Origin of the sequence: Flavobacterium sp. H4147, assembly GCF_029360735.1 — a bacterium.
GTDB lineage: Bacteria > Bacteroidota > Bacteroidia > Flavobacteriales > Flavobacteriaceae > Flavobacterium > Flavobacterium endoglycinae.
Genome location: NZ_JARKNB010000003.1, coordinates 346,028 through 544,984 on the forward strand (window position 1 = coordinate 346,028; position 198,957 = coordinate 544,984).

Below are 198,957 nucleotides of genomic sequence, written 5' to 3' on the forward strand. Positions count from 1 at the left end.
CATTGTTTTTCAAGAAAATATTTTTCGTTTCTTTTCCATCTGCTTCGATAAAAATATCGGTTGGATTAAATGGAAAATTATTGTTGATTAAAATATTTGAAACATTATCTAATTTGATAACCGGAACTCCTTTTATCGGAGTTGAAGATCCAATATTATCCAAAATCACATTTTTTGAATCTGAAATTTTGAATGAAGAACCAACTGTTGCATTCACTTTTACATCGTGAAATTCAACATCTGTTGCTGTGTTTACTGTAAAACCCTCTTTTCCGTCGATGTTAATGTTTGAAAAAGTGATGTTTTGAATTGGCATTTCGGTGATTCCCAAAATTTGACCTGCTTTGTTCACGTTTGAAGCGGTAATGTTGCTCATGTGAATGTTTCTGAAAATCGGTGTTTTCTCTGTGACAGGCTCGACTTGAGTGCCTTTATCGTAAAAAAGGCTTAATACAAAAGCTTCTTCTTTGATGTTTTTCATTACGATATTATCCATTCGAATATCTTCAACTACTCCACCTCTTCCACGAGCCGATTTGATACGAATTCCTCTGTCAGTTCCGTCAAAAACACAGTTTGAAATTGTTATTTTTTTGATTCCGCCCGACATCTCACTTCCAATAACCACTCCGCCATGACCGCTTAACATCGTGCAGTTTGTAATGGTCACGTTTTCTGTCGCTTTTCCGTATTTGCGCCCGTCTCCATCTCTTCCCGATTTGATGGTAATACAGTCATCTCCAACACTGATATGGCAGTTTGAAATGTGAACATTAGTGCAAGAAGATGGGTTAATTCCGTCAGTATTCGGCGAATGTGGATTAAAAATCGAAATTCCAGTTACGGTTACATTATCGCAGAATTCTGGGTTAATCGTCCAAAAAGGTGAATTTTTGAAAGTAACGCCTTCGATTAAAATGTTTTTGCAGTTATACGCCTGAAAAAAAGAAGGTCTGAAGAATTTCTTGTCAACTGTTCTCTTGTAATAAGGTTCTGTGTAAAGTCCTTTGTTTTGCTCTTCCCACATGGTTTGGTATTTGGTTGGAGGCAGCGGTTCTTTGGCAGTTTCGATTCTATACACTTCATTCCACCATGCTTTTCCTTGTCCGTCGATTACACCTCTTCCTGTGATGGTGATGTTTTCAACGTCTTTTGCATAAAATAAAGGCTGGAAGCTTTTCATTACAATACCTTCGTAACGCATTTCTACATAAGGCAAAAAATCATCGAAGTTTTCTGAGAACTTCAAAAGCGCTCCTGAATCTAAATGAATCGTGATGTTGTTTCTTAGCGTTAATGCTCCTGTTAAGTATTCTCCAGCTGGGAAATAAATCGTTCCTCCGCCATTTTTTGATGCTTTTTCGATTGCATTCTGAATGGCTTGAGTGCATTTCTGGCCTTTGTTGTTTCCGCCTTCGTTTAAAATGTTGTACCAGCCGTCGTTTGCGAATGCTGTTAAACTGGTGATGAAGCAGAATATGAATAGTATATTTTTGATTTTCATGGTTGTGTTGTTCTCGCTCGTGTAAACCGCCACGAATTCACGAATTATTTTACTAATTACTTTTTACTTTTCACTAATTACTACTTCGATCTCAAAATCAAAACCCAGTCATTACCATCTTCTTTTTTACCTTCTGGTTGAAAATTTTGAGTTCCTTTATTATCAAATGTTCCGATTTTGGTTTTCTTGCCGTTTCTTGGATTGTACCAAGTAGCTTCGAATTTATCACCGGCAATTTTTCCTAGTTTCACTTCTATAATTCTTCCGTTGTATGTGTAAAGCAAAGCATATTTTTCTCCTCTTATCGCTGGAATATAATCGTATTTTTCTCCTTGGTTAACCACTAAAGAAACATCTGGAGTTCCTTCTAAAAATGGAAATTCTTCCATTAATTTCTTGATATACACCATTTGTTTTGCTCCAGGCGCATTAATAGCTGATGTCCATAATTCTTTATTTCCGTAAGCTGGTTTATCGCCTTTTCTGAACATTTGCATTACGGCGTTGTGTCCGTACGTATAACCTGCAGCGCCAGATAAAACCGACCAATATCCGTAACGGCGCACATCGCTTGCGGTCCATTTGGGCTGTAAAGTGTCGTGTAAACCGTGTGGAATTCCTTCGTATGAAGGTTCTCCGTCAAGTGTAGGTTTTGTTGGTTTTAATTCGAAATCTCTTAAGACAAATTTGTAATTGTCTTCTTTGAAATTGGTTTTTATAGAATCCTGATCGTATCTTCTGTGTCCTGATTGGAACATGTTGAAATCTAACCATTTTTCGTTGTGGAAATTCTCTGATGAATCGGTTCTTCCAAACGGGTGAAAGGTCACTAACTGATTTGGATTGTTCGTTTTTAAAGTATTTCCGATGGCATTCCAAATATCTTGGAATTCGTTTCCGTGTGTGTCTCCACCGTTTAACCAAATCACGTTGGTTCTGTTTTTATATCGATTAGCCAAAAACTGAGCATATTCTGTTGCTTGTTCTTTGCTTACTTTATTTCCTTTAGAAACATTTGTTCCCCAAACTGGAACCATTGCAACGTAAATTCCATTTTTCTGAGCTACGTCTAACGTGTAATCTACATGATCCCAGTAATCGTATTGTTTTGAGTCTTTGAAATCATTTCCAGCCGTAATCAGCGGTTTTGAAACGTCTTCGTTTATTAAGGCCGCATCACCATAAACGTTAACGGCATTGATGTTGTGCAAGACCATTACCTGAACAACATTGAATCCTTTTTCTTTTCTGTCTTTGAAATATTTTTCTACTCCCTCTCTATCCAATTTTCCGAATGTGAGCCAGCCTGTGTCACCCAACCAGAAAAATGGTTTTTCGTTTTCGGTAACAAAATAATGCTGATTTTTAGATACTTTGATTTCAGGCAGTAATGCTTTTGTTTTAGCAGATTGCGCAAATCCGCTTTGTGCTGTAAACATAAAGGGTATACAAAGAGCGTATAAAGATTTCATTTTCAGATTCATTTTGGGTTGTTTTAATTTTTTTTAATAGCCACGAATTCACGAATTTTATTTTGATCAACTTTGTGTTTTATTTTACGCAGATTCCGCTGATTTTGGCCGATTTTCGCAGATCAAAATTTTAAAATCTGCTCTAATCTTTTTAAATCTGCGTGAAATTTTTTCTCTCGCAGATTTGGGAAATTAAGCAGATTTATTCTCAATTCAATCTGATTAATTCGTGAATTCGTGGCTAATAACTTTTTACTTTCTTACTACAAAAAGCACTTTTTCTTTTATTTCGGTTTGTGGAATGGTTACTTGTTTTCCTCCGGTGATGTTGGCTTTCTTCATTATATTTCCTGTTGAAGCATTGATTGCGAATACTTCAAATGTTCCTTTTTCATTTGCTAAATCAATGGTGATATCCTGCTCGTTTTTCAGATAGAAAAGATAGCTTTTTCCTTTGTTTTCTAATTTCCAAAGATTGTCTGAGAACGTATTTCCGTTAACTAATTTCATTTCGCTTAAAGCGGCATAAAACTGAGGCAGTTCGATTTTTGGAATATTTGGTATTGAAGCTCCTGCCATCAAAGCCGGCCAACCGAAACGAGAAGATCCGTCTGTTGAATATAAAATTACTTTTTCAGGATATTTTTCTCGGTATTCTCTAACGGCACGATAGACTTGATTGTCGGTTTCTTTCCCAGTTTTCAGTTTTCTGGCGTGCTGTCTTGGCGCTAAATTAACGCCTCCTTGTGGAGCGTAAGCCGAACCATCTTCTTTGTAATACCAATAACGAATATCAATTACATCAACTGTTTTGACTCTTTTGGCATCATTTAAAATCGCATCTTGAACATCTTTGGTTGCACTTAAACCAATTAAGCCTTTTTTGCCTGTTTCGTCTTTCCATTTTTGGGCTTCGTCTAACCAGAATTCCATAAAGTGAAGCGGACCTGTATATTCGGCGCTTGTTAGCTGAATTACGTTGCTGTTTTCCTGAAAGTTTTCGAAAGATTTTCTAATGAAACCTTGGTGTAATTTTCTTCTTTCGGCATTTGTAACATCATAAAACTGCTCCGCCATAAAAATACGTTTGTCGCCTGCGTATGGCGGTGGCTCTGGAAATCCTGTGTTGTTGATATTGTTTGCTGAACGCCAAGGCGAACTTGCCCAATGTGCTCCTGCTTCTAAAATATTGTGCTGAAAATATTGCTGATTGATTAACATTTGTCCGTTTGGCTCTGCCAATGTCGCAAACTGCGCTAAACGGCTCCAGTACCAATCGTTGAATTTTGTCAAATCGTATTTGCTCAAATGATCCCAAGCAAAATCTTTCCCGCTTCTTGCAAAAGGCTGTTCGTAAAACGGAGGCCAAGTATCATCGTCAATTCTGCGTACGCGCTCGTGATCGTCCATTCTGCGGTCGTACCACAAACCGTAATTGTGTTCTAAAGCAATGATGTTATTTGAACTTAAATAATCTACCGTTTCCTGAACTCTGTCTGTTAGTCCGTTTCCTGTTCTTCCTGGTACAAAACGGGTTACGTGCGGTAACGATTTGTTTACGAAATCATCTGAAAGATCACCTCTCCACCAAGCTACATTCATTTGTTTTCCAGCGATTACTTTTCCGTTAAAAGTTAACCAGCCATTTTCTGTGATTACTTTTGATTTATTCTCCGATTTATTTGAGGTAACATTTTTTAAATCATTTGCATTTTTTAAGCCCGAATCGTTTATGTTAATCGGGTTATGTTTTGAAACTTCTGCAATCCATTCTGGCAAGCTTTGTTTGGCTGTAACTGAAGCTTTCGTCAATTCTTGCGCTACTTCGATTGTCGGACTTGAAGATGGTTCTGAACCTAAATCATAAATAAAAGCTGGCGTTGGAAGTTTTCCTAGTCTGTTTTCTAATTGCGCATAGAATAAACTTCTTGGACTGATATGTCCGTTTACATCTTTCCAATGTCCGTTTCCTCCAAATTGTCCCCAAACTCCAAAAGCCCAGTTTTGAGCAGTTGGCGGACTATAACATTCTACTTTTGAAGCCGAAGATTCCCAGATTACAGAATTTGCTGCCGTCCATCCTGCTCCTCTTCCGCCTTGTTCTCTGTTGTTATAGCTAAGTGCTGCACCATCAATATTAGCGATGTCAAACAAAACTCCAGTTGCCCAGCTTCCGATGGCTCCGCTGTTGTTGAATGGAAGATGCGATTCGCACTGTACAAAAGCATTTGGACCTGTTGTTCCAAATCCGCCCACAGCGAAATCATGATATCCAAATTCTGAATAACAACGTTGGAAAAGTGTCTGCTGACCTTCTGTATAAAATGTATGTCTTCTGAATGAAGCAATTTCAGAAACGGGTTCTGCTGCGATACAATCTTCAACTGTAACTTGCTGACTTGTTTTTAAAATTGTAACCGCTCCGCCTGCAAAATGTTTGAAATTAACTTGTTTTACCCAAGCATTTCTTGTGTTTTCAATACTAATTGCCTGCCATCTGTGTTCTTCGTCTTTTGCATTTGAAGCATTGAAAGTCGATTTCATTAAGATATTTTCAACTCCTGAATGTTCGATTCTTCCCGGCCATGAATAAACGGTTACTTTTGAAACTCCGAAAACATCATCTAATGACATTGTAATTGGGGCATTCAACGTAACTTCATTTTCGTTGATTTTGGTTACAACTCTATTCCAAGTCATATCCCAAGCGCCTTTTTTCCATCCAATCCAAGAAGTTTCTCCGCCAAAATCCTGCATGTTTACTTCTTTAATGAAATTATCTGTCAAAGGTTTACTGATTTCAATTTCATCAGAAACTTTTAATTTCGAAGCATTCTTTAATTCGATTTTTTGAGTTCCAAGCGGTGTGTAAGCGTTATTGAATTCGAAGGAATCTTTATACACTTTATCGTTTATACCTAAAATTCGAATTAAAGCTTCTCTTTCTAAACCTGTTCCTAGAAGTACTGTTCCGTTTTCGGTGTTTCCGCTTCCTCTTAAAACAACTCCTGATTTTCTGATGTATAATGTTCCGCTTACTTTGAAAATTCCTTTATCTAACAAAACCACTCCGCGAAAACCTGATTTATCCGGTTTTAATGTGCTAACATAATCAATCGCATTTTGGATTTTCTGAGTTGCATCGTCTTCTTGTTTGGAAACAAAAATCTTGTTTTCCAGATTCGGAATCGCTTTTTCTGATGCCATATATCCTGCAAAAGAAAAATCAGGAATCTGATTTCCTTGATTATCTGCTGTAAAAGAAAGTTTTCCTTCTTTGGTTTTTACAATGTCTGGGAAAGTGTTTTGGGCTGCGATGTTAAAACTGAAAAACATCACCAAACCAGACAAAACCATTTTATCTTTTTGAAGAAATACTATATTTATTAGATGATTGAAATTCATTTTTATTTTTTGACTTTCTTAGACTTCTTAGCATTTTGATTTTTTAGAATATGGAAAATAGAGTAAAGAATATAGACTTTTACCCAATCTTTGCTCTATTATCTATTTTCTCTATTCTATTATCTTATTGCAACAATGACTTTAATTTAGCCAAAGTATCAGTATTATTCTCGATTTTCGTCCAATCTATTTTACTAGTTGGATCGATTCCGTTGAAATATTTTTCGATGTTGGTGTAACCGTCTCCGTTTGAATCTTTATTGGCATCTGAAGCATCATTTGGATTTAAACCGTATTTCTTCTCCCACGCATCTGGAATTCCATCATTATCAGAATCTTTATAAGCTTTTCCTTTGTAAGTTGGATAACCGCCAACTTGATCTGGATGTGTTATAATTCCTTTTTTATAAGAATCCGCAGGCAATCTTCTTTTGATGAATTCTTTTCCAATATTGTTTTCTAAACCATCTTTTACTTCGATTTTTCCTGTACGAACTTGTTTTACGATTCTTTCGTCAACAGCATCTCTTTTTGGAATTGTAGCTCCAACATTCGCTAAAACATATTCATAAGCTTCTTCTGCTCCCATGATTTTAATTTGAGGCATTGAAAACGGTTTTGGCTGTTTAATTGTTGCTAAAAATGCTGCCGTTTCGGCTTCTGGAAGATTTTCCAATTGTACTCCACCATTCCAGTTATCTGCTGTAACTTCAGGAGAACCTACAATGAAATTTCCTGAAACATAAGCTCTTCCGTATTGTTTTGGCTCAATATATCCAGATTCAGGCTTCACAATTCTATGTGCAATCGGCTCACCTGCTGGCGTAATTGGACCTGGTTTAAAATAATTGTTGATGATGTTTAACATCGAACGGTAATCGCCGCCATCTAAGGTACGATTCCACCAATTAAATACTACATTATTCACAAAATTAAAGTCGCCATACATTCCGATAGAAGCGTTTCTAGAAATGTTGTCGGCCCATAAGTTACGCATAAAAGTACTATTTAATCCGCCAATGGTACTACCAAATGCGTGATTATAAGTATCTAAACCTTCTGATGAAATGGTGTTTTGAATGGTGATATTGCAAGCTGGCAATTTTTCCAACTTCGATTTGGCATTAGCAGCAAACTGATGTCTGTATAAAGAAATGTTTTCGTCTAATCCCCAGCTTACAGAACAATGGTCAACAATAATATTTCCCATTGGATTTCCGCCAAGAGCATCGTCTCTTCTGGTTACTTCGGTTGCCCCACGTCTGAAACGCATGTGTCTGATAATAACGTCGTGCGTGTCTATTTCTAAAGTTTCCCCTGCAATGCAAATTCCGTCACCAGGAGCAGTTTGTCCAGCAATGGTTACGTAAGGCGCACGCATGCTGATTCTTTTTTTCAACTGAATTATTCCCGAAACATTAAAAACGATTGTTCTTGCCCCAACGGCTTCGCACGCTTCGCGAAAAGTTCCTTTTCCGCTGTCTTCTAAACTAGTAACCACAAATATTTTTCCGCCACGTCCGCCTTGCGTATATGCTCCGCCTCCTTCAGCACCTGGAAAAGCTGGAATATTGGCTTGTACAAAATCTTTAGGATAAGAAGCCCAAGGCAAATATGGTTTTCCTTGTTTTGCTTCTTCTTTAATAATATGATAATTGGCATTCCAGATTTCGCTTAATCTCTTTTCTTCATCAGCTAAAACAGCATCTGCTTTTGCCTGAACCTCTTTTGGAATTACAGGATATTGAGCGTGGGCCGACGAAACAAGCGAACAAAATGACAAAGCCATTACTGTTCTTTTTAAAGTACGGTTTGGAAAGATATTTAGCATGAATTGTGGTGGTTGTAGTTAATAGTTATTGCTGTAAAGTTTTAAGAAATTATTCTTTTGAAGTAGCATCTTTTGCTTTATTCTTTTCTCTCTCTTCAATGCGTTTGTGCCAGTCTGCACTTTCTTTATTTAAATCGTAACCTTGTTTTGATAGATAGTTGTTGATTCTTCCTTTGTATTTACCAAACCAGCCGTGTTTTTCTTTAGATGAACCCGCATCCATGGCATGTTCTCTGGCTTCAACCAAAGCATTATAAATATATTCTTTCTGTTCTGCCGTTAAATTTGGAAGCATGTCGTTGTAACCCGCAACCGTAATTGGAAGCACGCCATACGTCATTCCGTCTTTAACTTCAGTAATTTTGTCTTCTGATAATTCTTTACCTAATTTTTTAAGGTAAGATTTATGCAATTTTGCAATTGACTCGTCTGCTTTTGCTTTCAGCTTGTCAATTTTTTCGTTTTGTTTTTCTTTAGCTAAAGAAGTGTCTTCTTTTACTTTTTTTATTTCAGCGTCTCTGCCGTCATGAATTTCGCTTAAATCTCTGAATTGCTGTGCTATTATATTGGAAACGGCTTTTTCTTTAGCTTCATTTTTCAAATCTAATTTTACAACGATTTTAGCTGCTCTTTCGTTGGTAACTTTCACATATTCTGGGTCTAAATGCTGTTGTGCATTCAAAGTTGAAAATGCGAAAACCAACGATAATAAGCCTGCGTTTATTTTATTTAGTATCATGATTTTTTACTTTTTATAATTTTAGAAACATAGTTTGCTAAGTTTTTAAAGTCGTTTTATTTTTTTTAATCTCGCAAAGTCGCTAAGACGCAAAGTTTTTTGTCTTCACTTTTTAAATAAGCTTTGCGTCTTAGCGACTTTGCGAGCAATTTTTCAGCTTTCGTAAAAAAAATAAAAACAATTCGCAGCTCTTTCTATGTTTTTAAAATTCTCCCTATTTTAAATCTAATAAAGGTCTAACCAATGTTTCTTTGTTATTCGCTAAATCTTTCCAGTTTACTTTTATTGCAGGATTTACACCATTGATGTAATCTTCAATATTTGTGTAACCATCTCCATTTAAGTCTCCTTGAGCATCAGATGGATCGTTCGGGTTTAAACCGTATTTTTTCTCCCATGCATCTGGCATACCATCTTTATCAGTGTCTACATAAGGTTTTCCTTTGTATTCTGGATATCCTCCAACTTGAGAAATGTCTGTAATGATTCCTTTCTTATAAGAATCCATCGGTAGACGTCTGTGTTCGAATTGGTAGAAAGTCTTTTTTTCTAATCCTTTTGCATATTCAGGAACACCTGTTTTTACAGTTCTTACGATTCTTTCGTCGACTTTATCTCTGATAGGCAGTGTTGCTCCAACGTTTTTAAGTACAAACTCATACGATTCTTCAGCTGTCATAAATTTATTGAACCAAGGCATTGGGAAAGGTTTGTCTACTTTCATTTTAGCGAAATATGCTGACGCTTCCTCATAAGTCATTAATTCCCCTTTTTTGTTCTCTAACTGAATACCTCCGTCCCAGTTGTCTTTCGTCACCTTTTCATTTCCGTTTACTACGTTTCCGTTTACGAAAGCTCTACCAAAAACCATGTATGGCAATTTACTTCTTCCTGATTCTGGTTTTAAAATTCTATAACTGATTGGCTGTGTTAAATCGGTTACAGGACCTGGTTTATAGAAGTTGTTGATGATGTTATAATTTGCTGTGTAATCGCCGCCATCTGTAGATCTATTGTACCAGTTGAAAACCACATTATTAACGAAGTTGAAAATTCCATTCCATCCAATAGAAGGGTTTCTTCCTGCATTATTAGCCCACATATTTCTCATGAAAGAGCAGTTTTCTCCACCTAAAGTACTTCCGAAAGCGTGATTGTAAGTGTCTAAAGCTTCTCCGAATAAACTGTTTTGGATGGTAATGTTTACTGTTCCTACTTTAATATCTGGATATCCTGGCCCTGGGTTGTACATGTGTCTATATATTGACATATTTTCGTCTAATCCCCAAGTAGCAGAAACGTGATCGATCATGATGTTTCCAACTGGATTTCCTCCAATGGCATCATCACGACGTCCTACAAAAGTTTCTCCACGACGGAAACGTACATGTCTGATAATTACATCATGCGTATCGATCCAAGTTGATTCTCCTGCAATACAAATTCCATCTCCGGGAGCAGTCTGCCCTGCAATTGTAATGTAAGGCGCACGAATGATTAACGGACTTTTCAATCTAATAATTCCAGCAACGTTAAATACCACTATTCTCGCTCCTCCTTGTTCGCAAGCTTCACGTAAAGTTCCTGGTCCGCGGTCTTCTAAACTTGTTACCGTGTATACTTTTCCTCCACGTCCTCCAAAAGTGTACATTCCTCCTCCTTCAGCACCTGGGAAAGCTGGAATTTCAGCCTGAGGTAAATCGGTTGGTCTTGCTGCCCACGGAATATATGGTTTTCCATGTTTTGCTTCTTCTTCAATAACAACTAAAGCTTTTTCCCAAGCTTCGTCAGAAAGTCTTTGAGCTTCTTCTTTAATTGCTTTTTCCTGCGCTTGAACTTCTGGACTAATTTTTGGATACTGGGCAAAGCATTTTGCGCTTCCTAAAAAAAGCAGAGATGATGCGATAAATAATGCGGAATTTTTCATGTTAATTTCTAGTTGTGGTAATTCTTTTTAAACAAATCACCTGTATCTTTTGACAAGTACAGGTGAAAAGCTTTGTATGTTATTTCTGTTTTTTATTGTAAAAAAAATTATTCTTGGTAGTTGTAATCTCCTTCACCGCCTGATGCATCTTTCCAGCCAATGGTTTGTTTCAACCATGGATTTTGTGCCAAAACAGTATTTTGTAATCCCATGATGTAGTAGTTAGGATTAAATTTAATTTTAACGGCTACGTTATTCACGTTATCCATAGGAGTTGGAGGTGCTACAAATGTAAAATTGTCTGTGTAGAAAGCTGCTAAAGCTGCTAACTGTGTTTGGAAATTAGCGGCATCAGGATCAGCTGAAATACTTGCACGAGCTGCTGCTAACGGATCAGCACTTGTAGCTGTGTTTTTGTACTGCAGATAATTTCCTGTACGTTGTGTACCATTAATTGGTGTTAAGCGTAATTTACTAACCGTTCCTCCAGTAGTACCTGCAAGTGTTGCATTATCATAAAGCATCCATCTTTGTACATCCCAGTAACGTTTTCCTTCGTAAGCTAATTCAACTCTACGTTCGTATAAAACAGCTTCGATTGCTGCGTATTTATCACTTAATGTTCCAATTCCGTAGTTATTTGCAGATGGAATTCCAACACGGTTTCTAATTCTTCCTAAGTAAGCAATTGTGTTACCTGTTTGTCCAAGTGCCGCATAACATTCGGCAATGTTTAATAGTAATTCTGCATATCTGTACTCGTAAATATCGGTTCCTGAGTATTGGAAACTACTTGCGTTTGTTGCTGTAACATCGGTCATTTTTCTAACTAATGCTGGACTTGTTTCGTTGTTTGAGTCACTATAATATGCTTTTTTTGAAGCGTCTAACCAACGGTAAGCCCATACAACTGGTTTGTCGTTTTCTTTATAATTCCATCTTACACCCGAAAAAGCAAATGTTCTGTAGAATCTTGGGTCACGGTTTACGAAGAAAAGAAAATCATTATATCCGTTTGCTGCAGTTGGTCTAGAACCATTTGCCATTGGGAATAAATCGATCATTTCTTTTGGAGCTTCCATAGCACCAGTTCCACCTTGGCTGATTAAACGAATCGCTTTTTCCCAAGAGTTACTCATCCCTAGATTTGTTGTATTAGTTCCTAAAAGCTGTACTGTAATAGCTTCAGGACATGGCGCATTTCCTGATGCACCCAAAGTAAACATATTCTGCCAGTCTTTTGCTGAATTTCCATACAATCCAATTCCAGCAGCAGTTAATTCAGTTTCTGCTTCTAAACCTGCTTTTAAGGCTGCATTCCAACGATCGTTTGAACCATCCCAGTTTTTATTAAACAATGGGCTTGCATATGTTAATAAAACTCTAGATTTTACAGCCATTGCAGCACCTTTGGTAACACGGCCATAATCTGCAGAATTCCAAGTTCTTGGCAATAGACTTGCAGCCATATCTAGGTCTTTTACTATTTGGTCTACTACTTCTGTTACGGTAGCTCTAGGCAATTTAATGGTTTCATCTTCAGTACTTGGCGTCTGAACTTCTGTTACGATTGGAACACCTCCATATACACGTAGCAAGTCAAAATACTGAACAGCACGTAAATAATACAACTGTCCTTTTGCTTGATCGCGGAATGTTTTATCTAAAGTTGCTCCTTTAACATCGATATCTCTAATAAAAGAGTTACAATCTCTAATTCTGTTGTAAGGAACGTTATTAATTTTATCTTCTAATTTACCTCCGTAATAACCTGAAGCATCTGCAGCATTAAAGTAAGTAATATTTGGGTTGATTAACGGCTGGATACCTCCAATTTCTTCGGTCATTTTAGAATAAGTATCTGCATAAGATCCTACAAGGCTTTGCCCAGGAGATTTAAAAGCAGAATAGTAATCAAAATAAACGTTATTGATGTACCAGTTTGCACGTTCTTGACTTTCATAAAATGAATCGTCAACACTCCCGAAATTTTTCTTTTCTTCCAAAAAGTTATCGCTGCAAGATGCACTCAACACTGCAAAAAGTGCAAGAGCTATATATTTTTTATTAATTTTTAGTTTCATCTTCTTATTGAATTAAAATTAGAATGTAATGTTTAAAGTAACAGCCCAAGTTCTAAGCGTAGGATAGTTTTCAGAAGAACTATCATACATGTTACGATAATGATTTGGATATGGATTGTATAAATCCCAAAGGTTGTTACCTGTAACTCCAACTGACCATTTAGCAATTTTAATTTTCTCCAAAAGTTCTTTTGGCATATCAAATCCTAAAGTTAAATTTCTTACTGTACAACGGAAAGTGTCTAGCTGCCAGAAATCAGAAGGAACAGCAATATAATCCTGATTTGCTAAGTTAGGGTATCTACCGTTTACATTATCATCTGCGTACATATCATTCCAGAAAGTCTCACGAGCCCACATGTTGTGTGATGATGATGTTCCTTGTTTTACAACATCAATTGCGCGGTATCCACCCCATGATGTTGCGATTTGTGTTTTGATGAAGATTGATTTGTATCTAGCTCCTAAATTAGTTGTAAAACCGTATGTTCTGTTTTTGTTTACTAATTTCACGTAATCTTCGTTTTTAGTAATCTGACCGTTTGGACCTGCTTGTGTACCGTCTGTACTGTTAAATTGTCCTCCAACATCTTCATAAGCTAACATACCCTTTCTCATGTTTGCCACATTTGAAATACCCATGTAATTTGGCGCTACTCCAGCGGCAGTGGCACGTTGCGTTAAGTAGTTCCAATAGTTAGCAACATCTTCGTCTGTACGTAAAATACCATCTCCTGTTGAAGTTTCTTTCCATGTTCTGAATCCCCATTGCGGAAAAAACATTGAACGGCCTGCTTCTGTTAAGTTATTTGATGGGTGCAGTAAAGCTGGTTCTGGATATTTTTTAACTTTATTATCAGATAATCCAAAGTTCACTCCAACATTATAACTGAAATCTTTGTTTACATTGTCTTTCCAATTAACAGCGAGCTCACCTCCCCAAGAATCTACAGCTGCATAGTTTTCTTCGGCAAACCCACCTCCTACAGAGATTGGCACTCCTACTGCTCCAGCCATACCTGTCAACATTTCTTTTGATTTATCATAGTAAAGATCAGTGGTAATCGATAATCTATTTTTTAATACTGTCAAATCAAAACCTAAGTTGTTTTTGATTGTAGTATCCCAGCCCACATTTCTGTTTGGTTCTACTCTAGGTGTTACACCACCTCCTAATACACCTCCATTAGATCCAAATTGGAATCCTTTATCAGCGATTACATCATACAGTTTCATCCATCTCCATGCGTTGATGTTATCATTACCTACTTTACCAATAGAATAACGGATTTTGAAGAAATCTACCCAAGATACATTATTGTTAAACCATTTTTCTTTAGATACAATCCATCCTGCTTGAAGTGATGGAAAGAATCCCCAGTAGTTCTCTGGTGCGAATTTCGTTGAAGCATCACTTCTGAATAAGAACTGAAGGATGTATTTTGATTTATAGCTATAGTTTAAACGTCCTAAATAAGAAAGTGTTCCCTGCTCACCTTTTAAAGCAGTTGAGTTTGTACTTAAAGTACCTGCCGTTTGGTAGGATCCTCCGTAATCTTTTCCTGTGTTTTCAAAAGCTAAACGAGTACTTTTATAAGATGACTCAGAACGTTCTATAGAGAACATTGCCCCTACTTCGTGGTTGTCAAAAGTTCTGTTATAATCTGCAAAGAAGTTAGCTTGAACAGATTTAGAGAAGTTTGTATCGTAATAAACTCTTGAGTTACGAGCATTTGTCTCGATTAAGAAATCACCATCTGGATTAGTCGATGCATTGTAAACAGTTGGATTAGCAGCACTTAGAAGGTGGTTATCCTGAGTTTCGTAATTTCTGATTCTTGCTAAATCATACGGTAATTGAACTTGCTCTGTACTTGCAGAAGTCTGGCTTCTTGAATATGTTCCTTTAATAGATAATCCTTTAATAAATGGAACTTTATAGTTTAACGACATGTTTACGTTGTATGAGAAATCATTTGTCGTTTGTTTGGAACCATTGTTCATTGCTGCAAAATAATTCCATCCTGCAATTGTATTATTAGCGTTTGCAGATCCTAAATTACGATCTGTACGTGCAAATGGAGACACATAATATTCCTGCCCACCTACAGTAGTCTGCCATGGAATGTATTTTGGCATGTGAAGTAAAAATCCATAATCAGCCTGCTCACCACCAGCAGCAGAAGCATAACTACTGTCACTGATATTTGCTGAAGCTTTTGTAAATGATTTTTCGATATCTCCTGAATTTCCAGAAACAGCTGCAGAAAAATCTAATGAACTGCTGATTTTAGCTGTCATACCTGTACGGAAATTCCATTTGTTATAATCTTGTCTTCCTAAATTAGCTCCTTGTGTAAAGTAATTGATACCCGCAAAGTAAGTCGCTTTTTCAGTACCTCCGCTAACACTTAAAGTATGTTTTTGCTGAATTGCAGGTTTCCATGCTTCTCTTAACCAGTCATAATTAAGGTCTTTCATTTGCTCTAACTCAGCATCAGAAAAAAGATTTGATCCATTCGTTCCAAGGTTATTCGATCCTTTGAAAAATCTGTTTGAGAAAACACCAAAATCGTAAGCCGACATAGTTTTACTGTGGCTAACTGCATCATTTACGGCAAACTGAGAAAAATATTGGAATGTTGGCACACCGCTTTTTCCTCTTTTAGTTTTTACCACAATTGCTCCTTGAGCCGCTCTAGAACCATAGATAGCAGCAGACGCATCCTTTAATACTGTAATACTTTCAATCTCAGAAGGATCAAGTCTGTTAAAAGCATCCATAGAAGCTCTACCATTAACAGGATCAACTTGAATCATATCATCAATAATAATTAAAGGAGTTTTTGAACTACCATCTTTAGAGAAACCATATGTCTGGCGAATTTCTAAAGAAGATTGATCTCCAGGGCGTCCTCCTCCATCAATAATACTTAAACCAGGAACCTGACCTCTTAAGGCTTCTGATAAGTTCGACACCGGAAGTTCCTGAATTTCTGTTGGGTTAATCGTTGCGATAGCACCAGTAAGTTTTTCCTTTTTCTGAGCACCATATCCAACTACTACTATATTTTGTAACTCGTTTGAATCTTCTGTAAGTTTAACATTTACTGTTGTTCTATTTCCAATTGGTACTTCTTGTTTTCTCATTCCGATAAATGAAAAAACTAAAGTTGCATTTGGTTTAACTTTAATTTGAAATTGCCCATTAAAATCTGTAGTCACAGTATTCTTTGTAGATTTCTCTGTTACGTTTACCCCTGGAAGAAGACCTGATACATTATCAGTCACAGTTCCTGTTACTGTTACTTGATTAGAGTTTTGAGCATAACTCATCACAGTCATCAGTGTAAACAAAAGAAAACTACATCTCTTTAAAAGTGCTTGTTTCATAAATGTTTTTTGTTTTGGTTAGGTTATTACTTGTTAGTTAGTCATGTTTAAATGTGTTTTGTAATTTTTAACAATTTGAAGTAACTAAATCGTTTGAATTAAATGTCGAAAACACATTTATTTAATATTCCAAAAATATGACGATGATATATTAGAACCGTCCTGCTCTATCCTGTTTTGACAGCGGTATTTCAAAAAAAATAACCCAAAAAAAACAATATTGATAAAAAACAGCTTGAAAAAATATCTGTCCTTAAAAAATAAAAGTAAATGTTTGCATAAACCAAAATATGCCAACCTATTTTTCCGCAAAAGAAGCAAAAAATTCACTAAAAACAAGTAATCTTTATTTTTTATGCAAAATCAATTATTCTAAATTCTGAGTAATAAGTGTTTAAGATTATTTGTTTTAATTGTTAAAAAGAAGATTATTTAAAAAAATAATTACGATTTCGCCTTAAAAAACTTACAGCATACTATACCGGATAACACACCTTTAAACTTAAAAAAAATATAAAAAAAAGTAATTTTTAAAAGTAATTTCTGATTAAGAGATTTTTCGACTGATAAAAATTCACTTTACGCTTAAAAATAAAAATGCCCAATATTACTATTGAGCATAAAACGATACAAAAACTCTGTGTTTTCTTGATCGTACTTATTTTGGATTCCAGCCGTTTAAAACTAAATCTCTATCGTATTTTTTAATGTCTTCTTTTTTTAACTGATGTGACCAAGAAATACGTTGAGAGACATATTTGGCGCTCGCACCTTTGCTTCCATATTCAGCATAATAAGCTGTTTTATCTTTATCTGGAAATCTAGTGTCAATCCATGCGTTCCATCCTTCTGGAATAATATGCGAACCCAAATCAGTATTGATAAAAACAGTTTGGGCATAAGGTCTCCAAGGTCTTCCCAGAAATACTTGGTCTACCGATTTGTCTTTTGCAATAAGCTTACAATCTGTAAAGACAAAACCATAAGCTTGCCCTTGCGGGGTCGAAGCGGCTGTGATGTAAGAGTTTACCAAACTTTCGATGGTACATTTATAGAAATAAGCAGTCGCTGCGCCAAAAATAAAATCGGTTGTTCCGTTGATAAAACAGTTTTCAAAATACGTACGAGTATTTCCTTCTGACAAATAAAGCGTATCTTGATTTCCTAATAGATTGCAATTCCTTAAGATAACTCTATCTCCTTTAATATGAAGCGCCACAGCCTGACCTACTCTTCCCGCCGTATTTTCGACAGTTAAGTTTTCAAGTGTACAATCGTTTCCTTTTATCATAAAAGAATACGAAGTGCCTGTTCCAAATTCCTTTTTCCCTGAAGGGTCTGGTTCGCGAAGTGGTTTTCCAGAATAATCATCAAATGAAATAATGGTTTTATTCCGGTCCGTTCCTTTTAAAGTAATGAAGGATTTAGAAACTGGAATTTCTAACTTCTCCACATACTTCCCTGGCTTTATGGTTATTATCACGCGTTTTTCTGAATTGTCCTTTACATTATTTACTGCTTCCTGAATGGTTTTAAAATCTCCAGAACCGTCTTGGGCTACTGTTAATGCTAATTTGTTATCGAGCGTTTGGGCTGATACAGAAAATGCTATTAAAAATAAAGCCAGAATATATTTCATAAGTTTTAATGGTTTAAGTTTTTAGACAAAGTTTATCTGTAGAGACGCACCGCAGTGCGTCTAACGCAACGTAACCACAATGTTTGATATGCATGGCGTAGACGCACTGCAGTGCGTCTCTACGAAAAACAGGAATCTACATATAATTTTAATGCGACATCCAAACCGTCATTTCTCCCTCTCCTTTATTTCCCCATGCAAAATACGGAATCAATTTTACAGTTAATGTTTTTCCGTCTTTTGTTGAAATGGGTTTATAAAGTGTTTTATTCCAAGAATTATCAGCGGTAATTTTTGACGTCGCTTCAATTGTAACTAATTTTCTGTTTTTCAATTCGGTAAAATCAGTTTTAAAATCAGAATTCAGATTTAAAATCACATCATTTACACTTGTATTTGCAGGTAACTGATCTGATTCTAAACAATACACCAAAGGTCCTCTTTTTACCGCAACTTGATTTTTAACTTCTTCTACCAACGGATTGGCTTCCATCAATTCAACTGGCATTGGCAAATTCAATTCGATTACATCACCTTTTTTCCATTTTTGGTTTAATTTCAAATAAGTTCCCGAAACGATTTTATCTGAAACTTTCGCATTATTAACCAAAACTTCTGCATTCTGACTCCATCCTGGAATTCTCAAAAAGAAAGCCTGTAAATCTTTTGGCGCTTTAACGATTTTCAATGTTACTTTTCCGTCCCAAGGATAATTCGATTGCTGTTCAATTTCTAATGTTTCTCCGCTTAACGTTTTTGTATTCAAATTGTTGCTTCCGTATAAATTGATATACAAACCTTCTTTGGAAAGGTTGTAAGCATAATTTCCAACTTCGGCAACTGTTCTGGTTACGTTTGGTGCACAACAGTTTGATAAAGCAATATAACCTTCACGCACATTTCCCCAACGTTGATGAAATGGCAAATCGTTTGAAACATTCAGCGGATTGTTGTACAAGAATTTATCTCCTTCTAAATTCATTCCCGAAAGCACGCTGTTATAAAGCGCTAATTCTACAACATCAGCATATTTGGCATCTCCCGTAATTTGAAGCATTCTCCAGTTCCACAATACATTTCCAATATTCGCGCAAGTTTCGGTGTGAGCCGTGGCATTTGGCAATTGAAAAGGTCTTCCATACGCCTGATGAATCTTTTGAACTACAGCCGGATCATACGAAGTTCCGTCTGGTGAAACCCCATCATACAACGAACCACAACCTCCTGTAATATACATTTTACGGTATGTAACGTCATCCCAAATAGATTCTAAATTGTCTAATAACTTCTTTTCTCCCGTTTCTGCATATAAATCGGCCACTCCCGCATAAAGATAATTTGCTCTTACAGCGTGTCCCATTGCCGTAGTCTGCTGTCTAAACGGAACTCTATCCTGATTGTCATCGGTTCCATCATTCGTAGTGCCGCGAATATCAATCAGATTATTAGCCAATTCTAAAAATTTCGGATCTTTTACTGTTCTGTACATTTCAACAATTCCCATATAGTGAGACGGACAAATCGCATTTCTAGCCAATTCTGGTGATGCTTTTTTGTAGAAATCGTATAAGTAATCAGCAACTCCTTTGGCAATATTTAGGAAATTCGTTTTTCCAGTGGCACGATAATGAATACAAGCTGCAGTCATTAAATGTCCCATATTGTATTTCTCGAAACCCAATTGTTTTTTCACTTCTTCTGGGCCCAAAGTTCCCCAACGTTCGTCAATTAAAACTGGCGTATGAATATAACCGTCTTTGCGCTGTACTTTTGCGAAAAGCGCAATGGCTTTATCCATTTCAGCACCGAGCTTTTTATCTTTTGTAACGGCATAAGTGGCCGCCATTCCTTCAAAAATCTTGTAGAAATCACCATCATGAAAAGAAGGTCCTTTGAAAGTTCCTTTATCCAATCCTGCTGCAATTTCGAAGTTTTTGTACGCATGAGAAGTTTCGTTATGATACAAATCCCACATGTATGGCAAAGTATTTTTGGTTTCTACATCAAATTGTTCTTTCCAGAATCCGTTGGTCCATTTTACATCCTGTAAGCCTACGCTCTGCAATTTAGAATATGGACTTTGTGAATTCGCCACCAAACCTTTGTTTTGCGCCATTACTCCTGCACCAGCAAAAAACAAACTAAGGGAAACATTTAATAAATTTTTCATTCTACTATAATTTTGAACCATATAAGTCATATAAGTTCATTTAAACAAAACTTTTCCAATTTAACCAGATTGATATAAGCTCATTTAAGTAAAACTTAAAATTTCTTATATGACTTATATGGTTTAAATATTTACTTCACGAAGAAATTAATGGTTCTGCTCATTGAATCTCCTTCAGCATCTTTTACTGTGATTACGAATGATGCAAAGCCTTTATTTTCCGCAGTGAATTGAATTTCTTTTCCTTTTAAACTCGCTTTTCCGTTTTTAACTTCAGAGAAAGTGTAAACGGGTTTGTTTTCATATCCTTTGAAGAAATCTGTAACCGTTAAAGATTTTTTATCTTTTAAATTGATAAAATAATGAGGCTGAGCCAACCAATCTAAATAGTTATCCAGTTGTGTGAATCCGTCTTTATCAACATCTGAGTTCGCATCTGAGAAATCTCCTGCTGGTGAGTTTTCGTTTAAACCAAAAGCCTTTTCCCACCAGTTTGGCAATCCGTCATGATCGGTATCCCAATCTGAAGGACGAGTTTCTGACGGAAAATTTGGCCATCCTCCAGCATCTTCTTCACTGTCAATCATTCCGCCATAACCGCTTTTACTTCCTTTATAAGTATATGTTCCCTTTAAAGTTTCATCTATAATTCGGTTATCGTGTTTATCAAAATACGGCTGATTTGCACCAACATCTGAAAGTACATTTTTATAAGCTCCTTTAGCCGATTGTGTATTTACATAAGATTCAAAAAAAGGTTTGTTTACAAAAGTTTCATACTCCACTTTCTCCTTATTGGTTACAGTAAATTTTCTGCCTTTGTCCTGTGTTTTCTCATCAAAATAACCCGGCATAACATTTCCATCAAAGTAATAACGCTGCATTCCTTTTCCAACGCCTTCATGCTGCGCATTCAAAGCCACAAAAATCTTAGTTGAAGCTCCTGGTTTATAATAGTTATTTACAAAGTTTACTTCGTTCGCACCACCGTCTGTGGCTCTTTTTCCCCAATTATAAACTACGTTATTACGAATATCCAATCTTCCAGTATAAAATCCGTCACCGCTTAAACCACCGCCAATACTCCAGTTACGGCCTTCGTTGTGAGCCAACAAGTTGTGATGGAAACTTCCGATATCACCGCCAATTGTTGCTGCATATCCGTGCATTTTTCCTGCTTCGTATTTATCGTGTCCCGCTACGTTTAAAGCCTCAGAAATTAAAGTTCTTTGCAAAGTAATATGATGCGCGCCACGGGAACTAAACGATTCATCAATAGTCCAGCTGATGGAACAATGGTCGATAATACTAAAATTAGCGCCTGTTAAACCCATTCCGTCAAATGTTTTTCCTCCGCCGATTCTCACTTTCAAAAAGCGGATAACGCCATCATCTCCCGTTAAGCCGATCGGAGCTCTGGTAACCGTAATTCCTTCTCCCGGAGCAGTTTGACCTGCAATCGTAATATACGGCTGATTCACAACCAATCTCGAAGCCAGTTTAATATTTCCAGAAACATTAAAAACAATCGTTCTAGGGCCAATTTCCTGATTAATAGCATCACGTAAACTTCCTGGGCCGTCGTCATTTAGATTTGTAACTTCGATTACTTTTCCGCCACGTCCTCCAACAGCATAACGTCCGTAACCTTCAGCACCCGGAAAAGCCAATTGAGCAGGCTTAAACGACCAAACATTTCCTAGAGTAACTTCGCCATTAGTGTCGACTTCATCTACTCTCCAATAATACGTTGAACCACTGTATAAATCTGAAACAGAGAAACTTTTATCAGTCAATTTCCCTTTGAATTCTTTAGATGATTCTGTTGCGTTTGCTACTGCATTTTGATCTAAACCGAAATACAATTTATGAGCTACAACATTTTTTGGAGCATCCCATTTTAAAATCACATTTTTAGTCACTTCAACATGTTCGTCCCTGTTTTTTGGCTCTGGAGTGCGTGCTTGATTCATCAAGTTTGGTGTATCGATTTCAAAACCGTTAACCACAATTTGTTTTACAACATCTGGATTGTTCGTCGGATCAATTTCAAAACGAACAATTACATCTTTTCCTTTTTCTGCGTTGAATGAAATATACGCCATTGATGCATCCACTTTAGCATTGGCTCTCTGACTCGCATTTACGGTTTCCTGAAGTTTTCCGTTTATAAAAATTTTAATCGGTGAAAAAGTTTTTCCTGTAATAACATCAAATGCATTGTGAAAGGTCAAAAGTGTATGTTTCCCTGCTGCCAAACCACTAATTTTCAGTTCTAAATTTTCAGATGTAACCAATCCGTCAGAACCTAACCTATTGTAATATGGAGCACTCATTCCGACCTTGTACCATTTCGAAGTAAAATTTCCTTTTAACTTAAAGGTGATTCCATTAAAAATTTTCTGGTCTTCTTTGTTTTCATTGATTACCCACGAATCGTAACTCGGATCGTGAACTTCTTCTAATCGTCTTTGGAAAAAGTCAAAATCGACTTTTACAATTTGTTTGTCGGTATTCTGTGCTTGCCCGTTGGTCGCCAAAAGCATCGCAAGAACCGAAGCACTTAGTAATTTCTTAATCATTTTTGTGTGGTAATAGTTAGCTTAATTTTTTCAGTTTCTGATTTTCCAATCAGGTTTATAATGTCTTTTTTTCTTTCTTCTGGAACTACTTTTAAAACCTTTACTTCTCCATTAATCAATTCGGCTTCTACCGTAGTATTTTGTTTAGCGTGTAACTTGAAATGAACGTTCCATTCTTTTGGCCAAGCTGGAAAAAGATAGATTTTTCCGTCTGTTTCTTGCAAAAGCATTTCCTGCATACCAATCATTCCCGAACCGCCCCAATTGTGATCTGGAACCCAGTCAAAACCTGGTCCCCAAAATGCTGGAAAACGTCGTTCTGAATTCACCATTTTCAACGTATTGTATTTTGCAGCTTCATCGGTCAATCCTAAACGAGCAGCGAAAATATTGTCTTGTTTCCAACCTACATGGCTTCTGAATTTTAAAGCATCAGCGTCGTATTTCCATGTATTCAAAGCGGTTTCTAAATCTGGTTTTCCAACGCCATAAATTCCCCAAGGATAAACAGGGTACAATTGCGGCACTTCAGAATTATTAACACGTTCCCATGTTTTCGCAGGAAGCAATACTTTATGATTTTCAATCTGCCCAAAATTCAAAGGCGGAATTCTAGTTTGAAATGCTTTTAAATATTCAACGTCTTCTTTTGACAATTCATTGGCAGAAAGGTTTAAAAGCTGTTCTGTAATCACTTGTAAAGCCGAAATTGTACTATTAGAGTTATTTGTCATTTTATAAGTTTCAGCAGCTGAACCCGGAAAAAGAATTAATTTTCCATTTCCATCCAATGCTTTTCTTCCCCTTTGTTTCGCTAAATATTGATAATGTTCATCAAAAAAACGAAGACAGCTAATAATGAATTGGTTGTATTTCTGAATGTCTTCTTGAGCATATTCTTTCTGCTGCAACATCATTTGGCAGAATTCTAAAACGGTGTCCCATTCGTATTCCAGCCAAGCATTGTATTCCATTCCCGGATCGTAATTTTCAGGACGTTTCCATTCGTATTCTGCTGGATTTGGAAGTCCGAAATTCTCTAATTGTTCTGTGAAAGAAGCTCCGCTGTGTTTCCAATAGACTTTACTACGTAATTCGGCATTTTTTTGAAGACTTACATAATAATCCAATTGTGATTTCATCATGTCAAAATCACCGCTTTTTATCATGGGAAAATAAACCAATCTTTGATTTTGAGCCGTCATCGTTCCTCCGCCCCAATTTCTAAAATCAGGTGTAAAATTTAAGTCTTTATTGGTATAAACAGGATCAACCGTAAATAATCCACCATTGAATTTGGTTGGATATTTTCCGTATGCATTGCACCCCAACATATATCTAAACAACTGATAATTCTGCCCAATTTGATAAACCGAATCCTTCTCAATCGATTGATTTTTTTGTGTAAAAATAAAACTGCGGTTCCAGAAATTATTCCACCATTTTATAGTGTTTTTTTCTGCTTGTTTTGCTGTGTTTTTGTTCGAAGCAATCAAACTTTGCAAACCATTATTCCAATTTGAAAAGTCTGATTGACTGGTATTTAAATAAATTTCTAACGAATGTTTTCTTGAAGGTTTTGCACTCGTTAATTTAAAACCTTTGAAATCGGTATCCTGATATTTTCCTAAATAAGTTCCATCAGGTTTTAAATTATCACCTTTCATGAATCCACCGAAAGTTAAATTGGCAATCGGATTCATCATTTGATCTTTAACCGATTCCATTTTCTGCTGTTTTATGGCAACATCAAAAACGGTTTGTTCGCGATTTCGGTGATAGAATTTAAGTCCGTTATTTTCAAAAGCAATCGAATCTTTAAAAATGACAACATCACCCTGAGGTGCCCATTTATAAGAATTGGCATTGTTTTCTTTTCCTTTTGAAATACGATTCTGATGGCGCCAGCTTTCATAAGAAGCAGTCATTTTCAGCGGATTTTTGCTTTCTAAATCGACATGAATAATAGGTTTAAAAACATCCACCCAAAGTTTGATTTTGGTATCATTCTGACCAACTAAAACGTAACCGTCTTTTAGTTTTAATTCCTGACGAAAACCTGCTTTCCCTTCAAACGGATTCGGGCTTAAAGTAATTTTTATACGGCCTAATTTTAATAAAGTATTATGTTCGTCAAAAGTCCCGCTTCGCGAAAAATAGAAATACAAATCTCCTTTCTCGACCCAAACATTCATCCCGATATCACCGCCACCCAAAGGCATAGATTCAGATGCATTGTTGCTTTGCGTCGTCCAGACTTGATTGTAAGTATCAAGTACAGGAATCTGCGCGTTAAGACAAAGCGTTGTGAAGAGAAATATGTATTTAATGTATTTCATTTTTTAGCTCTCCTGCAAGGTTATCAAAACCTTGTAGGTATTTATTTTTACACTTTTAAATTCTAAATCAGACACCTACAAGGTTTTGAAAACCTTGCAGGAGCTCGTGACGTATTACCATTCATCAGTCCTAAACGAAGAAACCGGCAAACCTCCTGCGCTAAATAATTCCGCTTTGACGAAATCTTTCCATAAATAGCGCACTGCAACGGGTTTAGTCACTTTATCAGAAGTCAAAACCACCGATTTTCGTCTTACAACCGTTTTTGCAGGATAAAAAACTTTATCTTCTCCTGCTATTTCAAAACCTGTCACTTCTTTATCGTAAGATGTAATTCCGTTAGCGACATCATCAAAAGAAACGGTTACAGCACCGTCTTTAATTTCCATGCTCTTGTATTTCGGACTTTCAAATTCGAAACCTTCAATTCCGTACGTTCTTGCCAAAGCCTGAAAAGCCAATCGGTTTCCTCCTTTTTCCTTGTCCATTGGATGAATGTTATTTTCTTCTCCAACATCCATTAAAACTGCCATTGCCGAATTCGGAATTTCTTTTGAAGCCTTAAACTGTGCCTCTCTCAAATAAGCCGAATTGTATTTTTCTACATAATCTTTTGGATGAAAGGATGCATAATTAAACGGTGCAATTTGAGCGAAATAAAAAGGAAATTCACCTTGATTCCACATTGTTCTCCAACTGCTTACCATCTTTTTCATTAAAGCTGTATATTCATTTGCTCTTTCGTAATTTGATTCTCCCTGATACCAAATGCAACCTTTTATTCCGTAACCAATTACAGGAGAAAGCATTCCGTTAAACAAAGTCGTTGGAACACGATTTGGATCTTTTGCTAATTCTTCTTTTGTGGTCGGAATTTTAGCGCTAGCGAAATCTTTCAGCATTTCCGCATTCATCCATGCTTCCATACTTGAACCTCCGTACGATACATGAATTAACCCCACAGGAACATTTAAAACTTCCTGTAAAAGCGAACCAAAATACCAAGCCGTTGCACTAAAGTTGGAAGTTGATTTTGGAGAAGCTTCTTCCCATTTTCCTTCAAAATCGTCTTTTGGTTCTAAAACCGTCGCACGTGGAATCGTAATTAAACGAATGTTTTTATTGGTAGATCTTACAATGATTTCGTTTCCATTTTTAACTGGCTGTCCTTGAAATCCTTTTAACGGCATTTCCATATTCGATTGTCCCGAACAAAGCCAGACTTCACCAATTAAGATGTTTTTGATGGTTACTTTTTCCGTTCCTTCTGTTACTTCAATTGCAAATGGTCCGCCTGCTGTTGGCGTTTGCAATGCTGTTTTCCATTTACCAGACGCATCAGCTTTTGTTTTGTAGATTTTAGAATTCCACGATGTTTTGATGGTGACATTGGCATTCTTTTCTGCCCAGCCCCAAATTGGTGCGTTTGATTTTTGCTGCAACATCATATTGTCTGTAAACAATGCTGGCATTTTGATTTTTGCATTGATTTGCAGACTTGCTAAAGCAACCATGAATGCAATAATTGAATTTCTCATTTTCGTTGTGTTTTATTAGCCACGAATTCACAAATTAATCTCAAATCTGATAATAAAAAATTCGTGAATTACTTCGTCCGTTCGCTATCGCTCGGGTCGTGGCGAAAAAAAATTATTTTTCTTTTACAATACTTACTGGTCCCAATAATCCCGCTTTTAGCAATGGATTTCCTTCCAATCTAAATGGCGCTGTTGTCCATGTCAACCTCTCTTCTTTTGGCAATTTTTGATCACCAATTAATCGGTTTGCCCACGTATTCGTTACTTTTATTACAATTGTATTTTTTCCTCTTTGTAAGGCGTTCGAAATATTGGTTTTGAATGGAAAAGTCCAAAGTGTTCCACAATCTTTTCCATTAATTGAAACTTCTGCAATATTGGCGATTTCACCTAAATCAAGCCAGATTTTGTCGGTGTCTTTTCCTTTCCAAATAAACTCTTTTTTGTAAATTACGGTTCCTGCGTAATACTTAATCTGATCATTTTCTGAAGTACTCCAATCAAACAGTTTATTTGTTTTTACCACTTCTTTCGGACCTTTGAATTTTGGATCGAATTGAAGTTCCCAATTCTCATCTAAAACCTGAACTTTTTCAAATTCAGCTGTTTTTCCTTGAGCCAAAACTTCTTTCGTTTCATCTTTAAAAATTACAAAACCAGATTCGTTAGCTTCTAAAGTTAAAGAAACATTTGTTCTTCCATTTTCTATTTTCCAATTGGCTAAAGCCGATGTTTTGTCCGTAACGGGATTGTACCATTGTGGCACTTTTCCAGTTATTCTAAATGAAGCATCAAATGTTCTTTTTTGCTCTTTTTGATTCGAAAGAAAATAGATTTCTTCATTATCGGCTTTTCTATGTGCCCAAGCAATTGTTTCTGAATCGGCTCTGTTTAAATTTGGAAAATAAACATCTTGAGTGATTCCGATTGAAGCAAAATCGTTCCCTAAATAAGGTAATTTGACAACCATTCCTTTTCCGATTTTCCATGAAGTGGAATTGGAATTATTCCAAATCTCATCAATCAAATTCTGCCATTTCTTTTGATCGGCTTCTGATTGAATTCCCGGTTGAATAGTTGGTTTTTCGTCCACAAAAATCGTTGCTCCATCTTTTAGCAATTGCAGGATTTTTTCGGCGGAAGCCAAAGACAACATTTTATTCGGCGCCATTTTATGGCTTCCCGGAAACAGTAAAGCTCCATATTCGATTCCTCCTTCAAAAGTTACTTTTCCGTTTACGACTTTTGCTCTGTTGATTAAAACATCAGCATTAAATGAATCATATTGATAACCATTTAAAGCATTAATCCATTGCGACAAATCGGTTATATTTTTAGAATACGTCACTTCTTTCGGCATTTTTGCTGTTGGCTGACCTTCATTTTCTAAACGAATTTTCTCGCTTTCAAGCCTTTCTTTTCCAAAAACATTCGGAATAAATGGCACTAAGCGATCTGGAACAAAAGAACGTGACGGAAAATCTTCTCCGATAAAAACCGCCAAATCAATGACAGGTTTTCCTTTTTGCAATTGAAATTGTACTCTCTGGCAATAGTCAAACCAAGCTTTTCCGGGTTTCCACCACGTTTGATCTCTTTGAAAAAAAGTTCCGATATCGTCTAAAGTCATTCCTGGTTTTCTATCCGTCCACGGATTATGTACAAAAACGTGATAAAATAAACGGTTGATTCCCAAAGCATAATTTCGATCTGCTGTCGTTTTTAGATTTCCTGGATGTTCGTTCCAATCCATTCGCAAAGCCGTAAAAGATTCAGCCTGAATAATGTCTTTACCATAAATATGTCCGCCCGATATGGCATCCACCATATCAAAAGGTTTGTCGTGCGTTGGGCTTTTCAGCCAAAATTCACCTCCTGGATAATCGACATATTTATAATGCAATAAAGCATCGCTCATCATGGTTGGCGCAACGTTTTCAGAACTTAACTTAACGTTATATTCTTTGGCAATTTGAGCGACAGTTCCGTAGAAATTATCTGCCACTAAATCGCCAATTGTTTTTCTAACATCGTATAAAACTTTCTCAGAGAAATCGGCACTTTCTATTGGAATTCCAGCCATTACAGGAAGATATTCGACAATATCGTAACCGCGTCTCTTTTTAAATTCAGCCTGAAAAACCGAAGACCAGTTCTGGCTTCCGCATTCCCAGCTGTCAAAATGAAGAATTGCCAAAACTCTTGAAGCCAATTCAGGACCAGCAGAACGAACGGCTTCTCCAAACCAATGATCTAGTTGAAAACGAATTAATTCGAGATTAAATTTATCTACTTCCAACCCTTTTCCTGCCCCGCCCGTTGCATTTTCATGACCTGTAGAAGTATGTCCCATTCGGATAATTTTCCATTTTCCTTTTGGCGCTTTCCAATTTAGATTTCCTTCAGCATCCACAAAACTCGAAATATTGATAATTTCTGATTTTTTGAATGCATCTAAATTCGGAATTTCTTTCTCCGTTGTTTCTGGAGTCAAACGCCAAATTGCGCCTGATTTTCCTTCGTAATTATTGATTAAGGACTGATTAGAAAGTGTAATTTTACTCACTTTCAGATTTTGTTTCCATTTGGCAAAATCCAAATCTTCTGCACCTGGTTCTGTTCCAATTGGATTATACACAAATCTGAAATATTTTGCGGTAACTGGTGCGATTGTATGCGTATTTGGATAATCCATATCCTGCCAGCCGTGGCGCGGTGCAATCAGTCTTTCGTGGAATTTAAAATGAATTCCGTCATTGCTTACTTCCACAATCAAACGTTGTGCTTGATAGTCTCTTCCTTTGGTTTCAATTACGATTGATTTGCAAGTAAAAGGTTGTGCAAATTCGTACTGAATCCAACCTGCTTCTGCAAATTTGAAATTTTCGTCTTTCTTCGGATCAGCCAAAAACGAAGCATCAGTGTTGTTTGATGTCGTTACTTTCGGCAATTGAATCTGAGAAGTAGTTTCATATTCTTTTATCGGAATTGCAAAAACTGCAATATCTTTATAATAATCTTTGTAATGCTCTGGAACTGGCAGTTTTGAAGCGACTTTTTTTCCTCCTAAAATTTCTGTCGTTGACCAAACTACTTTTTGCATTGACATTTCAGGCATAATCCACGGACCGCCTGCGACCGCAAATCCGTCGGCTCCGTGAAAAGCGAGTTTCAAACCTAAACGATCTGCTTCTTTGAAAGCCCAACGAATCATATCCCAAAATTCAGGCGTCAGCTGTAAAACTGGCGGATCTATCAATGGCGGATTTGCTGGCCCTTTAATGGTCATTAAATAAGAGCCTGCAATTCCGTTTTGTTTCATGGCTTCTAAATCGGCCGTGATTCCAACTTTAGAATAGGCCGATTTCATCCAATACCAATACACCCAAGTTTTGGAGGATTCTAGTGTTGGCTGAAATGATTCTTTTTTATGGACTTCCTGCGCAGAGACGAAGCTTGCGAGAAGAAGGATAAAAAAGAGGTGTTTTTTTTGAAACATTTTAATCGTTTTATTTCGTTTGTAAACCCAACAGGTTTTTGAAACTTTCGGGTTTGGTATATTTATAACATAGCCAATGGTTTCAACCATTGGACGAAACGTGATTTTACATTACGTTTCCCAAGGTTGAAACCTTGGGCTATGTTTGATAATTTGTTAGTACTACGCATTTTTGTCATTTCGACGTAAGGAGAAATCACACTAGAAGCTCTCAAAGCTTGTCTTCAATCTGTATCGAATCCCGCGTGTGATTTCTCCTTACGTCGAAATGACAAACTATATCTTTAATTTTTAATTGTCAATTAATCTAATACTTAAACTTCTTCAAACTACTTTCCAACTGATTTTTTGAACCGTTGAAAGGCGTTAAATAAAAACTATATTGATAGTTTCCAGATTTAATCTGATATTGTTCAATTGGTTGTGCTACAATCGTCCAACTGTCGTTTCCACCAACTCCCATTTGGATTAAATCGATGTTAAGCGTCAAAAATCCTGGATCTTTTAAATCATAAGTGTGACCCGCTCCACTCAAGTTTTCTTGTGTGTAAGGCCAAGCGCTCATACTTAAAACTTTGTCATCATTAACTACCATAAAACCTTGATTTTTCTGCGGAGTTGTTAATGCCATCCATCTTACATCACATCTGTTTCCGTTTTCTTGCGGTTTTGGATAATGTTCGATAAAGTCATTAATTGGAAGCGAATATTTACCAACAAACGAACCAAAACTTCTGTCGCTGTAATTTTCCAACTCTCCTTTTCCGTACCAAGATATCTGATCGAATTTTCTTTGAACTCCCATCTGCATTCCGATTTTTGGAAGGTTTGGCAGTTTGTCCGAAGCTTTTAAACTGTAATCTACTTTTATCACTCCATCTGGGTTGATGTTGTACACTACGTTTACGTTTGCGCTGTCTTTTATAATTTCGTAATCGCTTATCACTTTAATTTCAGAAGCCGATTTATCGATTTTCACATTAACCAATTTTGGTTTTGCTTTGTACCATTGTTTCAACAGCTTTTGCGATTTCCATCCGCGTTTGTCGTTGTCTGTAAGCGGTCTTACGAAGTTAGGCAGCAACGGTGCAAAAACCTGTTCTTCTCCGTTGAAAACATACGAACTCAAAGCTCCGTTTGTTTTTCCAATCGTAATATCAAAAGCCTTTCCTTTAATTTTAAATTCCGAATCCGATTCAGAAACATTCAATGCTTCTTTTTTAGCATTCAAAACCAAAGTTTCTTTCTTTTTCAACTGAAATTGATCTTCAGCAACCACATATCCTTTTGAAGCCCAAAGTTCATCTGCTGAGAGCTGAAATTCAATATTCAAAAGATATTCGGCATCATTTTTCATCTTTGGAAGATATGAGCTTACATCAATTGTTGTAGATTGTCCTGCTTCTACTTTTAACGGTTTTAAAATCTGAGTTTTAATTACGTTTCCGTTTTCCAATACTTTTAAAACTGGAATATAACCTTGTAAAGATTTAACCGCCTGACGATTTTTAATTTCTAATTGATTCCCATTTAAAGTTGAAACCGCTGGCTGATAGACCCATTTATTTTCAAAAATCGAACCTTTTGGTTTTCCGTTAGAATCTACAATTCCTTTTGTATTGAAGTTCCCGTCATGGTATTTTTCTCCAAAATCTCCTCCGTGGGCAAAATAATTCTGTCCTGATCTTGAATCAAATTTCACTAAACCTTGATCTTTAAATTCCCAAATACAGCCTCCAATAACTCTTGGAAGCGAACGGAATTCATCCCATAATTCTTTTAAATTTCCAACTGAATTCCCCATCGCATGAGAATATTCTACGAAAATAATCGGACGAGTATCTTTCTTTTGATCTACTAAAAATTTTGGTGTGAAAACGCCCGGATAAAAACGGCTGACCATATCGACATACGAATCATCTTGCGGGTTTTCGAATCGGTAAGCGTGATCGATTGTTTTAGGATATCTTGGATCAAGCGGATCAATATAACCGTCTAATCTCGCATTTCCTTGCGCTGGTTCGTAATGCACCGGACGAGTAATATCAAAATCGTGAACCCAACCCGACATTGCAGCATGATTTGGCCCTTTTCCGCCTTCGTTACCCAAACTCCACATAACCACTGATGGGTGGTTTTTATCGCGTTCTACCATTCTAATCATACGCTCCATATAAGCATTGGTCCAAAGCGGATCGTTGCTTAATTTACCGCCAATTCCGTGTGTTTCTTGGTTGGCTTCGTCCATTACCATGATTCCGTACTGATCGCATAATTCATAAAAATAAGGATCGTTTGGATAATGGCTTGTACGCATAAAGTTGAAATTGAACTTTTTAATCGTTGTAATATCTTGTTTAATGTCTTCTCTAGTAACGGCTTTTCCTCTTGTCGGATGATGGTCGTGACGGTTTACACCATATACATAGGTTTCTTTTCCGTTGATGAGCATTTTTCCGTTTTCTTTCGAGAATTCAATCGAACGGAAACCTACTTTACAGCTTTTGGCTTCTGTAACATTTCCGCTTTTGTCTTTTATCGAAATCACCAAAGTGTACAAATTCGGTTCTTCTGAACTCCATTTTTTAGGATTTTTAATGTTTTCTTGGAAGAATCCAAAACGAACATTGTCCAGACGCGGATAACTTTCGTTGATTAAATCGATTACAGGCCTTTGAAGCGGTTCTTTGAATATTGCCGTATTATTCGCATCGTACAACTGAATATTCATCGTGTAGTCTTTGATTTTTTCTCCCGTCAAATTTTCAACTTTGGGTCTTAGTTTGAAAATCGCGTCTTTGTATTCTTTGTCTAGTTTCGTTTGAACAAAGAAATCTTGAATACGTAATTTTGGCTCCGCCATAATGAAAACTTCTCGCTGGATGCCGCTCATGCGCCAATGATCCTGATCTTCTAAATAAGAACCATCTGTCCAACGAATTACACGAACTGAAACTACATTTTCTCCTGTTTTCAAATATGGCGTAATATCAAATTCTGACGGTAAAAAACTATCTTCTCCGTATCCTAAAAATTCTCCGTTCAGCCAAACTTCAAAACCTGAACTTACGGCTCCGAAATGTAACGTAACCGTCATATCTTTCCAGTTTTCAGGAACGGTGAATGTTCTTTGGTAAGAACCAACTCCATTATAATCTTTAGGAATATAAGGCGGATTTATGGGTCGAAACGGATAAACAGCACTTTTGTAAATAGGATTATCGTAGCCTTTCATTTCCCAGTTGGAGGGCACTTCGATTTTATCCCAACCTGAAACGGTATTTTTATAGAAATCTTTTGAGGCTTCTTTTAAGTTTACTGCATATTTAAAATTCCAATCACCGTTTAGCATTTGGATTCGACTTTTGGTTCTGTCGCCTTTTAAAGCATCTTCAACACTTGAGTACGAATATGCAGTTGTTCTTGACGGTTGTCTGTTGATGCTTGTTATCGTTGGATCTTCCCATGGTGCAAATTCGTATTTTTTATGAAGTTCTGGAACTCCTGCAGGTTCTCCTGTTACGGATTGTGCTTGTATTGTGTAAGATGTAAATAGTAAAATGTAAAATGCATACGTCAAAAATCTAAATTTGAAAAATCGCTTTTTGTATTTTGTTTTTGACGTCAACATTGGTTTTATATTTTGTTTCATTATTATTTGGTTCAATTGTCCCTACAGGACAAACTTGCATTGGCTTAATCTTTTTGCTACCGACCTAAGACTCCTATCGGAGTCATTTTTCGTTAAGAGTGCTAGTTATTCTTCATAACTAATAACTACTTTTTCACTTTCTTCTCCGGCGGAGCCACAAAATTCAATTTGCTTTTTCCTAAATCTTTAGAAGTTGCGATTGCGATTCCTCTTTGTTCTGCTTTGTTAACCGCACAATAGAAATGATACACAACGCCATCGTGTTTTACCACAAAAGATTTATGCGCAAACAAATCGTCGTAAGGTTCAGATGATTTAATCAAATCTTCGCCTTTCCAGTCAGTCCAGTTTACTAAATCATTTGAAACCGCAAAACGGTTAAATGCGCCTTGATTCCAACCCGTCCAAAAAGCTCCGAAATAGAACATTACCCAAGTATCGTTAATACGCTGAATATAAGCATCTCCTGAGATTCCTTTATGATGGTTAATTAAAGGCTTATTGCCATAACGCTCCCAGTGTTTCATATCGTTTGATACTGCCATCGCAATACGCTCTGCGCCTTTCGCAGGATTGATACTATCACCACGGGCATTGTAATACATGATGAAATTGTGTCCGGTTAATTTATCTTTATCGCGAATTACACTGTTTTTATACATTGTGCTATTGTCCCACCATTTAGCATCTTTATCTTTTGGTGTTAAAACTGGATTTTCTAATCTTTGAAATTCGTGTGGTTTTGTCGGAGCTTCTTTCGTATAAGCCATTCCGATTGATAAAACTCCTGCTTCGTAACCTTTGCTGTCTCCACCAAAATAACTCATCCAGTATTTGTCATTGTATTTTTCCCATTCGTAGCTTCCGCCCCAAGTTAAGTCTTGCAACGAAATATATCCTGCTTTTTGGTTAACATCCCAGTGTTTTTCATTTTCTGAGAACGACATTACTTTTCCTAGATGTTTCCAGTCCAAAAGATTATCACTTTCTGCTAACCAAGTTTCATAACCTCTTCCGTCATAAATCAAATAGGTCATGTACCATTTTCCGTCTTTTCTAAAAACACTCGGGCAATCCATTTTATAAGAGTTGTCTGTTGGCATCATCACCAAACCGTATTTGTAAGGCGTTTTTACTTCTTCGTAAATTTCCTGCATGACGCTATTGGTGATTTCTCTTTTTTTGTATTTGGTTGCACAACTGCTTATAAAAAGCGCTGAAACAGTAATAAGAAGATATTTAATTTTCATTTTCTTGGTTATGTTTTTGGTTGCTTTTTGCCACAAAGGCTCTAAGACTCTAAGTTTATTTTTTCTTTGCGACTTTGTGTCTTTGCGAGATTATTTTTAAGCTTAGTTTTTTAGCTCTCGCAAAGTCGCTAAGGCGCAAAGTTTCTTTTCTCTATATTCTATATTCTATTCTCAAAAAAATCTTGTCTCTTGCTTCTTTCTTCTACCCCGACTTACTTCTTCAATTCTTTTAACTTCGATTCCATCACATCTTTGTTCAATTTTACTTTTACCATTCCTGTTGGATGAAATCTTCTTTTCAAATCGATTGCATTATAAACTATAGTGTAAACATCATTTCCTTCTGGGATTAAGCACAGCGGGGTTCTCATAATATCCCACCACTTGTCTAATTTGGTTTCGATTGGCAGATAATGTGCTTCTGACCAATTAATACCATCTGCCGATAATGAATACGCAATCATATTTGGCAAATGATGTCCCCAGCCGTCTGGACCTCCGTCGAAAATCGCGATGTACAGACCGTTGGGTAATTGGCTGACAATTGGATTTTCAACAAAAAGCGGATGCATGGTTTTAATGGGCTCCAAACCTTTGTTCATTCTCAACCAAGGCCCTTCTAAACTTTTGGATTCGGCTAAAGCCACAAACCAGCCTTTTCCTGATTTCTTTGGATAATCTGCCCAAGAGTTAAAGGGATACGCGCCACTGTAAAATCCGAAATATTTGTCGCCCACTTGATATGGAAAAAAAGAAGCAACACCTTGACGTCCTTCCCAAGGTTGAGAATCCAATCCTGGTTCCATAATAATTCCCATATCTTTGTACGGACCACCAATTCCGTTGATTCCGTCTACAGTCGATTCGCAACGCCAGATTCTTCCAAATGAGTGATTCGGTTCTATTTCTTTACTCACCGTATACGCCAAATAATAGCCGTACCATTTATTTGCTTTTTCATTAAAAACAGGCATATACGACCAAATTGCAGCACGACGATCATTCATTGGATTATCATCTTCGGTTACGGCATAAGTTCCGCTTGCTTGATAGATGGTCGATTCTCTTTTCCAATGAATGGCATCTTTACTTGTCCAATGTCCGATTTTGGTTTTTACACGATCATAATAGTAATCAACGCCTTTTTCTCCTGCTCTTTCGGTTGGAAACATGTGATAGGTATCATCCACTTTTACTACACGTCCACCTTCAAAACCTCCTTGAATTCCATCAGTTCCTGACATTCCTTCATCAATAACGGGTTTATTTTCTCCGCCGATAACTTCGAAAAGCGGTTTTTCATCTGAAAATCCTTCAACAATAAAAGTTGGGTTCCAAAGTTTTCCGTCTGGTAATTTTACATCTCTTGATTTTAGATTTTCGAAAGCTTTTACAACGCCCAAAATGGCAAATAATCCTCTCCCGTTTGGATTTATAGTTTGATTTCCTTTTGAAAAAGAAAGTGCATAAACATTTACTGCAGGTAATCCCGTAATTGTAACTCCATTTTCTAAAACCAATTTGGCATCTTTAAAATTCTCAGCTTGAAGATAATCAGCATTTTTATCCTGAAAAACTCCAACTAAAACTGTTACAGGTTCTTTAAACTTTAATTGTAACGGAGTATTTGTTCCGTTTTTATATTTATCTAAGGGAAGTTCAATTCCTGTCACCCCTTGCAATTCTTGTGCTAAACGAACAATATTGTGTTTGCTTCCTGAAAAAACGTGAGCGTATTGAGTCGTTTTGAAAGTCTTGTAATTTGATTTTATGATTTCGAATGAAGCTGGTTTCCATGCGGTATTTTGGGCTGTGACTTGAACGCAAAATGCCAGCACAAAGAAAATGGTTGTGTTTAATTTGAAATTGTATTTGGTACTTATTGAAAACATTGGTTTTTATTTTTTTTGAGCTTTATGTCATTCCGACAAAGGAGAAATTGGGCGATAACTATGGGCTAATTACTGGCAACTAAGAAATTAAATCGCCTTATAATTCACCACATATTCCACATTTGGTTTTATGATCAGCTGGTATTTATTTTTTGCTAATTCTGTAATCGTTCCAAAGTTTGTTTTTGGTTTGCTTGCACTTTTGAAAATTAATTTTCCTTCTCCCTCGCCAGCTTTTACTTTAATTTCTTTGGTGCTGCAATACACGGCAACTTCTCCGTTTGGTGTTGGCACTTTTCCTTCCATCCATTTTAAACCTCCTAAGTTTGGTTTGATTTCATATTCTGAATATCCTGGAGCAGTTGGCTTTACACCTAAATAATATTTTCCAAGCAAATAAATCGGACTTGCTCCCCAAGCGTGGCAAAGGCTTTTTCCATAAGGGCGACCGTACATTTCTAAATGTTCTTTTCCGCTTTGTTTTGGATCGTATTTTTCCCAAAATGATGTAGCTCCCAGATTTAGCATTCCGCCCCAATAATCGCGAATTTCATTTAATACAAATTTCTGTTCGTCCATGGCGCATAAGGCTTCCAATTCATAAAAACGCATGTATGGCGTTGTAATTTGAAGAACATCTTTATTGAGCAGCACTTTATTTTTTACGCTTTGTTTTTGTTCTTCAGTAAAATAATTGAAGAAAATACCGAACATATTAGCATATCTGGTTACAATATTCTGCATTTTACCGTCGATGCGCTGGTGCTTCATCACGTTTTCTTTTTTATCCCAAAAGACATCAAATAAGTTGGTTTTTAAATCAGCAGCCAATTTTTGATATTGTTTTTGGTCTTCATTTTTACCTGCGATTTCAGCACTTACCGCCATTGCTTCTAAACTTCTTGCTAAAAGCATTTGCTCAAAACTAACTTCGCCTGTTTTTGGCAATCCGTCGGCCCAATCAATGAAAACCCAATCGCCTTCTAATGGTTCTAGAAATCCGTTTTTATTTCTTCTCTCTAAACAGAAATCCATCAATGATTTCATTCTTGGATAATAAGTTTTAATAAATTTTGTATCTCCTGTGTGCAAATAATAATCATAAACACCCACAAACCAATACAGCGAATAATCCATAATGATATTTACGTGAGCCGTTACAGGATCTTTTCCGCGAAGTGCTGACATCGTTCGTTCTACAGAAGGCGAATCAAAGAACAAATAATAATTCATCAAATAACTTTGATATGCATCACCAGACCAAACCCAACGGTCACGTTTGATTCCGTCGATAAAAAATTCGCGAGAAGTTAAATGCATCGTATAAGCAGACACGTCCCAAATTTTATTCAATAATTGATCTGAAGATTTGAACGCGCCACGATAATCTAATGGCAAATATTCGTAAAGCATTGAAATCGAATCGTATTTTATTCCTGCATCTGCTTGTACTTGAACATAGCGAAATGCTTTTGATTCATTATGCGTATAAGTTTCAGATTGTTTACCGTCAAAAGACAAATGATCTAATGTTTCGCATTTGGCAGAATCCAAAGCCTCTTCACGCGATTCGCCGTAATAAAGCGCTACTTTGCCTTTTCCTTTTAAACCGTGAATTTTGATGTAACCAAAAGTTTCTTTTCCAAAGTCCACCAACTCGCCTCCTTCAATTTTTTCTGTCTTTTTTGCGCTTAAAGGTTTTGTTGTTAATTTAAATTCAGAAGGTTTATTCTGGGCTGAATCAAAATTCCATGAACCAACAGGAACCCATGGCGTACCCGATTGCTGTGCCTTTCCAGCTTCGTCAATCCAAAGTTTATCTTCGTTGGTTACTTTCCAAGAAGCATCTGATTTCACATATTGACCAGAAATATAAATAGCCGGCAACACTTCTTGATTGTAAACTTTAAAGGAAATTTTGTGCTTTCCGGCAGGAACTGTTATTGATTTTGGCTGTCCGTAAATTTGAACACCATCCAAAAGCAATTGAAAAGGTCCTTCTGAGAAAATTTTTACTTCATCTGGTTTTGGAATATCTACTTCGGTTTGAAAAGTTACCAAAGCATAAGGGCTATAATATTGCCAAAGTGGCGGAAATACTGCTTCGCGTTCTGTACGTCTTACTTGCATTTTATTGCTTAACCAAACTTCGAAATCGCCTGGGTACCAAATCCATGTCGCTTCTTTTGATTTCTCTTGAGCAAACAAAAAATCAGAAGGACAGAAAATAATAAGAACCAATAAAAGTTTAAAAATGGAACAGCGGTTTAACATAGTAAGTTTATTTTGGGACTAAAGATAAGTGTTCTCGTCACATTTGACACCCTGTACTATCCTGCTATTTCATAAAAAACACTACTTTTTGATAATTTTTTAAGGGAAAAATTACGAGTTATCACTTTTTTAGTATTAAAAAAAATGATGTCGCGATTTTTATGGGACGCAGATGAAAACGGATTTACTTCGTAAAGACGCTGATAAAAACGGATTTTTCATTCTGTCCTTTTTTTAAAACACATAGAAACATAGATTTTTTAAATACTTAAAGAATTTAGAGCCGATCAAAAAATGACTAGTCATTAACACATAGCTATGTGTATTTAGATAAGTGAAACGCCTTTTTCACACACAAGAAAGACTATGATTCTATGTGTTTAAAAAATAAAAAATCCGCATCAATCCGCGTTTTCGCGATAGCGAATCCGTTTCATCAGCGTTCAATTGCACATTTAAAATCTAAGCAATCAGTTTTTCAGATTCATTTTCATCTTCTAAAATATAGTTAGAAGGCGTTGTACCCAAATGCTTTTTAAACATATAAATAAAAGCACTAGCCGTTTCGTAACCTAAATCAAGTGCGATTTCTTTTATCGATTGTTTTTCGCCTAATCTTTTAATGGCTTCCAGTAATTTCATTCTTGTACGCCAATCGCTGAAGTTCATTCCTAATTCTTTGATAAAAAGACGCGACAAAGTACGACTGCTCATAAAAGAAAGTTCAGCATAATAATCGATTGTTTGTTTGCTTGAAACATCATTCATTAAAAGTTCCACTACTTTTTGAAGTCTCTCGTTATTTGTGGTTGGCAGGAAAGTGGCGCTTGGAACAATTAAAGCTAATTCGTCTAGAAAAACGGCAATTACTCTTCTTTGCGAATCAGTTAAGTTGCCGCTTGTTCCAAAAGAAATGATTTTAAAAACCAATTGCTTCAAAAACATCGGAATATCAAACGAAAAACTGTTTTCTGGCAATCCTTCCATTACAGACGGATCCACAAAAACGCTATAATAATTAACGTCTTTCTGAAAAGTCACCTGATGCTCGACTCCACTAGGAAGCCATAAACCCTGCAACGGATTCACGACCCAAATATGATTGCCAACAACAACGTTCATTACGCCACGTGTTGCATAAATTAATTGGCCTCTAGGATGTGAATGCGAGATACACATTTCGTTGTTTACCATTTCTGTATAACCAATAACAGGTATTGATGGATTTACTTGGTATCCATAATCCTGTGCCATTCTATATGTCCGAATTTGATTATTCATTGTCCAAATATAGCAATTTTGACATTCTAATTTGTTTCAATTTTGTAAAAAATTTAGTGCCACTACAATTTCTAAAATTAAAATTAACCTAAAAAACACTCATGGAAACCGTTAAAGTACAACCAGAAGTAATTAAAAAAACGACGTATTCGATACTTTTTATAATCAGCTTTTCTCATTTAATCAATGACCTTTTACAAGCTGTTGTTCCGTCAATTTATCCGCTTATTAAAGACAATTTCGGACTGAGCTTTAGTCAGATCGGAATCATCACTTTTACCTATCAAATCGTAGCTTCAATCCTGCAGCCTTTTGTGGGAATGTATACTGATAAAAATTCTAAACCCTATTCTCTAATTGTTGGAATGTGTTTTACAATGACTGGATTATTTCTGGTTTCTATTGCAACTAATTTTGTTTTTTTACTATTATCTGTAAGTTTGATCGGAATTGGATCATCGATTTTCCATCCAGAATCGTCTCGTGTAGCGCACTTAGCTTCGGGCGGAAAAAAAGGGCTGGCTCAGTCGATCTTTCAGTTGGGAGGAAATGCAGGAAGTGCCATCGGACCTTTATTAGCCGCATTTATCATCATTCCAAACGGACAAAGTTATGTGGCTTGGTTTTGTATTATTGCTTTAATTGGCGTTTTTGCTTTGTACAGAATTGCAATTTGGTACACAGAACATTTATCTGAAAGAAATGCGAATAAAACTGCAATGAAAATTGAAACACATCATTTATCTAAAAACCGTGTGATTGCTTCGTTAATTATTCTATTGGTTTTGATTTTCTCTAAATACTTCTACATGAGCAGTATTATGAGCTATTATACTTTCTTTTTGATTGATAAATTCCACATCTCGATTCAACAATCGCAAGTGTATTTATTCTTGTTCTCAGGAGCTGTTGCGGCAGGAACTTTAATTGGCGGGCCAATTGGAGATCGTTTCGGACGTAAATATGTAATCTGGGTTTCTATTCTTGGAGTTGCCCCTTTTACCTTGATGTTGCCTTATGTTTCTTTATTCTGGGTTGGAACTTTATCTGTAATCATCGGATTGATTCTTTCTTCTGCTTTCTCTGCAATTTTAGTATATGCAACTGAATTAATGCCCGGAAAAGTTGGTTTAGTAGCGGGTCTTTTCTTTGGTTTCGCTTTCGGAATGGGCGGATTGGGTTCTGCTGTTTTAGGAAAAATCGCCGATGCAACGAGTATAGAATATGTATTTAAAATTTGTGCCTTCTTGCCTTTAATTGGCGTTATTACAGGGTTCTTGCCGAATATTGAAGGACGAAAAAAGGCTTAATTTTTAGAGATTTGCCACAAAGTCGCTAAAGCGCAAAGTTTATTGAAATTATATTTAATTGCGTCGAGCTTTATTAATAAAAGTCCAAAGGGCTTTAGCTAAATATCTATTTTTGGGTAAAGCTTTTTTAAATCTCGCAAAGACGCGAAGTCGCTAAGTTTATTTCAAATATTCAATTGCGTCCAGCTTTAGCTGGATGATAGATTAATACAAAGCTGAAAAGGTTTTAGCCAAATATCCATTGTTTGGCTAAAGCCTTTTTTCTATTCTTTCCCAATTCCTCCAGTTAAAACTGGAGGCAATTCATAAAAAAGCAGATAGTTTTTTAGATTGAAAACTATCTGTTTTTTATAATCCTTTTCAAAACATAGCCCAAGGTTTCAACCTTGGGAACGCAATGCAAATCCGCAATGATACGTTTCCTATGTTTGAATTCATTTCTTAAAAAAGGGATCAAATCAATCTCGCAAAGGCGCCAAGTCGCAAAGTTTATTTTAAATATTCAATTGCGTCCAGCTTTAGCTGGATGATAGATTAATGCAAAGATGAAAAGGCTTTAGCCAAATATCCATTGTTTGGCTAAAGCCTTTTTCTATTCTTGCTCCATACCTACAGTTAAAACTGGAGGCAATTCATAAAAAAGCAGATAGTTTTCTAGATTGAAAACTATCTGCTTTTTTATTTATAATCCTTTTCAGAACATAGCCCAAGGTTTCAACCTTGGGAACGCAATGCAAATCCGCAATCATACGTTTCCCAAGGTTGAAACCTTGGGCTATATTTTAGATTCTTTGCGAAAAAGAGTTTTTTTTAATCTCTCTCGCAAAGTCGCAAAGACTAAGCTCTAATAAACTTTGCGACTTCGCGACTTTGCAAGCGATTTTAATATTAATGGAAATTAAAAATTAGATATAAAACAAAGATTGTCAATCCCAACAATCCAAATAACAACTTCACTTTCTTACTAGTTTTAGGAATATCCGTTTCATCCGAAACATTAACTTCAGGATTTCTGTCTACTAAAGAAATAATTACTGCAGCAATTAAAAGCACAGCAAAAATGTAAAACGAAATCAATAAAAAGTGAGGCCAAAATGGATATTTATCGGCTGGGAAAATCCATAGATATAAAACTCCAACAAACAAACTAAAAGCAGAACCCCAAGAAAGCGTTGCATTTACGGCTTTTTTAGTGGTGCGTTTCCAGAAAACACTCAAAAGGAACACAACAGATAACGAAGGCGCCAAGAAACCTAAAACCGCCTGAAAAATGTTGAATAAATTCTGTCCTTTGATATTGTCAATCGCAACGGCAATCAAAATCGCAAATACACATCCTGCAGCAATTGTTAAACGTCCAATTCTAATTTGATCTTTAATAGTCGCTGTCGGATTGATTTTCTTTACATAAATATCATTCGTAAAAACGGTGCTTAAAGCATTCAGCGAAGAACCAATTGTTCCTACCAAAACCGCAATCATGACGCAGATTACCAGACCATTCATTCCGCTTGGAAAAAGGTTTGTAACCATCGTCATATAAGCCAAATCGGAGTTGCTTCCTAATTCTGGATATAAAGCGTAGCACAAAATTCCAGGTAAAATAAATAACGGAAGCGCCATTACTTTCAGCCACCCAATAAAGTTAACTCCAAGTTGTCCTTGTTCTAAATTTTTCGCTCCCAGAACACTCTGCACCATCGATTGATCGGTACAGAAAAAAGCAACCGCTGCAACCGGATATCCTAATAAAATGGCAGGCCAAGGATAACTTGCATCATCAGAAGGACGAACTAAATTCCAAAAATTAGATGGTGTTTTTGCTAATAAAGCTTCGATTCCGCCCACTTTCTGCAATCCTAAATACGAAAGCGTTAAGGAAACTACAATCAATAAAATCATCTGAAAAACATTGACTTTAGCAATTGCTTTTAATCCTCCAGCAAAAGTGAAAATTCCAGAGAAAATCACTAAAACGGTAACACTCTGCCACATCGGAATTCCCAGAATCTGACGCACTAAAACGCCTCCACTGAATAATCCTAAAGAAAGCCAGCTTACCAAGATTTTTACCAAAGCGTACCAAGCCAAGATGTTTTGAGTGCTGTCACCGTAACGTTTTCCCATATATTCGGGCATTGTGCTTACTTTACTCGCAATGTAACGCGGTGCAAAAACCATCGCCAAAAGCAGTAAAAAAACAAAAGCATACCATTCGAAATTTCCTGCTACGATTCCCGTCGCGTAACCAATACTCGCAAAGGCTAACAAAGAAGACGGGCCTACATTGGTTCCCCACATATTAAACCCGATGCTGTACCAGTTTAATGAATTTCCAGCCAAGAAAAGCGTTTCGTCTTTCTTTCGCTGCTTGACACTTACCACATAACCAATGATTAATAATGCGACCAAATAACCAGCCACAATTACAAAATCAAGTGTCGTTAATTTATCGTAGATACTGTTCATAGTCCGTATTCGTTAAGAATATCGGCAATTTTAACCGGCATTCCAGTTTGCAGCGATTTGTCCATTGCTTGCAATAAAGCTACGGTTCCAATTCCTTCTTCCATATTTGGATACGCTTCGAAACCTTGTTCAATACTGTCTACAAAATATTCTAAATAGTTCTGATATTCTCCGCCGTGATGACTCTGCCCCTCAAAACGGAAATAATATTTTAAAGTGCTGTCGCCCCAAGTAATTACTTTTTCTTCGCCCGTTTTATCTGTAATCGCATAACGCAATTCATGATAATCGGCTTGGCTTGCTCCTTCTGTTGCTCTTAAGATTGTACTCATACCGCTGTCGCGTTGTGCTGGCTGCGTTGGCGAAGTATAAACACCGCTTACACGGGCAATTCTTCCGTCTGTTGCTTTGAAGATAAAGTGCATCGTATCTTCATTTTTCAATCCTGCCGATTGTCCGTTAGCGCTGATCATTCCGTAACCCATTACTTCCTGAATGTTTGGAAGATACCATCTGATGAAATCTACAGGATGGCTCAAACCTCCGTACAACCATTTAAAAGATTGCAATAAAGACCATTCTTTCTTCAAAAACCATCTGTGATCGGCGTGATATTGCGCTTCAATGGTAATTAAATCTCCAATTAATCCTGCTTCGTAATCGGCTCTTTGTCTTTTGGCGGGTTCGAAGAAACGTGAACTTTGTCCAATGAAAACCTTTTTTCCTGTTGATTTACTTAATTCTAAAAGCTCTTTAGCATCAGAAAGGTCATCGATAAAAGGTTTTGTACAAACGACATGTTTTCCACTTAACAACGCTTGTTTTACGTGTTGTGCGTGCAAGTGGTCTGGCGTATAAATTGCGATAATATCAATTGATGCGTCGTTTAGTAAATCATCGTAATTGGTGGTGTACGAATGAAAATCAAATTCTTTGGCTCTCTGTTTACAGATTTCTTCATTTCTGTCGCACACTTTTACAAGTTCTAATTTTGAACTTGTAAAAGCCGCCGACATGGTGCTTCGTCCTTCTCCAAGTCCCAGAATGGCTATTTTTAACATTGGTTGTTATTTTAGGGTTTTGATAGTTATTTTTTCCGCCACGAATTCACGAATTATTTTTTGAAAATATTTGCGATTATTTTTTCGAATAATTCGAATTAATATTCAGTTTAGATTGTAAAAAAATAATTCGTGAATTCGTGGCTAATAATATTTATTTCATTTCTACTTTGTTTAAGAAAATCCAAGTTTCGTCTGGTTTTGTCCCATCGATTCCGCTTTGGTATTTTTTCATTAAGGCATTCCAATCGTCTACACGCGGATTATTTTGTGTTGTTTTCGGATTTAGTTTATCCAGACTTTCTCCTTTCGGAATACTGATTACCAAGATTAATTGACGATCTTTCTTAAAGACTTGCAATTGCTGGAAATCGGCATTGCAGAAACCTTTAGCTACTTCTGGCCATTTCTCGAATTGTGTTTTGTGATATTCCACATATTCTTTCTGTAGTTTTTCATCAGCAGGAAGATTGGCTGTTAAAACCACATTTTCCCAATCTGATGCTGGTTTAGAATCTTTACATCTTTCGAAGTTTTGGAAATCGTAAACCAGATCTTCATAGATTTTAATTTCTAAAGAAGGAAAAACGCCCGCCAGTTTTCGTTTGGTTCTTTCTGGCTGATTCATTTTTCCGTAAATCACCAAATGATTTTTCCATTGGTACAATTCCTGACCCACAATTCTAAATCCAACTAAAGTCGATTTGATTTTCTCGATATCAAAATCAGCACCTATCAACTCGATCGCGTACGGTTTTGGCATTTCCTGCAATCCCCATTTTTCGTCAATAACCACTTCTTTTTCCAACTCTTTGTAAGGTGCTCTAATTCCTGCAGCATCTTTAATTTTTGTACTTACATAAGGATCGTTGTGTTCCCAAATATTTCCTTTTGGACCGTTATGGTTTTTAAGGATTTTCTTTTCGGCAATCCAGTTGTTTTTAATTGTAAAACCTTCAGAACCTTCATCAGTATATAAATACAACCATAAAAACGGATCGTGCGCATACGGACTATTGTAAACTTTATCAATATAGTTTTCTTCGATTCGGCTTCCCGGCTGTGCAGAAAGTGTGTAGATTCCAGAAACATCGTGTAAATGTTTCGCGTAATGATGAATTTTATTTCCTAAAATTTTATTGTTCTGCATTACGTTTGGTGTGTGTGTCCAACCCCAACCCATTGCGATTCCAGAGTACGATACATCTGAAATTTCATTGTGTTCAATCGTAATATTTCTCACGAAACCAGCACTGATGCCCAAAGTTCCCCAATCTTCATTGGTAACGTTGGTAATTAAATTATCAGCAATGACTTCATCAGAACACATTTCTCTTTCATCTTTTATAATTAAAGGCAAATGCGCTTCAAAAGCTTCTTCAGAGAAAATCCCAACATTGATGGCACTTCCGCCAATATCTTTAAATAAATTTCCTTTTACGCTATTGTGATTGGTTCCTTTATTTAAATCTAAACCAGTCGAAGCCAAATGTTCAAAACGGCAGGATTCAAACTGAATATTGTTCGAATAATTTACTTCAACCGCTGCTCGAGGTCTTCCAACCCAAGCTTGATTTTCTAAATTCGCCTGATTTGGAGTTCCTGGCTGTTTCAATTTATAAGCGTCTAATAAATATAAACCAGACTGCAACGGCACGTGACCTTGCTGTGAAGGACGAAGCCAATTGCTGTATTGAAACGAAATTCCTTTAAATCTAAAATGATGCACAGGAGAATCGATTGTTCCTTTTACTTCAACCAAATTTTCTAAAACTGGCGCAGTAACCGTTACCGAATTAATTTCTTCACCAGCTCTTGGAATATAATAGATTTTAGCATTCTTCTTATCCAAATACCATTCTCCAGGTTCGTTTAAAAGCGAAAAAGCATTGTTTAAGAAATAAGCCGAATTTCCGTTATTTTTAGAAATCCACGGTGCAGGCCATGGGTGCTCGCTTTGAATACGGCTTTCTGGTTCTTCAAACGAAAGTTTTGCACTGTCTTTTTGCACTTCTATATTTTTGATACGCAGGTTGGCATTTGACCACCATTGTACAATAAACATTTCCATTCCCGGTTCGAACTTAACCGATTTATCTTTAAACGGAATCCAGCAAGTCTGTTCTTCGTGATTCCAAGACAGAATACGTTCCATTGTGGTTCCGGAAGTATTTTTGGCTCTTACGGCTTTTTTTCCATTTACCCACAACTGCCTGTAATCGATAATATTTCCAGCATTTTTAGGAGCATCAGCTACCCAAACAGTGCCTTTTTTAAGTCCGTTAATAATAGTTGTTGATTTTGTCCAGTTTTTAATTTCGATTCCGCCGCTGATAATGGGTTTTGCATTTAAATCGGCTTCAATTGTAGTCGGACTATCTGCTGTTCCAGAATCTTCTGGTCTTACAAACAAAGGTTCGTTTAAATAATAGGTTCCATTCATTACAATGATACGAATACCGTCTTTTACAGAGGCATCTTTTAAACGGCGAAGCTCTCTGGCTTTTCTCATCGCCATATGAACCGTTGCCAGCGGACTTTCTTTTGTTCCCAAGTTTTTGTCGTTCCCTTTTGGAGAAACCCATATTTCAGCAGCATTTATAGAATACGAAACGCAGAGGATTAAAAAGAAGCTCAGGATTTTAGTAAATGAATTCAAACGCATTATTTAATATTTTGATTTTTTTTGGTAAAAAATTATTAGGCAGTTAATTTTAAGCATCTATAATTTATATATAAATGTATTTTTAACACTATTACCAAATAATTCGTCCAATTTACTCGAACATAAAGTTATATGCATCCTGTACCCTCCTGTTTGATTTTTTTATTCGCCACGACTCGAGCGATAGTGAACAGGCGAAGCAATTCACGAATTTTATTTTTAAAATCTTTGCTATTATGTATTCGAATAATACTTATATTAAGTATTAAAAAAGAAAATTCGTGAATTCGTGGCTATCATTTAAACTTTTTTAATAGATTTGTGTAATCGATTACATTTAACTATTGTTATTTATGTGAGATAGAATTTTTCACATAGATAAAAATAACACCAAAAAATTACTAACAATGAAGACCAACCGACTACATCTTTTTTCTCTTGCAATGGCAATTATGCTTTGTATGAGCTCTCAGAATGGTAATGCTCAAAACACACCTTCGGCAAATACTTATGCAAATGTTGAGTTTAAAATGCCAAAAGTAAATGAACCTGTAATTCCTGCTAATACAGTAAATCTAAAAGACTTTGGAGCAGTAAATGGCGGTTATGTTTTAAATACAAAAGCGTTTGCAGATGCAATTGAGGCGCTTTCAAAAAAAGGAGGCGGAAAATTAATTATCCCGCCAGGGATTTGGCTTACGGGTCCGATTATTTTAAAAAGCAATATAGAACTTCATGCAGAAACTGGTGCATTAATCAAATTTTCTACAGATAAAACTTTATATCCCATTATCGAAACCAGTTTTGAAGGTTTAAACACTTGGCGATGCATCTCTCCTATTTATGGTAAAAATCTGGAGAACGTAGCTTTTACTGGAAATGGTGTTTGGGATGGTTCTGGCGAAGCTTGGAGGCAAGTGAAAAAGAGCAAACTGACAGACGAACAATGGAAAAAATTTGTGGCCTCTGGTGGCGTTTTAAATGAAAAGAAAGACAGTTGGTATCCTTCTGAACAATATTTAAAAGGCGCGAAAGGCGCAGATCAAAATGTGCGTCCAGATTTGAAAACAAAAGAAGATTTTGAAGCGATTCATGATTTTCTCCGTCCGGTTTTGGTGAGCATTCAAAATAGTAAAAGAGTACTATTTGACGGACCTGTTTTTCAAAATTCTCCTGCTTGGAACATTCATCCTCTATTAATTGAAGATTTAATTGTAAGAAATGTTACGGTTAGAAATCCGTGGTTCTCACAAAACGGTGACGGACTTGATGTTGAATCTTGCAAAAATGTAATCATTGAAAATTCAAGTTTTGATGTGGGTGACGATGCGATTTGCATTAAGTCTGGAAAAGATAAAGACGGACGCGACAGAGGCGTTCCTTGCGAAAATATTATTGTGAAAAACAATGTTGTTTATCACGGTCATGGCGGTGTTACGGTTGGAAGCGAAATGTCGGGAGGTGTAAAAAATCTTCATGTCTCCAACTGTACTTTTATGGGAACTGACGTTGGACTTCGTTTTAAAAGCACACGTGGACGTGGCGGAGTTGTAGAAAACATCTTTATTTCGGATGTTTTTATGACTGATATTCCATCTCAAGCTATTTCTTTCGATTTATATTATGGAGGAAAATCAATCGCCGAAACATTGGCCGAAGGCGGAAATACGAAAACTACAAAACTGGTTCCTGTAAACGAAGAAACGCCTCAGTTTAAAAACATTTCAATCAAAAACATTACTATTAGAGGTGCTCAACAAGCCGTGTTTCTGCAAGGTCTTCCGGAAATGAATTTAGAAAATATTGAGATCACAAACTTGATTGCAAAAGCAGATAAAGGCTTTTCTATAATAGATGCAAACGGAATTAAAATCAGTAATTTAAAATTAGATATCGCAGCTAAAAATGCATTTGAGATTTACAATGCTCAGAATCTTTCTTTAACGAATGTTGAGTTCAATCCTACTTCTTCAAGTGCCCTTACAATTGATGGTGGAGCAAGTAAAAATATCAATTTAAGTGGCTTATCTAAAACTACTACAATTGGAAAAGATGTTCCTAAAAAGGCTGTAAAATTCTAAAAACCGAAAGTTATATGTTCAACGAAAATTCCACAAACAGCTACAAATTACTTTTAGTTACTTTTTGCACTTTTTCATTTTTATGCTGCAATGCACAATCAAGCGAGATCAGCACGAAACCTTTTACAGACGGCACAAATCATTGGTATCATATTAAAGATAAAACCAATATCATAAATCCAATTCCCAATCAGCCGAAATATGCAGAAACGGACTATGCTAAAATAGCCGATAACATTCTGTATTTCCAGCGTGATAATGGCGGATGGCCGAAGAACTATGATATGAAAGCCATCTTAACGCCACAGCAAATTGATAGCGTTGTGAAAACAAAGTACATTGAACATACTACTTTTGATAATGAAACGACTTATACGCATATTCATTATTTAGCGCAGGTTTACACACTTACAAAAGATCCAAAATATAAAGATGGTTGTCTGCGTGGCATTAATTTTACTTTAAAAGCGCAATATCCAAACGGAGGCTGGCCACAATATTATCCGTTGGAAAAAGGATACAGCCGTCGTATAACTTTTAATGACGGTGCTTACATGGGGATTATGAATCTCTTTAAAAAGATTGTAAACAATGATCCAGATTATGCTTTTATAGACGATAAAACAAGAAAAAAAGTAGCGAAGTCATACGAAAAAGGATTGGAATGTATTTTAGAAATGCAGATCAAAGACAATGGAAAACTAACTGCATGGTGCCAGCAGCACGACGAAATAACACTTCAACCGACTTGGGCTCGTAAATTTGAACCGCCAAGCATTTGCAATGCCGAAAGTGTTGATATTGTTTTGTTTTTAATGAATATTGACAATCCGAATGAAAAGATTATCAATGCTGTGCAAAGTGCGGTAAAATGGTTTCAGGATTCTAAAATTTACAACACTCGAGTTGAAAGTTTTGAAGCTCCCGAAATGGATTCTAAATACAAGAAAATCAAAAATGATGTGAGAGTTGTGAATGATCCAACAGTTCCGCCAATTTGGACGCGTTATTATGAATTGAAAACACACCGACCTTTATTTTCTGATCGCGACAGCGAACTTTTGTATTCGTTGGCAGAAGTAAGCCGTGAAAGAAGAACGGGTTATGCGTGGTATACAGACAAACCTGAAAAAGCTTTGAAAAAATATCCAGCATGGCAGAAGAAATGGACGCCTGGTGCAGATGTTTTGAAGGAGTAAAAATTTCAACACATTGTTTTGTCATAGTAAAACTATTTAAATCTCCAGCGGAGTAAAATATCTATAGAATATCAATAAGATAAAATAAAAAAAGCTCCAGCGGAGCGACATCTTTATAATGATATGTCGCTCCGCTGGAGCTTTATATTGTAATCTCGTATTTTTTCTATAAATATTTCGCTTCTCTGAAGCTTACAAAAAATTAAAAATTAATCACTCAGATTGTAGAATGAAATTGCATTCTTAAACCAAATCTTATTTTGGTCTTCTATCGAAAATTTCAAAATATAATCTTCCAAAGTTTTTACAACCTCAGTATAATCTGAAGCTACATTTAAAACGGGCCAATCCGATCCATACATTAATTTATCGGTAGAAAAGTTTTCAAAAATGACATCTAGATATGGTTTTAAATCTTGCGGTTTCCAGTTTTTCCAATCGGCTTCTGTCACCATTCCAGAGATTTTACACCACACATTGTCGAATTTTGCGATTTCTTCGATGCCTTTTTTCCAAGAATTAATACTTCCTGATTTGATATCTGGTTTCGCAATATGATCGATTACAAATCGCTGATTCGGAAAATCCTTCACCAAACTGATTGCTGCTGGCAGCTGGCGTTCGAAAATCAAAATATCGTAAGTGTAATCGAATGTTTTTAAAGCTTGAATTCCTCTTCTGAATTCCGTCCCAAACATAAAATCGTCTGGTTCGCCTTGCACAACATGTCTAAAACCTTTCAGTTTTTTTTGATTGGAAAAGAATTGTAAACGTTCTTCAACATTTTCACTTCTCAAATCTATCCAGCCGACAACGCCTTTTATGAAATCATTTTTAGAGGCTAAATCAATAAGAAAATGAGTTTCTTCTTCAGACTGATTTGCTTGAACTGCAACACAGCCTTCAAATTGATTTTCTTTTAATAATGGTTGTAAATCTTCAGGCAGAAAATCTCTTTGAATTACCGCCATAGTTTCATCAATCCAGCTGTCTCTAACGGGATCAAATTTCCAAAAATGCTGATGCGAATCGATTCGGTTTCCCATGCTTTTAGTTTACATCACTAATTAAGGCACGATCTAAATGCACATAACCGCCGTCAACAAAAACAAATTGTCCGGTAGTATGCGAAGAACGATCAGAAATAATGAAAAGTGCCGTATCTGCAATTTCTTCTGTTTTGGTCATTCTGCTTTCAAACGGAATGCTTTTGTTTATTTTCTTTAAAACGCTTTCACCGTCTTCCAGTGTTTTAATCCAGTCTTCGTAGGCTGGAGTATAACTTTCGGCAATAATAATGGCATTCGAACGAATTCCAAACTGAATCAGATCGACTGCCCATTCTCTTGTAAGTCCTAAAACGCCTCCTTTTGCAGCAGCGTAACCAGAAGTTCCTCCCTGCCCTGTTAAAGCTACTTTAGAACCAATATTTAAGATATTCCCTTTTGATTCTTTTAAGTACGGTAGCGCATATTTTACTAATAAAAAATAGCTTACAACATTCAGTTTTAAAGAATCCATAAATTCTTCGTATGAGGCATCTAAGCCTGCACCGTCATTCACACCAACGTTATTAATTACAGCGTCGATTCTTCCGTATTTTGCTGTAATTGTTTTAACCGCATTTTCGATTTCAACAGGATCAGTAACATCTGTTTGAACGAATAAAGAATCAATTCCTCTTTTTTGAAGATTTTCCGCGTAAGCGAAACCTCTTGCGTTTCTGTCTACCAGAACCGGAATTGCTCCTTCATCTGCTAGTCTGTTAATGATTGTTTCTCCAATACTGCCTTCTTTACCAGCCGAACCGGAAACAACGACAATTTTATTTTTTAAGTTTAAATCCATTTTTGTGGTTATTTAATAATTAGCAACGCTTAAATTTAAACACATAGAAACATAGTTTATAGGAATCTGAAAAAGCCGTTTCACTAATTTCAATTCACATAGCTATGTGTTAAAAACTAGTTTCTTTCAATTCTCTTTCTGAAACAAAAAATCTATATTTCTATGTGTTAAAAGAAATTACTCAATTTCAATCAACGCTTTGATCACATTATTTTTAGGATCAATCAAATTCCTGAAATCGTTAATCATTTCAGAAAAACTCGTTCTGTGAGTAATGTATTTTTTCGGATCAATTTTTCCTTCTTTGAGGCATTTCATTACATATTCGAAATCTTCGATTGTAGCATTTCGGCTGCTCATTAAAGTCGATTCTCTTTTGTGGAAATCCGGATGACTAAAACTCAATTCTCCTTTTTGAAGTCCGACCAAAACAAATCTTCCTCCATGCGAAATATAATTGAAAGCACTGTTCATTACTTTCTGATTTCCAGTAGCATCAATTACCACATTTGCCATATCTCCGTTTGTTAATTCAGCCAGTTTAACCGCCACATCGTCGTTTAACGGATTAATGGTTTCATCGGTATTTAATTCTGTTTTGCAGAAATTCAATCGATAATCGTTAATATCCATTACAATTACTTTTGCTCCCGCAATTTTAGCAAATTGAATTAATCCAATACCAATTGGTCCTGCTCCCATTACCAAAACGGTATCTGTAGGTTTAACTGCTGCTCTTCTCACACCATGAGCTGCAATAGCAAGCGGTTCAACCAAAGCCAGTTCATCATAATCTAATCCCTGACCGTGTAATAAATACTGCTCTGGAATGGAAACATATTCAGCCATTCCGCCGTCGATATGTACTCCAAAAACTTTAATATTTACACAGCAGTTGGTCAATCCGTTCCTACATGCCACACAAGTGCCGCAGTTGAAATACGGAATAAAAGTTACTTTATCGCCGGGTTTAAAGCCTGCCGCATTTCCTTTTACATATTCTGCCGCCAGTTCGTGTCCTAAAATCCTTGGATATTCAAAATACGGCTGAGTCCCTCCAAAGGCATGAATATCAGTTCCACAGATTCCGATTCTTTTAATTTTCAGCAGTACTTCACCTTCTTTTGGTTCTGGAATACTTGTTTCTTTTAATAGAAATTCCTGCGGTTTTTCGCAAACAATATATTTCATTTTAGATTTTTTAAAACTATTCGTAAAACAATTTAACCCATAGACTTTTTTAAGTGTCGAAACTATGTTTCTATGTGTTTAAATAATTATGCTAAACGAGTTAATAATTACTTTGTATAAGCAACTGCAGTTTGTTTACTTGTCCCCAGACCTTCGATTCCGAGTTCGATAACATCACCGGCTTTAATGTAAACCGGATCTGGTTTAATTCCTAAACCAACTCCCGGAGGCGTTCCTGTGCTGATAATATCACCTGGAAGCAAAGTCATAAACTGGCTTAAATAGTGTACTAAATACGGAATTTTGAAAACTAAATTTAAGGTATTGCTGTCTTGGTATTTTTTACCATTTACTGTCAGCCACATTTTTAAATTATCCACATCGGCTACTTCGTCTTTTGTAGCTAGGAATGGTCCAAGAGGCGCAAAAGTATCGCTTCCTTTACCTTTTGCCCATTGTCCGCCGCGCTCTAATTGAAACGCTCTTTCGCTGTAATCATTTAATAAGGCATATCCGGCCACATAATCTAAAGCCTCAGCTTCTTCAACATAACTTGCTTTTTTACCCACGACAAATGCTAATTCTACTTCCCAGTCCGTTTTTTCACTGTTTTTAGGAATGATCAAATCATCGTCTGGCCCGCATAAAGAAGTCGTCGATTTAAAGAAAATGATTGGTTCTGTTGGAATTGGTGCATTGGTTTCTTTACAGTGATCTACATAATTCAATCCAATACAGATTATTTTTGAAGGTCTTGCAACCGGAGAACCTAAACGTACGCTGGCATCCACTTCTGGTAAAGAGGGATTGCTTTCTAATGCTTTTTGTAATTTTTCTAAGCCATTTTCTTCAAAAAAGTTTTCGTTAAAGTCTGAAACTAAAGAAGAAACATCATATCTTTTTTCATCAATTATAACTCCCGGTTTTTCTTTTCCGATTTCTCCAAAACGTATTAATTTCATTGTGTGTGTTTTTTTAAAGGTTCTGAGTTACTGAGGTTCTAAGTTTTTTTCTAATCTCAGTAACTTTGTAATTTATTTTATTTTTTGAGTTTATGATTTAATTGCCATCGGAACTGAACTTCTAACTATTTTCTAAAATCTAAAAAAAACTTAGAATCTTAGACTCTCAGAACCTTAGCCCCTTTATCAGTTATTTAATTTAATAAATCCTCCGTCGATTGGGTAATCGCATCCGGTGATAAAACCTGCTTCTTCACTGCATAAATACAAAGCAAGAGCCGCAACTTCATCTGGTTTTCCCATGCGGCCTATTGGCTGTGATTTAGAAAGTTTGTCGAATATTTCTTCTTCCTTTCCGGCGTAGTTTTTAGAAATAAAACCATCTACAAAAGGCGTATGAACCCTTGCCGGTGAAATAGAATTACATCGAATGTTTTCGCTTAAATAATCTCTCGCTACAGATAAAGTCATTGCCATTACAGCACCTTTTGCTGTTGAATAGGCAAAACGGTCAGTGATACCCACCCATGCCGCGATAGATGCCATGTTTAAGATCACGCCTCCGTTAGAAAGCCTGAACTGTGGAATTGCGGCGTATAAACAGTTGTAAACACCTTTTACGTTTACCTCCATTACGCGGTCAAAATCAGCTTCTGAAGTTGTATCTACTTTACCAACATGAGCAATTCCAGCGTTATTAATAAGAATATTGATGTTTCCAATTTGTTCAAAAGCGGCTTGTACTTCAGATTGTTTAGCCACGTTACATGCATACGAAAATACTTTTCCTCCTGCTTCTTTTATCTCATCTACTGCTTCTTGTGCGCTTTCTAAAGTTAAATCGATAATGTGAACTTCCGCTCCCTGTTTGGCAAACAAGACTGCAATTGCCCGGCCAATGCCGCTTCCTCCTCCGGTTATAACAGCTTTTTTATTCTGTAATGAAAACATTTTTATTAGGTATTAAATTTTAAAATGGGTATTTGCTATTAGTAAAAAATGTGTATGAATATTCATAAATGTAAAATCTACAATTACAAATGTAATCGATTAAATCTAAAATAATATTTTAATTTATAATTTATACCCTAAAATGATCTTTCTTTAAAATTTTATAACATTTTTTACATGCTTTGTAAAAAAATTAATGCAGAACATAACATACCTCAAAAAAACGATTACAAAAAGTTACATTTCCTTGTTCATGTAAATCTTATTTCTACTTTTGTAATTGTATATTCTACATTTATTAATTTAATCGATTACATTACTAAGAAGAATATTAAAGAACTATAAATTAGTCTCGTCAACTTATCAACGTTTTTGACACACTGATTTAAATTAAAATATTTAAAAATGAATATTCCTTACAAGCCTTCACTGCCCAAAACAAATCAGCCAATTGTGATTATCGGCGCCAGCGGAATTGTAAAAGATGCGCACCTTCCGGCTTACAAAATGGCTGGATTTACGGTTTTTGGCATTACGAATAGAACGATTTCCAAAGCACATGATTTAGCCAGAGAGTTTGACATTAAACATGTTTTTGAAAATGTTGCCGATGCAGTTAAAAACTCACCGCCAGATACAGTTTACGACATTACGGTTCTACCCGATCAATATATCGAGATTTTAGAACAGCTTCCTGATGGTGCTGCTGTTTTGATTCAGAAACCAATGGGAAATGATCTAGCACAGGCTAAAGATATTGTGGCTGTGTGCGAAAGAAAAAATTTAGTAGCTGCAATCAATTTTCAGCTTCGGTTTTCACCATTTGTAAGTGCAGCGAGATATCTTATCAATGAAGGTTTAATTGGCGATTTATACGATTTAGAAGTTAAAGTAACTGTAAATACACCTTGGGAATTATTTCCGCTGATTAAGGAACATCCTAGATTGGAAATTCTTTTTCATAGTGTTCACTATATCGATTGCATTAGGTCATTTTTAGGAAATCCAAATGGTGTTATGGCAAAAACGGCTAAACATCCGCTTAAAAAACTATCATCAAGCCGTTCTACGATTATTTTAGATTATGGAGAAGATAAACATGTAGTAATCAACACCAACCACGATCATCATTTTGGTCCAAACCACGAAGAAAGCTACATTAAATGGGAAGGAACAAAAGGTGCGATAAAAGCCAAAATGGGATTATTAATGAATTATCCCGACGGTCTGCCGGATATTTTTGAATATGCCGTAGAAAACGAAGCTGGACAATATGAATGGAAAAAAGTTCAACTCGAAGGTTCTTGGTTTCCAGAAGCTTTCATTGGAACAATGTCAAATTTAATGCGCTTTAAAGAGGGTTCAGATTCTAAATTATTGGCAAGTGTTCAAGACGTTTTAGACACCATGAAAGTAGTGGAAGCTTGCTACATCAGCAGTAGCAATGGCGGAATATCAATAGAAAAATTATAAAACCTAAATTTTTAAAACCATATAAATATATAAGTTGCTATAATTTTTGCGCATCGTTTACGCAACACACTGCTTAAATTATCTTGTATCATTTATATCGTGAGAAACAAAAAACTATCTAACGAATGCAAGTAACCAACCAAACCGGAGATCAGCACCAAGTGCCTACAGAAGGAGGAAAAACCAACTATCTTCTGCCATTTATTTTAATTACCAGCTTGTTTTTCCTTTGGGGAATGGCGCACAATCTGGATTCTATTTTAATTCCGCATCTTAAAAAGGCCTGCGAATTAAACAACCGCCAATCGACCTTAATTGACACCTCGGTATTTTTTGCCTATTTTATAATGGCGATTCCTGCGGGAATGCTGATAAAAAGATTTGGTTACAAAAACAGTATTATTACGGGATTATTAGTATTTGCTGCGGGAGCTTTTTTATTTGTCCCAGCCGCTAATTCCAGAACCTACGAGTTGTTCTTATTTGCTTTATTCGTAATTGGCTGCGGATTAACTATTTTGGAAACAAGTGCGAATCCGTATGCTGCTATTTTAGGCCCTGCTGAATCTTCTTCTAAACGATTAAATTTAGCTGCTTCTTTTAACGGATTAGCTGCTATGGTGGCACCAATTGTGGGTTCGTTATTCATTCTTTCGGGAACTAATCATACAAAAGAACAAATGGCCGCTATGCCAGATGCTGAAAAAACAGCTTATTTATTAGGTGAAGCAGCGGCAGTAAAATTACCTTATATCATTTTAGGAACTGTATTGGTTGTGGTAGCGGTAATATTCTATTTTATGCATTTGCCATCGATGAAACCACAACATACCGAAGCTGAAGTTAAACCAGGATTTTTCTCTGTTTTAAAATTTTCTCATTTAACATGGGCAGTTATAGCACAATTTTTTTATGTGGGTGCACAGGTTTGTATCACTAGTTTTTTCATTAGAATTGCTCAGCAAGGAGCTGGTTTAGATGAAAAAACAGCTGGATATTATCTGGGAATTTACGGTTTCTTATTCATGGCCGGACGTTTTATTGGTACTTTCTTTTTAAAATTCGTTAAAGATTATGTGCTGCTTTCTATTTACTGTGCTGCGAGTATTGTACTTTGTTTATTAGCGATTTACGGATCTGGAATCGTAGTTATTTATGCTTTGGGCGGAATTGGTTTCTTTATGTCGATCATGTTTCCAACTATTTTCTCCTTAGGATTAGTCGGTTTAAAATCAAATACAGAAACAGGTTCATCATGGCTGGTAATGTCAATTGTAGGAGGAGCTATACTTCCATACGGAATGGGAACTTTAATCGATATGAAACACGATGATATTCAGGCTGGATATATTATTCCGCTGTTGTGCTTTGTGATTATTTTGTCGTTTGGTTTATATGGACATAAGGTGAAAGGTGTACAGTGATTAGTGAGTAGTGAAAAGCTATACTAGTTATAAATTAATCGTTTACTATTTTTCATAAAAAACGCCTCATTTCTGAGGCGTTTTTCTTTGGTCATGTTTAAATCTAGTTAGTGACGATTCCCTTTTGAATGGTCATTATTTTTATCGGAATGGTTATTTCTTCCGGCTTTGTTTCCTTTGTCTTTGTTATCAGACTTATGTTTATTTTGAGGTTTACCATTGTTTTTTCCTGGCTTTTCACCTCTGTTCTTTTGAGGTTTTCCATGATATCCTTTTGGATAATTGGCTCTGTGTTTTGTGTGATACGTATAAGGTGCATCTCCTCTATAATCTGTTAAAACTACTTTGTAACCTGAATACAAATCATATTGTCTGTACTTGGCAGGAAGTCTTTTTTCACGAATCCATCTACCGCCATTATCGTAAATAAATACACTCTGGTTAATGTCATAATAAACATCTATATCTGGTAAATAGTAATACCTGTCGTCATCATATCCTTGTGGCCCCCAGCTTGGCGGAGTCCCGATATTTACATTAATTGATACTTGCGCCTGAGCGAAAAATACACTCATAAATAACATTGAGGCGAATACTAGCTTTTTCATTTTCTTAGTGTTTAAATATTATTTCTGTAAATATAAATCGAAATTAGTGCCAATATTTAAGTTTAGCATATCCATTATACCGAAACCGAAAATTAATCGACGAACAGTCATTTCTAAGCGATGTATAATTCTATTTATAAATGCCTTAAACGCAAAAAACGCCCCGTAAAAAGGGGCGTTTTTTAGTCATGTTTATTTAATTCAAGGCGATCATCCTAGGAACTATTATGATCTTGTTTGGAGTTTTATCGTTTGTGTTTAGATTATGATTCATCTAAACAGTTCAAAAGTAATACAATATTGCGGTATTGTACTATTATTTAGACAAAGAGCACAATTTCGACGACAAACGTAAAGTTTTAAGAGTTCGTTATGATATTATTTCCATCCTCCACCTAAAGCTCTATACAGATTTACTAATGCTTGTAATTTCTGCAGATTATCATTAATACCGCTTAACTGCGCTGCTAAAAGGTTTTGTTCAGATGTTAATACATCAGTATAATTCGTAGCTGAACTGTATTCTAATAATTGCTGTGTATAATCAACTGCTTTTTCTAAAGCTTCTATTTGTTTCGCTCTCGAATCTTCTTTCTCAACTGCCATTTGATATGAATACAAAGCATTTGAAACTTCACTTCCTGCTGTTAATAAACTCTGCTGAAAGTTATTATATGCTTGCAATTGCTGCGACTGAGCGGTTGTTAATCTCAATTTGTTTTTACCTTGATTAAAAATCGGCTGTGTTAGTCCTCCAATAATCGAATAGAATATAGAATTGCTAAAGAAATCTTTCAATTCTAAGTTAGAGAATCCACCGCTTGCTGTAAGGGTTAAACTTGGATAGAAATAGGTTCTTGCCAAATTGGTTGATTCGAAAGCAACTCTGAAATTAAATTCGGCCTGACGAACATCGGGACGATTTTGTAATAATTGAGAAGGGACTCCAACTGCAATATTTTCAGGAACAATCTGTGAGCCTAATTCGCCTCGGTCAATTGGTCCAGGCGCTTGTGCCAACAAAATGTTGATTGCATTTTCAGTTTCACGAATACTGCGTTTTAAATCTGGAATCAAAACTTCTGCCGCGTGCTGGTTGGCTTCACTCTGAACGACAGCTGCACCGGTTACGATAGCACCTTCTTTTAAATCTTTAATCGTTTCAACGTTCTTAATACGGCTTTCTAAAGTTTCCTGCGTAATTTTCAATTGTTTGTCATACGCAAGCAGTAAGAAATAGTTATTGGCGATGTCCGAAATCAATTGTGTCTGAACTGCTTGTTTTGCAGCATCGGTTGCTAAATAACTGGCTAAAGCCGCTCTTTTAGAACTGCTCAGTTTTCCCCAGATATCAGCTTCCCAAGAAGTACTTAAACCTAACTTATACGTTGTAGTCAAAGTATTGATATTGATTCCTGCTGGAAAGTTAAGTCCTGCTTCTGACTGCTTTGTGTGTGTCGCACTAGCATCCAGCTGTAAAGTTGGATAATAGGCTAATTTACTCTGGCTCAAAGAAGCTCTCGCCTGAATGATGTTTTCGATAGCATTTTTCAGGTTAAGGTTTTGATCTAATCCTTTTTGAATTAAGGCATTTAGTTTCTCATCTTTAAAAACACTCTGCCACGGCATATCGGCAATTGTAGTGGTATCTGCCGAAGCTTGGTCACGATACAAATTGTCTGTCGAAAGTGTTGCCGGACGTTCGTATTTTTTGGTAACGGAGCACGCACTTAAAAGTACGGCTGTCATTACCATAAGAATATATTTATTTGAACTATTCGTCATCTTTGTTTTAATTAAATTTTACTCTTTGTGAGCTTCTAGTAAATGAATTTCTTCATCGTCGTCATCGTCGTCATAATTTTCCTTTGGCGGTCCACTCACTCTTTCTTGTAAAGATTGGAAAATGATAAACAGAATAGGAATAACAAATACCCCTAAAATCGTTCCGATTAACATACCTCCTACTGCTCCAGTTCCAATCGATCTGTTACCTACAGCACCTGCTCCGGTTGCAAACATTAACGGAACCAATCCTAAAATAAAGGCGAATGAAGTCATCAAAATCGGACGTAAACGTGCTACTGCTCCTTCAATTGCAGCTTGTAAAATGGGAAGTCCTTTTTTCCTTCTGTCCAAAGCAAATTCGACAATCAAAATACCATTTTTCGCCAGAAGTCCGATAAGCATGATTAAGGAAATCTGCAGGTAAATATTACTGTTGAGTTTAAATATAATCGAGAATAAATACGCTCCAGCCAATCCAAACGGAATTGAAAACAATACCGCAAAAGGAAGAATGTAACTTTCGTACTGCGCACTCAACAAGAAATAAACGAATACCAGACACAGAATGAAAATAAAAATAGTTTCACTTCCTGATGCCAGCTCCTCACGCGTTAATCCTGAGAATTCATAACCGTAACCTGCTGGAAGATTTTCTGCCGCTACTTCCTGAATGGCTTTAATAGCGTCTCCAGAACTGAATCCTGGTTTTGGCGCTCCAGTAATCGCAATAGACGTAAACAAGTTAAATCTCGAAATCGACTCTGGTCCAAATACTCTGGTCATTTTTACAAACTCAGTAATTGGCGCCATGTTTCCTGTACTGTTGCGGACAAAGATTTTATTTAATCCCTGCGTATTGGTTCTAAACTCTGGTGAAGCCTGAATCATAACACGGTATTGTTTTCCGAATTTGTTGAAATTCGAAGCGTACAATCCGCCATAATAGCCTTGCATAGTTGATAAAATCGAGTTTACCGAAACTCCTGCATCTTTGGCTTTTGCTAGATTAATATCCATCATATATTGCGGGAAACCAGGGTTAAATGGTGTCGTTGCATATTGTATTTCAGGACGTTCGGCTAATTTAGCTAAGAATTCATTGTTAACTTTATAGAATTCGGCAGTGGTATGTCCGCCTTTATCTTGTAATTGGAATTCGAATCCACCACTTTGTCCAAAACCTTGAATCGTTGGAGGAGAAATAAAGAAAATATTGGCTTCACGAATACCGCTTGTTTTAGCAAATAGCTGTCCAATTACATCATCAACACTTAAATCACGTTCATCCCATGGTTTCAATTTTACGATAACCATACTGTAGGCACTACCCGCACCGGCTGTAAAGTTCTGTCCAACAATACGAAGTGTATTTTTAACTCCGGGAATAGTTTTCGCAATACTGTCTACTCTTTTAGCAATTACGTCAGAACGCTCCATAGAAGCAGATGGCGGTAAACTAATGTTTGCAAAAACAGTCCCCTGATCTTCAGAAGGTACGAAAGCAGACGGCGTAGTTTTCATCATATAAACCAATGCCACTCCAGCGATCACAATTGAAGCTAAAGCAATCCATTTTTTTACAGAAAGGAAACTTACAGAACGTTTGTATCTTTCGGTAACATTATCAAATGCCACGTTAAATGCGGTATAAAAACGCTGTAAATAGCTTTTATGTTTATGATCGTCAGCATGCGGCTTTAATAAAAGCGCACATAAAGCCGGACTCAAAGTCAAAGCGTTAATGGCGGAAAGGATAATCGCAACAGCCAGTGTAATACCAAATTGTTTATAGAAAACTCCTGTTGATCCTCCAATAAAAGTTACCGGAATAAATACGGCCGCCATTACCAATGTAATCGAAATAATCGCTCCCGAAATTTCGTCCATTGCATGAATCGTCGCTTTTTTAGCTGATTTATATCCGTGATCTAGTTTTGCGTGTACGGCTTCTACTACTACAATCGCGTCATCGACCACAATACCAATCGCCAGTACCATCGCAAAAAGCGTTAATAAGTTGATCGTAAACCCGAATAGATTCAGGAAGAAAAATGTACCCACAATCGCAACGGGAACTGCAATTGCTGGAATTAAAGTCGATCTAAAATCCTGAAGGAATATAAATACTACGATGAAAACCAGAATAAAAGCTTCAATTAAAGTATGGATTACCTTTTCGATAGAAGCATCAAGGTTTTCGTTAACATCCACAAGAGTAGTATATTTAACTCCTTTTGGGAAATTCTTTGCGGCTTCTTCAATTAACTTTTTAGAATTATTAATTACGTCACGAGCATTCGATCCCGGAGTCTGGCTGATCGCCATCGCTGCCGATTCTACACCGTTTGTTTTAATAGTCGAAGCATAACTTAATGATCCCAGCTCCACTTTGGCCACATCTTTAAGACGAAGCATTTGTCCGTTACCAACTGATTTGATAACGATATTTTCAAATTCCTGAGCACTTGTTAAACGTCCTTTGTATTTAATTACATATTGAAAAGCCTGATTTCCATTTTCACCAAATTTACCCGGCGCTGCTTCGATATTCTGTTCTGCTAAAGCAGCCGAAATATCACTTGGAATCAGTTTGTATTGCTGCATTACATCTGGTTTTAACCAGATTCTCATAGAGTAATCTTTGGCACCAAAAACGGTTACATCTCCCACCCCTACAACACGCTGAATCTGCGGTACAAGGTTGATTTTTGCGTAGTTTTGTAAAAACGTCTGATCATACGCTTTGTCTTCACTGTATAAAGAGAAAATCAATAAGTTACTACTCTGGCTTTTGGTTACAGTAACCCCAGCCTGAGTTACCTCTACAGGTAATAAACTGGTTGCTCTCGAAACCCTGTTCTGAACGTTTACCGCCGCTAAGTCTGGATTGGTTCCTACTTTAAAGAAAATTTTAATAGAAGCATTACCATCATTGGTTGCAGAAGAGGTCATGTACGTCATGTTCTCTACACCATTAATTTGTTCTTCCAGCGGAATTACAATACTTTTCAGTACCACATCGGCATTAGCTCCAGTATAACTTGCTGCCACGTTTACAGTTGGCGGTGCAATATCCGGATATTGAGATATAGGAAGCTCAATTAATCCTAGAACACCTAAAATGACGATAATAACCGATATTACCGTCGAAAGTACGGGTCTTTGTATAAATTTTTTAAACATTTTTTTTATTTTAAATCGGCGTAAACTGTTTCTGGGCTCTGATTGTTGGCTTTAATTTCAGTTCCTTCTTTTAGAGAAGCTACTCCTTCTAATACAATTTGATCTCCAGCATTTAAACCGCTTGTCACGACGTAATAATTGCCTGCAGAATTGTCTAGAACTGTGATATTGGCATTTTTAGTTTTTCCATCTTTGCCAACTACTACTGCAAAGATTTTATCCTGAAGTTCAAATGTGGCACTTTGAGGAACAATAATGGCATCTTTAACTTCGTTCGGAATTCTTACGGTAGTACTGCTTCCGCTTCTAATAATTCCTTTTGGATTTGGAAAACGCGCTCTAACATTTACAGTACCTGTTTCGGTATTAATTAATCCGTTTACAGTTTCGATATGTCCTTTTTCATCATAAGCAGAACCATCAGAAAGCAATAAAGAAACGGCTGGCATGCTTTTTATTTTTTGGTTTAATGAAGCTCCTGCATCTTTAGTAAAATTCAGTAATGTTTTTTCATTCATTGCAAAATAAGCATATACGTTTCCAATACTAGAAACTGTAGTTAAAGGCTCTGCCGTGTTTGAACTTACCAAACTTCCTAAACGAAACGGAATCGAACCTACCACTCCGTTTACTGGACTTGTAACGGTTGTATATCCTAAATTCGTTTTAGCATTAACCAAAGCTGCGTTTGCCTGAGCTAAAGAAGCTACAGCCGACTCATAGGTATATTGTGCTGATTCTAAATCATATTTGCTGATGATTCCTTTTTCAACCAATGGTCTCACTTTATTTACAGCCAATTTTGCCGCACTTAAATCAGCCTGCGCACTTTTAATACTTGCTGTTGCTGTACGAACTTGCTGCTCATATTCTGGAGCACTGATTTTAAACAATGGCTGTCCTGCTTTAACAACTGCCCCTTCATCTACAAAAATTTTATCGATGTATCCTTCGACTCTTGGTCTGATTTCTATATTCTGCTGTCCCTGAATACTTGCCGGAAAATCGCTGTTCAACGTAGCTGATTCCAACTGTAAAGTCACAGTCTTATATTCCTTAATCTGCGGTGCACCTCCGGCCTGAGCCGATTTATCATTTTTACCGCATGAAGCGATAATAAGTGATGCTGCAAGGATGCTTAAAAATGATTGCTTATTCATTTGAAATAATATGTAATTATCGATTATATACAGACAAAAGAAATAAAATATCACACGCGAAAAATTTCAAATAGACGAATACGGAAAGACAATCGATAAAGATATGCTGACACACGACGGGGTTTCAAAAAAATTAAACAAGCGTTTAATTCTTAAACTCATCGGCTCTAAAATGGTTTTTAAAGACTATAATTCTGCGTTGAGCGATTGGTTCTAAATCGAATGTAAATAAAGTGTAATATTGTCAATAAAAAAGTAAAATTCGTAATGGCATCAAACCTATACAGACCTTATTTATTTACCGGATTACACATTCTTGGCTGGTTTTTATTGGGATTTATCATGTTGTTTTACATCCCCTTAACTTGGAATCTAGTACTTCCGTCCATTTTTTGGCTTTGGCAGATTATTATCTTGTTTTTGTTAATGGCTATATTTTATACTAATGCAAAAATTATAGTTCCAAAAACCATCATTAAAGACAACACTTCGCCTTTTTTATTTTGGGCTTTTCTGGTCATTTTTGCGTTACAGCTTATCGCTTATGTATATACTTCGCAAACCGATCTTCACAATAAAATCACAGCAATTTTAGGATTCAAAAAGTATCGAAATCCGTATTTTGACAATTATGTTTTCATGCTTACGCTTTTGGTTTTAGGAATAAGCACGAGCTGGGCGATGTTACAGCACTGGCAGAAAGCGGCGCAATACAAACAAAAATTAGAACAGGACAAAACAGCTGCCGAGCTGGCAATGCTGAAAGCACAGATAAATCCGCACTTTTTCTTTAACTCGTTAAATAGTATTTATTCGTTAACGTACACCGATATTGAAGATTCTAGAAATGCACTTCACACTTTAAGCCGTATGATGCGTTATTTATTATACAGCACAGAAGAAACAACTACTTTATTGAAAGAAGCCGAATTTATGAAGGATTTTATTTCGTTGATGAAACTTCGTGCTAATAAAAAACTAACCATTACTACAGACATTCCAGAAAAAATTCACGATTACCCAATTGTTCCAATGTTATTATTACCTTTAGTAGAAAATGCATTTAAACATGGCATTCATGCTACGGATAAAAGCGAAATTCATATTAGATTAAGCCAAATTGGAAGTCACTTGGATTTTGAGGTAGAAAATACTTATTTCGAAAAACCGGCTCTACCTCATGAAGGAGGAATTGGTTTAACAAATACGAAACGAAGACTTCAGTTGATTTATCCGCATAAACATACCCTTATATCTGGTATCGCCAAAAACGGAATGTATAATGTAAAACTGCAACTAATTTTAGACTAATGATAACATTAAAATGTATAGCAGTCGACGACGAACCTCTGGCATTAAAACTGGTACAGACTTTTATTGAACAAACGCCTTTTTTAGAATTAACTGCCAGTTGTGACAATGCGGTTGAAGCCATGACTTTAATTAAAGATAAACAGCCCGATCTTGTTTTTCTAGATATCAATATGCCCAATTTAACCGGAATGGAACTTGCCAGACTTTTGCAGGAACAACCGGGACAAGTACCCAAAATTGTTTTTACAACCGCTTATAATCATTATGCGATTGAAGGCTACAAAGTAAATGCAGTCGATTATCTTTTAAAACCTTTCAGCTACGAAGAGTTTTTGCGTGCTGCGCATAAAGTACTTCAAATTACGACAGAAGCTTCAACACAATTTCAGTCTGTTACGGCAGATGATGAATTTATCTTTTTAAAAGTTGAATATCAATGGGTTCGTATTTCGCTTAAAGATATTTTGTATATCGAAAGTTTAAAAGATTACGTAAAAGTACATCTTGACGATTCGCAAAAAGCAATCATGTCATTGATTTCTTTAAAGGCTTTGGAAGAAAAACTGCCTTCTGCTAAATTTATGAGAGTACACCGTTCGTTTATCGTAGCGCTTGACAAAATAAATGCAATTACTAAAAATTCAATTTTAATTGGCAAAACAGAAATTACGGTTGGCGAACAATACAAAGAAACATTTAAAACCATTGTAGACAAATGGTTGAAATAAAATAGAATACAATTATCATGGAAAAAAGAGCAAACAAATATTATCTGACTTTAAGCCTGAAAGAATACGCAAATGGAGCCACTACTCCTGCAAAAGAACTAGGAATTGAATTTGACAATCACGATGAAATATTTGGTATTATAGAAAAAATCAAAGACAAAAATATATTCGAAAATCCGCATGAAGCAACTCAGTTTGCCATTGGCCTGAAATTATTCAGCGAAATCAAACTTAAACACCGCAAAAATCCTTTGTTTGATGAATTGAATGATGTATTTCCGGTTTTTATGAAAAAACTAAAAAGCTTGTAGTTTCTACCTACAAGCTTTTTTTATTTTTTTTAAATTCCAATAATTAAGCTTTCGCTTTTCTTTTTACTGTACATCCAATTTCTTTGGTTTGGGTTACAGCTGGTTTTTGACCGCTTTTTAAAGATGCAATAACATCTTCGGCATATTTTATTTTTTGAGGATTTTTTCCTTCCGGATCGTTGTCGATTGCGCCAACATATTCTACTACATTTCCTTTTGAAGTTTTAGAAACGATAAAAATGTGAGGTGTGCGTTTTGCTCCGTATTCGTCTGTAATTTTTTGTCCAGCATCAAATAAATATGGAAAAGGATATTTTTTCTCTTTTGCCAAATCCTGCATCTTAGCAAATGTATCTGCTGTAGAAGCTTCTGGATCGTTAGGATTAATGGCAATTACAGGATAACCCTGCGGTTTGAATTTTTTATCTAAATCAATAATTCTCTGCTCATAACCTACCGCATACGGACATGTATTACAAGTAAAAACTACGATATATCCTTTTGCGTCTTTAAAAGTTCCAAAAGAAACTTCTTTATTGTCTACATTTTTCAGCTTAAAATCTGGTGCGGCGTCTCCTGCTTTAAGAGTTGTTCCCGTTTGTGCTTGAGCCAGAAAAGCAGAAAGTGCTAATGTCAGTAATAAAATTATTTTTTTCATGGTTTACAGTTTTTTATATTCAGTTAATAATTGTTCGTAGGTAAATTCGCTTTCAATAAATTTTCGTTTGTCGCCTTTAATAAAAAGTGTCGCGGGAATACTGCCTGACCAGCTTGGATCAATACGGTCGATAAATTCTTGGGGACTGCTTTCGTTCAGCAGAAAAACTTCATTTTTCAGATTTTTTCTTTTTACAAAAGGAACCACATTCGAAGCCAGTTTTGATTTAAAATCCAGACTTACCAATAAAACAGCCAGTTTCTCTGATTTATATTCGGCTCCCAGTTTTTCAAAATGTGGCAATTCTTTAATACAAGGCGCACACCAAGTTGCCCAAAAGTTGACAACATAGGTACTGTCTTTTCCTGTTTTAATTCTTTCGTTTAACTGATCGATATTTAAGAGCTTAACGTTCTGACTGTAAGCCGAAATAGAGAAAACACTAAACAAAAGGATATAGAAAAAAGACTTGATTTTCATGAGATTCAACGCTTTAGAATTAATTTGTGTCTTACAAATATAAACTATTGAAATCTTACTTTTTGTTAATGAAAGTTTAATGAATTTTTTAAAGAAGCTGAGTTACTAATATTCTAAGGTTTTAAAGAGTACCCAGGCTTGGTTGATATTATAGCGATGGATTCCATCCTAGTGTGGATTCGATGCGTTTTTGTTATAATTTCTTTTATTTGAAATAAAAAAAATCGAAAGATTAAAATTCTATACTAAACGAATACGTAAAATCAGCTGTAAAATCTGGTTTCTCGTTTGAAGGTTTTATCAGAAATTCAAATGTAGGTTCCATGTCTTCTATTTGTTCTATTTCTCCAGATTCTGTTTTGATTTCTAAAGTCTGCTTTGTTAAACCTGCTAAGATCGAAACGCTGTAAAAGCCGTTTGGGAGTTCTATTGTGGCGTGTTTGTATTTTTTTAGTAAATCGACTTTCTCTTTTGTAAAATCTCTCAAATACGGAATCGTATATAAATAAATCCTGCCGTTTACAACCGTAAGACAATATCCATCGCGTTTGTGCTGTAATTCATTTCCGGGTTTTAATAATTCAGGAACATCATCTGAAAGATTAAAATAAACAGTATACGGATAATTTACTATCCCAATCATGGGTACAATTACACCTTCTTCGACAACCTGATCTCCGGTTTCTTCTGTTGTGAATTCTGTTAAAAGATCATCTGGTAAATCATTTTCGATTTTATACTGCATTAAACAATCCACATCGCCCAAGATGAAATAATCCATTAGATCGTTTAGAACTTCATTAAATTTATGTACTGCCATGATGCTTTATAATTTAGTTCGTTTTCCCATATAGTAACTGTATTCGTTGTCGATGATTTTGTAACCGTATCCTAATTCCTTAATCATAGTAGTTTTTTAAGATTGTCCCCAATGAAATTCACAGTTACTAAAATTTAATGCTTTCAAATCGTCTTTGTCAATTAAAACACTAAACACACCTTCATCGTTGAATCCGTTCTCTCCTATTTGCAATAAAACTACTTTATTTGAATTGACAACTTCTAATATCTGTTGCTCTTGTGCCTGACAATGTGTAAAGATTCCGAAGATTTTTGATGTCTCGCTTCCTTCGAAGAAATCCCATAAAAGTCCGTCTTCATTGGCATCTTCTTCTTCATATTCATCTTCTGGATCACGATAACGATCTGAAAGTTTTTCGGTTGCCGCAAAGGCCTCTTTTATCAAAACCCCTTCAAAGAAATTATCGTCATGATCTTTTACTACTCTCACTAATTCGCTGTTCTCAATATCCGCATAGGCAACAAGTCCTTTATCTTCGATAATATCGGCAAAAAAGAACAAGTGTCCCGTTTTTGGCAAAAGCCCAGAGTTGTCGTGAGGAGCAATTTGTTTGAGATCTAACTGAGCTGCAAAACGAAGATCTTTTGGATATTCAAAATCTTTGGGAAGATCAGCAATTGGTCCGCCGTAACGGGAATGCCCCAACGGAATATCTAAGGTTCCTGCTTTTACCAGCAATCCATCTTTTAATAAAATTTCGGGCATTTTTAAGCTGTCTCCGTAATAATGTTTTGTGGCAGGAAGCAGTTCAATGATTTCAAATATTTCTTTTTCCATTAGGCTGTTATTTTTATTTAAATAAATGTAATTATTATTCGTATAATTTTAATTAATTACAAATCAGTATTTCGTTTGTAATATTCTTTCCATAACATTTTATTTAAATACTTTATAATTAAATTTCTCCCCGAACAATACTTATTTATTAATCCAATTCGTCTTCAATATTGTTGGTATTGCTTAAAACATTTTCCATTGTGTTTCCTAAAAATCCCCAGCAGTCATCGTCGTAGCCAATATTTCCTGAGGAAACAGCAATTATAGGAAACTCGTTTTCTTTTCTGAGATCGTAGGCGTAGAATTTTCCGCCGCCATTAAATGCTACCGGCAAAAATGCTGGAGCCCAGAACGGAAAACCATAAGAAATGTACATTTCTCTAATATCTTCAAGTGAGAAATAGCCAAATTCTCGATCGCCGTTTAAAATTCCGCCTCCGTTTGAATGATTCAAAAGCTTGATATATTCTTCTGGAAGTTTTATTTGTTTTGGAATCGGGAGAATTTCGGGTGCAGTTCCTTCTGGATATAATTGTCTTATATTATCCAATATCTCTAATTCGTTTACTGAATAAGGTTTTGTAAAAAAATCGTCTGGAATTGACTCTGTTAATCCAGGATGTATGTCGAAAAAATTAAATTTATTAAACCACATAATTACTTGTTTTTAATTTAGTTAATCTTCGTCGTCATCTTCATCAAATTCTTCGTCATCATACGAAAGATAAGACCAATCGATATCTATACAGTCAAGAATTTCATCGAAACGATCTTGAATGCTTGTTCCTATAAACGCTCCGTGACAATTGTTATTTTGATCGAAAGAAAGGCTGATTACATCATAAAACTGATCTGTATACACTTTTTGATTGTCTTTACTGATTTCGGGCACTAATTTCCAATTGTCTTCTACAAACTTTACGATCTCAGGTTCGATTGCTCCTATGAAATTTCCGTTGTATTGAAGTCCGCCTAAGGTTCCGTTAAAAACAGCCATCAATAAAAAGAAGTTTTCAGTTGTCTGGGTTTCAACTTCCCAATCTGATTTTTCAATGGTATCGTAATTTCCATATACTGGTGGATTGTCTTCTATTAAATCTTCTTTTTTAATTCCCCAGATCGCTACGTTTTGGTTTTCTTCATAAAAAACTAGATAGTCATCTTCTGAAAATTCAATTTCACCATCAGGTTTTAAAAGTCGGTTAAAACAATAATTTAGGTTTTCTTCTTTCCCTAATTCCTGATAATATTCTTTTAGCTTTGAAGGAAGCGTGACTTTTAATTCTTTCTCTAGGGCAGAAATTTCGTCTTTTGAAAATCCGTAGTCTTCTTTATCAGACAAGTTATAAAGACGTTTGATTTTTTGTATATAATTCATGTGAAGTTTTTATTTAAGTATTTCAGAGGAAATAAATATTTCCATTAATCAAATAGCGAACATGCAGTAAAACAAGTTACTGCTAGTATGATGTGAAATAGTTTTGTTTTTTCTGGCGAGGTAGTTTTAGTAGGATTCAAGAGCCAGAATCTCTTTTTTTTCGTGTATTTCAATCATAATTTAGGCTTATATATTTTTACAAACGTGAAAATACATAAATTCTTGTAAGATTGCAATTACTTTATAATTGATAATGTATTCTTAATTATTATTTATCAGAGAAAAACTCCAATTGTTTGAAAACTGGAATCAATGATTTTCCTTTTTCTGATAGATTATATTCGATGTGAAGCGGTTTTAATTTGATGACATTTTTATCCAGAAGTCCAAACTCTTCCAGCTCGCGCAATGCAGTCGAAATAGATTGTTTATTGGCTCCTTTAAGATCTCTTAAAAGTCCGTTGAAACGTATTGGTCCGTCAACAGCCAATAAGAATATTTGCGGTTTCCATTTACCTGATAATAGTTTGAGAAGTCCTTCGGCAGGACATTCATTTTCTTTTTGGGATTTATTTTCGGTAGTCATGTTTTTTTGACTAATTGACTTGTGAATATTTACAAACGAACTTTGCGTAAAGTTAAAAATTTAAACCAAGCGGAAATTAAAAACAGTTATATGAAAATACTTTCGCTATTCTTAATCTTGATTTGCAGTGTAAATTGCCAATCACAAATAAATTCTAAAATGAACGAGAATAAAATAAATCCGTTATTATGTGATCCTGAAACAGGAATGTGCGAAATGCCGATTGGCGAAAAATCTAATGAAACCGCTTCTATTCCGGCCGAAAATAAACCAATTAAAATTATTTATTATACAGATCCAATCTGCTCCTCCTGCTGGGGAATCGAACCTCAGCTTCGAAAATTAAAACTAGAATACGGAGATTATATCGAAATTGACTATCGAATGGGCGGTTTATTGCCAGATTGGACGTATAACAGCGGCGGTATCAGCAAACCTTCAGATGTGGCGCATCATTGGGACGAAGCGAGTTTGTATTACGCAATGCCTATTGATGGAGATGTGTGGCTTGAAGATCCGCTGGATTCCTCTTATCCCTCTTGCATTGCCATGAAAGCGGCGCAAATTCAGAGTAAGGATAAAGCAGTTTATTTTATGCGAATACTGCGTGAAAAATTATATCTGGATAAAAAGAATATTGCCAAATGGGAAAACATAGCCGAAGCTGCCGAAAAAGCAGGTTTGGACATCGCAAAACTAAAAACGGATTATGAAAATGACGCCAAAAAACTTTTCCAAGAAGATTTAAATCTGGGCAGAACATTAGGCGTTAGGGGCTTCCCTACTTTATTTTTCTCTGACGGAAATAACAATCAATTAACGGTTTATGGTTCTAAACCTCATGCTTCTTATGAAAATGCTTTGTCTGCTCTTTTACCAGAAGCCAAAAAGAAAGATATTCCTAATGAAAATCCGTTATCGCTTTTTGAAATTTATCCAACCTTGGCTCCAAAAGAATATGCCGTAATTCTAGATATTTCGTATACAGAAGCAAAAGATATTCTGGAAGAATTATATCAAAAGGGTAAATTGGATAAAAAGACTATAAAAAATGGTTCGCTTTATCTTAAAAAATAATTATATATAAAAAATGCTCCGCTAGGAACATCTCGTTGGTAAAAAAGTTTTTCCCGCTCTTCAGATCGTCCCTTGGGGACGTTTGATTTGCATATTGATTGTCCTTAATCAATCGTTCCTATGGAACGTAAATACAAAAACTTATACACGTATTCTACCAATGAATTGTTCCTAGCGGAACATTTTAAATTAAGCTTGGAAATATTTGTTCTTAAAGGAAATTGATAAATAAGCCATTTGTATGGCGGTAACTATTAATTTAGCTCTTTCAAAATCAAATCTGCAACAGTATCGATTGCTTGGTTTACGATACTTTCTGCGTCTCCATCAAATTCGAAACGTTTGGCGATTTCTTTGTCTGAGATAATAATGTGTATAAAAATGGTTCCTACGGGTTTGGATTCGCTTTCGCTTCCGCCCGGAGTAGTAAGTCCGGTTAAGGCTACGCAGATATCTGAATTGATGTATTTATGAAAATTTTGCGCCATGAGTTTGGTGACTTCTGCAGATTCTGCGCTATACTGTTCAATAGTTCCCCAAGGAATGTGAAGCAAATCTTCTTTCATTGAAATATGATAGCAGGTTATTCCTCCTATTAAAATCCTTCCCGAATTAAAAACTGTCGAGAATTCATAACACATTTTTCCGGCTGAAGCACTTTCTGCAAATGCTATCGTCAGATTTTTTTCGATTAAAGCCTCACAACAGGCCGTTACTTTTTCAGATGCCATATTGATTTCATTTTAACTGCATTTTTCTATTCAAAAATAAAGTCTTCTACTCATTACTGCTTATATCATTTCTTACAACTCTTACATTTTAAATAACTGTTAATTATGCAACTATATTAAATATTCGTGTAAGGACTTCCTTGTATAGGCTTGGTAAATTTGTAAAATACAAGCTTTTTAAATGAAAGCTAAAGGAAGAATATTCCAGAATAGACAATAATTATCAACCCAAAATATAAACATTATGGAAAAGCAGCACAACCATGAATATGGTCAGTTTGATCCTGATTATATCGACCAAAATACTCTTGTTGATGGTACTTATTCTAATGAAGATCAATTCAAACAAGATGTAAAAAAACATGACAATCGGGAATTTGGCGAAAGCGATCCTGATTATATTGATCAAAATACGATTATTGATAACGACAATTATGCTCGAGATGAAGATCCGTATCAATATCAGGAAGAGTTTATAGAAGATCCGCATCATCCGCAAGGTGATTTTGAAACCAACACAAATGTTAGATCTGAAAATATCCCGAATCAGGAACGAGTGGTAAATGAAGACGATGCCATTACAAATGATGACACCGAAGACGATTTAAACAAGGATTATGATCCTGATTTGGATGATAAAAGTGAATCTGACTCAGAAAAACACAGCGATCTGGATGATGACGAAGAACTTGATGATTTTGATGCCGAGCATTATCCTGAAAATCATCCGAGAGAATAACCGTTTCAAGAAATTGTTTTTATGGATATAGGAGTTCAAATTATCTGGCTTTTTGTATTGGCTGTTCCAATTGCTTGTATCAGCTGGACGGTAACGCACGAAGAGATTTTTAGAGAGCCGCACGAATGGTGTGTTAGACATTCTAAAAACGACAAGTACATATTGTCTCGAAAGTTTTTTTATCTGCTTACCTGCGAATATTGTTTCAGCCATTATGTTACAATAGCATTTTTGATACTCTGCGATTATAAACTTTTGTTAAACGATTGGCGCGGATACATTTTGGCGGGATTTTCGCTGGTATTTATGGCGAATATTTATATGAGCCTTTTTGCACTTCTTCGACAAGCAATTAAAAAAGAAAAAGTCGAAATTGAAAAAATTGAGACTGAAACAGACAATGAAAAGAATACTATCAACACAAATAAAAATACGTTTAACTAAATAATTAACAATCATGGAAAATTTAAATTTCATAGACCCTCTATTACACGGAATCAAACCTATTGAAGATAGCACATCAAAACTTAGTGTAAAACAACTGGCTTGCGCTGGATTTGGTTCACTATTAATTGGTGCCGTTTTAAAAAAAGCAGGACATGCTAAAACAGCTGCTGTTGTAGGAGGTCTTGCATTACCATTATTATCTGCAGCAGTTTACAAAAAACTAGCGAAGTAAGCAGTCTCTAAAATTAAATCATAAAAAATCCCGTTAAGTTTATTCTTAACGGGATTTTTGTTTTGTATAAATGCTGAGTTTTAGAAAACAGCATCGTGAAAATTTTAAATTAATTGCCTTCTTTTTCCCAAAGCAGGAATGACTTTAAATCAATATTTCCGCGTGCCAGACTTTCTAATTTGCGTATTCAAGCCAGGTTAATATTTCCTTCAACCCAGTTAAGTGCCTTATTGAAAGCTTCTTTTTTAAATCCGTGGAATTCTCCCGGAACGATATAGCTAAATCCGTTGGTAAACGAAATAATATCATCTGAATCTGAAACAATTGCTGCTCTGTTCCATTTTCCTAAATGTTTAAGTCCCAAAAGTGCATCCTGCAGCCACGCTCCTGCTGTAAAGTTTTTAATATCTGTATCTAATACCAGTAAAAAATTGATTTCGTTTGTTTGTTTTACCAAATGTTCTACGGCAGGAACTACAACCGCTAGAAAATCGTCTTTTGTTACTTCTGCTAAGGCTCTAAATGCTACAATATTATCGGTAGTGTCAATTTGATGTATCATAATTTCATACTTTTTTTTGAGTTAATTTAATCGTTATTATCATTTTGAAATCCAATTATTTAGACTTTAAAAATGCACATCAAATATACGACTAAACGATAGCTAAATCTTACATTTATCCAATTGAATATTATATTTTAAGGGGCTAAGATACTGAGGTGTAAAGGGACAAAAATGAATAAAAAGCCTAAAGACTTTTTCAAGAGAAAAAGCCTGCTCTTTTGGAGACAGGCTTTTTACAAAAAATAAAAAAATAAACTAACACAAACTTTTAATATCCTTGATTCTGTTTAAAGACTTTTTGGTCAATAACAGTCTGTGGAATTGGGAATACTCTTCTAAAAGGTTGAGAAGCCGCTTTTGCAGTTCCAGCAAGATCATATTTTCCAAAACGGATGCTTTCTGGTCTTCTTTGTAATTCCCAGTATAACTCAAATCCTAATTCTTTATATAACTGTGCTGCGTCTAGAGAAGTAAGTGCTTTTCCTGGAGCATTTGCAAATAAAGATTCTCTTTTTCTGCTAGTACGCAGTTTGTTTAAATCGTCCATTGCTGCGCCTGTGCTTCCTTTTCTGAAAAGGGCTTCAGCTCTCATTGCATAAATTCCTCCTAAACGAAATAACGGAATATCAACGTTACTGTTACCGTTTCCTCCTTCTGGATCGAATTCGTATTTGAATACACGTGCTCCTTGATTGATTTCGTTTTGAGCAAAAACAGATTTTGTTGGATCTGCAAATGTCAATGTTGGTGTGAAATTCATTCTTGTAGTCGTACTTTTTTCCATATATAAAGGAGAAACTTTAATACGGTTGCCAATCATTTCCAGAGATCCCGAAGCCAATAAAATTGGTCCGTACTGAAGCCCAGCCTGAATTCCTCTGTTGAAGTGGAACCAAGGTAAATTAGCGCTTTTAGGTACAATATCTGTTGCAGGCACGCTTACATCTGTTCCGTCGTTCATAAACCATGTACCATCAGCATATTGATAATGTTGTTCAAATCTTGGGTCATCGTGGTTGCCGTCCCAAGTCGCATAGAATTCTGGAGTGGTACAAGCCGCGTTTGTTCCTCTGTTTGCCGCAGAGGTTCTTTGGTTACGTTCCATACAAACGTAAGCAAAGCTGTTTGAACCGTTACGGATGTAGTCTATTTTTTGAGAAATCGCAAAAATAAGTTCTTTACCATTGTTATTATCCCTTGCAAAGTTTTTGAAATAATCGCTTTCTAAACTGAATTTACCTGAATCGATCAATAATGATGTGTAATAAATCACCCGATCCATATCTGTTCCTGTACCCGATACAGCTGGTTCATTAAAATTGAAATTTGAATTCACATTGTAACGATCTTTTAATACTGCACGATTCAAATACATGTTACTTAAAAAAGCATAAGCGGCTTGTTTTGTAAATCTTCCGTGGTGTGTACGTTGTGTACCAATATCAGCCAAATCGGGTATTAAAGCTTCTACATCGGTAATTAATTTGTCAATTTGAGTATCTGCTTTTAAAATTTCCAATGGTGCTTTAGGATTCATAGGATCTCTGTAAGGAGCTTGTCCGTATAAATCTAAAGTGGTATAGGTGTAAAAAGCTAAAAGTGCTTTTGCTTCTGCAAGAAATAATTTCTTTTCAGCAAAAGTAGTTTGCTCTGCTGATTGAATTGCAGTCAGCGAACGTGTAATTCCGTTTGTCAGCAAATCCCAGTTGTTTACTATAATAGCATTACTTGAGCTCCATGTAAATTCGTGCATATCTCTCCATTTTCCGCCATCACCCCAATCGCTTCCACGAGTGGGTAAAATAGCCTCATCAGTAGTATATTCCTGCATGGCAAAAACAGCTCCGTGATCTGTAAAAGTTCCGTCTCCAAGCCTGTCATATGCTGCTGCAAGCGAACCTGCCGGATCTGAAGCATCACTTCCTAAAACTTCATCCAAAACAACTTCATCCAAATCGGTACAGCTGCTTAAGAGAAAAATAAAAGAGAATAGAGTTAAAATTTTTATGCTTAATGTCTTTGTCTTCATGTGATTTATAATTTTAAAGTTGCTCCGAAACTGATTGTTCTGGAAGTTGGATAACTTGCATAATCGATACCAATAGATTGGTTTCCTCCGTTTGCTTTTGGACTATTGATTAACGGATCGTATCCTGTATAATTAGTGATTGTAAGCAGGTTGCTTCCTGTTACATAAAGTGTTAAACCGTTGATCCAGTTTACACCTTTTAAATCAAAATTGTAACCAATACGAGCTGTATTTAATCGAATGAAATCAGATTTTTCTAAGAAAAGTGTCGATAAAATTGGTGAATTTGTTGGGTTTGCACCTGATTCATAATATCCTGTAGCAACGTTTCTGTCTGATGCTAAGTTGTTTATGTTTAATGCGTTTAAACCCGTATTATTCAATAAATAACCTCCAGTCTGACCAATGATTGAGAATGAAAATGAGAAATTTTTGTATCTCATATCACTGTTTAAACCATAGTAAAAAGTTGGTAAAGCACCTTCGATAATAATTCTGTCGCTGTTGTCAATTTTACCATCGCCATTTTGATCTTTAAAGATATTAGCTCCTTTACTGTCAAATCCAATATGTTCTAACAAATAGAATGAACCTGCTGCATAACCGCTCTTGTAAATATTAGCATTTACACCAGATTGTCCAGGACCTGAAATTGTACCTGTAAGTATTTCTGAAACCGGAAGATCTTCAATTTTGTTATTTAAAGTTGCACCGTTTGCATCAACACTCCATGTAAAATCTTTTGTATCAACGATTTTAGAACCTAACATAATTTCAAAACCTTTGTTAATGATTTTACCTTGATCAATATTGGTCCAAACCGTTGTAGTTGGGCTTAAAGGTGAAGATGGAATATTCAAGATCGCATCTGTAGTCGTTTTATTGAAATAATCTACGGTTCCGTATAATTTATCATTCCATAAACTAAAATCAGCACCTACGTTATATTGTGTAACAACTTCCCATTTCAAATCTGGGTTTGCAGTTCTGTTTACCGAAACACCATTTACTAAATTCAAATCATCATATAAATAATATCCGTCTGCTCCAGATAAAGAGTAACTTGCTTTAGTAAGCTTGTTTTGTACTTCCTGATTTCCTGTTTGTCCCCAGCTTAATCTTAATTTTAAGTTGCTGATTGCTTCAACATTTTCTAAGAAACTTTCTTTAGAAACATTCCATCCTAAAGCGAAAGAAGGGAAATAGCCGTATTTATTATTTTCTCCAAAACGAGTAGAACCGTCAGCTCTCATCGAAGCTGTTAAAAGGTATTTGTCGTTAAAAGTATAATTTAATCTTCCGAAGTATGATTGAAGCTCATTTTCTTGAGCATAACCGACTGTTCCTGATTGTGTTCCTGCAAAACCTGGATTGATTGATGGTTTTACACCAACACCTTGATTCGCAATTCCGTCAATATTAAAACTAGTTCCTGATCTTTCAAATTTTTGGTATGAAAATCCACCAAGAGCTTCAATTTTGTGTTTGTCTAAAGTAACATTGTACGTTAAGTAATGCTCAACCAATGCATTTTTAGAATCAAGATTATTTTGTACGTATCTTCCTTTTGGATTTAAATCGGTTAAGTTTGGAAAAATAGTAGTGTTTCTTTCTGCAGAAGAACGGTCGATACCAAGGTTTAATTTGTATTCTAATCCGTTGAAGATTCTTAAAGAAGCTTCAAAATTTCCTAAAACTCTTAACGTACGTGTTTGATCTTCGTAGATACTTAATAAATACGCTGGATTGTAATGCGCATTCATATTAAAGTTGGTGTAATTTCCATTAGCATCAAAAACAGATCTTGTTGGGTTAGCCATTAAAGTGTGCACTAATAATTGTCCGTTCGAACCTCCATCATCACTCGTTGGAACTCCGTCGTCTTTCGTTTCGCTGGCAGTAAGGTTAAATTTTAATTTTAAACGTTTATTGTCTAAAAATGATTCAGCTGCATTAATTCTTCCCGTTAAACGTTTAAAGTTGCTGTTTCTAACAATACCTTCTTGATCTAACTGCGATACAGATGCATAGTAGTTTCCTGATTCTGTTTGTTTAGAAAAAGCCAAAGCATTGCTTTTTGTAACAGCTTGTCTAAAAATGACATCTTGCCAATCTGTATTTCCTCCGTGGTCAAAAGCTGGATCTTTAATTGCTTTTCTATATTCGTCAGCACTTAAAACATCTAATTTGTGTGCTACAGTCGAAATTCCTAAAGATGAATCAAAAGTTAACGTTCCGTCTCCTTTTGCTCCTTTTTTAGTGGTTACCAAAACAACTCCATTCGAACCTCTTGCTCCATAAATTGCAGATGCAGATGCATCTTTTAAAACGGTAATAGATTCGATATCACTGTTATTTAAAAAGTTCAATGGATTTTTAGCAGCAGAACTACCAAAACCAACATTTGATCCAGAAGGACTCACATCGTCATTTGACAACGGCACACCATCTACAACAAATAAAGGTGTACTTCCGCTTCTAATAGATCCAACTCCTCTAATGGTTACATTTACTCCTGCTCCTGGCTCACCACTTGTACTTACTACACGAACACCGGCTACTTTTCCCTGAATTAAGTTATCTGGAGAGATACTTACGCCTTGCTTAAATTGTGAAGCATCTAGCTGTGTTACCGCACCGGTTACGTCTTTTTTAGATTGTTTACCGTAACCTACAACCAAAACTTCATTTAATTCTGCTGTACTTGGTTCCAGCTGAATCGTCATAAAAGTATTTTGAACAGGAAGTGTTTTTGTTTTATATCCGATGTATGAAATATCAATTGTTTTTCCATCTCCAACGGTAATTTCAAATTCTCCATCGAAATTTGTAACAGTTGAGTTTGAAGTTCCTGTTTCAACAATAGTAGCACCAGGAATTGGCACTTTATTTTCGTCAACAATTTTTCCTTTTACTTTAATTTTGTCAACAGCTTTGGTATTTACCGCTTTTGGCGCCGCTGTTTTCTGAATTAAAACTAATTTTCCACTGATATTGTAGTTGAAACTCGCTTTTTTTGAAAGCTCATTCAAAATTTCGGTAACAGATTCTCCTGTGTAATTTACAGTGTAAGTCGTATTATCATTGATTACAGCTTGTCCGTAACTGAATTTATAATCCGTCTGCTGACTTAATTTTGAAAATATAGAGACAAGAGTTGCTTTTTCTATTTTATTTTTTACTTTTGATTCCTTTGAATTAGTTTTACTAAAACCACTCTGAATGGTCAGTAACGCTAGTACTAAAAAGAATAAACTCTTTAGATTTAAATAAGAAGGTTTAAAATACATGATTTAAGTTATTGGTTTTTTTACGATACTTAATGATAATGAGCAGCTGTTCCCGCAGCTGCTTTTTTGTTTTAATCCACTTTTACTATTTCGCCATAAACTTTGAATTTTAGGTTTGTGATATAATTTATTTGTTCTAAAACATTCTCCAATGTTGCGTCTTTCTTTATAAATACCGTTAACGGCATTGCTAATACTTGTTCATTATCATATTGAAATGAAACTCCGTATTTATATTGTAAAATGGTGATAACCTGTTTAAGTGTGGTTTCATTTAAAGTGATATCTGTTGTGTACCAGTTTACCAAAAATGATTTATTGGCCATTAATTTGGTTAGTTTGTTCGATTCGAACAAGGCTTCTTCATTCGGAACTAAATCAACGCTCTGCCCTTTTGAAGTCACATTTACTTTTCCGGTAACTACGATAACTTCACATTTTGATTTCGACATCTGAATGTGAAATGACGTTCCAACTACTTTGGTTTTTACGTCACCCGAAGTAATAATGAAAGGATGTTTTTTGTCTTTGGCTATTTCAAAAAATGCATTTCCTTTTAAAAGGGTAACTTGTCTTTCATCTCCTATAAATTTTTCAGGATATTGAAATGATGAGTTTGCTGCCAGATAAATTTTCGAGCCGTCACTTAATTTGATAGATTTGGGAATCGAGGACGTTTTAAATGATAATTGCTTTTCAGCTGCAATTTGAGGTTTTAACAAAAAACCTAATCCAACAAGAAAAAGAATACTGGCAGCGGCCATGTATTTTATATACGGTTTAATGGTTTTCTTCTTCTCCATTCGAAGCTGAATTCCATTATAGATATTTTTAGATACTTCTTCAGAATCTCCCATAGAAGTTTCATCCCATTCTGCTTTTTGGTATTCGCTTAAAGCGAAATTCATCAAAAGATTTTCTTCTGCTTTTGAAGTTTTATTTCTCGAACTTTTATCTATTAAATGTTCTAAACTATGCTTTAATCGTTTTATCATAATACATATTGTTATCTATAAGTACCGAAAGTTTAAAATCGTACTATCCAGAAATATTATGAAAACATTAACAGAGCGTTATCTTAAAAGTTTTGTCGAAAAATAATGAATGGAGCCAGCCAGGCAAGGTCTTTCAAGCCTTCGCGTAATTGTTTTAAAGCCGATGAAATTTGATTTTTTACGGTTTGTTTTGAAATTCCAAGTTCGTCTGCAATCTGATCGATTGACATATCTTGAAATTTATACATAAGCAAAACCTGTTTTCTCTTTTCTGGAAGCTGGTCTAATAAGGAATATAGTAAATCCATTACTTCAGGATCGATAGACGAAAAATTATCAATTATATAGTCTTCGAATTTGTCTTCCATAATCGTCTTATCGAAACGATTATTCTGGTAATGCTTGAAAATTTGATTTTTCACCGCACGAAACAAATAAGGTTCGATGGCATTAATATTTACATCGTCTTTTCGTTCCCATAAATCGATAAAAACATCCTGAACAATATTCTGTGCCAAATCTTTATCCTGAGTCATGGTATAGGAAAAGGCATTGAGTTTCTGCCAGTATTCTGTATACGTTTTTTCGAAAATTTCAGGATTCTTCATTGCTAAAATTGGTCACATTATAAGATGTAAAATAATAAAATGTAACACCAATGCTTTTTGCCTCAAAGTTATCTTTCGATTAAAAAATAAATGTTTTTGATGTAGAAATACTACTATTTTGAAGCCGACATGATAATAGTTTTGCGATTTCTTTTCGTTTAGCTAACACAAAAATTAAATCACAATTTTACTTTAGTAATACTCAAAAAAAGCAATTTTCTTTTGCTGCGTCCCTTAATTCACTCATTCTAATTTCATTAAAATCATGAAACAAATTTTGTTTGCATTATTTTTTGCAGGGATACAATTGGGCCACGCACAAAATGATACTTTAAAAATCAACCAAATACAGGTCATTGGTTCACACAACAGCTACCGCCATGCCATTGAAACGGATTTATACAATCTTATTCAAGCGAGAGATACTACGCGTTCGCTAAAAGGTTTGCAATACACACATATTAGTATTACAGATCAATTAAACAAAGGATTACGCAATTTAGAAATAGATATTTTCGCTGATGCAAAAGGTGGAAAATACGCTCATCCAAAAGGTTTGGATATTGCTAAATCTGAAGAAGCTTACGACCCGAACGGACTAATGAAAAAACCGGGTTTTAAGGTTTTCCACATGCCGGATATTGATTTTAGAACTTCGTGTTATACTTTCGAAATCTGTCTTCAGGAATTGAAAAAATGGTCGGATGCTAATCCTGGTCACGTTCCGGTTTTTATTACGCTCGAACCAAAAGACGGAGACGCGAATTTCTTCGGAACAAAACCTGAAGATTACACTGCTGCTGTTTTTGACGAAATGGATAAAGTAATCCGTAAAAATCTAGGAAAAAACAAATTGATTACTCCCGACACGGTTCGCGGCAAATACAAAACGCTTGAAGAAGCGGTATTAAACAACAACTGGCCTACGCTGAAAAATGCCAAAGGGAAATTTTTATTTCTATTAGATAACAACGGCGCAAAAAGAGATTTGTACGCATTAAATCATCCGTCCCTTAAAGGACGCGCCGTTTTTATAAATGCTGAACCGGGAAAACCGGAAGCAGCCTGGCTTTTCAGAAATAATTCAGAAGATCCACAAATTGCAGATTTGGTAAAAAAAGGATACATAATTAGAACCAGAGCTGATTCTGATACCAAAGAAGCGCGTGCAAATGATTATTCGCATTTTGAAGCCGCTAAAAAATCAGGTGCGCAGGTTATTACAACCGATTATTATCTGCCAAGTACTTTCTTTAATTCTCCTTATCAGATTAAATACGATGACGGAAGTTATGTTAGAACAAATCCTGTAAATGTACCGTAAATTTTAACCCAAAGTACGCTAAAATTTTTAGCTTAGTTTGGTTCATAAACGCAAAGTCCGCAAAGCTAAATTGATTAAGCTTTGCGGACTTATTTTTAATATTCTCGCAAAGACGCAGAGTCGCAAAGAATATAAAACTTTGCGAGATTAAAAAACTTGGCGTGCTTTGCGTAAATCTTAGCGTACTTTGCGGTTAAAAATAATCATATGACGGTTTAAAAAACTGAAAACCGAGACTGAAAAACTTATTCAACACTCTTAACTTCCCCATTTTTCAAATCGACCGAAAAATGATCGGCAGGAACTTCATGCATGAATTTATTGAAGATTACGAAAAATAATTTCATCTGTTTTTGCAGAGGTGTATCTTTTGAAAAATCCGATTTAGAACCTTCTAAAAATAAATTAGAAATAACTTTATATTCTTTTGCTCTTTGAGTTCCCACATCGGCAAGAGCCAATTCATCCGCGCTTCTAAAACGGTAAAAATCAATTAAAAGATCATTTCCTGTCCAGTTGAAGTCTTCTTTTTTAAGATTGTTCTGTGTTAAAATTTCTACCGATTTTGCTTCAGCTTCATTCCATTCTTTTTGAAACTGAGGTTTATTTTTTAGAATAAAATCAAAATCTTTATCAGATTTCATGTTCGCTAAAACCAATAAATCTTTAGCAGAAACATTCAGAATAAAATCTTTAAATGCAGAAGGCCAATCGTCTTTCAAGAAGCGAAGACGTACCAATTCTTTTAAATGAAAATCGGTAAAATCGTGATAACTTTTGGTTTTCAAAATATCAATATTCCAAATGTCTTTATCGTTCTGACGCTGCAGAAATTGATATTCCATTTTATACAAATCAAAAAGTTCGTCAAATCCTGAAACCTCATTTATTGTAATAGTTTGAATATCTATACGATTGTCTTTTTGAATCGTCAGTAATTTATAGGCTGGAATATATGCTGCAAGCGAAGGTGTTTGAACATTAACCAATGTATTTCCTTTTCCTGTTGTGCGAACTCCGGTATCATTGATATGCATATGTCCGCCAAAGTGAATTTTCAATCCGGCATCGGCAAAAACTTGCGCCACTTCTTCAACTGGAACGCGGTTTAACTGCCATTTATTCGGCCCTAATAATTCTTTAATTTCTGCGGAAGCACCATCATTAAAATCAATCATAGGAAAATGACTGAACGCTACTAAAGTTTTACCTTGAAGTTTGGCTTCCGCCGAAATATCCTGAACCCATTTTATAAGATGTTTTTTGTTGGAAAGTACATTATTATATCCTGTACTGGCTTCAGAATAACTTTTTGAATCTTTAGGATCGGCAGCATTTTTCTTTGGGATATATACATTTCCGTCGATAGCCATTAACCAAAGTCCGTTAATAGGTTCTACCACATAGCTTACATCAGGAACTTCATATCCGGGTTCTACTTCGTAAACTCTGTTTTTTAAAAGAGAACCTTCAACTGCTTTTTTATAATTGTAGTTCTGGCTATTGTAAGTGCTAAATGGAGTTGCCCAGAACTTGTATTTTTTATTGGGATAAAAACCAAAATTTTTAAGGTTATCAGTTATGCCTAAATAACCCATTTTAGCAATATCGGCTGTTATGACAACTGGCTGTTCGATATTCATGTTAGGCTTATACATGCCGTCTTTGCTAAAAATGGGCTGGCTCTTTCCTTCTTTACCTAAGAAATCTTCTTTTCCCGATTCTTGAGCAAATGGTCCAACCGGATCGTGATTTCCGGTGGTTATAAAAAACTCAATATTATATTTTTTCTGATATTGATCTAATATTTTCTTCAATCCTCGCACGTGTATCGGCTGTCCGTCATCTGTATAATCACCCGGAAGTGCCACATATTTTATCTTTCTTTTGGCAATATCTTCAAGTGCTGCGATGAAGGCAAAATAATTTTCATTGAAAATTCTCGTCGAATGTAACTGCGAGGCCATCGTTCTTATTAACGTATATTTTCTGGTTTTGGTATTTAAAACACCTTTAAAATCATTATCAGAAAACGTACCAAACAAATCCTGAAGGTGTACATCTGATAAAAAAGCAACCTGAACTCCTTCTAAATTCGGGGTTTTCTGCGCTGAAATTTTGATATTAAAAAAAATAAAAAAAACGCAAATATTTAGGAAAGTAAATCTTGAATACATAAGCAGCAACTTTAACAAAATGGAATTATTAAAAGTACGGAAGCTTTTAATACGCAGCAAGTTTATTGATTTATAGCTAAAATGAGTTTATCCTATTGTTATGGAATAATAATATTTTGTAATTTTTATTATAATTGAAAAATATGCAGTCCCTACGGGACAATGATGTTGCTGGTGTATTCCATATTCTACCGATATTTAACCTCTAACGAGGTAATTCTTTTAGGAATTAAATATCGGTTTTATACCAACGTTTAGCTTAACGAGGTAATTCTGTTAGGAATTAAATATTGGTTTTCTACCACTGTTTAACCTCTAATGAGGTAATTTCGTTAGGAATTAAATCTGTTTTCTACCAATTCTTAACCTCTAGCGAGGTAATTTCGTTAGGAATTAAATCTGTTTTCTACCAATTCTTAACCTCTAGCGAGGTAATTTCGTTAGGAATTAAATCTGTTTTCTACCAACGTTTAAACGAGGTAATTCCGCTAGGAATTAAATATCGGCAGATAAATATATCGTCATATAAATTGTCCCGTAGGGACTATATCTATTTCTAACAAATTTAAAAAGGCTGTCATTTCTGACAGCCTTTTCATTACATTAAAACCAAAAAATGTAATGATTAAACCAGTATGGCAACTCGGTTAAAATTATTTTTTAATGAAACGTTTTATGGTTTGTTTTCCATCTTTTTCTAAAACAATAAAATAAATTCCTTGTTTTAAATTCGAAACGTTCAAAGTGTTATCATTTACTTTTTGAGATCCAATCACTGCTCCTTGCGAGTCAATAATATTGATTTTTCCTCCTATAATGTTGGTTGTAAATGATAATACATCTGCAACCGGATTTGGATATACATTTAAAGCAATGTTATCTGCTAGATCAATTGCCGCTGGTGCTGCATTTCCAATTTTTGTAATTCTAATCCAGTTGATGTTCATTCCGGTATTCTGAATATAGATTCCGAAATTGTATGTTCCCGCATTTACGTTTACAGTTTGTGTAACGGTCTGCCAGTTCTGCCATCCACCTGTGTTTGGAATATCAACATTTCCTAAAATAATTGCTCCGGCATTTAAATCAGAAGATAATCTTCCTCCGGTTACAGCACTTGCCACTCGGTATTCGATTAAATAAGAACCTGTTGTTGGGAAATTAATGTTATTATAAGCCAGCCAGTCACCAGTTTCGGTATAACCAACATTCGAACCTCCGCCGGTGTCTGTCGTGGCTTCAACCTGAATACCGCTCATTGCAGAGTAGTCTTCAGCCTGAATTAAAGTTGATGTTTGAGATGTTGTTGTAGCAATCAGTTTCCATTGTCCGCAAGTTTGATTGTTGTTGTCCCATTGCTGCACAATTGCGCCAGAAGCTGTACTTGCTCCAGCAACCTCAACAATTCTTCCGCTGTGACGGGCTACAATTTTATAGAAACCGTCTCCTGTAGAAACTAGAATAAACTGCTGATTTGTAGTTCCGTTATACGGATATTGTTCAACTCTTGCGCCATTTGCTTTATTAAAATTATTTACATCCATAGATTGGCCACTGTGGTTGGCAATAATTTTATACATTCCATCTCCTAAATGCGTAAACGTAAATTTCTGGTTATTTCCAGAATTTAAAGCACCTTGGTTGATTCCAGATCCGTTTGACAGACTTGAATTCCAAACATCCATATATAAACCGCTGTTTCGGTTTTGCAAAAAGAAAGTCTGGTTTCCTAAAGTGGTCGTTCCGTTAGCAATAACTCTAATTGAACTTACTTTATCATTCCAAGTGGTGTTTAAACATGAATTATCAGAATTGATGACAGTTGAAGTTCCTGTAAAGTTATCATCCATATATAAAATCGCTTGATATCCTTGAGTGATTTTTAAAGAAGAAATATCATCATTTAAAACGCCTAATGAATTTAAACGAGCTAAATTGTAATCTCCAATGGTTAATCCGCCTGAGAAACCTGTGTAGTTACAATCTTTATAAACCGTAATTACATCTGTCGATGAACTAACATTTCCTCCTGGTGGAATTGTTCCGGTAATCGAATAACTACCAATAGAACCATAAGCCGAATAACCACCGCTTCCGGCATTTCCTGCTCCAGTTCCATCAACTCCAATATAATATCTGCCTGCTGGAAGATTAACATTCATAGACGCATTTAAAGCAAACGGATCAGAATTCCAATACGTTCCCATTTCTGCTCCAGAAGAATTGTATAATCTGATTAATAAATGTAGATTTCCATCACGGCTTACTGTGTTTGCGTTTATAGAAACATTTCCTCCTCCTGTTGTAAAAGTGAAAAAATCATAATCAGCTTCGCTGGAAATAATTCCATTTTTTTGATTGATTTGTCCGTTTCCATTATAATCTAAATTTGCCGCTGAAGCAATAGTGTTTCCGTAATCATCACCGCGATATCCTACTCCAAATTTGGCACTGGCTATAATCGCTACATCATCTTGTTTGTTGTTGGCATTGTTGTATTCGCCTTTACTCCATTGTACTACTGGTCTGTAATATCCAGCACCCATAATTGGCGCCCAAGAAGTTCCGTCTAAACCTAAGAAATAATCTTCGGCTGGGCTTGTGCGTCCGTCGTGTCCAAGATCAAAAGTATGTCCAACTTCGTGCGAAGATGCATCACCACCTGATTTTCCAGAGGTAATAAATACCCAGCATGGCACATCATTATCCCAGTTAAAAGAACCAATATAGGCTACACCACCTGCACCCGGAGCGGCAGTATTGGTTGGCGTAATTACAACACGCATTCTTCTGTTTTTAGGATATGAATTGAAAACGGCTTCGTTTGTGGTAACATTTACGTTAAAAGGGCGATAATCTTCTGAAACTACTTCCCAATGCTGTTGTACGGCTGCATCAGTCATTCCTGATGGCGCTGCATTGATTGCATTTCCGTTGTTCCAAAGATTTCCTGCTGGCATATAATAGCCGTCAAAATCCAGCATCACACAACCTGCTGCACCTGGTAAGCTTTGCAGATCCAGTAAAGCTGGAGCGATTGCTGCCGCTGCGGTTGTTTTACTCGCGGTATTGTCTTTTGTTGGTAGGTTTTTATAATCAATACAAACCAAAGTATTGATATCTACTTTTTCTACAAAAGCATTTCCTTTTGCATCAGAGAAATATTTGTAGGCTTCTTTTGTTTTTTTTAGAAGAATGTGACCTTCCAGAGATTTGTCTTTTACTTTAATGTAAAAAGAAGATTGAGGAATGTTTTTAATTTCTCCAATCAAAAATTCGCTTGATTCATTGGATTCTTTGTAATTAATTTTTCCGTTGAAACTTGTTTTTTCAGCTTGAAGCAGAATACTTTTTTCTGTTCCTTTTGAAGCGGCATTTTTTCCCAGTTCTTTTTTCAAACTATTCATAAATGTTTTACTCGATCCTAAAGAGGTCTGTGCAAAAGCAAAACTTCCAAAAATCAAAAATGCAAGCACGCTTAAACTAAATCTGTAATTGTTTTTCATATAATTGGGGTTTAGGGGAATACTTATAATTGTAACACATAAGTCACATTCATTTTTTTAACACTTAAACCGCTTTTCTTTTGTTTAAAAAAAAGCAATAGTGATCTGTGAAAACCAACTCTTTTGATTTTCAGATGTATACTTCTATGCATTAAATTTTAATGAGAAATAAAAAGCATTATTCTGCTGCAGAGCAGAATAATGCTTTTGAAAAACTTATTTTTTAATAAAACGTCTTACTGTTTTTATTCCGTTTTTTTCTACTGAGATTAGGTAAATCCCTTTCTTAAGGCTGGAAACATCAATGCTGTTGTTGTTTACTGTTTGTGAAGAAACTGTTGCTCCGCCTTCAGTATCAATAATATTTACATTTCCTCCTGAAACTTCTGCGCTGAAGAAAAGCTGGCTTTCAGTTGGATTTGGATATACTGTTAAACTTGGAATCGAATCTTGTGTTGCAGCTGAAACCGATTTCGCAGCCAAAGCAGCTCCTGATTTCGTGATTCTGAACCAGTTTAAATTAAAACCTGTATTTTGAACATATATCCCGAAATTATAAGTCCCAGCATTTACGTTTACAGTTTGCGTAATCGTTTGCCAGTTCTGCCATCCTCCAGTATTGGGTACGTTTACATTTCCAAGCTGGATTGTTCCTGCATTTAAGTCAGATGATAATCTTCCACCTGTAACAGCACTTGCCACGCGGTATTCAATTACATACGATCCTGAAGTTGGGAAATTAATATTGTAATATGCCATCCAGTCTCCTGTATCGCAGTATCCTACATTTAATCCTCCTCCTGTATCGGTTGTTGGTTCAGTTTGAACACCACTCATGGTATTGTAGTTTTCAGCCTGAATTAAAGTTCCTGTTCCCGTTGGAGGGTTACTTCCAGTAATTACTTGATTGATTGCAGTAAGCAATGATTTTGAACCTGTTGCATCTTGTGATAATTCCCAGATCATTACTCCTCCTGCGTTTTGAATCGCAAAAGTTGTTTTTTGTTTGATCGTTGGGATTCCGTTGTAGTATATTGTATTTCCAACTTGATCTTGGTTTTCAGCTCCTGGATATTGCGCTACGATATTCGCATATGAAATTCCTTGATTGGCTGAAGCTCCAAAACCGTATCCGTAAAACGGAACGCCAATGATGGCTTTGCTTGCTGGTAATCCTCTTCCTGTCCAGTAATTAAACTGATTTACAGCCATACTATACGGAGAGTGTTGTCCTGGATTGTTTGGTGCCCAAGGTCCTGTCGCATCATATGCCATAATGTTGATCCAGTCGTAAGCTGAAAAAACAGATGAAGGTACGTTTGCTCCACCATAACCTTCTGAAAGTGCTGCCGTAATTAGTTTACCATTAGCATGAAGTTTGTTGGCTAAAGCAGTTACGAATCCTCCGTAATCACCGTTGATTGCAGGTCCTTCTAAATCTACATCGACTCCATCAAGATTGTGAGCTACAACATAATCATAAATTTTTTGAACGAATGCAGTTCTATTACCTGCCGTGATTAAATTGAAATAATTGTCACGAATAGCACCTCCTTCTGAAATTGATCCTCCGCCTAATGAAACAAAAACTTTTACATTATTGGCATGCGCCGTATTAATAATGGCATTGTTTCCAGAATTAAAACTTAAATAACCATTGGCATCAGGATTTTCAAACGCAATATTGATATGCGTTAATTTACTGTACTGAATTGTGCTTGCAAAAGCATTTAAATCGATCCAGTTAGGAACATACGCGATTACTTTTTTCTGCTGGGCTACCGAATAGTTAAACACACCCAATACTAAAATGAGAATCCATTTTGCCGACATTCTTTTGTAATTGTCTTTCATAATAATTGTTTTAATAGATTAATAAACTCGTAAATGTTGGGACGGTTTTCTGATTTAAGATTTTAGATTTTAGATTTTAGATTTTAGATTTTAGATTTTAGATTTTAGATTTTAGATTTTAGATTTTAGATTTTAGATTTTAGATTTTAGATTTTAGATTTTAGATTTTAGATTTTAGATTTTAGATTGAAATTTGGCTGCGCCAAATTCCAATTATTAGTATCTATTTATAAATCAATCTGAAATCTGAAATCTAAAATCTGCATTCTTAAATTATTTCTTGATGAAACGCTTAATCGTTTGTTTGCCGTCTTTCTCGAAAACAATTAGATAAATTCCTTGTTTCAAATGCGAAACGTCGATACTATTACCATTTGCTTTTTTCGATAAAACTGCGCTTCCAGACTGTGCGTCAACTATTTTTACATCTCCTCCAGAAAGATCTGTTGTCGTAAATAATGTATTTTCTACTGGACTTGGATATATGTTTAGAACTGTTGTTTCTGGCTCTTCTGCTGCAGTTTGTACCGAAGCCGTTTTAGCCGCCGCATTACCTACTTTAGTAATTTTAATCCAGTTGATGTTCATTCCAGTATTCTGAATATAGATTCCGAAATTGTACGTTCCGGCATTTACATTTACAGTTTGAGAAACCGTCTGCCAGTTCTGCCATCCTCCAGTATTGGGAACAGTTACATTTCCTAAAACAATAGTACCAGCATTCAAATCTGAAGAAAGTACACCGCCTGAAGCACTTGCAACTCTATATTCAATTAAATAAGAACCCGTTGTTGGGAAATTGATGTTGTTGTATGCTAACCAATCACCTGTTTCTGTGTAACCCACATTCGAACCTCCTCCTGTATCTGTCGTAGCTTCTACTTGAATACCACTCATTGCTGAATAATCTTCTGCCTGAATTAAAGTTGATGTCTGAGAAGTAGTTGCTGGAACTAATTTCCATTGTCCGCAAGTTTGGTTGTTATTGTCCCATTGCTGTACAATTGCGCCAGAAGCTGTACTTGCATTGGCCACCTCAACAATTCTTCCGCTGTGACGGGCTACAATTTTATAGAAACCGTCTCCTGTAGAAACTAAAATAAACTGCTGATTAGTGGTTGCATTGTATGGATATTGCTCTACCCTTGCGCCATTAGCTTTATTGAAGTTATTGATATCCATTGACATACCGCTGTGGTTGGCAATGATTTTATACATTCCATCTCCTAAGTGCGTGAATGTAAATTTCTGGTTGTTTCCAGAATTTAAAGCACCTTGGTTGATTCCTGCTCCGTTTGACATACTTGAATTCCAAACGTCCATGTATAAACCGCTGTTTCTGTTTTGTAAAAAGAAAGTCTGGTTTCCTAAAGTAGTAGTTCCATTAGCAATAATTCTGATTGAACTTACTTTATCGTTCCAAGTGGTGTTTAAACATGAATTACTAGCATTAATTACGGTTGAAGTTCCTGTAAAGTTATCATCCATGTATAAAATCGCTTGATATCCTTGAGTGATTTTTAATGACGAAATATCATCATTTAAAACGCCTAATGAATTTAAACGAGCTAAATTGTAATCACCAATCGTTAATCCGCCAGAGAATCCTGCGTAGTTGCAATCTTTATACACCGTAACCACATCTGTAGTCGCAGGAACTGAAGGTGTTGTAAGTCCATAATATCCTCCAAAAACAGCGATAACTTTTGTGGGCTGTGGCGTATGAAGTGATGGTGACTGGTCTGCAACATCATCATAAGCAAATCCGTAAGCTAAATTATCGATATTGATTCCTGGTAAGTGCCAGAATTTAGAATAATGATTCGTTGGGTTTACTTGATAATATTTTGAGGCATCATACCAGTTTTGCTGACCTGGATTTGGTGTAGTAGTATTTACAACATGACGGTTGATTGCTGCTGTCAATTGAGCTTGAATTACAAGATCCAAATCTCCATCTACCAATCTTCTGTCTAGAACACCTTTTCCTTCAAGTGCTTCCTGAGTAGTTGGGCGGTTTTGCACACGTCCGGTTCTTCCAACAAAAGCTCCAGATTGTCCCACCATTTCTAACTGTTCTCCAATAACTCTTCCTTTGAAAACTCCAGCATCTCCGGCATAAAAGATTAAATCTTCATTTTTGTATTTGTTCCAGATCGCATCAATGTACGATTTCAAATAGTTAGCATACGGACCTGAACCTTCGGCATAAGCAGCCGTTTTTGAAGGTGCTGTAATTTCTCCTGTCGCATCATTTACACAACCTTGAAATTCTGCAGGAACATTTGCTTTAAAAGCTGCAACAATGTCAGCGTGTTTTTTCAAATCTCCCACTTTCTTTTGGTAACCTCCGGCTCCAAATAATTCAAGTCCCATTGGATATTTATACGAATCAACTCTTGTTGGATTTCCGAAGAAACCATATTGATTGTTCGTTAATTCGATCATTTCGTATAAGATTCCCTGATTAGGATCGGTTGCATTCTGCGGATTTGGCGATGCATATCCAGAAGGCGCTCCACTGGCTCCAAAAAAGTAGAAATACAATTGTGATCCTTTAGAAATAAAAACACGACATCCTGCGATTAATGGCAGTGTAAATGTTTTGTTTGGAATTTCACTCAGTTTGGTAAAACAAGCTGCATATTTGGAGTTTTGCCCTGGTCCAGTATTTCCACCATAAGTTGGTCCTGTAACTGTGTTGTAGGACGCGTTCATTGGCAAAACCTGACTTGTTTTGGCATTTACCCAGACATGGTTTCCGGTTGTATAATCGATTCCGACAATGGCAACGTATAAATCGCTGTCGGCAAAAGTTGAATTATTGGTAATGGTAAACGGTACTGGCCCCTGTCCGTACATTAGGGCTGAAAACACTAAAAACAGTGTGGTGAGAAAAGAAAATCTTTGAAGTTTATTTTTTTTCATATCTAAATAATTTTGGGGTTACATAAATAGATTTCAACCAAAGTCATCTTGAAAACGAATGACTTTAAATATCCGTCAGGTGCAATTTTTCGGTGCTATCCTTATATTTATATTGCGGCTGATCAAACCAGCTTAATATTGTTAATTTTGATTACACCCAACGGATTTAAATTATTTCTTAATCAGCTTTTTAGTCCAGCTTTTTTGATCTGATTTGAAATTCAAAATGTAAATTCCTTTTGTCAGTCTGCTGATGTCTATTACGCTTTCATTATCCTGAGTTTTATTCTCAAGCATTAAGGTTCCTGAATTGTCATAAATTGAAATGACTTTATGATCTAGTTTTTCAGGAGATGAAACTTGAATATAATTTCCTGCTGGGTTTGGATATACAGCAAAAACTTTTTCTTCAGTTTGTGGTTCTTCTACAACAGCCAATGCTTTTTTAGCTGCTGATGCTGATCCGTAAGCTTCAATTTCATACAATGAATATCCGTAAGGCGCCAAAGCTTTTGTGTTACATAAAACACGAAGATATCTTCCGGTTCCGCTTACTGTTAAATCATCTGTTCCACCATCGCTTGCTGTTTGTGTGCTGATCGTTTCATTTTCTGTGAAAACGTTATCAGTTGAAAGCTGTACTTTGTATTGAGTGGCATAAGCAGCTTCCCACTTTAAAACCACACGGTTAAGGTTGTAATTACTTCCTAAATCCACATAAATCCATTCCGTTGCATTTGCAAAAGAACTTGCCCATCTTGTAGTAGCAGCATTTCCGTCTGTTGCTTTAGATGCAGATAAGGTTGAATTTTCTTCTGTAGAAGCTGTTGCTGTTTTCGAAAGCGCCAGGTTCACATTTGGATTTGGTGTAATATTTCTAACAATTACATCGCTGAAAACTCCTGTTGTTAGAGTTCCGTTAGCGTGAGATGTAACTGCCATTCCTGCATAAATGGTGTTGGCCATTACAATAGTTCTTGGCGTTCCAATTTGTGTCCAAGTTGTTCCGTTATCAGAAGCATAAGAGGTAAATACATTTCCTGATCTTACTACACGAACCCATTTTGGAGCAGCTCCTGTCACCACTTCTGCAGCTGTTATTCCCGAAGTGGTATCACGAGTTAAGAACTCAATTCCAGCAGCGGCGCTTGCATCGGTCGTAGCATGTTTAGAGGTTGGTGTAAGTGTTTCTCGGAACATTACTCCCGCTTTTGCGTATGTATTGGTATTGGTTAATGAATTTACTTTAGCAATAATTTCAGCATCTCCAGTAATTGGCTGGTTTACAAACTGAAATTGATCGCTTGTTTCCCAAATATCATTTCCTGCTCCTTTGATTGTAAAAGTACCGTTTGAATGTGCAGCTTCTCCTGCTGGAGTTACGGCACCTAAATCTGTGCTTGTCCAAGGTGCTGGTAATGTATTTGGATTTTCGGTCGAAACTAAGTTTAAAGCTCTTAGATTATCAAAATAATAGGTATTTCCAGAATTGGTTCCCGGTTCAAACAAAAATACAAAACGATTTACTTCGCTGTCTAAAGTTGACGCGTCTGGTGCGCTTACATACGTAAAAGTTACAGTATGCCAAGTATTCGTTTGTTTTACAACTCCCTGATAAATACTGTGTCTTCCTACTGGATAGTTTGACGGAATCGAAGCACTGCTTTCTGCCTGCCAAGAAATGATTGATCCAACTGGAGCCGATGTATACACATCCATAGCGAATTTTTTAACGCCTCCTTTGAAATCTCCAATATTGGTTAAAGTGGTATTGAATGAAAAGTTATCATACAATTCAGTTGATTTACGAACATATCTTCCCACATTTGAAGACGTATTGATTCCTGTAGCACTTGGATTTGCTGTATTAGCTGTATACGTTCCAATAGCATCTCTAAACGTAATATTGTGTGTATTTTGGTAATCTTCATAAACTACTCCAGGTGTAAAAGTGTCTGGAAGTTTTGTCGAACCAATTCTGATGTTATCAAAATAATACGTATCGTTTGTATAAGAACCTGAGTTAAACAATAAAACCATTTGGTTTACAGCCAGATTCGAAGTTCCAGCATCTGGACTTGAATTGTAGTAGAATGTCAATGTTTCCCATTGGTTTTGCTTTGTTGTAATGGCAACGTAATTACTGTTTCTTCCTGTTGGATAATTAGCTGGAAGCGAAGTAGCACTATTTTCTAAATTCAGACTTACGACGGTTCCAATTGGTGCCGAAGTATACACATCGATCATGATTTTATTCGTCTGATTTTTCAATAAACCTGCATCTTCGATTGTGCTTTGGGTATTGAAGAAAAGAACATCGTACTGCTCCGTTACATTACGAACATATCTCGCCACATTAGCAGATGAATTCACCGAATTTGATCCCGGATTTGCTACAACAGAATACGTTCCAGTGGTAGTTCCTTTGATAATTTTGTTGATTCCATCATAATTCTGAAGAACATCTGTAGCAATAATTGGTTTTTCTGGCGCTGCTTTTGTCAGCAGATTATCGAAATAATAAGTCGCTCCTGAATTAGAATTTGATTCAAAAAGCAATACCACATTGTTGATGGATAAAGCACTTGTATTGGGATCGATGATTTTTTCAAATTCAAATTCGATGGTTTCCCATTTGTTCTGAACAGTTGTCGTAGCTTTAAAACCACTATGTCTTCCTGATGGATAATTAGTTGCAGTCGTTACGTTACTGTTTTCTAACTGCATTGAAATTTTTGTCCCAACTGGAGCCGATGTATAAATATCAAACGAAAGTCTTTTTCTTCCGTAAACATAATCATTGGCATTCGTAATAGTAAGATTTCTAATGTTTAAAACATCATACAATTCTGTTGAATTACGAACATATCTTCCTACTTGAGCTGATGTGTTAATTCCTGTAGCAGATGGATTTGCAACTGCTTCCGTTAAAACACCTGTTTTTACCGGATACAGTACATTTCTATTGGTCTGAAAATCGTCATGTATTTTTTCTACTGGTAAAGCAGGTTCTGTAGTTACAGCCAATTTATACGTATTAGCAGCACATCCAGAAACTGTTGTAACAACGGAAACATCTCCTCCTGCTGTTCCCCAGTTTACTGTGATCGCATTTGTTCCTTGTCCAGAAGCTATTGTAGCACCCGCAGGAACTGTCCAGTTGTAAGAGGCTCCTGCCACTGCATTTATAGAATATGTTTTGCTGGTTTCGTTTTGATATACTTTGTTATCTCCCGTTACTGCATATTTAAAACTTCCGTCATAAACACGTACATAATCGACTTGTAATTTCGCTGGAAAATCGGCTGGAACCGGCTCTACTCCAACACCGTTTACTCTTGTATATGGCGTTCCGTAGCTACCAACAGCCAAATTTAAAATGATGTAAAAATTATTATCATTAAAAGGCCATCCTCCGTTAACCGTTGTGTTTGGAGTTGCCGTATGAAATAAATTTCCATCAATAAACCATTTTATAATATTTGGTCCCCATTCTACAGCATAAACGTGGAAATCAGCTGATAAATCTACTGAAGAACTATAACTTCTGCCTGTAAACTGATAACCGCCTCCATCGTAATGAATTGTTCCATCTATTGATTTTGGGTTTCTGTGTTTGGCTTCCATAATATCAATTTCCCCAGTATATGGCCACCCACCTCCTACTGGAAGCATCCAAAATGCAGGCCATGCACCCTGTGCATTGGATAACTTCATACGAGCTTCAATTCTTCCGTATTTTAAAGAATATTTTCCTTCTGTAGTTAATTTTGAAGAAGCATACGGCTGATCTGGAAATTGTGAGCTAGGCTGATATTTAGCCTCAATATTCAAGTAACTGTTTGTGCCTTCTTTCACAATTGTAGCTTGATTGGGGTCGTAACGCTGAGCCTCAGCATTTCCAAATCCGCAAAGCGACGGACATCCGTTTCCAGAAATGCTCTGCCATTTGGTTAAATCGACAGTCGTGCCGTTAAATTCGTCAGACCAAACCAGTGTATTACACTGTGCCTGAAGTTTGATAAAGGGCAGCAGCAGGAACAAAGCAGCTACACAAAATCTTTTAAATAAATAGTAATTGTCTTTCGGTGGTCGGCCGAAAAAAGAGTCTTTTTGATTCATTCTTTTTAGTTTTTTGTTAGTAAAGTGCTTTGGCATCGTAATTGGCTATTTGTAAATAATAGCTTATTATTTTGCCGAATTGAAGGACAATATTAACAAATAAATCAGGCTAGACTTACATTTTTGAGTACGGTTTGACTACGGTGTTTGAAAAAAATTACCACAATAGACCGTGAAATCCCAGTAGAACCACTTAAGATTTTACTTCACAATAAAAAATTAAAAATTAAGAATGAATTCAGTTATGTTCGTATCAGATGGAAGTTGCAATTTTTTACGAATACGATATCGGGTATCTTCCACTCCTCGAACTGAAATTCCTAAAAGCGGTGCAATTTCTTTTGTATTGAAGTTCATCCGCAGATACGCACACAATCTCATATCGCGTGGAGTCAATTCTGGATAAGTAGATTTTAAACGCTGCATAAAATTATCATGAAGCTGATTGAAGATTTCCTCAAACTCATTCCATTGTTTATCTCCCTGCAGCTCATGATCAATTAATTTATTGATTTTGGCCAATAAACTAAAGTTGACATTCGGGTCGTTTTTCTTGTCAATTTGTGTAATTAAATCTTTTATAGAAAGCAGGATTTCATTTAAATGAATCAAATTCACTGTACTCGAAGCAACTTTTGCATTTTTAAGATTAATAGTCGATTCGAGGTTTTCACGCATAATATTCATATTCTCCTGCTCCAATGTCAGTTTCTGCTCATTAAGTTCTGCACGGCTTCGAAGCAGTTCTTTTTCCTGATTCAGGATTAATTGCTGACGCTGACGTTCTGCAACTGATTTCTGGTATTTTATTACCGAATAAATCACAACGCCGTACAATATAAAATACAAAATATAAGCCCAAATAGTTCTATACCAAGGCGGTAAAACTTCAAACCTAAAAACGGCTTCTTCGCTTACTACACCATAAATATTTTTTGCCCTTACATGAAAAACATATTCGTTTTCAGGCAGATTGGTATATTCTTTTTCGGTCTGAATGCTGTAATCTGACCATTCTGGTTCAAAACCTTCCAGCCAATATTCATAAGTCGTAGCTTCGGCATCATCAAAGAACAAAGATGCAAAAGAAAAATGAAGCGCATTATTTGAATACGGAAGTTCTACCGAAAACGTATCATTTGGTGATCCTGTTTTGTTTGGCAGCACATCGTACCGGCTTGAAAACAGCAAACTATCTTTAGGAAAAATGCATTTTACTTCAGAAATAACCGCTTTGTATTTCGTTTGGTACTTCTTGTTTTTAACAGCACTGTAATGAATCAATCCGTCTTGTGTTCCAAAAAATACATCGCCACTTGCAGTTGTCTGAATATTTTCAAATCCTGGCACATACAAATAGCGGAGCTTTCGAAAAGGAAGTTCATCGATTTGATAATTCCCCTTCGATTTCTGAATCATTTTTCCTGTATTTTCTCCCGATAAATACCAAATATTATTCTGGTTATCTGGCTTTAATAAACGTATATGACTTCCGAGTCCGAGATATTTTTTAAAAACAGGATCTGGAACCATCTTTTTTGAAACCGGATTTTGTTTGTAAACTCCTTTAGTGGTACCAAATAAAATCTGATTATCAATTTTAAATGTATTCAGAAACAAACTCGATGGAAATCCATTCTTCTGATTGTAAAACTGAAGTTCAGAAACAGCATCAAAAGTGGTATTCAGCTTGAGTTTAAAAATCCCTTTGTAACCATGTGCAATCCAGATACTCCCGTCCTTCTCGGTTTCAATAACACGGCTGCTTTCCTCAAAACCTTTTATTTTATGCTGATATACCCACGAACCATTTGTATTTTTCAAAAGATACAAACCCGTATAACCGCCAGCAAGCAGTAAATCAGGATGATTCGGAATCAGAATCCCTTTCCAAGCGCCATCAATTTTGGCTATTGTTTTTGCAACATTACCGTTGACTTCAAATATTCCGTTTTTTTCAAAAGCCAAAAGCGAATTGCCAAAAACACCAATATTCCAAACGTTTTCATACATACCCGAAACATGCTGAAAATGAACATTTTCTCTTTTCCCGTTTTTATATTCATTCCAATCGAGCCAAAATAAACCGTTGTCTGTAGCGATGTATAATTTATTCTGATAAATCAAGCTGTTATATATTTTCGTTTCAGAATTTGAACTGTCTAAAATTCGGGACAAAGGAGATGAAATCTGTATAAGCGAAATTCCTTCCTTAAGCGTTACCCACAAATTACCTTCTTTATCGGTTTTTAAATTCGTAACATAATCATTCTGAAGTCCCATTTGTTTGTTGATGTGCTGAATCAAACGTCCCGCACTATCTACAACTATCAACCCGCTTTGACGAGTTCCAATTCCGAAATATCCATCAGAAAATGCAATACCTGTTGAAATTTGATTTTGCTTCAGCAGATAATCCACTTCCGTCAAAAATGGTTTTATTTCATTGTCTTGATACGTAAAAAGCCCTTCCTTCTGCGTAAGCAATAGCAATCCGTTTTTTGTATTAAAGATTTTTCGAATCTTCTTTCCAATTAATTGCTCTCCATTGGGAACTGAAAGAAGTTTGTTGTTTTGAAGTTTTAAAAGTCCTTTCGCATTATCTGAAACATAGATTTCATGATTCACTTCAAAAAAATCATCAAAATTATCTTTTGATTGTAAAACTTTGATTTTATTGTTATTGTAAATAAAAATTCCTTCAGAAGAAAAGAAAATCACTTTATTATTTTGAATTACAGTATGCGTAACATCACCAAAATTTCGAGCAGAAACCGGAATCAATTTTACAAGAGAAGTATATTGATACTGTCCGTTTGGCAATTGGATTACATATCCAAAATCGCCTTGAGCCCCCACATACATTTTATCATTTTTATCAATCGCCAGAGAACGCACCATACTTCGGTTTTCCGGCTGGGTAACAATACTCCATCGCACGCCGTCGAACTGCAGAATACCAAAATGATTGGCAAAAAACATCATGCCTCTGGAATTTTGTAAAACGTCCCAATTTTCAGACGCGGCTTTATACATCTTTGGACTATAACTAGTTATAAAAGGAACTCCAATTTTTTTTATCTGGGAAGTAGCAACTGGAGAAATAAGCGGCAGTAATAGAACTAAAAGTCTAATTATAAATTTCGTCATTTTGTTTCTGTCTGTAGGTTATTTATTTGCGATTTGAAATCACAATTTTAAAATGACCCTTTGGGAAAGCCATTTTTAGGCAAAAAAATTCGTTTTATTCCCGAAGCTTATTAATAATTCAATACCAATAACCAACTAAAAAAACGAATGTCGAAATTCAAATATATAAAAATTTATTTTAATGTAACAAATTACATTAGTTATTACGAATAGTAAAATTGAAAGAAAAAAGACTGAAATAAAAAAGCTCAACACTATTCTAAGAGTAAAAAAATATTTTCTGGAACATTTTTTTTACTTCTTAATCTAGATTAATCGATATACAGACCTTCCTACAATAAATTTGCATCATAATCACAACAAAACTGAATATTATATACAGTAAACGTTAAAAAACAAAAATTAATTTACCATTAAAATCAAAATAACAAATAATAACAATTTAATACTAAAAATCATGAGCACATTTACAGTAAAAGACGGAACAGAAATTTATTACAAAGATTGGGGAACAGGGCAGCCGATTGTTTTTCACCACGGATGGCCATTATCAAGCGATGACTGGGATGCACAAATGATGTTTTTCCTTCAAAAAGGATACCGAGTAATTGCTCACGATCGCCGTGGACATGGTCGTTCTGGTCAAAGTTCTGAAGGAAACAATATGGAAACTTATGCATCAGACATCGCAGAATTAACTGAATATTTAGATTTAAAAGATGCCATTCATGTTGGACATTCAACTGGAGGTGGTGAAGTAATCCGTTACGCAGCACAATATGGAAAAGGGCGTATTGCAAAAGCAGTTATTATAAGTGCGGTAACTCCAATAATGATTCAAAACGAGTCGAACCCAGAAGGTGTTCCATTATCTGTTTTTGACGAAATTAGAAAAGGAACAGGATTTAACAGAGCGCAGTATTTTTATGATTTCCCTATTGCCTTTTACGGCTGGAACCGCGAAGGACAAACTGTACAGGAAGGCATTAAGCAAAACTGGTGGCGTCAAGGAATGATGGGTTCAGTTTTAGCTCATTATGAAGGTATTAAAGCATTCTCTGAATCAGATTTTACAGAAGATTTGAAAAGTTTAGACATTCCCGTTCTTGTATTACATGGAGAAGATGACCAGATTGTGCCTTATGCTCAGGCACCAAGAGCAGCAAAACTGTTGAAAAACGGAAAATTAATTTCTTATCCAGGATTCTCTCATGGAATGCCAACTATAAATGCTGAAATCATCAATAATGATATTCTAACTTTTATAAAATAAAATACTTTAAACACAAACTGCCCGCAAAACTTCGCGGGCAGTTTGTGTTTTTACAAATATCATAAAGTAAGAAGCCTGCTTAATTCTTCATAACTATCAAACAGTATTGCTCCCTCTTCCTGCAAATCTTTGTTATTAAAACCATTGGCAAAGCCATATACTTTAAATCCGCCGCTGACTCCGGCTTTTACACCAGCCTTGCTATCTTCAACTACAATGCAGTCTTGTACTTCAAAACCCATTTCTTTGGCTGCATGCAGAAAAATTCCAGGTTCTGGTTTCCAGCTGCCAATTTGGTATGAACTAAATATTTTGTTTTCAAATTTATCCAGCAAACCTGCCACTTCAAGATTTAAACGGATTTTATCAACTGGACCGCTTGAAGCTACGCAATACGGAATTTTTAATTTTGCGATAAAAGCTTCGATTCCTTTCATCGGTTTTACCTGCGTTTTAAAAGCTTCGAAACTTTTTTCACGATACTCAGTTTCAAAATTTTCAGGCAGTTTTTGATCGATTGCTTCTTCAATATGACGAAAACAGTCTTTCAGATTTCTGCCGTTAAAATGACGGTACGCATCTTCCAATTCCATCTCAAAACCATGTTCCTGCGCCATTGCCAGCAGTATTCCGTTGCCTATTTTTTCTGTATCGACTAAAACTCCGTCACAATCGAAAATTATACATTTTACTTCCATAACTTAAATTTCATTTTAAAACTGCCATATATTATTCAATTGGCAAACTAAATTGAAAGTACAAAATTATCTCGTAAAACGGTATATTGTTTACAATGAAGCCGAAATTTTAGAAACCATCTGAATAATAAAATCAGCTTGTGCAGGATTTATTTTCTTTAAAGCATCAGCAGTTTGAAACCATTCGGCACGATCAATTTCGGGGAAACTTTGAAATTTTCCAGATTTAGGAGGCCATTCTATTTCAAAATCATTACTTTTTATTAAACTTTCGTCAAGATCAAATTCAACCGCCCATGCATGCACAATTTTACCCGATTTAAGTTTTACATATTCCAATTCAATAAAATCTCCCTCGACTTCAACACCGGTTTCTTCTTGAAATTCACGTTTTGCTGCTTCAAGCGGATCTTCTTCATTATTAAATTCACCTTTTGGGATTGACCAGCTTTCTAAATCTTTATTCTTCCAGAAGGGACCTCCCGGATGAACCAAAAAGAAAAAGATCATTTTATCTATAAATTTATATACTAATATTCCAGCGCTTTGTTTCATCTTTCAATATTTATACTAAAGATACGTTTTTCATTTATAACTATTTTTAAAAACAAACTCATAATCAACATTCTGTACAGAATTACCCCTATTTTGTATTTCCAATACCTTTTTGATTTGTACTTTTATAACATTCTATCAAACCGATTAAAAAATTAAAAACTTGACACTTTGAAAAAACATCTTTTCATCATAACCATTCTCACAGCGAATTTTACTGCTTTCTCTCAGCATAAAACCATAACGGTTACCAACAATTTAAAAGTTGACAGAGAATTCGAAACCACCGAATTAACCAAAAAATCTCTTGGATTAGCGGCAAATGCCAAACTCGAAGATTATGCCATAAAAAACGGCGATACATTTTTAGAAACCCAAACTGTAGATACTGACGGAGACGGAACGGCTGATGTTTTATTGTTTCAACCTAAAATTAAAGCTTCATCCAAACAAGATTTTGAAGTTTTAATCGGGACAAATCCTTCCGCTTCAAAAGTAATCAGCTGTTATTCTCGCTTTGTTCCAGAACGCACAGACGATTATGCTTGGGAAAATAACAAAGTCGCTTTTAGAACGTACGGTCCAGTAGCTCAAAAAATGGTGGAAGACAATATTGCAGGCGGAACTTTAACAAGCGGAATCGATGCTTGGCTGAAAAGAGTCGATTATCCTATCATCAATAAATGGTATGAAAAAGCCACCAACGGAACTGGAACATATCACAAAGATACGGGCGAAGGTCTGGATAATTTTCATGTTGGTGACAGCCGCGGCGTGGGCGGAATTGCCGTAAAAGTGGATGGGAAATATTATTTTTCAAAAAATTTCATCAGCTGGAAAACCATTACAACCGGCCCAATCAGAACGAGCTTTATTTTAACGTATGCGGATTGGGACGCTAAAGGAAACAAAATAACCGAATCGAAATTAATCAGCTTAGATTACGGAAGCCAGCTTTCCCGCTTTGAAATTAACATTACCGGAACAAATCAAATTGCTGCGGGATTGACGCTTCATGAGAAAAAGGGAACTATCGGCACGAATTTAAAAGAAGGCTGGCTGAGTTATTGGGAACCTATCGATGATTCTGAAATCGGAATTGGACTTGTTGCTCCAAAAAACACTTTAAAAAGTTTCGACAATCACGTTACCAATGAAAAAGATCTAAGCAATCTTTACGGAAATATCGCAGTTAAAAATAACAAAGCCATTTATTATGTTGGTTTTGGATGGAAAAAAGGAAGTCCGTTTCAAACCAAACAAGAATGGGAAAAATATTTGAGTTCTTTTGCTGAAAAGGTTAATAATCCTTTGATTGTGAAGGTTAAGAAATAATGGTTTTGCCACGAAGGCGCGAAGGCGCGAAGATTTTTCCTAAGATTAAATATAGCCAATGATTTCAACCATTGGAACGCAACGCATATCACAATACGTTTTCCAAGGTTGAAACCTTGGGCTATGTTTGCCTTTCTATGTCTTAAAAACTTTGCGCCTCAGCGACTTTGCGAGATTAAAAAACTTTGCGCCTTCGTGGCAAAAAAACTATCGCTTAGCAGGAAAATAATTCTCCTTTAAAATAATCTCCAGCGGAATATAATGCGTTCGTTCTGTCTCTTCTTGAAGAACCAGTTTTTTATACAGATAATTAATTCCCATATACCCCTGATCTTCGGGTCTTTGATTGATTAAGAAATCAATAACGCCTCTATTTAGATATTCTATATTTTCTTTCAGCAAATCGAAACCAATAATTCGGACACCTTTGATATTGTTTTTTTCTAAAAATTCAGCCACAATATAGGCACGCGAATTGGGAACAAAAACACTGTTTACACCCGAAAACATTTCCAAATTCAGCTGATCGATTCCAGAATCTTTTAAAGTAAATTCTGAAAATTTAAAATTCGTCAATTCGTCATGATCTTTAAAATACGAATAGAATCCTTTTATTCGCTGCTGATAAACTGACGTACTTTCGATTTCGCGCGTGATTTTAAAAATCAACACCTGTCTTTCATTTTTAACCGCAAAACTGATTAATCTTCCCGCCAGATAACCGCTCTGAAAAGCATTTTGTCCCACATAAGCATGTTTATTTTCTTCTGAAATATTCGAATCAATCATTACAATTGGGATATTTTTCTGCTCATATTCTTTTAAAAACTGAACCGAATCTTCATAAAAAATGGGTGCAAACAATAAACCATCGCAGTCAAATTCCATCACTTTTCTAGCAGATTCTCTAAAAGAAGCCAGATTATAATCATAAAAAAAATAATCCAACACAATCCCGAATTTACCAAACTCCAAAGCGGCTTTTTCAATTCCGTCTGCCTGACTCTGCCAATATTCCAGCGTTTCAGATTTAGGAAGAAAAACTGCAAAATGGAACTTTTTATTTAAAGCCAGATTACTAGCAAGAATATTGCGTTTATAGCCAAACTCTTCAATGATCGCATTGACCTTGTCTACAGTTTCCTGAGCCACTTGTCCGCGTTTATGAATAATTCTGTCCACTGTTCCGGCTGAAATATTTGCCAATTCGGCTATTTTCTTAATTGTTAAGATATTGATTCTTTTTAAGTTAAAATAATAAAAGGGCTTTTGTAAAATTATATTTTTTTAGCAAAAATAAGTTGTTTTACATCACAATTTACATACATTTGTAAAATACCGTGTGCGTACACGCAAAATTACACAATTTGTAAAAATAACTTTATTTTTTTGTGTAATTTACTTAAATAAAGCTTTGATAATCAAAACTAAACCAAACAAGATGATAATAGATTCTGTACATAATGCAGCTAAATACTATAGTCTGCACCACAATTTTCAAAAAGCATTTGAATATGTTAATCAAACCGATATTACAAATCTAGAACCTGGAATTATTGAAATCAATGAAGGTTTAAAATTAATTGTAATACACGGCGATGGAACTTCAAGAGAAGAAAGTATAAAAGGTTTTGAATGCCATGATAAAAACATTGACATTCAGATTTCGATACAAGGTCCTGAAACTTTTGCGTGGAAACCAAGGGAAAAATGTGTACATCCAAATGGTGAATACAGCGATGAGAAAGACGTTCGTTTTTTTCACGACAAACCAGATATGTTTTTTGAACTTCAAGAAAAACAGTTTGCAATTTTATTTCCAGAAGATGTTCATGCCGCTATGATTAGCGAAGGTTTCCTGAAAAAATTGGTTTTTAAAGTCAGAATCTAAAAAAGTCCAAAATTTTGAAATTCCAAATTCCAAACTCCAACTTTGAAGTTTGAAGTTTCAAAACGCAATTAAAACTTAAATATTAAACTAAACCATAACCCTACTTTATTTTCCAAATTGGAATTTGGAATTTAAGTATTGAAATTTTAAACTAAAAAAATGGATTCAATATTCAATTTAAAAGGAAAGATTGCTCTGATTACGGGAGGTGCCGGAGTTTTAGGAAGCAATTTTGCAAATGTATTAGCCAAACAAGGCGTTATTGTCGGGATCGTTTCGCAGTCACTAGAAAAAGCAGAAAGCACTGTAAAAGCACTCGAAGCACACGGCGGACAAGGTTTTGCTGTTCAGGCCAATGTTTTAAATAAAGAAGAAATAGAAAAAGTAAGAGATTTTATTGTTGAAAAATACGGACGTCTTGATATCCTGATTAATGCTGCCGGAGGAAACATGCCGGGCGCAACGATTCAGCCGGATCAGGCCGTTTATGACATGAAAAGCGATGATCTTCAAAAAGTAATCGATTTGAACATTATTGGAACTATGCTTCCAACTCAGGTTTTTGCAGAACTTTTTGCGAAACAGAAATCAGGAAACATCATCAACATTTCTTCGGCATCGGCGCAAAGACCTTTAACGAGAGTAGTTGGGTATTCGGCTTCAAAAGCGGCGATTGATAATTTCACACAATGGATGGCGGTTGAACTGGCTCAAAAATACGGCGAAGGAATTCGTGTAAATGCTATTTCTCCAGGCTTTTTTATCGGAGAGCAAAACCGCGCTTTATTGCTTACACCAGAAGGAAAACTTACACCAAGAGGCGAAAAAATCATCGACCATACCCCAATGGGAAGATTTGGAACTCCAGAAGATATCGACGGAGCGCTTTTATTTTTATGCAGCGACATGTCGAAATTCGTAACAGGAACTATATTAAAAGTAGACGGTGGTTTTGCCGCTACAAGTATTTAATATTTCTCGCTCCTGCAAGGTTTTCAAAACCTTGTAGGCTTAACTTAAGACAATTAATAACCAACTATACCTACAAGGTTTTGAAAACTTTGCAGGAAATAAAAAATATAAAAATGGAACAAACATTAAGATGGTTCGGACCAAATGATCCTGTTTCTTTACAAGATATTAAACAAACCGGAGCAACCGGAATTGTAACCGCTTTACACCATATTCCAAACGGAGAAGTTTGGAGCATCGACGAAATCATTAAAAGAAAAGTAGAAATCGAACACGAAGACGGCGATCCAAAAAAAGGAGCTTCTGGCTTAACTTGGTCGGTTGTAGAAAGTATTCCGGTTCACGAAGACATTAAAAAACAAACTGGAAATTATCTTCAATATATTGAAAACTATAAAGAAAGCATTCGCAATTTAGCTTTATGCGGCATTAAATGCGTGTGCTATAATTTCATGCCTGTTTTAGATTGGTCGAGAACTGATTTGTCTTACACGGTTGAAGACGGTTCAAAAGCGTTGCGTTTTGACATAAATGCTTTTGCTGCTTTTGAACTGCATATTTTAAAAAGACCAGGCGCTGAAAACGAATATTCTGAAGAGCAGAAACAAAAAGCAAAAAGCTATTTTGACGCTATGACTGACGAAGATAAGGTAAAATTACAGCAGAACATTCTAGCTGGACTTCCAGGTGCAGAAGAAGCGTATACGGTTGAAGATTTCTTAGTAACATTAAGCGCTTACAATCATATTGACAGACAAGCTTTAAAGAATAATCTTTTTTACTTTTTAAAAGAAATTATTCCTGTTGCCGAAAGTAAAGGAGTTTTGATGGCTATTCACCCAGACGATCCGCCTTACCCGATTTTAGGTTTGCCAAGAGTAGTAAGCACCGAAGAAGATTTGATCGAATTAATGAACGCTGCTCCTTCTCCATCAAACGGATTTACTATGTGTACAGGTTCTTACGGTGTTCGTGCTGATAATGATTTGCCAGGAATCGTAAGACGTCACGGCGATAAAATGAATTTTATTCACTTAAGAAGTACACAACGCGACGAAGAAGGGAGTTTCTACGAAGCAAACCACTTAGAAGGTGACGTTGATATGTACGAAGTGGTGAAAGCTATTTTAGAAGTTGAAAAAAGAAACAACAGCAAATTGCCAATGCGTCCGGATCATGGACATCAAATGCTGGATGATTTGAAGAAAAAAACAAATCCGGGTTATTCTGCTATCGGCCGTTTAAGAGGTCTTGCAGAACTCCGCGGACTTGAGATTGGAATAAAACGATCTTTATAATAAGGGTTTTGCCGCTAAGGCGCCAAGACACGAAGTTTTTTTTAAGCTTTGTATTTTTAGTCTCGCGAAGTTGCTGAGACGCAAAGTTTTTGTTTCACGCAGATCTGGCAGATTGAGCAGATTTTAATACGATTTAAAATTTAATAAATCTGCGCTATCTGCTTAAATCATTTTAAATCTGCGTGAAATAAATAATAAACTTGTGTTTTTTAATCTCGCTATGACACAAAATTTTTAAACATAAAAGCAAACATAGCCTAAGGTTTCAACCTTGGGAAACGTATTGTGATTTACGTTGCGTTCCATGGTTAAAACCATTGGCTATGAAAAAAAAATCGCTAAATCTGCAAGATCTGAGAAAGAAGAAAAATCTTGGCTTAATGATACAAAAGCTTTGCGACTTTGTGAGATTAAAACACAAAGCTTTATAAAAACCTTTGCTTAGCGCCTTAGCAGCAAACTCTCAAAAAAACTAACTAACCACAAAAACCACAAAACCATGATTCGCCAAATCCTTCTTACATCCTGCGGTCTTTTCATGAATACTTTGCTTTCGCAGGAATCACCTAAGATTATTACTTCAAAAACCGATTATCTGCCTGATTTCAGCTATGCAGGCTATCATTTCGGCGAAAGCCAAATTCCTGAAGTGAACGGAAAAATCATTAATGCTGTTGATTTTGGCGTAAAAGCAAATGATAATCTAGACGATTCCAAAGCGCTTTTAAAAGCTTTTAAAGCAGCGAATGCCGTTGAAGGAAACGTAATTTTACAATTACCCGCGGGACGAATTATTCTAAGTGATATCTTGTATATCGAACGAAGCAATTTTGTACTTCGAGGCGCTGGTTCTGCTGATAACGGAACCGAAATTTATTGTCCAAGACCTATGATTTATCTTAAAGATTCTGAGGTTTTGGCAGAACTTCGGGAATATTTAACCACTTTCGACAAAAGACAGCGCGAACCCGAAAACAATATCGATCTTCCTTTTTCACAATATGCATGGTCTGGCGGTTTTATTTGGACGCAGGTTCCGGGCGAGCGTGTAAAATCATATCTCGATAAATACGAGCCAGAATCAAATCCGTTGGCAAAAGTAAGTTCGGGGAAAATGGGTGAACATATTATAACCGTTTCTGATGTAAAAGGCTTAAAAGTCGGCGATGTTGTCGAACTGCAGTTGTTTAATAAAGACGGTGAAAACGGCGAAATAATCAAAGATTTATATCAAGGTTCCAAAGTAAAACCCGGTTCGCATCATTGGAAATTTCCAAAACTTCCCATTGTAAGGCAACAGGTAGAAATCATTAAAATTTCTGGTTCTAAAATCACTTTAAAAACGCCATTAACCATTTCGATAAAACCGAGTTATCAGGCGCAATTAGTAGAATGGAAACATTTAAATGAAGTCGGAATTGAGCATCTTCGTTTTACTTTTCCTGATATTCCACGAGTGGCACATCATGTCGAACCTGGAAATAACGGTATTTTCCTGACTCGTCTTTTCAACAGCTGGGTTAAAGATGTAAAAATCACCAATGCCGACAGCGGTATTTTAGCCGAGGAAGTTTCAAACGTTACTATTCAGGATATTACGACAGATGGTCCGCATTTAGCACATTACACCGTAACTTTAGGCGGTGTGCATAACATTTTGGTGAAGAATCTGAAAATTTATAATTCAGCCGTTCATCCGTTAAGTTTCAACACTTTTGCGACAAAAAACGTGTATCAAAACTGTGAAATTTTTACAGATCCGGTTTTAGACCAGCATTCGGGAGCCAATCATCAAAATTTATTTGATAATATTACGGTTCATTTAAAGGCTGACAAAAACAATAGTTACGCTTTGTTTGGCGGTGGCGGAGCCGATTACTGGAAACCTTCTCATGGACCTTTCAGTACGTTTTGGAATCTAAACGTTCAAGTTGAAAATCCAGATACTTCAAAACCAGTTTTATTATATGGAATGAAAGATGGCGCTTTAGCCCGAATTATTGGCGTTCACGGAAATGCGAAATTTGAAATCAAATACGATATTGATCCTTATATTGAATTTTTGAACACACCAATTGAAAAAATTCCATCTCTTTACGATTATCAATTACAAAAACGCTTAAAATAGCCTAAAATTTTTGCCACAGATTACAAAGTTTTTCGCCACGAATTCACGAATTTCTCTAATCTTTTGATTTGATTTTATTTGTGTTGAAATGGCAAAAACTCACGAATTATTCAAATTTAAATTATAAATAATTCGTGACTCGAGCGACAGCGAATTGGCGAAGCAATTCGTGGCGAAAAAAAAACATAAACGCTATGAAATATAAAATAGCTTTTCTCGCAATTGTATTTGTTTTCGGAAATTCATTTTCCCAAAATAAATACCGTCTAAAAAATTTCTCTACCACCGACGGACTTTCTCAGAGTTCTGTCATTGCCATTCATCAAGATAAATTTGGGCAGATGTGGTTTGGAACCCGCGATGGTTTAAATAAATATGATGGAAGCCGCTTTACCGTTTTCAGGAATGATGTTTCTAATAAATATTCCATCAGCAACAATGATATTTTAGCTATTGAAGAAGACAATTCAGGGAAAATCTGGGTGGGAACTTACAATGGTTTAAACTGTTATGATCCTGTTTCGAACCGTTTTACACGATATCTTCATACCAAAGCCAATCATACCATAAGCAACAATGCGGTTTGGAGCATTCGAGAAATCGGCGACGAAATGTGGTTTGGAACTTCAAAAGGATTAACAGTTTTCAATAAAAAATCAGGATTATTTACTTCTGTTTTTCATTCTGATGATGATGCTTCCACCCTTCCCAGCAATAATATTCTGAGCATTTTACAAACCAAAAAAGGCGAAATCTGGATTGGAACTACAAAAGGTTTGTGTCAATTGGTAAGTCGAAAAAACGGGAAATTCAGCTTTAAAAATTATCCGCTAAACACAACTGATTTATTAAACGTACAATCGGTAATTGAAGAAAAAGATGGCAGTTTATGGGTGGGAACAAAAAACAAAGGACTTCTGAAATTTGATCAGAAAGAAAAAGCTTTTGTTTCTTTTTTACCCGCCGAAAGATATCGTGAAATCAATACCGATATTCGCTCTTTAATAATTGATAATCAAGGTTCTTTATGGATTGGTTCTTATGACGGAATTTACATTTTAGGAAAAGATAAAAGTCTGCAGAAAATCAATAATACCAATAATAACAACGGAATCGACAAAGTGAAGTCGGTTTTTATGGATAAAAAAGGTTCGATCTGGATTGGCTGTTATTACAAAGGCGTAAATCTTTGGGATGTTTCGAATGTGAATTTCTCTAACTACAATCAAAATTCGAAAAAGATTCCGATGAGTTTTGATGTCGTGAGTTCTATTATTTCAGATAAAAATCAGAACATTTATTTTGGAACTGAAGGCGGAGGAATTACCATTTACAATAAAAACACCGAAGCTGTGAGTTACATCAACAGCAAAACGGGACAATTGAATAAAAATGACATCAAAGCGATGTGTCTTTCAGAAGATCATACGTTGTGGATTGGCACTTTTTCGAAAGGATTATCAGCATATAATACAATTTCTAAAAGAATCGAAGACCAGAAAATTTCATCCGATTTAACCGTTTTACTAAAAGATACTGGTGTATATGCTCTAAAAACAGAAGGTTCTATTTTATGGATTGGCACTTTTGGTAAAGGATTAATTCGTTACAACACTATCACCAAAACTTTTGATGTGATTGGAAACGACAACACCAAACCTGTTTTCTTAACCAATAACATTCTTAGAACACTTTTGGTTGACAAACAAAATTCACTTTGGGTTGGAACTCAAAATGGTCTAAATCGCATTCCGCTTCAAAATTTTAATTCGAAGAAATACCAAATACAGCATTTCTTTTACGATCATTCTTCTTTGTCTGGCGATGATATTTTGACTTTATTTCAAGATTCTCAAAATAAAATCTGGGTGGGAACAAAAGCAAAAGGACTGCACTATTTCGACGGAAAAAAATTCAACAGAATCAATCTAAAATTTGGAAATACAGTCATTACTTCTATTCATTCAATTTTAGAAGATGACGATAAAAACCTTTGGATCAGCACCAACCAAGGAATTATCAAATACAATACGATAAAAAAATCGGTTGCGATTTACGACCAGAAAGATGGTTTGGCAAGTAATGAATTCAATGATAATTCGGCTTTAAAATTAGGTTCAAACCAGTTTTATTTTGGAAGTCCGTCTGGTGCAACTTTTTTTGATGCTACAAAAATTTCCCTAAACAATTATGCTCCGCAAGTTTTAATTACCGATTTGAAAATCAAAAACGAAACAGTACATGCGCACGATAAAGACGGGATTTTAGAACAAAGTATTGGTTTTACCAAAACTATTACGTTGGATTATGACAAAGCAAATTTCTCGATCAGCTTTGCGATCCCGAATTACGTTCGATCCAAAAACAATCAATACAGTTATCGATTAACCGGTTTAGAAAACAACTGGACGACGACTAAAAACAGCGAAGCCAACTTTGCGATTCAAAATCCAGGCACATATACGTTTGAAGTGCGTGGAGCCAATAACGACGGTGTTTGGAATGAAACCCCAACCACTTTAACGGTTATTGTAAATCCGGCTCCGTGGCGCAGTATTTGGGCATTTTTGTTGTACGGAATTATAATTGGTTTAGGTTTATACGGTTTGATCTGGATTATGAAATCGAAAGCGAGATTGAAACAAAAACTCGAACTGGAATATCTGGAAACGCAGCGAATTGAAGAAAACAACAAATTAAAACTGGATTTCTTTACCAATATTTCACACGAATTCAGAACTCCTTTAACGTTGATTTTAGGACCATTACAGCAAATTCTCGCCGATTATAACGGAACCAACGAAATGTACAAAAAGCTTCTGGTTATTGAAGGAAGCGCCAACCATCTCTTGGGGCTGATTAATCGTTTGATGGATTTTAGAAAATTGGAAAATCATCAGGTTACACTCGAATCAGCAAACGGAAACATTGTCAAATTCACCAAAGAAATCTTTTTGTCATTTATCGAATATGCCAAAGATGGCGGTTACGATTATACATTTGAAACTGAAAATGAAGAAATCTTAGTCTATTTTGACCGCTACAAACTCGAACGTGTATTTTATAATCTGATTTCGAATGCGTTTCGATATACTCCAAAAGGCGGTTCTATTAAAGTTAAAATCAATCACGATCAGCAGAATCTTTTTATTGCGATTGAAGATTCCGGTGTAGGCATTTCTGAAGAACATATTGATAAAATTTTCGATTTGTTTTTTGAAGTTCCGACACACAATCAGGTTCAAAAAAACTACAATAAAGGAACCGGAATTGGGCTTTCAATCGTAAAAAATATTGTCGAATTGCATAAAGGAAAAATCGATGTTACCAACAAAACGAATGGCGGGGTTATTTTTAAAGTAACATTACCGCTTGGACGCGAACATCTTCTGGACAGCGAAATTATTCCTGATTTTAAAATCAGTGATGATATTGCGCAATATGCTGCACAGTTGGAACCTTCGGAAGTTGTAGAAAATGATGACATTGAAGATTTAATTGTAAACGAAGAAAAACAGACTATTCTACTTGTTGAAGATCATAAAGTATTGAGAAAGTTCATGAAAAATCTTCTCAAAAAAGATTACAACATTATTGAAGCCGAAAATGGTAAAATTGGTTTGGAAAAAGCTTTAAAATTTGTTCCGAATTTGATTATCAGTGATGTAATTATGCCTGAAATGGTTGGAACTGAATTGTGTTCAAAAATCAAAGAAAACATCAAAACCAGTCATATTCCGGTTATTCTGCTCACTTCGAGATCTTCATTGGTTTACAAATTTGAAGGATTGGAAAGCGGCGCCGATGATTACATTAGTAAACCTTTTAATTTAATGGAATTCAGACTCCGTGTTAAAAACCTGCTGAATACGACAGAACGTTTAAGAATCAAGTTTACAAGCGAAGACAGTTTTATTCCGTCAGAAATTACGGTTTCTTCTTTGGATGAAGAACTTCTCAAAAAAGCTTTCAAAATTGTGGAAGAAAACATTTCAAACGAACAATTCGATATTCCGTTTTTCTGTTCAGAATTAGGCGTAAGCAGAACCATGCTGTTTTTAAAAATCAAAGCTTGGACGAATTGTACACCAAATGAATTTATCCATGAAATCAGATTAAAACGTGCCGCGCAACTATTGGAACAAAACAAATTAACGGTTTCTGAAATCAGTTATAAAGTCGGTTTTAACAATCCGAAATACTTTAGCAAATGCTTTCAGAAAAAGTACGGCGAAACGCCATCTCAATACGCCGACAAATTTTATAAATCTTCAAGTATTAAATTGTAAATTGTTAATGTGACTATTTTTTAATTTTTACAATTCACAATTCACAATTAAGAATTCAAAATCCTTGTTTTTAAGGCTTCAAAAAGGGTATCTGTATTTTTAGATACCCTTTTTTGTATTTCTATATCGTTTTCGGCTAATACATTTGCGATATGAAAATCAAAAAAACAAACTTGTTGTTATTGCAGATTCTGTTTGTCATTATGATAATCGGAATGAGTTTATTGCTTTTCTACTTTATCTAACATTAACCTTAAAACCAAAAAATGAATGTTTACAGACCAAAAAATCAAACCGTTTAAATGGTGTTTACTGGTAACTTTTTTACTGGTGAATATCGTGATGTACGCACAGGAACGAAAAGTGACGGGGAAAATTACGTCAAGCGAAGATTTACTCGGACTTCCTGGTGCTAATGTATATATCAAAAATTCCTCTGTAGGTGCTTCTGCCGATATGGACGGAAATTATACTGTAATTGTAGGAGAAAAAAATGCTGTTTTAGTTTTTAATTTTGTTGGATTTCAAACTATTGAAGTTCCAGTTGGAACTAAAAGTGTTATTAATGTCAGTTTAAAACCAGATACCAAAGCACTCGACGAAGTTATCGTAGTTGGTTATGGTACACGTAAAAAGAGTGATATTACAGGTTCTGTATCTTCTGTAACGGCAAAAGAGCTTACCGCTTATCCCGTATTAAGCGCAGAACAAGCTTTACAAGGACGTGCAGCGGGTGTTTCGGTAATGACCAATAACGGCGGTGAACCAGGCGCTCCAACAAAAATCAGAGTTCGTGGCGGAACTTCTATAAATGCCAGCGGTGATGCTCTAGTTGTGGTTGATGGTTTTGCAGGTGTTTCGATGCCGGCTCCTCAGGATATTGCTTCAATTGAAGTTTTAAAAGATGCTTCGGCAACTGCCATTTACGGATCAAGAGGTTCAAACGGGGTTATCATGGTAACGACCAAAAAAGGAAAAGCAGGAAAACCAGTAATTGAATTCAGCAATTCTACTTCGGTACAAACGGTTAATAACAAATTGCATTTATTAAATGCAGATCAATTTGCGGCGTATCGCAAAAGTTTCACCACACATACACAAGGCCCGGCAAATACAGATTGGCAGGATGTTATTTATCGTGATGGATTGATTTCGAATTCGCAATTGTCTTTTTCAGGCGGATCAGAAAATGTAAAATATTATGTTTCTGGAACGTATTTCAACCAAAACGGAGTTGTAATCAATTCAGGAATTGACAGATACACCATTGTAGCCAATCTTGAAGCCGATTTGTCTCCTAAATTAAAAGTCGGTTTAAACACGTTTACAAGCAAGCAAAACAAAGAAGGAATCATCAGCCAGACAGGCGCTGGAGGAACTGGTGCTGCAGGTGTAATTGCGTCAGCGTATCGTTTTATGCCGGATAAAGGAATTTATAACGAAGATGGAACGTACACGACAACAGCTCCAATTGGAGACGACATAGACAATCCGTACGCAACAGCAATGGAAAATATCTTGGAAACCGTTTCTATCGTAAACCGAAACAATTTCTTTGCACAATATCAAATCACAAAAGACCTTGATTTTAAAACCACTTTAGGTTTAACCGATAATAATTCGCAAACCGGACGATTTATTCCATCTACTTTAATTGCTGGAAAAAACATCAAAGGTGAAGCTTCTGTAAATAATACCCGATTTTCTTCTTTCTTAACAGAGAATTATTTGACTTTCAAACGTGAAGTAATTGCAAAAGGAATGCTGACGGTTTTGGCTGGATATTCGTATCAAAAAAACAAAAACGAAAATTCATACGCCGCTTCAAGAGGATTTTTAACTAATACCAATTCATACCGAAATCTGGGTGCAGGAACCGTTTTCTTAAAACCAGATTCAGGATTATCTGAAACAGAATTGATTTCAGCTTTCGGAAGGTTGAATTTTGATTACGACGATAAATATTTGCTAACGTTTACGGCCAGACGAGATGGTTCTTCAAGCTTTAGTAAAAACTACAAATACGGAACTTTTCCTTCTGGAGCCATTGGATGGAACATCGGAAAAGAAAACTTTTTAAAAGACAGTAAAACCATTTCAAACCTAAAATTAAGAGCGAGTTATGGAGCAACAGGAAATCCTTCGATTGGCGCTTACTCTACCCTTTCGAGATTTTCTGAAATCTATTATGTAAGCGGCGACGTGATTACCAATGCGGTGCAGTTGACTTCATTAGACAATCCAAACTTGAAATGGGAAACTTCTTATCAGCAGGATTATGGTATTGATTTAGGTTTATTTGATAACAGAATCAGCATTACAGCGGATTATTACAAAACCATCACGAAAGATTTATTGTTCAACAGACCGCTTCCGGGAGTTTCAGGAATTGCTTCTCAGCTTCAAAACGTGGGTGAATTAGAAAACAAAGGATGGGAATTGGGTATCAACACCAGAAATTTCGTTGGCGCTGATTTTACTTGGTCAACCAACTTTAATATTTCATCCAACAAAAACAAAGTATTAAAATTAGCCGATAACAAAGATCTTTTAATCAATTCTGCTCCAGGACATTTCTTGGCAACTGAATCGCAGATTTTACGAGTGGGACAACCGGTTGGGTCTTTCTTCGGATTCATTTATGATGGCGTAATTCAGCAGGGAGAAACTGTTTTACCCGGAAACTTTGAAACCGCTCCGGGAGGAGAAAAATTCAGAGATTACAATGGCGACGGAAAACTGGATTCTCAAGATAAAACCATCATAGGAAATCCAAATCCGGATTTCATCTTCGGATTAAACAATGATTTCACGTATAAAAATCTGGATTTGAATATCTTTTTCCAAGGTTCACAAGGAGGTCAAATCTTGAACTATACTTTGATGGAATTAGCTTCTGGAAACAACAATGCGACAACTGAGGTTTTAGATGCGTGGACACCTACAAATACCGATACTAATGTTCCGGCAAACGCAGCGAGAACGAAAAGAATCACGTCAAGATTTGTGTATGATGGAAGTTACATCCGTTTAAAAAACATTTCTTTAGGATATAGTTTAAATGAAAAGGTAGTTTCGAAAATGGGATTAAGCAAAGTTCGTTTTTACATCAGTGCTCAAAACCTTTGGACCATTACCGATTATCCGGGAACAGATCCTGAAACTAATTACCTGAACGATACCAACTCCAGAAGTAATACCAATTTAGGATTGGATTATGGAGGATATCCAAACGTAAGAACGTTTACAGCAGGATTCAATTTAAAATTTTAATCTAATAACCTTTTTGGATTTAATAATTAAACACATAGAAACATAGTTTTTTTATGCCTTAAGAAAGGATATAAAGAGAAACATGGTTTCTAACACATAGCTCTCTATGTGTATTTTAAATAAGAGAAACGCCTTTTTTGAGACTGTTAAATCTATGTTTCTATGTGTTAAAAACTACATCCAACTAGCTTAAATAAAAATACTATGAAAAAATATATAGCTTTTCTTTGCTTTGGAACACTGGCTTTTTTCAGCTGTTCTGATCTGGAAGAAAAACCAACAGGAATTATTCGTCCAGAAAACTTTTTCAACAACACAGACGATTTACAGGCTGCTGTAAATGGAGCTTTTGCCAACATTGCCCACAACAATTATTGGGGAAGAGAATTTACAATCGCCTTAATGCTCCGTGACGACATGGCCGATATTGGCGACAGAACTACACAAGCAGCCCGTATTGATGTAAACGACATGAACATGAACGATACAAATGCTCTTGTTGCCAACTTTTGGCCGCAGTCATATGTAATTATTACAGCTGCTAATCAGGCGATCGAAGGTGCTAAAAAAACACCGGGAGATCCCGCAAAAGTAAACGCCATTGTAGCACAGGCTTATTTTGCAAGAGCTTTTACGTATTATCATTTAGTACGTTTGTTTGGCGATATTCCGTACATTGATTTTGTGGTAAATGATGTTTCTCAGGTAAACTCTTTAAAAAGAACCAAAGAAGCAGAAGTATATCCGAAAATCATTGCCGATTTAGAATTTGCAAAACAATGGTTAGACGACAAACCAAAAGTAAAAGCAGTTCCCGGAAAAGGTACTGCAGCTGGTTATTTGGCTTCGGTTTATTTAACTTTAGGCCAGTATCAAAAAGCGTATAACGAAGCCAAATATGTGATTACCAACGAAGCTAAATTTGGTTTAGGTTTAGATGCTGATTTTCAGGATTTATTTAATGCTACAAAAGCGGCTTCATTAAAAGAACCATTATTTACAATAGATTTTAATAACTTAACATCAGGAAATTACGGTCAGGATTATACTGCATTCTTTACAGGATCTTTAAAAGATGACAGTTACAGTTACGGACAAGGATTTTCTGTTGCCGTTCCTTCTTTAAAAGTATTCAACACTTGGGATCAAAGGGATTACAGAAGAGCCGTAAGTTTTGATACGATTATCAGAAAGAAAACAGGTCCAGGTGGATCGCTTCAAGTTTATCCTTCTAGCGACAACGAAAAAGCGCCACGTCCGCACATTGCAAAATACTTCCGTTTTCCGGGTAAAGCAGGTGCAAACGGAAGAACTTCGCAGCACAATTACATCACGATGCGTTACGCAGAAGTTTTATTAACCGCTGCCGAAGCTTTGAATGAAATTAATCCGGGAACAACAGAAGCCGATGGTTACGTAAACCGCGTTCGTGCCAGAGCAAGGAACAAAGCTGGAAAACAGGTTTCTTTCCCTGCAAATGTTACCCCAGGATTGTCGAAAGCCGATTTCAAAAAAATGGTAATCGACGAAAGAAGATTAGAACTGGCTTTTGAATACATAAGATGGTACGATATCAAAAGACTCAAAAATGGACCTGAAGTATTTGGTCCGAATGGTCTAGAACCGCATGCTAATTTTAATCCTGAAAAAGATTATTTGTGGCCGTTACCGGGAACAGAATTGGCCATTAATCCGAATTTAAAACCAAATAACCCTGGTTATTAAACATTAAATTAACCGAATGTTCTTTTAACAATAGAAACATAGACTACTTTTATTTTACGTGAGAAAAATAAATGAATTACCAGTCATTACATACAATCGTTTATGTCATGAAAAACTATGTTTCTATCTGTTAAAATAAAAAATAACGGTTACCCAAAAAAGTAGATTAATTAGTATGAATAAAGTTAGTTTCATTTGTGTGATTCTAGGGTTTGCATCGCTGGTAACAGCGTGCAAGCCTGGGATTAACCCTCAAACCAAAACCGCATCAGCAGCGGCTGAAAAACTAGAAACGCGTTACAAAATGCTGCTCGATTATCCAGCAGATTCAATGTCGATGCCGAGAAGTATGAATACCAAAACCCTTGAGATTCGCAAAGTGCCGTCTAGAGATTGGACAAGCGGTTTCTTCGCTGGAAACCTTTGGCAATTGTACCGATTAACAGGCGATTCAAAATACAAAGAACAAGCTCAAAAATGGACTCCTTTCAGCAAAAAGGAAAGCGTTAACAGCAATTCGCATGACGTAGGTTTTAAAGTGTTTTGCAGTTTTGGAGAAGCTCTAAAAGTGGAAAACAAGAAAGAATACGAAGCGGTTATTGTAAAAGGCGCCGAAACTTTATGTACAAGGTTTAATCCAAAAGTGGGCTCAATTCGTTCTTGGGATTTCAATAAAGAGATCTGGGATTTTCCTGTAATCATCGACAATATGATGAATTTAGAATTGCTGTTTGAAGCCTCTAAAATATCTGGAAATCCAAAATACCGTGATGTTGCGATTCAACATGCCAATACTACTTTAAAAAATCAATTTAGAGAAGACAATTCTTGCTATCACGTAATCGACTATAATCCGACTACAGGCGAAGTGAGAAAGAAAACAACACTTCAGGGTTACAATGACGATTCGGTTTGGGCGCGCGGTCAGGCTTGGGCAGTTTACGGATTTACCATGTCGTATCGTTACACAAAAGACCCAGCATATTTAAAACAAGCCGAAGGAACGGCAAAGTTTTTTATGACCAATAAAAACCTGCCAGAAGACGGAATTCCGTATTGGGATTTAAAAGACCCAAGTATTCCAAATGCTCCTCGTGACGTTTCTGCCGCAATGGTTATGGCATCAGGATTATACGAATTGTATACTTATACCAAGAATAAAAGTTATTTGGCTTTCGCTGATAAACTAATGGCTTCAGTGCAGACCGATCAATATATTTTGGATGCAAAAATTAAAGCACCATTCCTATTCGATCACAGCACCGGAAACTGGCCAAAACACGACGAAATCGACGAACCAATAATCTATGCCGATTATTATTTTTTGGAAGCATTAATAAAGATGCAAAGACTCAAAGGTTCAAAGTAACAAAGGTTTTAAACCTTTGAGCCAGAAAAACCTTTGAACCTTTGTAACTATGAACCTTTGTAACTATGAATAAACCGAATAAAACTTTTTCAATTTTTGCGCTTTTTGTTTTGTTTCAGATTTGTCTGAGCAGCAGTTTTGCTCAGACAAAAATGAACATTAACGACAATTGGCTTTATTTAGAAAATCATACTCCTAACCTCAACGAAGCACAAAAAGCTTCCAATTGGGTTTCATTAAATTTACCTCACACTTGGAATGCCGAAGATGCAACCGATTTGGTTCCTGGGTACAGACGTGATGCTAGTTGGTACCAAAAGAAACTCAATATTCCTAAAATCGATCAAAATCAGGTTTATTCTTTGTATTTTGAAGGATCAAACGTAACTACTAAAGTCTATGTAAACGGAAAAGAAGCCGGATTGCATATTGGCGGTTATATTGGTTTTTCGATCGATATTACAAAATTAATCAAAGAAGGAAACAATGACATTTTTGTTCGCGTGGATAATAGTTATGATATCGAAATTATTCCATCTCAAAAAAGCGATTTCTTTATTTATGGAGGAATTACACGTGATGTTTGGTTGGTTTCGAAATACAAAAATCATATCGAAAATATCAAAATCACAACTCCAGAAGTTTCGGCTAAAAAAGCTTCGGTGCAAGTTACTTCTTTCATTGTAAATCCTGATAATGCAAAAGAGTTATCCTTAACGATCACTTTAAAAAATCCGAAAGGCAAAAAAGTAACTAGTAAAACGATTCCAGTTTCAGCTAAAACTTCAACCATTACTTTCGAAAACATCAAAAACCCAGAGCTTTGGGATACCGAAAAACCAAATTTATATAAATTGACGGCTTCTTTATCTGAAAAAAATCAAATCAAAGACAGCATTACCGAGAAAGTAGGTTTTAGATGGTTTGAGTTTAAAGATCACGGTCCTTTTTACCTTAACGGAAAACGTCTCCTGATTCGCGGAACGCATCGTCATGAAGAACAAGCCGGAGTTGGCGCTGCCATGACCAACGAACAACATTGGGCTGATATGAAATCGATCAAAGAAATGGGTGCTAATTTCGTTCGCTTGGCGCATTATCCGCAAGATCCGGAAGTGTATAAAGCGTGCGACGAATTGGGTTTGTTGGTTTGGGATGAATTGCCGTGGTGCCGTGGCGGAATTGGAAATGAGGTTTGGAAAACCAACGCCAAAAATATGCTGGAAGAAATCATCAATCAAAATTACAATCATCCAAGTATTATTATCTGGTCTTTAGGAAACGAAATCAACTGGCTTCCCGATTTTCCAGACGGAGATAATGCCGAAAAGACAAATGCATTTTTAACCGAATTAAATGATATTGCACACAAACTTGACCCAACGAGAAAAACTGCCATTAGAAAATATTATGAAGGTTCGCATATTGTAGATGTCTTCTCCCCTTCTATTTGGTCGGGCTGGTATTCCGGAAGTTACAAAAGCTATCAAAAAGCAATTGACGTGTACAAAAAAGAATACAAACATTTTATTCATGCCGAATATGGCGGAGATAGCCATGTTGGCCGCCACAGCGAAAATCCTGTTACAGGAGAAAATGTCATAAAAGCGGAAGGTTGGGAAGAAGCAATTGTTCAAACGAAAGTCGCAAACATAGCTCAAATTGGCGATTGGAGTGAAAATTATATTGTTGATTTGTTTGACTGGCATCTGCATATATCCGAGAATGACACAACGTTTGTGGGAAATATTCAATGGGCATTTAAGGATTTTGCAACGCCCTTACGTCCGGAAGATGATATTCCGTACATGAACCAAAAAGGGCTTACCGACAGAAACGGAGTTCCAAAAGATGCGTATTATGTTTTTAAAAGTTATTGGGCAAAGGAACCATTTACGTACATCGAATCGCATACTTGGATAGAACGTCAAGGCCCTGAAAATACACCAAGAACAATCAGTGTTTTCAGCAATTGCGATAAAGTAACCTTATCTCATAACGGAAAATCATTGGGAGAAAAACAGCGAAATCTTTCCCTTTATCCTGCAAATGGCTTAACTTGGGATGTCAATTTTGCAAAAGGCGAAAATGTTTTAATTGCCATTGGAAAAACAAAAGAAGGAAAAACAGTTTCTGATACCTTGAAAGTGAATTATCGTTTCAACAAAAATGATACGGCGGTTTCATTGCAGTTGTCATCAGAAAAGCTAAAAAACGGAAATTACTTAGTAACCGCAATTGCAGTAGACAACAATAATTTACGCTGTTTGGATTATGAAGCGAGTGTTTATTTTCAATGTTTAAAGGGAGGAAAAACGCTGAAAAATCAAGGAACACCAACCGGAAGCGAATCCATTAGAATGGCAAACGGAAAAGCCTCTATCGAAGTAATTCCTGACGGTTCTAATACTCCAATAGAAATGACGGCATTGAATCAAAGCTTTAAAGGAGAATATTTGAGGATTGAACCTTAATTTATCTAACCGCAAAGTTCGCAAAGATTTACGCAAAGGACGCAAAAGTATTATTCTTTGCGTCTTAGCGACTTTGCGAGAATAAAAACAAAACTTAGCGAACCTTGCGTAAAACCTTGCGTCTTTGCGGTTAAAAAAAAATTACAAAACAAATTAATACAAAAAATGAAAAAACTATTAACAGCATTACTCCTAACCTATTCCGTTTTTGGATTTGCACAAAATCTAATTTCTAATGTTCCAAACCGAAACACCACTTCACTAAATGGAGTTTGGAATTATATTGTCGATCCCTATCAAACTGGGTTTTACAGTTTTCACTTGGATCAATACGATAAAAGTGAAAAACCAGCCAAAGGAGCATTTTTCACCAATTATCATGCGCAAAACAAACAGGAACTGGTGGAATACGATTTTGATAAATCACCAACAATCAATATCCCAGGCGATTGGAATTCGCAGATTCCTGAACTGAAATATTATGAAGGAAATGTTTGGTTCAAAAAGTCTTTCGATTATAATTTGGCTGCCAAGAAACGTCTGTTTTTATATTTGGGAGCGATCAATTATAAGGCTGATGTTTATTTGAACGGGAAAAAACTGGGAACTCACGAAGGCGGATTTACACCATTTAACTATGAAGTAACTTCAATCGTACAGCCAAAAGATAATTATTTGGTTATAAAAGTCGATAACACGCGCCATAAAGAAGATGTTCCAACTGTCAATACCGATTGGTGGAATTATGGCGGTATTACACGCGATGTGACTTTGATTGAAGAAGAAGCTTCATTTGTAGAAGATTATAACATTCAGCTGAAAAAAGGCAATTCAGGTGTCATTTCTGGTTTTATTAAAATCAATAATTTAGAAGCTTCTCAGAATACTGTTTCGATTTCTATTCCGGAATTGAAAATCAATTTTAAGGGAAAAGCGGATGCAAAGGGAATTTTAAACTTCGAAATTCCTGCTAAAAAAATCTCGTATTGGTCACCCGAAAGTCCGAAATTGTATGACGTAACGATTGACTTTAACGGAAAAAAATTAAAAGATCAAATTGGTTTTAGAACTATAGAAACCAAAGAAGATAAAATTCTGCTAAACGGAAAACCAATCTTTTTAAGAGGTATTTCGATTCATGAAGAAAATGCCAAAGGCGGACGTGCTAATTCTCCCGAAGATGCTTTACGGTTGCTAAACTGGGCAAAAGAATTAGGCTGTAATTATGTTCGTTTGGCACATTATCCACATAACGAAAATATCATTCGCGAAGCTGACAAAATGGGAATCATGGTTTGGGAAGAAATTCCAGTGTATTGGACTGTCGAATTCACTAATAAAAATACGTATCAAAATGCCGAAGATCAATTAACTGCTTCTATCACGAGAGACAAAAATAGAGCCTGTATTATTATTTGGTCAATGGCAAATGAAACACCTATTTCTGATGCTAGAAATACTTTCATTAAAAACTTAGCTTCCCACACAAGATCTTTAGATAACACAAGATTAATCAGTGCTGCTTTATTAACTAAAAAAGAAACCATTGATGATCCAATTGGTGAAGTTTTAGATGTTGTGGCTTTCAACCAATATTTGGGCTGGTACGGTGGCAATCTAGAAGATGCCGAAAAAATCACTTGGAAATCAAAATACAATAAACCCATTATTGTTTCTGAATTTGGAGGCGATGCTAAAGCTGGTTTCCATGGAGAGAAAAATGAACGCTGGACAGAAGAATATCAGGAATATTTATACATTCAGAATTTAAAAATGATCGAAAAGATTCCACACCTAAGCGGATTAAGTCCATGGATTCTGGTTGATTTCAGATCACCGAAAAGACTGCTGCCGGGAATTCAGGATGGTTACAATCGTAAAGGTTTAATTTCGAATGATGGCGAAAAGAAAAAAGCGTTTTACATTATGCAGAATTGGTATGCTAAAAAGAAAAGCGAATATTAAATTATTACAGGGTTTACACAATGCATATCGTAGAGACGCACTGCAGTGCGCCTCTACAGAAAATTGGAAAGGAAATAAAATTATATTGTCAAACCTGTTATCAATTCATTAACAAAAAACAGGCTGTAAATTATATGATTTTTCTTCATTATTAATTTACTTTGTAGTTAATCTAAAAATTGTAATCCTATGAAAAAAATTTATTTACTGGCAGTTACATTGTTTGCTGCTTTTACAGTTCAGGCACAAGATATAGTGAAATTTGCTCCGCTGGATGCTAGTCCGGTTGATATTTCTTACTTCCCAAACAAATCAGTTAAGTTCAAAAAAACAGATAATCCAAATCCGGTTATTAAAGTTCTTTACTCAAGACCTTCTGCAAAAGGAAGAACCATTTTTGGCGATGTGGTAAAATTTGGTGAAGTTTGGAGAGTTGGTGCTAACGAAAATACAGAAATCAAATTCTACAAAGACGTAACAATTGGCGGAAAAAAAGTTCCTGCTGGATACTATAGTTTATTTGCCATTCCAGAAAAAGACAAGTGGACCATCATTATCAATAAAGAATTGGATTTATGGGGCGGTTATGCGTATGATGAAAGCAAAGACGTAGTTAGAGTTTCGGTTCCTGTTAAACCAGTATCTACACCAGTTGAAGCTTTATCTATTGCTTTTACAACTCAAGGTAATATCGCTAATTTAGTTATTGGATGGGATAAAACAACGGTTGAATTGCCTATTACTGTTAAATAATTAATTGAATATTTCAAATACAAAAAAGAGGCATTTTTGATGCCTCTTTTTTTATTCTATATTTAGACAAATATTTTCAGAACATAACCCATGGTTTCAACCATGGGAAACATGCAGAATAAACACGATGAGATTTTGATTGCGTTCCCAAGGTTGAAACCTTGGGCTATTTGATATAGATTGTTTTCATAAGGATTTATGTCGCCCCGCTGGGGCTTTTGAAAATGATAAACTGGTTTCAGATTTCTACAAATATTTCGTCCCGCTGGGACTTTCTTAGAATATTTAGCAGCTCCTGCGGAGCTTAATATTTATAGAAAATTCTAAGTCATGAAACTAAAGCTCAAGAGGAGCGACATATTTCATATTAGTGAAACTAAAAAAAAGAAACATTTTGAATGTCTCTTTTTTAATTTAATTCATCAAAATTAATATTTTCAACATTATAGGTTTCCCAATTAAACGTATCATTACCAAAATAACTTTTGAAATAATTTAAAACATCTTTTTCATCCCTAAAAATTTTTCGTTCCAAAATATATTCGTCAGAATTTTGAACTATTGCGATATACCCATTATATTTTTTCAAATTCGACAATCTCACATAATACACCTTCAATGGATCTTTAAATAATGGCTCTCTAGCATTCAAATCATATCCAATTAGTTTTTTAGGTGCTTTATCTGAAAAATGAAATTTCCTTTGTGAATCTCCTATATAGGCTAGAAAGGATTTGTCAATTTTTAGTTTTTTGAATTCATCAAACAATAAATAAAATAAATTGAATCCTTTTTGTTCATCATGTTCAACTTGATCCAGAATCATATTGCACCAACCCGAAGTTGATTCATAATAATCGAATTTTTGAGCCACATATTCATGAAAAAACCAAAATGGTAATGGTAAAAGAGTTTTTTCAGTAAATTTCAAATCTCTTAAAGCAGTCTGATAACCATTTAAATAGATATACAAATCGCTTATTCGAGAAGAACCAACATATAGACTAGGTCTTATTTTTACAGTATCAATATGTTCGTACAAATACTTCATTATTAAGAGAGTACTTAAACCTTAGCAGTTTCTATAATCTTATCCAACGTAATTGGTAAATCTCGAACACGTTTTCCTGTGGCATTAAAAACGGCATTTGCAATTGCAGGAGCCATTCCGACTAAAGCTGTTTCTCCGAGACCTTTTGTTCCCATTGGGTTGCTGATTGGATCTTTTTTATTGACGAAAAACACTTCCTGCTTTTCAATATCTGCATTTACGGGAACATGGTAATCGGCAAAATTATTATTAATCGGACGCCCAAAACGATGATCGATTTCTAAAGCTTCCATTAATCCCATTCCGATTCCGCCTACTGCTCCGCCAAACATTTGTCCAGCAGAAGTTTTCTGACTGATAACTGTTCCAATATCGGCACAAGAAACCACATGCGCCAATCTGATTTTCCCCAAATTCGGGTTCACTAGTACTTTTACAAAATGAACAGAAAACGAGTAAATCGAATATTTCTTCGCCTCTTCAGCCGCTTTAGAAAGGTTTTCTACTTCAAAATCTTCTAATTTATTACTGCTCAAAAGCGCAGCCAATGTAACCGATTTTGATTTGTCTTTTTTAGAAGAAACAGCGCCATTTTCAAAAGTTAGATCTGTAAGGGCAATTCCTTTTAAAGCAGCATTTTTACTTCCTATTTCGATTATTTTGTTTACCAATAAATTGCAGGCATCATGCACCGCAGAACCCACAGACGAAGTCGTTGCCGATCCTCCTTGCGTAGGGCCTTTCGGCAATCCGCTTTTACCCATTTCAATAATGACATTCTCAGTAGGCAAACCAATTGCTTCGGCTCCAATTGCTGTCATCATGGTTGCTGTTCCGGGTCCCATATCATTGACACTGCATTGCAAAACTAAATCTCCATTGGCTAAGAATTTTGCTTTTACCGAAGTCGGGCTTCGATAACAGCCAAATGTTCCCGTTCCCATTCCGTAACCTACGAGCCAGTTTCCTTCTTTTACAGAACCTGGTTCGTTTTTACGATTGTTCCAGCCAATGCGTTCCATTCCGGCTTCGTAACATTCTAAAAGAAATTTGCTGCTCCACGGTTTATTTTGTTCCTGATCTTTTTCAGCATAATTGCGTTTTCTGAATTCAATCGGATCTAAATTTAATTTATATGCTAATTCGTCCATGGCGCTTTCCAAAGCAAAAGAACCTGTCGCTTCTCCCGGACCGCGCATCCAGATTGGCGTACACGTATCCAAAGGCACAATTCTGTAACGCGTAGAAACATTTGGACAATCGTAAATAAATCGAGACATGTTTACCGTTCCTTCCATAAAATCTTCGTAACTAGAAGTCATAGCAACGGCTTCATGCGTTAATCCAGTCAGTTTTCCATCTTTGGTGGCGCCCAATCCCATTTTTTGAATGGTATAGGGTCTGAAACCCACATTGGTAAACATCTGTTCGCGATGCAAAACTAATTTTACGGGACGATTTAATTTTTTGGCTCCAATTAAAGCGGCAATTTCATACGGCCAAGTGTGCAATCCCATTCCAAAAGCGCCGCCAATGTATTCTGCATGAACCTCAACATCTTCCACAGGAACATCAAAAACTCCTGCTACACTTTTTCTAGTTCCTTCAACACCTTGACTTTTGGTATATAAAATGGGTTTATTCCCATCCCATTTGGCAATAATATTCGCCAATTCCATCGGGTTATGAACTTCGGTCGGAATCGTGTATTCGGTTTCCAAAACAACCTCAGCATTCTTATAACCATCCTGTTCACCGCGATGGTAATCATTTCCTTTATCGGTATCTATTTTTCTTTCTTTATCAGCTGCTTTGTGAAGTTCAGTCGAATGTTCTTCTTTGAAATAATCAGCTTTAATTAAACTTGCCGCATAACGCATACGTTCAAAAGTATCGGCAATTACCAAAGCAATCGGCTGATCGTAATACAAAACCGAATCATCTTTAAAAATCTGAAGCGGCTGACCAAAATTTCGTTTGTCTTTTGCTTTTTGATAACCAGCAGGCTTATCGACATTCAAATGCGTAATCACCGCCAAAACTCCCGGCGCCCATTCGGCTTTTTTAGTATCAATACTTTTAATTCTTCCTTTGGCAATTGTACTTCCCACAAGGCAGGCGTAAACCACACCCGGTGTTTTATATTCGGCTGAATAAGTTGCAGAGCCCGTTACTTTAGCAAATCCGTCAACTCTATTAATATTACTTGTCTTGCTCATAATTTAATTATTTTGATGCTGCTATTGTAAGTGCTTCCGTTACTGCGTTTCCTCCAAGCGTTAATTTAAAATCATTGTCGCCGTATCCTCTAGCGCCTTTCATGGACAAATCGCCTGCTTGTTTAAATAGATCTTCTGAAACTGTTTTTCCTTTCAGGAATTTTTCGGTTTCCGTTAATCTCCAAGGTTTATGTGCCACACCGCCCATAGCCAGCCTGACATCATTTATGGTATTATTTTTTATTTCCAAAGCCACAGCAACAGACACTAATGCAAAAGCATAACTCGTTCTGTCACGAACTTTCAAATAATGAACATTCTTAGTGAAATTATTATCTGGAATTTCCACCGAAGTGATTAATTCTCTGCTATCTAAAGTATTATCTTTTTCAGGTGTATTTCCCGGAAGACGATGAAAATCGGTAAAATCAATTTCTCGTTTTCCTTTTGGACCTTCTACCAAAACTTTCGCGTCAAGCGCAGCCAAAGCCACACACATATCACTAGGGTGAACCGCAATACAACTGTCTGAAGCGCCAAATACAGCGTGCATTCTGTTCGAACCGCCAATCGCACCGCATCCGCTTTTTGGAGCGCGTTTGTTACAAGGCATATCAGTGTTGTAAAAATAAGAACAACGAGTACGCTGCAACATATTTCCACCGACAGTCGCCATGTGACGAATCTGCTGAGAAGCTCCAGCCGCTAAAGCTAATGCGAGCAAAGGATATTTTTCTTTTATGGAAGCATCTTCTGCAACCTGACTGTTTTTTGCCAAAGCACCTATTGAAACTTTTCCTTTTAAAAATTCGATTTTCTTTAAATCTAATCCGTTGATGTCAACCAGTTTGTCAGGAGCGACAATGTTTTTCTTCATTAAATCGACCAGATTGGTTCCTCCAGCGATAAACATAGAAGAATTATCTTTAGCTTTTCCTGTAACTGCCGATGATGACGACAAAGCTTTAATGATCTGAAAGTTTTTCATATTTCCTTCCCTCCTTCCTTCACTTCAGTTATAGCATCAACAATATTGTGATAAGCACCGCATCTGCAGATGTTACCGCTCATATATTCGCTGATTTCTTCTCTGCTGTTGGCGTGGCCTTCTTTGATACAGGCAATTCCAGACATGATTTGTCCCGGAGTGCAATATCCGCATTGAAAACTATCGTGTTTGATAAAAGCTTCCTGCATTGGATGCAGTTTTTTACCTTTTGAAAGTCCTTCGATTGTAGTAACCTGTGCATTTTGCTGCATGGTTGCCAAAGAAAGACAAGACAAAATTCGAGTTCCGTTTACATGAACCGTACACGCACCACATTGTCCGTGGTCGCAGCCTTTTTTGGTTCCTGTAAGCTGTAATTGTTCGCGAAGCAAATCCAACAGTGTGGTTCTAGGCTCGATATTCAAATTATGTTTTGTGCCATTTACTTCAATAGAAAGCGGTACTGTTTCTAAATATTCCGCAATTTTTTCGTCCCATTTCTTTTCTGAAGCCATTACCAATGAAGGCGGAGCTAAAGCAAGAGCGGTAAAAAGTCCTGATTTCTTTATAAAGTCACGGCGCGAATTAGCATCCTCGGGCGTTACTTTATTCTGATTTGTTTTTTTAGAAGCCATTCAGTCTATTTGTTAAATTAGCAAATTCACTTTGTCATTCTAACAAATTTAATCAACTTAAATCACAAAAAGTTATGAAATTCAAACATAACTCTTATTTAGAATAATTACAATTTCGTTTTTTTTAAACCGCAAAGGTGCAATGTTTTCGCAAAGTTCGTAAAGCATAATAAATAAATTCTCGCAAAGTCGCAGAGACGCAAAGTTTAATTCAAAAAAATAACCATATAAGCGATATAAGGAATTTTAAGTTTTTTCTTAATTGAACTTATATCACTTATATGGTTTAAAAAACTTTGCGTCTTCGCGCCTTTGCGAGATTATAAAATTGTATTTTTACTGAAATAAGCCCAAATTATGCCACAACAAGAAATCATTTATCTGGATAATAATGCCACGACTCGCGTTGACGAAAGAGTTTTGAATGCGATGCTTCCGTATTTTACTGACTTATACGCGAATTCAACGGGAACTCATTTGACTGGATTAACAGTAAAAGAAGCGGTTGAAAATGCGGCTTGGCAGGTGGCTGATTTGATAAATGCAGAAGCTGACGAAATCATCTTTACTTCGGGAGCTACTGAAGCTATCAACTTGGCAATAAAAGGTTTGGCAGATCAAAACCGAAAACATATTGTTACCGTTCAAACCGAACATAAAGCTGTTCTTGAAACTTGCCGTTTTATGGAAAGCATTGGTTTTGAAGTTACTTATTTGCTGACTGATTCTGACGGGCTTTTAAATCTTCAACTTTTAGAAGAAATAATCACCGATAAAACACTGGTTTTCATTGGAATGTTTTCTAATAACGAAACAGGTGTCATACAAAATGTCAGTGCGATTTCTAAAATTCTGAAAGATAAAAATGTACTTTTTATGTGTGATGCGACACAAGCGATTGGAAAGATTCCGGTTGATGTTAAAAAACTCGGAATTGATCTTTTGACTTTATCAGCACATAAATTTTATGGTCCGAAAGGTGTTGGCGCTTTGTATGTTTCGGCGAAAGCCAAAATCAAATTGTCTCCTCAAATTGTTGGAGGCGGGCAGCAACGAAAATTACGAAGCGGAACGTTAAATGTACCCGGAATAATCGGTTTGGGAAAAGCATCGGAAATTGCTCTTAATGAATTAGAAAAAGATCAAGATAGGATTCACCTTTTGAGAGACAAACTTGAAAAAGGTTTATTGCAATTTGAAGGTTCTTTTGTAAATGGAAATATTGAAAACCGAATTTATAACACCACAAATATTTGTTTTCCAAGCGTAAATTCAGAACAACTGATTTTGGCTTTGGGAAATATTTCAGTTTCAAATGGCGCTTCGTGCTCAGCGGTGACTTCTGAACCTTCGCATGTTTTAAAAGCAATGGGATTATCTGATGAAGATGCTTTGAGTTCGATTCGTTTTAGTTTGGGACGATTTACTACTTCTGAGGAAATTGATGTGGCTATTGAGCGTGTTTTGGATTTGGCTAGACGAATATGATTTTTTTTGCCACTAAGGCGCTAAGACACTAAGTCTTTTTTTTATCTCTCGCAAAGTCGCTGAGGCGCGAAGTTTTGTGCGATTTGAAACCTTAGCTGGATGAGAAAGGACAACTAGCGCAGGCTTTAGCCAAACTACGACATGTTTGGCTAAAGCCTATTATTTTGCTCCATAATGTACCTCCAGTTAAAACTGGAGGCAACTCATAAAAAGCTTTGCATCTTAGCGCGTGCGTGATGTTAAAAAACTTTGTCACTCTGTCTCTTTGAACCTCTGTCACTTCGAACCTTTGTCACTTATCAAAAGAAATCAACTGAGAATAATCATCTTCTGTATCGATATCAATGTTCCCTTTTTCAAAAGGAACTGCGATAACATCATCTAGATGTTTTTTAATGAGTTTTTTGGCTCCCTCCTGTCCTTTTAATTCTAGTAATTCTTGGAAATACTTTTTGTGAAATAAAACTGGTGTTCCTAATGTTTCTGAATATGCAGAAGCTGCCATTCCTTTTTGATTTTTATTTGATTCTCGAATTAAATTTTCAAAGACAGAACTCGTTACAAATGGCTGATCGCAGACCGCCAGAATACATTGTTCACAATCTGGATTAAGATGTAATAATTCCTCAATTCCTTTTATAATTGAAGAAGACATTCCGTTTTGCCAATCTGGATTAAAAGAAAACAGTATTTCTTCTGTATTAAATTCTTTTACAATTATCTCAGCTTCTGCTCCTGTCACCACAATTATAAAGGCATTTGAAACTTTAGAAGCTTGTGAAATGGTGTTTTTCAGCAGAGTTGATTCTTTATATTTCAAAAGTTGTTTGGGACTGCCCAATCGTGAAGAACTTCCGGCTGCCAAAATAATAATCCCTGTTTTATTTCGGAATTTATTCTCCATTATGAATTTCATCGTGAATTTTACCCATTTTATATTTCAAAGAAGTTCCTTCACGAGATGAAGCCACAGCTTTAATTTCAGAGATGATTGACAAGGCAATTTCTTCTGAGGTTTCGGCGCCAATATCTAAACCAATAGGGCTGTGAATTCGGTTTAACTGCTCTTCATTTATGGTAATTCCTTCTGCTAAAAGATCATCCTGCATTCGGTTGAATTTTGATTTTGGACCGAGAATTCCGATATAATGGCAATTAGTTTGCAGCAATGTCTTTAAAACAGCCAGATCATATTTGTAATTGTGTGTCATTAAAACAAAATAGGTCTGATCGTCAATGATTATATTTTCTAGAAATTGTTCTGGTTTCACGACCGAAATCTGATTGGCTTTTGGAAAACGTTTTGCTGTTGCATGCGTCGCACGTCCATCGCCAATAGTAATTTTCCATCCTAAAATAGCTGCCATTTTAACAACTGGCTGAATATCGTTTCCTGCTCCTGCAATTACAAGCAAAATGGATGGTTTTATATATTCAATCAATGCTTCATCATCGCTTTCTTCCTGAAGTTTTTTTATTGTAGAAGTCTTCGTTTTCAACACTTCTTTCACATCAGAAATCAGATTCAATGCTTCATTGTGATGATTTAAAACAGGACTGTCTTTTCTAAAAAATAAGGTTGTTCCTATTTGAGAAGCATTTCTTTTTAGGGAAAATACTGTAACAATAACAGCTTCTTTTCTTTCTGATTCTAATTGTTCTAAAAGCTGAATGGGGTTATTTTGAGCTTCTTCATCTATATATTCAAAAAGAATATGAACGATTCCGTTGCATCCAAGCTGCAAACCAACTTCGGCATCATCTTCGCTGCTGGTATTGTAGGTTACGAGTTTATTTTGTTTTTGATTGATGGAGAGAAGTGCTTTTCGCAGGGCATCACCTTCTAAACAGCCGCCGCTTATGGCTCCTGTCAGCATCCCATCTTCGGTTACCAGCATTCTGGCTCCGGGTTGTCTGTATGATGATCCTTCAACTTTTACTACGGTTGCCAAAGCTGTTTTTTTTCCTGCTGACTTTGCTTCTGTATAGGCTCTAAGGATTTCGGTGATTTCTTTCATACGTTCTTATCCATCAATAAAAATAGGTAATAATGATTTAGTTTAATGTCTAAAAATAAAAAATATTACAAACTTAAATGACTTTCCTGCGTTTAAGTTTATAATATTTTTTTGAAAGCTTATCTAAATTGTTTCAGATAACATTATTCATTTAATTCTAAAAAATAATGCAGCTGAGATTTGATTATTTTCTTATCTCTATCAAGCCTATACAGTTTTTCGGGGTTGTTGCTGTAATAACCATAGTAGATTTGTTCGGTTTGTGGTTTATCCCAGTTTAAAATATAAATAGTACCATCTTTGTCTTTGTCTAATCCTTTTTCAGTATTTAAATTCCCTTTTTCGACTATTTTTTTCTCTGGTGATTTTCCTTCGTAAATACTGGTTAATTCAAAGTTATTATCTACAATATTAACTTTTAAAACGGTTTGTATGCCATTGCAGTCGGCACACGGCAATGTTCCTTCAAAAACTCTAATCGGATCTATTTCATTATTTGTACTTACAGAATCTATAGATACGGTATTATCTTCTTCTTGGCTTTTTTTGGAATTACAAGATAGCAGCTGAAAAGCAGCGATGCATATTATAATTGTTTTCTTCATATTTTTTTGCTTCAAAAATATAAACTTTTTCTTACTTACAGAAGTTTTAAACCAAACTTATTTTACTGGAAATAATAGCTTAACAATTATTTTTTCTTACAACATTTTTTATATTATGAAGTTTTGTATTTTTATAATTAGCAAAATCAAAAATAATATCTAATTTAAAATAAACTAGCATGGGAAAATTTGTAATTACTAAAAGAACCAATGGTGAATTTCAGTTTAATTTGAAAGCTGGTAACGGCCAAACAATTTTAAGTAGTGAAGGGTACAGCACCAAAGCGGCTTGCTCAAACGGAATTGAATCTGTGAAAACTAATTCTCAAGACGATAATCGTTTTGACAGAAAAGAATCAAGCAGCGGTAAACCTTATTTTAATTTGAAAGCAAGTAACGGACAAATCATTGGATCCAGCGAAATGTACGAAAGTGTTTCTGCAAGAGAAAACGGAATTGAATCTGTAAAGAAAAATGCTCCTGATGCAGCTGTTGACGATCAAACAGCTTAAATTCTTATATACAAAATAAAAAACGAGGCCCATACGACCTCGTTTTTTCATTTTATAAACTGCCAAATTTTTTCTTGTATCGATTCAGTTCTTCTTCTGTTTTGGCCAGAAGTTTTTCGAGCAGTTTTATTTTATCTTCATAAAGTGATTTTAAAGCTTCACTATTATCTGAATTGATGGAAATATTTCCAGAATTACTATTTCCTTTGACGGTATTAAAGCTGTTAAAGTATCTCTGACTATCAAAACTAATGATATCTTCTACGCTAACTTCTAAGATTTTTGCTATTTCGACTAATTTAACGTAAGACAAAATTGTTTTTCCTTTTTCAATTTTACTATAACCTGCTTGAGTGACACCTAATTGATCTGCCATATATTCTTGAGTATAATTTTTTAACTCTCTTATACTTTTAATTTTATTTTTGATTGAAGTTGCCATAAGTTTAATTTGGGGGGCACGTATAGCTGAAACAGAACGCTGCTAAACTTACGGAATTACAGCTATATTTTTGGGTGAATAATTTTTACTGCTATTGTTGTAGGTTTTTCTAAAGCCGTAAATTTTTATTTTTTTCTTATAATAATGATAAAACCATATACAATAGCTACGATAATAAAAACCAAATCGTAATTTGAAATTTCGTTTAATAATTCATACATTGTCAGGCCGTTTTCTTAGTCTGCTCTAATATGCGTTCAAACTCAAAATTCAAATAGTCATCGATTTCTCTTCCTATAGCGGGGCGGTCTACGGGATTTATCTTTACTTTTATTTCTTTGTGGTTTGTATCTCTAACAATAACGTAATAATTGAATTCGGTATTGTTGTGAAATCGCAGGATAATGAGGAGTGTGTAACATAATAAAGCTGGAATTAGGTAATAAAGCTCCATTAAATTGGTAAATATCATACAGTAATAGGCTATTGCGGTAACTGTAATAAATGCACTGTTTTCAAAAAAGTAACTCTTTTTTCGTTTGAGCAGTCCTAATTCTACAATTTCATTAAAACTGTACTGCCAGCGCTTTGATCCATAGTGAAATTGTACCTGATCGTGGGTAAGGAAAATGAACATAATAAATAATAATTAAAAAATAAGAATCATTTAGAAGTCAAATACAACATGACGGTCTAAAAGTGTTTTTGGGGCTTAAAAAAATGTGTTTAAAAATGCTGTAATGTTCGAACAACACACCATATCGCAATATTACGGATAAAACCTATTTTTTTCCTACAAAGCAGCTTATAGAATATAACCAACGGTTGTAATTCAATCTTTTCATCAATTTTTACTTATAGTTTCTTTTTCCTATATAGCGTTTTACTTATAATAAATTCGATAGTTAAAGTAACTTATGCTCACAAAAAAAGCCGTTCCCTAAACAGAGAACGGCTTCTTCATTAAAAACTAAAATTATATTATTTGATTGCTGGAATCCCTTTATGTGTTGGGATTACCTGCTTTATGGTTCCATCTGGATTGAACTCTAATTTATCGATGCAGACTTCGCGGTGAAAACCTCCTGCATCTCCCATTTTAATTCCTGTTGGATAAGAGAATCTATGATACGTGATATACCATTCGTCTTTGTTCGGAAGTTGCAAAACAGAATTGTGTCCTGTTGCATAAATGCCTTCTGCTGGTTTTCCTTGAATGACGATATTATCTTTTGGAATTTCAAGCGGTCCTGTTGGAGAATTTGAAATTCCGTATCTCACTTTGTAATTCGGACTTCTGGTGTCGTCTTCGCTCCAAAAGAAATAATATTTTCCGTTTCTGTAAATTACATAAGTTCCTTCACGGAAAGTCTCATCAACTGCAATTACTTGAGTTGTTCCTGCTTTGATCGAAACCATATCAGGATTTAACTCCGCAACTCCCATGTACATATTTCCCCAATACAAATAACTTTTACCCGTTTTTGGATCTGTAAAAACATCGGGATCAATTTCTTGTCCGTCTTTTATGCCTTCGGGTCTTGTTGCCACAATTGCTTTTCCGCTGTCTTTAAATGGTCCAGTTGGATTATCCGAAACGGCAACTCCAACTTTTTGTGCTGCTGTGAAATAGTAGAAATATTTGTATTTCCCTTTAATCTTTTTCTCTACAATACAAGGCGCCCAAGCATTTCTGTTTGCCCAAGCCACGTCTTTTTTGAGATCGATAATGATACCTTCTTCTTTCCAATCGACTAAATTATCAGAAGAAAAAGTTTTGAAATAATAACCCGACCAACCGTCGAATCCGTCGCTTGTTGGATAGATGTAATATTTCTTTGTTTTGTTGGAATACAAAATTTCAGGATCGGCGTAATACCCTTCCAAAACTGGATTATGGTTTACTTTTGGAAGTTTTGCAGGCGTTCCCCATTTGTCTGTAATTCGCTTTAATTCAGAACGAGTTATCGGAAGAATCGTTCCATGACGCGGATTAAAATCCATTGAAATGTCATTGTCAATTACGCTGAAATTTTCTAAGTCTTTCGTTTTTGTAAATTGATATCTTCCTTTGGTGTACACATCGTACATCAAAATATATTCGTCTGAATTGTTTAGTTTGAAAACACTCGAACCTTCTACTCCATCTTTTGTCTGCTGCAGATATTTATCGTTTTCAATCCAATTTCCCGAAGTCAAATCTTTAGTAACTGCCACTTTGATTCCCGGCGTATTGGTTTCTGTTTTGTAAAAAAGATGATATTCTCCATTTTTTTCGATGATATCACCGTCGATACAAGCATTTCCTGACTTTGGAACGAATAACAATTTAGGAGCGCTTTCTAAAGCCGTGAAATCTTTATTTGCATAAGCGTAATAAATTTTATCTGGACCTCCTGCATGCTGCATGCTAAAGTAAATCATGTATTTACCTGCTTTTGCATCGTAAATAGTTTGTGGGGCCCAAACACGTTTTAAGTCTTCGTTTCCTGAAAATGCAGTTTGGATATTGACAATGCTGCTTTTCCAGTTTACCAAATCAGTGCTTTTTAGTAAAACCATGGCACGATTGCTATCCCAGCCTTTTGAAGAAGTCATATCGGTCAAAACCATATAAAATGTCTTGCCGTCTTCGCCACGCAATATATGCGGATCACGGACTCCTCCTGTAGAACTGATGATTTTACTATCTAAGATAGGTTTGTTGTTATTGAGTGCATAATAATGATATCCGTCAGTGCTTACGGCATAATTAACGGCTTCTTCTTCGACCTTATTTCCAATAAAATAAACGAACAAATACGCTGTTAAGTCTTTATCGGCAATAACGGGCGGAATTCCTTTTGCTGTATTTTGGGCTTGTAAAGGATCAAAAAGGCTTAGTATTGATACAAGGCAAAGAAGTATTCTTTTCATTTATTTTTTACTTTTTAATTGATATAAAACAGAACTGTGAGGTTTTAATTCCAGTCCGATTTCTTTTGAAGTTGATTTTGATTTTTCGCCTGTCCACATATTCAAAATTTCTGCTGAACCTGAAATTCCTATATCAAAAAGGTTTACGACAACTTTTTGCGAAGCATTATCCGAAATATTAAACAAAGCCAGATAAATGCTTCCATCTTTTGGATTTTTTGAAGTAATGGCAATTTTTCCGTCTTTCTGGAAAAGCTGTTTAACCTCGGTGCTTTGATTGTGCATTTTTACTACTTCCTTATTGGTTAATAATGATAAGGTAAAGGCATCATTACTTGGTAAATCGCCTCCAAAGAATAAGGGAGACTTGAAGATATTGAAAAATGTAATCAAAGTATATTGTTCGTCTTTTGTTAAACGTGTCATACGGTCATTGCCTCTTTCTCCTCTGATTGAAATGCGCCCTAACGGAATCATATCGCAATCTGGCCATGTTCCCGGCGCGATGTATGGATACCATTTTTGAGCAACATCCATTAAATGTGTGATATGCGGCCATGTGTCCCAAACATCATCTACCATACGCCACATATTGGCATGTGTAGATACGTGTGGTGCTGCTGAAATTGGTGTTTCTCCTGGCGATGTACTTAAAACAATTTTACGTCCGCATTTGTCAATTGCATTTCTGATTAAATTGATTTCGCCTTCGTGATACGGTCTTGATAAATCATCAATTTTAATAAAATCTACTCCCCATTGCGCATATAATTCGAAAATAGAATCGTAATATTCCTGCGCTCCTGGCTTGTCTGCAACAATGGTATAATTGTCTTTCAGCCATTCGCATTGCAGTGCTGTTGAATAAACTTGATCTGCTGTGATTCCGTTTGCTCCTTTAATTGGCAATTTGTCTTCGACCGCTTTTTTAGGAATTCCGCGCATAATATGGATTCCGAATTTTAATCCTTTTTTATGGATGTAATCGGCTAATGGTTTAAAACCTTGTCCGTCTTTTGCTGAAGGAAATCTATTAACGGCTGGAAGATATCTTCCGTATTTGTCGATTACATAACGAGGATCTGTTTGGTTGTAGCCTCCTGCTTTGTCATTTTCGACAAACCATCTAATGTCTACAACAACATATTCCCAACCAAATTTCTTGAGCTCTTTTGCCATATAATCGGCATTGGCTTTTACTTCGTGTTCTTCAACTGTTGGTCCGTAACAATCCCAGCTGTTCCATCCCATTGGCGGAGTCTGAGCCCATTGTTTGAATTCTTCTTTTTGAAATGTTTTGTTTTGAGCGTTAGTTGCAGCTGATAGAAAAAAGGCTCCTATAGCCATTGTAAGTAAGTTTGTAATTTTCATTGCGTTTTTTATGTGTGGTTTTTACACTTTAAATATAATGAAATTTTATTGTTACAGACAAAAATTAGACCTGACAGGTTTTAAAAACCTGTTAGGTCTTTTCCTGCTTTGTTATTTCACATTTACAGTAACCTCAACAGGTTTTAACCACTGGCTTGTAAATTTCACTTTTATAGGTGCTGTAGAATCTCCATTTGCTTGAATATACGCTGCAATATGTCCGTGGAAAACACGCTGTACATTGTCTGTATAATCGGTCATGTCGCTGTTGTTTCCTGCTTCCAATCCTAATAATGTTGCTGCGCCATTGATAGTGCATGTCACTTCGTTGTCTGAAAGCATTACTGGAAGTCCGTTTTGATCCTTTACCTGAACCATAATTTTAGCTACGCCTTTATCTTTGCTAATGGTGATATCTTTATCGGCAATGGTTAACTCAAATGGCTGTTGAGTAGAATTGATGGCATAACGGCTTACTTCTTTATCGGCTGCATCTAAGCCAACTGCTTCTAATTTTCCTGAAGCAAACGGAATATCCCAATAGATAATTCCCGTTTTTTCATCATACAACTTCGTTTCTCCCACTACTTTTCCATTCAATTCTAAACGGGCTTTTGCTGCATTGGTATAACAAACCACGCGAATTTTTTGTCCGTTTTCGTAATTCCATATTGCCCATGCATCTTTAGAAACATCTTTATCGTTTGTCAACGGATACGTTCCTAAATACGCCATTGGTTTATCTGACCACAATGACTGGCGAAAATAGCCTCTCGGCTTGATAACTCCGGCAAAATCCACTAAACCAGAATAAAATCCTCTTGAAGGCCATCTTCCTGATTCTCCTAAATAATCGATTCCTGTCCAAAGAAACTGTCCGAAAATATGCTTGTTGTTTTTTACTGCTAGCCAAGGTTCCATATCGTGAACATTCTCGCTTCCAAAAATTACTCTTTTTGGATATTTTTGGTGATCTGACTGATATTTGCTTTCTGTATAATTGTAACCTGTAATGTCTAAAGCGCCTGGATATTCTGTTTCATTAGACATCGCAACTCCAGCTAAACCTGCTGTTGTCGGGCGTGATTTGTCATATTTTTTAACCGCAGCCACCAAACGTTTTGCAATCGCGCCAAGACGCATCGCATCAGGAGCATCTTTTTTGTAACCTCCGTAGGCAGCTTGTCCAAATCCGTTTTTTCCCTGATCTAAAACAGGGTGCGAATACGGATCGTTTGGATAATCTACTTCGTTACCTATACTCCATCCAAAAACAGAAAGATGGTTTCTGTCACGACGCACAAAATCTTCCAGATCTTTTTCTGCCCAATCAGCAAAAATATCAAACGAACCTTCATAACCTGGTGTTCCGTAGTTCCAACCTTCTAACCATTTGCGTTTTGGGAATTCCCATTCGTCATACGCTTCGTTTAAAACTAATAATCCTAATTCATCGCATAGTTCATAAAAATCTGGTGCTTGCGGATTATGGCTTGTACGAATGGCATTTACGCCAATTTCCTTTAAGGTTTTTAATCTGGTTTCCCAAACTTCTCTCGGAACTGCAGATCCTAAAACTCCTGCATCGTGGTGCAAGCAAACGCCTTTCATTTTCATCCATTTCCCGTTAAGGGCAAAACCATTATTCGGATCGAATGTAAAACTCCTAAAACCAGTTTGCGTTACGGTTTTATCGATTTCTTTTCCGTCTTTTAAAACAGTAGTTTTCAATTCGTATAAATTTGGATTTTCTAAATCCCAAAGTTTCGGATTCTTAACATTGATTTTTGTCGAAATTTTTCCATTCTGATTGGCTGCTACCTCTACTTTTGAAGATGATTTTGCTACTGATTTTCCGTCTTTTGAGAAAAGTTCATTTACAATTGTCAGACTTGCTTTTCCTTTTGAAGCATTTTCAACCTCAACCTCAACATTCAAAATTCCATTTCCTTTATTTACTTCTGGATAGGCGTAAACCCCCCATTGCGCAATGTGAACAGAATTTGCATACACCAACCAAACATTTCTGTAAATTCCCGAACCTGTGTACCATCTTGAATCGGCACTTTGGCTGTGGTCGACACGAACTGAAATAGTATTTTCTCCACCAAATTTGACGAACTCAGTGGCGTCATAAGCAAATGAAATATAGCCGTTTGGACGTTTTCCTAAAGAATGTCCGTTAAGGAAAACTTCGCTTCTGTTGTACACTCCTTCAAAATACAAATAGACTTTTTCACCAGATTTGCTTTGCGGAATATTAATTGATTTTCTATACCAAGCAATTCCGCCTGGAAGATATCCTGTACAGCTTGCCAGAGTTGGACTCAACTGTCCTTTTACGCTCCAGTCGTGCGGCACATTTACCTGTTGCCATTTACTGTCATCAAAAGCATTATTTTTTGCATCTGGAGTTTCTTGAAGATTGAATTTCCAGTTGTCATTTATTTTTTTAGAATCTCCAAACGATATCTGGCTAAATGCCGATACGCATGAAAAGAGAAGTACGGGGATTAAAGTTTTCTTAGTTAACATTTTTTCTAAAGGTTCTAAGATGCTAAGATTCTGAGGTTCTAAGCTTCTTTTGGTTTATTACTTGTTTCTTTTGTTTCTTTTGTTTCAGGTTTCAAGTTTCAAGTTCGCTCCAAAACGTGAAACCTTAAACCTGAAACTTGAAACATTTTTTTAATATTGCAATTCTCCCACAAACGTCACTACAGACCTTGCTGGGATTTCTAGATTTCCATTTTTTTGAACTTCGGCTCTTTTTAAGTTTGATGTATCAGAAGTTACGTAAGGTATGAACTCGTTGTTTTTTAAAGTTCCTTTTGATAGATCAAATTTGTACTGCTGGGCCGATTTTCCGCAATTGACTGCCACTACAATCAGTTTTTTATTTTGAACGTCTTTGTAAGCGGTAAGCATTACATCGTTTGCTTTGTCTAATTCGTTTTGGTTCGGAACATCTAATCTAAGCATTCCTGGACGAACAAAAAGCGAATAGTTTCCTAAAGCCCAAAGCAGTTTAGAATCGTGAAATTCTCCATCATTTCTCACATAGTCTGGAGCTGTTCCTCCGTTGCTTTTTCCATCATCCAGATAAATTAAGCCGTCTTTGTAATCTACTCTAGTAATAGAAGTCCACCATTGCCATGATGCGGCATTGGCCACTGCAATATCATTATGAATTAAGCGGGCTACAAACAAAGCGGTCTGCATTCCTAAATCTCTTCCTCCGCCAGAACCTCCCGGAATTTCGGCTTCTCCTGGATTTTCTAAAATGCAGTATTCCGACTGCCAGTATTTTAGTCCCGGATTTTTTTTAATTTCGGCTGCGATTAATTTTCTGCTTAAAACCTGTCTTTCAACTGGCCAAGTTGTAAAATAGCTGTGTCCTAGAATCACATTTTTTACATTCGAAAATTTAGTAACGTTGGTTTTGGTCTTTCCAAAGAAATAATCAATTTGATTGTCTCGGTTTTCGGCATTTACATTTTCGTATAAATAATCGATTTGTGCGGCTTCAGCAATTACGATTTCGGTGCTTAGTTTTTTAGCTTTCAGTTTTTCCGAAAGTGCTTTGGTCACCTCATATATTTCTTGATTGGTTGCCGGAGTTCCTTCTTGGCTGTTGGTGTCACCGTTTTTCGGCATCCATTCCCACTGCGGTTCATTTAACGGACTCACATAATCGAATTTGATTCCTTCTTTTTTCTCCAATCCTTGAATACTTTGAACTAAGAAATCGGCAAATTTTGGAATTGCACCATCTTTTAGATTCAGTTTATTCTTTTGAGAAGCAAAAGACAATCCGTTGTTCGTCATATGCACTGGCGGACTATTGGTAAAAATCAGAAACTTTTCTACTCCGCGTTTTTTGGCCGCTTGCAGAAACCATCTTTGGCCTTCTTGTTTTGAGAAATCGTACGTTCCGTCGGCATTTAAAAAACATTCGCTTCTTCTCCATTCGTCCGAAACTTTACTGTTTTCGCCTTGTTCTGTACTTCCTGCTCCAAGATTAAATCGCCAGATCGAAAGTCCGATACCTTTTGGATTTCCCTGTGCATCGATTTCTTTGCTAAACAGCAAATCAGCAATGGCATTTTTTTTCTGTTCTGGCCAGTTCTTGCCTACAAACTGTGTTCTCCAGGCATCAGAACCTCCAAAACCGTCAATGGTTTGTACTACATTATCTGTGCTGATAGTAACGGTTCGCTGTGCAAACAACAGCGAACTTGTTACTAGTAAAAGCGTGAGATATATTTTCCTCATTTATTTTTTTGTTTTTTAACCGCAAAGACGCCAAGTTATCGCAAGGTTCGCAAAGTAAATTTTAGGCTTTTCGAACTTTGCGCTTTTTCTTTGTGTCATTGCGGTTAATTTTACATTCTACTTATAATTCCCAACATAAGTCACAACCGACCTTGCTGGAATTTCTAAACTCGCTGCATCGACCGCGGTTCCTTTTTTCAAACTTAGAGTTTCAGAAGTGGTGTAAGGAGTCAATTTATTGTCTGTAACTGTTCCGCCTGAAAGCTTTAAATTGTACTTTTTAGCCGATTTGCTGATGTTTACTGCAACGATTACCAGTTTTTTATTTACAGCATCTTTATAAGCGGTAACCATAACATTATTTAATTCGGTTGAATTGTCAATAGTTGGAATCTGTACTCTCACCATTCCTGGTTTTACGAAGAACGAGAAATTTCCTAAAGCCCAAAGCGTTTTAGAATCTCTAATGTATCCGTCGTTTTTGCAATAATCGGCGTTTCCTGCTCCGTTGCTTGCTCCATCATCTACGTGAATTAATCCATCTTTATAATCACCACGGCTGATTGCTGTCCACCACTGCCAAGACGTAACGCCTCCCACGGCAATGTCTGTACTGATGATACGTGCTGTCCAAAGTGCTAATGACATTCCTAAATCTCTTCCTGCTCCTGCTCCACCTGGCAGTTCAGCTGTTCCCGGACTTTCTAAAACACAATATTCTGATGACCAAAGACTCACTCCACCAACAGATTGGATTCTAGAAGCAGCGGCTTGTCTTGACGATACCATTTCATTTAATGGCCACGCCTGCCAGTAACTGTGACCCGAAATTGTATTCTTTACATTGCTTAAACCACTGATTTTTTTAGTAGAATTGGCGGCAAAGAAATAATCAATTTGATTGGATCTACTTTCTTTTCCTGAAACGGTTTTGTATAAAGATTCATAAGATCCTGCTTCTCCTACTACAATTTTAGCATCTAATCCTTTTGCTTGTAATTTTGGCGAAAGGATATTTACAAAGCTGTAAATATTCGCATTGGTTGCCGGAGAACCTTCTTGTCCTGAACCATCCCACTCGTATTGCGGTTCGTTAAACGGACTTACATAATCGATTGTTAAACCGTGTTCTGTTTTTAATTTGTCTAAAGATGTGGTCCAGAAATCGGCTAAATCAGGCATTTTACCATCTTTTAAATTGTAAAATTCTTTGATTGTGGCATGTGCTTTTCCATTTTGCGTTAAGTAAACTGGAGCACTATTGGCAAAAGCTAAAAGTTTGTTTACACCGCGTTCTCTTGCGGCTTTCATAAACCAGACTTGACCCGCTTGTTTGTTCATGTCATACGAAACTCCATTTGTCGTAAAACATTCGGTTCTTCTCCATTCATCGGTAATATCGCTGGCATCGCCTTGTTCTGCACTTCCGGTTCCAAGGTTAAAACGCCATAATGATAATCCAATTCCTTTTGGGTTTCCATCGGCATCTACAGCTTGACTGAACAATAAATCGGCTATTTTATTTCTTTTATCCGACGGCCAGTTTTTCCCAATAAAATTACACTGCCAAGCATCTGAAGCTCCAAAACTTTCCATCGTTTGTAAACTCATATCAAGATTTACGTTAAGGCTTGTTACGGCAGCATTTTCAGAATTTGAATTATCTGATTCAGAATCACATCCTACTATAGTGTTAGCCAAAAGCAAGCCTGCACACAGCAGACTTACTTTAGTTGTATTAAAAAACTTCATCTTAGTAATTTGGGTTTTGTTTGATTACTCCGTTACTTAAGTCAATTTCTAACTGAGGAATTGGCCACAATAGGTGTTTTGAAGGATCAAAATTGATTCCTTTGTCTTGCGGTTCTCTCAAGTTGGTAGTTTCGTAAGGGTCTGTTGAACTCTGATTGTATTTTACAAAAGTTCCGTTTGGTCCCATTAAAGATTCGATAACTGGTCTTCCGGTTGTTGGGTCTTTTTCGCGACGAATATCGAACAAACGTAATCCTTCAAAAGCTAGTTCTAAACGGCGTTCTTTATAGATTTGTCTCAATAAAGTGGGTCCAGAAATTCCTGTTTTTGGATCTAATTTTACACGCGCTCTAATGATGTTGATATCTGCTAAAGCATCTCCTCCTAAATGGTAATTGGCTTCTGCTCTTGTTAAGTACATTTCTGCCAAACGAATCAAAGGAATGTTTAGCGGAAGATGTCCATCTTTTTTATCTAAAGAACGACGAGTCGCAATCGGAATGTAATATTTACGACAGATACGTCCTGATTTATTGTCGTTTAAACTGAATTTATGCGTTGGATTTAAAACTTCATCTCCGTAAGCAGCTTCTCCCCATTTTGTAATCGTACTTCTTCTGCGGATTACGTCATTTTCAGAAAGATAGGCGTTTTCTAAATCACTTGTTGGCATACACCAACCCCATCCGTCCAAAACGTCAGCGGCATCATTACTTGGAAAGTTCTTTTTGTCTTCTCCTCTGGCACCTGATAAAGTTGGTAAGGCAGAACCTAAATCTCTATTTTGAACTGATGAAGATTGTGCTTCTAGAATAGATTCTACTCCGTTATGATTGTTTACATTCCAGATGTTTAGGAAATCAGCTTCAAGTGCAAAAGGTCCTTCTGTAATTACTTTGTTTGAATAGTTTTTTGCTTCTGCCCATTTTTCTTGAAACAGAGACACACGAGCTAACAAAGCATACGCAGCCCATTTGTTGATTCTTCCATCTTTGGCTACTGGAGCACTTTCCAATTTTGCTGCTGATTCTTTAAGATCGCTTTCAATCTGTGCATATACTGCTGCGGCTGAGCTTCTTTCTAATTTTAAATCTGCGGTTCCTAAAGATGTAGTGTACAAAGGCACTCCACCAAAAAGATTCACTAATTCGTAATAACAATAAGCACGAACAAAAAGTGATTCTCCCATATATTGGTTTTTCAGCGTTTCTGAAATTGGCGATAATGCCATTTTTTCCAAGCCAATATTAGCCGACTGAATGGTGTAATAATGTGCGGTATAAATACTATTCATGTCTCCCATATTATCAGGGGTAATCAGGTATTGTGAACTAGGTCTATGCGCACCGCTGTCTTGTCCTGTGTTTCCCATCCAAGCATCATCGGTTGACATTTCGTTGGTTACTCTTGGTGCTAGTAATGTCCACCAGTCGTTAGGAAGCAACAATCTTTTTGTTAATTCGTTTGTATAATTTTCACACTCTTGTGCGGTTTGAAAGTAGTTTTCTAATGTTTGGGTTCCTCTTTCTTCTTTTTCAATGAAATCACTGCAAGAAGCTGAAAACAGAGAGAAAGCTATGATTGATACTATAATTTTTTTCATGATCGTTTTGATTAAAATGCAACATTAAGACCCATCAAGATTGTTGGCTGTACGGGATAATTCCATCCTCCAAAACCTGATCCTTTTACTCTGTCTCCTTTATCAGGATCTCCTCCGGCCACTTCAGGGTCAACTCCTGTGTATTTTGTCCATGTCCATAAATTCTGGCCTGACAATGAAATTCTTAGTTTATCCAATCCGAATTTATTATAGAAAGAATATCCTAATTGTAAATTTTTCATACGAACGAAAGAACCGTCTTCTACATAAAGAGAGGAGAATTTGGTGTAGTTTTCGTTGTTGTCATCTTTTGACAAACGAGGAATATAATTTGAAGTTCCTTCGCCGTGCCACGCCATCTGCTCTAATCCGCTGACTTTGTTGGTTAAACTTGCTCCGTTGTATAAATCTGAAATGTTTTGGTTTACGATTTCGTTTCCAATACTTGAATAGAAGTTCGCTACTAAATCAAAGTTTTTGTACCCAAAGTTTAAATTCAGACCTACGTTGTAATCTGCCCAAGGAGAACCAATTTTTGTTCTGTCTTTTTCATCAATTTTTCCATCGCCGTTTAAATCTTTAAAACGAACATCACCAACTTGCGCATAAGGTTGTAATTTGGTTCCGTGTTCATCTGTATGTGAGTTTAATTCGGTTTGGTTTTGGAATAATCCATCAGCAACATATCCGTAAAAATATCCTGGTACATCGCCTTTTACGGTTAAAGTTCTATTTCCAGATCCGTATAGTTTCTCACCATCTGCAGAAAGCGTAAGCATTTCAACATTTACGGTTGTAAAAGTCAAGTCTACACCATACGAGAAATCGCCTTTTTTATCTTTGTATGAAAGCAATAAATCGATACCGCTTGACTGCATAGAACCAACGTTTGTCCACATCGTTGAATATCCTGGGAATCCGCTGTAGGTTGGAAACTGTTTTAAGAACAACATATCGTGGGTTTGTTTTTTATAATATTCCAATGAACCTGAAACTTTGTTTTTCCAAAATCCGAAGTCAAGTCCGAAACTCATATCTTCAACTGTTTCCCATTTAATGTCTTTGTTCGCCATTGAAGAAGGATAAGAAGTATCTACCACTTGTCCGTTGATTACATAATATCCTTGTCCGATATTCGATTGATACACAGCATTTGGTAATCCTTGGTTTCCTACTTTACCCCAACCTGCTCTTAGTCTAAGATCGCTTACAAAATCTTTAGCTGATTCCATAAAACCTTCGTTTAAAATTCTCCAAGAAACCGATGCCGATGGGAAATTTGCCCATTTGTTATTGGTCATGAATTTAGAAGAACCGTCACGTCTAAATGTTCCTGTAAAATAGTATTTACCGTCGTAGTTATACGAAAAACGCGAAATATAAGACATCAACGAACTTGACCAGCTGTTTCCTTTACTGTCTTTGTTTTTAGTTGCTGCATTCAGCTCTCTCATGGAATCAGAATTGTTTGGAACTCCTTCACCATATCCCCAAAGATCATTTCCGTTGTATTCTTCCATCGTGTTACCTACCATTAAAGAGGCATTGTGTTTTTGAGCAAATGTTTTAGAATACGTAATGGTGTTCTGCCATGTCCAATCAACATTTGTTGTATTCCATTTTTGTACATTATTGATTTCTTGTTTTTCATGCGCTGCATCAATTACAAAATCTGGGGTAAATGAGTTTCTTACTTTATCTCCCACTTCAACAGATGCTTGAGTACGAATTACCAAACCTTTGATTGGTTCGTATTGTAAATATCCGTTTGTGTTTAAATTGTATTGATCTGTGTAATCATCGTATCTTTTTACTGCTGCAACCGGATTCCAAATATATGATGGAGATCGTGCATAAATGCTGTATTCGTTTTCAGTTCCGTTTAACTGATCGGCTGGTTTGTAAATTGGCGTAATTGGATCAATTTTATCAAAATCAGCCCAGTTTCCTGGCTGTCCCCAAGTTTCGTAACGCGGGTTTAACGTAATACCTGCTGAGAATTTATCTGAGAATTTAAAATCATTCGCAATTCTCATGGTGATTCTTTCCCATCCGCCTATGCCGTATATAGATTCAGAATTGTAGTAATTTAAGCTTACGCCAAAAGTATGTTTTTCTGAACCTCCTGTTATTCCTAAAGAGGCATTGGTAACTGGTGTTCCCGTTCTGATTCCTGCTTTCCACCAATCCGTTGTTTTTCCTCTGTATTGAGAAGGATTTGGCAGATAATCTGAATAACCCGAATTGTTATACGCTGTATTCATGATTGATGCGTAACCTTCGGCATCAGCCATATTATACGGATTGTTCATGATCTGCATACCGGAACTCAAATCAAAATTGAATCTGGTTTTACCCACTTTTCCTTTTTTGGTTGTAATTAAGATAACTCCATTTGAAGCTCGTGAACCGTAAATGGCACTTGCCGAAGCATCTTTTAAAACTTCCATCGATTCTATTTCATTGTTGCTTAAGAAGTTGATGCTGGTTCCCATTGGAATTCCATCCACCACATAAAGCGGATCTGTATTTAAGTTTAAAGTCGAAATACCACGAATTAAAACTCTTGGCTGCGCGCCCGGACCACCTTGACCTGTAACCTGAACTCCGGCTACTTTACCTTGAAGTGATTCTGTTACGTTACCAACGGTCATGGTTTGAAGTTCTTTTCCTTTTATAGAAGAAATGGAACTCGTTACGTCGCTCTTTTTCACGGCCGCATAACCTACCACCACTATCTCATCTAATGCTTGGCTGGATTCTTCAAGGATTACATTAATTTCTGTCTGCTCGCCTACGTTTTGTAATTTCGTTGTAAAACCTACAAAAGAGAATTCAAGCTGTGCATTTTTGTTTGGAACACTTATCGTATAATTCCCGTCAAAATCAGTTGCTGCCGATGATGCAGTTCCTTTTACAATCACGTTAACTCCCGGAATTGGCACATTGGCTTTATCCTTAACCGTTCCTTTTATTTTTATTTGTCCAAAGGATACCGCAGTACACAAAAGGGCAATAAAAAATCCTATATATTTGAATTTCATAGTATGCTATTTTTTGATTAATGTTATAACAGCGTCATAACCCATTATTTTTTGGTAATAAATACCCTTTCCAATTCGGTGTCCAGAACTACTTTGTAAACTCCAGGAGCGGCTGGATATTTAGCATTTCCATTTTCACCTGGTGACATAGTGGCAATACCGTTTTTAATCAGCCTCCATGATGGATCCCACCACTGGCCTGTAAAAGTCGCTTCTAAAGTTCCTGTCAACGTATATTCGCCCACTAATTGATATGGATTATTAGGATTGTTTGCAAGGTGTAAGCTTTTTTGAGTCCACGCATCCCAAGTATCCCAAGTTGCTCCTTGAATTCCGCCACCGCACACACTTACAAATGGTCTTCTTTGTGCAGCATCATCATGCCATAAACCGTTTGCCACGTCTGCCCAAACTTTACTTGTTGGTGTGTATTTTTCGACAGTGTATTTTAAAGTATTTGGATTTACTTTGATTTTGTAATATCCTTTTGTTGGTAAAATAATAGGTGCCGAAGCGACATCATCTGTTAATTCTCCTGAAGTATTTAAACCGAAACAGTGCGGTGCAAAATCAGATTCCTGACCTAAGAAGAAGATTTCTTTATTGTCTTTATCAGCATAATATTTGAATTCGAAATCTTGTCCGCTTTTTTCGTGGAAATACATCGGAACTCCTACTGCATCTGTTGTAAGATTAGTACCCTTTGGCTGATCGCATAAGTAAATTGCCGGATATTCGTTTGTAGCCACAATATTTACATTTAACGTTCCTGTGTTCGGAATCGCAAATTTATCTTTTGCTGTAATCGTTAAAACGTAATCAGCAGCAGTTACAGGCAAAGTATAGGTTTTATTGAAGGTGTATGATTGTGGAGAATCAGCTAATTGAATCATTTCATCAATTCCTAAAGCTTCACATTTTACCTGAATATAATCGATACCAGAATCGTCGTTTACTACAAAATTTACCGGCATTTGATTACTCGTTGATAGTAAGATTACTGCTCCTTCTTTTGGTGTTACCATCGAAATACTTGGCGCAGCAAATTCTCCGTCAAGACGTAAGTTGATTTCTTCATTTACGGCATTTCCAGAAACATCTGTAATCGTTAATTTTATTTTGAAAGCTTCAGAAGTTCCTCTGCTTGACGGAACTTCAAAAAAGTAACTTAAATCGTAGGTTTTTAAAAGTGGATCTGTTGCAAAAGTGATTACTTTATTAAGTGATAATTCAGGAATTTGAATCTGAACACTTTTTAATCCTAAGTCATCTGCAAGAGCCGCTTTGATTTCAAATTTCCTGCTTGGGGCACCATAAATTTCTTTTGTCGATACCACCACCGTAGGATTATCAGAACTAGGAAAATCTGAATCGTTACTTTGACATCCTGTAAAGAGAATGGCAAAAAGGGCAAGAAAAAATAAAAATAGATTTTTTTTCATTTCTTTAATTTTAAGGTTAGGTTTAGTTAGTTGTCTTTTTAAGACGTAAAGTTTGTTTGCGTTTGTAGGTTATTCGAGTTTTGATGCTTTCTTATTTATGTGGGGCAAAACAGAAAGCAAAAGTGGTTATTGGATTGTTTTCATAAGTATGGAAGTCTGTTTAATGGTTTGGTTGTTTTATTTTTTGTATTCTTTTTTCTTTCTTCTTTCTTCTTTCTTCTTTCTTCTTTCTTGTCTCCTCTTTATTCTCTCCTATTTATTCTTTCTTCTTGATATCTATCCTTTTTCAGAATTAGCTTTTTTTGTTTTGAAACCCGCAGCTGAAACCGCGGGTTTGATAAGTAATATTGTAAAACCAACTCTTACTACTTAGTTTAAAGAAGGCTCAATTCTTTAAACTGATAAACACTTATCTTTAAAACAAAAACACTTATTAATTAATTCCCATAACAAACCTTAAATTGGTTATCGGTATTGCAAAGAAATGTTTAATTCACACTTTTAAGGAGGGGTAAATTGGAAAAAAAAGGAGGTCAAAATTGCAATTAACTATTATTTAGAGTTAAAAATTAACAAATACGAAAAAATAACAGCATATTTTTACACAATACACAATTAGCATTTTAAACGCCGACTTTCGAACTCAAACGTTAGAGTCAAAAAATCGGCGTGTTGTATTTGATTAAAAAGCAAAGGAAAAATCTAAATTCTAATGGAGTTTATTTGATAATATTCAAATCAGAGTTAAATGAACTCTTGTACTTTTTAATATATTCTGATGGAGTCATCCCGAAAAGTTTTACAAACTGCTGTCTGAAATATTTTGGGTCTTCAAATCCAACTTCGGAACTGGCTTGTGTAATATTCATGTCTTCTGTAAGCATTAACATCGCCGCTCTTCTAATCCGGACAGAACGAATAAAAGCATTTAAAGTCTGTCCTGAAATGATTTTGATTTTAGTATACAGCGTTCTGTGGCTCATACCCATTTCGAGTGCGAAGTTTTTAATGGTGAAATCTCTTTTGTGAATATTGGCTTCGACTATATCGATACATTTCTTTAAGATTTCCTGATATTCTATAGGCACTTTCTGTGTGTTTTCTTTCAGCGTAATGCTGTCTAAGAAATACGTACGCAGATTGTGCCGGTTTCTTAATAACGATTCGACACGTGCTGTGAGAATATCATCATCAAAAGGTTTCGTAATATAATCATCAGCTCCTTCATTGATTCCCTGCAAATGAGTTTCGGGATTTTTAGATGCCGTTAATAAAATAACCGGAATATGAGATAAGGCATTATCTTCTTTAATTTTTCGGCACAATTCCAAACCGTCCATTTCTTCCATTGTAATATCACTTATCACAAGATCGGGCATGTGTTTTTTGGTCAGTTTTAAACCGTCTTCCCCATTTTCGGCACTGTACACGATATAATTCTCCGAAAATAACTTAATCAAATACGCTCTTATTTCGGCATTATCATCGATAATTAAAACGGTGCGTTTCTCAGTAAGCATGATCTGCTGGAAATCACTTTCAGCCGTATTTGAAGTTGAAACCGAATTGATTTCTTCAATTTCATCTGGAATTAATTCGTCAAATAACTGGCTTCTCTGCGGTTTGTCGTTTATAATTTCAATATCTTCAAAATGGCTGTTTCCTTTTAAAAAGGCAAGTTTAAACGTACTTCCCTTTCCCGTTTCACTCGTACAGCTTACGGTTCCTTTATGTTTGTCGACAAAGTATTTGACGATGTAAAGTCCAATTCCGAAACCGGTTCCAACCGAAACTTTAGAATTGATTTGTTTGAATTTTTCAAAAATAACATCAATATCTTTTTTGTCGATTCCGTCGCCATTGTCCGATATTTCTAGGAAAACTTCATCATCGTTTTCGGTAAGTGTTAGTTTTATTTCACCTCCAATTGGTGTGTATTTGAAGGCATTCGACATTAAATTAAATAAAGAAATTTCTATTTTTTCATAATCCCCAATAATCGTGATTTCGTGTTCTGGAATGGTAAATCCATAATTGATGTTTTTTTCTTTTGCTTGATTGACAAAACATTGATACACTTCATTACACAGATTATTAACGTTAATTGGAGACAAACGCAGAGAATCGGCATCGTTTTCGGCTTTTCTAAACAATAACAATTGATCTACCAGACTCAAAAGTCTTCTGGCGTTACGATGTGCTATTGCCAAATCGCTTCCAGATGATCCGTTTTCGACATTTTCTTTCTGAACGGCTTTTTTCAACGGATTAATTATCAGCGAAAGCGGTGTTCTGAATTCATGCGAAATATAGGTAAACATCGACGACTGTTTTTCGGCTATCTCTTTTTCTTTTTTACTTTCCAGTTCGGCGATTTTCACCTTGTATTTTAGTTTTTCTTTGTTTTTATGATAATCCAAATACACGAATAACAATCCGGCTGTCGCCAAAAAATACAAAGTATACGCCCACCAGGTCCTGTACCACGGCGGCAAGACTTCTATAGTTACCAAACTGACTTCTTTGTTCCAGCCTCCTTGAAAATTGGTCGTTTTTACTTTAAAAGTGTATTTTCCTTCTGGAAGTTTTGAGTAATTGGCTTTTCGGGTCTGGCCGACATAACTCCATTGTTCATCCCATCCATCTAGAAAATAGGCGTAATTAATTTTGTCGGCATTGTTATAATCGAGTGCGACAAATTCTAATGATAATGTCGTTTGATCATACGCTAGGCTAACATCTTTTATTTTATCTGAATCGGGGTCAACTTCGGCTTTGCTTTCTTCAATAGGCTGATTGTTTACATAAAAATCCGTCAGCAAAACATGATTTTTCTGATTGAATCCTTTGATTTTTTCTGGGAAAAAGATGTTGAAACCGTTTATACCGCCAAATAAAAATTCTCCCGATGATAATTTGATTCCGGCATTAAAACTAAACTGATTGCTTTGTAAACCATCATTTACCGAAAAATTACGGAAGGTTTTTCGTTTTTTATCAAACTTGCAAATGCCATTGTAAGTACTCATCCAGAGATTTCCTTCTTTATCTTCAAGCAATCTCAAAACGGTATTTGACGGAAGTCCGTCATCTGTTGTTAGTCTTTTAAAGGTATTATTTTTTCGGTCAAATAAGACCAAACCGCCTTCTTGTGTTCCAAGCCAGAGGTTTTTGTCTTTGTCTTCATGAATACATCGAATTGGGTTTCCAATAACTGTTTTATGGATTTTTCTGGTTTCTTTTTCAATTGAAATCAACGAAGTATAATTTCCGCCCCAAAGCTTTCCGTCACTGGTTTCTGTAAGTGACTGCAGGTTGTTTATATTTTTATCAAAAAGTACAAAGTTGTTTTGGGAACGATCAAAAAGATATAGCGAACCTTCGTTGGTCGCACTTGCCCAGATATTTCCTTTTGAATCTTTATAAACAAACCAAATGTTTTTTTCTACCTGTTTTGTATACGGATTGTAACACGAAAACTGAGTAATCGTATTGCTGCTTTTATTAATTCTATTGACGCCGCCTGCCCAAGTTGACAACCAAATATCGTTATTATTGTCGCGGACAATTCCAGTTATGAAATGACTCGAAAGTGTTGTATTGTAATTGGTGTACGTATTATTTTTTCGGTTCCAATATTTTAAACCTGCGCCGTCTGTACCAATCCAAACGTTGTTTTTTTCATCTTCGCAGAAAGATAAAATAAAGTTTTCCGCTGGCTCTTTAGCGTTGTATTTAATGTTTTTGAAATATTTTGGCGTATCGCTCAACATACTGATTCCGCCTCGAAGCGAACCAAACCATTTGTTGCCAGATTGATCTTCGTATAAACTCCAAACTGAATTACTTTTGGCAAGTTCTGTTCCTTTTGAAATATTGTACGGAATTGTTTTTTTAAGACTTACATTGACGTAAAAAATACCGCATCCATCTGTTGTCAGCCAGACTTCACCTTTTTTATCTACCAAAATATCAGTAACACTGCATTTGCTGGAGAAGTAATTATTTGAAACGCTTCCGTTTTGAATGCTGAGCAAAAAAAGACCTTCATCTGTTCCTAGCCAAAGATTTCCATCGGGAGCCAATTTCATTGATTTTACGCCCATCGAAAGCGGAAAAACTACTTTTAGATCTTTTGTTTTGTAATGATAACTGCATACCCCAACATTTCGGACGTAAATCCAGCAGGCATTTTTTTGTTTGTTTTCTTGAATGGCAATTGCATCGTAATTATTGACGCTGATTCGGTTGCCTAAAACAGTCAGCGGAATTTGCTTTCCAGTAAAAGAACCATTTTCAAAAACAATTAAACCTAAATTTTGAGAAGCGACCAAAACCAGATTTTCTGATACTGAACGCATTTGATGAATGATATCTTTTAACGATTGAGGTTTTTTATTTTGGGAAATATATTCAACCGAATGAAAAGTCCCTGAAGATTTACTGTAAATACTGACACCATTTGTTCCGCCAACCCAGATGTTTTTTCGAGAGTCGCCTTCGATGTTGTAAATGGTATTGAATAAAAGCGATTTTTTGTCGTTGATGCGGTTTCTAAAAACTTTGAAATTGTAGCCGTCATAACGGTTTAGTCCATCATACGTTCCGAACCACATATAGCCTTCACTGTCTTGAAAAATGGTTGTAACTGAATTATTAGAAAGACCATCTGAAATATCAAGAAACTTTATGGGATAATCTTGTGAATATCCTATCGAAGAAAAACTTAGTATCAGCAGAAAATAGAGAACAAAACGCTTCAAAACACACTTTTTTATATTCTTGTAAAAAGTACAATTATAAGCTAATTTTATAAAATTTTAGAATAATGAATGTAGAAATGATGGTTTTCGTTTGGTTTTTATAGGATTTTATCTTTGTATAATATTTTTAACGAATTATTACTTATAAGTTTTCATTAATTAAAAAGCCTCAAATGAAATCACATTTAAGGCTTTTCTATCTTAATAATTTTTAATTTTTATTCTTAAACTCCTCGATTGCAGCATCCGACAATTGCGGATTTGCTCCTGGAGATCCGGCAACTAACGCTCCAACCGCACAGGCAAAATCAATTGAATCCTGAGGTTCTTTTCCTGAAAGCAGTGACGTAATTAAAGCTGCTAAAAAAGAATCGCCTGCTCCTACCGTATCAACCACTTTTACTGGATAGCCTTTGTTTTCGTACAGTTTTCCTTTCCAATATAACAAAGCGCCATGTTTTCCGCGTGTCACACACATTGCTTTCGCTTCTGTAATACTGGAAATAAATTTCATGTTTTCACGAAGATTAGACGAGATAAAGCCAAAAAAAGCGGTAATTTCAAGTAATTCTTCGTCATTAAACTTTATAAAATCTGCAGACTCCATTAACTGCTCTAAAACGGGATATGAATAATGTGGTTTTCTCAGATTGACATCAAAAACCTTGTAAATATCTGCCTGCAATAATTCCTGAAGCGCTAATCGTGAAACTTTATCTCTTGAGATCAAACTGCCATAAATTAAGACATCTGCTTCTGAGACAATCGATCTGGATTTCTGATCCAATACAATTTTATCCCAAGCCGACGGATAATTGATTTCATAAGTTGCAGAACCACTTTCGTTTAAAGTTACTTCAACCAGACCTGTTGGATATTCATTTGAAATACTTATAGTATCCGTTTCCAATCCCAACTCTTTTACTTTATTTATAATTTCCCTTCCCTCTTCATCATTTCCTACACAGCTAATCATTGCGGTATCAGCATCAAAGGACTTCATACGCAACGCCACATTTAACGGTGCTCCTCCTATTTTCTTTTCACCATCAAAAACATCCCACAATACTTCGCCAAAAGCTATTGCTTTAAGATTTTTTTCGTTTTTCATTCTAATTCTTTTTTATGATCCAGTTACATAAAAATAGACTTTTAATTACTGACGTCCTAAAATTTTTGATTTATAATAACAAAAAAAGAGGATTTAAAATCCTCTTTGTGTTTATTTTCGTCAATTTGTTAATCCAACAAAAAGACAATTAATCCTCTTGCGCCATGTGCACCTAAAACCAGCGATTGTTCAATATCAGCCGTTTTTGAAGGCCCGGCAATAAAAGTTCCAAAACCGTATTCTTGATTTCCAATTCGATCATATGCTTGCTGCATCGTGCGTACAATATCGCTCTTATGAACGATAATCGCTAGATATTGTGCAATGAAAGGCGCAACACGCTGTCCTAAAATATCATCTGTTACCCAGAGTCCGCTGTTTTCGGCTACTCCAAAATGGGCTTTAATAACAGTTAGTTCTACATTTTCAAGCGAATGCGGATCGGTATTTTTCCAGTCTAAAGATGCTATTTCTGAAAGTTCTGGAAGCGTTGTGATTAATCTTTTTTCCAGATTGTAATTGGATTTGATGTACTTGATAATCTCTGTATAATCAGCAACTTCAACTGGATCACCTCCAATGCCTTTTAAAACCGTTTTATAGGTTTCGATTGTATCAAATTGTTCCGAACCTAAAACGGTTAAATCTGGCAGGTCTGCAGCAACATTAGGCTGGTTCAGTTTGATTCTTTTTAGGATTTCGGCTTTACTGCTCATTTTCTTTATTTTTAGATTCCCTAGAATTTTTCTTGTACCATTCTCTAAAGGATTGTTCTGGAACATCAGGCATTTCACGCTGATCGTACCATTTGTTCATTTTATTGTTGACCATTGCTGGCACATTTTTCATTACAAATCTTCCTGATTTTCCAGCAATATTAAAAATCGTTGGATTAGCTAAAACGGTTGCCATAGTTTTCATGGCGATGGATTTTGCTTTTGGCGTATGTCCTTCTTTTACCAAAACCTGACGCCATTTGTACAGCTGATCGTGAATATCGATTTTTACGGGACAAACGTTGGTACAAGAACCACAAAGCGTACTTGCAAAAGGCAGATCGGCATTTTTGCTCATATCTAGGTTTGGTGCCAAAATAGAACCAATTGGTCCTGCAACCGCATTGTGATAACTGTGTCCGCCGCTTCGTCGGTAGACTGGACAAGTGTTCATACACGCACCACAACGAATACATTTTAGCGAATTTCTAAAGTCTTCTCTTCCTAATTGTGTACTTCTGCCATTGTCTACAATTACGATGTGCATTTCTTTTCCGTCTCTTGGCTTTTTAAAATGACTCGAAAAAGTTGTAATGGGCTGTCCTGTTGCACTTCTGGCCAATAATCTCAGAAAAACGCCTAAGTGTTCTCTTTTCGGAATTAATTTCTCAAATCCCATACAGGCAATATGAACATCGGCTAAATGTGCGCCCATATCGGCATTTCCTTCGTTGGTGCAAACCACAAACTCTCCGGTTTCTGCCACAGCAAAATTAACTCCCGTTAAAGCTGCTTTCCTCGTCAAAAATGTATTTCGCAAACTATGACGAGCCGATTCTGTTAAATACTGCGGATTGAAATTTCCTTTTTCAGTACCTAAATGTTCGTGGAAAGTTTCGCTTACATCTTCTTTTTTTAAGTGAATCGCCGGAAGTACAATATGGCTTGGCGGTTCTTTTCGAAGTTGTACGATATATTCACCTAAATCAGAATCAATTACTTCGATTCCTTTTTCGGCTAAATAATCATTTAAATGGCATTCTTCTGTAAGCATCGATTTGGATTTCACCATTTGCTTTACATCGTGTTTTGCCAGAATCGAATGTACTATTTCATTATGTTCTTTGGCATCTGCCGCCCAATGTACAATTATTCCGTTTCTTTGAGCATTCGCTTCAAATTCAACTAAATAGTCGTGAATATTGGAGAGAACGTTCAGTTTTATTTTAGAAGCCGTTTCGCGAAGCAATTCCCAATCTTCGATCTGGTGTGCTGATTTATCTCTTTTGGCACGAACAAACCAAAGTGTTTCATCATGCCAATTGACACGCTCGACATTTTTGTTAAATTTTGTTGCGGCTTCGCTGTGCGGTATTACTTTTTCTGATGACATTTTTGTTGTTTTTTACCATTAAGGCATTAAGTAAATTAAGCCAAACTTTAAACTTAATTTCTTAATAGTGAAAAGAAAATTAAGTTCAATTTAAAATCACTTAAATCCCTTATTTATCTACCACACTAAGCTAAATGAACTTAATATCGTAATGGTAGAAAGAAAATTAATTTTCGAGTGAATTTAATATTTCAGCAATGTGAATGGTTTTGATCCTGCTTTTTTGTCTTTTTAGAATTCCGTCTAAGTGCATTAAGCAGGACATATCTCCACCAGTAATATAATCCACATCATGACTTTCGTGATCTTTAATTCGGTCTTGTCCCATTTTTACCGAAACCGCTTCTTCAGTAACACAGAATGTTCCTCCAAAACCACAGCATTCGTCTTTTCGAGTTAAGGCTACCAAATCCAGTCCTTTAATGCTATGCAATAATTGTTCTGGTTTTGAGAAAAATGGTGCGTTTAGTTCTGACATCTGCGAAAGCTTTAATCCTCTTTGTCCGTGGCAGCTTACGTGCATTCCGACCCTAAAAGGAAAACTTCCGTCAATGTGATCGATTTTTAAAACATCAGTTATAAACTCTGTCAGTTCGTAAACTGTATTTCGGATTGCGGTGGCTTTTTCTTCCTGTTTTTCGTCGTGTAAATGGTCTTTCACATGTAAAACACAACTTCCGGAAGGACAAACAATATAATCGTATCCTGAAAAATTAGCTATAAAATTGGCATCACAGCCTTTTGTTAAATGTGCATAACCGCTGTTTGCCATGGGCTGGCCGCAGCAAGTCTGCCCCATCGGAAACTCAACTTCGCAGCCTAATTTCTGCAAAAGTTCGTATGTCGCAATTCCTACTTTTGGGTAAAACTGATCAACATAACACGGTATAAAAAGTCCGATTTTCATTTTAGTTTATTTTTATTTTTTAAACACATAGAAATATAGATTTCATAGCTCAAAAAAAGACATTTTATTTCTTTAAACAAACATAGTTATGTGTAATAATATGTTATTTTTTACTCTGAACCTTAGCCATAAAAATCTATTTTTCTACGTATTACCTATTTTTTTTCACGCAGATTAAATCAGATCAAAAAGGTTTTAATTTTTAATTCATAATTTTTAATCTATTCATCAACGATCACTTTAATGCTTATAAAATTTCAAATCAATTAAATCATTTTGAATTGGTTTAGGATTCCAGTTTTGATGAATTGCCAATGCTGCACCCAATGCGCTTGCCTGTGCCATAGATGCGGCGTACACTTCTACGTCTGGAAAAGCTTCTGCTAATAAGTTCATGTAAATTGAATTTTTGCTGAATCCTCCGTCAACAAAAATCTTTTTTACTGGGCTGTTATGAATGACTAAATTAGTTGAAAAAACTTGTTGTTCTACCAAATCCAGCATTAATTGATGGTAGGCTGTTTCGTAATTTTTGAAAGTCGAAAGGTCTCTTTTTTGAAAAGGACATTCTTTTAAAATATCAAAATTATATTTTTTAGGATATAGGATTTGAAAATTTAAAGCTCTTAAATTCGAAACAATATTTTTATCGAAATAAACTTCTTTGTACGTATCAAGTGGAACTTTAAAATGCTCTGCTAGTCTTTTTGTTTGTACTTCGTGTTCGTTTCCTGCAAAAAGTCTTGCGGCTTTTACGGGTTTTTCGGTGTACTGCAAATAACACAAACAGTCATTTTGCAATTCTTTAAAAGTCAAAGGTTTATTATTGAAAGGGTTTAAGGAAATACTCCACGTTCCGGTCGATAATAAAACAAACGGTTCTGTAAAGTTTATGGTATACGGAATTATCGCCGATGAACTATCGTGAAGTCCGGCTCCAACTGCCAGTCCGTCTGAATTTTTAATACTATCTTTTCCGTAATGAAACGGTGGAATTTTATTTGAAATGCCTTCTTTTTCAAGCCATTTATGATATTTCATTTTTTTGAAATTCCACAAATTGGTATGACAGCCCACACTTGTAATATCGGCGTAAGCCTCATTCGTTAAAAGAAAACTTAAAAATTGAGGCAGATGCAGACAGTATTTTACTTTTTCGAACACGTCTGGTTTTTCTTCTTTTAAGCGGTAAATCTGCATTCCCGAATTTAAACTTCCTAAAACTGGAGAAGCTGTTTTTACGGCAAATGATTCTTCGCCTTTGTATTTTTTATAAAAGTCTGATTTTAAATTCTCTGGATACTCTTTTAAATAATTATACAGAGGAGTTAAAACTTTTCCTTCTTGATCGATGTAGACAAAACTGGCGCCGTAAGTGCTGAAATTGATGGCTTTTAAAACGTAACTCGTCAGGTTTTTTATTTCTTCTAAACGGTCAAAAATCCAATTTTTAAGAAGGTTTATATCTTCACAAGGAAAGCCATCTTCATCGACTGTTTCATCAAAGTTGACTGATTTTTCCCAGACGATTTTATAATTTTCATCAAATAAAAAAACCTTTTTGTTTGTTTTGCCAATATCAAAAATTGCAACTACATTCATTTCTTAATTATGAGTTATGAGTTCAAGAATTATGAATTATGAGTTATGAATTATGAGTTATAAATATGTACACACTAATTTAACCTGTTGGGCGAAATGAAACAAATTTAATTTTAACACATAGAAACATAGATTTCTATGTGTTAAAATAATTTCACCCAACGGTTAACTTATAACTTATAATTTATAATTCATAACTTATAATTACAACCCAGTGGCCAATGTTTTTAATCCTCTTTCTCCAATTAGATTTTTTCTAACGGAAAGGCTGCGGTATAATTCAACTGGATTTAAAGCCGCTCCTGAACGCAAACGAGCTTCTGCCACTAAAGCGCGAACATCGGTACGGAATGCATTTTGAAGAATTTCCTGTGCTTTTACTACATCATTTTCTTCTTGTGCTTTTTCTAATGCTTTTCTATCAACAGAAAGTGCCTGGGCGTACGCAATCATAATGGCTTCAACCGACTGCAATAAGTCTTCTAACGGATCTTTGATATTGTGAGAAGCATCGATCATCCAGCCTAAATCTTTTGCATGATTCATTCCTCTGGCATCCATTCCTTCAACCAATTCATTGAAAATCAAGAATAATTGGTATGGCTTTAAAGCTCCGGCAGTTAAATCGTCGTCTCCATATTTTGAATCATTGAAGTGGAATCCTCCTAATTTGTTTTCCATCAATAATAAAGAAACAATTTGTTCGATATTGGCATTTGGAAGGTGATGTCCTAAATCGACTAACGTTTGTGCTTTGTCTCCTAATTTTTTTACATATGAATACGATTGTCCCCAATCTGCTACTGTTGTCGAATAGAAATTAGGTTCTGCGCATTTGTATTCTAAAAACAATTTCCAGTTTGAAGGCAATGCATCGTAGATTTCTTCTAAACTTTCTAATGTATTCTGATAAGCTTTTCTGAAGTTTAATTGTCCTGGAAAGTTAGAACCATCCGCTAACCAAACGGTTAAAGATTCAGATCCTAATTCGATTCCGTGTTTAATTACTTCTATGTTGTGAGCAATTGCTTGTTTACGCACGGCTTTGTTTACGTTTTGCAAAGAACCGTATTTATAAGTATGTTCAGCATTGGCTTGATCTTGGAAGGTGTTTGAGTTCATGGCGTCAAACTTTAATCCGTGCTGTGCTGCTAGTATTTTAATGTCAGTATAATTTGTTGGAATATCCCACGGAATATGAAGTGAAATGGCTCCTGAAGCATTGTTTAATTTATGAAGTAATCCAACATCTTCGATTTTTTCTTCTAATGAACGAGGTTCTCCACCTCCGGCGAAACGTCCAAATCTTGTTCCTCCTGTTCCTAAAGCCCAAGATGGAATGGCAATTTGAAAATCGATTAACTTTTGAATAATGGCTTCAGCATTTTCAATTTCTGAGGTTGTAAAGGCAAATTTATTCTGGTGTTTTTTTAATAGATCTTCGTTATGAGATTCAATGTGGTTTGATGAGATTAACATAGTTATTTATTCTTTTAATAGAGTTTACAATATATAGAATTTCTATACACTAAACTCTTGTTTCACTTTACTATTTATGCTGGTAGATTTGTTTACAAAAAGTGATACATCTAAAAAAATCTAACGTTCGAAAAAATTCGAACGCTAGACCACAAAAAACCACTTTTGCTTAAACAAACTTATAAAAAAACTTATCTATTATCTATAAAATCCCATTGCGACTCCGCCGTCTACATTAAGGGCATTTCCTGTTGATTTGTTCAGGAAACCGCCGACAAATGTGAAACATGCATTGGCAATATCGTCTGGTAGAATAATTTCATTTAATAATGTACGTTTTGCATAGTATGCCGGTAATTCTTCCACCGTAATACCGTATGCTTTTGCGCGTCCTTCTGCCCATCCGCCAGACCAAATATTTGAATCTGAGATTACTGCATCTGGATTTACAGTATTAACACGGATTTTATCTGCTCCTAATTCGGCAGCCATTAAACGTGTTAAATGTGCCTGCGCTGCTTTTGCAGAACCGTAGCCCGGATTGTTTGGCCCCGCTACAACTGCGTTTTTAGAAACAATGTTTACAATATCTCCTCCAAATCCCTGCTTGCGCATTACTTCGATTCCGGCTTTCGAAACAATAAATTGTCCTTTTACCAAAATATCGTATAATCGGTCCCACTCTTCAAGAGTGTGTTCTGCAATTGATTTAGAAATACTGATTCCAGCATTGTTTACAATAATATCTGCACCTCCAAAAGCTAAACAAGCTTCATCTAATGCTTTTTCTGTACTTACCTCATCTGTAACATTTAACAAAGTGCTTGAAACGGCATCTTTACCAAATAATTGGATGAACTCTGCTGTTGCCCCTTCTAAACGCTCTTCGTTGATGTCGTTGATTACTACACACGCACCTTCTTGAGCAAATTTCTTAGCAATTGCTTTACCAATTCCTCCAGCAGAACCTGTAATCACAGCTACTCTGCCAGATAATGCTTTTGGTTTTGGCATACGTTGTAATTTAGCTTCTTCCAATAACCAATATTCAATATCAAAAGCTTCTTGGTGAGGTAATGAAGTATATTCAGAAACTGCTTCAGCACCTTTCATTACGTTCACGGCATTGATATAATATTCTGATGCCAGACGCGCCATTGTTTTATCTTTTGCAAAAGTGAACATTCCAACTCCTGGATATAAAATCACAACTGGGTTTGGATCACGCATTGCAGGTGAATTCGACTTTTTACAAGCGTTGTAATAGTCTTTGTACAGGGCACGATATGCTTCAAAAGCCGGAGCTAATTTTGCTTTAACGACATTTACATCTGATAAATCTTCATTTGGATCTAATTCTAAAACCAATGGGCTGATTTTAGTTCTTAAAAAGTGATCTGGACAGGAAGTTCCTAACGGCGCTAGTTTTGAAAGATCATTTGAGTTGATAAATTCTAAAACTCTGGCATCATCTGTATAATGTCCGATCATCTGACGTTCTGACGAACAGAAACCTCTTAAGATTGGAGCCACTTTTGCTGCTTTTAATTTACGATCAGCTTCTAGAAGGCTGTCGATTTTTTTACCTCCAAAAACGGGACGTTTTTTACCGTAGTTATCTTCAAGATAGGCTGCACATTTCTCGATAACTTCGAGCGTGTTGATATAGCTTTCGTATGCAGTATCTCCCCAAGTAAATAATCCGTGAGAACCTAACATGATCCCGCGTAGTTTTTTACCGTTCTTTTCGGCTTCTTCCAAACAGCTTCTTAATTGAAGCCCTAAGTCAAAACCAGGACGCTGCCATCCTACCCAACCGATTTCTCCGTCGAATAATTCATCTGTGATTTTCTTTCCATCTTTCGCAGCAGCGATTGCAATTGCCGCATCTGGATGTAAGTGATCGATATGTTTAAATGGCAAAAATCCGTGTAATGGTGTATCGATAGAAGGTGCTTTTGAAGCCAAATCGAAAATACAGTGGTTGAATAGTTCTACCATTTCGTCTTCGAATTCAATTCCTCTATACACATTTTCAAGATTACGTAATCTGTCTAAATACAGTGCCGCACAACCAGATTTTGTCAAAGTCCCGATGTCTCCTCCAGAACCTTTAATCCACATTACTTCTGAATTTTCACCTGTTAAAGGATCTTTATCAATAATTTTTACAGAAGTATTTCCTCCTCCATAGTTAGTAAGCCTTAAATCAGCTCCTAAAAGGTTTGAACGATAAATGAAAAGCGCTACTTCATCTCCGGCTAATGCTTCGGCTTTATCGTCATCCCAAAGATAGCTTACATGCTTAAAATTCATATTTTTTGTATTTATATTCGACGTTGTTATCATATAGTTGGTTAATATTTACAGTGAATTTCCAATTCCGACTAGAACAATTGAGAGCATAATTAATGCGATTCCTAAAAGGAAAGTATTGAAGGTTTTCTTTGAAACGCCTTTCCATTCTTTTAGATAAAAGCCCCAGAAGTTTGCGGTTAAAATAATCGTGGCCATGTGCAGAATCCATGAGCTGGCTCCGTTTCCTAATTTGCTTTCTCCCATTCCGTAGAAGAAAAACTGCAGAAACCACATTGTTCCCGCCAAAGCTGAAAAAAGGATATTTTTGGTAATCGGTGTTGATTTATTGGTATAATCACCGATTGTTTTGTTTTTGAAGTTTAGGTAAATGCACCAGATAAAGTTGGTTGTTAAACCTCCCCAAAGCAACACAATATACGTGACATTATTTTGAAACAAAGGATTTGAGCCGTTAATTACAGCTTGTTCTGCCATTGGTTTTCCTGCTTCGATTCCATAATTGAAGAATGAACTTAAAATCCCCGAAACAACGGCAATGATTAAACCTTTTACGAGGCTGAAATCTTTGTCTTTATCTTCATGTCCCACGGCAAAGTCTTTTTCTTTCAGCATTCCTGCTTTTCCTGAAATGGCAATTCCCAATAAGCAAACTGCAACTCCTAATAAAACCAGTTGTCCGCCAGAATTTCCGAGCATATCGGTAAAAGATACTTTTCCTGATGTTGGATATAAATCGTAGTAAATAGAGGGAACTAATGCTCCAAATGCCGAGCAGAATCCTAAAATGATGGAGTTTCCTAATGACATTCCTAAGTAACGAACGCCAAGACCGTATGTTAATCCGCCGATTCCCCAGATTAAGCCCATTGAAAATGTAAAAGCTTTAATAGAAGGTGAAGCTGCAGCGATGATTTCTGTAAAGTTAGGAATCGTTAAATAAGCGGCAATTGGCGGTACAATTAACCATGAAAAAAATCCACCTACGAGCCAGTAACTTTCCCATGCCCAATTTTTAACTTTCTTGAAAGGCATATAAAAACTACCTGAAGAGAATCCTCCGATAGAATGAAAAATGATTCCTAATAATGACTCCATTTAATAATATTTGTTTTTGGTTAATTGTGATAGTTAATTTGGTTTTGTAAAATAATGTAATGTTAAAAACAAAACTGTCCTGTACTATCCTTTATAATTCCGGTTAATTATGTTAAAAGTGCATACTTATTATAAAGAACAATTGGATTATATTGGAAAAATAAATTTAAATACGCTATTTTAGCAATCGATTTCGTAATTATTATATCCGCAAATAAGTCTCAAATTAAGATAACTGCTTGAAAATAAAATAAAGTTTGATTTTAATTTAGCATTTTGTAAGGAAAGTAGTAAAATCAATACATAAGCAGTTTTTTAGGTTGCTTTTCATTAAATTATAATTAAAAAAAATCGGCATTCATTTAAAAAAAATGAACTGATTTGGAAATTACAAGCATGATTAAGTTAATTAAAATAGATGAGGATTCGAGAGTTCCAAAATACAAGCAGATTGTAGACTCGATTTTGCAGAATATTGCTAACGGAAATTTAAAAATCAACCAAAAAATTCCCTCTATAAACAGTTTCAGTGAGGAGTTTTACATGTCACGCGATACCGTTGAAAAAGCCTATAATATTTTAAAAGAGCGAAAAATCATCTCTTCTATTAGAGGAAAAGGCTATTATATAACGAGAACAAAATTAGAATCGAAAGTCAATATTTTGTTTTTGACCAATAAATTGAGTTCGTATAAAATGAAAACCTACAGCTCATTTATTGATACTCTTGGCGCAAATGCTCATACTGATCTTCAAATTTACCACTGCGACGAAACTTTATTTCTGAATATCTTAGATAAGTTTGAAGGCGCTTACGATTATTATGTGATTACCACCCATTTTAAAACCGACGAATTAAAGCATTTAAGTTTCACTGACGATGTTGTAAATGCGATTAAAAAGATCCCGCAGGAAAAGCTGGTTGTTTTAGACAATATCAAATTAGGAACTGGTGATGATGTGATTAAAATTTATCAGGATTTCGAAAATGATATTTATAATGCTCTAAAAGAAGGTCTTTCTAAAATAACAAAATACAAACGTTTAATTTTGGTATATCCGGATAAAGCCGTTTATCCGTATCCGAGAAGAATTTTACATGGTTTTAGAAAATTCTGCGTTGAACACGAAATCAATTTTGAGATTTTGAGTGAAGTGTATGACGATATGATTCTGAAGAAAGGTGATTTATTTATTACAATCGAAGAATCTGATCTGGTAAATTTAATGAAGCAGATTCGAGATGAAGAGTTTGTTTTAGGAAAAGAAATTGGTGTGATCTCTTATAATGATACTCCTTTAAAAGAGCTTTTAGGCATTACCGTTATGTCAACTGATTTTAATGTAATGGGAGAAACTGCCGCCCGAATGATCTTAAACAAAGAAAGAGGACAAGTTAAAGTTCCGTTTAATTTTATTGATCGAAATTCGATTTAAAATCTATACACACTTCCCTATTCATTATCCAAATATCAGCTTTGAAATTTGGCACAAATCTCTATGTTAACATTTTAATTATTTTTTAAGAAAATTTTAATCTTACTCTTAGAAGTTTGTCTTATTTAATATATTTGTAATCAGTCTAAATAAGAATAAATTACAGATTTTATATGAAAACAAATTTTAAAACACTTAGTAACAATATTTTACTACATGTGTTTCTTGCTTTTCTGGCGATCTTCATAGGTTCAGAAACAGCTTTTTCTCAATCAACAGTGGGAACAATTTCGGGTCACGCTATTTTGAAAGACGGAAATTCTTTACAAGGTGCCACCATTAAAATTTCAGAATTAAATAAAACTGCCACAACTGATTCTGATGGTTCCTACCAACTAAGAAATATTCCTTTTGGAACGTATTTAGTTGAAATTAAATTAAACGGATACGATGCTTCTCCTGCTACTGTTTTAGTAGATCAAAATAATACAGATGCAAAACTTGATTTTGAACTAACGTACACTTCTCAAAAATTAGAAGAAGTAATCGTGAGTTCTGGAGGAAATCGTTTTGCCAGAAAAGAAAGTGAAGAGGTTTCGAAAATGAAACTAAAAAACATGGAAAATCCGCAGGTTTATACCATTGTAAGTAAGGAACTTATGAAGGAACAAGTGATCACCGATTATAACAGTGCTTTTAAAAACGTTCCTGGAGCCGGTATTGCCGAAGTTCGAAACCAAGGTAGAACAACCAACATTTCTAGAGGTTTTGCAACACCTCAATTGGTACGAAACGGAGTTGGAAGTTTTACTTATACTACTATCGATCCGTCTAACTTAGAACGTATTGAAGTTATTAAAGGACCATCGGCAACTTTGTTTGGAAGTACGATTTCTTCTTTTGGAGGATTGTTTAACCGAGTTACTAAAAAGCCTTTTGATTTCTTTAAAGGTGAAGTTTCCTATTCTGCTGGAGATTGGGATTTGAATCGTTTTACGGCTGATATTAATACACCGCTTAACGAAGAAAAAACAGCTCTTTTTAGAATCAACACAGCTTTACACAGCGAAAGAAGTTTTCAAGATGCTGGATTCAACAAAAGCTTTTTTATAGCGCCAAGTTTTTCATATCAGGTAAACGAAAGATTGACTTTACTTATCGATGCTGAATTTAGTGCTTCAAAAGGAACTTCTCCGACAAGATTAGCGCCATATACAAAAGCAGATGCTACAGCACATAGTATTGAAGAAATGCAAATTCCTTATAAACTTTCATTTGCCAATAATACAGTGAATTACACGAGTCAGCAATACAACATATTTGCTCAGTTGAAATATAAAATGTCCGATGAATGGACGTCGCAAACCGTTATTTCGCGTACAAGATCATCGTCAGAAGGATATGTAGTACAATTGACTGCATTAAGTAATGAAACACTAAGACAACAAGTTACCAACCAAGATTATCCTTATTACGGAACTGATATTCAGCAGAATTTTAATGGTGATTTTAAAATTGGAAATCTTCGTAACCGAGTTGTTGCTGGTTTTGATTTCTATAGTCTTCGTGCAACTCGTAACGATGCATCGGTAAACATGCCAGCTATCAATTATAGAGAACCGGGAGCGGCTTATAACAACTTTACTCTTGAGAAAATAAAACCATTATTTGCTGCCGCTACTTACTCAAATTTTGTTTCTAATAACGAAAGAACGTACAGTGCGTATGTATCTGACGTATTAAACGTTACGGAAAAATTAATCGTAATGGCTGGTCTTAGAGCAGATCGTTATATTAATAAAGGAGCCTATTACCCAAGTACCAATCTTACTACTGGAAATTACAACCAAACAGCATTTTCTCCTCGATTTGGAGCGGTTTACCAAATCGTAAAGGAAAAAGTATCTGTTTTTGGAAATTACATGAACGGTTTTAATAACGTTGGTGGTTCTGATTTCAACGGAAATACTTTTAAACCAAACCAAGCCAATCAGTTAGAAGGAGGATTGAAATTTGATTTCAGCAAAATCAGTGCTACTTTTAGTTACTATGATATTCAAGTTACGAATGTTACTCGTGAAGATCCTGATCACGTAAACTTTCAAATTCAGGATGGAACACAGTTAAGTAAAGGTTTTGAAGCAGAGTTTATTGCAAACCCAATTCGCGGATTAAACATTGTAGCGGGTTATACGTATAATGACAGTAGACTTACTAAAGCAAGTCCAAGCACAAACGGATTACGACCAACAACTGCGGGTTCGCCAACAACTGCCAATCTTTGGGCAAGTTACCGTTTAACGGAAGGTGCTGCATCTGGTCTGGGATTTGGTGTGGGAGGAATTTATGGAAGCCGTTACTATCAAACCAATACTGCTGATTTCAAATTTAGTATTCCTGAATATACTGTTCTAGATGCTTCTGTTTTCTACGACAGACCAAAATACAGATTAGGATTAAAAGTAGACAATCTTACGAATGAAAAATATTGGTCGTATCGTTTAGCTGCTCAGAATCCAACGAGAGTAACGGGAAATATTACTTTTAAATTCTAATATTTGTGTTTATCATTTCCAATGATATTCTCTACATTTGGACTTTATTACAATTATGACCAAAGGTTTAAAAAATACTATCAGACAAATACATTTGTGGCTCGGTTTAGCATCGGGCCTCATTGTTTTTATAGTGAGCATTACTGGATTTCTGTATGTTTTTGAAGAAGAAATCCGTGATTTTTCACATCAAGAATACTTACACGTTCCCGTTCAGCAGAAGCCTTTTATAGGATTAAAAACGATACTTGAAAATTACGAACATCTTGAACCTAAAAAGAAAATTACGGCTCTAAAAATAAACCGTGAAGAACCAAATGCGGCAGTTGAGATTTCTACCAAAAAGAAAAAAACGTACTATTTTAATCCTTACGATGGAACTCTGATTAAAGAACAAGGCTCCGACTGGCTGAATACCGTTTTAGAAATACACCGCAATTTATTATTAGGCGATTTTGGGGAATTTATACAAGGATGGTCGGTTGTGATTTTTATCATCATGCTCCTTACTGGACTCATTTTATGGTTTCCAAATCAAAGGCGACTGATAAAACAATCTTTGAAAATAAAATGGAGCGGTTCTTTTAAAAGAGTTAATTTCGATTTGCATCAGGTTTTAGGTTTTTATGCATCGATTTTTTTATTATTAATTGCTTTTTCAGGAACCTATTTTAAATATGATACGGTTAAAAAAACGGTCAGTTTAGTAACGGGAAGTACACTTCGAAAAGGTGATGAAGTGATTTCGAATCAAAAAATCGATTCAACTACGATTCCTGTTCGGTACAATGCCATTTATGAAAATGCGAATTCTAAATATCCGGGAGCGACTTCGGTTTCATTTTCAATTAGAAAAACGGGCGAACTTCGATTGCGTATGACCTACCCTAACAATTGGGCTAGAAACCAAAATACAATTTTCTTCGACGGGAAAACGGGGCAAATGCTTCGAACTAAACTTTACAAAGATAATAATGCTGCCGATATATATGAAGCCAGCAACCACGATCTGCACACAGGAGTTTTCTTTGGCCTTGCCGGAAAAATAATCTGGAGTTTGGTCAGTTTAATTAGTGCATCTCTTCCTATAACGGGATTTATTATTTGGTGGAAAAAAGGAAAAAAGAAATCAAAACCGAAGAAGGTTAAAGCGTAAAATGAAAATATATTTTTTGACGAAGATTTACAAAAGACAAGCTTTCAATTTTCACAGAATAAAAAAGGATGAACATAAGTTCATCCTTTTTTTGTTTAAATATCATTTCACTATTACTTTTCAAAATAAAGATAATCAGTATTATTAGTGGCTACATTTCGTAATCGAATCTGTGAGTTATTGAATTCAAATAATTTCCAGCTGTTGTTATTTAATTTACTGAGTAATGCAGAACTAAAGTTTAATTTTAATTCCTGTACGCCATATTGGGCTGTTGTCTGCCACTGGCCTGTTTCGGTGGTTCCGTCTTTCGTTGCGACAACAGACATATCATTTTTAAATACAAATGAATATCCGCTAAACAAAGACGTTTTATCTGAATCGTCAAAAAAATAGGGAATTTTCCAAGTTCCGTTTACAATCGTTGATGCAAAATTAAGAGTTGCAATATTATTTTCCGGACAATTGTCAATGGCGTATTTAATAGCATTTTCGAAATCTAAATTGCTCGAAATTAATTTTGTCTGATAATTATAATCTACTATTGAAATCGGGTATTGTAAAGAAATATATTGGCTTTCGTTTAGGTTTTTTATAAAATTAAAAAACGCCTGATCACTTATTATCGATGTTGAACTTGCAATTTGATTAGCACTATTATAAATGTTGATTGTAATAGGATAATTAATATTGAGTCCGTTGATTTTAGATAAAAGGTCGGGATAAAGATTCCAGTAGGCAATTAAATCATTAAAATCAGACTGATTAGGTATTAATTTCTGAATGTAATTATAATACACCATTGTAACGGGAAAAGTTATTTTCACAATATCATCGTCAGTATTACTCGCATTGATATTATCAACTACTTTTTGGTAATCAGCTGCTGAATTAATGGCAATTACTTCATTGTTTACGGTTACAGTGTATGGGAATTTTATAGTACAATACGTCGATCCGTCTATCATATTATCCTGCACCGTTGGAACCATTGCAACTCTTTGCAAATAGGTCGTTAGAGGCGAATTTTTGGTCACTGTACTCTGATTGCTAGAATCCTGCTCGTCCATTCCGTTCTGGCAGGACAATAAAAAAAGCAAAATTATTGGTGACAAATATTTTTTTAGAGACAGCATACTTTTATTTTTACAAAGGTAATAAAAATTCAAGAAACTGCTTTTTAATAAATTGGGTTTGAAAAGATTTGATTTCATTTTTTCTACTTAATAATCACATGAAAAACAACATTTTATGTTCTAATAAAACAATCATGATTACTTTTACCCTACTTAAACTAAAAACAAATACTTTTGCATCTTACAAATTGTAAAATCTAAATGCCAAATAACCCCCAATCAAACACTTGCGACGAAATTATTTTTTCGTCCTTTTTTAAAGGTCATATAAAAGCGCTCCGCAATTTCCTTTTTTACAAATTTGGTAATCTGGAAAAGGCGGAAGATATTGCGCAGGAAGCTTTTTTAAAACTTTGGCAGAACTGTTCTACTGTGCCGCTTGAAAAAGCAAAATCATACGTGTACACAATTGCCAATAACAGCAGTCTTAATGAAATTGCACATCAAAAAGTAGTTTTGAAATATGAAAAAGATTTCACTGGCTTGGACAAAACCAATCAGAATCCTGAATATCTTCTGGAAGAAAAGCAGTTTCAAGCCAAACTTTTAAAGGCAATAGAAAACTTAAACGAAAAACAGCGTATTGCTTTTTTAATGCATCGTATTGATGGAAAAAAGTACAGCGAGATAGCGGCAGATTTAAATATCAGCGTAAAAGCAGTCGAAAAACGCATTCATTTGGCTTTGTTAAGCTTACGTAAAGAAATTGATTTATAAAAGTAGGGTAAATTTAATCCTGACTGTTTTAATAACATAATACCGGTACAATGAAAAAGAATCACTTATTGGCCAAATGGCTTAACAACGATTTGTCTCAGGACGAATTAGCTGCATTTGAAGCCAGTCCCGACTTTGAAAAATATCAGAAAATAAAAAAATATACCGATCATTTAATGATAGATGATTCAGATGAAGATGCAATGCTTTCTTCTATTCTGAAACAGAAAAAAGAAACGCCAAAAGTAATTCCGATATACAAAACGTGGCTTTTCCGTGCGGCAGCAATTTTTGTTATCGCTCTAGGAATTACGCTTGCTTTTAAAATGACTGTACATGAAACAGAAACCGCTGCTTTAGGCGAAAGAACCTCTTTTTCATTACCAGATCATTCAGAAGTAGTATTAAATTCCGGTTCTGAAATACAATACAAAAAATGGAATTGGAACACTCACCGACATCTCGAACTTCAAGGAGAAGCGTATTTTAGAGTGGCCAAAGGAAGACGTTTTGAAGTACAAACAAAACTTGGTAAAGTGGCCGTTTTAGGAACACAATTTAATGTAAAGGCCAGAAAAAACAGGTTTGATGTTGTGTGTTACGAAGGACGTGTAAAAGTAAATTATGCCAACCAGCAAATTCTGCTGACTCATGGTCAAGGTGTGAGTTTTGAAAATGGAAAAGAAATTAAAATGACCATCACTTCAGTAAAACCAGAATGGATAGAAAATCGAATATCTTTTTATAAAGAAAATATCAAAACTATTTTAGACGAAGTGGAAAGACAATACAATATCAGTATCGAATTAAATGCAAAAGATACGACGTCATTATTTACAGGAAAATTACCTGCGAAAAATCTGGAAACTGTTTTGCAGATCATCAGTACGACATATGACGTAAAAGTTCAAAAAGTTTCAAAAAATAAAATAATTATTGACGAAAAATAAATGTTGCTCCCCAAACAATATCATTTTTTGTTTTGCCTCTTTTTCTATGTCCTCAATTTATTGGGTCAGGACAAAGGAAAAGCTGTGTCTTTGAATAAAATTATAATTGATATTGAACAGCAGCATCAGGTTAGCTTTAATTATCTTGAAGAAAACATTGCTGGATTGCAGTTAATGCCGCCAAAGAGGTCACTTTCGTTAGATCAGAAATTGGAGTATCTCACCCAAAGCACCAATTTGTCATTTGAAAATATTGACAACAAATTCATCAATATTCATAAAAATAAAGAGTTAACTCAAAAAATCTGCGGATATGTTTTTTCTGCCACAGATAAAAAACCTATTGAAAATGCCAATATAAGTTTAAACAACAAAGCGCAGGTTAAAACGGATTACAATGGATATTTTGAATGTATCAAAACGAATACAAATACGCTTTTAGTGAGCCACATTGGATTTCTATCTAAAAAAGTTTCTGCTGATAATTCTGATCCTAAAAATTGTTTTCAGATTGTACTAGAACCTGAAATTACAGAACTAAAAGAAATCAAAGCCAGCGCTATTCTTGCTTCGGGTATTTCGAAAAACACAGACGGTTCATTTGAAATTAAACCGAAAAAATTCGGAATCCTTCCCGGACTTATCGAGCCTGATGCACTTCAGGCAATGCAGCAGATTCCCGGCGTAAACAGTATTGACGAAAGTGTTTCGAGCATTAATGTCCGCGGTGGCACGCACGATCAAAATCTATTTTTATGGAACGGAATCCGAATGTTCCAAACCGGACATTTCTTTGGTTTAATCTCGGTTTTTAATCCCAATTTGGCGCATACTATTTCAATTTATAAAAACGGAAGTTCGGCTTTTTTCGGCGAAAGCGTATCGAGTGTAGTTGACATTTCTTCTACTCCAGAAACAACCGAAAAAAACAGTTTTGGTGCCGGAATAAATATGATTAACGCCGATGTTTATGGAAAATACAATCTTTCCAAAAAGAGTTTTATCGAAATCTCGGCACGTAAATCTATTACAGATTTTGTAGAAACTCCTACTTATAAAGAATATTTCAATAAAGTGTTCCAAAACACTACAATCACTGATTTTGCACAAAATCAAAATGTCGATTATCAAAGCGACAAAAAGTTTGGTTTTTATGATGCGACTTTTAAATACGCTCAAAAAATTGGCGAAAAAGATCAAATAATTCTTGATTTAATAACGATTCAGGACAATCTGGAAGTTTTCCAGAGTGCAACGGCATACGACATATACCGATCTGAAAACAATACTTTACGCCAGCAGAATTATGGCGGTAATTTATCATGGAAAAGAAACTGGAATAGTTTTAATACCACAAAAATCAACATTTACAATTCGTCATACGAACTACTGGGAAATCAAAGAACCAGCATTGGAAACCAGCTTGTTATTCAAGAAAACACGGTTAACAACAACGGAATTAATTTAGAAAACCAGCATATTCTTAATTCTAAATTCAGCCTAAATGATGGTTATCAGTTTAACGAAATTGGCGTTACGAATCTAGAGCGTGTCAGCAATCCTGATTTTTTCCGCAAAGTAAAAGACGTTTTAAGAACCCACGCTCTTATTGTTGAAGGGAAATACAATGATACCATCAGCAGGATTTATTTCAAAGCTGGCACACGATTGAATTACATCGAAAACTTTAAAAAGTTTATTATTGAGCCGCGAATTCAATTTAATTACGGTATTAACAAAAACCTTCATTTTGAACTTTTAGGCGAACTTAAAAACCAAAATTCACAGCAGATAATTGATTTACAGAAAGATTATTTCGGAATTGAAAAAAGGCGCTGGATTATAGCTAACAATACTTCAATTCCTATTCAAAGAAGCAAACAATTGTCTTTAAGTTTATTTTATAAGAAGAATGACTGGCTGCTGGATATTGAAAACTTTTATAAAAGAGTAAACGGAATTACAACTTCTAGTCAGGGATTTCAAAACCAATTGGAATTTGTACGCACCACAGGAGATTATGAAGTTCTGGGAACGGAAATCTTGGTTCAGAAAAAAATGAATCATTTTCTAACTTGGTTTAGTTATACGTTCAACAATAATAATTACGATTTTCCTAATTATGAATTTCAACGATTTCCAAACAATTTTGAATTAATCCACACGGTTTCGTGGGCGGTAATGTATGAGAAAAACAATTTCAAAATTGCATTAGGAACCAAATGGACTTCGGGTAAACCAATAACTTCTCCAGACGTTTCTCAAATTGATTTTTCAGATCCTGTACTAGTGTATCACAAACCAAACAACACCAATTTACATGTCTTTTCACAGGTTAATCTTTCTTCGACTTATAAATGGGAAAGTGTTAAAGGCATTCAATACAAAATAGGAATCTCAATTCTGAATATTTTAAACCGAAAAAACGAAATCGGCGAATACTACCGAATTAGCTCACTGACGAATTCTATAGAAGAAGTTGAAACTTTTGCCCTGCAGAGAACTCCAAATATGAGCTTTAGGGTTTCATTATAACTCCTTAATAACAAAGGTTATAACAATCCTTTCTTTACTTTTTTATCTTTTTTTTTACAAAATCACAATTCTTTGGTAGGGTAATCTGCATCAAAGCTGTTTTACTATTAAACCCTATCAAAAAGAATAGAAATGAAAAGAAAAAAAACAGCCTTATTAATGGCAGCCCTGCTGATAATTGTCGCTGGTGGCATTTATTTTTATTATGGCTTTCTATTTAAGGAAGCACGTAATATAGAATCAGAAAATCCAGAGATAAGCATCACCGCTTCACAATTGATTGATGATTATAATTCTGATCCTAAAAAAGCAGATTTACAGTACCTCAATAAAACTATCGAAATAAAAGGAACTGTAACTAAAGAAACAGATTCTGTTATCATACTTCAGAGCAGTGTTTTCTGTCTTTTCAATCAAAAACTAAAACATAATTTATTAAACACTAATGCAGTCGTTAAAGGCAAATGCATTGGTTACGACGAACTGTTTCAAGAAATTAAACTAGATCAATGCACGATTAACAAACCAAATAATTAACTATTTATGAAGAAATTTCTAGTGCCTCTATGCCTTTTCCTGGCTTCTATGGCTTATTCGCAGGATGATTTATTAAACAGCCTTGATTCTACACAGGTAGACGGAAAAACGCCGGTAACAGCTTTTAAAGCTTTACAAATCGTAACCTTACAATCGACAAAAATGGCTGCCAAAAAAGAATTTTATTTTATAGTCTCACACCGCTTTGGAACTGTAAAAGATGGTTTTGACAGTTTTTTTGGTCTTGATAATGCCACTACAAAATTGGGTGGAATTTATGGTGTAACGGACTGGCTTTCTGTGAGTCTTTCACGACATACTCTAAATAAAATGTATGAAACTGGTTTGAAATACCGTTTGGCAAGGCAGGACGATCATTTTCCTGTAGACATTGTTGGGTACAGCGTTGCAGATATTAATTCTTTTTTAGAAAAAGATCAATATCCAGGTTTAGAATTTAAACATCGCTTAACCTATGTACAACAGTTATTAATCTCTAGAAAATTCACTGAAAAACTTTCATTCGAGTTAGTGCCGTCATTCATTCATAAAAACCTTTACAATCCTGATATTGAAAGAGATAATCAGTTTTCTTTTGGAGGCGGCGGACGCTATAAAATCACCAAACGATTATCTGTCAACTTAGAATACATGCACAATTTTGACAAACCAGATTTTTACAAAAACCCATTATCTGTAGGTCTTGATATTGAAACCGGCGGACACGTATTTCAGTTGATATTCACCAATTCGCAGGCTATGAACGAAAGCGGATATGTAACAAATGCAGCGGGCGACTGGGGCAAAGGAGATTTCTTCTTCGGATTTAACTTATATCGAGTATTTTAATTAACCAATAAAAAAACAAACTATGAAAAAAGTATTAGCACTTTCTATTTTAATGGCTGTATTTGCAAGCTGCAGCGATTCTGACACGTATCAAGATATCGAGACACCAACTAATCCCGGAAATCCTGGAACCGGAAATCCTTCAGAACCAGCAACTGCAGTTACTTATGATAAAAATGTAAAAGCAATTATTACTTCTAATTGTGTATCATGCCATCAAGCTGGAAGAACAGCTGCTTTTAGACCTTTAACTACTTATGCCGAAGTAAAAGCAGCCGTAGAAACAGCGGGTTTACTTACTAGAATTCAGCTGCAGAATGGACAACAAGGTATTATGCCACAAGGCGGGAGAATGTCTCAAGCAAATATTGACGTAATTGTAAAATGGAATACAGACGGACTAAAAGAAAATTAATCAATATGAAAAAGTCATATATCATCTATTTAATACTGCTTGTGTTTTTGAGTATAAATACCAATGTTTCGGCACAAAAACTAATAACTAAAACTGGCAGTATTAAATTTCAGGCTTCGATGCCTTCTTATGAAGAAGTGGCTGCAGAAAACAAAAGTGTATCGGCCGTATTAGAGCAGTCAACTGGAGATTTTGCTTCGCTGGTACTTATAAAAGGATTTCGCTTTAAAGTCGCTTTGATGGAAGAGCATTTCAATGAAAATTACATGGAATCTGAAAAGTTTTCGAAAGCAACCTTAAAAGGCAAAATTGAAGATTTTGACATTTCTAAAATCTCAAATACACCAAAAAACTTCACCTTAAAAGGCGACCTTACTATTCACGGAAAAACAAAACCTGTAACCGTGACGGTAAAAATTTCAAAAGCTGCAAATGGAGGCGTGAATATGATTGGTTCTTTTGAAGCAAAACCTGAAGATTACGGTATAGAAATACCAAGTTTAGTGAGAAAGAAAATTGCTGACAAAGTCAAAATCGATTACAACTTTTTACTGACTAAATAAATGTCTTCTGATTAAGAAATTCATTGGACATTTATTATGAGGCCGGTTTCATACTTAGCCGGCCTCTTTTTATTACTAACCTAAACTGAATTCAAAAATGATCTGCAAAAATTACACAGTTACAGGCGAAGATGTAAATGATAGTATGGTAATGGAAACCATCGCTTATACTTCCTACACGCTTAAATTATGGTACCACTTTTTATTTGATAATGGTATTTCAAAAGAGAAATTAAATGCTTTACATTTGGGCTTTGTAGAAGCAAATAATGAATTCATCTGCTATAAAAACCTTATGTTTACTGAGTCATTTTTAATTGAAATGAAGCACTGTCAAATTGATGATAAAATCAAAATCAAAAGTTCTTTTTTTAATGCAAAAAATGAATGCTGTGCCGAAGTAACCAAAGAAATACAATGGTTTGACCAGATTCAAAAAGAAGTTATTGTTACCCCAAAAAAAATTCTGCAGCACTTTAATTCTCGTCCTTCGTCAATGAATCACAATATCAATTGGAATTTGAAATTTTTATATTAAAAATAACTTGATATTTTTATTTGGTAAAATCTTCAATTGCCTTTATTGAGTCCTCATTTTCAGGATTTATTTCCAAAGATTTCCTAAACATTTGCAGGGCTTCGTCCTTTTTCCCTATTTTATATAATGCTTCTCCATAACTGTTGTAGGTATTATCACTTTCAGGAAAAAGTACAATATTGGTTTTAAATACCTTCAAAGCTTGTGAATACAATTTATCTGAAAGAAAATCATAACCTAAATTATTCAGGTCGTTTTCAGAAATTGAATACAGATTTTTACGAGTACGATTTTCAATCAAAAATAAATCTGCAGCTTCATCCCCATATTTCATGAGTATTTTTCCATATACTTTTGCAAAAGATTTACGCACTGGCAGAAGCGGCTGATTATTTAAAATATTTAGTGTATTAAAAGCGGTTAAATACACTCCTTCGCTGTTTACATTATCGAGTAATACAACGGTTTGTTTCTTTTCTACATTCCGAAGTAATATCGTAACACAACCAGGCATTCCACCCGTATGCCACACTGTTTTTCCAGCAGATTCATCATCAAACAAAAACCAGCCCAAACCATCATATGCCTTTCCCATTCCTCCAATATTGATCCAGACATAATTCTTTTCACCATTCTTCAACATTGTAGATTGATATGCTTCTTTCAATGTACTTTGGTTCACCAATGTAGTATTGTATAGCGCATTATCGAATAATAATAAATCATGTACTGTACTTACTACATTGCTGGCGCCATAACTGGCAGTATGATAATAACTTTTACTGCCTTCCATTTTCTCGCGTTCCGAGATATAGCGTTTAGGATAATCGTAATTAAAAGCCTCTGGGAAATTCGGCTTAGTATTCAAAAAATCCGATTTAAGATAAGTATGTTTCATTCCCGCTTTCTTAAAGATTTCTTTTTGAAGGTAAACATCAAACGTTTTTCCTGATAACTTTTCAACTAGTGCCGCCAATAAAGCATATCCAGTGTTGCTGTACCACCATTTCTCATTTGGCGATAATTTAAATTTAAAAGTGTGTTGAGATAAAAATGTTACCAGTTCCTGATTGGTGTAAGTATCTTTAAAAGGAATTTCTGCTTTTTGACTTTCAATATCCTGATCTGAAATGCCCGAAGTATGCGAAAGCAGCTGACGTATTGTAACTGTTTTGTATGGAAAATCAGGATAATACAAACTAAAAGGATCATCAAACTTTAACTTTCCCTTGTCTTTCAACTGAAGAATAGCAACTGCCGTAAATACTTTTGAAACCGAAGCCAATTCAAAACCAGTTTGTATGGTATTAGCTTTTTTTTGCCCAAAATCAGCATAACCAAAAGCCTTTTCATACATAATTCTGCCATCTTGAGCAGCCAATAGTACTCCGTTAAACATACCACGCTGAACAGCTGACTGGAGCAGACTATCGATACGGACAGATTTTTCCTGAGCAAATACATTCAAAAAGCTGCTAAACGTCCATACAATCAAAAAGAATAATTTTATCATAATTAATGTTGTTTATAGAACAAAATTACCCGTATCTTTTTATATAAAATTGAACGAAATTAGCCTTATCCCTAATTTATTAATTTTCTCCTACAGCTAGTTTTTCATCTTATGTAATTTGATGGAAATACAAAAATACAGAGCAAAAAAAACCTCGTCAGTTGGACGAGGTTTAATTGTATTATTTTTTTGATTCTTCGATAGAAACTTTTCTGAACTCTTTTAAAAGTTTTTCGATTTCTAAAGTAGCTTTACGTGCTCTTGGTCCTGCAGCTTTAATACCTTTTTCAGTTAAAGATTCAGCTTCTGCCTTGAATGTTTCAATTTCGGCGTTGATTTTTACTAATAGATCTTTCATGCTTATAATTATTAAATTAAGGCGCAAAAATAGAAGTTTGATTGGTAGTTACAACATATTTGCTGTTAAAAATTGTCAATGTTTTTTAAGAGAAAAATTAACTTTAAAATTACATTAGTATATTTCAAAAACAGCCACTTTACAACAAGTTATTATTCAGACATTTACTATCAAAATAATTTCTTAACCTTTGATTGAAGCACTTCAAAAGTGACCTAAAAAATTTTATTTTAACGTTTTATTTTTTATCAAAACATAGGATTTTGGCTTAAAAAAACTTTTACCCTATTGAGAATGTGCGGAAAAACTACTCGATTCATTATTTATTTACCCACAGCGCACCCAAATTTCCTATCATTTATTACGCTTTTATCAATATTGGTTTTCCGAAATCAGTATTATTTCACTTCAACTTTAATTTTAGCAGATAATTGCTTTGCTAAATTTGTTACATAAGTCGTAAAATAAGCCGAATCTTTAAAACCGGGATCAGCGCTTAGCTCCCAGCCAGCAATTGGATAATAGCTTACTTCTTGATTATTTTTGACTTTCATTTTTATCAAATAAGAATCAGTCAGCTGACCGGTTTTTGGAGCTTCTATATATCCTTTATAATCTTTTTTCGGAATAATTACGGCTGTACCTAAAATCCACTGACGTTCATAGGTTAATTTATCGTGCTGAATAAAACAGACGAAATCGCCAGAATCGATTACCTGCAATGGATTTTGATTATTAATATTTGAAAGTGTAATAAGGAGTGTGTCATCATTCTTTAAACCATTTACAGAAACTGTATTTTTATAACCATACATTCCCGGCCATATAGAAGCGGTTTCGTTTGCCTGATATTTATTTCCTGATGCCAGCCAGTTTTTATATTCATAGTGTAAAACAGAATTGACCGGACCTTCGCTTACAATTTTAAAAGTTGTTTTTTCGATATTATTTATGGTATCATTAGCCAAAATTCCCAACCTATTTATTTTATTGTCTGCCGTTAGTAATGCAAAACCGCCTAATCCAGCAGAACTTCCAACAGGAAATATATCTCTTCCCCACTCGTGCATTACATGATAATTATCTTCTACAGCGCCATTACTATTTATACCGACATCTTCTGGTGTGATTCCATGTATTTTTTTCCCGAAAACATCTTTACAATTTCTTCCATCAAGATAATGCCTAAATCCAACTTTATCATTTTCCCAGCTTGGTCCATCAGTTTGGTATTTTTGATAGCCTAATTTTTTATGAACCTGATTCGCTAAAAGTATTTCCTGCGTATCAGGATGCACAGGAAGATTTTTACCTTCTCTTTTTCCAAAACGTACACTGGTCCTAATTGTAAATTTAGGATCTTTATCTGACCAGCTTAATACCGCGGTTTTAGTTTCATTTGGAGCAAAATCAGTTACTAAAAAAAGTTCGTCCCATTTTCCATCTCCATCCAGATCGTTAACCTGAGCAGGAATTGTGTCTTTTTTATTGATTAAAATGGGATATTTACCTGAATCATTTTTTAAAGAAAGTTGATTTCGTTTGATAGAAACCGCTTTCTGAGATAATTCTATTGCAGAACTATTTTTTAAAACAATAGTATTTCCATTTGATTTTTTCTGTGCATAACAGCCTGCAAAGGTAAATATGGAGATTGCAAGAGGAACATAATGTCTAATTTTACTTTTCATTATTCTATTATTTTCATTTTAAGTTCAATTTACTGATTTAATCGAAACGGAAAAACTCTGGCAGAAAATTTTGTTAGGAAACAAAAAAAACGGATAATACTATTATCCGTTTTCTAACTAATCAATTAAATCAAATCATAAAAAATAAAGCCTTTTGAAAATCATCATCTGGCATTTCTTTATTTTTAAAATTCAAAAAGTTCATATCCGGAAACTTCGTTGCCGAATCTGTTTTTTTCTTAAAGTATAATTTTAAATCTTTAAAAACTTCCGCTCTAGTTTTTGATGCATCGATTAAATTGAAATTCTTGATTTCATCAAATATCGAAAGCTTAACTTGTAATTGTTTGTCAAAGAGACATAATAAAAAATTACGTCCTTTATAATCTAATTTCAGAAACTCAATTAATTCCGATTTATCATACACCACAAATATTGAATGATCAAATTCTTTTGCTTTTTCTTCATCTTTCAACAAAAAAGAATCTTCTGAAAATTCAAATTCATTTTTAAATTTTCTTTTAAACATTTTCAGAAAAACGCCTTTATTGTCGCGAACCAAAACTTTTTCTTTTTTCTCTGTCATCTTATTCGAAAATTTTTTTCGTATTTACTTTAAACTTTAGTAACATGTGTTACATTATTTTCAACAAATGCAATCAGTTCATTTATATTATGATTGTGCCCTGATTCATTAGCAATAGAAATTATGTAGTTGTTTTTTCCTTTCACATACAGAAAGAAAAAATCTTTTGTCAAAATAGCTTTTTCAATTTTTGACCATTTATGCGACACACTTCTAAGCGGTGATCTTACGCTTATAAATGAATCTGTAAAACTGAATTTGTATCTTTTTACAAAACCCTTGCAGTGTAATAATTCCATTTCCAGTTTAAACAAAATTTTAGAAATTGATTTTACAACTGAATGTTGAACCATCAAAAAGACCAAAATAAGAATCATACTTCTAATGATCCAGTCTATCAAATCATTCTCTTCATTATATAAATCAAAAACGATCAAACTGAGTACTGTAATAAAAAAGAATGCTCCAATCCTTTCTTTACTTGATTCTTCAAAATACATCTTATGCAATTTTCGTATCTCTGATAGAGTGAGTTCAAACTGCAATGAAAAGTGAGAGGTTTTCATCTATTCTTTAATTAAATCTGGCTTGCTTATGTTTTTGTAATACCGCAAAATTAAGACAAAGGCAAAGCGTAAATATTCCCATTAAAGTCATAATACTATTAAAATAAGACTTTTTTAATCAGGCAAATCAGAATTAAAAAATAAGGGTCTATTAAATGTTTTACTGCTTCAAACGGCTGTGAAGTTAAAAAACATAAATTCTGACATTTTCAATAGACTTTTTTGCAAATAAAAATGCCGCCAAAAGTCAAAAAAACAATAGATTAAGTTATAAATATTTTTAGCTAATTTATTTATTATCAAATAATTAATTATAAGTAATTTTTAAGAAAATTCTTAAAACAATTAAGTACTTTTGCGCAAAATTTAAAAAACACAAATCATTATTTCCTACAAAATGAAACAGGCAGAAACAGAAGAAAAACTAAAAGAAAGGATAAAAGAATTAACCTGCCTTTTCGAAATAACAAAGACAATATCGCAGGCGACAGCAGTTGAATCAGCTGTGCTAAAAAAAGTAATATTAAGCACTAAAAATGCATGGCGTTTTCACGAAGAAGTAATTGTAGAAATTCTTGCTGGAGATTTTTATTTGACTACATCAAAACTTCCCCAAAAAACGATATTTCTGGTAAGTGACATTCCTCTTCCTGATAAAGAAAAAGGATTTATAAAAGTACATTATCCTACAAAAAATCGTGATGTAAGTGTATTTATTGATGAAGAGCAGGAACTGTTAAATACAATTGCTGTAGAAGTGGGTTTTTATATCGAAAAGTTTCATACTCTTGAAAAGAAAAAAGCGCTGCGTCGTACTATAGAAAGAATCGACCGATTATCTCTTTTGGGAGAAATGACAACCGGAATAGCCCACGAGCTTAATAATCCGCTGGCCAATATTCTAGGATATGCAGAATTAATTAAAGCTGGAAATTCTGATCCTGAAATCGATTCCGATATCTCCACTATAATTAACTCAGTAATTTACAGCCGGGAAATCGTAAAAAAGCTACTGTTCTTTTCACAAGAAATTCCACAGCAATTAAAAATGGAAGAAATACAGCCTCTTTTCATTTTTGCTCTGTCATTCTTAAAACAGAACTTTCAGAAAAAAGAAATCAAAAGTGAACTTATATTCCGCAATACTGTCGAAACTATCAAAGTCGATTCTGTACAATTAACTCAGGTTCTTTTTAATTTATTAATCAATGCTATTCAAGCATCATCTCCAAAAAGTACTATCAAAACAATTGTTGAAAATAACAGCGATTTTTTATTTATCCGAATTGAAGATGAAGGATGCGGTATCTCTGCAGATATAAAAAGCAAAATTTTTGAACCGTTCTTTACTACCAAAAGTCCCAATGAAGGCAATGGGCTTGGTTTAAGCGTAGTATATGGTATTGTTAAAAATCACAATGGGGAAGTACTGGTAGAAGACAATTTACCAAAAGGAACCATTTTCACAGTCAAACTGCCTTTAAGTTAAAACAAAATGAATCTAAGAAAACAGAACATACTTATTGTAGATGATAATTACGAAATGCTGAATTTTATGCAGCGTGTAATTAAAGTTTTAAATTATAATACTTATAAAGCTTCTTCAGTCAGCGAAGCAATTGATGTGTTAAAACACAATACTATTGATCTTTTGATTACGGACATTCAAATGCCCGAAACGGACGGAATTGAACTTGTAAAATTTGCAGAAGAACATTTTCCGAAGGTATCAAAATTAGTCATTACAGGAGTCCCAAGTATAGACAACGCTTTAAATTCTCTAAAATCAGGCGCTTTAGAATACCTAATAAAACCTTTTACCTCTGACGAGTTTTCTAAAGCAATTGCAGGTTTACTTTCAAAAACTAAATATAGTGTAATAAGTGATTCTTCTGAAATAAGTGACGAATATAATTTCGGAGAAATTATTGGACATTCCCAATCGTTTAAAGATCTTATTGATATTATAAAAAGAGTTAAAGACAATAAAGCTACCATCTTAATTGAAGGCGAAAGCGGAACAGGAAAAGAACTGATTGCAAAGGCAATACACTATAAAGGTAGTTTTGCTAAAATGCCTTTTATATCTGTAAACTGTGGCGGAATCCCTGAAAATTTAATGGAATCTGAACTATTTGGATTTGTAAAAGGCGCTTTTACCGGTGCCGCCGAATCTAAAATTGGTTATTTCCAAGCGGCATCTGGAGGCACCATTTTTTTAGATGAAATTGGCAATGCACCTATATCGGTACAGACTCGTCTATTAAGAGTTTTACAAGAAAAAGAAATTACTCGTATTGGCTCTACTACTCCAGAAAAGATAGATGTTAGAATTATCTGTGCTACGAACAGCAATATTAACGATATGATTGCAAAAGGCACTTTTAGAGAGGATCTTTACTATCGTATTAATGTTATTAAAATCGACACTACTCCCCTTCGCGAAAGAAAAGATGACATCGCGCTGCTTACACAACGTTTTCTAAAAAAATATGGTATTGAGTACAATAAACCCCAAATAACTATGGATGAAAAGGTTTTAGAAATACTAATGCGATACTCATGGCCAGGCAATATAAGAGAACTTGAAAACATAATCCAGCGTATGATTATTTTAAGCAATGGAAACAATATAAGCCTTCAAGAAGTGCCAGAATATTTAAAATATAATATACCCAAACACGAAGAACCATTTAAATCTTTAAGAGAGTATGAAAAAGAATTGATCTTAAAAGTACTCCTAGCCGTTGATAACAACAAGACAAAAGCCGCCAAAATCCTTCAGATAGATCGTAAAACCCTAAATCAAAAAATAGCGTAAAAATTCCCCGCAAAGGAATTTTTACCTATTAAGAAAAATACTAAAAATAATGTCTTTAATCAATTGAAAAATATAAGCAATTGATTATCAAAGTTTAACCAAAAATACAAAATTATGGGCACATGATTTGCCTTCTAAAAGTCAAAAAAGTAATAAAATAAGTTTAAACTTACATTTTTAAGTTTTGATCAAATCAAAAAAAGCAGGATTAAAATAGGACATTTAATACAAATAAAAAGCAATGTATCTAAATATCAACATTTTAACAAAATAATTACTAACTTTATGCGAACAAACTTTTTTCCGGTGAAAACAATTGAACATTTTTATAGCGCAGATCTAAACTGGGTTGAAAATCTAGCCCAACAGTTTGGTGGAAAAGTTGATGGTAATTTTATAGTAATACCTGAAGATATTCAAACAGGGACGAGATATTTTCTAGAAATCGAAGAAGGAATTGTTGCTTACTATTTAGATGTTGAATACAAAAAAAATCTCCACTTAATTCAAAAAAATAATTCTTCAGATTTTGTCGGTTTTTACTATAATCTTACCGATGGAGAAGCCACTACCTCTGTACATAATTTTTTGTACAACACAAGCAGATGGCAATACAATCTAGCCGTTATAGATGGATCTCTGGACTCTGAGTATAAAGTAAAAGTTGGCAGTAAAACATTTGCCATTTGTTTTTTTATCAAAAAAAGTATTATCAAAAGATTTATGGAAGAACATAAATTACAGCTTGATAAAATTGATGATATATTGGATATAACCAAAAATACGATGATCCGGTTTGACAGGATCAGTAATGACACTTTCCATCTTCTTGATGATCTTAGAAAGATTAAAATTGGAGGACCTATATTTAATCTCAACTTTACGGGCACCGTATATATGCTGATGTCTAATTTTATAAGAAAGATAGCTGAAAAACGTGTTATTATTCAAACTGTAAATCAAGAAGATTTATCCGCTATTATCGCCATTCAAATGTACTTGATTGAAAATATTGAAGGACATTTTCCAAGTATAAAATTTTTAGCTGACAAAGCTAATATGTCAGAATCAAAATTTAAGAGTTTGTTTAATAAAATCACTGGAAGCACTCCTAATATGTTTTTTATGGAAAACAAATTACTTCTAGGAAAAGATCTTCTTGAAACTAAAGAAATGTCTATTTCACAGATTTCTGATAAACTCAACTTTACTAATAATTCTTATTTCGCAGCAAAATTTAAAGAACATTTCGGTATATCGCCTAAAACATTTGTAAAAGAACTATAAACTGGTCAAGTAATTTTTATCAAATCGATTTATTTTATGAAAAAAATATTCCATTATTATAGTTTAACTCCTGAATGGCAGCAGCAGCTTGCTGAACAGACAGAAGGAGAACTGGTAAACGACAAGATAATTAATTTCCCAAAAGAAATAGGAAACGGACATTCCTATTTCGCACAAATTACACCTGGCATTTCAGTTGTTTTTATTGATATGAAGTTAAATACTCCTATTAAATTATGTCGTCAGGCTTCTGAGCATGAATTATTTATCTTTCATTATGACTTAAGTGAACATGCTAATTTGATAAAAATAAATAATGAAGATTACAAGATTGGATACTATGATAAATTAGAACTTGCTATAATTGACAATCAAATTGAAAGTTCTTTTAAACCTGCAGTCAATGAAAGAACTTTTGCTTTGAGAATACTGGTAGATAAAAAACTATTGGCTGATTTTATCAAAAAGTATCCTAAAAAAGAATATAAAACAAAAGCAAAAAACAAAGCTAAAAAAGAAGCATTTTACCATTACGGACATGTTGACAGCAACAGTATTTTATTACTCAAATCATTAAAAACCAAATCTATAAATGACCTGTCTTTTGATGTTTTTATTAAAGGTATTGCTTTGAAATTATTGGGCAATTTTTTTAGTAAATTCTATGATGTGAAAGAAACAAGCCGTGCATTAACCACATCTGAAAATGAAGCCGTAAATAAAACCCGCGATTATTTGATGGATAACTTATATGGTCCTTTCCCTTCTGTTATTTTTTTAGCTGCTATGGCAGGAATGTCTGAATCAAAATACAAAACTGCTTTCAAAAAATGTTTTGACACAACGCCTAATAATTTCTTTATCATAAATAAAATGTGTCTTGGAAGAGACCTCCTAAAAAGTGGTAATTTTCATTCTCTTACAGAAGTCACTTATGAATTAAATTACACTAAGTTAAGTCATTTTTCTACTAAGTATTATGAACTTTTTAATACTAGACCCATTAACGATCTAGTTAAAAGGAGATTTTAAAAATTATATTTTTTAAAGTACAGGCAAAAAAAAGAAAGAGAGAATATTTATTCTCTCTTTCTTTTTTTTTATAGAATTGTTATTATTCTCTAAACCCAACTATAAATTCAGATCTTCTGTTTAACTGATGCTCTGCCTCTGTACATGGTACTCCATTTGAACATTTATTTATTAAACGAGTTTCTCCGTATCCATGACCTGACAATCTATCTGGGCTAATGCCTTTTTCTATCAGATAATCTACTGTAGCATTTGCTCTGTTTTCAGACAATTTCATGTTAAATTCATCACGACCTCTACTATCAGTATGCGAATTAATAGTTAAAACTATTTTTGGACGATCATTCATCAAAGCAACAATTTTGTTTAATTCCGCTTTAGATGATTCTCTGATCTTATATCCATTGTAATCAAAATAAATTGGCTTAAGATTGATAATTTTAGTTAAATCATCTCCGGGTTTTATCGTTACAATACTGTTATCGTCTAATTTAACCTGTCTATCATTATATAAATCAGCATTTACCTCTGTTTTTTCCATAGGCTGCATAGCTGCTACTTCTTTTGTTTTCTGTATAAGACCTTGTTTTTTAAAGATAATCGTATAATTTTTATATGGCTCTGCTGTATATTGATACTTTCCTTGTTTATCGGTTAAATAAGAAGTAATTTTTTCATTTTTATCATTATAGATATCCACTTCAACTTCTGCGATTGGAACATTCTCACTCAAGTTTATTGCTTTTCCGAATATGATTGGTTTGTTGATAAACCCAAAATCGACTGGACGAGTTTCTGTAAAAGCATAAATATTATCATTTCCATCTCTATTAGAAGAGAAATATCCCATTTTGGATTCATTAATCTGATACGCAAAATCATCATCTGCTGAATTGATTTCATCTCCTACATTCACTACATGATAAACACCTTCCGTATCTTTCATTGCAGCAAAAACATCTAGACCACCAAGTCCTGGATGTCCATCCGAAGAAAAATATAAAATTCCTTTATTATCTACAAAAGGAAAAGTTTCTCTTCCCGGAGTATTGATTTCATCTCCCAGTTTTCTAACATCATTGCTAACAAAACCTCCTTTTTTAAGACTTACCACATATAAATCAGAATTTCCAAATTTATTGTTTCGGTCAGAGACAAAGAATAATTGCGTCTCATCTGCACTTAATGCGGGATGGCCTGATGAAAAATCATCACTGTTAATAGGATAACCAAGAGCCTTAACATTTTTCCATTCTCCATTAATATTTTGGGCTGTGTAAATTTTCAAATAACTGATGCCTTCTTTATTGGCGTCAAGTTTACCGTTTTTGTAATTATTTCTGGTAAAAAACATCGTTTTACCATCTTTTGTTATAGCTGGTGAACTCTGGTGATATTTTGTATTTACATCTCCTTTTATTAACGTTGGATTTTGTAAACCACCATCAACTGAAATATCTGCGGTATAAAGCTTTAAAAATGATTTTTCATTCCAGCTATGTTTACGTTTTATAATAACACCTGTATCTCTTGCAGACGCATAAACCACTTTATCTTGTCCATAGAAACCAGTTCCAAAGTCAGATGCAGGAGTATTTATTTCTACCTCTTTTAAAAGATATCTATCAGATTGCTTTTTAATATCTGCCATTAATTTGGCTTGTTTCCAGTTATCGCTAAGATCTTTGTCACCTTTCTTTGCATAGTACACTTTCAAAATTTTAGCAGCTTCATCGTAATTTTGGCTGTTATTTAACGCTTGTGCATATCTGAAATAATACTCAGAAGCAACATCTGTTTGAGTTTCCAAAACTTTAGAATACGCTTCCGCTGCATCATGGTATCTGGCATTGAAATAATAACAATCTCCTAATTTGGTATAAACACCCACAGAATTATTTCCGTTCTTTATGAGTTTTTCATATAATTTCCCTGCTTTTACAAAAGCAAATTTATTATAGGCTGCATCTGCTTTTTCAAGTTTTTTATCTTGTGCATTCAAAGTACCTGTTATAGATACAACAGCCAGCAACAAGAATAATATGGTTTTAATATTTTTATAAATCATTGTGTGCTTTTTAAATTAAAACTTTCTTAGAAGAATCTCGGAGTTACTAGTCTGTATTTAGTTCCTGCAAACAAATCAAAGCGCAAGAAAATTTCATGTGATCCAGAATTGTAATTTCCAATTTTCTGTGTATCATAATCATATGCATAGCCAATGTTTAGACCTGGAGTAACTTGAAATCCTGCCATTCCACTAACTGCAGCATCCCATCTGTAAGCTGCTCCTAGTGTTAATTTGTCACCGAATAAAAAGTTTGCCGATAAATCAACTGCTAATGGTGCACCATTTGTCATTTTTATCATAGCAGCAGGTTTAAATTTTAAATTATCATTCAAATCAAAAACATAACCTCCCATGGCATAAAAGTGCATTCTTTTAGAAGCGATTGATTCTTTTACATCATCATAGAATTTTGTTTCTAACATCATTGGAACTGATAAACCTGCATACCATTTGCTTGAGTGAAAGTAGATACCAGCACCAAAATTTGGTGATGTTTTTGCCAGTGTTCCTGATAAATAGATATCATTAGCATCTTTTACTTTCAATTTATTCAAATCAACGTCTACAAAGTTCAGTCCTCCGTTGATTCCTAGAGATAAATGAACATCTGCAGAAAGTTGTATTGGGTAGGAATAGTTCAACATTAGATTTGTTTCTTCTGAAGGTCCAATTTTATCATTCATTACAGACAAACCTAAACCTTGCCCGTTATGGCTTATTGGTGATTCTATAGAAAAGTTTGCTGTTTTAGGTGCTCCATCAAGACCTACCCATTGAGTTCTGTACAACCCAAAAACACTTGGTAAACCGCGTGTACCAGTATATCCTGGGTTAATCGTCATTGTATTATACATGTATTGTGTGTATTGTGATTCCTGTTGAGCTGATACCTCCAAAACTCCCAAAAACAATATCACCAATAGAGAAATGATTTTTTTCATTAGTTCTACTTAATTAAATTATTAATTGTAAATGAATTATTGATTGTTTATATATAGGTAACCAGATTTCTCAACTGTTTTAGTACCGTTGTTATATTTCAAAATATAGAAATACGTTCCTGTAGGAAGCTTTTCTCCTCTGTTTACCGTTACGCGACCATCAGAATACCCTCTAAACATATTGTCGCTTTCGTTGTATGATTTTGTTCCAAATACTTTTACACCCCAGCGGTTGTAAATTTCAACTTCATTATCTGGAAACTTGCTAATATTTTCGATTAAGAAACTATCGTTCTTACCATCATCATTAGGAGAAATAGCATTATAGATAACTACATCTGTAGGCTCATCTACAATTTTCTTAACCAATCCTAATGTAAACATTCCATATCCTGACACTTGTGCTGTAACCAAATTACTGTATGGAGCACCTAATGAAGAATCGCTTACTGCTCCTCCTTCATTGATCCATTCTCCTTTACTTTCATCCCAGCGAACAATGACTACATCACTATCAGTCGTATCAAAGAAAACCTGAGGGGTAGTTGAATTGTCCATTGTAAGACTCAAAACAATTTTTTCACTTCCTTGATCTTCTGTCACCATCCAATACTCCTTATCATTTATAAATGTTATATTTTTATCTTTAATAGAATGTGTATGAATAGGTTCTGAATTTTGCAAGAAATAGTGCGTTGTATAAATATTACCTATATCATTTCCGTCTGCATGAATTGAAGGTCGGTAATGAAATGCATCTCCAACAGGGAATTCAAACGCCTTTTTTCCAATTTTTTGAACTGGTCCATCTACGAAACCTGTATTGTTTCCTGCTCCAGTATGTCCTGCATTTTCTTTAAAGATCACAAGTCCTCCAACTGAGTCACCATCAATAATTCCTTTTATAAATTCAGCTGTAGTCGCAACTGAAATATCTCCTGAGAGAATAAATGGCATTTTAGTGGCTCCGTTATTAAACTGGACGTTTTGAAAATCTGAAACATCTTTATTTTCTATAATCTGTTCTTCAGTTCCAGTAAAGAAAGTTTTACCAGCCAAAGACTGTGTAAAAGAAACTATACCTTCATTACTCCAATTTTGGAAAATATGAACTGCTCCATCATTAATAAAATTTCCTGTATCCTTGTTTTCGTAATCCATGTGGACTGACAATAGCGTACCATTACTCACTTTTACATCGCCTTTATTTACGAATTGAGCATGTGCATTTTGATTGGCCAGTGCAATTAGTGTAAAACTCAAAACCAATCCTGATTTTTTTACTATCTTATGTGTAATGTTGTCTTTCATAGTTAAAGAAATTATCGTTCTATTTATGGGGCAAAATTAGAGCTATACTGAAGTTTAATTAACCCTTAAAAGTCTTTAGAATATCAGAATAAGGTGAATTCTTAAAAAAGCTTTCATATTAAAAAACAAATCAAATAACTAGATATCAATACATTAAAAAAAACATTGTTTAATACTTGCAATTAATTTTACATCTTGCATAAAAAAAGCCAGCATAAGCTGGCTTTTAAAAACATGATTAAACTTTTTATATTTCTATTTTAAGTAGTCAAATGTTATAGTGTCTACTAGCTGTAAAACATCCGAATTATTACCAGAAGGGTTATATTTCACAGTAGTTCCTGTTACAGTAAAGGCTGATTTACTTAAACGAACACCATTTCTGTACATTTTCACTGTAGACAGGGATGAAGGTGTGGCAGTTAAAGTAAAATTTATTTGACCTACAGATGTTACAGGTAACTCATCAACCACCTGCTGTTGAGCTGCTATTGAACTAAGATCAACTAAATTTGAAGTTTGTGCTTCATCTTTGTAAGTTAACTTTTTCGTTGTAGCATCAAACGTCAGACTTGTAACCGTTTCATTCTGCTTAACAAGATTACTGATGTCAATCACTTTAGAAGCACCGGTCCCATCAATGTAACTGAACTGGTTTGTAGTGCCGTTATAACTTACATTGCCTCCCGTGTTTTTTACAATGTTCTCGATGATCTGTTTAACCTGGTCGTTGCCGGCAATTGCTGTAAAGTTGCTTGTAACATCTCCCACAACATTGATTAGTACCGTAGCACCTTTTTCGTTAGTGTACGTGTAGGTGCCGTCGTTATTATTGGTTAACGTTGTAACCGTTTCATTGTTCTTAACAAGATTGCTGATATCAATCACTTTAGAAGCTCCTGTCTCGTCAATATAGCTGAACTGCTTATCTGTTCCGT

132 protein-coding genes and 1 pseudogene (1 of these 133 running past the window's edge) are annotated in these 198,957 nt (G+C 35.4%); 44 read left to right on the forward strand and 89 right to left on the reverse strand.

From position 1 onward, the window contains the following. The 19 genes from P2W75_RS15680 to P2W75_RS15770 form a co-directional block, all read right to left on the reverse strand. On the reverse strand, positions 1-1,504 hold the 5' portion of the coding sequence (locus P2W75_RS15680) for a glycoside hydrolase family 28 protein (RefSeq protein WP_276381197.1). The gene continues 68 nt to the left of window position 1, outside the view; the window shows 1,504 of its 1,572 coding nt (coding positions 1-1,504); it begins with the start codon at positions 1,502-1,504; its stop codon lies off the left edge, out of view. Between the two features lie 80 nt (positions 1,505-1,584). Continuing rightward, complete coding sequence (locus P2W75_RS15685; RefSeq protein WP_276381198.1) at positions 1,585-2,976, reverse strand: glycoside hydrolase family 140 protein; 1,392 nt, start codon at positions 2,974-2,976, stop codon at positions 1,585-1,587. A 252-nt stretch (positions 2,977-3,228) separates the two neighbouring features. After that, positions 3,229-6,381 carry a DUF6298 domain-containing protein gene (locus tag P2W75_RS15690; protein ID WP_276381199.1) on the reverse strand — a complete coding sequence of 1,051 codons (3,153 nt, stop codon included), beginning with the start codon at positions 6,379-6,381 and terminating at the stop codon, positions 3,229-3,231. Positions 6,382-6,505: 124 nt separating this feature from the next. Continuing rightward, complete coding sequence (locus P2W75_RS15695; RefSeq protein ID WP_276381200.1) at positions 6,506-8,212, reverse strand: polysaccharide lyase; 1,707 nt, start codon at positions 8,210-8,212, stop codon at positions 6,506-6,508. Between the two features lie 49 nt (positions 8,213-8,261). After that, a complete protein-coding gene (locus tag P2W75_RS15700) occupies positions 8,262-8,951 on the reverse strand; it encodes a DUF3826 domain-containing protein (RefSeq protein ID WP_276381201.1) in 690 nt (229 codons plus the stop codon). A 214-nt stretch (positions 8,952-9,165) separates the two neighbouring features. After that, a complete protein-coding gene (locus tag P2W75_RS15705; RefSeq protein ID WP_276381202.1) occupies positions 9,166-10,878 on the reverse strand; it encodes a polysaccharide lyase in 1,713 nt (570 codons plus the stop codon). Between the two features lie 107 nt (positions 10,879-10,985). Next, positions 10,986-12,962, reverse strand: a complete 1,977-nt coding sequence (locus tag P2W75_RS15710) for a RagB/SusD family nutrient uptake outer membrane protein (protein ID WP_276381203.1) — start codon at positions 12,960-12,962, stop codon at positions 10,986-10,988. A gap of 18 nt (positions 12,963-12,980) precedes the next feature. After that, complete coding sequence (locus P2W75_RS15715; RefSeq protein ID WP_207295905.1) at positions 12,981-16,355, reverse strand: SusC/RagA family TonB-linked outer membrane protein; 3,375 nt, start codon at positions 16,353-16,355, stop codon at positions 12,981-12,983. A 658-nt stretch (positions 16,356-17,013) separates the two neighbouring features. Continuing rightward, positions 17,014-17,994, reverse strand: coding sequence for a pectinesterase family protein (locus P2W75_RS15720; RefSeq protein WP_276381204.1), 981 nt, complete (start codon positions 17,992-17,994; stop codon positions 17,014-17,016). 148 nt (positions 17,995-18,142) lie between these two features. Beyond that, positions 18,143-20,164 (reverse strand): glycoside hydrolase family 127 protein, encoded by a 2,022-nt coding sequence (locus P2W75_RS15725; protein ID WP_276381205.1) that lies wholly within the window; start codon positions 20,162-20,164, stop codon positions 18,143-18,145. Between the two features lie 131 nt (positions 20,165-20,295). After that, positions 20,296-22,746, reverse strand: coding sequence for a polysaccharide lyase family 1 protein (locus tag P2W75_RS15730; protein WP_276381206.1), 2,451 nt, complete (start codon positions 22,744-22,746; stop codon positions 20,296-20,298). Beyond that, entirely contained in the window at positions 22,743-25,085 is a 2,343-nt protein-coding gene (locus P2W75_RS15735; protein WP_276381207.1) for a DUF5703 domain-containing protein, read from the reverse strand. Before P2W75_RS15735 ends, P2W75_RS15730 begins: the two co-directional genes overlap by 4 nt. Positions 25,086-25,199: 114 nt before the next feature. Further along, positions 25,200-26,624 carry a sialate O-acetylesterase gene (locus P2W75_RS15740; protein WP_276381208.1) on the reverse strand — a complete coding sequence of 475 codons (1,425 nt, stop codon included), beginning with the start codon at positions 26,622-26,624 and terminating at the stop codon, positions 25,200-25,202. Between the two features lie 112 nt (positions 26,625-26,736). After that, positions 26,737-30,123 carry a glycosyl hydrolase gene (locus P2W75_RS15745; RefSeq protein ID WP_276381209.1) on the reverse strand — a complete coding sequence of 1,129 codons (3,387 nt, stop codon included), beginning with the start codon at positions 30,121-30,123 and terminating at the stop codon, positions 26,737-26,739. A 307-nt stretch (positions 30,124-30,430) separates the two neighbouring features. Then, complete coding sequence (locus P2W75_RS15750; protein WP_276381210.1) at positions 30,431-33,775, reverse strand: glycoside hydrolase family 2 TIM barrel-domain containing protein; 3,345 nt, start codon at positions 33,773-33,775, stop codon at positions 30,431-30,433. Between the two features lie 125 nt (positions 33,776-33,900). Continuing rightward, positions 33,901-35,025, reverse strand: coding sequence for a glycosylase (locus tag P2W75_RS15755; RefSeq protein WP_276381211.1), 1,125 nt, complete (start codon positions 35,023-35,025; stop codon positions 33,901-33,903). Between the two features lie 212 nt (positions 35,026-35,237). Further along, the gene (locus P2W75_RS15760; protein ID WP_276381212.1) at positions 35,238-36,917 is read right to left on the reverse strand and encodes a hypothetical protein; all 1,680 of its coding nucleotides are present in this window, start codon (positions 36,915-36,917) and stop codon (positions 35,238-35,240) included. Positions 36,918-37,004: 87 nt separating this feature from the next. Further along, positions 37,005-39,191: an alpha-rhamnosidase gene (locus P2W75_RS15765; protein WP_276381213.1), complete on the reverse strand. Its 2,187-nt coding sequence runs from the start codon at positions 39,189-39,191 to the stop codon at positions 37,005-37,007. Positions 39,192-39,653: 462 nt separating this feature from the next. Beyond that, complete coding sequence (locus P2W75_RS15770) at positions 39,654-40,445, reverse strand: helix-turn-helix transcriptional regulator (RefSeq protein WP_276381214.1); 792 nt, start codon at positions 40,443-40,445, stop codon at positions 39,654-39,656. 128 nt (positions 40,446-40,573) lie between these two features. Between P2W75_RS15770 and P2W75_RS15775 the strand changes: the two genes are divergently transcribed. Further along, on the forward strand, positions 40,574-41,782 hold the full coding sequence (locus P2W75_RS15775) for an MFS transporter (RefSeq protein WP_276381215.1): 1,209 nt from the start codon (positions 40,574-40,576) through the stop codon (positions 41,780-41,782). A gap of 888 nt (positions 41,783-42,670) precedes the next feature. On the opposite strand, the gene P2W75_RS15780 is transcribed toward P2W75_RS15775, so the two are convergent. The 3 genes from P2W75_RS15780 to P2W75_RS15790 form a co-directional block, all read right to left on the reverse strand. Then, a complete protein-coding gene (locus P2W75_RS15780) occupies positions 42,671-44,251 on the reverse strand; it encodes a sodium:solute symporter (protein WP_276381216.1) in 1,581 nt (526 codons plus the stop codon). Beyond that, positions 44,248-45,312, reverse strand: a complete 1,065-nt coding sequence (locus P2W75_RS15785) for a Gfo/Idh/MocA family protein (protein WP_276381217.1) — start codon at positions 45,310-45,312, stop codon at positions 44,248-44,250. The genes P2W75_RS15780 and P2W75_RS15785 overlap by 4 nt, the downstream gene beginning before the upstream one ends. 154 nt (positions 45,313-45,466) lie before the next feature. Continuing rightward, positions 45,467-47,977 carry an L-rhamnose mutarotase gene (locus P2W75_RS15790; protein WP_276381218.1) on the reverse strand — a complete coding sequence of 837 codons (2,511 nt, stop codon included), beginning with the start codon at positions 47,975-47,977 and terminating at the stop codon, positions 45,467-45,469. Positions 47,978-48,384: 407 nt separating this feature from the next. Between P2W75_RS15790 and P2W75_RS15795 the strand changes: the two genes are divergently transcribed. Next, complete coding sequence (locus tag P2W75_RS15795; protein WP_276381219.1) at positions 48,385-50,058, forward strand: glycoside hydrolase family 28 protein; 1,674 nt, start codon at positions 48,385-48,387, stop codon at positions 50,056-50,058. Between the two features lie 14 nt (positions 50,059-50,072). Beyond that, on the forward strand, positions 50,073-51,257 hold the full coding sequence (gene pelA / locus P2W75_RS15800) for a pectate lyase (RefSeq protein ID WP_276381220.1): 1,185 nt from the start codon (positions 50,073-50,075) through the stop codon (positions 51,255-51,257). Positions 51,258-51,466: 209 nt separating this feature from the next. Here the strand turns inward: pelA and P2W75_RS15805 are convergent, their stop codons facing one another. The 5 genes from P2W75_RS15805 to P2W75_RS15825 all read right to left on the reverse strand — a co-directional run bounded on the left by P2W75_RS15805 (position 51,467) and on the right by P2W75_RS15825 (position 56,209). Continuing rightward, positions 51,467-52,303 (reverse strand): amidohydrolase, encoded by an 837-nt coding sequence (locus P2W75_RS15805; RefSeq protein ID WP_276381221.1) that lies wholly within the window; start codon positions 52,301-52,303, stop codon positions 51,467-51,469. Positions 52,304-52,307: 4 nt separating this feature from the next. Beyond that, positions 52,308-53,105, reverse strand: a complete 798-nt coding sequence (locus tag P2W75_RS15810; protein WP_207295887.1) for an SDR family oxidoreductase — start codon at positions 53,103-53,105, stop codon at positions 52,308-52,310. Between the two features lie 177 nt (positions 53,106-53,282). After that, positions 53,283-54,296: a zinc-binding alcohol dehydrogenase family protein gene (locus tag P2W75_RS15815; RefSeq protein WP_276381222.1), complete on the reverse strand. Its 1,014-nt coding sequence runs from the start codon at positions 54,294-54,296 to the stop codon at positions 53,283-53,285. Between the two features lie 107 nt (positions 54,297-54,403). Continuing rightward, positions 54,404-55,258: a fumarylacetoacetate hydrolase family protein gene (locus P2W75_RS15820; RefSeq protein ID WP_276381223.1), complete on the reverse strand. Its 855-nt coding sequence runs from the start codon at positions 55,256-55,258 to the stop codon at positions 54,404-54,406. Between the two features lie 186 nt (positions 55,259-55,444). Continuing rightward, on the reverse strand, positions 55,445-56,209 hold the full coding sequence (locus P2W75_RS15825) for an SDR family NAD(P)-dependent oxidoreductase (RefSeq protein ID WP_276381224.1): 765 nt from the start codon (positions 56,207-56,209) through the stop codon (positions 55,445-55,447). A 405-nt stretch (positions 56,210-56,614) separates the two neighbouring features. Here P2W75_RS15825 and P2W75_RS15830 point away from each other — a divergent pair, with 405 nt between their 5' ends. Both P2W75_RS15830 and fucP read left to right on the forward strand, forming a co-directional pair. Further along, a complete protein-coding gene (locus P2W75_RS15830) occupies positions 56,615-57,682 on the forward strand; it encodes a Gfo/Idh/MocA family protein (RefSeq protein WP_276381225.1) in 1,068 nt (355 codons plus the stop codon). A 125-nt stretch (positions 57,683-57,807) separates the two neighbouring features. Then, positions 57,808-59,106: an L-fucose:H+ symporter permease gene (gene fucP / locus P2W75_RS15835; RefSeq protein WP_276381226.1), complete on the forward strand. Its 1,299-nt coding sequence runs from the start codon at positions 57,808-57,810 to the stop codon at positions 59,104-59,106. 107 nt (positions 59,107-59,213) lie between these two features. On the opposite strand, the gene P2W75_RS15840 is transcribed toward fucP, so the two are convergent. From P2W75_RS15840 to P2W75_RS15855, 4 genes are all read right to left on the reverse strand, one after another. After that, positions 59,214-59,714, reverse strand: coding sequence for a hypothetical protein (locus tag P2W75_RS15840; RefSeq protein WP_276381227.1), 501 nt, complete (start codon positions 59,712-59,714; stop codon positions 59,214-59,216). A gap of 378 nt (positions 59,715-60,092) precedes the next feature. Beyond that, positions 60,093-61,499, reverse strand: a complete 1,407-nt coding sequence (locus P2W75_RS15845; RefSeq protein ID WP_276381228.1) for an efflux transporter outer membrane subunit — start codon at positions 61,497-61,499, stop codon at positions 60,093-60,095. 18 nt (positions 61,500-61,517) lie between these two features. Further along, positions 61,518-64,685, reverse strand: a complete 3,168-nt coding sequence (locus tag P2W75_RS15850) for an efflux RND transporter permease subunit (protein WP_276381229.1) — start codon at positions 64,683-64,685, stop codon at positions 61,518-61,520. Between the two features lie 5 nt (positions 64,686-64,690). Further along, positions 64,691-65,845 carry an efflux RND transporter periplasmic adaptor subunit gene (locus P2W75_RS15855; protein ID WP_207295879.1) on the reverse strand — a complete coding sequence of 385 codons (1,155 nt, stop codon included), beginning with the start codon at positions 65,843-65,845 and terminating at the stop codon, positions 64,691-64,693. A gap of 267 nt (positions 65,846-66,112) precedes the next feature. On the opposite strand from P2W75_RS15855, the gene P2W75_RS15860 reads away from it, so the two are divergent. From P2W75_RS15860 to P2W75_RS15870, 3 genes are read left to right on the forward strand one after another with little or no spacing between them, the layout of a single operon-like run. Continuing rightward, positions 66,113-67,156 carry a sensor histidine kinase gene (locus tag P2W75_RS15860; RefSeq protein WP_207295878.1) on the forward strand — a complete coding sequence of 348 codons (1,044 nt, stop codon included), beginning with the start codon at positions 66,113-66,115 and terminating at the stop codon, positions 67,154-67,156. Continuing rightward, entirely contained in the window at positions 67,156-67,887 is a 732-nt protein-coding gene (locus tag P2W75_RS15865) for a LytTR family DNA-binding domain-containing protein (RefSeq protein WP_207295877.1), read from the forward strand. The genes P2W75_RS15860 and P2W75_RS15865 overlap by 1 nt, the downstream gene beginning before the upstream one ends. 17 nt (positions 67,888-67,904) lie before the next feature. Then, entirely contained in the window at positions 67,905-68,198 is a 294-nt protein-coding gene (locus tag P2W75_RS15870) for a DUF3861 domain-containing protein (RefSeq protein WP_276381230.1), read from the forward strand. 43 nt (positions 68,199-68,241) lie between these two features. On the opposite strand, the gene P2W75_RS15875 is transcribed toward P2W75_RS15870, so the two are convergent. The 7 genes from P2W75_RS15875 to P2W75_RS15905 all read right to left on the reverse strand — a co-directional run bounded on the left by P2W75_RS15875 (position 68,242) and on the right by P2W75_RS15905 (position 72,939). Beyond that, positions 68,242-68,856: a thioredoxin family protein gene (locus P2W75_RS15875; protein ID WP_207295875.1), complete on the reverse strand. Its 615-nt coding sequence runs from the start codon at positions 68,854-68,856 to the stop codon at positions 68,242-68,244. A gap of 3 nt (positions 68,857-68,859) precedes the next feature. After that, the gene (locus P2W75_RS15880) at positions 68,860-69,336 is read right to left on the reverse strand and encodes a TlpA family protein disulfide reductase (RefSeq protein ID WP_276381231.1); all 477 of its coding nucleotides are present in this window, start codon (positions 69,334-69,336) and stop codon (positions 68,860-68,862) included. A gap of 232 nt (positions 69,337-69,568) precedes the next feature. Continuing rightward, a complete protein-coding gene (locus P2W75_RS15885; RefSeq protein WP_276381232.1) occupies positions 69,569-70,156 on the reverse strand; it encodes a hypothetical protein in 588 nt (195 codons plus the stop codon). A 96-nt stretch (positions 70,157-70,252) separates the two neighbouring features. Continuing rightward, positions 70,253-70,975 (reverse strand): DUF1963 domain-containing protein, encoded by a 723-nt coding sequence (locus tag P2W75_RS15890; RefSeq protein ID WP_276381233.1) that lies wholly within the window; start codon positions 70,973-70,975, stop codon positions 70,253-70,255. A gap of 148 nt (positions 70,976-71,123) precedes the next feature. Further along, positions 71,124-71,630 (reverse strand): SMI1/KNR4 family protein, encoded by a 507-nt coding sequence (locus P2W75_RS15895; protein WP_207295871.1) that lies wholly within the window; start codon positions 71,628-71,630, stop codon positions 71,124-71,126. Positions 71,631-71,651: 21 nt separating this feature from the next. After that, the gene (locus P2W75_RS15900) at positions 71,652-72,353 is read right to left on the reverse strand and encodes an SMI1/KNR4 family protein (protein WP_207295870.1); all 702 of its coding nucleotides are present in this window, start codon (positions 72,351-72,353) and stop codon (positions 71,652-71,654) included. A 268-nt stretch (positions 72,354-72,621) separates the two neighbouring features. Then, a complete protein-coding gene (locus tag P2W75_RS15905; RefSeq protein ID WP_276381234.1) occupies positions 72,622-72,939 on the reverse strand; it encodes a helix-turn-helix domain-containing protein in 318 nt (105 codons plus the stop codon). A gap of 159 nt (positions 72,940-73,098) precedes the next feature. Here P2W75_RS15905 and P2W75_RS15910 point away from each other — a divergent pair, with 159 nt between their 5' ends. Beyond that, entirely contained in the window at positions 73,099-74,016 is a 918-nt protein-coding gene (locus tag P2W75_RS15910; RefSeq protein ID WP_276381235.1) for a DsbA family protein, read from the forward strand. Between the two features lie 254 nt (positions 74,017-74,270). On the opposite strand, the gene P2W75_RS15915 is transcribed toward P2W75_RS15910, so the two are convergent. Next, positions 74,271-74,747, reverse strand: a complete 477-nt coding sequence (locus P2W75_RS15915) for a CinA family protein (RefSeq protein ID WP_207295866.1) — start codon at positions 74,745-74,747, stop codon at positions 74,271-74,273. Between the two features lie 244 nt (positions 74,748-74,991). On the opposite strand from P2W75_RS15915, the gene P2W75_RS15920 reads away from it, so the two are divergent. From P2W75_RS15920 to P2W75_RS15930, 3 genes are read left to right on the forward strand one after another with little or no spacing between them, the layout of a single operon-like run. Beyond that, positions 74,992-75,486, forward strand: a complete 495-nt coding sequence (locus tag P2W75_RS15920) for a hypothetical protein (RefSeq protein ID WP_276381236.1) — start codon at positions 74,992-74,994, stop codon at positions 75,484-75,486. 21 nt (positions 75,487-75,507) lie between these two features. Then, on the forward strand, positions 75,508-75,930 hold the full coding sequence (locus P2W75_RS15925) for a hypothetical protein (protein ID WP_207295864.1): 423 nt from the start codon (positions 75,508-75,510) through the stop codon (positions 75,928-75,930). Positions 75,931-75,943: 13 nt separating this feature from the next. Next, positions 75,944-76,165 (forward strand): PrgI family protein, encoded by a 222-nt coding sequence (locus P2W75_RS15930; RefSeq protein WP_207295863.1) that lies wholly within the window; start codon positions 75,944-75,946, stop codon positions 76,163-76,165. A gap of 187 nt (positions 76,166-76,352) precedes the next feature. On the opposite strand, the gene P2W75_RS15935 is transcribed toward P2W75_RS15930, so the two are convergent. From P2W75_RS15935 to P2W75_RS15955, 5 genes are all read right to left on the reverse strand, one after another. Then, on the reverse strand, positions 76,353-76,727 hold the full coding sequence (locus tag P2W75_RS15935; protein WP_207295862.1) for an STAS/SEC14 domain-containing protein: 375 nt from the start codon (positions 76,725-76,727) through the stop codon (positions 76,353-76,355). A 271-nt stretch (positions 76,728-76,998) separates the two neighbouring features. Then, a complete protein-coding gene (locus P2W75_RS15940; protein ID WP_276381237.1) occupies positions 76,999-78,759 on the reverse strand; it encodes a RagB/SusD family nutrient uptake outer membrane protein in 1,761 nt (586 codons plus the stop codon). A 5-nt stretch (positions 78,760-78,764) separates the two neighbouring features. After that, positions 78,765-82,049, reverse strand: coding sequence for a TonB-dependent receptor (locus P2W75_RS15945; RefSeq protein ID WP_276381238.1), 3,285 nt, complete (start codon positions 82,047-82,049; stop codon positions 78,765-78,767). A 71-nt stretch (positions 82,050-82,120) separates the two neighbouring features. Next, positions 82,121-83,044 carry a FecR family protein gene (locus tag P2W75_RS15950; protein ID WP_276381239.1) on the reverse strand — a complete coding sequence of 308 codons (924 nt, stop codon included), beginning with the start codon at positions 83,042-83,044 and terminating at the stop codon, positions 82,121-82,123. A gap of 83 nt (positions 83,045-83,127) precedes the next feature. After that, positions 83,128-83,652 carry an RNA polymerase sigma-70 factor gene (locus tag P2W75_RS15955; protein WP_276381240.1) on the reverse strand — a complete coding sequence of 175 codons (525 nt, stop codon included), beginning with the start codon at positions 83,650-83,652 and terminating at the stop codon, positions 83,128-83,130. Between the two features lie 265 nt (positions 83,653-83,917). Between P2W75_RS15955 and P2W75_RS15960 the strand changes: the two genes are divergently transcribed. After that, a complete protein-coding gene (locus P2W75_RS15960; protein WP_276381241.1) occupies positions 83,918-84,976 on the forward strand; it encodes a phosphatidylinositol-specific phospholipase C1-like protein in 1,059 nt (352 codons plus the stop codon). Positions 84,977-85,221: 245 nt separating this feature from the next. Here the strand turns inward: P2W75_RS15960 and P2W75_RS15965 are convergent, their stop codons facing one another. From P2W75_RS15965 to P2W75_RS15990, 6 genes are all read right to left on the reverse strand, one after another. Further along, a complete protein-coding gene (locus P2W75_RS15965) occupies positions 85,222-87,153 on the reverse strand; it encodes a metallophosphoesterase (RefSeq protein ID WP_276381242.1) in 1,932 nt (643 codons plus the stop codon). A gap of 653 nt (positions 87,154-87,806) precedes the next feature. Continuing rightward, positions 87,807-90,659, reverse strand: coding sequence for an RICIN domain-containing protein (locus P2W75_RS15970; protein ID WP_276381243.1), 2,853 nt, complete (start codon positions 90,657-90,659; stop codon positions 87,807-87,809). 216 nt (positions 90,660-90,875) lie between these two features. Beyond that, positions 90,876-92,513: a glycosyl hydrolase family 18 protein gene (locus P2W75_RS15975; RefSeq protein WP_276381244.1), complete on the reverse strand. Its 1,638-nt coding sequence runs from the start codon at positions 92,511-92,513 to the stop codon at positions 90,876-90,878. Between the two features lie 273 nt (positions 92,514-92,786). Beyond that, complete coding sequence (locus P2W75_RS15980; RefSeq protein WP_276381245.1) at positions 92,787-95,441, reverse strand: beta-1,3-glucanase family protein; 2,655 nt, start codon at positions 95,439-95,441, stop codon at positions 92,787-92,789. A gap of 171 nt (positions 95,442-95,612) precedes the next feature. Continuing rightward, a complete protein-coding gene (locus P2W75_RS15985) occupies positions 95,613-99,563 on the reverse strand; it encodes a family 16 glycosylhydrolase (RefSeq protein WP_276381246.1) in 3,951 nt (1,316 codons plus the stop codon). Between the two features lie 219 nt (positions 99,564-99,782). Next, complete coding sequence (locus P2W75_RS15990) at positions 99,783-102,713, reverse strand: triple tyrosine motif-containing protein (protein ID WP_276381247.1); 2,931 nt, start codon at positions 102,711-102,713, stop codon at positions 99,783-99,785. A gap of 457 nt (positions 102,714-103,170) precedes the next feature. Here P2W75_RS15990 and P2W75_RS15995 point away from each other — a divergent pair, with 457 nt between their 5' ends. Next, positions 103,171-103,986, forward strand: a complete 816-nt coding sequence (locus tag P2W75_RS15995) for an alpha/beta fold hydrolase (RefSeq protein ID WP_207295851.1) — start codon at positions 103,171-103,173, stop codon at positions 103,984-103,986. A gap of 59 nt (positions 103,987-104,045) precedes the next feature. On the opposite strand, the gene P2W75_RS16000 is transcribed toward P2W75_RS15995, so the two are convergent. Further along, entirely contained in the window at positions 104,046-104,684 is a 639-nt protein-coding gene (locus P2W75_RS16000) for an HAD family phosphatase (protein ID WP_276381248.1), read from the reverse strand. A gap of 90 nt (positions 104,685-104,774) precedes the next feature. After that, a complete protein-coding gene (locus tag P2W75_RS16005) occupies positions 104,775-105,239 on the reverse strand; it encodes an NUDIX domain-containing protein (protein ID WP_276381249.1) in 465 nt (154 codons plus the stop codon). A gap of 171 nt (positions 105,240-105,410) precedes the next feature. Between P2W75_RS16005 and P2W75_RS16010 the strand changes: the two genes are divergently transcribed. Continuing rightward, positions 105,411-106,574, forward strand: a complete 1,164-nt coding sequence (locus P2W75_RS16010; RefSeq protein WP_276381250.1) for a DUF4861 family protein — start codon at positions 105,411-105,413, stop codon at positions 106,572-106,574. Between the two features lie 207 nt (positions 106,575-106,781). Here the strand turns inward: P2W75_RS16010 and P2W75_RS16015 are convergent, their stop codons facing one another. After that, positions 106,782-107,855: a LacI family DNA-binding transcriptional regulator gene (locus tag P2W75_RS16015; RefSeq protein ID WP_373921646.1), complete on the reverse strand. Its 1,074-nt coding sequence runs from the start codon at positions 107,853-107,855 to the stop codon at positions 106,782-106,784. A gap of 160 nt (positions 107,856-108,015) precedes the next feature. On the opposite strand from P2W75_RS16015, the gene P2W75_RS16020 reads away from it, so the two are divergent. The 12 genes from P2W75_RS16020 to P2W75_RS16075 all read left to right on the forward strand — a co-directional run bounded on the left by P2W75_RS16020 (position 108,016) and on the right by P2W75_RS16075 (position 128,711). After that, positions 108,016-108,465 carry a YhcH/YjgK/YiaL family protein gene (locus P2W75_RS16020; RefSeq protein ID WP_276381251.1) on the forward strand — a complete coding sequence of 150 codons (450 nt, stop codon included), beginning with the start codon at positions 108,016-108,018 and terminating at the stop codon, positions 108,463-108,465. A gap of 159 nt (positions 108,466-108,624) precedes the next feature. Beyond that, complete coding sequence (locus P2W75_RS16025) at positions 108,625-109,437, forward strand: SDR family oxidoreductase (protein WP_276381252.1); 813 nt, start codon at positions 108,625-108,627, stop codon at positions 109,435-109,437. Between the two features lie 113 nt (positions 109,438-109,550). Then, entirely contained in the window at positions 109,551-110,735 is a 1,185-nt protein-coding gene (gene uxuA / locus P2W75_RS16030) for a mannonate dehydratase (RefSeq protein WP_276381253.1), read from the forward strand. Between the two features lie 304 nt (positions 110,736-111,039). Continuing rightward, positions 111,040-111,180 (forward strand): hypothetical protein, encoded by a 141-nt coding sequence (locus tag P2W75_RS16035; protein ID WP_276381254.1) that lies wholly within the window; start codon positions 111,040-111,042, stop codon positions 111,178-111,180. A gap of 54 nt (positions 111,181-111,234) precedes the next feature. Further along, positions 111,235-112,863 (forward strand): hypothetical protein, encoded by a 1,629-nt coding sequence (locus P2W75_RS16040; protein ID WP_276381255.1) that lies wholly within the window; start codon positions 111,235-111,237, stop codon positions 112,861-112,863. Between the two features lie 194 nt (positions 112,864-113,057). Continuing rightward, positions 113,058-117,152: a two-component regulator propeller domain-containing protein gene (locus tag P2W75_RS16045; protein ID WP_276381256.1), complete on the forward strand. Its 4,095-nt coding sequence runs from the start codon at positions 113,058-113,060 to the stop codon at positions 117,150-117,152. A gap of 270 nt (positions 117,153-117,422) precedes the next feature. Continuing rightward, positions 117,423-120,425, forward strand: coding sequence for a TonB-dependent receptor (locus tag P2W75_RS16050; protein ID WP_276381257.1), 3,003 nt, complete (start codon positions 117,423-117,425; stop codon positions 120,423-120,425). Positions 120,426-120,629: 204 nt separating this feature from the next. Next, on the forward strand, positions 120,630-122,150 hold the full coding sequence (locus tag P2W75_RS16055) for a RagB/SusD family nutrient uptake outer membrane protein (protein WP_276381258.1): 1,521 nt from the start codon (positions 120,630-120,632) through the stop codon (positions 122,148-122,150). Between the two features lie 175 nt (positions 122,151-122,325). Beyond that, positions 122,326-123,519, forward strand: coding sequence for a glycoside hydrolase family 88 protein (locus tag P2W75_RS16060; RefSeq protein WP_276381259.1), 1,194 nt, complete (start codon positions 122,326-122,328; stop codon positions 123,517-123,519). A gap of 152 nt (positions 123,520-123,671) precedes the next feature. Further along, positions 123,672-125,993, forward strand: a complete 2,322-nt coding sequence (locus P2W75_RS16065; protein WP_276381260.1) for a glycoside hydrolase family 2 TIM barrel-domain containing protein — start codon at positions 123,672-123,674, stop codon at positions 125,991-125,993. A gap of 165 nt (positions 125,994-126,158) precedes the next feature. Next, positions 126,159-127,958 (forward strand): glycoside hydrolase family 2 protein, encoded by a 1,800-nt coding sequence (locus P2W75_RS16070; protein WP_276381261.1) that lies wholly within the window; start codon positions 126,159-126,161, stop codon positions 127,956-127,958. 189 nt (positions 127,959-128,147) lie between these two features. After that, positions 128,148-128,711 (forward strand): DUF2911 domain-containing protein, encoded by a 564-nt coding sequence (locus P2W75_RS16075; RefSeq protein WP_207295837.1) that lies wholly within the window; start codon positions 128,148-128,150, stop codon positions 128,709-128,711. A 409-nt stretch (positions 128,712-129,120) separates the two neighbouring features. Here P2W75_RS16075 and P2W75_RS16080 read toward each other — a convergent pair whose 3' ends face one another. From P2W75_RS16080 to P2W75_RS16095, 4 genes are read right to left on the reverse strand one after another with little or no spacing between them, the layout of a single operon-like run. Further along, positions 129,121-129,762 (reverse strand): hypothetical protein, encoded by a 642-nt coding sequence (locus P2W75_RS16080; RefSeq protein WP_276381262.1) that lies wholly within the window; start codon positions 129,760-129,762, stop codon positions 129,121-129,123. 14 nt (positions 129,763-129,776) lie between these two features. Next, positions 129,777-131,981, reverse strand: a complete 2,205-nt coding sequence (locus P2W75_RS16085) for a xanthine dehydrogenase family protein molybdopterin-binding subunit (protein ID WP_276381263.1) — start codon at positions 131,979-131,981, stop codon at positions 129,777-129,779. A gap of 7 nt (positions 131,982-131,988) precedes the next feature. Beyond that, positions 131,989-132,969: a xanthine dehydrogenase family protein subunit M gene (locus P2W75_RS16090; RefSeq protein ID WP_276381264.1), complete on the reverse strand. Its 981-nt coding sequence runs from the start codon at positions 132,967-132,969 to the stop codon at positions 131,989-131,991. Next, on the reverse strand, positions 132,966-133,604 hold the full coding sequence (locus tag P2W75_RS16095; RefSeq protein WP_276381265.1) for a 2Fe-2S iron-sulfur cluster-binding protein: 639 nt from the start codon (positions 133,602-133,604) through the stop codon (positions 132,966-132,968). The genes P2W75_RS16090 and P2W75_RS16095 overlap by 4 nt, the downstream gene beginning before the upstream one ends. A 357-nt stretch (positions 133,605-133,961) precedes the next feature. Here P2W75_RS16095 and P2W75_RS16100 point away from each other — a divergent pair, with 357 nt between their 5' ends. After that, positions 133,962-135,092, forward strand: coding sequence for a cysteine desulfurase family protein (locus P2W75_RS16100; protein ID WP_276381266.1), 1,131 nt, complete (start codon positions 133,962-133,964; stop codon positions 135,090-135,092). Between the two features lie 292 nt (positions 135,093-135,384). On the opposite strand, the gene P2W75_RS16105 is transcribed toward P2W75_RS16100, so the two are convergent. The 3 genes from P2W75_RS16105 to P2W75_RS16115 all read right to left on the reverse strand — a co-directional run bounded on the left by P2W75_RS16105 (position 135,385) and on the right by P2W75_RS16115 (position 137,715). Beyond that, positions 135,385-136,008: an NTP transferase domain-containing protein gene (locus P2W75_RS16105; RefSeq protein ID WP_276381267.1), complete on the reverse strand. Its 624-nt coding sequence runs from the start codon at positions 136,006-136,008 to the stop codon at positions 135,385-135,387. Next, complete coding sequence (locus tag P2W75_RS16110) at positions 135,986-137,110, reverse strand: XdhC family protein (RefSeq protein ID WP_276381268.1); 1,125 nt, start codon at positions 137,108-137,110, stop codon at positions 135,986-135,988. The genes P2W75_RS16105 and P2W75_RS16110 overlap by 23 nt, the downstream gene beginning before the upstream one ends. A gap of 143 nt (positions 137,111-137,253) precedes the next feature. Further along, the gene (locus P2W75_RS16115; protein ID WP_207295829.1) at positions 137,254-137,715 is read right to left on the reverse strand and encodes a copper resistance protein NlpE; all 462 of its coding nucleotides are present in this window, start codon (positions 137,713-137,715) and stop codon (positions 137,254-137,256) included. 179 nt (positions 137,716-137,894) lie between these two features. On the opposite strand from P2W75_RS16115, the gene P2W75_RS16120 reads away from it, so the two are divergent. Next, complete coding sequence (locus tag P2W75_RS16120) at positions 137,895-138,227, forward strand: YegP family protein (protein ID WP_207295828.1); 333 nt, start codon at positions 137,895-137,897, stop codon at positions 138,225-138,227. Positions 138,228-138,279: 52 nt separating this feature from the next. Here P2W75_RS16120 and P2W75_RS16125 read toward each other — a convergent pair whose 3' ends face one another. From P2W75_RS16125 to rhaT, 19 genes are all read right to left on the reverse strand, one after another. Next, positions 138,280-138,669 (reverse strand): helix-turn-helix transcriptional regulator, encoded by a 390-nt coding sequence (locus tag P2W75_RS16125; protein WP_207295827.1) that lies wholly within the window; start codon positions 138,667-138,669, stop codon positions 138,280-138,282. A gap of 223 nt (positions 138,670-138,892) precedes the next feature. Further along, positions 138,893-139,306: a hypothetical protein gene (locus P2W75_RS16130; RefSeq protein ID WP_276381269.1), complete on the reverse strand. Its 414-nt coding sequence runs from the start codon at positions 139,304-139,306 to the stop codon at positions 138,893-138,895. Positions 139,307-139,650: 344 nt separating this feature from the next. Next, complete coding sequence (locus P2W75_RS16135) at positions 139,651-141,585, reverse strand: family 43 glycosylhydrolase (protein WP_276381270.1); 1,935 nt, start codon at positions 141,583-141,585, stop codon at positions 139,651-139,653. After that, complete coding sequence (locus tag P2W75_RS16140; protein ID WP_276381272.1) at positions 141,586-142,956, reverse strand: glycoside hydrolase family 27 protein; 1,371 nt, start codon at positions 142,954-142,956, stop codon at positions 141,586-141,588. It lies immediately after the preceding gene. Positions 142,957-143,067: 111 nt separating this feature from the next. Further along, positions 143,068-145,491 carry a sugar-binding domain-containing protein gene (locus tag P2W75_RS16145; RefSeq protein ID WP_276381273.1) on the reverse strand — a complete coding sequence of 808 codons (2,424 nt, stop codon included), beginning with the start codon at positions 145,489-145,491 and terminating at the stop codon, positions 143,068-143,070. Positions 145,492-145,641: 150 nt separating this feature from the next. Beyond that, a complete protein-coding gene (locus tag P2W75_RS16150; RefSeq protein ID WP_276381274.1) occupies positions 145,642-147,228 on the reverse strand; it encodes a glycoside hydrolase in 1,587 nt (528 codons plus the stop codon). A 117-nt stretch (positions 147,229-147,345) separates the two neighbouring features. Further along, on the reverse strand, positions 147,346-148,980 hold the full coding sequence (locus P2W75_RS16155; RefSeq protein WP_276381275.1) for a glycoside hydrolase: 1,635 nt from the start codon (positions 148,978-148,980) through the stop codon (positions 147,346-147,348). A 1-nt stretch (position 148,981) separates the two neighbouring features. After that, positions 148,982-150,583 (reverse strand): RagB/SusD family nutrient uptake outer membrane protein, encoded by a 1,602-nt coding sequence (locus P2W75_RS16160; RefSeq protein ID WP_207295820.1) that lies wholly within the window; start codon positions 150,581-150,583, stop codon positions 148,982-148,984. 11 nt (positions 150,584-150,594) lie between these two features. After that, complete coding sequence (locus P2W75_RS16165; protein ID WP_276381276.1) at positions 150,595-153,627, reverse strand: TonB-dependent receptor; 3,033 nt, start codon at positions 153,625-153,627, stop codon at positions 150,595-150,597. A 44-nt stretch (positions 153,628-153,671) separates the two neighbouring features. Beyond that, a complete protein-coding gene (locus P2W75_RS16170) occupies positions 153,672-155,069 on the reverse strand; it encodes a hypothetical protein (RefSeq protein ID WP_276381277.1) in 1,398 nt (465 codons plus the stop codon). Between the two features lie 719 nt (positions 155,070-155,788). Then, a complete protein-coding gene (locus P2W75_RS16175) occupies positions 155,789-159,832 on the reverse strand; it encodes a two-component regulator propeller domain-containing protein (RefSeq protein WP_276381278.1) in 4,044 nt (1,347 codons plus the stop codon). Between the two features lie 211 nt (positions 159,833-160,043). Further along, positions 160,044-160,943 (reverse strand): carbohydrate kinase, encoded by a 900-nt coding sequence (locus tag P2W75_RS16180; RefSeq protein WP_276381279.1) that lies wholly within the window; start codon positions 160,941-160,943, stop codon positions 160,044-160,046. A 128-nt stretch (positions 160,944-161,071) separates the two neighbouring features. After that, positions 161,072-161,659 carry an LUD domain-containing protein gene (locus P2W75_RS16185; protein ID WP_276381280.1) on the reverse strand — a complete coding sequence of 196 codons (588 nt, stop codon included), beginning with the start codon at positions 161,657-161,659 and terminating at the stop codon, positions 161,072-161,074. After that, complete coding sequence (locus P2W75_RS16190) at positions 161,649-163,052, reverse strand: lactate utilization protein B (RefSeq protein ID WP_276381281.1); 1,404 nt, start codon at positions 163,050-163,052, stop codon at positions 161,649-161,651. Before P2W75_RS16190 ends, P2W75_RS16185 begins: the two co-directional genes overlap by 11 nt. 166 nt (positions 163,053-163,218) lie before the next feature. Continuing rightward, the gene (locus tag P2W75_RS16195; RefSeq protein ID WP_276381282.1) at positions 163,219-163,959 is read right to left on the reverse strand and encodes a (Fe-S)-binding protein; all 741 of its coding nucleotides are present in this window, start codon (positions 163,957-163,959) and stop codon (positions 163,219-163,221) included. Positions 163,960-164,199: 240 nt separating this feature from the next. Continuing rightward, positions 164,200-165,561, reverse strand: coding sequence for an FGGY-family carbohydrate kinase (locus tag P2W75_RS16200; protein ID WP_276381283.1), 1,362 nt, complete (start codon positions 165,559-165,561; stop codon positions 164,200-164,202). 204 nt (positions 165,562-165,765) lie between these two features. Beyond that, positions 165,766-167,040, reverse strand: a complete 1,275-nt coding sequence (locus P2W75_RS16205) for a TIM barrel protein (RefSeq protein ID WP_207295811.1) — start codon at positions 167,038-167,040, stop codon at positions 165,766-165,768. Between the two features lie 198 nt (positions 167,041-167,238). Further along, the gene (locus P2W75_RS16210; RefSeq protein WP_276381284.1) at positions 167,239-169,356 is read right to left on the reverse strand and encodes a bifunctional aldolase/short-chain dehydrogenase; all 2,118 of its coding nucleotides are present in this window, start codon (positions 169,354-169,356) and stop codon (positions 167,239-167,241) included. A 48-nt stretch (positions 169,357-169,404) separates the two neighbouring features. Further along, on the reverse strand, positions 169,405-170,454 hold the full coding sequence (rhaT, locus tag P2W75_RS16215) for an L-rhamnose/proton symporter RhaT (RefSeq protein ID WP_276381285.1): 1,050 nt from the start codon (positions 170,452-170,454) through the stop codon (positions 169,405-169,407). Between the two features lie 396 nt (positions 170,455-170,850). On the opposite strand from rhaT, the gene P2W75_RS16220 reads away from it, so the two are divergent. The 3 genes from P2W75_RS16220 to P2W75_RS16230 all read left to right on the forward strand — a co-directional run bounded on the left by P2W75_RS16220 (position 170,851) and on the right by P2W75_RS16230 (position 175,602). Then, positions 170,851-171,891 (forward strand): GntR family transcriptional regulator, encoded by a 1,041-nt coding sequence (locus P2W75_RS16220; protein WP_276381286.1) that lies wholly within the window; start codon positions 170,851-170,853, stop codon positions 171,889-171,891. Positions 171,892-172,064: 173 nt separating this feature from the next. After that, positions 172,065-174,446, forward strand: a complete 2,382-nt coding sequence (locus P2W75_RS16225; protein WP_276381287.1) for a TonB-dependent siderophore receptor — start codon at positions 172,065-172,067, stop codon at positions 174,444-174,446. Positions 174,447-174,501: 55 nt separating this feature from the next. Continuing rightward, a complete protein-coding gene (locus P2W75_RS16230; RefSeq protein WP_276381288.1) occupies positions 174,502-175,602 on the forward strand; it encodes a PepSY domain-containing protein in 1,101 nt (366 codons plus the stop codon). Positions 175,603-175,715: 113 nt separating this feature from the next. Here P2W75_RS16230 and P2W75_RS16235 read toward each other — a convergent pair whose 3' ends face one another. Continuing rightward, positions 175,716-176,717 carry a hypothetical protein gene (locus P2W75_RS16235; RefSeq protein ID WP_276381289.1) on the reverse strand — a complete coding sequence of 334 codons (1,002 nt, stop codon included), beginning with the start codon at positions 176,715-176,717 and terminating at the stop codon, positions 175,716-175,718. Between the two features lie 222 nt (positions 176,718-176,939). On the opposite strand from P2W75_RS16235, the gene P2W75_RS16240 reads away from it, so the two are divergent. The 8 genes from P2W75_RS16240 (at position 176,940) to P2W75_RS16275 (ending at position 183,842) form a co-directional block, all read left to right on the forward strand. Further along, complete coding sequence (locus tag P2W75_RS16240) at positions 176,940-177,455, forward strand: RNA polymerase sigma factor (RefSeq protein ID WP_207295805.1); 516 nt, start codon at positions 176,940-176,942, stop codon at positions 177,453-177,455. 50 nt (positions 177,456-177,505) lie between these two features. Beyond that, positions 177,506-178,405 carry a FecR domain-containing protein gene (locus tag P2W75_RS16245; RefSeq protein ID WP_276381290.1) on the forward strand — a complete coding sequence of 300 codons (900 nt, stop codon included), beginning with the start codon at positions 177,506-177,508 and terminating at the stop codon, positions 178,403-178,405. An 84-nt stretch (positions 178,406-178,489) separates the two neighbouring features. Beyond that, positions 178,490-180,940, forward strand: coding sequence for a TonB-dependent receptor (locus P2W75_RS16250; RefSeq protein WP_276381291.1), 2,451 nt, complete (start codon positions 178,490-178,492; stop codon positions 180,938-180,940). 132 nt (positions 180,941-181,072) lie between these two features. Beyond that, positions 181,073-181,477, forward strand: a complete 405-nt coding sequence (locus P2W75_RS16255; protein WP_276381292.1) for a hypothetical protein — start codon at positions 181,073-181,075, stop codon at positions 181,475-181,477. Positions 181,478-181,483: 6 nt separating this feature from the next. Continuing rightward, a complete protein-coding gene (locus P2W75_RS16260) occupies positions 181,484-182,326 on the forward strand; it encodes a DUF5777 family beta-barrel protein (protein WP_276381293.1) in 843 nt (280 codons plus the stop codon). A gap of 22 nt (positions 182,327-182,348) precedes the next feature. Beyond that, the gene (locus tag P2W75_RS16265; protein WP_207295800.1) at positions 182,349-182,741 is read left to right on the forward strand and encodes a cytochrome c; all 393 of its coding nucleotides are present in this window, start codon (positions 182,349-182,351) and stop codon (positions 182,739-182,741) included. 5 nt (positions 182,742-182,746) lie between these two features. Next, positions 182,747-183,304, forward strand: coding sequence for a YceI family protein (locus P2W75_RS16270; protein WP_239023116.1), 558 nt, complete (start codon positions 182,747-182,749; stop codon positions 183,302-183,304). A 97-nt stretch (positions 183,305-183,401) separates the two neighbouring features. After that, positions 183,402-183,842 carry a hypothetical protein gene (locus tag P2W75_RS16275; protein ID WP_276381294.1) on the forward strand — a complete coding sequence of 147 codons (441 nt, stop codon included), beginning with the start codon at positions 183,402-183,404 and terminating at the stop codon, positions 183,840-183,842. Between the two features lie 16 nt (positions 183,843-183,858). On the opposite strand, the gene P2W75_RS16280 is transcribed toward P2W75_RS16275, so the two are convergent. The 5 genes from P2W75_RS16280 to P2W75_RS16300 form a co-directional block, all read right to left on the reverse strand. Continuing rightward, positions 183,859-185,355: a beta-lactamase family protein gene (locus P2W75_RS16280; RefSeq protein ID WP_276381295.1), complete on the reverse strand. Its 1,497-nt coding sequence runs from the start codon at positions 185,353-185,355 to the stop codon at positions 183,859-183,861. Between the two features lie 181 nt (positions 185,356-185,536). Beyond that, the gene (locus P2W75_RS16285) at positions 185,537-185,713 is read right to left on the reverse strand and encodes a histone H1 (protein WP_012026201.1); all 177 of its coding nucleotides are present in this window, start codon (positions 185,711-185,713) and stop codon (positions 185,537-185,539) included. Between the two features lie 398 nt (positions 185,714-186,111). Further along, positions 186,112-187,404, reverse strand: a complete 1,293-nt coding sequence (locus P2W75_RS16290; protein ID WP_276381296.1) for a DUF4861 domain-containing protein — start codon at positions 187,402-187,404, stop codon at positions 186,112-186,114. 130 nt (positions 187,405-187,534) lie between these two features. Further along, positions 187,535-187,990: a hypothetical protein gene (locus tag P2W75_RS16295; protein WP_276381297.1), complete on the reverse strand. Its 456-nt coding sequence runs from the start codon at positions 187,988-187,990 to the stop codon at positions 187,535-187,537. A 29-nt stretch (positions 187,991-188,019) separates the two neighbouring features. Then, positions 188,020-188,490 (reverse strand): YcxB family protein, encoded by a 471-nt coding sequence (locus tag P2W75_RS16300; protein ID WP_276381298.1) that lies wholly within the window; start codon positions 188,488-188,490, stop codon positions 188,020-188,022. Between the two features lie 463 nt (positions 188,491-188,953). Between P2W75_RS16300 and P2W75_RS16305 the strand changes: the two genes are divergently transcribed. The 4 genes from P2W75_RS16305 (at position 188,954) to P2W75_RS16320 (ending at position 193,696) form a co-directional block, all read left to right on the forward strand. Then, positions 188,954-190,045 carry a sensor histidine kinase gene (locus tag P2W75_RS16305; protein ID WP_276381299.1) on the forward strand — a complete coding sequence of 364 codons (1,092 nt, stop codon included), beginning with the start codon at positions 188,954-188,956 and terminating at the stop codon, positions 190,043-190,045. Between the two features lie 6 nt (positions 190,046-190,051). Next, the gene (locus P2W75_RS16310; RefSeq protein ID WP_276381300.1) at positions 190,052-191,377 is read left to right on the forward strand and encodes a sigma-54 dependent transcriptional regulator; all 1,326 of its coding nucleotides are present in this window, start codon (positions 190,052-190,054) and stop codon (positions 191,375-191,377) included. A gap of 306 nt (positions 191,378-191,683) precedes the next feature. Next, positions 191,684-192,664: an AraC family transcriptional regulator gene (locus tag P2W75_RS22605; RefSeq protein WP_276381301.1), complete on the forward strand. Its 981-nt coding sequence runs from the start codon at positions 191,684-191,686 to the stop codon at positions 192,662-192,664. 36 nt (positions 192,665-192,700) lie between these two features. Further along, positions 192,701-193,696: an AraC family transcriptional regulator gene (locus P2W75_RS16320; protein WP_276381302.1), complete on the forward strand. Its 996-nt coding sequence runs from the start codon at positions 192,701-192,703 to the stop codon at positions 193,694-193,696. An 82-nt stretch (positions 193,697-193,778) separates the two neighbouring features. On the opposite strand, the gene P2W75_RS16325 is transcribed toward P2W75_RS16320, so the two are convergent. From P2W75_RS16325 to P2W75_RS16340, 4 genes and pseudogenes are all read right to left on the reverse strand, one after another. After that, positions 193,779-195,764: an OmpA family protein gene (locus P2W75_RS16325; protein WP_276381303.1), complete on the reverse strand. Its 1,986-nt coding sequence runs from the start codon at positions 195,762-195,764 to the stop codon at positions 193,779-193,781. A 26-nt stretch (positions 195,765-195,790) separates the two neighbouring features. Then, positions 195,791-196,708 carry a type IX secretion system membrane protein PorP/SprF gene (locus P2W75_RS16330; protein ID WP_276381304.1) on the reverse strand — a complete coding sequence of 306 codons (918 nt, stop codon included), beginning with the start codon at positions 196,706-196,708 and terminating at the stop codon, positions 195,791-195,793. Positions 196,709-196,744: 36 nt separating this feature from the next. After that, the gene (locus tag P2W75_RS16335; protein ID WP_276381305.1) at positions 196,745-198,019 is read right to left on the reverse strand and encodes a gliding motility-associated C-terminal domain-containing protein; all 1,275 of its coding nucleotides are present in this window, start codon (positions 198,017-198,019) and stop codon (positions 196,745-196,747) included. A 255-nt stretch (positions 198,020-198,274) separates the two neighbouring features. After that, positions 198,275-198,957, reverse strand: a pseudogene (locus P2W75_RS16340) (hypothetical protein); the annotation flags it as partial.

Bases quoted from the DNA above. Each gene is read 5' to 3' on its own strand.
- P2W75_RS15710 (WP_276381203.1), bottom strand. From the start codon at position 12,962: ATGAAACTAAAAATTAATAAAAAATATATAGCTCTTGCACTTTTTGCA.
- P2W75_RS15715 (WP_207295905.1), bottom strand. From the start codon at position 16,355: ATGAAACAAGCACTTTTAAAGAGATGTAGTTTTCTTTTGTTTACACTG.
- P2W75_RS16170 (WP_276381277.1), bottom strand. From the start codon at position 155,069: ATGAAAAAAAATCTATTTTTATTTTTTCTTGCCCTTTTTGCCATTCTC.
- P2W75_RS16205 (WP_207295811.1), bottom strand. From the start codon at position 167,040: ATGTTAATCTCATCAAACCACATTGAATCTCATAACGAAGATCTATTA.
- P2W75_RS15875 (WP_207295875.1), bottom strand. From the start codon at position 68,856: ATGAAAAAAATAATTTTATTACTGACATTAGCACTTTCTGCTTTTCTG.
- P2W75_RS15725 (WP_276381205.1), bottom strand. From the start codon at position 20,164: ATGAAAAATTTATTAAATGTTTCCCTTAGTTTGTTTTTTGCTGGTGCA.
- P2W75_RS15870 (WP_276381230.1), top strand. From the start codon at position 67,905: ATGGAAAAAAGAGCAAACAAATATTATCTGACTTTAAGCCTGAAAGAA.
- P2W75_RS15750 (WP_276381210.1), bottom strand. From the start codon at position 33,775: ATGAAACAAAATATAAAACCAATGTTGACGTCAAAAACAAAATACAAA.
- P2W75_RS16090 (WP_276381264.1), bottom strand. From the start codon at position 132,969: ATGAAAAACTTTCAGATCATTAAAGCTTTGTCGTCATCATCGGCAGTT.
- P2W75_RS15975 (WP_276381244.1), bottom strand. From the start codon at position 92,513: ATGAAAGACAATTACAAAAGAATGTCGGCAAAATGGATTCTCATTTTA.
- P2W75_RS15920 (WP_276381236.1), top strand. From the start codon at position 74,992: ATGGAAAAGCAGCACAACCATGAATATGGTCAGTTTGATCCTGATTAT.
- P2W75_RS15855 (WP_207295879.1), bottom strand. From the start codon at position 65,845: ATGAATAAGCAATCATTTTTAAGCATCCTTGCAGCATCACTTATTATC.
- P2W75_RS16125 (WP_207295827.1), bottom strand. From the start codon at position 138,669: ATGGCAACTTCAATCAAAAATAAAATTAAAAGTATAAGAGAGTTAAAA.
- P2W75_RS16065 (WP_276381260.1), top strand. From the start codon at position 123,672: ATGAACATTAACGACAATTGGCTTTATTTAGAAAATCATACTCCTAAC.
- P2W75_RS16320 (WP_276381302.1), top strand. From the start codon at position 192,701: ATGAAAAAAATATTCCATTATTATAGTTTAACTCCTGAATGGCAGCAG.
- P2W75_RS16220 (WP_276381286.1), top strand. From the start codon at position 170,851: ATGATTAAGTTAATTAAAATAGATGAGGATTCGAGAGTTCCAAAATAC.
- P2W75_RS15775 (WP_276381215.1), top strand. From the start codon at position 40,574: ATGGAAACCGTTAAAGTACAACCAGAAGTAATTAAAAAAACGACGTAT.
- P2W75_RS15895 (WP_207295871.1), bottom strand. From the start codon at position 71,630: ATGTGGTTTAATAAATTTAATTTTTTCGACATACATCCTGGATTAACA.
- P2W75_RS16260 (WP_276381293.1), top strand. From the start codon at position 181,484: ATGAAGAAATTTCTAGTGCCTCTATGCCTTTTCCTGGCTTCTATGGCT.
- P2W75_RS16225 (WP_276381287.1), top strand. From the start codon at position 172,065: ATGAAAACAAATTTTAAAACACTTAGTAACAATATTTTACTACATGTG.
- P2W75_RS16180 (WP_276381279.1), bottom strand. From the start codon at position 160,943: ATGAAAAACGAAAAAAATCTTAAAGCAATAGCTTTTGGCGAAGTATTG.
- P2W75_RS16310 (WP_276381300.1), top strand. From the start codon at position 190,052: ATGAATCTAAGAAAACAGAACATACTTATTGTAGATGATAATTACGAA.
- P2W75_RS16305 (WP_276381299.1), top strand. From the start codon at position 188,954: ATGAAACAGGCAGAAACAGAAGAAAAACTAAAAGAAAGGATAAAAGAA.
- P2W75_RS15720 (WP_276381204.1), bottom strand. From the start codon at position 17,994: ATGAAATATATTCTGGCTTTATTTTTAATAGCATTTTCTGTATCAGCC.
- P2W75_RS15990 (WP_276381247.1), bottom strand. From the start codon at position 102,713: ATGACGAAATTTATAATTAGACTTTTAGTTCTATTACTGCCGCTTATT.
- P2W75_RS15930 (WP_207295863.1), top strand. From the start codon at position 75,944: ATGGAAAATTTAAATTTCATAGACCCTCTATTACACGGAATCAAACCT.
- P2W75_RS15830 (WP_276381225.1), top strand. From the start codon at position 56,615: ATGAATATTCCTTACAAGCCTTCACTGCCCAAAACAAATCAGCCAATT.
- P2W75_RS16280 (WP_276381295.1), bottom strand. From the start codon at position 185,355: ATGATAAAATTATTCTTTTTGATTGTATGGACGTTTAGCAGCTTTTTG.
- P2W75_RS16160 (WP_207295820.1), bottom strand. From the start codon at position 150,583: ATGAAAAAAATTATAGTATCAATCATAGCTTTCTCTCTGTTTTCAGCT.
- P2W75_RS16270 (WP_239023116.1), top strand. From the start codon at position 182,747: ATGAAAAAGTCATATATCATCTATTTAATACTGCTTGTGTTTTTGAGT.
- P2W75_RS15890 (WP_276381233.1), bottom strand. From the start codon at position 70,975: ATGGAAAAAGAAATATTTGAAATCATTGAACTGCTTCCTGCCACAAAA.
- P2W75_RS15815 (WP_276381222.1), bottom strand. From the start codon at position 54,296: ATGAAATATATTGTTTGCGAAAAACCGCAGGAATTTCTATTAAAAGAA.
- P2W75_RS16095 (WP_276381265.1), bottom strand. From the start codon at position 133,604: ATGGCTTCTAAAAAAACAAATCAGAATAAAGTAACGCCCGAGGATGCT.
- P2W75_RS15785 (WP_276381217.1), bottom strand. From the start codon at position 45,312: ATGTTAAAAATAGCCATTCTGGGACTTGGAGAAGGACGAAGCACCATG.
- P2W75_RS16165 (WP_276381276.1), bottom strand. From the start codon at position 153,627: ATGAAATTCAAATATATAGGATTTTTTATTGCCCTTTTGTGTACTGCG.
- P2W75_RS16050 (WP_276381257.1), top strand. From the start codon at position 117,423: ATGTTTACAGACCAAAAAATCAAACCGTTTAAATGGTGTTTACTGGTA.
- P2W75_RS16100 (WP_276381266.1), top strand. From the start codon at position 133,962: ATGCCACAACAAGAAATCATTTATCTGGATAATAATGCCACGACTCGC.
- P2W75_RS16075 (WP_207295837.1), top strand. From the start codon at position 128,148: ATGAAAAAAATTTATTTACTGGCAGTTACATTGTTTGCTGCTTTTACA.
- P2W75_RS16245 (WP_276381290.1), top strand. From the start codon at position 177,506: ATGAAAAAGAATCACTTATTGGCCAAATGGCTTAACAACGATTTGTCT.
- P2W75_RS16285 (WP_012026201.1), bottom strand. From the start codon at position 185,713: ATGAAAGATCTATTAGTAAAAATCAACGCCGAAATTGAAACATTCAAG.
- P2W75_RS15705 (WP_276381202.1), bottom strand. From the start codon at position 10,878: ATGAAAAATTCCGCATTATTTATCGCATCATCTCTGCTTTTTTTAGGA.
- P2W75_RS15950 (WP_276381239.1), bottom strand. From the start codon at position 83,044: ATGATAAAACGATTAAAGCATAGTTTAGAACATTTAATAGATAAAAGT.
- P2W75_RS15915 (WP_207295866.1), bottom strand. From the start codon at position 74,747: ATGGCATCTGAAAAAGTAACGGCCTGTTGTGAGGCTTTAATCGAAAAA.
- P2W75_RS15880 (WP_276381231.1), bottom strand. From the start codon at position 69,336: ATGAAAATCAAGTCTTTTTTCTATATCCTTTTGTTTAGTGTTTTCTCT.
- P2W75_RS16135 (WP_276381270.1), bottom strand. From the start codon at position 141,585: ATGAAAAGAATACTTCTTTGCCTTGTATCAATACTAAGCCTTTTTGAT.
- P2W75_RS15940 (WP_276381237.1), bottom strand. From the start codon at position 78,759: ATGAAGACAAAGACATTAAGCATAAAAATTTTAACTCTATTCTCTTTT.
- P2W75_RS16185 (WP_276381280.1), bottom strand. From the start codon at position 161,659: ATGAGCAGTAAAGCCGAAATCCTAAAAAGAATCAAACTGAACCAGCCT.
- P2W75_RS16045 (WP_276381256.1), top strand. From the start codon at position 113,058: ATGAAATATAAAATAGCTTTTCTCGCAATTGTATTTGTTTTCGGAAAT.
- P2W75_RS16195 (WP_276381282.1), bottom strand. From the start codon at position 163,959: ATGAAAATCGGACTTTTTATACCGTGTTATGTTGATCAGTTTTACCCA.
- P2W75_RS15685 (WP_276381198.1), bottom strand. From the start codon at position 2,976: ATGAAATCTTTATACGCTCTTTGTATACCCTTTATGTTTACAGCACAA.
- P2W75_RS15970 (WP_276381243.1), bottom strand. From the start codon at position 90,659: ATGAAAAACAATTACAGATTTAGTTTAAGCGTGCTTGCATTTTTGATT.
- P2W75_RS15695 (WP_276381200.1), bottom strand. From the start codon at position 8,212: ATGCTAAATATCTTTCCAAACCGTACTTTAAAAAGAACAGTAATGGCT.
- P2W75_RS16325 (WP_276381303.1), bottom strand. From the start codon at position 195,764: ATGATTTATAAAAATATTAAAACCATATTATTCTTGTTGCTGGCTGTT.
- P2W75_RS15690 (WP_276381199.1), bottom strand. From the start codon at position 6,381: ATGAATTTCAATCATCTAATAAATATAGTATTTCTTCAAAAAGATAAA.
- P2W75_RS15905 (WP_276381234.1), bottom strand. From the start codon at position 72,939: ATGACTACCGAAAATAAATCCCAAAAAGAAAATGAATGTCCTGCCGAA.
- P2W75_RS15795 (WP_276381219.1), top strand. From the start codon at position 48,385: ATGAAGACCAACCGACTACATCTTTTTTCTCTTGCAATGGCAATTATG.
- P2W75_RS16085 (WP_276381263.1), bottom strand. From the start codon at position 131,981: ATGAGCAAGACAAGTAATATTAATAGAGTTGACGGATTTGCTAAAGTA.
- P2W75_RS15960 (WP_276381241.1), top strand. From the start codon at position 83,918: ATGAAACAAATTTTGTTTGCATTATTTTTTGCAGGGATACAATTGGGC.
- P2W75_RS16005 (WP_276381249.1), bottom strand. From the start codon at position 105,239: ATGAAACAAAGCGCTGGAATATTAGTATATAAATTTATAGATAAAATG.
- P2W75_RS15980 (WP_276381245.1), bottom strand. From the start codon at position 95,441: ATGAAAAAAAATAAACTTCAAAGATTTTCTTTTCTCACCACACTGTTT.
- P2W75_RS15865 (WP_207295877.1), top strand. From the start codon at position 67,156: ATGATAACATTAAAATGTATAGCAGTCGACGACGAACCTCTGGCATTA.
- P2W75_RS15770 (WP_276381214.1), bottom strand. From the start codon at position 40,445: ATGGCACAGGATTATGGATACCAAGTAAATCCATCAATACCTGTTATT.
- P2W75_RS16080 (WP_276381262.1), bottom strand. From the start codon at position 129,762: ATGAAGTATTTGTACGAACATATTGATACTGTAAAAATAAGACCTAGT.
- P2W75_RS16060 (WP_276381259.1), top strand. From the start codon at position 122,326: ATGAATAAAGTTAGTTTCATTTGTGTGATTCTAGGGTTTGCATCGCTG.
- P2W75_RS16210 (WP_276381284.1), bottom strand. From the start codon at position 169,356: ATGAATTTTAAGCATGTAAGCTATCTTTGGGATGACGATAAAGCCGAA.
- P2W75_RS16190 (WP_276381281.1), bottom strand. From the start codon at position 163,052: ATGTCATCAGAAAAAGTAATACCGCACAGCGAAGCCGCAACAAAATTT.
- P2W75_RS16255 (WP_276381292.1), top strand. From the start codon at position 181,073: ATGAAAAGAAAAAAAACAGCCTTATTAATGGCAGCCCTGCTGATAATT.
- P2W75_RS16145 (WP_276381273.1), bottom strand. From the start codon at position 145,491: ATGTTAACTAAGAAAACTTTAATCCCCGTACTTCTCTTTTCATGCGTA.
- P2W75_RS16120 (WP_207295828.1), top strand. From the start codon at position 137,895: ATGGGAAAATTTGTAATTACTAAAAGAACCAATGGTGAATTTCAGTTT.
- P2W75_RS15805 (WP_276381221.1), bottom strand. From the start codon at position 52,303: ATGGGAAACCGAATCGATTCGCATCAGCATTTTTGGAAATTTGATCCC.
- P2W75_RS15885 (WP_276381232.1), bottom strand. From the start codon at position 70,156: ATGGCAGTACATAAATTTAATGAAGTTCTAAACGATCTAATGGATTAT.
- P2W75_RS15820 (WP_276381223.1), bottom strand. From the start codon at position 55,258: ATGAAATTAATACGTTTTGGAGAAATCGGAAAAGAAAAACCGGGAGTT.
- P2W75_RS16020 (WP_276381251.1), top strand. From the start codon at position 108,016: ATGATAATAGATTCTGTACATAATGCAGCTAAATACTATAGTCTGCAC.
- P2W75_RS15840 (WP_276381227.1), bottom strand. From the start codon at position 59,714: ATGAAAAAGCTAGTATTCGCCTCAATGTTATTTATGAGTGTATTTTTC.
- P2W75_RS15965 (WP_276381242.1), bottom strand. From the start codon at position 87,153: ATGTATTCAAGATTTACTTTCCTAAATATTTGCGTTTTTTTTATTTTT.
- P2W75_RS15850 (WP_276381229.1), bottom strand. From the start codon at position 64,685: ATGTTTAAAAAATTTATACAAAGACCCGTACTTTCGACGGTAATATCG.
- P2W75_RS15955 (WP_276381240.1), bottom strand. From the start codon at position 83,652: ATGAAGAATCCTGAAATTTTCGAAAAAACGTATACAGAATACTGGCAG.
- P2W75_RS15900 (WP_207295870.1), bottom strand. From the start codon at position 72,353: ATGAATTATATACAAAAAATCAAACGTCTTTATAACTTGTCTGATAAA.
- P2W75_RS16000 (WP_276381248.1), bottom strand. From the start codon at position 104,684: ATGGAAGTAAAATGTATAATTTTCGATTGTGACGGAGTTTTAGTCGAT.
- fucP (WP_276381226.1), top strand. From the start codon at position 57,808: ATGCAAGTAACCAACCAAACCGGAGATCAGCACCAAGTGCCTACAGAA.
- P2W75_RS16265 (WP_207295800.1), top strand. From the start codon at position 182,349: ATGAAAAAAGTATTAGCACTTTCTATTTTAATGGCTGTATTTGCAAGC.
- P2W75_RS16070 (WP_276381261.1), top strand. From the start codon at position 126,159: ATGAAAAAACTATTAACAGCATTACTCCTAACCTATTCCGTTTTTGGA.
- P2W75_RS15735 (WP_276381207.1), bottom strand. From the start codon at position 25,085: ATGAAATACATTAAATACATATTTCTCTTCACAACGCTTTGTCTTAAC.
- P2W75_RS15935 (WP_207295862.1), bottom strand. From the start codon at position 76,727: ATGATACATCAAATTGACACTACCGATAATATTGTAGCATTTAGAGCC.
- P2W75_RS15730 (WP_276381206.1), bottom strand. From the start codon at position 22,746: ATGATTAAGAAATTACTAAGTGCTTCGGTTCTTGCGATGCTTTTGGCG.
- P2W75_RS16200 (WP_276381283.1), bottom strand. From the start codon at position 165,561: ATGAATGTAGTTGCAATTTTTGATATTGGCAAAACAAACAAAAAGGTT.
- P2W75_RS16105 (WP_276381267.1), bottom strand. From the start codon at position 136,008: ATGAAATTCATAATGGAGAATAAATTCCGAAATAAAACAGGGATTATT.
- P2W75_RS15790 (WP_276381218.1), bottom strand. From the start codon at position 47,977: ATGCGTTTGAATTCATTTACTAAAATCCTGAGCTTCTTTTTAATCCTC.
- P2W75_RS16155 (WP_276381275.1), bottom strand. From the start codon at position 148,980: ATGAAGTTTTTTAATACAACTAAAGTAAGTCTGCTGTGTGCAGGCTTG.
- P2W75_RS15925 (WP_207295864.1), top strand. From the start codon at position 75,508: ATGGATATAGGAGTTCAAATTATCTGGCTTTTTGTATTGGCTGTTCCA.
- P2W75_RS16230 (WP_276381288.1), top strand. From the start codon at position 174,502: ATGACCAAAGGTTTAAAAAATACTATCAGACAAATACATTTGTGGCTC.
- P2W75_RS16335 (WP_276381305.1), bottom strand. From the start codon at position 198,019: ATGAAAGACAACATTACACATAAGATAGTAAAAAAATCAGGATTGGTT.
- P2W75_RS16300 (WP_276381298.1), bottom strand. From the start codon at position 188,490: ATGTATTTTGAAGAATCAAGTAAAGAAAGGATTGGAGCATTCTTTTTT.
- uxuA (WP_276381253.1), top strand. From the start codon at position 109,551: ATGGAACAAACATTAAGATGGTTCGGACCAAATGATCCTGTTTCTTTA.
- pelA (WP_276381220.1), top strand. From the start codon at position 50,073: ATGTTCAACGAAAATTCCACAAACAGCTACAAATTACTTTTAGTTACT.
- P2W75_RS15995 (WP_207295851.1), top strand. From the start codon at position 103,171: ATGAGCACATTTACAGTAAAAGACGGAACAGAAATTTATTACAAAGAT.
- P2W75_RS15825 (WP_276381224.1), bottom strand. From the start codon at position 56,209: ATGTTTTCATTACAGAATAAAAAAGCTGTTATAACCGGAGGAGGAAGC.
- P2W75_RS16035 (WP_276381254.1), top strand. From the start codon at position 111,040: ATGGTTAAAACCATTGGCTATGAAAAAAAAATCGCTAAATCTGCAAGA.
- P2W75_RS15810 (WP_207295887.1), bottom strand. From the start codon at position 53,105: ATGGATTTAAACTTAAAAAATAAAATTGTCGTTGTTTCCGGTTCGGCT.
- P2W75_RS15780 (WP_276381216.1), bottom strand. From the start codon at position 44,251: ATGAACAGTATCTACGATAAATTAACGACACTTGATTTTGTAATTGTG.
- P2W75_RS15845 (WP_276381228.1), bottom strand. From the start codon at position 61,499: ATGACGAATAGTTCAAATAAATATATTCTTATGGTAATGACAGCCGTA.
- P2W75_RS15740 (WP_276381208.1), bottom strand. From the start codon at position 26,624: ATGAGAAATTCAATTATTGCATTCATGGTTGCTTTAGCAAGTCTGCAA.
- P2W75_RS16130 (WP_276381269.1), bottom strand. From the start codon at position 139,306: ATGTTCATTTTCCTTACCCACGATCAGGTACAATTTCACTATGGATCA.
- P2W75_RS16330 (WP_276381304.1), bottom strand. From the start codon at position 196,708: ATGAAAAAAATCATTTCTCTATTGGTGATATTGTTTTTGGGAGTTTTG.
- P2W75_RS15700 (WP_276381201.1), bottom strand. From the start codon at position 8,951: ATGATACTAAATAAAATAAACGCAGGCTTATTATCGTTGGTTTTCGCA.
- P2W75_RS15760 (WP_276381212.1), bottom strand. From the start codon at position 36,917: ATGTTTTCAATAAGTACCAAATACAATTTCAAATTAAACACAACCATT.
- P2W75_RS16295 (WP_276381297.1), bottom strand. From the start codon at position 187,990: ATGACAGAGAAAAAAGAAAAAGTTTTGGTTCGCGACAATAAAGGCGTT.
- P2W75_RS15755 (WP_276381211.1), bottom strand. From the start codon at position 35,025: ATGAAAATTAAATATCTTCTTATTACTGTTTCAGCGCTTTTTATAAGC.
- P2W75_RS15910 (WP_276381235.1), top strand. From the start codon at position 73,099: ATGAACGAGAATAAAATAAATCCGTTATTATGTGATCCTGAAACAGGA.
- P2W75_RS15765 (WP_276381213.1), bottom strand. From the start codon at position 39,191: ATGTTAAACCGCTGTTCCATTTTTAAACTTTTATTGGTTCTTATTATT.
- P2W75_RS16055 (WP_276381258.1), top strand. From the start codon at position 120,630: ATGAAAAAATATATAGCTTTTCTTTGCTTTGGAACACTGGCTTTTTTC.
- P2W75_RS16025 (WP_276381252.1), top strand. From the start codon at position 108,625: ATGGATTCAATATTCAATTTAAAAGGAAAGATTGCTCTGATTACGGGA.
- P2W75_RS16140 (WP_276381272.1), bottom strand. From the start codon at position 142,956: ATGAAAATTACAAACTTACTTACAATGGCTATAGGAGCCTTTTTTCTA.
- rhaT (WP_276381285.1), bottom strand. From the start codon at position 170,454: ATGGAGTCATTATTAGGAATCATTTTTCATTCTATCGGAGGATTCTCT.
- P2W75_RS15745 (WP_276381209.1), bottom strand. From the start codon at position 30,123: ATGTTTCAAAAAAAACACCTCTTTTTTATCCTTCTTCTCGCAAGCTTC.
- P2W75_RS16040 (WP_276381255.1), top strand. From the start codon at position 111,235: ATGATTCGCCAAATCCTTCTTACATCCTGCGGTCTTTTCATGAATACT.
- P2W75_RS16110 (WP_276381268.1), bottom strand. From the start codon at position 137,110: ATGAAAGAAATCACCGAAATCCTTAGAGCCTATACAGAAGCAAAGTCA.
- P2W75_RS15860 (WP_207295878.1), top strand. From the start codon at position 66,113: ATGGCATCAAACCTATACAGACCTTATTTATTTACCGGATTACACATT.
- P2W75_RS16275 (WP_276381294.1), top strand. From the start codon at position 183,402: ATGATCTGCAAAAATTACACAGTTACAGGCGAAGATGTAAATGATAGT.
- P2W75_RS16240 (WP_207295805.1), top strand. From the start codon at position 176,940: ATGCCAAATAACCCCCAATCAAACACTTGCGACGAAATTATTTTTTCG.
- P2W75_RS15985 (WP_276381246.1), bottom strand. From the start codon at position 99,563: ATGAATCAAAAAGACTCTTTTTTCGGCCGACCACCGAAAGACAATTAC.
- P2W75_RS16150 (WP_276381274.1), bottom strand. From the start codon at position 147,228: ATGAGGAAAATATATCTCACGCTTTTACTAGTAACAAGTTCGCTGTTG.
- P2W75_RS16115 (WP_207295829.1), bottom strand. From the start codon at position 137,715: ATGAAGAAAACAATTATAATATGCATCGCTGCTTTTCAGCTGCTATCT.
- P2W75_RS16290 (WP_276381296.1), bottom strand. From the start codon at position 187,404: ATGAAAAGTAAAATTAGACATTATGTTCCTCTTGCAATCTCCATATTT.
- P2W75_RS15945 (WP_276381238.1), bottom strand. From the start codon at position 82,049: ATGTATTTTAAACCTTCTTATTTAAATCTAAAGAGTTTATTCTTTTTA.